Raw genomic sequence first — 229,454 nt, 5'->3', positions numbered from 1 at the left:
GCCGTCACCACCCCCTTCCGGTTCTTCTCGCTCCACGTCGTACGGACTCAGCGGCTCGGGCCCTCTCTGGTCCGGGTCACCTTTGCCGGGGACGAGTTGCGGGACTTTCATTCCGACGGGTGTGACCAGTCGCTGTCGTTGTTTCTGCCGCATCCGGGGCAGACCGAGCCCGCCGTGCCGATCGAGCTCGGGGATGGCTGGTGGCAGGGGTGGCGGGAACTGCCGGATGACGTGCGGGCCGTGATGCGGTCGTACACGTTGCGGGCGTTGCGCCGGGAGCCCGAGGAGATCGATATCGACTTTGTGCTGCACGGGGTCGAGCCGGGCGCCGCGGTGCCCGCGGGGCCGGCGTCGCGGTGGGCCTCGCGGGCGGGTGCCGGGGACCGGGTGCTGTTGCTCGGGCCGGCCGTCGCCGACAACCGGGCCATTCGTTTCCGGCCGCCCGCCGACACCGATCTGGTGGTGATCTGGGGCGACGAGACCGCCGTACCGGCCGTCTCCGCCATCGTCGAGTCGCTGCCCGCCGGTACCCGTGCCCGGGTCTGGCTGGAGGTGCACCATGCCGGTGACATCCAGGATCTGGTGACGGAGGCGGACGCGGACATCACGTGGCTCGTGCGCGCCGAGGGGTCCCCCATGGCCCTCGACGCCGTGCGGGCCGACCAACTCCCGTCCGCGGAGCGGCCGTACGTCTGGATCGCGGGTGAGTCCGGCTGCGTGAAGCAGCTGCGCCGGCATTTTGTGGGCGAGCGTGGGATCGACCGCCGCCGGGTCACGTTCGTGGGCTACTGGCGGCAGGGGCTGACCGAGGAGCAGCTGCGCGAGCGCGGCGATTGATGACGCAGCGACAGGAGTGACCACTGTCACGGGTGGGTTGGATTTCTCATGCGTTAAATTCGGTGAAATTAGGTTAGCCTTACCTAAGTTGAAGCTGAGACTCCGCTTCTCCTCGCCCCGCCGACGGCTCGTCCCCACCGGAGGACCCCCACATGCGCTCGCACCTGCTCAATGACACGACCGCGGAGCGGTATCGCAGCTCCGTGACCGAAGGAATCGAGCGGGTGGCGGCCAAACTCGCCACCACCGACCGTCCGTTCACCGGCGTCACGGTCGACGCCCTCGCCCCCCGTATCGACGCGATCGACCTCGACCGGCCGCTGCACGACACCGCCGCGGTCCTCGACGAACTGGAGGACGTCTACCTCCGGGACGCGATCTACTTCCACCACCCCCGCTACCTCGCCCACCTCAACTGCCCGGTCGTCATCCCGGCCGTGGTCGGCGAGGCGGTCCTCTCCGCGGTCAACTCCTCCTTGGACACCTGGGACCAGTCGGCCGGCGGCACCCTCATCGAGCGCAAGCTCATCGACTGGACGACCGCCCGAATAGGCCTCGGCGAGAACGCCGACGGTGTCTTCACCTCCGGCGGCACCCAGTCCAACCTCCAGGCGCTCCTCCTCGCCCGCGAGGAGGCGAAGCCAGGGCGGGTCGGGTGGGAAGAAGGGGCCTCCTTCGCCAAACTGCGCATCTTCGCCTCCGAGGTCAGCCACTTCAGCGTGAAGAAGTCCGCGAAGCTGCTCGGTCTGAGCCCCGACTCCGTCGTCTCGATCCCCGTCGACCACGACAAGCGCATGCAGACCGTCGCGCTCGCCCATGAGCTGGAGCGCTGCAAGAAGGACGGCCTGGTCCCCATGGCCGTCGTCGCCACCGCCGGCACCACCGACTTCGGCTCCATCGACCCGCTGCCCGAGATCGCCGAGCTGTGCGAGCAGTACGGCACCTGGATGCACGTCGACGCCGCGTACGGCTGCGGACTCCTCGCGTCGATCAAGTACCGCGACCGCATCGACGGCATCGAGCGCGCCGACTCCGTCACCGTCGACTACCACAAGTCCTTCTTCCAGCCGGTGAGTTCATCGGCCGTGCTGGTCCGCGACGCCGCCACGCTGCGGCACGCCACCTACCACGCGGAGTACCTCAACCCGCGCCGGATGGTGCAGGAGCGCATACCCAACCAGGTCGACAAGTCCCTGCAGACCACCCGCCGCTTCGACGCGCTCAAGCTGTGGATGACGCTGCGGACGATGGGCGCCGACGGGATCGGCCAGCTCTTCGACGAGGTCTGCGATCTGGCCGTAGAGGGCTGGCAGTTGCTCGCCGCCGACCCGCGCTTCGACGTGGTCGTTCAGCCGTCGCTCTCCACCCTCGTCTTCCGCTACATCCCGGCCGCCGTCACCGACCCCGCCGACATCGACCGGGCCAACCTGTACGCCCGCAAGGCCCTGTTCGCCTCCGGTGACGCGGTGGTCGCGGGCACCAAGGTCGGCGGCCGCCACTACCTGAAGTTCACCCTGCTCAACCCCGAGACGCAGGCATCCGACATCGCCGCCGTCCTCGATCTGATCGCCGGCCACGCCGAGCAGTACCTGGGAGAGACCGTTGTCCGCGCTTCCTGAAGCCTCTGAAAAGACCCTCGACTTCGTCGGGATAGGCCTCGGCCCCTTCAACCTCGGCCTGGCCTGTCTGACCGAGCCCATCGACGAACTCGACGGCGTCTTCCTGGAGTCGAAGCCCAACTTCGAGTGGCACGCGGGCATGTTCCTGGACGGCGCCCACCTCCAGACCCCGTTCATGTCGGACCTGGTCACCCTCGCCGACCCGACGTCGCCGTACTCCTTCCTCAACTACCTCAAAGAGCAGGGGCGGTTGTACTCGTTCTACATCCGCGAGAACTTCTACCCCCTGCGCGTCGAGTACGACGACTACTGCCGCTGGGCCGCCGGCAAACTCAGCAGCGTCCGCTTCGGCACGACGGTGACGGAAGTGACGTACGAGGACGAGCTGTACGTCGTACGCACCACCAAGCACGAGACCTTCCGCGCCCGCCACCTGGTCCTCGGCACCGGCACCTCGCCGTACTACCCCGAGGCGGTGCGCGGCCTGGGCGGCGACCTCTCCCACAACTCCCGCTACATGCAGAACAAGGCGGAGCTGCAGAAGAAGGAGTCGATCACACTCGTCGGCTCCGGCCAGTCCGCCGCGGAGATCTACTACGACCTCCTCAGCGAGATCGACGTCCACGGCTACCGGCTGAACTGGGTGACCCGCTCCCCGCGCTTCTTCCCGCTGGAGTACACCAAGCTCACGCTGGAGATGACGTCGCCGGAGTACGTCGACTACTTCCACGCGCTGCCGGAACAGACCCGCTACCGCCTCACGAACGAGCAGAAGGGCCTGTTCAAGGGCATCGACGGCGACCTGATCAACGAGATCTTCGATCTGCTGTACCAGAAGAACCTCGGCGGCCCGGTGCCCACGCGCCTGCTCACCAACTCCGCGCTGAACAGCGCACGGTACGAGAACGGCACGTACACGCTGGGACTGCGCCAGGAGGAGCAGCAGAAGGAGTACGAGATCGAGACCCAGGGCCTGGTCCTAGCCACCGGCTACCACTACGCCGAGCCGGAGTTCCTGAAGCCCGTGCGCGACCGGCTGGTCTACGACTCGCAGGGCAACTTCGACGTGGCCCGCAACTACTCGATCGACACGACCGGCCGGGGCGTCTTCCTGCAGAACGCCGGCGTCCACACCCACAGCATCACCAGCCCCGACCTGGGCATGGGCGCGTACCGCAACAGCTACATCATCCGTGAGCTGCTCGGCAGCGAGTACTACCCGGTCGAGAAGACGATCGCGTTCCAGGAGTTCGCCGTATGAGCCCCATGACGAGCCCCCTCACCTTCACCTTCCGCCCGCTCGACCCCCTCAACGACGCCGAGCTGCTGCACACCTGGGTCACGCACCCCAAGGCGGCCTACTGGATGATGCAGGACGCGAAGTTGCAGGACGTCGAGCGCGCCTACATGGAGATCGCGGCCGACGAGCACCATCACGCCCTGCTCGGGCTGCGGGACGGCGAACCGGCCTTCCTGATGGAGTACTACGACCCCGCGCACCGTGAACTGGTCGGCCTGTACGAGCCGCAGCCCGGCGACGTCGGCATGCACTTCCTGGTGCCGGCGACCGACCGGCCCGTGCACGGCTACACCAAGGCCGTCATCACCGCCGTGATGGCCCACCTCTTCGAGGACCCGCGCACCGCCCGCGTCGTCGTGGAGCCGGACATCGCCAACAAGGCCGTCCACGCCCTGAACGAAGCCGTCGGGTTCATCCCCGAGCGGGAGATACAGAAGCCGGAGAAGAAGGCGTTGCTGAGTTTCTGCACGCGCGACCACTTCGAGAAGGCGGTGCACGGATGACCCTCGCCGACGCCACGGCCCACCTCTCCCCCGAGCGCTGGGAGCGGGCCAACCGCCTCCTCGTCCGCAAGGCTCTCGCCGAGTTCGCGCACGAGCGGCTGATCACCCCCGAGAAGGACGGTGACCAGTACGTCGTCCGCAGCGACGACGGCCTGACCCGGTACACCTTCACAGCAGTCGTCCGCGCCCTCGACCACTGGCAGATCGACGCCGACTCGATCTCCCGCCGCCGCGACGGCGCCGAACTCCCGCTCGCCGCCCTCGACTTCTTCATCGAGCTGAAGAAATCACTCGGCCTGAGCGACGAGGTCCTGCCGGTCTACCTGGAGGAGATCTCCTCCACCCTCTCCGGCACCTGCTACAAGCTCACCAAGCCGCAGACGACCTCCGCCGAGCTGGCGCAAAGCGGCTTCCAGGCCATCGAGACCGGCATGACCGAGGGCCACCCCTGCTTCGTCGCCAACAACGGCCGGCTCGGCTTCGGCATCCACGAGTACCTCTCGTACGCCCCCGAGACCGCCAGCCCGGTCCGCCTGGTCTGGCTCGCCGCCCACCGCTCACGCGCCGCGTTCACGGCCGGTGTCGGCATCGAGTACGAGTCCTTCGTACGGCAGGAGCTGGGCGAGGACACCGTGGAGCGCTTCTACGACGTCCTGCGCGACCAGCACCTCGACCCCGCCGACTACCTCCTCATCCCCGTCCACCCCTGGCAGTGGTGGAACAAGCTGACGGTGACCTTCGCCGCCGAGGTCGCCCAGAAGCACCTGGTCTGCCTCGGCGAGGGCGACGACGAGTACCTGGCCCAGCAATCGATCCGCACCTTCTTCAACAGCACCAGCCCCGAGAAGCACTACGTCAAGACAGCGCTCTCGGTCCTCAACATGGGCTTCATGCGCGGACTCTCGGCCGCCTACATGGAGGCCACCCCCGCCATCAACGACTGGCTCGCCCAGCTCATCGACAACGACCCGGTCCTCAAGTCCACCGGCCTGTCGATCATCCGCGAGCGCGCCGCCGTCGGCTACCGGCACCTGGAGTACGAGAAGGCGACGGACCGCTACTCGCCGTACCGCAAGATGCTGGCGGCCCTGTGGCGCGAAAGCCCGGTCGCGTCCCTCCAGGACGGCGAGTCCCTGGCCACCATGGCCTCCCTCGTCCATGTCGACCACGAGGGCGCGTCCTTCGCGGGCGCCCTGATCGAGCAGTCCGGCCTGACCCCGACGGAGTGGCTGCGCCGCTACCTGCGGGCGTACTTCACCCCGCTCCTCCACAGCTTCTACGCCTACGACCTGGTGTTCATGCCCCACGGCGAAAACGTCATCCTCGTCCTGAAGGACGGCGTCGTGGAACGCGCGATCTACAAGGACATCGCCGAGGAGATCGCCGTCATGGACCCGGAGGCGGTCCTGCCGCCGACGGTCGAACGGCTGCGGGTGGAGGTCCCCGAAGAGAAGAAGCTCCTCTCCATCTTCACGGACGTCTTCGACTGCTTCTTCCGCTTCCTCGCCGCGAACCTGGCGGCCGAGGGAATCCTGGACGAGGACGCCTTCTGGCGCACGGTCGCCGAAGTCACCCGCGACTACCAGCACTCGGTGCCCGAACTCGCCGACAAATTCAACCAGTACGACATGTTCGCCCCCGAGTTCGCCCTCTCCTGCCTCAACCGCCTCCAACTCCGCAACAACAAGCAGATGGTGGACCTGGCGGACCCAGCCGGCGCACTCCAACTGATCGGCAACCTGAAGAACCCCATCGCGGGGCTCTGACACCCAAGACCGGCGGGCACCCCGGAGTACGGTCCTCCGGGGTGCCCGTCGTCATATTCAAACGCCCTTGACGGACACGCCGTTAAGGGGCGCGGGGAACTGCGCGACCAGCCCCCACCGGACCCGCAGACAACAACTCACCACGGAACCTGCGGAGACCGGTAGTACCCAATCCCCATCGCATCCCACCGCGCCCCCTGCGCAGCAAGCCGCACCCTGTAGTCACCCCAGTCATGCGTAGAAGCCGGCGACCACCCCAACTCAGCCACCCCCGCAAGCCTCGGAAACGCCATGTACTCGATATCCGCGGACTTGGTGATCGTCTCGCTCCACAAGGGCGCCTCAACACCCCGAACAGCCGACGCAGGCACCCCCGCGAGATAGTCCCCGGGATCCCAGTCATACGCCCGCTGCACCTCGACGTACCCCGCCCACGACAACCCCAGCGGAGTATTCGCGTCGTACTTCATGTCGAGGTAGATCCGGTCGGCCGGCGACAGAATGATCCCCGTCCCGCCGCGCGCCGCCGCAGCGACCTGCGCCTTCTCCTCCGCACTGGTGGAATCGAGCCCCCAGTACTGCGCAAGCGCCCCCTTCGCCGGAGTGGCCCCTGTCAGCTGATGCCAACCCACCACCGTCTTCCCGTACTTCGCGACGATCGGCTGCACCCGATCCATGAACTTCACGTAATCCTCATGGCTGGTGGAGTGCGCCTCATCCCCACCGATGTGCAGATACCGCCCCGGCGTGATCGCCGCCAGCTCCCGCACCACGTCGTCCACGAAGTCGTACGTGATCTCCTTGTCCACGCACAGCGAGCTGAAGCCGACCTCCGTGCCCGTGTAGAGCGGCGGAGCCACCCCGTCGCAGTTCAGCTCGGCGTACGAGGCCAGCGCGGCGTTCGTGTGGCCGGGCATGTCTATCTCGGGGACGACCTCCAGATGGCGGGAGCCCGCGTACCGGACGATCTCCTTGTAGTCGGCCTTGGTGTAGTAGCCACCGGGGCCACCGCCGACCTGCGTGGAACCGCCGTACGTCGTCAGCCGCGGCCAGGAGTCGATGGCGATGCGCCAGCCCTGGTCGTCGCTGAGGTGCAGATGCAGCTTGTTCATCTTGTACAGGGCGAGCTGGTCGATGTAGCGCTTGACCTGGTCGACGGTGAAGAAGTGCCGGGAGACGTCGAGCATGGCGCCACGCCAGCCGTACCGCGGGGTGTCCTTGATCGTGCCGCCCGCGATCAGCCACGGCCCGGGCTGCACGGAGTCCTTCTCGACGGCGGCGGGAAGGAGCTGACGCAGGGTCTGGACGCCGTGGAAGAGCCCGGAGGGCCCCGCCGCCGTGATGGTGACGCCCTTGCTCCCGCTGTCCAGGCGATAGCCCTCCGCACCGAAGGAGCCCTTGCCGAGCCGGAGTTGGATGCCTCCGGAGCCGTACGTCGTGACCGGCAGTCGATAACCGGTCGAGGGACGCAGGACGTCCGCCAGATACTCGCCGACCCGGCGTGCCTCGCGCGAGCCGTCGACACGGATGCGGGTGGAGTCGGTGATGCGGTACGGCGATCCGCCCGCGTCGACCGAGGCGGGGGCCGGGATCACCCGGTCCAGCGGTGTCGCGGCGGCCCGCGGGGCCGGTGCCGCGCCGACCGCGAAGGCGCCGGCCGCCGTCACCAGCAGCAGCGAACCGAGGAGCCGGAACATACGGGGAGTCGTTCTGTGGTGCCGTCTCACATGCGCTCCCTTCAGGATTGCTCTCAGGATTACCCTCAGGATTGCCTTCAGGATTGGTAGAGACCACTCTCTCGCAGAAGCGATGAAACAATCCCTCTCATGGCGGAAATCATCCAGAAGGACGGCACCTGGGCCTTCGACGGCGACGCCCTGCGACTGACCCCAGGACGGGACAAGAACGTCAGCCTGCTCCGCAAGACCCTGGGTGAACTGGTCGTCCCCCTGGGCGCGTTGGCGGGCATCTCCTTCGAGCAGGGCAGGAAGTCCGGGCGGCTCAGGCTCCGGCTGCGCGACGGCGCCGACCCGCTGCTGCACGCCACCGGCGGACGGCTGGCCGAACCCCACGACCCCTACCAGCTGATCGTCGACGCCGACCGCTACGGCGTCGCCGAGTACTTCACGGACGAGGTCCGCAACGCCCTGCTCCTGGACGAGGTGCCGTCCAACCCCGTCTCCGAGTATCTGCTGCCCGGCCCGGCGGTCCCGCTGTCGGTCTCCGCGGGCGACGGCACCGCGAGCTTCGACGGCGAGCGCATCCGTCTGGAGTGGAACTGGAAGACCGAGGACGCCAAGGCCGCCGCCGGCACCCGCACGCTCGCCCTGTCCGACCTGACCGCCGTCGAATGGCACCCGGCGGCCGGCCTGGAGAACGGCTATCTCCGCTTCACCGTGAAGAACGCCCCCACCAAGGCCCCGCCCAAGTACGACCCCAACTCCGTCGAGCTGTGGGGCTTCAAGAAGGACCCGCTGATGGCCCTGGTCGCGGCGGCGGTCCAGGCCAGACTTCCGCATCCGGCCCAGGCCGCCGCCGTCGACGTACACGACGCACGACCGGAAGTGCCCTCTCCTCCGGTGGCCTCCGCCGAGGACGACCATGACGCCCTCCTGCGCCGGCTGCGCGAACTCGGCGAGCTGCACCGGTCGGGCGTGCTGACGGACGAGGAGTTCACCGTGGCCAAGCAGGCGATCCTCAAGCGGATGTGAGCGGCGTGAGGGCTACTTCGCCCTGCGCGCCACCGTGAAGTGGTCGATCCGGTCACCGGTCTCGGCGATGCCGGACACCTTCAGCCTGGCGTAGTGGCCGCGCGGGGCGGGCTCGACGTCCACGCGCAGGAAGGAATAGTTAAGGTAGCGCACCCGGGACCAGGCGACGGTCTCATCGACCTTGCCGTCCTTGGTGTTGACGAACGAGGCCACGGAGTCGACCTCGTGCGGGTGCCCCTCGTAGGAGTCCGGCGCGCTGAACGCGTACAGACTGCGGCCCGCCGCGCCCGCCGTCACGTAGACGACGCCCTCGGTCTCGGGGTAGGCCGTGTCGCCGATGGCGAGCTTCTTGGCGACCTTGTTCCCCTTGATGACGTCGGTGCGCTCGTACTGGTGGTTGTGGCCGTTGATGACCAGGTCCACCGTGTACTTCTCGAACAGCGGCACCCACTCCTGGCGCACGCCTCCCTCCGAGGCGTGCGAGGTGGACGTGCAGTAGGCGCAGTGGTGGAAGAACACGACGATGAAGTCGATGTCGTGCGCGGCCCGGTACTTCTTCAGCTGCGTCTCGAACCACGTGGTCTGGGTGCCGCCGGAGAGGCCGAGGTTGGCGGGGATCTCGTACGACACGTCGTTCGGGTCGAGCGAGATGACCGCGGTGTTGCCGTAGACGAAGGAGTACACGCCCGGCAGGTTCGCCTTGTCCGGCCCGTTGTCGGGGAGCGTGAAGCGGGCCTCCTCGCCGCCGTAGCCGTTGGGCGAGTACCAGGCCTCCATGTCGTGGTTGCCGTAACTCACCATCCACGGCACGGACTTGGCGACCGACTCGGTCTGGGCGAGGAACTGGTCCCACACCCGCGAGTCGAAGCCGGTGTCGGCGCTCTTGCCCGCGCCGGCCGGGTCGGCGTAGGCGATGTCGCCGGCGTGCAGATGGAAGACCGGGTCCTGGCCGAGGATCAGGCTGTCGTTGGCGAGGCCGTGGTAGCTGACGCCCTGGTCGCCGAAGGCGGTGAAGGTGAACGGCTTCTTGTGGTCGGGCGCGGTGGTGAAGGTGCCCAGGGTGCCGATCAGATGCGGCTCGGCCGGGTCGAAGCCGTCGTGGCCGACGCCGTAGTAGTACGTGCTGCCGGGGCGCAGATGGGTCAGCCGGGCGTGCACGTAGTACTGGGTGTGGTCGGCGCTGACGCCGACGCCGGCCGGGGTGTAGAGGGTGCGCACCTCGGCGTCGATCTTGCGGGAGAGGTCCCAGGGGCGGGCGCCGATCCGGATGAACGGCTTCTTGACGGCGACCGGGACCTGCCAGGAGACGGTCATCTCGGTGCGCGCGTCGTTGCCGTAGGCCAGGTGGCGGCCGAAGGGGGCGACGAGCGCGCCGTCGACGGTCTCGGTGCTCGTCCGCCGCGTCGGCACCGCGGCCTGGGCGGTGGCACCCGGTACGAACGCGCCACCCGCGACGGCGCCGAGCGTGACGGCGCCACCTCTGATCATTGTGCGCCGCGAGAAACGCGTGCGCAGGTACTCGTGCTGCTCGGCCATGCTCATGCGCTCGGCCAGCCGCTCCGGTACTCCCATGCGAGGAATGTCCATGGCGACTGAAACTCGTCCCCTTGGGCAACGAGCCGAGTGCTCCCGCATGGACAGCTCACGAACAGGTGTCCATGACGGATTCAACGTTCCCCCAAAGAGATTCAACAGGCCAATGCCCGATATCGGGCAGGATTCTTGCGAAAGCGCCGCCGGTACCCCAGGATCTACCGGGTGCACGACGAACTCGTAGATCATCTGACGCGCTCCACGCCCCTCAGCCGGGGCGAGGCGCTGCGCGTGATCCAGGACGTGCTCGCCTACTTCGACGAGACGACCGAGGACTACGTCCGTCGCCGCCACCGTGAGCTGCAGGCCCAGGGTCTGGTGAACGCGGAGATCTTCGAACGGATCGAGGCGGACCTCACATACAGAGCGGTCGCACCCCCGGAGCTCACCCTCCGGCAGCTGCGCCGCATCGTCTACGGCTAGGAATACCTCTACATGTGCGGAATTGTCGGATACATCGGCAAGCGTGACGTCGCCCCCCTGCTCCTGGAGGGCCTCCAGCGTCTGGAGTACCGCGGCTACGACTCGGCCGGCATCGTCGTGACCACGCCCAAGTCCTCAGCCCTGAAGATGGTCAAGGCCAAGGGCCGGGTCCGCGACCTGGAAGCCAAGGTGCCGGCCCGCTTCAAGGGCACCACCGGCATCGCCCACACCCGCTGGGCCACCCACGGCGCCCCCTCCGACGTCAACGCCCACCCGCACCTCGACGCCGAGGGCAAGGTCGCCGTCGTCCACAACGGCATCATCGACAACGCCTCCGACCTGCGCCGCAAACTGGAGGCCGACGGCGTCGAGTTCCTCTCCGAGACCGACACCGAGGTCCTCGTCCACCTGATCGCCCGCTCGCAGGCGGAGAAGCTCGAGGACAAGGTCCGCGACACCCTCCGCGTCATCGAGGGCACCTACGGCATCGCCGTCCTCCACGCCGACTTCCCCGACCGCATCGTCGTCGCCCGCAACGGCTCCCCGGTCGTGCTCGGCATCGGCGAGAAGGAGATGTTCGTCGCGTCGGACATCGCGGCCCTGGTCACCCACACCCGGCAGATAGTGACGCTGGACGACGGCGAGATGGCCACCCTCAAGGCCGACGACTTCCGCACGTACACGACGGAGGGCACGCGTACGACGGCGGAGCCCACCACCGTCGAATGGGAAGCCGCCTCCTACGACATGGGCGGCCACGACACCTACATGCACAAGGAGATCCACGAGCAGGCCGACGCCGTGGACCGCGTCCTGCGCGGCCGCATCGACGACCGCTTCTCCACCGTGCACCTCGGCGGCCTGAACCTGGACGCCCGCGAGGCCCGCCAGATCCGCCGCGTCAAGATCCTCGGCTGCGGCACCTCGTACCACGCCGGCATGATCGGCGCCCAGATGATCGAGGAGCTGGCCCGCATCCCCGCGGACGCCGAGCCCGCCTCCGAATTCCGCTACCGCAACGCGGTCGTCGACCCCGACACCCTGTACATCGCGGTCTCCCAGTCCGGTGAGACGTACGACGTCCTGGCCGCCGTGCAGGAGCTGAAGCGCAAGGGCGCGCGGGTGCTGGGCGTGGTCAACGTCGTCGGCTCGGCGATCGCCCGCGAGGCGGACGGCGGCATCTACGTGCACGCGGGCCCCGAGGTCTGCGTCGTCTCGACCAAGTGCTTCACCAACACGACGGTCGCCTTCGCGCTCCTCGCCCTCCACCTGGGCCGCACCCGTGACCTCTCGGTCCGCGACGGCAAGCGCATCATCGAGGGCCTGCGCAAACTCCCCGCCCAGATCGCCGAGATCATGGAGCACGAGGGCGAGATCGAGAAGCTGGCCCAGCAGTACGCTGAGGCGCGCTCGATGCTCTTCATCGGTCGCGTCCGCGGCTACCCGGTCGCCCGCGAGGCCTCCCTGAAGCTCAAGGAGGTCTCCTACATCCACGCGGAGGCCTACCCCGCCTCAGAACTGAAGCACGGCCCCCTGGCCCTCATCGAGCCCGCCCTCCCCACGGTCGCCATCGTCCCCGACGACGACCTCCTGGAGAAGAACCGCGCCGCCATGGAGGAGATCAAGGCCCGCAGCGGCAAGATCCTCGCCGTGGCCCACCAGCACCAGGAGAAGGCCGACCAGACGCTCGTAGTCCCGAAGAACGAGGACGAACTGGACCCGATCCTGATGGGCATCCCCCTCCAACTCCTCGCCTACCACACGGCATTGGCACTGGGCAGGGACATCGACAAGCCGAGGAACCTCGCCAAGTCAGTAACGGTGGAGTAAAGCGCCCCTTCAGGGGCGCGGGGAACTGCGCGAGCAACCCCCACACACCCGCAGAGGCCACACAACAGAACGGACCCCCACGTGCTGCCACCAGACACGGGGGGTCCGTTATCAACGCCGGGGGCCGCCCAAACCCCCAGCCAGCGCAGCTAACCGTGGGCCGTCACGCCCCGACCAGCAGCACGCCCTCGCAGCGCAGTCGGCCAGTGAGCCAAGGCCGCAGTCGCCGCATACCAAGCCACCGCACCGGCCGCGACAGCGAACCACCCACCCACCTTGGTGAGCCCGTCATTGTCGGCGAAATGGGCGACAGCCATGAGCACCAGGGCGACGAAGAACAACCCGTACATCCCCTGACCGAGCTGATCACCACCCGCGAGGGTGAGGGTCAACGCCACCAGGGCGAAGAGCAGCAGGAACAACCCGGCCGCGTTGGCGGAGACTTGGGCGTCGGCGGAGACGGCCCAGGTGAACCAGAGCGCACCGAGCGCGCAGAACGCCGTACCACCGACGGAGTCCCTGTCCCGGAAGGCCATGAGGCCGGCGACGAAGAGGGCGACACCGCCCACGTACTGGGCGATTGATACGGCGTCAGCAGCCGACACTCCGTCGATCACGTCGGTGTACCCCAGCCCGAAGGCCAACAGGGTGATTCCCAGGGCGAGTCGGCCGACCACGGTGGTGATTCCGCTTCCCGCAGAGACGTCGTTGTCCACGGCGGGCTCCCTTCATGCATGTGCAGTTGTGCGGTGACCGGTATATGCCCTTCACAAGGGCACAAACACCTCTACGCGCGAGTAGTTTTACGCTCCGCAGAAAGGGGGTCAGGCCACGCCAACGCCACATCTCACCTGGGACAACGGCGAGTTACGGAATGACAACGACGGGCCGCTTCGCACGCTTGGCGAGCCGCCCCGCGACGGACCCGAAGAGCCGTCCGACGATGCCCTGCGTGGACCCGACGACGATCGCGTCCGCCTCGTACTCCCGCCCGACCTCTTCGAGTTCATGGCAGATGTCGCCGCCGCGCTCGACGAGGATCCAGGGCACCTCGGCGAGATAGTCCGCGCAGGCGAGCTCAAGCCCGAGCACCTCGGTGCGATGGTCCGGGACGTCGACGAAGACGGGTGGCTCGCAGCCGGCCCACACGGTGGTGGGCAACCGGTTGGCCACGTGGACGATGATCAGGCCCGACCCGGAGCGATGAGCCATGCCGATGGCGTACGCGAGGGCCCGCTCACTGGAGGTGGAGCCGTCGAAGCCGACGACGACGCCGTGCTTGAAGGCGGGATCGCAGGAATGGCGTGACTCTTCCGCCGCCAGGGGATCGGCCGCCGTGTGATCGGCGACCGGCCGCTTGCGGTCCGCGGGTTCGAAGAATTCGTGACCGGCCATGGCTGTCTCGGCGTTGTGATCCTTTTGGGAGGGACGACAGTATGCGGCGGAGCTGTGTCCGGGAATCATCTTCCCAACCCCATACCCCCAAGGGTACGGCGGCACGCCTCCTTAAGCCCAGATCCCGCGCAACCTCCGCGGGGGTTCCAGGGAGCATGCACGAGGCCACGCCCGCAACGCAATGGTTGCTGCGCCGTACAGGCGGTTTGCACAGCGTTCACTCACCCGGCCCGCGCGGGGCCGGAGCAGCACGTACAGTGACCGACACCTCGAACACGCGTTGAACCCGGCGACCGACCGACCCCCGGGAGCACGCAATGTCCGGCCCACGTTCCACCCCCGAGGCCCCCCACTCCCAGGACACCGCGACCGACGTGGTCCGCTGGGCGGCCTTCAGCTGTGTACTCGTCCCCGTCGTCCTTGTCGTGTACGGCACCTCGCTCGCCGGCGCCACGGGTACGGCCCTCGGCCTGGCGGCCGTCACCGCCGTCTGCCGGGTGCTGCTGCGCCAGTCCGAGCGCAGCGCCGCCCGGCCGCTCACCGACGAACCCGCACCGCACCGGGGCCGTCACCACAGAAGCGGAACGGGGGCCCACCGAGGCGGACGTCACACTGGGGGAAACTCACCGGTCGACTGACCGGTTTCCATACCCCCAACCGCTTCTTTTCAGCCAACTTCTGGCTACCGCACGCCCCTTGCCCTGAGCACCCCCCACGCCCCGTTCCACCTGCACGGAAAGGGCCTCGGAGGGCGTGCGCACCCTACAGGGATTGGCCACTGCGACGAGGCGCACTTCCCTGCACGCCCCGCGAGTGCAACGCTTCGTGATCGAATGCTTCACGCCAAGTTGCCAAGTCGACAATGTGCCGGGTGATGAACTGGTCACCCCGGCACCACGGGACGCAGTAGATTCGATCTTGACTGTCTTACGGCGGGGGACTCGTGCAGGACCGAGGGGAAACGTGCAGGAGCGACACAACCGAGGAGCCGCGACCACCGAGGGGGGCTTAGCAGTATGAGCCACGACTCCACTGCCGCGCCGGAAGCCGCGGCCCGGAAACTTTCCGGGCGACGCCGCAAGGAGATCGTCGCGGTGCTGCTGTTCAGCGGCGGCCCCATCTTCGAGAGTTCCATACCGTTGTCGGTGTTCGGGATCGACCGCCAGGACGCCGGCGTACCGCGCTACCGACTGCTGGTGTGCGGTGGCGAAGAAGGACCGCTACGGACCACGGGGGGCCTTGAGCTCTCCGCACCGCATGGCCTGGAAGCGATCTCGCGGGCGGGCACGGTCGTCGTGCCTGCCTGGCGCTCGATCACTTCCCCGCCACCGGAGGAGGCGCTCGACGCACTCCGCCGGGCACACGAAGAGGGCGCCCGCATCGTAGGGCTGTGCACCGGCGCCTTCGTGCTGGCGGCGGCGGGCCTGCTGGACGGCCGCCCCGCGACCACCCACTGGATGTACGCGCCGACGCTGGCCAAGCGCTATCCGTCGGTGCACGTCGACCCACGGGAACTCTTCGTGGACGACGGCGACGTACTGACGAGCGCGGGCACCGCGGCCGGAATCGACCTGTGCCTGCACATCGTGCGGACGGACCACGGCAACGAGGCGGCGGGCGCGCTCGCCCGGCGCCTGGTGGTCCCGCCGCGCCGGAGCGGCGGCCAGGAGCGCTACCTCGATCGATCTTTACCAGAGGAGATCGGCGCCGACCCGCTGGCCGAGGTCGTCGCCTGGGCGCTGGAGCATCTCCACGAGCAGTTCGACGTGGAGACGCTCGCCGCGCGCGCGTACATGAGCCGTCGTACGTTCGACCGCCGGTTCCGCTCGCTGACGGGAAGCGCCCCGCTGCAGTGGCTGATCACGCAGCGGGTGCTCCAGGCGCAGCGTCTGCTGGAGACGTCGGACTACTCGGTGGACGAGGTCGCGGGCCGCTGCGGCTTCCGTTCGCCGGTGGCGCTGCGCGGGCACTTCCGCCGCCAGCTCGGCTCGTCGCCCGCGGCGTACCGGGCCGCGTACCGGGCGCGCAGGCCGCAGGGCGAGAAGCAGCCGGTGGACACCGACGGAGCACCGGCCGCGACCGGCTCACCGGGCTCCCCGAGCCCGGCACCCGCGCTCCATTCGGAGGGCCCCGGCGCGGTCCCGATGCAGACCCGCCGTACCGCGGCGGCGAACGCGGTCGGACCGTCGCCGTCACTGGCGGCGACCGCGTCCGGCGAGCACGGCCGTGAGGCGTACGCGGGAAGCCGGGCGACGTTGCCGGGGCAGCGCAGCGGATCGTAGGCCGATGTCGATGGTGAGGGGCGGGGCACTCCACGCCCCTCACCATGGCGGCCGGCGTGAGGAGCCCGGCGCCACCGCGGGGCCCTCATAAGCGGAGGTCGGCTTTAGGGTGGTCGCATGAACGATCGTATGGTCTGGATCGACTGCGAGATGACCGGCCTCTCGCTGTCCGACGACGCACTCATCGAAGTGGCCGCCCTCGTCACCGACTCCGAGCTGAACGTACTCGGCGAGGGTGTGGACATCGTCATCCGTCCGCCGGACTCCGCGCTGGAGACGATGCCGGACGTGGTGCGTCAGATGCACACCGCCTCCGGACTGCTCGACGAGCTCCCGGCCGGCACGACTTTGGCGGACGCCGAGGAGCAGGTGCTCGCCTACGTCCGGGAACACGTCAAGGAGCCCGGCAAGGCCCCGCTGTGCGGCAACTCCGTCGGCACCGACCGCGGTTTCCTCCTGCGGGACATGCCGAAGGTCGAGGAGTTCCTCCACTACCGCATCGTCGATGTGTCGTCGATCAAGGAGCTGGCCCGGCGCTGGTATCCGCGGGCGTACTTCAACAGCCCCGAGAAGAACGGCAACCACCGCGCCCTCGCCGACATCCGCGAGTCCATCGCGGAACTGCGCTACTACCGCGAGGCCGTCTTCGTCCCCCAGCCCGGCCCCGATTCCGACACGGCGAGGACGATCGCCGCGAAGTACGTTCTGCCTGCTCAGTAGGCAGGTCAGGGGCGTTGAGGGGGGCGCCGCGAAAGCCAGGCGCGAGCACCCCTTCGGACCCTGTACACTTTTTCTCGGCCGGTCGGGGAGAACACTCGTCGAATCGCCGGTCATGGTGGGTGTAGCTCAGCTGGTAGAGCACCTGGTTGTGGTCCAGGATGCCGCGGGTTCGAGTCCCGTCACTCACCCTGAGTGATCAGCCGGTGACTTCGAGAAATCGAAGTCACCGGCTGATTCCGTTTCCGGGGGGCCTGTTGCACAGCGAACCGATCCGCACCGCCCGCCTCGACCTGCTCCCCCTGCGCGTCGAGCACGCCACCGAGATGGCCGCCGTACTCTCCGACCCGGCCCTGCACACCTACATCGGCGGCACTCCGAGTACCCCCGAAGCCCTCCGCACCCGCTACGCACGCCTCGTCGCCGGCTCCCCCGACCCGGCAGTCTCCTGGCGCAACTGGGTCCTGCGCCACCGCACCGACTCCCATCTCATGGGCACCGTCCAGGCCACGATCACGGGATCGACCGCGGAGATCGCCTGGGTCGTGGGCACGCCGTGGCAAGGACACGGTTATGCCTCCGAGGCGGCGGGAGGGCTCGTGGCCTGGCTACGGGAGGGACACCCCGGGCTCACGGTGATCGCCCATATCCACCCGGCCCACCACGCCTCCGCCGCTGTGGCCAGAGCCGCCGGCCTGTCCCCCACGGACGAGGAACATGACGGCGAGGTGCGGTGGCGGCTCTCCCCGCAGCTGTGACGTCATGACGACGTACGCGGCACCAGTTCCGTAGCCAGGACCAGCTGGCGGCGCTCCAGACCCCGGGAGGCCGGTGGGCGGCGGTCGGCTATCTCGGTGAGGAGGAGGTCGATCATGGTGCGGCCCATTTCCTGTATGGGCTGGCGGACGCTGGTGAGGGGCGGGTCCATGTGGCGGGCGATGGCGGAGTCGTCGTAGCCGACGAGGGCGACGTCGTCGGGGATGCGGCGGCCGGCCTCGCGGAGGACCTGGCGGGCGCCGGCCGCGGTGACGTCGGAAGCGGCGAAGACGGCGTCGAGGTCGGGGCAGCGGTCGAGGAGCGCGGCCATCGCCCGGTGGCCGCCCTCCTCCGTGAAGTCGCCGGGTTCGATGAGGCGGTCGTCGGCCTCGTGGCCCGCGTCGCTCAGGGCGTCGCGGTAGCCGTCGACGCGGCGCTGGGCGCCGTAGACGTCCTGGCGGCCGGTGATGTGGGCGATCGTGCGGCGGCCGCCGGCGAGGAGGTGCTCGACGGCTGAGCGGGCGCCGCCGTAGTTGTCGGAGTCGACCGAGGTGAGCGTCTCGGCGGCCGACCTGGGGCCGCTGATGACCGCGGGTATCTCCAGTTGGGCGAGGAGGTCGGGGAGCGGGTCGTCCGCGTGGACCGAGACCAGCAGGACGCCGTCGACGCGGTGGGCGGCGAGGTACTGGGCGAGGCGGGCGCGCTCCCGGTCGCTGCCGGCGAAGATCAGCAGCAACTGCATCTCGGTGTCGGAGAGTTCGGCGCCGACGCCCTTGAGAATGTCCGAGAAGTACGGCTCCGAGAAGAAGCGGGTCTCCGGCTCCGGGACGACCAGAGCGATCGCGTCCGTCCGGTTGGCGGCGAGGGCGCGGGCGGCCGTGTTCGGGACGTAGCCGAGCTCCGCGACCGCCGCCTCGACGGCCGCGCGGGTGGCGTCGCTGACCCGGGGCGAGCCGTTGATCACCCGGGAGACCGTGCCACGGCCGACTCCGGCGCGGGCGGCGACCTCTTCGAGGGTGGGCCGGCCACCGCTCCGGCCCCGCGCTCCATGGATTGCCATGTGGCTCCGCCTTTCCGCCGTCACCGCGCCGGCCTGGAATCTAACAGCCCCGGCTGACATGGTGACCTTCCGAGCCGCCCCCCGACGGGCCGGGCCGTGCCGCCGAGGTCCAGTTGACGTCCCGATAAGTCAACTGCCCGTCACTCACGTGCCGGGCTTGCACAACGGGCATTACTGGCGGTGATGCTGCGTTTGCGTCCAGCCCCGCCCCGGCCGTCTGACCGCTGGGGGTGGGGCAGGGGCCGTTGACTCAGCCCCGCGTCGCCACAACTCCCACGCACGGGCGCGGATGTTGCGGGAGCCGTTCCGATCGGCGTGATCAACGAATCCGCACGACCGGCACGCGAACCAGGCCTGCGAGACCCGATTCGCTCTGTCTACGTGCCCGCACTCAGCGCAGGTGCGGGAGGTGTACGCCGGATCGACGTACACCACCGGCACCCCCGCACGACGGGCCTTGCACGCGATGAACCGCCCGAGCTGATGAAACGCCCAGGAGTGCAGGGTGGCCCGTTGGGGCTTACGGAGCCGTACCCGCTCGCGGATGCCCGTCAGGTCCTCCAGGGCGATCCCACGACCGGTGCGTTCTGCCTCGGCCACCACATGCTTCGCGATCTTGTGATTGATGTCCTTCACCCGCCGCGCCTCCTTACGCCGCCGCTTCTTCAGGCGGCGCTTCGCGGACGGGGTGTTTTTCTTCTGCAGCTTGGCGCGTAGCTTCCGTTCTCGGACCCGCATTCGGTTCAGGTCCCGTCCGGCCATGATCTCGCCGTCGGAGGTGCTGGCGATGTTCACGATGCCCAGATCGATGCCCAGGACGTCCACCGGATCGGCGTTGCGCGGTACCTCTGGGACCTCGCACGTGGCCGACAGGAACCAGCCGCTGTCCCGGCGCACCAGGTCGGATTCGCCCTTGCGGTACAGCGTCAGGGTGGCCAACAGGAACACGATCGGCTTCTGCGTCGCCTTCCGGTACCGATTCGAGCCCGGCTTCCCCAGATTCCCTGCCCGCGGGTTCCCACTCAGCGTCGCGTACGCATCGCACGTCTCGCCGTACGTGTGCTCACGCAGCGCGAAGTTCCTTTTCACGTCATTGGCGAAGGCGATCTCACTCGCCCACGTGGCGGCCTCGTTGCAGGCGCGCAAGGTCGCTTCGAGGGCCGCCGCCTGGACGGGCGTCGGCAGCAGCTTCACCTGCACCACCAGCTTCACGATCACCGATCGTGCATGACTCTTCGACGCTCGACCATACGTTTCACGCGAATCACTGGATCGAGTGATACAAGCGGTCATCTGCTGATATCCGCCTCATCCATGACATCCAGCCGCGAGGACCGAAAGCCTTGACGGGAAAACTTGAAGACACATCTGTTGCCCGCTCCCTTGACACCCCCGCCCGGACCGACGAACCTTCAACACATCACGAGTGGGAGCGCTCCCACAGTACCTGACACATACACATCCCGCACGTTCCCCGCCCGAGCCGCAGCAAGAACTAACGGGCCCAACAACGCCGTTGGCCGGGGGGTCGGCACGTCAGGGCAACAGGAGGACGCAATGCGAGCACGTACCCGAACCGCCCGCAAGGCGGTAGTCCTCGCGGCCGTCGCGTCGCTGGGCGCCGGGCTGCTGGCCGGCTGTGCCGACGACGGCAAGGACGACGGAGGCTCGTCGTCGGAGGGCGGCGGAGGAGGCAAGACCAAGATCACACTCGGGCTGTTCGGCACCGCCGGCTTCGAGGAGTCCGGCCTGTACAAGGAGTACGAGAAGCTCCACCCGGACATCGACATCCAGCAGACCGTCGTGGAGCGGAACGAGAACTACTACCCGGCGCTGATCAACCACCTCACCACCAACAGCGGCCTCCAGGACATCCAGATGGTCGAGGTCGGCAACATCGCCGAGATCGTCGAGACCCAGTCGGACAAGCTGCTCGACCTGTCGAAGTACGGCAAGAAGAGCGACTACCTCGAGTGGAAGTGGCAGCAGGCCACCGCCAAGGACGGCCAGACCATCGGTGTCGGCACCGACATCGGCCCGATGGCCATCTGCTACCGCACGGACCTGTTCAAGGCGGCCGGTCTGCCCACCGACCGTGAGGAAGTCGGCAAGCTGTGGGCCGGCAGCTGGGACAAGTTCGTCGACGTCGGCAAGCAGTACCAGGACAAGGCACCCAAGGGCACCACTTTCCTTGACTCCCCCGGCGGTCTGATCCAGGCGATCCTCAGTGGTGAGAAGGACCGGTTCTACGACGCCTCCGGCAAGGTCATCTACAAGACGAACCCGGCCGTGAAGGACGCCTTCGACCTCACCGCGCAGGCCGCCGAGGACGGACTGATCGGCAACCAGACGCAGTTCCAGCCGGCCTGGGACACGACGATCGCCAACAGCAAGTTCGCCGCGATGTCCTGCCCCCCGTGGATGCTCGGCTACATCAAGGGCAAGTCGAAGCCCGAGTCGGCCGGCAAGTGGGACATCGCCCAGGCACCGAAGTCCGGCAACTGGGGCGGCTCCTTCCTGACGGTTCCCAAGTCCGGCAAGAACACCGAGGAGGCGGCGAAGCTGGCCGCCTGGCTGACCGCGCCCGAGCAGCAGGCCAAGCTGTTCGGCGTGCAGGGCAGCTTCCCGAGCACCCCGGCCGCGTACGAATCGACCGAGGTGACGAGCGCGAAGAACGACATGACTGGTGACGCGCCGATCGGCACGATCTTCGCCCAGGCCGCCGAGAACATCCCCGTGCAGACGATCGGCCCGAAGGACCAGATCATCCAGCAGGGCCTGACCGACAACGGCGTCATCCTGGTGACCCAGGGCAAGTCCGCCAAGGAAGCCTGGGACAACGCCGTCAAGACCATCGACAACAACCTGGACCAGTGACCCGTATGACCACTGGGCACGAAACCGCTGCCGCGCCCCCCGCCAAGGAGGGGGGCGCGGCCCCGGCCCGCCCGCCCGCGGGGCCCTCCGACGACGAACGCCGCCGAGCCCGGCTGTCCCGCCGCTGGCAGCGGGACGTGCGCTGGAGCCCGTACGCCTTCGTCTCGCCGTTCTTCCTGCTGTTCCTCGCGTTCGGCCTGTTCCCGCTGATCTACACCGGCTGGGCCTCGCTGCACGCGGTGGAGCTGACCGCGCCCACTGACATGAGCTGGGTGGGACTGCGCAACTACACGCGCATCTTCGACGACGACTTCTTCTGGAACGCGGCGAAGAACACCCTGACCATCGGGATCATCTCGACGGTCCCGCAGCTGCTGATGGCGATGGGCCTCGCCCATATCCTCAACTACAAGCTGCGCGCCTCGACCTTCTACCGGGTCGCGATGCTCGCCCCGTACGCGACGTCGATCGCCGCCGCATCGCTCGTCTTCGTCCTGCTCTTCGGCCGTGACTACGGCATGATCAACTGGGCGCTGAACTTCGTCGGCATCGACAACATCGACTGGCAGAACGACAAGTGGGCCTCGCAGATCGCGGTCTCCACGATCGTCATCTGGCGCTGGACGGGCTACAACGCGCTGATCTATCTGGCGGCGATGCAGGCGATCCCGCAGGATCTGTACGAGTCCGCGGCCCTGGACGGGGCCAACCGCTGGCAGCAGTTCTTCCATGTGACGCTGCCGTCGCTGCGGCCGACGATCCTGTTCACGGTGGTCGTCTCGACCATCGGCGCCTCCCAGCTCTTCGGCGAGCCGCTGCTGTTCGACGCCAACAAGGGTGCCTCCGGCGGAGCCCAGCACCAATTCCAGACGCTCGGCCTGTATCTGTACGAGCAGGGCTGGGTCAACCAGCACCTCGGCCGTGCCTCGGCGATCGCGTGGACGATGTTCCTGATCCTCATCGTCATCGGGATCGTCAACTACGTCATCTCGCGCCGGCTGCGCGCCAGTAGTTAGGAGAACCGGCCGTGACGACGACACTGACTCCGCCGACCCCGCCGGAACAGAAGCCGGGGCGCGTACGGCGCCCCAAAGCCGCCCGTGCCGGCGGCACCCTGCACGCCGGGCCGATCGCGTACCTCATCCTCGCCCTGTTCACCATCGGTTCGCTGTTCCCGCTGGTGTGGACGGCGATCGCCGCCTCGCGCGACAACCAGCGGCTGGCACAGAACCCGCCGCCGTTCTGGTTCGGCTCCGGCCTGTTCGACAAGCTCGAAATCGCCTGGACCGACGCCAACTTGGGCGAGGCGTTCATCAACACCACATTCGTGGCGGGGGTTTCGGCGATCACCATCGTCATCCTGTCCACGATCGCCGGGTTCGCCTTCGCCAAGCTGCGCTTCAAGGGCCGCAACGCCATGATGCTGATCGTGATCGGCACGATGATGGTGCCGCCTCAGCTGAGCGTGATCCCGCTGTACATGATGGTCGCCAAGCTCGACTGGTCCGACCAGCTGCAGGCGGTGATCCTGCCCTCGCTGGTGAGCGCGTTCGGCGTGTTCTTCATGCGGCAGTACCTGATCCAGGCGCTGCCGGACGAACTGATCGAGGCAGCCCGGGTGGACGGCGCGAGTAGCTGGCGGGTGATCTGGCACATCGTGTTCCCAGCGGCACGCCCCGCGATGGCGGTGCTCGGCATGCTGATGTTCGTCCAGACGTGGAACGACTTCCTGTGGCCGTTCCTGGTCCTGACCCAGAACGGCAACCCGACCGTGCAGGTCGCGGTCGCGGGCCTGGGCCGCGGCTACACGCCCGACCAGTCCCTGATCATGGCGGGCGCATTGCTCGGCACGCTGCCGCTGCTGGTGGTCTTCGCGATCTTCGGCAAGCAGATCGTCGGCGGCATCATGCAGGGCGCTGTCAAGGGTTGACCTCCTGCTTTCCAGGGGGCCGGGTCACCGCCGCCTCGGCCCCCTCCCCTCCCCTCCTACCCCTCGGTCTTCACGACCTCCAATGGGAGCGCTTCCATGCCTGAGCCCGAAACGTCCGTCTCCTTTCCTCCCGCCTTTCTCTGGGGTGCCGCGACCTCCGCGTATCAGATCGAGGGGGCGGTGCGGGAGGACGGTCGTACGCCCTCGATCTGGGACACGTTCAGTCATACGCCGGGCAAGACGGCCGGCGGTGAGCACGGTGACATCGCTGTCGACCATTACCACCGGTACCGCGAGGACGTCGCGATGATGGCCGACCTGGGCCTGAACGCGTACCGCTTCTCGGTGTCCTGGTCGCGGGTGCAGCCGACGGGGCGGGGCCCGGCCGTCCAGAAGGGACTGGACTTCTACCGCCGGCTGGTGGACGAGCTGCTGGCGGCCGGCATCAAACCGGCCCTCACCCTCTACCACTGGGATCTGCCGCAGGAGCTGGAGGACGCGGGCGGCTGGCCGGAGCGGGACACGGCTTTCCGGTTCGCCGAGTACGCGCAGATCGTCGGCGAGGCGCTCGGCGACCGGGTGGAGCAGTGGATCACCCTCAACGAGCCGTGGTGCAGCGCCTTCCTCGGCTACGCCTCGGGGGTCCACGCGCCGGGCCGCACGGACTCGGCGGCGTCGCTGAAGGCGGCGCACCATCTGAACCTGGCGCACGGCCTGGGTACGTCGGCGCTGCGTACGGCGATGCCCGCCCGCAACACCGTGGCGGTCAGCCTCAACTCCTCGGTGGTCAGGACGGTGTCCGAGGACCCGGCCGACCTGGCGGCGGCCCAGAAGATCGACGACCTCGCCAACGGCGTCTTCCACGGCCCGATGCTGAACGGCGCCTACCCGGAGACGCTCTTCCCGGCCACGGCGTCGGTCACCGACTGGTCGTACGTCCTGGACGGCGACCTGGCCCTGATCAACCAGCCGTTGGACGCGCTGGGCCTCAACTACTACACACCGGCGCTGGTTTCGGCCGTGGACTCGGACGCGAGCGGCCCCCGGGCGGACGGCCACGGAGCGAGTTCGTTCTCCCCCTGGCCGGGCGCGGACGACGTCGCCTTCCACCAGACCCCGGGCGAGCGTACGGAGATGGGCTGGACGATCGACCCGACCGGCCTGCGGGACCTGATCATGCGCTATACGCGTGAGGCCCCGGGCCTGCCGATCTACATCACCGAGAACGGCGCGGCCTACGACGACAAGCCCGACCCCGACGGCCGCGTCCACGACCCCGAGCGGATCGCCTACCTCCACGGCCACCTGACCGCCGTACGCCAGGCGATCACCGCCGGCGCCGACGTCCGGGGCTACTACCTGTGGTCCCTCATGGACAACTTCGAGTGGGCCTACGGCTACGGCAAGCGCTTCGGCGCGGTCTACGTGGACTACTCGACGCTGGAGCGCACGCCCAAGTCGAGCGCCTTGTGGTACGGGGAGGCGGCGCGCACGGGGAGCCTGCCGGCCATACAAGGGGACTGAGCGGGGGGCGGGGCGCGGCATGCGGTGGGGGCATGCCGCGCCCCGGTCTGTTCTGTGCCTTTTAGTGGGGCTGCCGTACCACCGCGATCTCCCCGGGCGGCACCTCGACCGTGCCCGACGTGACCGGCTTCCCCGTGAGGAGTTCGATGGCGTCGGATGCGACCTGGACCTCGGCTCCCTTCCCTCCGTGGTCGATCAGGAAGAGGTAGTCGGCGTCCGTGCCCCGTCGCAGCACCGCCTCGATGCCCTCGGGGACGGCGTCCAGCACCGGCCGTACGCCCGCCTCGGTGCGGACGCGGTCCAGGAGGGCGGCGAGGGTGTCCGGGTCGGGGCGGGTGGACAGGTACCACGTCACGCCCGCCCCATGGGAGTTGCGGGTCACCGCCGGGACACCGGCCAGGGGGCCATCCGTGTACGACGCCACCGCCTCAGCGCCTTCCAGGCGGACCCGCTCCGACCACAGGGTCGCGGTCGCGTCGCCGCCGAGGGCGACCTTCTCGCCCGGCAGCAGGGGGAAGAGTTCGTCGGTGCGGACGCCCAGGGCCTCGCGGAACGCGCCGGGGTAACCGCCCAGCCGTACATGGCAGTTCTCGTCGACCATCCCGCTGTGGAAGCCGACGGCCAGCGTGCCGCCGCGCTCGGCGAAGCCGGTGAGGTTGGCGGTGCCCGCGTCGTCGATCAGGTAGAGGCTGGGGGCGAGGACCAGGCGGTACGACGACAGGTCCGCGTCCGGGCGTACGAAGTCCACGGCGACGCCCGCGCGCCACAGGGGCTCGTACCAGGAGCGGACGAGGTCGAGATGGCGGACCATCTCGCTGGGCTGGGAGGGGAGTTCGAGGGACCAGCGGGCGTCCCAGTCCCAGACGACGGCCACTTCAGCCGTGCCCGTGCTGCCGCGTACCTCCGCCAGGGCCTTGAGGTCGGCGCCGAGCCGGACCACGTCACGCCAGATCTGGCTGTCCGTGCCCGCGTGCGGCAGCATCGCCGAGTGCCACTGCTCGGCGCCCGCCTTGGCGGCCCGCCACTGGAAGTAGGCGATGCCGTCGGCGCCGTGGGCGACATGGGCGAGGGCGTTGCGGCGCAACTCGCCCGCGTTCTTGGCCCGGTTGACCGGCTGCCAGTTCACCGCGCCCGTCGAGTGCTCCATCAGCAGCCAGGGGCCGCCCGCGAGGGAGCGCATCAGGTCGCCGCTGAGGGCGATGTCGATCTCCGACTCGGGGTCGGTGGAGCCGAGGTAGTGGTCGTTGGAGACCACGTCCAGTTCCGGGGCCCAGCGCCAGTAGTCCAGGGCGTCGAAGTTGTACATCACCATGAAGTTGGTGGTGGCGGGCAGAGCAGGGGCCGCCTCGCGCAGGACGTCCCGTTCCGCCTTGTACAGCGACAGCAGGGCGTCGCTGCAGAAGCGGCGCCAGTCCAGCTGGTGGGTGGGGTTGGGGACGGCGCCCGTCGGGCGGGGCGGGATGATCTCGTCCCAGTCGTAGTACCACTGGCTCCAGAAGGTGGTGCCCCAGGCGTGGTTGAGGGCAGCAAGGTCGTCGTACTTCGCCCTCAGCCATACGCGGAACGCCGCCGCGCTCTCGTCGCAGTAGCACTCCGCGTTGTGGCAGCCGTACTCGTTGTGGACGTGCCACATCACCACGGCCGGATGGTCGGCGTACCGCTCCCCCAGCGCGCCCGCGATCCGCAGGGCGGCCTCGCGGTAGGCGGGGCTCGACGGGCAGAACGTCTGGCGGCTGCCGTACGACAGTCTGCGCCCGTCCTTGTCGACGGGCAGCGCCTGAGGGTGCTTGCGGAAGAACCACGCCGGGGGTGCGGCCGTCGGGGTCGCCAGGTCGGCGGCGATGCCGTTCTCGTGGAGCAGGTCGAGGATCTTGTCCATGCGGGAGAAGTCGTACGCGCCCTCGGACGGCTCGAGCAGCGCCCAGGAGAAGATGCCGACGCTGACCATGGTCACGCCGGCCTCGCGCATCAGGCGTACGTCCTCGGCCCAGACCTCTTCGGGCCACTGCTCGGGGTTGTAGTCGCCGCCGTAGGCGATGCCCGGAAGGTTCAGTGCGCGCTTGCTCATCGGGCAACTCCGCTCAGAAGACGACGTGTTGTGGTCACGCCCCACTCGTCGAGCGACAGCAGGCGGTCGCTGGACGCCATCAGGCCGCCCGTCGCCTCCACGTGCGCCGCCCAGCGTTCGCGGGTCTCGACCGCGGGGCGGGCCATCAGGCAGTCGGGGTCGTTGATCCAGAGGCGGCCGTGCTGCCACTGCCGTCCGACGCCGGTGAACTCGGCGGCGTCCTGGCCGGGCTGGCTGTAGTCGTCCGCCTTGGGGCGGCGGTACGGCGCGGTGTCCGCGCTGACGCGCATCGCGTCGAACAGGCCGATGGACGGGAGGATCGGGGCGCCGCAGCCCAGCAGGTAGGCGTCGTCGCCGATCGCCTCGCGGATGAGGGTGATGCCTTCGCGGTACGCGGTGAGCGGGTCCGCGCCGGAGTGTCGTACGCCGTCCAGGGCGCCCGCGTAGAGGAAGTCGACCTTGAAGTAGTCGTAGCCCTCGGTGCGGAGCGTGGTGAACACCTCGGCCAGGTAGGCCGCCGCCTGAGGGTGGGTGGTGTCCAGGGCGTACAGGTCGTGGCCCCAGTTGACGCCGGCGTGCAGGGGCGCGCCGTCCGTGTCGCGCACCAGCCAGTCGGGCTGTGTGGCGGCCAGCTCGCTGCTCGGGTCCACCAGGAACGGTGCCGTCCAGATGCCCGCCCGCCGGCCCCGGGCGCGGATCGCGTCGGCGATGCCCGCGCGGGAGCGGAAGCGGCCGGAGAGGGTGAGCCAGTCGCCCAGCTTGCTCTGGTAGCCGTCGTCGATCTGGACGACGTCGATGGGCAGGTCGAGGGTGTCCATCGCACGGAGGTTCTCGTGGATGTCGTCCTCGGTGACGTCGGTGAAGTACTCGTACCAGGAGCACCAGACAGTCGGCGCCGGGCGCGGGGCCGGTACGCCCAGGCCCTCGGCCCAGTCGGCCAGCACCGACTGGATGTCCGTCCCGGTGAGCAGCTTCACCGGTCCGTCGGCGCTGATCTCCGCCTGGTCGCCCTGGACGGTCAGCCGGATGGACGGGACCGAGTGCCGCGGGTCCGGCGCCGCCCACAGCCGGACCGGTGAGCCGTCGCCCGGGTCGAGCGCCAGCAGGCCCTCACCCTGGAAGGTCCCGGCGGGGACGGTGACGCCGGGGCGGTAGCAGACCGTCGCCCAGTTGTCGTTGGTCGGGCGGTGGGGGGTGTCGCCGAGGGCGTAGGCGCCGCTGGGGCTCCAGGACTGCCAGCCCTCCTCGTGGACGCGGGCGGTGCTCGGGTCCACGGGGACGGTGGCGACCGGGGTGAAGGGGTTGTGCACGGGGTTCTCTTTCGGGAAAGGGGGTCAGCCCTTGTTGGCGCCGAGCGTGAGGCCGCTGACGAACTGCCGCTGGAGCACGAAGTACACGATCAGCGTCGGGATCGCGGTGAGCAGGGCGCCGGCGGCGACCAGGTTGGGGTCGGTGAAGTACGCCCCGGTGAGGTTGTTCAGCGCCGAGGTGATCGGCATGTTCTCGCCGGTGGAGATCAGGACGAGGGCCCAGAAGAAGTCGTTGTAGATCCAGATGGACAACAACGTCGCCAGGGCCGCCATCGCCGGACGGCACAGCGGCAGCACGATCTGCCAGTACATGCGCCACACCGAGGCGCCGTCGACCAGCGCGGCCTCGGTCAGCTCGTGCGGCAGCGAGCGCATGTAGTTGCTGAGCACGAAGGCGCAGAAGCCGGACTGGAACGCGACATGGATGAGGACCAGGCCGAGCGCGGAGTCGTACAGCTTGCCGGACATGGTGATGCCGGGCAGGTCGATCAGCAGGTACAGCCGGTACAGCGGGGTGATGATGACCTGCTGCGGGAGCAGGTTGCCGGCCGTGAAGACCAGCAGCAGCGCGATGTTGAGGCGGAAGTCGAAGCGGCTGACGTAGAAGGCCACCATCGACGACAGGAACAGCGTCAACAGCACCGCCGGAACGGCGATGATCATCGTGTTGACGAAGTAGTGGCTCATGTCCGACTGCGTGAACGCGTTGGTGAAGTTGTCGAAGTTCAGCGTGTCCGGCCAGGACACGTATCCCTTCTCACTGGTCTCCGCGTAGGGCCGCATGGCCGAGTACAGCGCCCACGCAAGCGGTGCGAGCCAGGCCAGGGAGGCGCCCGCGAGGAAGAGGTGCAGCAGGATCCGGGCGGGGCGGACGGGCGTACGGGGCTTGGGTACGACGGTGGTGCTCATGCGCGCCGCTCCTTCCGGAAGGTGGCCACCAGGTACGGAATGATCACGACGAGGGAGATCAGCAGCAGCACGACCGCGATCGCGGAGCCGTATCCGATGCGGCTGGACTCGCCGATGATGTTGTTGGTGACCAGGATCGAGAGCAGCTCGGTGCCCTCGGCGCCCTTGTTGAAGACGAAGACCAGGTCGAAGGCGCGCAGGGCCTCGATGATGGTGACGACGAGGACGACCGTGTTGGTGGGGCGCAGGGTGGGGAAGATGACGTTCTTGAACGTCTGCCACTCGTTGGCGCCGTCCAGTGCGGACGCCTCCCGCAGGGAGGGGTCGACGCCCTTCAGGCCGGCCAGGTACAGGATCATCATGTAGCCGGTGTGGCGCCAGGACGCGGCGATGAGGATGGCCCAGAGGTTGAGGTCCGGGTCGCCGATCCAGTCGATGTACTTGCCCGGCTCGTTGGCCCCGATGATGCTGTTGATCAGGCCGGTGTCGGGGTTGTAGATCAGCTGCCAGACGAAGCCGATCACGGCCATCGACAGGACGACGGGCAGGAAGAACGCCGTCTGGTAGACGCGGCTGAAGCGGATCTTCTTGTCCAGCTGCACGGCCAGGAACAGGCCGAGCGGCGTGGGGATCGCGATCAGCACGACGAACCAGATGACGTTGTGCTGGACGGCGGGCCAGAACTGCGGGTTCTGCTCGAACAGTTCCTTGAAGTTCTGCAGCCCGACCCACTGGATCGAGTCGAAGCCGATGCCGTCCCAGGTGGTGAAGGCCAGCGCGATCGAGGCGAACGCGGTGACCCAGACGAGGGCGATGTGCAGGATCGTCGGCAGACCCGCCATGAAACCGAGGGTGATCCGGTCACGGCGGGTGAGCAGACGGCGGTGGCCGTGGGAGGCCTTGGGCGCGGGGGCAACGCCCGGAGGCGGCACGGCGGCCGCCTCCGGGATCTCCTTGGTGGTCTCGGTTGTCATGACTGGGCGAAGATCGTCTTCTTCTGGCGCTCGATCGAGGACAGCAGGCTGTCGACGCCCTTGGGGTCACGGATGAACTTCTGCAGCGCGGGCTGCATCACGGTCGAGGTGAAGTCCGGGCGGCTGTCGCGGTCCATGAACTGCGTCAGGGACTTGGCGCCGGAGATCATGTCGTACGCCTTCTTCTGGATGGCGGTGTACGACGACGTGTCGGCCTTGCTGGAGGCGTGGACCACGCTCGGGTCGGACTTGAGGTAGATGTCCTCGGCGTCCGGGGTGCCCAGGTACTCGAGGAGCTTGACGGCCTCGGCCTTGTTCTTCGGGCTCTTGCTCATCATGAAGCCGTCGGTCGGCGCCTCGACGGTGTCCTGCCCGTACGCCGGGTCGATCTCCGGGAAGGCGAAGAAGTCGAGGTCGTCGAGGGCGGCCTTGTCGGTGAACTGCTGCGCCACGAAGGTGCCCAGGATGTACATGCCGGCCTTCTTGGAGGCCAGGGTCTGGGCGGCGTCCTGCCAGGTGCGACCGACGGCGCCTTCCTGGTGGTAGGGGAGGATCTCGGCCCACAGGTCGAAGACCTTGCGCACCTTGGCGTCGGTCCAGGACGCCTTGCCCGCCATCAGCTCGACATGGAAGTCGTAGCCGTTCTGGCGGAAGTTGATCTGGTCGAAGGTGCCGAGCGCGGGCCAGGCGTCCTTGTCGCCGAAGGCCATCGGGACCAGCTTGTCCTTCTGCATCTGCTTGCACAGCGCCACGAAGTCGTCCCAGGTGGTGGGGACTTCGTAGCCGTACTGCGCGAAGACGCTCTTCCGGTAGAAGACCGCCCAGGGGTACGTGTACAGCGGCACGAAGTAGTACTTGCCGTCCTCACCCTTGCTGAGCTTCTGCATCGCCTCGGGGAAGTTGGCCCCGATGGTCTGCCACACGTCGTCGATCGGGGTGGCGAGGCCCTTGGCCGCGAAGAACTGCATCCGGTACCCGGCGAACCAGGTGAACACGTCGTCCGGCGTGCCCTGGAGGTAGGAGTTGATCTGCTCCTGGAAGGTGTTGGAGTCCTTGGTGTTCACGTCGACCGTGATGCCGGACTTCTTCTTGTAGGCCGCGTAGATGTCGGCGAACGCCTTCTTCGGCACCGGGTCCGACGCCTTCGAGCCCAGCGAGACCGTCTTCGGATCGGCGGCCGTACCGCTGCCGCCGCACGCGCTGAGCAGGGGTATGCCGGCACCGAGCACGGCCGCGCCGCCTATGCCGCGCAGCAGGGTGCGACGGCTGGGCGCGGGGAGGGCGAGGCCCGAGGGGGAGAGATCGTGCATGAACGGCTCCAGGGGTGAGGGTTCGACCATGAGCGAGCCGCATCGAGTTCCGTCGTAATCACTCAGAAACCAACTTGACCGAACATGGGTGGCGTAATAACAGCCGTATGTCCGGTCATGCGTCAAGGGTTTGCGGCCCCAGTTGTCGAAACGTAATCGACATCACCGGGCGCCTCTCGGAGCACACAAAGGGGGCGTACGGCCGCCGGTGCGGCTGTACGCCCCCTTGGAGACGACCCTGACCTACTGGTACGCGGCGAACGCCTTCGAGAACGCGTGCTCGTCCTGGACGATCGAGCTGCACGTCGCGTCAGCGGCGGGCTTGGCGCCGCCCGGGCACTGCTTGTCGCGGGTCGCGGACCACATCGACAGCCAGCCGAGGCCCTTGGACTTGGCGAAGTTCACCAGCTGGGTGGCGTCGTCGACCTTGAAGATCTCGGTCACGACGTCGTTGACGCCGATCATCGGGGTGACGGCGACCGTCTTCCAGGCCGCGCTGTCGGAGAGCCCGAGGACGCTCTTGACCTGGGCCTGGGTGGCGGTGGCGGCCTGCTCGGCGTAGGTACCCATGTCGTCGCTGTACGCCGGGCCGTAGTCCATCGCCATGATGTTGACCGTGTTGATGTCGACGCCGTTCTGCTTGGCGTCGGACAGGAGGTCGACACCCGGCTGGGTCAGGCCCTCGGGCATCACCGGGAGGGTGAAGGAGACGTCCAGGTCGGGGTGGGCCTGCTGGAGCTTGGCGATGGCCTGGGCGCGACGCGTGTTCGCCGCCTTGTCCGGCAGCGCGCCGCCCTCCACGTCGAAGTCGACCTTGGTGAGCTTGTACGCGTCCACGACCTTGCCGTACGCCGCCGCCAGCGCGTCCGCCGACGAGCAGGTCGTGGCCAGCTCGGAGCCCGCCGCGCCGCCGAAGGAGACCCGGACGTCGCCGCCCTTGGCCCGCAGGTCACCGATCTGCGCGGCCACCGCGTCACTCGCCAGGTCGCTCACGCCGCCCCACTTGGGGGTGCAGCCGCCGCCGTCGGTGATGAAGGCGAGGTTGTAGTCCTTCACGCCGGTGGCCTCGGCGGTGCCGACCAGGTCGAAAGCCGGGTAGAGGGAGGTGTCGACGTACGGGGCGAAACCGGAGCCGGCGGTGGTGCCGGTGCCCGTGCTCTGCGAGGGAGAGGCTGTAGGGGTGGGGGTGGCGGTCTGGGTGGGCTTGGCCGTCGGGGTCGGGCTCTGGGTGGGGGTTGAGGTCTGCGTCGGGCGTCCGCTCGGCTCCGGCGTGGCGCCGTCGTCCGCGGAGCACTTCGCGCCGTCCACGAGGCAGCCGGTCGGGGCGCCGGTGCCGTTGACGACGAAGCCGACGGTGACGGACTCGCCGGCCGCGAGGCCGTCCTTGTCCCAGGACGGCGGCTTCACGGTGACGCGCTGACCGCTCACGCTCGACTCCGCGTTCCAGAGGGAGCTGAGCTTGCTGCCGGACGGCAGGCCGAACTCCAGCGCCCAGTCGCTCTTCGCCTCGCCGCTGTTGTTCGTGACCACGTACTGCGCGGTGTAGCCCGTCGACCAGTCACTGGTCTTGGTGTAGGCAGCGCCGACACCGGCCGCCTGCGCGGTCCCGGTGAACAGGATCGCGCCACCGCCGGCCACGGCCGCCGCGACCAGGCCGCCGATCACCTTGTTCCTGCCACTGATCCTGCGCCGGTGCGTGCTGCTCATGCGCGTGCCTGCCTTCGCTGTTCAAGGGGGTGGTGCGGCAGCACGCTAGCGATCCGGAATCGGGCAAAGCGCCTGATCCGGACGGGGGTTGGGGATCTTAGGGCTCGCTTAAGGAGGGGATCGGGGACGGTTAATGGTCAAGACCAATCCGACCCCCTGGGGGCCGGGCCGACGAACGTTCACTTCACGGAAGCCGACCGTCTCCGCCGCCGTACCGTCCTCCCCCGATGCCCTCTGCGCTCCGGTGTCCGCCCGTCCAGCTGGATCCAGATCCGGACCTCCGTGCCGCCGAGCACCGAGGAGCCGATGCGTACGTCGCCGCCGGTCGACTCGGCGAGGCGCCGCACGATGTCCAGCCCGAGGCCGGTCGAGCCGGCGCTCCCCGAGCCGCGCCCGCGGGCCATCGCGGCCTCGGGGTCGATGATGCCGGGGCCCGCGTCGGAGACGAGCACGATCACCGCGTCCTCGCCGTTGTGCACGTCGACCGCGAAGGCCGTGCCCTCGGGGGTGTGCCGGAAGACATTGCCGAGCAGGGCGTCCAGCGCGGCCGCCAGATCCGCCCGGGCCACGGGTATCCGCACCGGCCGGTCGACCCCGGCCACCCGCACCTTGCGCCCCTCGTCCTCGGCGAGCGCCGACCAGAACCCCATCCGCTCCCGCACCACCTCGGCCGCGTCGCACCCGGCCCCGGCACCGGGCGCCGCCGTCTGCGGCTTGGCCTCCCGCGCCGTCTGGATGATGGTGTCGACCTCCCGCTCCAGCTGCGCGACGGCGGCCCGCGTCTGCTCGGCGGCGGGCCCGTCCCCGAGCGAGGCGGCGTTGAGCCGGAGCACGGTCAGCGGCGTACGCAGCCGGTGGGACAGATCGGCCGCCAACTCCCGTTCGTTCGCCAGCAGTTGTACGACCTGATCGGCCATGGAGTTGAACGCGACCGCCGCCAGCCGCAGTTCGGTCGGCCCCTCCTCCGGCACCCGGGAACCCAGCTTCCCCTCCCCCAGTTCATGCGCGCCCTCGACCAGCCGCTGCGCGGGCTGCACCATCCGTACCCCCAGCCGGTCGGCGACCGCGACCGAACCGACGATGAGCGCGGCGCCCACCGCGGCCAGCACGGCCCACGCGGTGTCGACGCCGTTCGTCACCTCGGACTCGGGGACGTACACCTCGACCACGGCGATCTCACCGGAGCTCAGCGCGACCGGTTGCAGCAGCGTGGACCCGCCGGGCACCTCGGTGGTGGAGGCGCGGCCCAGCTTCCGCACGGTCGCGATGTCCTCGTCGGCGGCGCGCTGCTTGCCCAGGCCGACGGCGGCGGCACCGTCGGAGGCCGGTATGTGCACGGCCATCCCGGCGTCCGATCCCGCGGAGGCGACGACGCGCTCGAGCTGGTCGCGGTCGGTGGTGATGGACAGCGCCGGGGCGACGGCCGCGGCCTCCCGCTCGGCGTTGGAGAACGCGCGGTCCCGGGCCATCTCCTTGATGACGAGGCCCAGCGGCACCGCGAAGGCGACCACGACCATGGCGGTGACCGCCAGCGAGACCTTGACCAGCGCCCACCTCATGGCTCTACCCCTGGTGGCTCCAGCTTCACGCCGACCCCGCGCAGGGTGTGCAGATAACGCGGTCGCGCCGCCGTCTCCCCCAGCTTCCGGCGCAGCCACGACAGATGGACGTCGATGGTCTGGTCGTCGCCGTACGACTGCTGCCACACCTCGGCGAGCAGCTCCTTGCGCGGGACGACGACACCGGGCCGCCCGGCCAGAAAGGCGAGCAGGTCGAACTCGCGCCGGGTCAGGTCGAGGCGTACGCCGTCCAGCTCGGCCTGGCGGCGCAGCGGATCCACGGTCAGCCCGCCGACACGGATCACGGTGTCCGGGGGCGCCTCTCCCGCCGCCGCACGGGACCGCCGTAGCACCGCGGCCATCCGGGCGGAGAGATGGTCGACCGAGAACGGCTTGGTCAGGTAGTCGTCCGCGCCCGCGTTCAGCAGCCGGACGATCTCCGTCTCGTCGTCCCGCGCGGTGGCGATGATCACCGGGACATCGGTGATGCCGCGCAGCATCTTCAGCGCCTCGGACCCGTCCAGATCGGGCAGACCGAGGTCGAGAATGACCACGTCGAAGCGGAAATGGGCGACCTCGCGCAGCGCCTCGAGGGCGGTGCCGACGCTGCGCACGGTGTGCGCGGCATCGGTCAGATGCCGGATGAGGGCCGAGCGTACGAACTGGTCGTCCTCGACCACGAGCACACTTGCCATGCGCCGCACCGTACGCCATGCGATGGACACCGGTCCGGCGCCTGTGGATAACTCCAGGCGGTGCGCATCCGGGCGACACGGGTGGGACGCGTGAGGCAGTATGGCGCGCGATGCGCAGAGGTCTCATACACGTACTCGCGTGGACGCTCGCCACGGGCGCGGCGGTCACGCTGTCGTGGTGGGGTGTCCACACGGTGATGGCGGGCACGGCGTACGACCCGCCGCGCGCCCTGCCCATCACGTCCGGCGACGCGACCACGCAGGAGTCGAAGTCGCTGGCCTCCTCTACGGCGCGGGCGACTCCGTCGAGCGAGCCGCCACCGACGCCGACGCCGCGTGCGACGCCGTCGGCTTCGGCGTCGACGCAAGCCCCCAGCCCGTCCCCCACCGCCTCCGGCCGGGTCAAGAGCTACGACACCGAGGGTGGGCGGGCGGTCTTCGACCTAGGGGAGGCTTCCGCGACTCTGGTGTCCGCTTCGCCGGCCGCGGGGTGGTCGATGCAGGTGTGGAAGACGGAGACGTGGATTCGGGTGGAGTTCGCGCAGGGGGCGGATCGGGTGTCGGTGTTCTGTACTTGGCACGACAGTGCGCCGCGGGTGGACATCGGGACGTATTAGCTCCGCTGGTTGGTTGTTTGTCGTCTGCGGGTTGGTGGGGGCTTGTCGCGCCCACGCGGCGGAGCCGCATATAGATACAGCCCCGCGCCCCTAAAGGGGCGCTGCAGAAACCCGCGTTCAGCGGAAGACCGATGGTGGGGGTGCCGGGGACGCTACCGCCGCCTCGTCCGTCACCGGTGTGGCTCCGCCTGTGAAGTCGGTCAGGGGCTTGCCGTGGTCGACTCGGGCGGGGTGGGGGTCGGAGGCGGCTCGGCGGGTCAGTTCGGGGATCGGGAGGGGGTGGTCGGAGGCTACGAGGATTGCGTTGCCGAACCGTTTTCCCCGCAGCACCGTCGGGTCGGCCACGAGTGCCAGCTCCGCGAAACGGGCGGACGCGGTGGCGATCTGACCCCGGAGATGGGTCAGCGGCGGGCCGTCCGCGAGGTTGGCGGCGTACCAGCCACCCGGCCTGAGCGCCCTGCGTACCTCGTCGAGGAACTCCGTCGAGGTGAGGTGGGCGGGCGTGCGGGCCCCGCTGTACACGTCGGCCACGATCAGGTCGGCCCACCCGTCGGGCACCTTGGCCAGCCCCTCCCGCGCATCCACGGACCGCACCCGGATACGGGCCCCCGGCTCCAACGGCAGCTGCCTGCGCACCAGTTGAACGAGGGTGGCGTCCCGCTCGACGACCTGCTGGGTCGACCGGGGCCGGGTGGCCGCGACATAGCGCGCCAGCGTCAGCGCCCCACCGCCGAGATGCACGACGTGAACGGGGCTGCCGGGCGGGGCGACGAGGTCGACGACGTGGCCGAGCCGCCGCTGGTACTCGAAGGAGAGATGGGCGGGGTCGTCCAGGTCCACATACGACTGCGGCGCCCCGTCGATGAGCAACGTCCAGCCCCGGCTGCGATCCCGATCCGGTATGAGCTCGGCCAACCCCCCGTCGACAGCCTCGACGACAGCCGCGTCACCCACACCCCGCCGCCGCGAGTTCCTGGACTTTCCCATTGCCCCATTATCGAGGCACCCGACCCCGCCCGCCCCAGCTGCGGGCACCGCACGTCACCGACAGTTGTCCGCCGCCTCGATCAACCGAGCCGCCTCCCCCAGCGCCGCCCGCAGCACCGCGGGGTCCGTCGCCAGGTCGGCCTCCCCCGGCGGCAGCAGCCAGTCGGACCCCTCCACCGGCGGCTGGGGGTTCACGCACAGCCCCCGGCCGTCCGTCTCCGTACACGTACTCCCCGGAACGTCCCACCCCGCCGCGGTCCCGGCCGGCACCACGAAGCCCAGGGTGTCGCAGCCGTCGTCATGCAGCACCGGCCCCACCGAGTCCCCGGCCCCCCGCCGCAGGATGTCGACCGCCTCCAGCCCCTGCCGAGCGGGCACGGTCACCAGGTCGCACCCGTCCGCGTCGGCGGCGAACGGCGTCGCGCTGCTGTCCGGGGTCGGCGCATGCCGTGCCGTCGTCACCGGAGCACTCGGCACACACGGCGTACACGGCGCACACGCCTCGACGCTCTGACTGGTCTCCATCCCGGCCTGCACCACGGAACCCCTCCTAGGACGAGCGGGTCGGGAGTCGGGCGGCTCCCGGTCCACAGAGTCCAACGCGTCGCCGCGTCAACGGCTACGCGAGAAGTCAGCCGCAAAGGATGGCAGTTCATGGCAGATCACGGATGAGATATCCGGTTTGTAGCCAAACACTGCGTGGTGGCTCCGACACAGCAGGTACGTTCTTGCCCGCCGGACACAGGGGTGCCTCACGGACAACCAGCCCTATATCCGGCATGGTTCGACGGTTCGCACGAGAGGACCCGGCCATGGCGTCGTCAGAAGTGACCTCGTCTCAGTCTCCCCGGCCACCGCGGCCGAATCTCGCGTTCCGGCAGTTGCGCGCCCAGCGCTCGCCGGCCGAGTTCGCCGCGGCGGTCCGGCGAGCCGCCCGCGAGATCGGTGAGCGGGTCAGCTGTGACGCGCGCTACATCGGTCGTGTCGAGGCGGGTGAGATCCGCTGCCCCAACTACGCGTACGAGCGGGTGTTCCTGCACATGTTCCCCGGCCGCACGCTCACCGACCTGGGCTTCGCGCCCCGCGCATCCGTACGCGGACGCGGGGCGCGAAACCCCGAGGACACGCCCCCCTTGCACACCACAAGCCCGGCGTACGAACCCGGTGAGACGGAGGGGGCGTACGAGCCGTATGACCCGCAGAAGCCCTACGAGACGCACGAGAACCACGAGGAGAGCGACGTGCTACGTCGCGCATTCATGACCGGCGGTGGCGCCACGGTGGCCGCCGCCCTGGGCCCCATCGGGCTCGCCGTCGAGGCATCGGCCGCACAGCGCCCGGCCCGCCGCTCCGGAGCGGGCGAGGCGGACGCCCTTGAGGAAGCCGTGCGCAGAATCCGGCTGCTCGACGACCGGCACGGCGCGGACGGCCTCTACCAGCGCGCGGCGGCCCCGCTGCGCGCCGCGTACGCGCTGCTCGACGCCGGCGCGACCCGGCAGAAGACCGCGGACCGCCTCCACTCGGGCGCCGGTGAGCTGGCCATCTCGGTGGGCTGGCTGGCCCATGACTCGGGCCGGTTCGACGACGCACGCTCGCACTACGCGGAGGCGCTCGCGACCGCCCGGATGTCCGGCGATCCCGGCCTCGAGGCGCACGCCTTCTGCAACACGGCGTTCCTCGCACGGGACGCGGGACGGCCGAGGGAGGCGCTGCGCGCGGCGCAGGCCGCGCAGCGCGTCGCACGCCCGCTGGGCTCCGCCCGCCTGATGTCACTGCTCGCCCTTCGTGAGGCGGGCGGCTGGGCGGGGCTCGCCGACCGCACGGGCTGCGAGCAGGCGCTGGCCCGCGCCCAGGCCCTGTACGACCGCGGCCCCTCGGAGGACGACCCCGAGTGGATGAGCTTCTACGGGGAGGCCGAACTGGAGGGCCTGGAGGCGCAGTGCTGGTCCACCCTGGGCGACTGGCCCCGCGCGGCCCGCCACGCCCGGCGCGCGGCCCAGCTCCAGGACCCGCACTTCACCCGCAACATCGCCCTGTACACCGCCGAACTGGCCGACGACCTCGCCCGCGGCGGCCACCCCGACGAAGCGGCCCTGGCCGGCATGCGCGTCCTGGATCTCCTCAACGAGGTCCAGTCGTCCCGGATCCAGACGATGCTGGCGGGAACCGCGCGCGTGCTGCTCCCGCACCGCCGCGCCTCGGACGTGTCGGCCTTCCTGGAGCGACACGCCTCGCTCCCGCGTACGGCATGAGCAGCCCCGTAAGCCCTACCCCGCCAGGTGCCCCAGGTCGTTCCAGCTCTCGATCGCCGGCTCGCCGTACGCCCACCCGAGCACCGACAGCGACGTGGGGTTGAGCCGTATCCGAGCCGCGAAATCGAGCGGCAGGCCCAGCCATCGTGCGCCGATGGACCGCAGGATGTGCCCGTGGGCGAAGACCAGCACATCCCGGTCCGCCGCCCGCGCCCAGGCGACGATCTCGTCCGCTCGGGCCGTCACCTCGGCGAGGCTCTCCCCGTCGGGCACCCCGTCGCGCCAGATCAGCCAGCCGGGACGGCCGGACTGGATCTCGTCCGGCGTCAGGCCCTCGTACGCGCCGTAGTCCCACTCCATGAGCACGTCCCAGGCACGCGCGCGTTCCCCGAACCCGGCCAGTTCGCATGTCTCACGCGCGCGTGCCAGGGGGCTGGTGCACACCTCGACGCCGGGGAGACCGTCGTACGGTGCCTGGTGCAGCCGCTCGCCGAGCAGTTTGGCGCCGCGGCGGCCCTCCTCGAGCAGAGGGACGTCGGTCCTGCCGGTGTGTCTGCCGGACAGCGACCACGCCGTCTGTCCGTGCCTGGCCAGCAGGATGCGCGGTGCCATCGAAGACCTTTCCAGAGGGATTCCATGAGGAATCGAGGGATTCCATGAGGATTCGAGTGGGCCCCCTCCATCATCGCCTACGGCACACACGGGCAACCCGCCGGGCGATCTCTGCGTCTATCAGGGCCGGGGGCGCCACTCGGGGGCTCGCGCATACACCGTAAAGTGGCACGTCCGGAGCGCCGGGGCCGCGCGACGAGAAGGGGGAGGGCGATCGGATGCCGCACGCCGAAACGCTGGGCACCGAGGCAGCCCTACGGCCCCGCCTGCGCTGGTGGACCGAACTGCCGCTGATTGTGCTGGTGTACGCCTGCTACTCCGCCGGCCGGCTGCTCGTCGGGGGCGATGTCTCCAAGGCCGTCGATCACGGCCTGGCGATCCTGAAGATCGAGAAGGTCCTCCATCTCAACGCGGAGCATCCCCTCAACCGCCTGTTCACCCGCGAGCCCTGGATCGGCGTCCCGGCCGACTTCTGGTACGCGTCGCTGCACTACGCCGTCACGCCCGCGATCCTGATCTGGCTCTTCCGGTCCCGGTCCCGGCACTACCGAGCGGCTCGCACCTGGCTGATGACGTCCACCTTCATCGGCCTGATCGGCTTCACGCTGATGCCGACCTGCCCGCCCCGTCTGCTCGACGCGAGCTACGGCTTCGTGGACACGATGGCCCAGTACAGCTCGTACGGCTGGTGGGGCGGCGACGCGAGCGCGCCGAAGGGGCTGGGCGGCCTGACCAACCAGTACGCGGCGATGCCGAGTCTGCACTGCGGCTGGGCGCTGTGGTGCGGCGTGATCCTCTGGCGGTACGGCGGGACGCGTCTGACCAAGGTCGCCGCCGTCGTCTACCCGCTGGTGACGACGATCGTGGTGATGGGCACCGCGAACCACTACTTCCTCGACGCGGTCGCGGGGGCGGCCGTGATGGGCGCCGGGTTCCTGCTGACGCCGTACGTGTTGCGGGTCGCCGGCCTCGTCCGGAACCGGCTGGCGGCACGGGTCGCGCCCGTTACAGCGGGCACTGTCGACGCACCGGCCTCAATTGTCAGTGGCGGATGCCAGACTTCCACGGGTGAGCGACTTCCACGGCAGCGCGAGTCCCGGTTCGGATCCGGAGCCGAGCCGAGTGCCGCCCCCCAGGACGCGGGGGACAGCACTCCGGCACCGGCTCGCTGAGCTGCGCGGCCCCGACGTACCGGCCAAGGCACTGGACGCCCGTGCCCTGGCGGCACTCGCCGCCAACCCGGGCTGCAAGCGGCGCGCGATCCTCGACGGCGCCGGGGTGGACAAGGCGGCGCTGGCGAGCGCGCTGGGCGCCCCGTCGGCCTTCGGGCAGTCGCAGTTCGCGTTCGTCCGGGGCAACGCGTTCGAGGCGAAGGTCAAGGCCGACGGCGGCGCGGAGCTGCTGCGGCTGGTGCACGAGAAGCTGGACCGAGGCGCCGAACCGCCCGCTCGGGCGCACGTGCCCGACCTGTCCGCGATCGGCCCCGAGGGACGGTCCGCGCGTACGGCGCTGGCGCTGCGCGAGGCCGTGGAAGCCGGCGGCTGGACGCTGCTCGACCACCCGATGCTCGCCCTCGACGTCGCCGGGTCGCCCGCCTTCCTGGAGCCGGACGCGGTGGTCGTGCACCCGGACGGCAGCTGGACGGTCGTGGAGATCAAGTCCTTCCCGATGCTGGACGGCTCGGCGGACCCGGCGAAGGTGGGCGCGGCAGCCCGCCAGGCCGCGGTGTACGTCCTGGCACTGGAGCAGGTCGCGGCCCGCCTCACCCCCGCCCCGCGCGTACGCCATCGGGTGCTGCTGGTCTGCCCGAAGGACTTCTCCAACCTGCCCACGGCGTCCGCCGTCGACGTACGCAAGCAGCGCGCGGTGACCGGCCGCCAGCTGGCCCGGCTCACCCGCATCCAGGACATCGCCGACGCGCTCCCGGAGAACACCTGCTTCTCCCCCGAGCTGCCCGCCGGCGAGCTGACCGCGGCCGTCGAGTCGGTTCCGGCGACCTACGCGCCCGAGTGCCTGTCCGCCTGCGAGCTGGCCTTCCACTGCCGCGACCGCTCCCGCGCGGTCGGCGCGGTGACCTCCCTCGGCCGTTCGGTGCGGGCCGAGCTGGGCGGGCTGACGACGGTCGGGGACGTGCTCGCGGCGGCCCGCGGCGAGGCCGGCGACCCGGACGACCCGGCGGTGGCAGCACTGCGCCGGGCGGCGGAGCTACGGGCCGAGGCGCTCGACCGGCGCGTAGGGGAGGCCGCTTCGTGTCGCTGATCTCCACCCTCGCCCGCCTCGAAGCCGTCGCCACCGGTCACGCCCAGCCCGCCGCCACGGTCCGGCACCGGCATCTGTCCGACCACCCCCTGGTCTTCGTGCCGCTCACCACGGCCGGTGAGGCCGGCGCCCCGCTCGGCGCGCTGGTGGGCACGGACCGGGACGCACCGCGCCTGCTGGTCGTACCGCAGCCACGCGACCGCGACCTCAGGTTCGCGTTCCTGGCGGAGCTGGCGGATGTCGTGCTGCCGTATGTCGACGGGTACGCCGAGGCGGTCGAGGCCGCCGAGCGCTCCGAGACGGACCCCGAGACCGGCAAGCGGGTCAAGGTCGAGGTCGAACTGTGCGCGGACGCCCCGCAGCTGATCGTGCCGAGCCGCGCGGGCGTCGATTTCGTACGACTCCTGGGCCGCTCCATGCGCTTTCGGCGCACGGCGGAGCAGGACCCGGAGACCCCGTATCCGGCGCCGCCCCGGGTCCCGCTGCTCGGCCGGTGGCTGACCCACTTCGGGGAGCGGGCCCGCGTGCCCGGCTCCTCGCTGCTGCTGGCCATGACGGACGTGCTGGCCCGGCACTGGGCGACCGGCCAGTCCAGCCTCGAGGACCAGCACCTCGGCGCGCTGCTCGCGTGGATCGACCCCCCGGAGGACGAGTCAGGAGCCGAGGCCGCGCTGCGGGCCGAGCTGGCACGGGACCGGCAGGGCCAGCTGCTGTGCCCGCCCGCCGGCCCGGCCACCGACCCGGCGTTCGACAACAGGCTGCTCGCGCCCGCGATCGAGCGCTACGACCGTGCGCGCACCGCCCTCGCCGCCGCCGAGGACGGCCTGGAGGCGGACGACCGGCTCGGTGAACTCACCGCCGCCGAGCGGGAGATCCGCGACCTGGTACTGAGCCGCACGCTGCCCACCTGGCAGAAGGTCTGGCAGGGCCTCGACCTGCTGCGCGCCCTGCCCGCCGGCGCGCACATCGAGGAGCGGTGGACCCGCGACCGCTGGTCCTTCACCGCCCACCGCGACCGGATCGTGGCCGGCGAGCCCCCGCAGCCGCGCCGCGACGACGCGGTCACCGCGGCCAACAAGCTCGCCGCGCGCGAGCGGGAACAGGCCCGTCTGGAGGCCCAGGAGGCGCTCGACGACCCGCTGGTGATGGCCGGGCGGCGGCTGTCCGGAGAAGCGTTCGCGGGCGAGGTCACGGATGTCGTCATGGCGTACAGCGAGAGCAAGCGCCCCAGCCCGCGCCCGCTGATCACGGTCCGCACCGGCGACCGGCCGCATCTCGGCGAGCGGGTCAGGGTGTACCGGTCGCTGGGCGGGAAGCCGCAGGCGGCGGAGTTCGTCGAACGCGCGGGGGACGATCTGATCGTGCTGCGGATCGTCGACAAGATGGGCCGCGGCAAGGTGCCGGAGGAAGGTTCGGTGCCGGACAAGGGCGACGCGGTCTGCTTCACCCTCTTCGAGCACGAACAGCGGGGCGGCGCCAAGCTGCCCGACCCCGAGCAGACCCCGTGGACCCATGGCGGGCCGCCCGGCGAGGCGGTCCTCCCCGAGGCCGACCCGATGACCGCGGAGGACGTGCTGTGACGGCCCAGGCCGCTTTCGACCCGGGTGCGGAGGCCGCCCGCGCCACCGACGCGATCCTCGCCGACACCCTGCACGGCACCCATCGGGGCGTCGTCGTCGACTCCCCGCCCGGCGCCGGCAAGTCCACGCTCGTCGTCCGTGCGGCGCTGGAACTGGCCGATGCCGGGCGCCCGTTGATGGTCGTCGCGCAGACGAACGCCCAGGTCGACGACCTGGTGCTGAGGCTCGCCGAGAAGAACCCCGAGCTGCCGGTCGGCCGGCTGCACAGCAGCGACACCGACCCGTACGACAAGGCGCTGGACGACCTGCCGCAGGTACGGAAGTCCGCGAAGGCCGGCGACCTGTCCGGCCTCCCGGTCGTGGTCTCGACGGCCGCCAAGTGGGCGCACGTCAAGGTCGACGAGCCATGGCGGCACGCGATCGTCGACGAGGCGTACCAGATGCGCTCGGACGCGCTGCTCGCCGTGGCCGGGCTGTTCGAGCGGGCGCTGTTCGTGGGCGACCCCGGGCAGCTGGACCCGTTCTCGATCGTGGGCAGCGAGCAGTGGGCGGGCCTGTCGTACGACCCGTCCGGCTCCGCCGTGACCACCCTGCTCGCCCACAACCCCGAGCTGCCGCAGCACCGCCTCCCGGTGTCCTGGCGGCTCCCGGCGTCCGCGGCGCCCCTGGTGTCGGACGCCTTCTACCCGTACACGCCGTTCCGCAGCGGTACGGACCACGGCGACCGGCGGCTGACCTTCGCGGTCCCCTCGGACGGCTCCGGCCCCGACCGGGTGATCGACGAGGCGGCCGCATCCGGCTGGGGCCTGCTGGAACTGCCCGCCCGGCGCACCCCGCGCACCGATCCGGAGGCGGTACGGGCCGTCGCTACGGTCGTACGGCGCCTGCTGGACCGGGGCGGTGCGGCCACGTCGGAACGGTCGGACGGCCCGGCGCCCCTGACCGCCGACCGGATCGCGGTCGGCACGGCACACCGGGACCAGGCGGCGGCGGTGCGGGCAGCACTCGGCGATCTGGGCGTCGCCGACGTCACGGTCGACACCGCGAACCGACTCCAGGGCCGGGAGTACGACGTCACAGTGATCCTCCACCCCCTGTCCGGCCGCCCCGACGCGACCGCCTTCCACCTGGAGACCGGACGGCTCTGCGTCCTCACCTCCCGCCACCGGCACGCCTGCATCGTGGTCTGCCGGGCCGGCGTGAGCGACCTGCTGGACGAATATCCGTCGACCGAGCCGGTGCAGCTGGGGACGGTCGTGAAGTTTCCTGACGGCTGGGAGGCGAACCACGCGGTGCTGGCGCATCTGGCGGAGCGGCGGGTGGGGTGGCGGCCGTGACCGGCTCCCGGGCAGTGCACCAGCCAGCGCCGCAGACGACGCCCCACCGCCGGACGGAGTCCGGCACGCCGCCGGAGGCGGCCCGTGAATACAGCCCCGGACGGCTGGGAGGCGAACTATGCCGTACTGGCGCATCTGGCGGAGCGGCGGGTGGGGTGGCGGCCGTGACCGGCTCCCGGGCAGTGCACCAGCCAGCGCCGCAGACGACGCCCCACCGCCGGACGGAGTCCGGCACGCCGCCGGAGGCGGCCCGTGAATACAGCCCCGGACGGCTGGGAGGTGAACCACGCCGTACTGGCGCACCTGGCCGAGCGGCGGGTGGGGTGGCGGCCGTGAGGCTTGTGCCGGTGCCATGTGCCGCAGGCCCACTTGCGGAGGCGCGAGACAATGGACGGTGGCCCGCTCCACAGGCCGGCCGCCCATGACGTACGAGGAGGAGACAGACATGGCGGAGCCCACGCCGCGTCGGAACGAACCGCGGCTACGCCCCGCGCCACTGCTCTTCGAGCCCGCGCAGGTGGCGGACGATCCGGAGCACTTCTTCGATCTGGAGTCGATCGAGGATCCGCGCGCGTTGCTGGCGCGGGCGACGGAGCTGACGCAGGCGTTTCGGGCGGCGACGGATCGTGCGGTGGAGTTTCAGGCGATCGCGGCCGCGCAGTTGGCGGATCCTCGGCGGTTCGATCGGCTGACGGCGGCGGATATCGCTGAGCGGGCCGAGTGGACCGAGGACTACGCGAAGAAGATGGTCGAGTTCGGGCGGGATCTTTTGCGGGGGGTTGCCGGGGATGGGCGGGGGACTGCGGATCCGGTGTGAGTGACGTGAACGTTGGCTGGTGCTGGCCGGGGGTGGGTCGCGCGGCCCGGCGCGGTCGCTGGGGCGGGGTGGGTCGCGCCGGCCCGGCGCTGACGGGGTGCCGCCTGCGCCCTACCCGCAGTAGGGGTGGGCGGCATATGCCAGGCGGGCAAGATACTCCCTCCCGTTGCTCTCTGTCCCCGTTTCCGGCAACCCTCTGGGACTGTCTGCTCACCGGCGGTAGATCTGGACGGTATGAGCAGCAGCACCCGCAATGAGACGTTGTCCGATCGATTCGACGTATCCGGTGTCACCGCGGACGGTGCAGCGTGGCTGGCGTCGGCCGGGGCGTACCCGCGGAGCGCTCTCGCGCTGTGGGAGGAGCGGCCGGACGCGCCGGTCGTGCTGCCGTGCGGTACTGCCTTCGATGTCGTGAGCGTGCCCGCGGTCTTCGGGCGGCAGATGCTGGACCGGTTGTGGGACGAGGGACCGGGGTCCGGGCCGGTCGCGGTGTTCCGGGGGCGGATGCTGCTGTTCGCCGGGACGGGTACGGCACACCGGCTGCCGTCGCTGCTGGAATGGGAGGAGTGGGCCGGCCGGAGCGGTGGAATCCCGCCACTGCTCTGCCACGGCCACGGTGACGCCGTGACCCTCCCCGCCCCCCTCGGTGCGGTCGGCCTCCACTCCCGCTGGCTCGTCGCCCCCGACACCCGTCACCCGTGGCTGCCGGGGCCGGAAATCCTGCTGTGGGCGGCCGTGCGGGCGGCCCGGACCACCGTACGGATATCGATTTTTCCTCCCGCCGATCAGGGTGCTAAGGTCTACGACGTCAGCAGGCGCCGCTAGCTCAGTTGGTTAGAGCAGCTGACTCTTAATCAGCGGGTCCGGGGTTCGAGTCCCTGGCGGCGCACCGACCGGAAGGCCTCTCACTCAGGTGGGAGGCCTTTTGCGTGCCCCCCAGACACACAACCGACGGGATCACGCTCTCGTGATCCTCACCGTCCACGCCCCCGCCGCCGTCCGCCCCTCCACCTCCACCCGGACCCCTTCGCCCGGCACGGTGAAGGTCTCGCCGAGGGCGACCGGGGCGTCCGCGAGGGGTGGGTAGACGGAGTTCGCCCAGCAGGCCTCGGTGCGGGGGTGGGCGTCGATGACCTGGATCGGGCCACCGACGGATGCCTCGCCGCTGCGGACGCGGTAGACGAGGATGCCCTGGCGGCAGGCCGTCGCGTCGTTGCCGACGGGGCCGCGGGCCTCGAAGGCGAGGGCCGTGTCGGCGCCGGTGCGGAGGATGGCCACCTTGGTGCCGTTGCCGAGGCCGAAGGACGGGGCGCCCGCGGCGCCGGTCGCCGGGTCGTCCGGGCCCGCCGACAGCGGCTCCAGGGTCAGCCGGGTGGGCCCGCTGCCCTGCACGCATCTCACCTGCCGGCCGTCCAGCCAGCCCAGCTTCCACTTGTGCCAGCCGAACAGGTCGGGCGCCAGGCCGAACTGGCTGCCCATCAGGTCCCAGTCGCCGACATAGGTGTCCCAGTCGCCCTCGTCGTCCGTCGGCCGGTGGTACAGGTCGGGCAGGTCGAAGACATGCCCGGTCTCATGGGCCAGGACCAGCCGGTCCGGCGGATGCTGTTCGAAGACCGTGACGACCCGGCGCAGGTCCGTGCCGTCGGCGCGCAGCGGAGTCTCCAGGTTGACGACCTTCGTCGCGTCCGAGTCGACGCCGGGGGCGTGCGGATCGGCGACGAAGTAGACGATGTCGTAGCGGGAGAAGTCGACGTGCGGGTCGGCCACCCGCATGGCGTCGCGCAGGAAGGCCGCCCGGTGCGCGGAATTCCAGTCGCGCTGTATGGCGTACGACATCGACGAGTGCGGCATCCGGGTCCAGTGCCGGAGCGGGTGCGGGCGCAGGGTGAAGCGGCCGTAGGAAGAGCGTTCGAAGAAGCGGCTGGTGACCGGGAAGTGGTCGGCGGTCAGTTCGGCGGGGGTGGTGAGCGGGGCGGAGTCCGGGAAGGACAGGAACACCATCACCGCGTCAAGCCGGCGGGCCGGGCGCGGATAGGCGGCGTTCCAGGTGTCGACGCCCTCGGAGTGATGGGCGTCGGTGCGGTGCAGGGCGCACGAGGCCGGAGAGTACGGCTCGGCGACCGAAGGGCCCGTGATCAGGGATGTCGCGGCGAGCGCGGACATCGTGGTGAACACCGCGGCCGTACTGCGCAGTCGGGGCCGCGCCGCCGCCCAGCCGAACCCTCGGCGGACCCCATGGGTGAGTCCGGTGAGGGAGAGCTGACGTGGCACGGGGACCTCCGGGTGCGGTTCGCGGGACACCGCATCCAGCCTGTGCGAGATTGTCGTACTACGTCCTGTTTGTCTGGCCCAGATGAGTGAGATACCCGAGAGACCGTCAGAAGAGAGGGCCAGTGGCAACAGCCGAAGCCGACACCCCCGAATCGCTCACGGAACGTCACATGCGATCGAGGGCCCGAAGAACCCGCCCATGTGCGGGCAGAAACGATCTGCCAGAAAGGCCGGTCCGTCGGGGACACTGGACTGTGGCTGGAAGGGCCCGGGGCCAGCCTCTATGATCGGCACACTTTCCAGCCCGGACACGGCCCGGAGGCCTTCCTCCCCGGACGGTCATCCCGACGAGACCCATCCGAAGATCGAGTGCACTGCGGGAGCGAGCGGTGAGCGGAACGTCCGAAGGGCCGGCGCCCACGGCAGATCTCATGCAACTTGCCGTCACAGAGAGTGATGAAATGTTGTCGTCCGGCACCACTCCGGACACTCTGACCCCACCAGTCGACTTCCGTTCCGCGTTCTCCGCGGCCCCGCTCGCGATGGCCGTGGTCGACCGCGAGGGCCTGGTCGTCAGCGCCAATGAAGCGCTCGGCGCTCTACTCGGCGCGCAGGCAGAGGTGTTGACCGGCAAACTGGCCGCCGATCTGGTGGACCTGGCGTCCGACGCCCGTACCTGGCACGCGTATCGCGAGGTGCTGCGCGGGCGGCAGGCGCGGCTGCGCTGTACGCGTCGTATCAAGCATCCCGACGGGCAGGCGGTGTGGGTGCAGGTCACGGTCGGGCCGCTGCCGGACCGGGCCGAGGCGGTGCTGCTGTCCGTCTTCGACATCAGTGCCCGGCGTGAACTCCAGGCGCGGCTGCGGCACTTGCAGATGCACGACCCGGTGACCCGGCTGCCCAACCGCACGCTGTTCTTCGAGCGTCTGTCGTCCGCGCTGGAGGCGGATGCGTACGCGGAGGGCGGCACCGGACGGATCGGGCTGTGCTACCTGGACCTCGACGGCTTCAAGGCGGTCAACGACACGCTCGGCCACCGGGTCGGCGACCGGCTGCTGGCCGCCGTGGCGGAGCGCCTCAATCGCTGTGCGGACGAGGCCGGTTACGCCAGAGCGAGCGCGCCGCTGGTGGCGCGGCTCGGCGGGGACGAGTTCGCCCTGCTGGTCGAGGACTCGACGGGTACCGAGCAACTCGCCGATCTGGCCGAGTCGGTGCTGCGGGCCCTGCAGGCGCCGTTCGACCTGTCCGGGCAGCGGCTGTCGGTCTCGGCGTCGATCGGCGTGGTGGAACGCCGGGCCGCCGGGACCACGGCGACCGGTCTGATGCAGGCCGCCGACACCACGCTGTACTGGGCGAAGGCCGACGGCAAGGACCGCTGGACGCTGTTCGATCCGGAGCGCAACGCCCACCGCATGACCCGTCAGGCCCTGGCCTCCACCCTCCGCCCGGCCATCGAGCGTGGTGAATTCACCCTCGAATACCAGCCGTTGGTGGGCATGGAGGACGGACGGCTGCGCGGGGTCGAGGCGTTGGTCAGATGGAACCATCCACAGTTCGGCGTACTGACGCCGAATCGGTTCATCGGATTGGCGGAGGAGGACGGTTCGATCGTTCCGCTGGGCCGCTGGGTGCTCGCCACGGCCTGCCGGCAGGCGCGGCGCTGGCAGGTGGAACACCCCGACGAACCCCCGCTGTTCGTCAGCGTCAATGTGGCGGTCCGCCAGGTCTGGGACTCGGACCTGGTGGCGGACGTGGCCGAGACGCTGGCGGAGACGGGCCTCGCACCGCATCTGCTCCAGCTCGAACTCACCGAGTCCGCGGTGATGGGCTCGGCGGGCCGCCCCCTCCAAGCGCTCCAGGCGCTCAGCGAGATGGGCGTGGGCATCGCGATCGACGACTTCGGCACCGGCTACTCGAACCTGGCCTACCTCAGCCGGCTGCCGGTGTCGGTGCTGAAGCTCGACGGGTCGTTCGTACGGGGCTTCCAGTACGACAGCACCGACAGCACCGCCGACAAGGCCGTCGCGCCCAACCCGGCGGACGAGGTCATCGTCGAGGCGATGATCCAGCTCGCCCACCGGCTGGGGCTGACCGTCACGGCGGAGTGCGTGGAGACGTCGGCGCAGGCCACCCGGCTCCGTCACATCGGCTGCGACACCGGGCAGGGGTGGCTGTACTCCCGTCCGGTGCCGCCGGATCGTATCTCCGAGCTGCTGGGCCCGCCCGAAGTTCAGGCGGCGGTCGGCAACCCGTAGGCGTCCGCGATGAGTTCGTAGCTGCGGACGCGGACGGCTCCGTCGTGGGCGTGCGAGGTGAGCATCAACTCGTCGGCCCCGGTGCGCTTCTGGAGGTCGTCGAGGCCGGCGCGGACCTCGTCGGCGGTGCCGTGGATGATGTTGGAGTTCCAGGAGCCGATGAACTCCCGCTCCATGGGGCTGAATTCGTGGGCCTCGGCTTCCTCGGGGGTCGGGACGAGGCCGGGACGTCCGGTGCGCAGGCGGATCATGTTCAGGGCGCCGGCCATGACCTGGCGGCGGGCCTCCTTCTCGTCGTCGGTGGCGAGCGCGGAGACGCCGATGAGGGCGTAGGGCTCGTCGAGGAGCGCGGACGGCTGGAAGGACTCCCGGTAGATCTCCAGGGCCGGGATCGTGTTCTGCGCGGAGAAGTGGTGCGCGAAGGCGAAGGGCAGGCCGAGAGCGGCGGCGAGACGGGCACTGAAGCCGGAGGAGCCGAGCAGCCAGACCGGGGGGCGGTGCGGGGACTGGACGCCGCCGGGGCTGGTCGCCTGGACCGGGCCGGGGACGGCGTGGATCCGGCGGTAGGGGTGGCCGTCGGGGAAGTCGTCGTCCAGGAAGCGGACCAGCTCGGCGAGCTGCTGGGGGAAGTCGTCGGCACCCTCGCCCAGGTGGTCCGTGCGCCGCAGGGCTGCCGCGGTGGCGCCGTCCGTGCCGGGGGCTCGGCCGAGGCCCAGGTCGACGCGGCCCGGCGCCATCGCCTCCAGCGTGCCGAACTGCTCCGCGATGACGAGCGGGGCGTGGTTCGGGAGCATCACGCCGCCCGAGCCGAGGCGGATGCGGCTGGTGTGTGCGGCGAGGTGGGCGAGGATCACGGCCGGCGACGAGGAGGCCACGCCCGGCATGGAGTGGTGCTCGGCGACCCAGTAGCGGTGGAAGCCGCGCTTTTCGGCGAGGCGGGACAGCTCGACGCTGGTACGGAGGGCGTCGGTGGCGGTGTGTCCCGCACCGACGGTCACCAGGTCCAGTACGGAGAGGGCGGTGGGGGCCGTGCCCTGCGCTGTGCCCCGTATCTCGTCTGCCGTCACGGTGAAGCCTCCTGTGTTGGTGCCGTGCGCTGTCCGCGGCAGTGCAACAGGAGGCTGTCTCCGTTTATTCCCGGGGGTTATTCCCGAGGGCCGGCGCCCCCTGCCTCGTAGAGCGCATGCGCCGCCCGCAGCACCAGATCGTCCCGGTGCCGTGCCCCCAGGATCTGCATCCCGATCGGCAACCCGTCCCCATCCGTCCCCACCGGCACCGTCGCCGCCGGCTGCTGGGTCATGTTGAACGGGTAGGTGAACGGCGTCCAGCCGGTCCACCGCCGGTGCCCTGATCCCTTCGGTACCTCGGCGCCCGCCTCGAACGCGGTGATCGGCAGGGTCGGCGTGACCAGCAGGTCGTACGACTCGTGGAAGTGCCCCATCCGGCGCCCGAGTTCCATGCGGACGTCGACCGCGGCGAGGTAGTCCAGCGCGCTGTAGCGGGCGCCGAGGGCGCAGATCTCGCGGAGTCCGGGATCGAGCAACTCGCGCTGGTGCGGCCCGAAGGGCTGGGTCACCCGGGCCGCGCCGCTGAACCACAGGGTGTGGAAGGCGTCCACCGGGTCGGTGAAGTCGGGGTCGGTCTCCTCGACGTACGCGCCGAGCCCGGCCAGGCGTTCCACGGCCCGCCGTACGGCCGCGGCGACCGCGGGACGGACCGCCACCTGGCCGCCCAGCGCGGGCGAGTAGGCGACCCGCAGCCCGCGGACGCCGCCCGCGAGGGCCTGGACGAAGGAGGTGGCCGGTGCGAGCGCCGACCAGTCCCGGGCGTCGGGACCGCCGATCACGTCCATCAGCAGCGCCGCGTCCGCCGCGTCCCGCGTCATCGGCCCGACGTGCGCCAGCGTGCCGAAGGCGCTCGCGGGATACAGCGGCACCCGTCCGTACGTCGGCTTCAGCGCGAAGATCCCGCAGAAGGCGGCCGGGATGCGGACACTGCCGCCGCCGTCCGTGCCGAGCGACAACGGCCCCGCGCCCAGCGCCACGGCCGCCGCGCTTCCGCCGCTCGAACCGCCCGCGGTGCGTGAGGTGTCGTGGGGGTTTCGGGTCACCCCGGACAGCGGTGAGTCCGTGACGCCCTTCCAGCCGAACTCGGGCGTCGTGGTCTTCCCGAGGAACACGGCGCCGTGCTCGCGCAGCCGGGCGACGGAGGGGGCGTCCTCGTCCCAACGGCCGTTCGGGTCAATGGCCTTGGAGCCCTTGAGCGTCGGCCCGCCCCGCATCAGCAGGATGTCCTTCACCGTCACCGGCACCCCGTCCACCAGCCCGGCCGGCTCCCCGCGCCGCCACCGCCGCTCCGACTCGGCGGCCCGCGCGAGCGCGTCCTCGGGGTCGAGACGTACGAACGCGTTGACGACCGGCTGCAGTTGCTCGGCGCGTTCCAGGGCCGCGCGGGTCGCCTCGACGGGGCTGAACTCGCCCTTTCGGAAGCCGTTGACGAGTTGTACGGCGGTCAGCTCGGTGAGCTCCGACATGCAGCATCCTCCAGGGACGTCAGCGTCCGGGTACGTACCCGCGCTTCTTGTCGACCACGTTCAGCAGTGATCTGCCCGCCTCCCAGCGTTCGTACAACTCCAGGAACTGCCGACCGAGTTCGTCCCGCCAGCCGATCGTGTCGCCGCTCATGTGCGGGGACACGATCAGGCCGGGCAACTGCCACAACGGGCTGTCGGGGGTGAGGGGTTCGTGCTCGAAGACGTCCAGGGCTGCGCCCGCGATCCACCGCTTGGCCAGCGCCTCGGCGAGCGCGTCCTCGACGACCAGCTGGCCGCGGCCGACGTTGATGAAGCGTGCGGAGGGCTGCATCATGCCGAAGCGGCGGGCGTCGAACATGCCGTGCGTCTGCTCGGTGAGCGGCGCGGCGGCGATCACCCAGTCGGCGCGCGCCATCAGCCGGTCGAGGTCCTCGGGGCCGTGGACGCCGGTGCGCGAGGTGCGTCCGACGAGCGCGGTCGTCACTTCGAGGGCCTTGAGGGTACGGGCGATCGTCCGCCCGATCGGGCCCGAACCGACGACGCACGCGCGTGTGCCCGCGACCCGCTGCGACTCGCGGTGGCGCCACTCCCGGGCGCGCTGGAGCTCCCACGTCCGCGGCAGATCCTTGGCCATCGCGAGGACGAGCGCGGCGACGTACTCGGCGATGGGCTGGTCGAAGATGCCGCGTGCGTTGGTGACCACCGTGTCGGAGTCGGCCAGCTCCGGGCACATCAGATGGTCCACGCCCGCGCTCGCCGTGTGCACCCAGCGCGGGCGCGGTCCCTCGCCCGGCCAGGCCTCGCGCACGGCGTGCGAGGTGAAGTCCCAGACCAGGAGCACATCGGCGTGCGGGAGGCGCTCGGCGAGGGTCGAGGGGGCCGCGTGTTCGATGCGCGCGCGGCCGGTGAGGCGGCCGAGGCGGGGCGGCGGCTCGGCGTCGAGGACGAGGAGGGTGGGGGCGGACGGGGGTGAGGTCATTCGAGGGCCGTTTCTCGGCGTTTTCTCAACGATTTCTCGGCGATGACAGTCGTCTGACGTGGGCGGTGATGTGCCGGTAACGACACGTTGACCTGCGGGCGACATGCGAGGATTGACCACGCTCGCACCCGAACCTACCTTCGTCAACATGGGCGGGCGTTGGGTCCGCTGCCCTCTCGTTCCTCATGTGAGGCCGGTGCCTGCCATGGATGTCTCCTTTCTGGGCGGACCGCGCCTTCAGCGCGGTGTCGGTGTAGTGGCCCCCTTCGACTTCGCGCTGGATCGCGAGCTGTGGCGCTGGGTGCCCGACGACGTCTCCCTCCACCTCACGCGCACGCCGTTCGTGCCCGTGGAGGTCAGCCTCGACCTGGCCCGGCTGGTCAGCGAGCACGAGACGCTCGGCGACGCCGTGCGCACCCTGAACGCCGTCACGCCCGAGGTCGTCGCCTACGCCTGCACCTCCGGCAGCTTCGTCGGCGGCGTCGCGGGCGAACGCGCGATGTGCGAGGCGATGACCCGCGAGGGCGCCGTGCCGTCCCTCACGACGTCCGGCGCGCTGCTGGAGGCGCTGGCCTCGCTGGGCGCGCGGAGGGTGGCGCTGGTGACGCCGTACACGGTGTCGGTGACCCGCTCGCTGGAGGAGTACGTGGCGGAGGCGGGCGTCACGGTCACGGGCTGCGCGTTCATGGGCCTGACGCGGCACATCTGGAAGGTGCCGTACCGGAACGTGGCGGACATGGCGCGGCAGGCGGTGAGCCGGGGCGGGGCGGACGCCCTGTTCATCAGCTGCACCAACCTGCCCACGTACGACGTCATCCCCCAACTCGAGGCGGAACTGCGCCTGCCGGTCCTGTCGGCCAACCAGGTGACGATGTGGGCGGCACTGCGCCGACTGGGTACCCGAGCGGTGGGGCCGTATCAGCGGCTGATCGATCCGGCCGCGCGGATCGGCCCCGTGGTGCCGGAGAGTTCCGGCGCCGTACTGCCGGAGGGTTCCGGCCCCGCACTGCCGGAGGAAGAGCAGCAGCAGGAAGGGTGGACATGACAGCACTCGGATTCCTCTACCCGGGCCACTCCGCCGAGGACGACTATCCACGCATCGAGCTGCTCCTGGGCAGCGACATCCGGCTCGACGTGATCCACACGGACATCGGCGAGGACGCCCACCGTGTCGACGCGCTGCTCGGGATGGGCTCGGCGGAACGACTCGCGGCGGGCGTCGAGGACCTCCGCCTGACCGGCGCCGAGGCGGTGGTGTGGGCCTGCACCAGCGGCAGCTTCGTCTACGGCTGGGAGGGCGCCCATGACCAGGTCCGCAGCCTCGCGCTCGCGGCCGGCATGCCCGCTTCCTCGACGTCCTTCGCCTTCGTGCACGCGGTGCGGGAGCTGGACGTGCGGCGGGTCGCGGTCGGCGCGACGTATCCGTCGGACGTGGCGGACCTGTTCGCTGAGTTCCTGCGGGCGGGCGGCGCTGAGGTGCTCTCCGTCCGCGGCTCCGGCATCATCACGGCGGCCGAGGTCGGCACGTGGGGTGAGGAAGAGGTCCTGACGCTGGCGCGCGAGGCGGACCACACGGACGCGGAAGCGGTCCTCCTCCCGGACACCGCCCTCCACACCGCCTCCCATCTCCCCGCCCTGGAGAAGGAACTGGGCAAGCCGGTCCTCACCGCGAATCAGGTCACGGTCTGGGAGGCCCTGCGGCTGACGGACCGGCGGGTGAACGCGCCGGTGCTGGGTTCTCTGTTCACGAGGGAGCCGATCGTGCAGGCGTGACGGCGGGGCTGCCGGGTGCGGCCGTGATGCCGGGTGCGGCGGTGATGCCGTCGGTGTGCAGCAGCCAGGTCAGGGTGATCATGAGGTCGAGTCGGTCGGCGGGATCGTAGACCCGGCTTCCGGTCAGTTCCGCTATCCGGCGCAGCCGGTAGCGGACGGTCTGTTCGTGGACCTGGAGCCGGGCGCTCGTGATCACGGCGTTGTCACCGCACTGGAGATAGGTGAGGAGCGTGGTCAGCAGCGGCACCCGGCGGCGCGGCGGCAGGGCGAGGATCGGGGCCAGGAACACGGCCGAGGTGGTGTCGATGAGGTCCTCGACCATGGCGGCGGCCAGCAGCGCGGTGTGGTCGGCCGCCCGCTGCGGCCGGTCGGACGGCAGCACGCCGCGCTCCATGAGGGCGCTGGTGTGCCGGGCCCAGCGGAGCGAGACGGCGGTGCGCTCGGCCGGCACCGTCGGCCCGATGGCGGCGGCACCCAGCGGGACCAGCAGGGTGGGCAGCCAATCCCGCCCTGCCGAGTCGGGGTCGGGGACGATCAGATACGACGCGTCCCAGTCGGCGAGCACATCGGGGGGCAGGATGCGGCTCGGCGGCCGGGCGGCGGAGAGCAGGGCGACGGCCGCGACCGTGCCGGGCACCCTCCAGTCGGCCGCCCTGGCCTGCTCGTGGATCAGGTCGGGGTCGGGCGGCGGCTCGCGGACCAGCAGATCACGCAGTCGCCGGCGCCGACGCTCCCGGTCGGTGGCCAGCTGACCCTGCTGACGCGCGTACCCCTGGGCGCCTGCGTCGGCCGCCTGGGCGAGGAGCCCGAAGAGGCCGTCGGTGAGCGAGGAGAGGGTCTCCTTGGGCCAGGAGAACCGGTAGGCGTCCTTGATGAACCGGCGGCAGGCGACCTGCCCGCTCAGCCTGAGCGCGGTCTGCAGCCGGTCGAGGCTGTAGCCGCGACGGGCCGCCTCGGCCCCCAACTGGCTGTAAAGCTCGGTCAGTCGGGTGGAGTCCGTGGCGTGCCGGCCGAGTGAGTCGACGAAGTGGGCGACGGTTTCGTCGATGACCTGACGGACGGCTCTGCGGTAGTCGGCGTCCACGGGCGGACCGCCCTCGTGAACATGCACCCGGACCTCGCGCTCGATCTCCTCGACGGCGTCCGGGAGGTGCGGCCGGAGCATGTCCGACAGCGACTTCGCCAACGGTGGGTCGATGACAGTCACAAGCATCCTCTTCCGTCCCCCCGGATGGTCCCGGCACATCGTTCACCCGGTCAACTCACCTGCGTGACAAGGTGAGTTGATCGTTTTGTCGGTGCCGCGCCAACCTTGTCGGAGACCGACAAACAAGGCCGCGAATTGCCCGGCGTCACATGCAGCACGCCGGTCTCCCTGATTCCACGATGTCCTCTCGAAACCCCCACACCCCCACACTCACGAGAGGACTCTCCGTGAAACCAGCGCTGAGAAAAAGGTTAGGAGTACTGCTCACCGGTGTGTCCCTGACCGTGTTGCTGGGCGTCAACGCCCCGGCCGAGGCGGCACAGAACCCCTACGAGCGCGGCCCCGCCCCCACGCAGGCCAGCGTCATCGCCGCCCGCGGTCCGTTCGCCATCGGCCAGGTCACGGTGGAGTCCGGCAGCGGCACCGGCTTCAACGGCGGCACGATCTACTACCCGACCGACACCAGTCAGGGCACGTTCGGAGCGGTCGCGGTCATTCCCGGTTTCGTCTCGCCCCAGTCCGTGGTCCAGTGGCTGGGCCCCCGCCTGGCCTCGCAGGGCTTCGTCGTCTTCACCCTGGACTCCAACGGGCTGTTCGACCAGCCGCAGAGCCGCGGCAGCCAACTGCTCGCCGCGCTGGACCATCTGACCACGAGGAGTCCGGTCCGCGATCGCGTCGACCCCAGCCGCCTCGCGGTCATGGGGCATTCGATGGGCGGCGGGGGCTCGCTGTGGGCGGCGCAGAACCGGTCGTCCCTGCAGGCGGCGATTCCGCTGGCGCCCTGGGAATCCGACACCACCTGGGAGAACGTCAGTGTGCCTACGATGATCATCGGAGGCCAGTCCGACACCATCGCCCCGGTCGCCTCCATGTCGATCCCGATGTACACGTCCATGACGGGCGCGCCCGAGAAGGCGTACCTGGAAATGCTGAACGGCAGCCATTTCGCGCCCGTCAGCGAGAACGTCACCACCGCCAAGTACGCGCTGTCCTGGCTGAAGCGCTTCGTCGACAACGACACCCGCTACGACCAGTTCCTCTGCCCGGCACCCACCCCGAGCACGGCGATCAGCCAGTACCGCGACACCTGCCCCAACACCTGACCCGCCACCTCGGCCCGACCCTCCCCTCTCCCCGGGAGGGCCGGGCCAACCCTGCGGCAAGGCACGTCACGCCCTCCGGAAGCTGAGGCTCTCCCCCGCCGCCCCCGTCCGCCACAGGTCGTTGCAGCCCTCCGCCATTTCCGTGAGGCCCTCGACCACCGTCCCCCACACGATCCCCGGCACCCACCCCACGTCGGCGTTGAGCAGCAGGTTGTTGCGTTCGTAGAAGAGGGCCAGGTCGACGAGGGTCGTGCCGGGGCGGACCTCGCGGTCGTAGCCGTACGCCTTCGTGCCCAGTTCCGCCCCGGCGAAGGAGAAGTAGCAGAGGTCCCCCGGGATGGGGGTCACCGTCGGATTCTCCAGAGGCGGCTCCGCGTCCGCGAACGGTGCGAAAAGGGCGTAGATCTCATTGCGTGCGTATTTCGCGTGGTAGACGTCGCCGGAAAGCGGCAGGGAATCCCAGACGGCGGCGCAGGTGATCGGTGCGCGGTCGTCGAGCAGCCGGGCCCGGCAGGTGATTCCGCGCTTGACCAGCGATACTTCGATGTAGCGATCAGCCATGCAGTCCATGGTGCCCCGCCGGTCAAGAGGGCGTGGCCAGGAACGGGGCTCAAATCGGCCCGCATAACTCGCATGAGGTCGGGTAGCTGCGCCGCCATGGCTCCATCACTGGAACATGGCTCAGATATGTCCGGGCCCACGCGTATGTCCGGGCCCACGCGCCGGTCGCTGCTCGCGGGGGTGGCGGCGGTCGGCGCGCTGGGCGCCGCGGGCTGCTCACGTGTGGCCTCGGCTTCGTCCACGGAGGGCGGTGATCTCCTCGACCGGCTGAAGGCGCAGGGTGTCGTGCGGCTCGGGATCGCGGGCGAGATCCCGTTCGGATACATCGATACGAACGGCGAACTCACCGGTGAGGCACCGGAGTTGGCGAAGGTGATCTTCAAACGGCTCGGCGTGGACAGCGTGCAGGCCGTGCCGACGGAGTTCGGGTCGCTGATTCCGGGGCTGAATGTGCAGCAGTTCGACGTCGTGGCGGCGGGGATGTACGTCAATCCCGAGCGCTGCGCGGAGGTGATCTTCGCCGATCCGGACTACCAGATGCTCGATGCCTTCATCGTGCGCAAGGGGAATCCGAAGGGGCTGCACAACTACAAGGACGTCGTCGAGAAGAAGGCGAAGTTCGCGACCGGGACCGGTTACGCGGAGATCCAGTACGCCGTCGAGGCGGGGTACAAGGAGAGCGACATCATGATCGTCCAGGATCAGGTCGCCGGGCTGAACGCGGTGGAGGCGGGGCGCGTCGACGTCTTCGCCGGGACCGCGCTCACCACTCGCGAGGTGGTGAAGAAGTCCGCCAAGGCCGAGTCGACCGAGCCGTTCAAGCCGATCGTCGGCGGCAAGCCGCATGTCGACGGGGGCGCCTTCGCGTTCCGCCCGACGGAGACCAACCTCCGCGACGCCTTCAATGTGGAACTGCGGAAGCTCAAGAAGAGCGGGGAGCTGCTCCGCATCCTCCGGCCCTTCGGCTTCACCCAGGCGGAGATGACCGACCTCACCGCGAAGGAGCTGTGCGGCGGATGACCTCGGGACTGTGGGAACTGGTACTCAAGGGCCTCTGGGTCACGATCCAGCTGCTCGTCTTCAGCGCGCTGCTCGCGGCGGCCGTGTCGTTCATCGTCGGCACCGCCCGCGTCCACCGGTCGCGGATCGTCCGCTTCCTCGCGGGCTTCTACACCGAGGTGTTCCGCGGGACCTCGGCGCTGGTCATGATCTTCTGGGTGTACTTCGTACTGCCGCCCGCCTTCGGCTGGCAGCTGGTGCCGATGTGGGCGGGCACGCTGGCGCTGGGACTGACCTACGGGGCGTACGGCTCCGAGATCGTCCGCGGCGCGCTGGCCGCCGTCGACCCGGCGCAGAAGGAGGGTGGGATCGCGCTCAGCTTCACGCCCTGGCAGCGGATGCGGCTGATCCTGCTGCCGCAGGCGGTGCCGGAGATGATCCCGCCGTTCTCCAATCTGCTGATCGAGCTGCTCAAGGGCACCGCGCTGGTGTCGATCATGGGCATGGGCGATCTGGCGTTCAGCGGCAGCCTGGTGCGGCTCGCCCTGCAGGAGAGCGCGGAGATCTACACGTACATCCTGCTGATCTACTTCGTGATCGCCTTCCTGCTGACGCGTGTGATGCGCGGACTGGAGAAGAAGTTGAAGGCCGGGGTCGGCAAGGAACCGAAGCGTGGCCTCTCCCCCGATGACGAGCTGAAGCGCGCCCAGACAACCGGTATAGGAAGTGGGGCTGGGGCAGCATGAACTGGGACTGGAATGCCGTAGGCGACTTCATGCCGCACTTCTGGGACGGCCTGCTGGTCACCCTGCAGGCGCTGGTGCTCGGCTCGCTGATCTCGTTCGCGCTGGGCCTGGTGTGGGCGCTGCTGATGCGCGTGCCCTCGCGCTGGGTGACCTGGCCGGTCGGGGTCGTCACGGAGTTCGTGCGCAACACCCCGCTGCTGGTGCAGCTGTTCTTCCTCTTCTACGTGCTGCCCGAGTGGAACATCACCTTCTCCGCGCTGACCACCGGCGTCTTCGCGATCGGCCTGCACTACTCGACGTACACGATGCAGGTCTACCGGGCCGGTATCGAAGCGGTGCCCGTCGGCCAGTGGGAGGCGGCGACCGCGCTGAACCTGCCGCTCAGGCGGACGTGGACCGTGGTGATCCTGCCGCAGGCCATCCGCCGGGTCGTGCCGGCGCTCGGCAACTACGTGATCGCGATGCTGAAGGACACGCCGATGCTGATGGCCATCACCGTGCTGGACATGATGGGCGAGGCACGGCTGTTCTCCCAGCAGACCTTCCGCTTCACCGAGCCGCTGACCGTGATCGGCGTGGCCTTCATCCTCATCTCCTATCTCGCCTCCGTCCTGCTGCGCACCCTGGAGCGACGCCTTGTCCGTTGACACCGAAAAGAACCCGACCGACGTGCCCGCCTCCTCGTCCGAACTGATCCGCCTGGAGAACGTGACCAAGCGGTTCGGCGAGAACACGGTCCTCGACCATCTCGACTTCTCCGTGAGCGCGGGCAAGCACGTCACCCTGATCGGCCCGTCCGGCTCCGGCAAGACCACGATCCTGCGGCTGCTGATGACGCTGACCAAGCCCGACGAGGGCACCATCACCGTGGACGGGGAGCAGTTGTTCCCCGCGCCGGAGAAGCAGGTCCGCGAGGTCCGCAAGAAGATCGGGATGGTCTTCCAGCAGTTCAACCTGTTCCCGAACATGACGGTGCTGAGGAACATCACCGAGGCCCCGGTCACCGTGCTCGGCATGTCCAAGGACGAGGCGGACGAGCGGGCGCGCGGGCTGCTGGACCTGGTGGGGCTCAGCGACAAGTGCGACGCGCACCCCTCCCAGCTCTCCGGCGGCCAGCAGCAGCGCGTCGCGATCGCGCGGGCGCTGGCGATGCGGCCGCAGGTGCTGCTGCTCGACGAGGTGACGTCCGCGCTCGACCCGGAGCTGGTCGCCGGTGTCCTCGACGTCCTCCGGGACATCGCCCGTTCCACGGACATCACGATGCTCTGTGTGACCCACGAGATGAATTTCGCCCGCGACATCTCCGACCAGGTCCTGATGTTCGATTCCGGCCGGGTCATCGAGGCCGGGCCGCCGGAGAAAATCTTCAGCGACCCGGAGCAGGACCGAACGCGGGAATTCCTCAGCGCGGTTCTCTGATTGCAGGAGGTGAAGGCGGACGGGCTGCCGGTACGCAAACGGCAGCCCTTTCCTCTGGCATATGCCAGAGTGTCAGTCCCCCTGCTGAGAGGGCCGGAATCTCGTCAACAACCGCTCACTACAAGCCTCTTGGCGGCTATCGTGGAGAGGATCCGCTGACCGGATTGCGGCCCAAGAGCGAGCCAAGAGCGAGCGCAGGGGGAAACCGTGGCGCTGATGAACGAGCCGACCGCGCCGTACCACTCGGCCCAGGACGCCCTGCGCGTCCTGGAGACGGTGGCGCGGCACTCCGCCGGAGTCACCGACGCCGAGCTCGCCCGGCACACCGGCCTCGGCGCCGAGCGGCTGACCGTGCTGCTGCGGATGCTGCGCCGTGAGGGGTACGTCGAGCAGGGCACCGACGGCGCCTATGTCACCGGTGCCGCCCTCACCCGCCTCACCTCCACGCACGGCCGCGAGGAGGCCCTGCGCGAGAAGCTCCAGGGCACCCTCGACCGGCTGCGCGACTCGGTGGGCGCGGCGGTCTACATCAGCCGGTACGTCGACGGCGAGATCAACGTCACGCAGTACGCCGACGGCCCCACCACTCCCGCGGTGAACGAGTGGGTGGACTTCCGCTACTCCGCCCACGCCACCGCGATCGGCAAGAGCCTGCTCGGCCAGCTCGACCACAACGGCCGCCGGGACCATCTCTCCCGACACAAGATGGCCCGGCTCACCTCGCGCACCATCACCAGCGACAAGCTGCTGCTCTCCCGCCTGGAGGCCCAGCCGCCGACCGTGCCCCACCTCGACCTCCAGGAGTATGCGATCGGCACGGTCTGCGCCGCCGTCCCGATCACGGCCGGCTCCTCCGTGGGCTGCCTCGCCCTCTCCCTCCCGGTCGAGCACGCACACCGGCTCAAGCAGGCGGCCGACGCGCTGAACCGCAACGCCGCGCCGGTGCTGCTCTCGCTGGCCATCTGAGGGTCGCCCGGCATTGGTCAGGAGCACCCCTGAGAACCGGGTAATATTTTCCGTACCGCCGCCGCGCGAAGCACATCACGCGCGGCCGGCGAGGGTCATGCGCCGCTAGCTCAGTTGGTTAGAGCAGCTGACTCTTAATCAGCGGGTCCGGGGTTCGAGTCCCTGGCGGCGCACGTTGTCGATGGCGAGGCGTGTTCGCGGAAAGCGCGAACCGGCCTCGCCATCGTCGTTACTGCGCGGCTGCGCCGCGCGTTGTGGGGGCTCCGCCACCCACACCCCCTGAAGCCGGGCCTCTCGTGGGAGCGAGGGGCCCTTCTTCGATGTCCGCGGGCGTCAGCCTCCGGTACACGTCCTCCCCCGCCGGTCGCCACCACACAGGATCAGCGCACCGGATCCCTTCCTTCCGCAGCCGCGCCCGGTGGATCTTGTTCGTCGCCGTGACCGGCATTCGCTGCACGACCCGTACGAACCGGGGCGCCATCTTGGTCCCGAGGTCGGGCTGGGCCGCCAGAAAGCGCACGAAGCCCTCCGGATCGAAGGTCCCGGAGATCGCCGCCATCACCTGGTCCCCGGTCACCGGGTCCGGCACCGCGTACACGGCGACGGCATCCGCGCCCTCGTACCGGGCGAGGATGTTCTCGATCATCGCGGCGGCGAGATTCTCACTGTCGACGCGAATCCGGTCGTCCGCGCGCCCGGCGAAGTACAGGAACCCGTCGGCGTCCCGGCAGAAGAGGTCGCCGGTCCAGTACGCGCCGTCCCGCAGCCGTGCCGCGTCCGCCTCCGGGTTGCGCCAGTAGCCCTCGAAGGGATTCGGCCCCCGGTTCACCAGCTCGCCGATCGCCTCCTCCCCGTTGAGCAGCCGCCCCGTGGAGTCGAAGAGAGCCGCCGGGCACTCCTGCCTCGTCTCCGGATCGAGTACGACCAGCCCGGGCGTCGCGGGCCCGACCGCCCCCGCCGGCGTCCCCGGCGTCCACTGCACCGCCGCCCCGCCCTCCGACGACCCGTACCCCTCCACCAGCCGCACCCCGAACCGCCGCTCGAACGCCGCCGCGTCCACCGCCCCCGCCTCCGTGCCGAAGCCGAGCCGCAGCGGATTGTCGCGGTCGTCGCGCCGTTCCTCGGTGGCGAGGATGTACTGCACGGCCCGCCCGACATACGTGAAGTACGTCGCCCCGTACCGCCGTACGTCCGTCAGGAACCCCGACGCCGAGAACCGCCGCCGCAGCGCCACCCCCGCCCCGGCCGCCAGTGCGGGCGCCCAGTCGGCGATCACCGCGTTGCCGTGGAACATCGGCATGCAGATGTAGTGCACGTCGTCCCGGCCCACCCCGAAGTGGCCGGCGAGGGAGTGCCCGGCGGCGGCAAGGCGGCCCTGGGTGCAGACGGCGGCCTTGGGGGCGCCGGTCGAGCCGGAGGTGAAGTAGAGCAGGAGACGGTGGGACGGGGTGGCCCGGGTGGCGTCCGGGCGGGCGTCGGCGTAGGGCGCGAGCAGGTCGTCGTACTCCTGGGTGTCGGTGCACAGCAGGCGTACGCCGGGCAGGTCGAGGCCGGTGAGGAGCGGGAGGCGGGTGCGGTCGGTGAGGACGATCCGGCAGTCGGTGTGCAGGATGTCGCGGGCGAGTTCGGGGCCGCGGCGGGTGGGATTGATCCCGGCGACGGCCGCACCGGCGAGAGCGGCGGCGCCCAACCACAGCGGGTACTCGGGGGTGTTGTCGAGCAGCACCCCGATGTGCGGCTCGGCGTCCGGCGGCAGCAGATCGGCCAGCAGCGCGGCACGGGCCGCCGCTCCGGCCGCCATCTCGTGGTGGCTGAACGTCCGTTCCTCGCACCACAACCCCGGGCGGTGGTCGCCCCACCCCGCGGCGACGAGTTCCGCGACCGTACGCGCACTGGATTCCATGGGCGCGCACGGTAATTGACGTACCGTCAGATGTGGAGCCCCAGGAGGACCCGGAAGCGCCCCAGGAACCTAGAACCCGAAGCCTTCCGCCGCCGAGAAGAACGCGTGGACGATGACCATGAACGCGATACAGAAGGCGATGAAGACGCCGAAGAACAGCAGCACGCAGCCCGAGCCCGCCGCGAGCTTTCCGGGCGAGGGAGCGTGGGCCGTGGCGCGCTCGGGGCGCTCCGGCAGGTAGTGCACGGTGACGATGTCGCCTTCCACGGTCGTCGCCGGGCCGTACTGCTCCTCGAACCGGATGTAACGCCCGTCGCGCGTGGTGAACTCGTAGACGTGGTGCTGCGTCGTGGAGTCATTGCTAGTCGTCGTGAACGCCCGCAGACACCGTGCCTCGGCCGTGAGTCCGTTGTTCCAGGCGCCGCGGATGTCGCGGGCGCGCCGCATCAGCCTCGTCGCGGCGTAGACCGCCAGGCCGATCATGAGCAGCGGTATGACGTAGAACAGCGCTTCCATGAGATCCCCCGAGGTCAGGTACGGCTTCCCGCACGCCGGAACGGTCTTGATCGGCGTGCGGGAAACCTACCCGCGGGGGGTGGCGGATTGACTCAAGGGATGCTCAGAACGTGACGTCGGAGCAGGCGTAGAACGCGTTGCTCGTGTCCGCGATCGTCCACACGGCGAGGATGACGTGGTGGCCGCTCAGGCCGGAGGGCAGCGTGCCGCTGTGGGAGAGGGTCTGCGGCGGGCGCTGGCCGTTGTAGGGGACGGTGAAGAACGGGGTGAGGTTGAGGTCCGAGCGGGCCAGGTTGTGGTTCTGGTTCCAGCCCGGCTTGGTGACGTAGTACTTGAAGTCGGTCGTGGCGTGCATGGCGGTGAACTGCCAGCGGAACGTGTAGCTCTGACCGCCCGTCACCCTGGTGGTCGGCCAGGCGGCGCCGGAGGGCGTCTTCGGTGCGCTGAGCTGGGCGAACTGGCCCAGCCCCGCGTTGCATATCTGCCCGTCCGCCGGGCCGGAGGCCGGGAAGCCCTTGGGGCCCTCGACGCTCTGCGGCTCCCACTGGATGGAGCCGCAGTTGGTCACGGTGCCGTTCTGGCAGAGCTTCTGCCTGCTGATGGGGAGGTCGGTGTAGCCGTGGCCGCTGGCGCCGCCGGAGGAGAGCACAAGGGCTCCGGTCGTGGCGAGGCCCACCGCGACGGCGGACAACTTGGTCTTGGTGCGCATGCTGCCGCTCCTGGAGAACGTGGGGGAAGTTCAGTGAGCTTGCAGGTCTAGACCAAGGTTCAGATTATTGCGGTTACTTGAACATGTCCATACCAATCGAGGAACTCATTCCGGACATGGTTCAGGGCCCTGTTTCTGTCCGTCCGGAACAGAACGCCACCGTCAAGTCCTTCACCAGCACCTTGCGTTCGTAGTCGTCGAGGTCCACCAGCCCCCGCATCGTCAGCCGTGTCACCGTGTCCTCCACCGAGTCCACGACCGACGTCAGCATGCTCGCCCGGTGCTGGGCGTCCAGCGCGGCGATCCGGCGGCGGTGCATGGCGGCGGCGACCTCGGGGGCGTACTCGACACGCACCGGACGCACCGAGAACACCTCCAGGCCGACCGGCGTCGCGTCCGCCGCGACCAGCCGGGTCAGCGCGTCGGTGGCCACGTCCATCGACGGCCGCACGCCGCCCGGCATCTCCACCGGCACCCGGGCGAGCGCCGCCTCCACGCACTCACGCAGATAGGTCTCGTGGTCCTCGACGCCCAGCGTGGCCCGCGCGGTGTCGCGCACCCGCCACACCACGAGGACGACGACCCGCAGCGAGACCCCGCTGCCCTCGGCCGCGGGCATCGGCTCGCTGCGCCAGTGCCGCAGCCGTACGTCGACCCGGCGGCGCAGCAGCAGCGGGTTGACCCACATCAGCCCGGTCCGCCGCACGGTCCCCCGGTAGCGCCCGAACAGCCCGAGCACCCACGCCCGCCCGGTCCGCCCCCGGGCCAGCCCGCCGAACCCGAACAGCCCCAGGGAAACGGCGCCGGCGTACGCCGCCCACTGCGCGGGCCCGAGCCCGGCCCCGCCGGTCCCCGGCAGACCCAGCTCGGCAAGGACCGGGGCCGGCAACGCGCCCGCCCACCAAGAGGTGAGGAGAGTTCCGGCCACCCCGGTCCCCCCGGCGAGCACTCCCACCACACCGGGCAGCACGCGTGCCGGGCGCTCGGCCAGGGCGGGGTCCACCTCCGGCACAGGGCGAGCCTTCGCCGGGACAGGACGGCGCAGCCGCGGCTGCTCGCCCGTCCCGTGACGCCGGCCCACGACGGCGGGCTTGAGGGGGACGGACACCGGGTTGGCGTCGTCGCGGAACAGCAGATGGACGGGGATCTCGGTGGTCGCCTCGTTCTGGATCAGCCGGGCGGGCCGGGGCGCGCTCTCGGCGGGGCCGTCGGACTCGGGCGTGTGGGACGTGGTCGTGGTCATCGGGTGCCTCCAGCCTCCGCGCCAGATGCGTCAGATGCGTCGATGCTCAGAACGGTGGGATGCCGGGCCTCGGGTGACTCGGGTTCGCCGCGCTACGTCCGCGCCGGTCACCCCGCTGCCCTGCTTCTCTGCTGGGGGTCCGGGGGCCCGCGGCGGTAGTCGCCAATGTCTCAGCCCCCGGGAAGATGCAGCGCGAACAGCCGCCGCCAGGTCTCCGGCCCCGGATAGCCGTCCGCCGCGCCGCCCCGCCAGCCCTGGGAGCGCTGGAAGGCCTCGACGCCGCGCCGGTCCGCCTCGCTCCAGCGGGGACCCTGACCGGTCGTGTAGTGCGTGCCGAATCCCTTCCTCACCAGCTGCCGGCGGAGCTGGGTGACGTACTCGTTGGCCGCGCCCGGCCGGAACATGGCCCGCCCCGGATAGCCGGGCACCCCGTGCGAGGCGGGCGCGGCCGGTGCGGCGGCCTCCGTGGTGATGTCCTTGCCCTTGCCGGTGACCAGCAGCGCCCAGGTCCGCGGCCCCGGCAGCCCGTCCGCGTCGTCGCCGGTCCAGCCCTGGGCACGCTGGAAGGCCCGGGTCGCCCTGCGGTCGGCGTCCGTCCAGCGGGGGCCGGGACCCGAGGCGTAGAACCGGCCGGCGCCGCGGGCGGCGAGCATCCGGCCCAGTTCGGCGACGTGCTTGTTGTGGGCGCCGGGACCGAAGTAGGCCGCTCCCGGGTACGGCCGCGCGGCGGACGCGCTCGGCTCGGCGCCCGGGGTTCCCGTGCCTGCCGCGAGCCCCTTGTAGCGGTAGGCGAGATAGCGGTCGGAGTTGTTCCAGTAGGCGTAGGGGGTGGTCTGCTTGCGGGCGTGCGGGCGGGTGGACTCGTAGGCGATGTAGGAGGTGTGCGTGTGATCGGTCCAGCCGCCGAAGATGACGACGTGTGAGCCGTTCTGCGGGTTCTCCGGGTTGTGGAACAGCAGCATGTCGCCGGGCAGCAGATCGTCCTTGGACACCCGCACCCCGTACTGGCCGAGGCTGCCCGTCCATTCGTTGCCGGGCAGCTTCCAGGCCATCGAGACGAAGCCCGAGCAGTCCTGCCGGTATCCGTCGGACCAGAACCGGCTCATGCTGTACGGCACCTTCGCCTCGACCCATTTCTTGGCCCGCTTGATGATCTCCGCCCGGGTGATCGCGGGCACCACGGTCCCGGGCGCGGGCCTGGGCCGACCGGCCGAACCGTGCAGCGGGGCCGGGCCGCCCTGGGGACTCGTGGCCTCGTCATCCGGGGGAAGGTCCGGCCGCTGGGCCGCGTGCGGGGCGGCGAGCGCCGGTGCCGCCTGCCCTGCGGCGAGCGCCGCGGCGGCCACGACCAGCACCCGCCGGGCGGCCGGGTGACGGCTTCCGTGACCGGTCGCGGAATGCGGCAGGACCCGCCGCCAGTGAACACATCCCGCGCAGTCGCAATCCCCCGTTGGATCGAATTCCTCGAAGGCCGGAGCCGGCATGCGATTCCCCTCACACTCCAGCTGGAAATGTCCACGTCTGTGCATGTTGATCAGTTTCACAACTGTCGTCCGGACGCGCATGTTGACGGTCCGAATGATGTACGGCGGCCAGGGCGGACCCCGGCCGGCGGGGCGCCGGTGGTCCGGAGCACCCTCCGGGGTCCGGTAAAGTCGTGCAGGTCAGCAGGCGCCGCTAGCTCAGTTGGTTAGAGCAGCTGACTCTTAATCAGCGGGTCCGGGGTTCGAGTCCCTGGCGGCGCACCGACAGCTAGGCCCCTCGCTCCGGCGGGGGGCCTTCGCCTTACCCCCCATCTTGCGATCATGCTGGACGCCGTAGAACCCTGTTTCTTCACGATGCTGCGGATTCGCGGCACTTGGGGGGCAAGGAGCCGGTTGTCGGTTTGTCGCGGGGAGGGGGGCCCCGTTCATGAAGCGATACCGAGGGGGGCATCATGCAACCGGAAGGTCGCTGTTTCATGTCTAGTGGTGTGGAAGATGTGGTGACAGCGGTCCATCACTGATACGCCTGTGAAGGTCGAGGGGGACCGGAGCAGGTGTAAGGAACCGACAGACACGCGCTGATCCGCGTGTGGGGGGATGATTCATGACGTCGACGCCGACGGGCGCCCGGCAGAACTATGACCCGTCACAGACGACCCAGCTCAGGGTCCCGTCGCATCGCACCGGCGCCTTCCGCCGGATAAAGAAGACGCTGCCGAAGTACGACTACGAGCACTACAGCCGACTGGCGGGTCCCCTCACACAACCCGATCCGAACAAGCCCTACAGAGTGCAGTACCGCTCCTTGATCTCACAGGAGCCGCACCGGCTCAGAGTGGCCCTGATGCTGGCCGCCGCACCGCTGCTCTCGCTGGTGCTGCTCGCCTGGCTGCTCCAGCCCGTGCACTGGACCGAGCGCGACTATCCGGCGTACGACTTCCTGCCCACCCTCGACATGGTCATGCTCGTCTCGATCGGCCTGATCGAGTTCTTCCGCTGCATGAACGTGCTGTCGAACGCGCACGCCACGCTGGTCGCCCGCGACCCCATCCCGGTGGTGCCCGAGACCGGCACCCGAGTCGCCTTCCTGACCTCCTTCGTGCCCGGCAAGGAGCCGCTGGAGATGGTGACGAAGACCCTGGAGGCGGCCGTCAAGCTGCGCCACCGGGGCCTGCTGCATGTCTGGCTGCTCGACGAGGGCGACGACCCGGCGGTCAAGGAGGTCTGCGCCCGGCTCGGCGTGCACCACTTCAGCCGCAAGGGCGTCGCCAAGTGGAACCAGGCCAAGGGCCCGCACCGCGCCAAGACCAAGCACGGCAACTACAACGCCTGGCTGGACGCGTACGGCGACCACTACGACTTCTTCGCCTCCGTCGACACCGACCATGTGCCGCTGCCCAACTACCTGGAGCGGATGCTCGGCTTCTTCCGCGACCCGGACGTCGGCTTCGTCATCGGCCCGCAGGTCTACGGCAACTACGACAACTTCGTCACCAAGGCCGCCGAGTCCCAGCAGTTCCTCTTCCACGCCCTGATCCAGCGCGCCGGCAACCGCTACGGCTCGCCGATGTTCGTGGGCACCTCCAACGCCGTACGCATCAGGGCGCTGAAGCAGATCGGCGGGCTGTACGACTCGATCACCGAGGACATGGCGACCGGCTTCGAGATCCACCGGCACAAGAACCCCGTCACGGGCAAGAAGTGGCGCTCGGTCTACACGCCGGACGTGCTGGCCGTCGGTGAGGGCCCGAGCGCCTGGACGGACTTCTTCACCCAGCAGATGCGCTGGTCGCGCGGGACGTACGAGACGATCCTCAAGCAGTACTGGAAGGGCTTCTACTCGCTGCCGCCGAGCAAGCTCTTCAACTACACAATGATGATCATCTTCTACCCGATGTCGGCCCTGAACTGGATCCTCGCAGCGATCAGTTGTGCGCTGTTCCTGGGCCTGGGCGCCTCGGGTGTCAACATCGACCCGACGATCTGGCTGATGCTCTACGGCAACGCCTCCGCCCTGCAGATCGGCCTCTACGTCTGGAACCGCCGCCACAACGTCTCACCGCACGAGCCCGAGGGCTCCGGCGGCGTGGCCGGCATGGTGATGTCCGCGCTGTCGGCGCCGCTCTACGCCAAGGCGCTGATCGACTCGATGCTCCGCAAGAAGAGCAAGTTCGTGGTCACGCCCAAGGGCGACTCGGCCAGCCCGGACCGCTGGTTCGGGACCTTCCGGTACCACTGGTACTTCATCCTGATCTTCGCCGGCTCGATCGCCGCGGGCTTCGTGTACGGCCACTCCCACCCCGCGATGATCATCTGGGCCTGCTTCGCCCTGCTGATCACGGCCACGCCCATCTTCGCCTGGCGCCACATGATGCGGCAGGAGAAGAAGAAGCCCGCCGCGCCCAACCCGCCCGAGCCGCAGCCGCTGCCGGCGCCCCACGCCCCGCAGCAGAAGCCGAGTTGGGCCGCCGCGCAGCAGCAGCAGCCGCAGGGCGGCGGCAACGACCAGACCATGCAGATCGCCCTTGGTGGACTTGGGGGACGTAAGGAATGAAAGACCAGGCCGGCCGCCGCCGTGTCCGTCGACTCGCGATAGGCACGGCGGTGGTTCTCGCGCTGGCCGGGATGAACGGGCCGTGGCTCTACCGCGTCGGGACCGAGAAATATCACGAGTACCAGATCAACAGACCCGACTACAAAGCCGACAACGGTCGCTGGGAGATCGTCGATTTCCCGGAGGAGTACCGGCAGAACACCATCCACGCGGCGCTGCTGCGCACCGGCAAGGTGCTGCTCGTCGCCGGGTCGGGCAACAACCAGGACAACTTCGACGCGAAGAAGTTCGACACCCGGATCTGGGACCCCGTCAAGGGCACCATCAAGAAGGTGCCGACGCCCAGCGACCTGTTCTGCACGGGCCACACCCAGCTCGCCAACGGCAATCTGCTGATCGCGGGCGGCACCAAGCGGTACGAGAAGCTCAAGGGTGACGTCACCAAGGCCGGCGGCCTGATGATCGTCCACAACGAGAACCCCGACAAGCCGATCACCCTGCCCGCGGGCACCAAGTTCACCGGCAAGGAGAACGGCAAGACGTTCGTCTCCAAGGACCCGGTGCTCGTGCCACGCGCGAAGAAGGTCTTCGACCCGGCGACCGGCGCGTTCCTGCGCAACGACCCCGGTCTCGGCCGCATCTACGTCGAGGCGCAGAAGAAGGGCAGGCAGTACGAGACCGGCACCCAGGACAACTACCGCGTCCAGGGCCTGACCGGCGCCGCCGCCCGCAACACCTACGGCATCGCGCAGAAGCTCGCGCTCGACAAGAAGGACTTCCAGGGCATCCGGGACGCCTTCGAGTTCGACCCGGTCGCCGAGAAGTACATCAAGGTCGACCCGATGAAGGAGGCCCGCTGGTACCCGACGCTCACCACCCTGAGCGACGGCAGGATCCTCAGCGTCTCCGGCCTCGACGACATCGGCCAGCTGGTCCCCGGCAAGAACGAGATCTTCGACCCGGCGACCAAGAAGTGGACGTACACGAAGAAGATCCGGCAGTTCCCGACGTATCCGGCGCTGTTCCTGATGCAGAACGGCAAGATCTTCTACTCGGGCGCGAACGCGGGATACGGACCGGACGACGTGGGGCGCGACCCCGGTGTCTGGGACCTGGACTCCAACAAGTTCACCAAGGTGCCCGGGCTGAGCGACGCGAACATGCTGGAGACCGCCAACAGCGTGCTGCTGCCGCCCGCGCAGGACGAGAAGTACATGGTGATCGGCGGCGGCGGGGTCGGCGAGTCCAAGCTGTCGAGCGAGAAGACCCGGCTGATCGACCTGAAGGACGCGAACCCGGCGTTCACGGACGGGCCGTCACTGGAGAAGGGCACACGGTATCCGCAGGCGTCCGTGCTGCCCGACGACACCGTGCTGATCTCCGGCGGCTCCGAGGACTACCGAGGGCGCGGCGACTCCAACATCCTCGAGGCGCGGATGTACGACGCCGAGAGCGGCGAGATGCGGCGCGTCGCCGACCCGCTGGTCGGCCGGAACTACCACTCCGGGTCGATTCTGCTGCCCGACGGCCGGGTGATGTTCTTCGGCTCCGACTCGCTGTACAGCGACAAGGCCAACACCAAGCCGGGCAAGTTCGAGCAGCGGATCGAGATCTACACGCCTCCGTATCTGTACCGGGACGCACAGCCGTCGCTGTCCGGCGGTCCGAAGACCATCGAGCGCGGCGGGACGGGGACGTTCACCTCGCAGCATGCGTCGACGATCAAGAAGGTGCGGTTGGTGCGGCCCAGCGCGTCGACGCACGTCACGGACGTCGATCAGCGGTCCATCGCGCTGGACTACAAGGTGTCCGGGGACAAGATCACGGTGACTGTGCCGAAGAATCGGAATCTGGTGCAGGCGGGGTGGTACATGCTGTTCGTCACGGATGATCAGGGGACGCCGAGTAAGGCGCAGTGGGTGCGGGTGCCGTAACCGGCACATGACTAGGGGCGCCCTCCTATGTGGAAGGCGCCCCTAGTCATGTGGTCACTTGCTGGCTTTGGCCAGGCTCAGTGCGTACTCCGGCCACCACTCGCCCGCCTTCGGGCCGCCCTTGCACTCGCCGTCCGATTCGCCGGGGCGCTTGGCCCAGACGTAGGCGTCAACGAGGGGGTCCGCCGTTTTGGTGGTGGGGGTTTCGCCGAGGGCGCGGCCGGGTGGGTTGCACCAGCGTTCGTCGGGGTTGCCCTCGGTGTAGGGGCCGTTGCCGTTGCGGCTGGTGTCGATGATGAAGGGCTTGTTGCCGACCTTCGCGGAGAGCTCCTTGCCGTAGGCGATGGAGTCCTCGGTGGTGTAGAAGTTCGAGACGTTGACGGAGAAACCGTCGGCCTTGTCGATGCCCGCCCACTGGAGGGGTTCGAAGATTTGGTCGGGCCGGCCCCAGCCGGCGTTGCCGGCGTCCAGGTAGACCTTGGTGTTCTTGTTGGCCTTGAGCTTCTCGACGGCGCCCTTGAGGAGGTCGTAGCGCTCCTCGTGGAACTCGTCCGGGGTGCAGCCGTCGACCAGGTGCAGGATCGCGTCCGGTTCGAGGATCACCGTCGCGGAGCGGTCGCCGATGCCCTTGGCGACCTGGTCGATGAACTCCCGGTACGCGTTGCCGTCCGCGGCGCCGCCGCCGGAGAACTGGCCGCAGTCGCGGTGCGGAATGTTGTAGACGACGAGCAGCGCATCGCGGTCGGCCTTCTCGGCGGCCTCGGTGAAGCCGCGCGCCTCCTGCTCGGCGCTCTCCGGAGTGAGCCACTCGCCCGTCGGCTGCTGAGCGATCTTGCGGATCTGCTCGGCCTCGTCCTGCTTGCCATCTTTCGCGTACGTCGCGACCTGCGTGGCCGCGTTTCCCTCCGGGTTGACCCAGAACGGGTCGGTCTCCTTGGGCTGTTGGGAGATCTTCGCACCGGCGTCGCCGGTCTCCTCCCCGCCGTCCCCGTCCCCGGAAGAGCACCCCGCGAGCAGTAGCGCCGCCCCCAGCACCACTGCGGACGCCCGTGTTCCGGCCGACAAAGACCTCACCCCCCTGTTGCCGTACATCCACCCCCCTTGGGTGCACCGTTCGAGTCTCAATCCTGACATACGTAACGCGGCGCCCACGAGGCCGCCCGAGCCTTGTCGGAGAGCTGTTACAGCCCCGATGGTCTGGGGAGGCGCGCGCCTGAGAGGAGGGCGCAGAGACACACGAAGGGGAGTGCGCGGGCATGCAGCACACCGGCCGGGAGATACAGCTCGCTCAGGCTCTCGTGGAGGCGGCGGACACCCTCACCGACGCCTTCGAGGCCACGCGCTACTTACAGGTGATCTCGGACCACTGTGTAGAACTGCTGGCCGCGCGGGCGGCCGGGATCATGCTGATCGACGGCGGGCGGGCGGTGTCGCTGGCCGGGAGCAGCCGGCAGCAGGAGGTCGCCCTCGACCTGCTGGAGGCGCAGCACGGCGGCGGGCCCTGCCTGGACAGCTACAGCTCCGGGCAGCCGGTGCCGCCGGTGTCCATCCGGCTCGCCCACGCCGACGCCCGCTGGCCGGACTTCACCGAGCGGGCGCTGCGGCACGACGTCATGGCGACGTATGCGGTGCCGCTGCGCCGCCGCGAGACACTGCTCGGCGCGCTCAATGTGTTCGTGCCGACGCCCCCCGAGCACGACGGGCGTGCCGGTGAGACGGAACTGGCGCTGGCCCAGGCGCTGGCCGACGCCGCCGCCGTAGGACTGCAGAACCATCGCGCGTATGTGCAGTACCGCACGCTGGCCGGGCAGTTGCAGGAGGCCCTGTCCAGCCGGGTGCGGATCGAGCAGGCGAAGGGGATGCTGGCGGAGCGCTGGGGCACGGGGGCGGACGACGCGTTCGCGGCCCTGCGGCAGTACGCGCGCCGGCGCAGGCTTCCGATCGACCGGGTGGCGAGCGCTGTCATCGAACGGGTCGCGGATGACGCGGAGTTGCGCGGGGAGGGCGGGGAGAGCGGGGGAACGGTCGGTGGGCCCGCGTAGACCCCTGCACCACCCAGACCCCTGCACCACCTGCAAGCTCTATGCCGGGCAGCGTTTTTCGTTCTACAGTCGTCCTCGACGGCCCCAGTCCCCGGCCAGTCGTCCCCCCACTGTGGCTTCCAAGCCTCCCGCGCCGGTCACCGGGTTACTCCCGCAGCCCGAGCGCGCGCGGTCGAGGACCAGCCCGGTCGGCGGCTTCAGGGGGAGCGGGCCGTCGACCGGGCCGGGTGACTCCGGAATCGTCAGGAGCCTGTCCTCGTCAGGTACGCCGACACGATCACGTTTGCCGTATAGCTGCGGCTCTGTCGGTCGAAGGTGCCGCCGCAGGTGATCAGCCGTAGCTCGGGGCGGCCGGTGTGATGGGGGCCGTAGGCCTGATGGGCGTCGAAGTGGTCGCGGGTCACCACCTGGATGTCGTCGACGGTGAACTCGGCGATCCTGCCGTCGTCGCGGATGACGCGGACCGTCGCGCCGGGCTGCAGAGAGCTGATCTTGTGGAAGACGGCGGGGCGGGTCTCGGTGTCGGCGTGTCCGACCATGAGCGCGGTGCCCGCGGCGCCGGGTTTCGCGCCCCCCGCGTACCAGCCGACCACTCCGGGCTGGTCGAGGGGCGGTGCGTCGACGGCGCCGTGCGCGTCGAGCCCGCGGGCCACGACGGGGGCCTGCACTCCCAGGTCGGGGATGTCGATGCGCTGCGGCATCGCGGCCTTCAACGGCCGGGCGGCGGGCGGCAGTTCGGCGTCCGGCGGGCGGCCGACCGCCGCCATGTCGCCGGTGGTGGGTGTGGCTGTCCCGTGCCGTACGTCGGTGACCTCCCGCCCCCACAGCCACAGCCCGAGCAGCAGCACCGCCCAGACCAGCCCCGTCGTGAGGCGGCCGGTACCCGAGGAGCGCTCGGACATCGCCGGTCAGTCCGTTCCGCGGCTCCGGCGGGCGCCGCGCAGCGCCACGGCGACCGCGGCGACACCCGCCAGCACCAGCCCGGTCACCGCGTGCCCCGTACCGGGCCCTGCCTCGTCGGCCTCGGCATCCGCCTCGGCTTCGGCACCGAGCCGGGCCGCACCACCGCCGCCCGCCTGGACGGGGGCCACGGGTGAGGAGGCGGGGGCGGTGGGGTGGTGCGGGGCCGACGGCTGCGTCTCCGATGGCATGTCCGGCTGCGCCTTCGGTGGTGTCTTCAGTGGCGTTTTCGCTACGACGGTCAGGGCGCCCCTCGTCTGCCCGCCCCCGCAGCTGACCCGCACGTCGTACGTACCCGCCCTGACCGAGGAGCTGACGCGGGTCTCCCCGACGAGCGTGCCGCCGGGGCCGGTGAGGCGGGCGTCGGCGACGAAGGCCGGTGAGGCCGCGGTGGCGGTGGTCGTGGAGCAGCCGGTGGTTCTGAGGGCGATGTCGGTACCGGGGGCGGGGGACGCCGGGGTCACCGAGAGGCCGCCTCCGTCCGCCGCGTGGGCGGCCGGGGTGAGCGCCGCGAAGATCGCCGCGCCCGCACAGAGAGTGACTTTCAGTGGACCCATCATGAACCTCCCGTAGTCAGGAGGCTCCCCCGCGGGGCCCGGCCGCGCATCCTCAGCCGGGCCGCGCTGCTCCGTACGAGTTGGATTTCGTGGGAACCGGGTTTCAGACCCGGTCGACGAGGTCGGCGATGGAGTCGACGACCTTCGACGGCCGGTAGGGAAAGTCCTCGACCTGCTCGGGCCGTGTCAGCCCGGTGAGCACCAGGAAGGTCTGCATCCCGGCCTCCATGCCGGCCAGCACGTCCGTGTCCATGCGGTCGCCGATCATCGCGCTGGTCTCGGAGTGCGCGCCGATCGCGTTCAGCCCGGTGCGCATCATCAGCGGGTTCGGCTTGCCCGCGAAGTACGGCTTCTTTCCGGTCGCCTGGGTGATCAGCGCGGCGACGGCGCCGGTGGCGGGCAGCGGGCCCTCGGTGGAGGGGCCGGTCTCGTCGGGGTTGGTGCAGATGAAGCGGGCACCGCCCAGGATCAGCCGTACGGCCTTGGTCATGGCCTCGAACGAATAAGTCCGGGTCTCGCCGAGGACGACGTAATCGGGCTCGTGGTCGGTGAGGATGTAGCCGATGTCGTGCAGCGCGGTGGTCAGGCCGGCCTCGCCGATGACGTACGCGGACCCGCCGGGCCGCTGGTCGTCCAGGAACTGTGCGGTGGCCAGCGCCGAGGTCCAGATGGACTCGATCGGCACCTCAAGGCCCATGCGGCGCAGCCGGGCGTGCAGGTCGCGCGGGGTGTACATCGAGTTGTTGGTGAGGACCAGGAAGGGCTTCCCGGACTCACGCAGCTTCTTCAGGAACGCGTCGGCACCGGGGATCGGAACGCCCTCGTGAATGAGCACACCGTCCATGTCGGTGAGCCATGACTCGATGGGCTTGCGGTCTGCCATGTGCGGGTTCTCCTGCCGTACGTGCGTGCATGTGCGGGGGCGCCGGAACCACGGCGTACCGACGCCCCCAGCGTAGTCAGGAAGCGGTGATCTCGACCCCGTCGATCACCCGGTACCGATGACCGATCGAGTCAGGCCCGCGTAGCGGTGTGCCACTCCGCCGGGAAGCAGGTATTCGGCCAGCAGGTTGCCGGCGCGGCGGGATGGCAACCCCATGTCGTGCAGGAGTTCGTCCGCGCAGTGGATGTCGTAGGGGCCGAAGTCGTAGCCGCCGGAGCCTGGCAGTACCTGCTCCTGCCAGGCCAGGCGAGCGTCGATGGCCTCGATCATCCCCTGCTCGCCCGGGGTGGTGCGCAGCGTCGCCCGGAAATGACGGGTCAGCCAGTGCGCGGTGAGTTCCACGCCCATGATGTTGTTGAAGACCTGCCGGAAACCGACGAACCCCAGCCGGTCGGCGCCGGGTGGCACGATGCCTCGGTAGAGCCGCAGCCTCCCGTCGGAATCGTGCACGCGCACGCTCGAGTCCAGGAACGGGAAGGTCTTGTGATGCCCGGTGGCGAACACGATGACATCCGCCGCCACTTCCTCGCCGGTCGCCAGTCGCAGCCCCTTGTCGGTGTACGCCTCGACGGCACTGACCTTGGGGGCGATCAGGCCGCGGCGGACGGCCCGCGCGTAGCCGCGTGGCATCACTCCCGCGTGGGCGAGGTGGAAGGGGAGCGCGTGAGCGGGCCGCAGATGTCTCGGCAGCCGGTACAGCCCGGTGGAAAGCAGCATGTCGCGGGTGATGAGCCACCACAGGGCCCGCTTGGCCCGCTCGTCGATGCGGTCGATCGGGCGGACGCAGGCCGGATCGTGGTAGCGGGGCAGGAGCGCCTCGCCGAACCGGGTGAACAGGATCCACTTGTAGCCGACCAGTCCGAGCAGGAGCCGCTCGGGGATCATCCAGTTCACCTTGCGCTGCACGATCGTGGCCGAGGCCGCCTCGCGTGCGGCGCGGGTGATCAGGTCCAATGCGGACTTGCCGCCGCCCACGACGACGACGCGCCGCCCCGCGAATGTCCCGGCCCGCACCTCGTTGGAGTGCAGCACGGTCCCACGGAACGACTCACGCCCGGGCAGCTCGGGCAGTCGGGGATGATGATGAGCCCCGCTGGCGACAACGACGTAGTCGAATGTCTCGCGATGAACGTCCGCCGCCTTGTCCCCGGCGGGCCGGGAGTCGACCGACCAGCCGGAGGCGCCCGCCCGCCCGGGCCCCTCCACCGGCCTGATGGAGATCACCTCGGTACCGGACCGGACGCGGTCCAGTACACCGAAGGTCTTGGCGTAGTCCTCCAGGTAGCGTTGCGTGTCCACCGCGCCGGCGAAGTGCAGGCGGTTGGGCAGGTCCGCGAACTCGAAGATACGGAGCGCGGACTGGTTGGCCAGCCCGTCGTAGCAGCCCTGCGCTGACCAGATCCCGCCGACCTGCTGGTACTTGTCGAAGACCGTGACGTCGAAGCCGTTCTCCAGCAGCACCTTGGCGGTGACGATTCCCCCGGGGCCGGCCCCGACCACACACGCTCTCATCAGCTGTCACTCCCCCTGGCGATCGCCGTGTCCAGCTCGCTCATCATCCCGGTCGCGGACCTCCATGCCCAGGGCGCCCTCACACCACAGCGCCTGAACCCCGCGCCCGCCCGCGTCGCTCCAGCGGACTGCGCGCTCCGCTGTCCTCGCTGCGCTTGGGACGCACTGGAGGCGCCGGTCGGCGGCCCTCGAGTTGCACGGCGATCGGCACCGCGGTGAACACCGTCGACGCCATACCGATCACCACGCCGGCGATCAGTGCCAGGGAGAAGTCCGCGAGGGAGTCACGGCCGAGCACGGCCAAGGCTGCCAGGATGAACAGCGCGCCCATACCGGTGTTCACCGTGCGCGGCAGCGTCTGGATGACGGCCTTGTTCGCGGTGGTTTCCAGGTCCGCCGCCGGATCGCGGCGGCGCGCCTCGCGCACCCGGTCGAAGACGACGACGGTGTCATTGACGGAGTACCCGATGATCGTGAGCAGGGCCGCCAGGAAGACGCTGTCGACGGGCTTGCCGAGCCAGGCGAACAGGCCCACCACGAGCAGCACGTCGTGCACCATGGCCGATACGGCCGCAGCGGCGAACGTCCACCGGAACCGCACGCTGAGGTAGATCAGCTGGGCCGCGACGGCGATGCCGAGCGCGATGAGCGCGTTCCGGCGCAGTTCGTCGCCGAGGCTCGGGCCGATCAGCTCGTCCCGCTCGACGGTGACCTCGCCGCCCTCCTTCGCCAGCGCCGTTCTGATCGTGTGCTGCTGGTCGTTGCTCAGCTCACCGGTGCGGACCGAGATGTCCCCGTCCCCCGACTCCTGCACCAACGCGCGCGGGAACCCGGCCTCCGTGACCGCCGTGCGCGCCGCGTCCACGTCCACGGGCCTGCTGGTGCTGTACTGCACCAGGCGCCCGCCGGTGAACTCCACCCCGAAGTCCAGGCCACGCAGGCCGATTCCGGCGACGGCGACCACGATCAGCAGCGCGCTGACGCCGAGCCAGCGGCGCCGGTGGTGCACCAGGCGGGGTTCGCGGTGCGCGAGCCAGGCGCGCACCCGGCCGGTGGAGGTGATCCCGGTCAGGCCGGGCCGGCCCCGCACGAAGCGGCGCCGGATCGCGAAGTCGGCGAGGACCCGGGTGATGACCAGGGCCGAGATCATCGAGACGAGGACACCGATGGAGAGCGTGACGCCGAAGCCCTTGACGGGTCCGGTGGCGAAGAAGAAGAGCAGCCCGGACGCGAGCAGCGTGGTCACATTCGAGTCGACGACCGCGCTCCACGTCTTGCCGAAGGCGGTGCGCAGCGGCTTGTCCAGGCGCGCCGAGGCCGACTTCAGGGCGCGGACTGCCAGATACTCCTCGCGGGCACGCTCGAAGACCAGCACGTTCGCGTCCACCGCCATGCCGATCGCCAGGACGAAACCGGCGAGTCCGGGCAGGGTCAGGGTCGCGCCCAGGGCGACCAGTGCGGCGTAGGAGATCAGCCCGTACAGCGCGAGCGCGATGGTGGCCAGGGCGCCGAGCAGCCGGTAGACGACGAGGATGAACAGCCCCGTCAGGGCGAGCCCGATGATCGCTGCCTGGGTGCCGGCGGCGATGGCGTCGGCACCGAGCGTGGGGCCGACGGTGCGCTGTTCCACGACCTCTACGGGCACCGGCAGCGCACCGCCCTTGACGAGCGCGGCCAGATCGCGCGCCTCTTCCCGGCCGAAGCCGCCGGTGATCTGCGTGGAGCCGCCGGAGATGCCGACCTTGCACGCCACGTCCGCGTTGACGCCGGGCGCCGAGAGGATCTTGCCGTCCAGGACGATGGCGACGCGCCGCTCGGGGGCGCCCTGCGGGGCACAGGCCGCCGCCCCGGTGACCCGTGCCCAGTCCTTGCCTGCCTGCCCGCGGAAGGTGAGGTCGACCATCCAGCCCGACATCTGCTGCTGGTCGAGCACGGCCTCGGCGTCCTTGACGCCCTCGCCGGTGAGGGCGGTGGGCCCGAGCTTGAGGAACGCCCCTTTCTGGTCGGGGTCGGCCAGGGTGCGCGAGCCGTCCTCGGCCGGCTTGCCCTTGTTCTCGTCCTGTTTGTCCGTCGCGCCCTGCACCGGGTGGACGGTCAACTGCGCGGTGCGGCCGATGACTTCAGCGGCCTCGCGCGGGTCCTGCAGGCCGGGCAGCTCGACGAAGATCCGCTGCTGTCCGGACCGGTACAGGCTCGGCTCGGACACGCCGAGCGCGTCGACCCGCTGGCGGAGCACCTCCAGAGCCCGCTGGGTCGATTCGGCATCGGCCTCGACGACGGGTGAGTCCTTGGTCTCCAGGACGATCTGGGTGCCGCCGCGCAGGTCGAGGCCGAGGCGGGCGGACTGGGTGAGAGCGAAGAAGAGCGAGGCGGCGATCACACCTAGGGCGACGATCGCCCGCCACATGGGCGCACGAGACATGAGTTCTCCACGATGGGCAGGCAGACGGAGTCGACGTCTGCGCCGGGCGCGGAGGCGAACGGTCAGGCGTCGATACGGACTTCGGTGCTCCATCGGGACGGCGGGCCACGCGGGCGACACGCATGGGCGCCCCGGCTCGCTCCTGCGTCCGCGGCCACCACGGCCGCAGGGGGCCCACCGACAGCGCGGTGCGGGGCCGCGTCCCCGGCGCCAGGGCCCAGGAAGCCGTGGAACGGGTACGGCACGGCGTCGGCTTGGCCGAGAACGGGACGCGCCACGGCGACGGTTCGCTGCGCGTCGGCGGTCGCGGACGCCTGCGCGGTCACTGTCGCGGCCGTGCCCGCCGAGGACGGGCGGGACGCCGGCACCGACTTGGCCGACACCGGCAGGAGGAAGGTCAGGACCGCGAGCAGCGCGGAGACCACGACGGCGGCCTGGCGCGTGGGGTGTGCGCGGTGCTGCTGCACGCCTCTTGCCCCCCGGTCAAGTCGTCGTACGGAATCAGCAGTTGGGCACGATGAGCCGACGGCTCGGCTCGTCCCGCCGTCAGTGACACGAACGCCGTCGGGCGTCCTGAGGTTCCCGGCTCAGCGGCGCCTGCGTACGAGGTACAGCGCGCCGCCCGTGGTGAGCAGGAAGGCGACGGTGGCGGCGAGGGCACCGGGCGGTGTGCCGAGGCCGGTGCGGGCGAGTTCGTCGGCGAAGGGGAGGGGGCGAGTGGTGGGCGGGGCGGAGGCGTCGGCGGGTGGCGGGGTGGGTTCCGGGTCGGCGTCGATGCCGAAGCGGTAGTCGTTGGACTGGCCGACCCAGTCGCCGTCGTCCTCATGCCGCTGTACGACGGCCGCGTTCGCGGTGACCCGGTTGGGCGCCGCGTCCGACGTCACCGCCAGCCTCACCTTCACGGTGACCGTCCCGCCCGGGCCGACGGTGAAACCGGGAAAGCCGTCGTGGTCGCCCCCGAAGGCCCCGACCAGTTCGTCGGCGTCGGTCGCCTCGAAGCGCACCGGACGCGGGCGGGGTCCGTCGTAGAACTCGAGTCGGGGCTGCGAGGGCTTCAGCGTGTGCCGTTCGTCGACGAGGACGACGACCGGGTGGATGCCGGAGCAGGTCCGGTCGGTGGTGTTGGTGAGGTCGAGGGACCAGGTCCCGTAGCCACCGCCGGCTTCATAGGAGGCGGGGCCGCCGTGGATGCGGGTAATGAGGGGAAAGGTGCCGTCGTCGGGGGCGGCACAGGCGGCTTCGGTGTCCGCATGCGCCGCGGCGGGGAGAAGGGCGGCTGCCACCGCGAGGCAGAGGGAGGCGGGCGTGAACAGTCGCATGAGCACATGAGCATGGTGGGCGGGGGTGGGGGTTCCTGTGCGCCATGCCGGGGGTGCCCTCGGATGGGGGTGGGGCTGTGCTCGATCTGGGGCTGTGCTCGATCGGGGGCTGCGCTCGATCGGGGGCGCGGATCACGTTCCCCTTCAGCCGGCCGTCAGGGCTGAATGTTCTCCAGGTCCTCGAGGAGGCCGGGGTGCGTCGGCTGCCAGCCGAGGGCATCGCGGGTGTGGGCGCTGGACGCCGGCTGGTCCATGGCGAACAACGGGCCGAACGGGCCGAAGTCTTCCTGCGGAACCTCCTTGACCGGCAGTCCCAGTCGTCGGCCGATGACTGTCGCGATGTCCCGCACCGCGTCACCCTCGTCGGCGACGGCGTGCCACACGGTCCCGGCCGGGGCCGATTCGAGGACCAGCCGGAAGAGAACCGCCGCGTCGCGCGCGTGCACGGCCGGCCAGCGCTGGGTGCCGTCGCCCGGGTAGCCGGCCACCCCGCTGCGGCGGGCCGCGGCGGTCAGCAGGCCGGCGAATCCGCCCTGTCCCTCGTTGTGGACCGTGCGCGGCAGGCGGACGGCCATGACGCGCAGACCGCGCGGGGCGAGATCCAGCAGCGCCGTGACCGAACGGCTCCGGCCGCCCACGGGCCCTTCGGCCGGCAGCGGGTCGGCCTCGGTGGAGACGCGCCCCGGCATCGGGGGCGTGCCCGAACACGTGACGAGCGGGCGGTCGCTCCCTATGAGTTCCTGGCCCAGCGCGGTGAGCGCGGCGCTCTCCTCGGCGACGGACCGCGCGACCGCGTCCTGAGTGCTGTAGTCGCGTCCGAACGCCAGATTGATCACGCCGTCGGCCTGTGCGGCGCCGGACCGCAGGACGTCGAGGTCCGCCAGCTCTCCTCGCAGCACCTTGGCGCCGGCGCCCTCGAGGGCCTGCGCGGAGGCGTCCGAGCGGGCCAGTGCGAGAACGGTGTGGCCGCCCGCGAGCAGCTCGTCGACGACGGCGGAGCCGATGGTGCCGGTGCCGCCGGTGATGAAGACATGCATGAGCTCTCCCTGAAGTGATGGGACCATTGTCCCATCACCTATCCTGGGCGCATGGCTAGATGGCAACCGGGGGCGACCCAGCGACTCGTCGTTGCGGCGGTCGACCTGTTCACCGAGCAGGGGTACGACGCCACAACGGTGGCGCAGATCGCCGAGCGCGCCGGCGTCACCAAGAGCACCTTCTTCCGGCACTTCGCCGACAAGCGCGAACTGCTGGTCGCAGGGCAGGAGACGCTCAGCAGGCTGCTCGCCGACGGCATCGCCGAGGCGCCCGAGAGCGCGAGCCCGCTGCAGGCGGTGGCGGCGGGGCTGGAACGCGCGTCGAGTGCCATGGGGCCGGCGAACCGCGAATTCGGGCCCCGCCTCAAGGCGGCCGTGGCGGCCAGCACCGAACTCCAGGAGCGTGACGCCCTCAAGAGCGTCGGTCTCGCGGCAGCCATGACAGCCGCGCTCGTCGCCCGCGGTGTCCCCGAGCCGACGGCGCAGCTCGCGGGCGAACTGGGAGTCCTCGCGTTCAAGCGGGGCTACGCCAAGTGGTGCGAAGGCGACCGCGACGACGAGGAAGGGCTCGCGCCCTTCGCACTGGCGGCCCTGGAGGACTTGCGCGCGGCGACCGCATCGCTGGGCTGATCGGTGCCGCCTGCCTGATCCCCTCACATCACCTACCCGCTACCCGTCCCCCCGTCCGAACACCGGCGCAAGCAACAACTGCGCCGCCCCCTCCGCGACCCCCTGCACTCCACCCGGCGCAACCCTCACCGGCACCACGTCCTCCCCCGCCCCCTCCCGCCGAGCCCGCTCCTCCAGCACCGCGCCCACCCCCCGCACGAACACCTCCGGCGCCGCAGCCACCGTCCGGCCGCCCAGCAGCACCACATCGATGTCCAGCAGCCCCACCAGATTCGCGGCCCCCGCTCCCAGCACCCGCGCCGCCTCGTCGACCTCACCGCGCGCGACCGCCTCCAGGCACAGCGCCTCGATGCAGCCGCGGTCACCGCAGGTGCAGAGGGGCCCGTCGAGCTGGATGACCTGGTGCCCGAACTCACCCGCCCCGGTCCGCGCCCCCCGATGCACGTTCCCGCCGATCACGAGCCCGGCCCCGAGCCCCGTACCGAGATGGAGATAAGCGAAGGACCCGCCCCCGCCGCCACGGCCGACGGCGAGCCCGAGCGCGGCGGCGTTGGTGTCCTTGTCGACGACGACCGGCACCCCCAGCCGCTCCTCCAGCGCGGCCCGCAACGGAAACCCGTCCCACTCCGGAAACCCGGTGACCCGGTGCAGCACCCCCCGCGCATGATCGAGCGGCCCGGGCAGCGCGACCCCGACACCGGTGAGCCCGGGAACCACGCCCGTCCCCAGCACGGCGGCAACCGCCCCCTCCACCTCCCCCAGCACGGCCTCGGCCCCCGCCCCCAGGTCCAGCGGCGTACACCGCTCCCCCACCACACTCCCCTTGAGGTCGACGAGGACCGCCCGCAGCTCGTCCCGGTCGAGATGCACCCCGACCGCATGCCCCGCCTCCGGCACCAGCCGAAGCACGGTCCGCGGTTTCCCGCCCGTGGACGCGCGCCGCCCCGCCTCGGTCACGAGCCCCTCCTCCCGCAGCCGGGCCGTGATCTTGCTGACGGCCTGCGGGGTGAGCCCGGTGCGCTCGGCGAGTTCGAGCCGGCTGATCCCGTCGACGTCGGCCGCCCGCAGCAGATCGAGCACGAGCGCGGTGTTATGACTGCGCAGGGCAAAGAGATCCGCGCCACCGACCGCCCCCCTCAAGCCACCCGCCCTGCCCTCGTCGCGGCCGCCCTTCGTCCTGTTCACGCCCCCATTCTCCCCACCGCTTGCACTTTGGCAACAGCGTTGCGAAAGTGGAGCCATGAGTGCTACCCCTCTCCGCGTCGGCCTGGTCGGCTACGGCCTCGCAGGCTCCGTCTTCCACGCCCCGCTGATCGCCGCCACCGAGGCCCTCACCCTCGACACGGTGGTCACCTCGAACCCCGAGCGCGCGGAGCAGGCCCGCGCCGAGTTCCCGGACGTCCGCGTCGCCGCCACCCCGGACGAGCTGTTCGACCGGGCCGACGAGCTGGACCTGATCGTCGTCGCGTCCCCGAACAAGACGCACGTCCCGCTCGCCACCACCGCGCTCAAGGCGGGCCTCCCGGTGGTCGTCGACAAGCCGATCGCGGGCACGGCGGCCGAGGCACGCGACCTCGCGGCGCTGGCGGACGAGCGCGGGCTGCTGCTCTCCGTCTTCCAGAACCGCCGCTGGGACAACGACTTCCTGACCCTGCGCAAGCTGCTGGCCGAGGGCGAACTGGGCGACGTATGGCGCTTCGAGTCCCGTTTCGAGCGCTGGCGCCCGCAACTCAAGGGCGGCTGGCGGGAGTCCGGCGACCCCGCAGAGATCGGAGGTCTCCTCTACGATCTCGGCAGCCACCTCGTCGACCAGGCGCTGGTCCTCTTCGGCCCCGCGACGTCCGTGTACGCCGAGTCGGACCTCCGCCGCCCCGGCGCCGAGACGGACGACGACACGTTCATCGCCCTCACCCACGCGGGCGGAGTCCGCTCCCACCTCTACTGCACCGCGACGACCGCCCAGCTCGGCCCCCGCTTCCGGGTGCTGGGCTCGCGGGCGGGCTATGTGAAGCACGGCCTGGACCCGCAGGAGGCGGCACTCAAGGACGGGCAGCGGCCCTCCACGACCGCCGGCTGGGGCACGGAACCCGAGTCCCTCTGGGGCCGCGTCGGCTCCGGCGAGTCCCCGCTGACCGGCGGCGGCCGCCCCGAGCCGACCCTCCCCGGCGACTACCCCGCCTACTATGCGGCCGTGGCGAAGGCCCTGCTGGACGGCGGTCCCAACCCGGTGACCGCGCTGGAGGCGGCCGCCGCCCTCGACGTACTGGAGGCGGCCCGCCGTTCCGCCCGCGACCATGTGACGGTGACGCTGTGACACACAACCCCGAGCTGACCCCGAAGTTCCACCCCGAACTCACCCCGCCGCTGGAGGAGTTGGAGGCTCAGGAACGCCGCCTGGTCTTCCGCGAGTTCACCTACGACGACGCCTGGGCCCTGGGCTCCCTGCTGGTCGAGATGGCCCGCGAACGCCAGGCCCCGGTCGCCATCGACATCCACCGCGCCGGCCAGCAGCTCTTCCACGCGGCCCTCCCCGGCTCCACCCCCGACAACGACGCCTGGATCAACCGCAAACGCCGAGTGGTCGAGCGTTACGGCTCAGCCTCCTACCTGGTAGGCGCCCGCTTCCGAGCCAAGGGCACCACCTTCGAGGACTCCTCCCGCCTCGACCCCGACGAGTACGCGGCCCACGGCGGCTCCTTCCCGATCACCGTGGAGGGCGCAGGCGTGATCGGTTCGGTGACGGTGAGCGGACTGCCGCAATTGCAGGACCACAAATTCGTAGTGGAAGCCCTGGAGCATTTCCTCGAGAAACAGTAGAGGAACGCCGAGAAGGGGCGCGGGGAACTGCGCGACCAGCCACATACGGCCCGCAGTCGACAACTAAGCGCAGTTCCCCGGCTCACCCAGCGGAGCGGCTACGCGTCTTTGAACTCCTGCCGCTGTCGACCGAGCCCCTCGATCTCCAGCTCCACAACATCCCCGGAACGCAAATACGGCTTCGGCTCAGGCCGCCCCAGCGCCACCCCCGCCGGCGTCCCCGTATTGATCACGTCCCCGGGATAAAGCGTCATGAACTGACTGACGTACCGCACGACCTCCCCCACGGGAAAGATCTGCTCAGCCGTGGTCCCGTCCTGCTTCAGCTCCCCGTTGACCCACAGCTTCAGGGAAAGCCCCTGCGGATCCGCCACCTCGTCCGCCGTCACCAGCCACGGCCCCAGCGGATTGAACGTCTCGCAGTTCTTCCCCTTGTCCCACGTCCCGCCCCGCTCGATCTGGAACTCCCGCTCGGACACGTCATGCGACACCGCATACCCGGCGACATGAGCGAGCGCCTCCTCGGTCGAGTCCAGATACCGGGCCGTACGCCCGATGACGACCGCCAGCTCGACCTCCCAGTCGGTCTTCACGGACCGACGGGGAACCAGCACCGTGTCGTGCGGCCCGACCACCGTGTCCGCGGCCTTGAAGAAGATCACCGGCTCGGGGGGCGGCTCGGCCCCCGTCTCGCGGGCGTGGTCGTGGTAGTTGAGCCCGATGCACACGATCTTGCCGATCCGCCCCACCGGCGGCCCGACCCGCAGCCCGGCCGCGTCCAGCTCGGGCAGTTCCCCGGCGCCGGCGGCCGCCCGGATCCGGCCGAGCGCGGCGTCATCGGCGAGCAGCGACCCGTCGATGTCCGGGACGAGGCCGGAGAGGTCCCGCAGGATCCCCCGGTCGTCGAGCAGCGCGGGCCGCTCGGATCCCGCCGTACCGACTCGCAGCAGCTTCATGTTCACAATCTCCCTCGATCGCGGGCGCCCGGCCGACGGCGACGGCCGGTGTGCGGCCTGCACGCAGCCATCGGAGGACTGGTCGATCCTCCAAGGTCACCGACCACTCCGCAAGACCCGGTTCACGGACTGGACCGGAGTGCATCCGCCAGAAATCCAACTACGCTCCTGAGCGCCGAAGTTGATATGTAAAGCTATGGCCATGAGCGCCGAGGAGATCGACACCAGCCGGCCGCATCCCGCGCGGATCTACGACTATCTGCTGGGCGGCAAGGACAACTACGACGTGGACCAGGCCGCCGGTGACGCCCTCGCCGCCAAGGCGCCCGAGGTGCGGATGAGCGTGCAGGCCAACCGCGCGTTCCTGCAGCGTGCCGTCCGGTATGTCGTCGGCACCGGCGTCCGTCAGATCCTCGACATCGGCACCGGGCTGCCCACCTCGCCGAACGTGCACGAGATCGCCCACGAGGCGGCGTCCGACGTACGCGTGGCCTACATCGACAACGACCCGATCGTGAAGGCGCACGCCGACGCGCTGCTCAGCCAGTCCGGCGCGACCAGCATCGCGCTCGGCGACCTGCGCGACCCGCAGGCGATCATCGAGCACCCCGATGTGCGCCAGGTCATCGACTTCGACGAGCCGGTCGCGCTGCTCCTCGTCGCCATCCTCCACTTCATCACCGACGCGGAGAAGCCCGCGCAGATCGTCGCCACCCTGCGCGACGCGCTCCCGGCCGGCAGCTATCTGGTGCTCTCGCACGCGACCGGCGACCTCGCGGACCGCCGCGACGCCCAGGCCGTCTACAACAACGCCACCGCCACCATGAACCTGCGCACCCGCGCCGAGGTCGAGCGGCTCTTCGACGGCTTCGAGCTGATCGAGCCCGGCGTGACCCAGGTCCCGTTCTGGCGCCCGGACACCCCGCCACCGGCCCGCGCCGCCGAGATCGGTTTCTACGGCGGCGTGGCCCGCAAAACCACCGGCTGACACCGGCTGCTGCTCAGCGGTACAGCGCCGCCCGCTCCACCGCACTCCACGTCGTACTGGTCACCACATACAGCGCGGCGGCCAGCGGCACCACCGCCACCGTGATCAGCGTGAAGAAGGACATGAACGGCATGACCTTCCTCATCGCCCCCATCCCGGGAACCTGCTCACCGTCGGCTGCCATCGGCACGGGAGCCGCATTGGCGGCCATCATGCGCTTCGTCCGCCGGTAGTTGAACACGGCGACGGCGGCGACCAGCGCGTACAGCCCGACGTACACCAGCCCGGCCGCCCCGAACACCCCACCGTCCGCGAGGGCGTCCACCCAGCGATGACCGAGGGGCGCGGCCAGCAGCTCATGGCTGAGCAGTGCGTTCGCCTCGCCGCCGATCGTCGGGTTGGAGAACAGGTGGTAGAGCAGAAAGAACGCGGGCAACTGGAACAGCCCGGGCATGCACCCGGCCAGCGGTGACACCTTCTCCTCGGCATGCAGGTCCAGCACGGCCCGCTGGAGCCGCTCGGGGTTCTTCCCGTGCTTCTTCCGCAGCTCGGCGATCTTCGGCTGCAACTCCGTACGCGCCTTCTGCCCACGCGCCGCGGCCCGGGACAGCGGATGCACCAGCAGCCGTACGAACGCGGTGAACAGGACGATCGCGGCGGCGGCCGCCGAGGCGTGGAAGAGCGGTTCGAGCAGCTGCGCCAGTTGCTCGACCAGGTTGGCGAAAACGGACATGGGTGAGCCCTCCGTGGGGTCTCGTCGTGCCGGATCAGTGGGATGGCGGCATGACGACCCGCGCAGGGGCACGTACTGGAAGGAACTGGAAAGAACTGGAAATAAAAGGGGTGCGTGCGTGCCCTACGCGGCGGCCGTCGAGAGGGCCCGTCCGGGTGCTCGGGGCCGAGTGCGCCCCCTGGCGTCGGGATCGCGTTGCGGCAGGAACGCCGTACGAAGGTCACGGTCGCGGATGGCCGTACGCACCCGGGTGGGCGGCACGGCGGGTGCGCAGCGCGCGACGAGGAGCGAGCACGCGGCGAACGCGGACCCGGCGGCAGCGGTCGCCGCGAGGGCGACGGTGGCGGAGAGGCTGCCCGTGTCGAGCAGCGCGACCTGGACGAGCAGAAGCAGCAGTACGAGGGCGGGACGCAGGCCGGTCCGATTGCTACTGATCACTGCGGCTCCCCCTCTCGCTCACGTGCGCGCACTACTCAACCCGTAGTACTTACTGGTCTCGTTCGTTATACAGGATCCGTCTCGAGCGGCTGCAGCAGCCTCTTGGGCTTGAGCAGCGCCCGGCTGACCGGATCCGCCGGGTCCGGATCGAGTCCGGGTCCCGGCAACATTTCTACGTCCGGGAGGGCTACGACGGTTCCGCACCCGCGACATTCGCCGTACGGGCCGAGTTCGGTACCGCATTCCGTGTGCCGGAAGATGCGCAGCTGGGCGTCTCCGAAGTGCTCCCGGCCCCACAGCCCGAGCGAGCGCAGCGTGGGCCACAGCGCGATGCCGCGGTCGGTCGGGACGTACTCGTCGCGCGGCGGCGACTGCTGGTACCGGCGCTTGGCGAGGATCCCCTCGGCGGTGAGCGCCTGGAGGCGGGCGGCGAGGACGGCGCGCGGGATGCCGAGGTGGACGAGGAAGTCGTTGTAGCGCCGTACGCCGTAGAGGGCGTCGCGCACCACGAGCAGGGTCCAGCGCTCGCCGACGATCTCCAGCGCCCGGGCGATCGAGCACTCCTGTGTCACGTAGTCCTTGCCCAATGCCATGGCGTCCACTGTAACCAGTTTTCCGGCTGTTGGTTCATTGACTGAACCTTTAATGCTACGGTCCGGAGCATGCCCAGGTTCAGTGAACGAACTCCGACGATCCGGCCCGCCGCCCCGGCCGCTCCCCGTCCCGAGTCCGCGCCCCGCCCCACGGCCACCCTCGCCGTAACCAGCGCCGCCACCGCCGTGGCCCTGATGACGTACACCGCGCCGATGGTCACGCTCCCCGAGACCGCCGCCGCCCTGCACACCCCGCTCTCCGCCCAGGCCTGGCTGCTGAACGGCACCCCGCTCGGCCTCGCCGCCCTGCTGCTGGTCGCCGGCAGCCTCGCCGACGACTACGGCCGCCGCCGGATCTTCCTCGTGGGCACGCTCGCCCTGGGCATCACCACGGCGCTGGGCGCTCTGACGAGTACGACCGTGCTGTTCACGCTGGCCCGCATCGCCCAGGGCGGGGCCAGCGCCGCCCTCCTCGCCAGCAGCCTGGGCCTGCTCGTGCACGCCTTCCCGACCCCACGCGGCAGGCTGCACGCGACCGGCGTGTGGGGCGCGTTCGTGAGCGGCGGCATCGCGCTGGGACCGCTGGTGGTCGGGGCGATGCCCAACTGGCGGATGGCATACGGGGTGTTGGGCGTCGCGGCTGTGATCGTGGCCGCGGTAGGCATCCGTACGCTGGCGGAGTCCCGTGCCCCGAGAGGCGGACGGCCCGACTTCGGCGGGGCGGTGACCTTCGGGCTGGCACTGGTCGCGCTGGTGGCGGCGCTGACGCTGGGGCGGGACGGCTGGCTGCGGGCGCCCGTGGGGTTGCTGCTGGCCGCGTCCGCCGTACTGGTGGGGATCTTCGTGCTGGTGGAGCGGCGCGCGGGGACGCCGATGATCGACCTGGGCCTGCTGCGCCGCCCCCGCTTCCTCGGCTCCTCCGTCGGCGGCCTGTTCACCGGGCTCGCGGTGATCGGTCTGTTCAGCTTCCTGCCGGCGCTGCTCCAGCAGACGCTGGGCCTGTCCGCGATGGACACGGCGTGGCTGTTCCTGCTGTGGTCCGGGCTGTCGTTCGGAGTGGCCCTCCAGGCGAAGCGACTGGCGGGCCGTGTACCGCCGCGCCTCCAACTGGCCCTCGGTTTCCTGCTCCACGCGGGCGGCGCCATGGCGATGCTGGGCGCGCTGGACTCCGGCTCGTGGGCACGGCTGTTGCCCGGCCTGGTGATCGCGGGCGTCGGCAGCGGTCTGCTCAACGCCGCGCTGCCGCTGCTCTCGGTGGAGTCCGTACCGGCCGAGCGGGCGGCGATGGGGTCGGGGGCGCAGCAGACGTTCCGCTATATCGGCTCGTGCGCGGGCGTCGCGCTGACCATCGCGCTGGCGACGTCGTCGGGAAGCCTGGCGCGCGGCGCGGATGTCGCGATGGTCGTGTCGGCGGGGCTCGCGGTGGTCGCGGCGGTGGGGGTGGGGGTGCTTCGGGAGAGGACGTGAGGGAGGCGGTTGGGAAGGTGCGGACGTGCGTAGGGCGTCGGTCCAGGGGAACGGATGTCTGGATCCACGCCTACCGAGAGGACGAGCCCCGTTGACTGAATGGCAGTTGCCCCAGACCTTCCGCAGCAGCTCCGGGGAGGTCCGCTGGGACAGCCTCGGACCACCCGGCCAGGACCCGGTCGTCCTCCTCCACGGCACCCCCTTCTCCTCCTACGTCTGGCGTGCCGTCGCCCGCGTACTCGCCCGCCGGCACCAGGTGTTCGTATGGGACATGCCCGGTTACGGGCAATCGGAGATGTTCACCGGCCAGGACGTCTCCCTGGCCGCCCAGGGCCGGGTCTTCACCGAACTCCTGGCGCACTGGGGCCTGACGGAGCCTACGACGGAACCCCTGGTGGTAGCCCATGACTTCGGCGGCGCCGTCTCCCTGCGGGCCCACCTGCTGCACGGCGCCCGCTACCGTGCGCTCGCCCTGGTCGACCCGGTCGCGCTGGCACCTTGGGGTTCCCCGTCCTTTCGACTGCTGGGCGAACACGCCGAGGTCTTCGAACAGTTGCCGCCCGCGCTGCACCGAGCCCTGGTACGCGAGTACGTCAACTCGGCCAGCAGCCCCGGCCTCCACCCGGCCACCCTCGACCGCCTCGTCCACCCCTGGCTCGGCGACCCCGGCCAGGCCGCCTTCTACCGCCAGATCGCCCAGGCCGACCAGCTCCACACCGACGAGGTCCAGGCCCGCTACGCCGAGATCGACATCCCCACCCTGATCTGCTGGGGCCAGGACGACACCTGGATCCCCCCGGCAAGGGGCCAGGAACTCACCGCCCTCATCCCGGACGCACGTCTAGAGCCCATCGCTGGCGCGGGCCACCTGGTACAGGAAGACGCCCCCGCGGAACTCACAGCGGCGCTGCTCCCCTATCTCCAGGACCACGCGGAGCCACGGTGATCGCGCAGAGCTTCCTCGAACCTCCGGTGGTCATGACGGCTGGGCAACCCGCAGATGTCGTCGCTCGGCCAGTTCCTCCGCGCCGACCAAGGTCAGAATCGGGGTGCCGGGGGGCGCGAACATGGTCACCACCAGCTGCGACTGTGCGTCCGAGAGGTTGTTGGCGCCCTGGTAGTGGATCACGTCGCCCCCGGGCTCGAACAGCGCGTCACCGGCCTTGAGCACCCGGGGCGGCTGTCCCTCCAGCTCGAAGAGGATCTCGCCCTGGGTCACGTAGCCGAAGAGCGGCCCGGGGTGCCGGTGCGGCGGTGCGCCAGGGTCGCCGGGCGACAGGGTGACCCGGATGGTCCTGGCCTCGGCACCGGCCGGAATCAGGGCCGCCGCCTCCGACAGGGTGGTGATCACCTCGACGCCCGGGGGCAGGTGTGCGTGCTCAGCGCTCATGCATGTCCTCCAAACAGGGGCTGTCCACACGGAAGACAGATCAGCGCCCCCGTTTGTGACAGCCCCACCCGGACCTGCACTTGGCAACCTTGGCGACCGAAAACCTCAGTGGCGTGGCCGCATCGACAGCAGCTTCCCCCACACCACCAGCCGGTACTTGGACGTGTACTCGGGAGTGCAGGTAGTGAGGGTGAGGTAGTACCCGGGCTCGGAGTACCCGTAGCCGTGCCGAACCGTACTGCTCGGCACGGCGCGGATGACACCGGTGTCCCGCGCGGAGGTCTGCGCAAGGATCCGGTCGACGGCATACGTATAGACCGCGTCCTCCGTCTCCACCTGAACCTCGTCCCCCCGGTCGAGCCGATTGACGTACCGGAAGGGCTCGCCGTGGGTATTGCGGTGCCCGGCGAGCGCGAAGTTCCCGGCCCGGCCCGGCTGTTGGGTGCCGGAGTAGTGGCCGACGTACCCCTTGTTGAGGACGTTCTGCTTGCTGGTGCCCTCGGCGACGGGGACGCGGAGGTGGAGGCGGGGGATGGTGAGGATGGCGTAGGCCTGGGACCAGTCGGGGCCGGCGGACGTGGCACGTCGCGCTGCGGGCTGCCGCGGGGGCACGTCGGTCTCGTCGGGCGCGGCTGACGACGTACCGGATGTACCGGAATCGTCCGGAGCGCCACCGCCCTCCGGCACCCCCCACTCCCGCTCCAGCGCCTCCACCTTCCGCTCGGCGCCGACCTTGGCCTGCCGGTTGGTCCACCACAGTTGATGAACGACGAGCAGCAGGAGTACGACGCCCACGGTGACGAGGACCTCGCCGCCCGCCCACACTCCGCGCCGCAGCAGCACACGCCGCCGCCGGCTGCTGTGCTGCACGACGAGAACCCGCATCATCCGTGACCTCCTTCGCCGGGGCCGCCCGCACGATAAGGGCCGGGGCGCGAGGTCTCCAGACGTATGCGCGTCCGGTACCCCGAACACTTTCTCCACGGGTTCGAGAAAGGGCTGTCGAAACTATCGACAACCCCACACGCCACACCCGATGCTTCCTGTCGGCATGCACGGGACAAGCCACGACGCCGGTTCGACGACGACCGGCCGTTGAGCGAAGCGGAGAAGTCATGATCCGACGCAGAACTCTGCTGGCGGCGACAGGCGGCGCACTCGTCGGCAGCGCCCTGGCGACCGGCACCGCCCACGCGGACGCCACCATCGCCGTCAACCCCGGTACCAGCTACGGCACTTGGGAAGGCTGGGGCACCTCGCTCGCCTGGTGGGCCAACGTCTTCGGCGCCCGCGACGACTTCGCCGACCTCTTCTTCACCACCAAGTCGGTGACCTACAACGGCACTTCACTCCCCGGCCTGGGGCTCAACATCGCCCGCTACAACCTCGGCGCGTGCAGCTGGAACAGCGTCGGCGGCGAGTCGATGGTGAAGTCACCCAACATCCCCGCCTTCAAGCAGATCGAGGGCTTCTGGCAGGACTGGAACAACGAGAACCCCACGTCCTCCGCCTGGGACTGGACGGCGGACGCCAACCAGCGCGCGATGCTGGTGAAGGCGACACAACGGGGCGCGGTGAGCGAGCTGTTCGCCAACTCCCCCATGTGGTGGATGTGCAAGAACCACAACCCGTCGGGAGCGGCGGGCGGCGCCAACAACCTCCAGACCTGGAACTACCGCCAGCACGCCTCGCACCTGGCGGCCACAGCCCTGTACGCCCGCAACAACTGGGGCGTGAACTTCGCGACGGTCGACCCCTTCAACGAGCCCGCCTCCACCTGGTGGACGGACACCGGCACCCAGGAGGGCTGCCACATGGACCCGGCGGTCCAGGCGGCCGTACTCCCGCACATGCGCAGCGAACTCGACGCACGCGGCCTGACGGGCATCAGGATCTCCGCCTCCGACGAGACCAACATCGACACGGCCCGCTCGACCTGGTCCTCCTTCAACTCCTCGACCAGGGCCTTGGTGAGCCAGGTCAACGTCCACGGCTACCAGGGCTCGGGCGGCCGCAGGGACCTCCTCTACACGGACGTGGTGACGACGTCCCGCAAGAAGCTCTGGAACTCGGAAACGGGCGACGGCGACGGAACCGGCCTGACCATGGCCTCGAACCTCTGCTACGACTTCCGCTGGCTGCACCCCACAGCCTGGTGCTACTGGCAGGTCATGGACCCGAGCACCGGCTGGGCCATGATCGCGTACGACGCGAACACCCTCCAGCCGACCACCATCCAGACGAAGTACTACGTCATGGCCCAGTTCAGCCGCCACATCCGCCCCGGCATGACGATCATCGACACCGGCGTGAGCTACGCGGCAGCGGCATACGACGCGTCCGCCCGCCGCCTCGTGATCGTGGCCGTGAACACGTCATCGGCCGCCCAGACCCTCACCTTCGACCTCTCCCGCTTCTCCACGGTCACGGGCGGCTCCGGCGGCCTGGTCCCCCGCTGGAACACAGCCACCGCGGGCAGCGACCGCTACCGCGCCTACTCGGACACCCGACTGAACGGCAAATCGGTGAGCGTGCCGTTCGCGGGGGGTGCGGTGCAGACGTTGCAGGTGGATGGGGTGACCTTGTAGCGACGCGGGGGTGGGGGTGGCGGTGGGGTGCGGCTTGTCCCAGGTCACCGGCGTGTTGTCGGCGGTGCGGGAGGACCGCGCCCGGCAATGGAAGGTCAAGCGGCTGCAGAGCCGGCGAGCGTGCTCCGCTCCCGCTGATCACTGAAGGCTGATCGCCGCCCCCCTGCCACCGCGTGGCGCCCCACACGACTCGGGCCAACTGGCGGCGCGAGGTACACCGTCCGGTGGCTTATACCTGCCACCGCGTTAGTCATATAACCCGTTTTCCTATGAATTCCACTATCCAGCCCTTGGTGCTGACCAGCCGTCACAAGGCCCTGAACCAAGTCGAGGAGAGTGGATCACATGACGACATCGCCACGCTGGCGATCTGTCCTGGCCTCAGCCGCCACGGCCGCCGCACTAGCCGCAGCCACCCTGACAACCGCGGCACCAGCCAACGCCGAAACCGGGACGCCGCACCCGCCGCATCCGGCGAAGCCCGCGTACCCAGCCAAGCCTGTTCACCCAGCCAAACCTGTCCACCCGGCCAAGCCGGACCATCCGGCGAAGCCCGACCACCCGACTAAGCCCGCGTATCCCGCCAAGCCCGCGTACCCGGCCAAGCCCGCATACCCGACGAAGCCCGACCACCCCGCCAAGCCCGCGTACCCGGCGAAGCCTGTCCACCCAGCGAAACCGGTCCACCCCGCCAAGCCCGCCTACCCGGCCAAGCCCGATCACCCCACGAAGCCCGCATACCCGGCTCACCCCGCGAAGCCGGCCCATCCGGAACACCCCGCAAAACCTGCCTACCCGGCCCACCCCTCCAAGCCCACCAAGCCGGAGCTCCCGGCGAAACCGGCGTACCCGGCCCACCCCAGCAAGCCCGACCACCCAGCAAAGCCCGCTTACCCCGAGCACCCGGCCAAGCCCGCATACCCAGCTCACCCGGCAAAGCCCGCTTACCCAGAGCACCCGACCAAGCCCGCCTACCCCGCAAAGCCCGCCCATCCGGAGCACCCGGCGAAGCCGGCCTACCCGGCACACCCGACCAAGCCCGCTTACCCAGAGCACCCCACCAAGCCGGCCCATCCGGAGCACCCCACGAAGCCCGCGTACCCGGAGCACCCCTCCAAGCCCGCCTACCCGGCCCACCCCTCCAAGCCGGAACACCCCACGAAGCCGGCCTACCCGGCCCACCCCGCCAAACCGGCCCACCCGGAACACCCGACCAAGCCCGCGTACCCGGAGCACCCCACGAAGCCGGCGTACCCGGAACACCCGACCAAGCCGTCCCACCCGACGCACCCCACCAAGCCCTCCCACCCCACGAAGCCGGAACACCCGCACCACGCGAAGTCGGGCCACGGGGAGGAGCACGGCTGACCCCTGCCGCGACGCCAGTGACAACCAGGCCTGCACCTGCCCACCCGGCCACAGGCCACTGGCGCCAGCCCTCAGCCACCAGCACCAAGCCCCCACCCCCCAACCCCCACCCCCCAACTCCCAGCACCCGGCCAGAGCGCACCCGCAGCCGATGTCACTGACCACCCGCAGTGCCGGGCCCGCACCCCCGGGCCCGGCCCTGGCCTGCCCATACCTCACCTTCGTCACCCACCGGCGCTACGGTGTCCCCCATGCGCCCCGACACGCCTGCCGAAAACGTCGACCACGCCGCCGAAGCGGCCCGCCTCGAGCGGACCGCCGGCCTGTACCCCGAGGACGCCGAAGCCCTGCTCCTGCAGGCCGCGGCCCATCTGGAACTGTCCGGCGACCGCCCCGCCGCGACGACGCTCTACGACCGCCTGCTGTCCTCGTCCGCCGGGCTGGAAAACCCGCACCTGGTACGAGCACTCAAGGCATCGAACCTCTGGGAATACGGCCACGAGGCCGAAGCCAGGGCCATCATCGAGGGAGTCCGCACGGCATCCCCCCGCGACCCGGCCCCCTGGGTCATCGTCGCGGAGGCCCTGGAGTCACACGACGAGCTGGAGCAGGCGCAGGAGACGTTCACAGAGGGCGTACGGCTCCTCCTCACGGACGTACCGGAGCCCCCGTACGCCACCCACCCCCTCCTCTTCGGCCGCCACCGCGTACGCCGCATGCTGGGCGCCGGCCACGACGAGTGGGACGCCCTCGCGGACACCGTCCACACCTCCCCGGTGTCCCTGGACGAACTCCACGACCCCAAGCGCCTGTGGTCCCTCGGCTCGGACAACCCCGCAGAACTGCGCGCGGAAATCTCAAGGTTGCAGGCGGAACTCGGCACCTACAGGGCGGCCCTGTCCCGCCCCTTCCCGGTGGCCGTACTCCACTGGCCGGCGACCGAACTGACAGAACTGACCGCCGCCTACCCCACCCTTGCCACGGAGTACCCCTCCCACGAGGAGCACCTGGCGACGATAGAGGCCTCCCTCCGAGAACTCGCCTCCTCAGGCACCCCGAACCTGGGAATCGTCACGGGAACAGTCCCGTCGTACGAGGCCTTCGCGGCATCGGAAGGCGCCTCCCCCGCAGACCCAACGCTCCTCCCCCAGTACGCAACCACCCTCGCAGCCCGGGGCCGCGCAGTGGAGTGGCCACCGCAGGGTGGAGTCTGCTGGTGCGGCTCAGGTCAGACGTACGGGGACTGCCACGGGTCTTAGAAGCTGTCGTCCTTCCGGGCGTGATCGCCGAGTTTCCGCTGGTCGGGGATAGGAGCGGTGCTTCTGTGGGAGTGGTGGCCCGTCGGGTCGTCGTTTCCCTGGAGGTCGCGAATGCCGTCGGTGGTCGGGCTGCTGGAACAGCACGAACTCGCCGCTCGCCGTCGAGTCGACGAACTGCGGGAGGAGGCCGACCGCGTTCAGGCCGAACTCGCCGCTGCCGAGGAGGAATGGCAGGAGTGGGTGATCGCCCGCAGGCGGGTCGACACGGTGCTGGCCCCGGACAGCGGCACCAGCGCCGAAACGGAGGTCGCCGACGATCCGCGGAATGCGGACGCGCCCTCGACGCCCCGGGAGGCGGCGAAGCCGAAGTCGCAGGTGCCGGTGTGGCACGAGGGGCTGGCCTGGTCGGCGCTGTCGGTGGACTACCAGCGCATCCTCAAGGCGCTCGCGGACCGGGCCCGGCTCGGGCAGGGGCCGCTGACCTGCCAGGAGATGGCCGCAGGGTTCGGCATGGACGTGGTGCCGGCGCGGGTGGAGGCGCTGCGGTCGAAGGCGAAACGCCTGGTCGCGCGCGGCTGGCTGGCCGAGCCTGCGCCGGGCCGCTTCACGCTCGCCCGCGGCGTGAGCGGGCCAGGCGGCGGGTCATGAGCAGGATCATCGACCAGTAGGCCATCGCCTCGGCACTGGTGGTGCGCCGCTCGAAGTCGCGCACCAGGCGGCGCGTGCGCATCAAGTGGGCGAAGAAACGCTCGACGATCGACCGCTTGGGCAGCACCACGAACCCCTTCTTGTCGTCGCTGCGCTTGACGATCGCCAGCACCAGCGCGAGGAAGGTGAGGCAGTACTCGACGAGACTGCCGGTGTAGCCGCCGTCGGCCCAGACGAGGGCCAGGCGGTGGTGGGCGTCGGCGACCCGCGCGAGCAGGTCCTGGGCGGCGGTGCGGTCGCCGACGTCCGCGCTCGTGACCATCACGCCCAGCAGCAGACCGAGGGTGTCGACCACGACGTGCCGCTTGCGGCCCTTGACCAGCTTGCCGCCGTCGAAGCCGCGGCTGTCGGCGCCGACGACGGCGTCCGCCTTGACGGACTGCGAGTCGATCACGCCGGCCGTCGGCTCCGTGTCCCGGCCCAGTTTCTCGCGCACCCGGCCGCGCAGCCGGTCGTGGAACTCCTTGACCAGCTCGTTCTCGCGCCAGCGGCGGAAGAATGCGTAGACCCGGTCCCACGGCGGGAAGTCGGCGGGCATCGCCCGCCACTTGATGCCGTTGTCCACGAGATACCGGATCGCATCGAGCATCGCGCGGTGGCAGTACGCCTCCGGACGACCACCACGGCCGCGCATCCAGCCCGGCACCGGCAGCAGCGGCCGGACAACAACCCACTCCTCCTGCGTCATGTCCGACGGATACCGGCGCTCGCGCATCGGGGTGTCGGCGGCGTTTCCGAACCGGTGAGCCAGACAGTCACACACGAGAGTGGCCGAAGTGGACTCCGCCTCCGCGGTGGCATACAACTGCAACAACAGGGCCTCTTGGCGCACGAGTTGGCGTAGACACCCACCGAGCTACCAAGAGGCCCTGCTCCCATGCCCGGCACCGGCCGCGATCACCCGATCGAGACTCCCGTTCGACGAACACCGCTCAAGATCGAAAAGACAACAGCTTCTTATACTTTCAGCCTGGCATGACAACAAACCGATGGCCCAGAACAGCAAGGTTCGAGACCATGAAGCCATGTCTCTCCCGACAGTAGCCTTGGTGAGCATCCTGCAGGCAGCGAGAAACGAACTCGGTCAGCTCACTGACCCGCCGCGGGCCAGTGTTCCCGTGGCCCAGGACGACTGGGAGCAGTCTCTGTGGGATGCAGGACTCTGTGAAGAAGAGTGGCTTCTTAGTGGCCCAATGGATGCGCTGGCGACCGTTGTTGCGGAGGGGAACGCCAAGGGGGTTCGGCAACGCGCGCTCGATTTGGTGCATGATGTAAAGGCGCGAGAAGAAAACCTGTGGTATTTGGCCGTGCTCAAATCGGGACTCTCGCAGGAAGTACTGCACTTGCGGGAGTGCTTGCATGCTTTTGCGATCCAAGTTCTTGATGATGCTGCTTGTGGATTTCCTGATGGCCTGCGGCATGCGGATGAGCTGCGGGCCAAGGTGGACTCGATCACAAGCGCTACGCCGAGTTTGCCGAGTGAAACGTGCAGTCAGATCTTTGGCGTGACGCGCGATGAGATCTGTGATCAACGAGGGATCTTCCTGCCGTCGCGCCTTCTGGCGAACTACCGTGGGCGCTATGACGTGCTCTATAAACGCCTATCTTCTGTGCTTTCTGAGCTAGCGAAGAGGCCACTGACACTCGAAGGTGCAGTCGATCTCGCTTGGGCCTATACGCAAAGCGGAAGGCCTCTGTTGGTGCTGCGCTCGGCGTTCTTTGTTTCCAGGACCGTAAGGAGCAGATTTTCTTCAGACCCGATTTTCGCGGAGCCAATTAGGCGTCTGAGGGCGCGGACCGACCGAAGCGCGGCTAACCATCAGGGGATAGTTCAAGCCCAGCAGAACCTCAGGAATGCAGCAAGTGCTCAGCAGCGTGCCTTCTGCGTGCTCGATGTCTATCGCAGGGTGGTTGAGGGCCAGCTCCGACCTTGTGCGTGGACGGTCCTTGAGCTGCGAGGGCGATCTGGAAGGCTGCCCGAGATTGCCTCCTTGCGCGACCAGCTAGTTGCTGATGGGCACCGAGTCCTTCAGGACGCGGCATGGGCGATCCTGCCAGCTGCCAGAAACGGGGCCGCTCACGAAGACTTCGAATGGGATGAAGACCGCGAGCTGATTTGTGTCGGCGAGGACACGATTGCAGTAGAGGATCTTGCTGATGGGATCGAGCGGGCGTATGCATTCATGGTGGGGTTCGACTGCGCATTGATGGCGCTTCGGGCCGAGATACCAGAACTGGTGCTCTTCCTTGACGGGAATGATCCGCCGCAGGGCGTTCGTGCGCTGCGTGAGAGGGATGCTCTCAACGCCTTCGGGAGTAATGGGCTCTCGGTCCACGATTGGCGCCATGAGCGCGGTCGCCTCGAAGTGGTGTTGGATCACTGGGGGCCGGACTCCTTCTATCCTGGTCTTCAGGCGGCAATGTGGACTTCCCGTTTTCTGGAGAATCTGAAAGAAGTCGCTGTGAGTACTCGGGGCTCTGAATCAGTTCCGATCGTGGTAAGCCGCCCGGCGCTGGATGCTGCGTTCGCTGTCTGGGAGGAAGCGCGTCCTCTCTTCTCGGTAATGCCTGCCTTCGTCTTCATGCCAGCGGAGTACTCGGTGAGGGTCGCGAGGGGGCACCATGACGTTGCATTTGGTGTGGTGCTCCGCAGGGCGATTCAAAACACACTAGTTATGTGCTCCTCATTTGAAGAGAGCGGGAAAGCCGACGTCCTGGTGCGCCGTCTTGCGCTGGTGCTAGTTGCCATCCGGCAAACAAAGGCCTTAAGTGGAGATGGTCAATGCGTGCGAGTGAATGATGTTGAATCGCTCATTTATCGCTTGACGGAACAGCTTGCAAAGCCTAAGCGAGAAAGGGTGCCGTCAGTTGGTCGCTACCTGCTTCAGAAACTGGCGAACGTGCATGACCGCTTGCCAGGTGCGTCGCCAATCCCTGGGCTCTTCGCCGACTCTGGAACTTAACCTCGATCTTGCGTGAGGGTCTGTGGGCGGAGTCGGTGGCCCCTTTCGCCTTCCAGGGCGGGTGGTGGACAGGCCGGTGGCCCGGCCGTCGCGTTCGGGTGGGCGCCGGGTTCCACTGTCCGGGGTGAGGTGGCGCTGCTGTCGGGACGGGAGGGCGAAAGGGCTGAGCACTGTATGCCGGTGGAGGTGCCGGAGAAGTGGCAGGGGCTGCCGCTGCTGTCCGAGGGCCTGTTGTTCCCGGACGACGCCGGGTTGGAAAGACCGGAACTTTGCGCTCCACCGTGATCACATGGCTGGTGTCCCGCACGGTCTGCCCGGTCTGCGTTGCGCATGACGGTGACGGGCCATCCATCATTGACCGGCCGGTGGCGATGCTCGGCCGTGGTGAGTGGCGTGAAGACCGCGGCGAGCAGTCTGAATGTCTCTACAGAAACCGACCTTTATGCGCAAATATGGATAATTTCAACTTGTCGCGCAGTAGGATTTGAGGCAGATCGGCTGCGGTGTCAGTGGCAGTCCCTATCCTGTTACCAATCGTGCACGAACTGTGAAGGCAGGGGTGGGCCGTGGACGGGAATGATGAGCAGTCCGGCGGCAGTGCTGGCCCTGCGCGCATGCTGCCCGTCGCCTCTTATGAGTGGTGGCAGGCACACTTCGCCCGGCAGTACTTCGGACCCGAGCAGGTCGGCAGGCCAGTCCTGTTCTTCGTCGACTCCTACGAGTTGGAGAGCAGTGATGTTGAGCAGGCCCGGCCTGCGCTGCTGGGCGACGCCGTCTCTGCGCTGCTGAACTGGCGGGGCAACCCGTACGAGCCGGTCGCTCTGCGCACGGAGCTCTGGAGGCATGGATCTCGCGAGGAACCCCCACCCTGCCTCCCTCTTCTGGCGGCCACGGTGTATGCGGCGGTCCAGATGCGGGCTCAACGGGGTGCCGGAGCGCCGGCGTACTACGACCGGCTCGCTGAGATGCTCAGGCCCGCCGTACCTGTGGACCACCACGTCAAGCCCCTCAAGGATCATCGGGGGACCGTCAAGCTCCTTTGGCACGATCTTGATGATTGGCTGACTGCCCAGGGTGGTGAACGGGGGGTCAGCACACTACGGCGAGTGGCGAAGACCTCCTTTATCGGCTACGCAAAGTCACAGGCCATCGTCCGCATGACGGATCGACCGGCCCTGGCTGACTTTCTGCACTCCATTCCCGATGCCGCTCACGTTCCCGGTTTCCAGCTGCTGGATCACCTCAGACGCTGGAGTACGAACAAGCGGGGGCTTTCCCGGCGTTTCAGAGAGGCATTGGAGAACCGGGCGGATGACGAGGTTCTCGAGCCGCTCCTGGAGAAACTAGCTGCCGAGGGCATCCCCGACGTTGTGACGGAGTCCGGGCTTCGAGAGATCCAGCTGCTGGTCCGCGCACGCGATGACTTCGTCGATGGGTGGCTGCTGAGCTGGTACGCGCCGAGCGCTCCTGACGTCCCGCATGACACGCTCAGGCATTCGGCCGGCAGCATTACCGTCGACATCGCCGAGCCTGATGCCGAGCGCTACACGCTGTCTGGCAGCCTGCCCCCGATCGAGCACGCGCTGCCGGGCGGCTTCTCAGCCGCAAGCGCGACTGCGGAAGTTCGCTTGCTGCCTCGGAACCTCGTGATCCTTGGTGAGCACGAAGAGGCGGGAGGGTTGGTGGAGGTCTCCTCCGTAGCTGTAGGGGAGCCGTATCGCCTTCTGTTCGATGCCGCAGGGGAAGCGGCAGCCCGGCGCTTCTTTGCGGAGGCGGGAGAGCGGTGGTACCGGCCGGACGAGACATCCGTCCCCGGCTGGTGCTTGACGGATGAGGTTGAATTCACTGAAGAGCAGCATCTCAGCAATGCGTTGGCCGCAGCTGGAACGAGTGGTGTGCACACGCGGGCCGGTCGGCGGGCGCGGCTCGTGGGCGGTCTCCGAGCCAAGATCTCGGGATCTAGTGCGCACCATTGTTACCTCGTAGGCGGCGAGCCTGACGTCGTGCTCTCCGGCGATAGCAGTGGGGAGGCCCTTCTTCACCCCAGCCTGGGAGACAGCCCTGTGCGTCTCAGCGCCCCGGGATATGTACCGCTACGCGGACGGGACTTGCGAGCAGGGAACTATCGCCTGGAGTACTGCGGGCAGTCCGTCAACTTCTCGCTCCACGAACTGCACGGACATCTATCCGGCACCAGGCACGTGGCGGCTCGCCACCCTGTGGCGGACGGCCGTCGCATCGCCGTACCCGTCAACGGGGACGTCCGATTTCTGACAGCGCAGGGCAAGTTCGAGTTCCCCCACCGTCCTGCGCAACCATGCTGGTGGACTGCAAGGGGCACAGGGCTCGATAAGTCAGCCCAGTGCTATGTCGACCTCCCTGAGGAGGCGGTATGGCTGGTCATCACCCCCGAAACGGGAGAGACGACTATTTCGCTTCTCCAAGAGCGGGAGCCCGCAATAGGCGTGCTCAGCGACGCCGCCCGGCATTACTGGGCGCGCCTCGTTCTTGTCGGGCCCCGCAACGGCCAGCACAGGCGACTGTGGACTCGATACTGCACAAGCGTCCTCGCCCATGCAGCCCAGACAGGATTCCACCGTGTTCGACCCTGACCTCATTGTTGCGTGGATGGCGGAGCACCAGTCCGGGAACCTTTCGCGCCTTGTCAAGAACGTAGAGTGGGCTGCATCCCGGGACCGAAAAGCCGCCCGGAGCTGGGTTGCCCAGCTCCAGCGACTCGGGATCGCAGACATCGACTGGCAGGCCGACAGATGGAAATCGCGGTCGTGTGTCCTTACCCCGCTTCCCGGCAATCTCGAAACGACCCTTCTCAGCGGCGCCCGCCCGGTGATCGCCGAGGAGTACATCAGCCGTGGCGCTGTCGTGCACCGCGAGCCCTCACCGGACTGGCAGGTCCCCTACCCCTCCACCGTGTGGTGGCATCTCGGTAGACCGGGCGAGCGCGACGAACTCGCTGAGTCCCTGGGTATTCGGTCCGAAACCTGCGCCGCCGACCGGATTGCCCATGCTTTGCCTCGACTGAAGCCCGGCCCGCCTACTTCGCCGCCGACCGGCCGAGAGGCCGACTGGTTCAACCCGGCCAGCCTCTCCTTCGAGCGGATCGAGGTGGGAGCTCGACCGCGGAATGGCCTCTACAAGGGCCTTATCGACGGCAACCGGACCCGCTACGCCATCTTCGACGGACACGACTGGTACAGGAGTGATCGCTGGGAAGGCGCCTACTTTGTGCTGTCGCCCAATAGCCACCCGCTCGTCTGGCGGTCCGAGTCGCGCTACAGGACCAGCAGTTCTCTCGGCACTCTTGTCGTTGGCCGCCGGATGCACCTGCCTGCCGCTCATGCCGAAGCCGCAATCCTGTGCACCGGCCTCCCACCGCGCCTCACTGGGCAGACCACGGAATACGACGGTGTTCCCTTCCGAATCGCCGAAAAGATAGCCCGTTCCCTTCGCCGCAAGCTGGAGACCACGTGACCACGCCTGCCGGACTTGATGCCTTCAGAGCCGTGGACGCTCTGCGGGACGCCTACCTGCGCTATTACGACACGGCCTTCCGGCTGCGTGACGACCGCCTCCAAGCAGAACGGCGCGCCCTGCTTGAGCAGGCCGGAAGCATCTCTGCCGAGCCCTACGTCGAACTGCGGCCGCGGTACCAGCAGGTCGACCGCGATCTTCAGGCGTCCATGAAGGACGCTGACCCAACAGGAGAACTCAGCGCTTTCGCCGCATGCGGCCTCTTCGACAGACCCGAGATGAAGCTGTACACACACCAGGAGCGCATGCTTACCGGCACCGCCGCTCCCGGGAAGAACGCGGTAGTCACCGCCGGAACGGGATCCGGCAAGACCGAGGCGTTCATGCTGCCGATCATTGCGGATCTCATCCGGGAATCTCGGTCCTGGACTGGCGGCCCGGCACCCTTTGACCCCTGGTGGCAGAAGTCATCCACGCCCTTCCGCAGCCAGCGCGAAGGAGAGAGTGGGCACCGGCCCAAAGCAGTCCGTGCGATGGTCCTCTATCCCATGAACGCCCTGGTCGATGACCAACTTGTGCGTCTGCGCCGGACCCTTGACAGCGCAGCTGCCCGGGCCTGGCTGCGGCACAACCGCCAAGGCCACCGCTTCTACTTCGGCCGCTTCACCGGGGCTACGCCCGTCACCGGTGTCCGGCCGGACGCAACCCCGGGAAGGGCGAACCGTTCCAACGGCTCGCTCGAAGAGCTGCGGAAGCATCTGAACGCCACGGAAACCCGGCATGCAAAGGCGGTGGAGGTCGACCGGGCGAAGATGGACCAGCAGGGGCGGCAGTACTTCGTCCCTAGCCTGGACGGCGCTGAGATGCGCTCTCGGTGGGACATGTACGACGCCCCGCCGGACATCCTCATCACAAACTACTCAATGCTGAACGTCATGCTGCAGCGGAGCCGAGACCGCGGCTTCTTCGACAGCACCGCCGAATGGCTCCATACGACTCCCGATGCTCGCTTCACGCTCGTCGTCGACGAACTGCACATGTACCGCGGCACTGCCGGCACCGAAGTCGCCTACCTCATCAGGAACCTTAAACAACGCCTTGGTCTCGCAGGCCACTCTGAGAAACTGCGCGTCCTCGCCGCGTCTGCCTCACTCGACGAGAAGCGGGCCGAGGACCGCCAGTTCCTCCAGGAGTTCTTTGCCATTGGCAAGGAGACCTTCGAGTTCATTCCAGGCCTGCCCGCTCCCCGCCCAGTGGGCCCCCCGGCTATCCAGTCTGCTGCTCAGGCACTGGCAGAAGCCGCAGAGCAGGACCTGACCTCTGAGCAAGCTGCCGAACTCCTGAAGCAGACAGGGGCTGACGCCGCGGTCTTCAAGGCGCTGGGAGGAGACGGAACTGCCGTTGCTCCACCCGCAATCCCTGCCACGGAGCTGGCCGCGAAGCTCTTCCCGGAGAGCAGCCCTCGGGGGGCACTGACCGCGCTGCGTGGCGCCGCGACAGCTATCCGCACCGCCACCGCAGACGAAAAGCACACACGGCCGCAACTACGGATCCATCTGTTTTTCCGCAACGTTGCCGGCATCTGGGCCTGCACGGACCCGGACTGCACGGCAGTGTCCGCAGAGTACGCTTCGCCGGAGCGGCGCATCGGTCGTCTGTACACCGTGCCCCGCAGCACATGCGATTGCGGAGCACGGGTTCTGGAACTCGTCTACTGCCTCTCCTGCGGCGAAGCAATGCTGGGCGGCTACGCCCCGCGCAACGCCTTTGGCCGGACAAATTTCTCCTCTTTCCTGCTCCCTGACAGCCCTGATCTGAGCCGCGTTCCCGACGCATCCAGGAGCGACCGTACAGCGGACAACTATGTCGTTTACTGGCCGACGGATCAGATCCAGCGCGCCGACGACGACGGCAAGTGGACGGCAGACGGCGGGAAGGTCACCTTCGCCTTCCGGCGCAGCCGCCTGGAACCGGGCTCTGGGCGGCTTGAGAACGACGGCGAGGACTGGACGGGCTGGAGCTTCCACGTCAGGAGCCAGCGAAGCAGGGACAGCAGCGGACAACCCAAGGCCGACACCGGCCGGATCCCCGCGTTCCCCACAAGGTGCCCGTGCTGCGGCGCAGACTGGGAACGCACATGGAACCCCGCCACGAAAGCGACGCTGCCTCCGCTAGACCCAGCCCGGTTTGTGTCCCCAATTCGCGGGATGAGAACCGGTTTCGAGAAGGTCAACCAGCTGCTCGCCGACGAGCTGGCCGAGCAGTTCCGCGAACGACGTGATCGGAAACTGCTGATCTTCACGGACAGCCGCCGGGACGCGGCCAAACTGGCGCCGGGCATTGCCCTCCGCCACTACCAAGACCTCGTACGCCTCGTCACTCTCGATGAGCTGAGCAAACTCGAAGCCTCGACCGCGGGTATCGCAGCAGTCCGTGCTCTGGCCGACGGCGACAAGTCCGACGAGGTCAAGGAGGCCGTGGCACAACTCGAAGAGGTCATGCCCGATGTGGTAAGAGATCTTCTCTTCGCCGTGATGCGCGGCGATGAGGAAGCTGTCCTGAGAGCGGAAGCCCAGCTCGCCACCGCGCCGTCGCTGCGGGACCTCGTACGCAGCAGAGTGCACCCGAGGCTTCTCCGACTGGGCGTGAATCCTGCAGGCACGATGCGTTCCGCCCAAGGGCATAATGGCACTGACTGGTACTCCATCTACGACTGGACGGACGACCAGCCCAAGCTCCGCGACTATGCGAGTGCAGCCGACAAAGCAGCTGCATTCAGCACGGAGGGCGGGCTGCTCGAGAACGCGCTCGAATCGCTGTTCTCCGGCGGAGGGCGCGATGTTGAGTCCATTGGGCTCGGCTACATCTCCATCCTTCAAACGGCGCCAGACTCGACGTCACTTGGCCAGGCGAGCCTCCGGCTCCTGGCCGGCATGCGACGCTTCAACGGCATGGACCGGGACCCGCGCACCAAAGCCCCCAGCAAGCTTCGGACCTACTGGAAAGCAGTCGCCCTCCATCGTGGCCCTGAATGGGACGAGGACAGCGTCCAGCGGGAAGCGGAGAAGGCATGGGGCAACTCCGTACGGGAATACCTCATCGACCCGGCCAAGGTCTGTATCCGCCAGCCAGGCCCCACCATGAGAGTCTGCTCGACATGTGGTTGCCGGCACCTCACCGACGCCGCTGACGTCTGCATCCGCTGTCATGCGACGCTCCCCGTGGATTCAGCCCCTGTCGAACGAGCGTGGGAGGATGACTACTACGCGTGGAAGGCACACAGCCGACGCGGTGAATTCCCCATGAACAGCGCGGAACTCACCGGTCAGACTGGCCGCACCGAAGCACAGGCCCGACAGGCCCGTTTCCAGGGCGTCTTTCTTCAAGAAGAAATCGAGAAGGTACACGAACTTGACCTTCTCTCCGTCACGACCACGATGGAGGCGGGCGTCGATATCGGCCCGCTGTCCGCAGTTGTGATGGCGAACATGCCGCCAAGCCGGTTCAACTATCAGCAACGCGTCGGTCGCGCTGGCCGCCGCTCCAGCCCGGTGGCTGTTGCGCTGACTGTCTGCCGCGGCCGCAGTCACGACGAGCACTACTTCGCCAACCCGGACGCGATCACCAACGAACCGACCCAGCCGCCGTACCTCACCCTGGGCCGCAAGGAGATCTTCCAACGTGCCCTGACTGCCGAGGTACTGCGCCTCGCCTATGTAGCGCTTCCCGACATCGGCGGAACAAGCAATCCCCACGGGGAGTTCGGGCTCGCCGACTCCTGGCCTGCTGCCGAGCCGCACGTCCGCGACTGGCTGGCCAAATACCCTAACGAGATCGCCTCGGCCGCGCGAGCCCTGACTGCGTTCACCCCCTTCGAGCACGACTCGAGCCCCGACGATGCGTGGGCAGATCACGTCATCAAGGCGATCACGAATATCGCAGCCCAGCCTGTTGGTGCTCAGGAGCTCAGCGAGCGCCTGGCCCACGCTGGCGTCCTTCCGATGTTCGGCTTCCCCACGAGAGTGCGCCAGCTCTACCTGGAACGGCCCAAGAGTTCCTACCCCTGGCCGCCGGACATGACGACCGACCGGGATATCGCCATCGCAGTCTCCGAATTCTCCCCCGGCGCCGAGTCCATCCGGGACGGCGAGGTGTACGTCGCAGTTGGCGTCACGGAGTTCGAGGCAAAACTGTCCCGCGAGCCCAGGTATATCGACGAACCCCTCGAAAACCATCAGACAGTCGGCCTGTGCCAGACCTGCAACTCCGTCGACACCACTCCCACGGGGGATAGGGCCGTTTGCAAAGTCTGCGGATCCAGCGAGTACACCGTCGTCGACCTTCGGGAGCCAGCCGGGTTCCGGGCCCGGTACGACCGGGACTTCGACGGGAACTTCACGTGGTCACCGAGGACCGTGACCTCACGAGCGTCGGTCAATCTCCCCGACTTGGCGAGGAACTCCTGGCACAAGGCAGACGTCTATGCAGGTCCTGCGACGCGCTACGTGATTAACGACAACGGCGGCAAGCTTTTTTCGTTCCGCCGCGCCGTCGGGAACTGGGGCGGATACATCGCCACCACGAGCGTCGATCAGACGAAGGGCCTCGGAGCCCACGGCGATCCCTTCGATGTAGCACTCAGCGCACGACTCCAGACAGACTTCCTGTTCATCGGTCCCCAGGCAACCACCGACGCCGAACGCGGCCTTCGGCTCAACTTCTCCCAGGAACCGAATCCGCTGTACGCGCAGGAACTGAGCGAGGGCCGCCGGGCTGCCTGGTATTCCCTCGCCTTCCTGCTCCGCGCAGCGGCGGCACTGCATCTCGATATGGCTCGGCAGGAGCTGGTCGCCGGCGTGCACACGGGCCCTCACCCGGATGGCCACGCTATGTACGCCTTCCTTGCTGACTCCCTAGAGAACGGGGCCGGCTTCAGCACACACCTGGGCACGTCGCCGGGTCTTGCCCCCTTCATGGACGACGTCACCGAACTGATCACGGAGCTTCGGCAACCCGGACATGCAGGCATCTGCAAGACCTCCTGCCCCCGGTGTCTGCGCGACTACTCCAACATGGCAGTTCACCCCCTGCTGGACTGGAGGCTGGCCGCGGACCTGCTCGAGGTCCTGCGTGGTAGCAACATCCCGGACGACGCGCAACGCGGCGCCCGGTCGCTCTCCGCACTCCAGTCGCTCTTCGGAGGAGAAGTGCTATTGCAGGGACCGACTTCGACGCTCCAACTGACCTACCGCAGGGAGCCGTGGGTGGTCATTGTTAAGCATCCGCTCGAGGCATGCGAGGGGAGGCTAGTCAGCCCTCGGCTCGACACGGCGCTGAACGCCGCGCGAGCGCACACCCAGAACGCTTCACGGGTCCTTGTCGCCGACTGGTTCACCCTGGAGAAAAGCCCTGTCCGCATCCTGGAATGCCTTGAGGCTGCACGACGGCGGTGACGGGTGTCGGCCGCGGGTCTGCGGATCCTGTGCCCTTTAAAGAGCGTTTTGTCCCGGCGAGGTTGTTTGGTTCGAGGTTCAGGTGTGGCGCCAGTTCGGGGTGGATTCGCGGGTGAGCCGACGGCTTATGAGGTCGATCATTGCGATGTGGATTATGGCTTCGGAGCGGTGCGGGTGCCTCTCGTAGTCGCGGGCGAGGCGGCGGTGGTGCATGAGCCAGCCGAGGGTGCGCTCGACCACCCAACGCCGGGGGATCACTTTGAACCCTTTGGTGCCGGGATCGCGTTGGACGACCTGGACATCGATGCCGAGACGGGCGCCGTGGTCGATGGCTTTGGTGCGATAGCCGGTGTCGGCCCACGCCTTGGTCACGCGGGGGCTTGTGGTGGCGATCTGCGAGAGCAGGTGGATGCCGCCGGTGTTGTCGGAGACGCTGGCGGCGGTCACCCAGACGGCCAGCAGCAGGCCGAGGGTGTCGACACCGAGGTGGCGCTTGCGGCCTGCGATTTTCTTGCCCGCATCGATGCCTTGGCCGGCCGCGGGGACGTTGGCGGAGGTCTTGATGCTCTGCGCGTCCAGCACGCAGGCGCTTGGCTCGGCATCCCGGTTTTCGGCCTCGCGCACCAGGCGCCGCAGGAGGCCGTTGAGTTGGTCGAAGATGCCCTCCTTCTGCCAGGCGGCGAAGTAGCCGTAGACCGTCTCCCACGGTGCGAAGTCGTGCGGCAGGTACCGCCAGGGAATCCCGGTGCGGTCGACGTAGAGGATGGCGTCCATGATGCGGCGCAGATCGTGCTCGGGCGGGCGGCCGATGTCCAGGCCCTTGCCTCTGCGCTCGGCCCGCCAGGCGGTGAGTGCGGGACCGATCAACTCCCAGCGGGCATCGGAGAGATCGCTGGGATAGGGGCGGTGTGGCGGCATGTTTCGTTAGTACCGTCGGACATGGCTTGTCCCCAGGGCGCAAACGGCGGTAATCGGGGGCGCCTTGGGATCAGACAGGAGCGACTCGACCTAAACGGGCAGAGATGCGGCGTCTGCTGTCACACAGCCCGCCTTGAGCACGCTCGCCTCACCGGTCTCATATCCACTCGCCGCCCGAAGCGCCACCAAACAACCTCGCCGGGACAAAACGCTCTTTTAGACCTGACACCACGCAGCACACGCGCACGCCCGCAGGACGCTCACCGCACGACGGTGCTCCGCTTGAACGTCACATGCGCGGGCGGGCTGTGACTCGGCCGCCTCAGCGGGGGCGGAGTGTCGGTGTGTCGGGGAGGTCGTACGAGGGGTGTCACGGGGCTGACCAGGGCGCGAGAGTCAGAACTACCGACCCCTTCTGCACCCCACTTGGAAATCGCCTTCTGTTCGGTGCACAGCGTGCACCGAAGGGCTAGTTTTGGGCTGGGTACCGGCCGATCACTCCACTGGTGTCAGTGGGGAATCCGGTAGGTGCGAGACTCTTGGTTCGGAGTGATCGTCCACGACCACGGACGCCACTCAGCACGATGGCTCATCCCCAGAAGGAGCGGCATGCCCCCCAGCGGCCAGAAGCGACCGCAGTTCACGACGCCACTGACCTCGATCGAGATCTGTGCAGGGGCCGGCGGACAGGCTGTGGGGCTGCACAATGCCGGATTTGACCACTTGGCACTTGTCGAGTGGGACCAGCATGCGGTCAGTACTCTGCGTGCAAACGTCGGGCGCTGGCCCGGGTGGACACCGCAAAAAGCCCAGGCCCTCACCCCCATGGATGTCAAGGAATTTCTCACATCAGACACATGCAAGGCTCTTAAATCCCAAGGCGACACCATCGACCTCCTCGCAGGCGGCGTCCCTTGCCCTCCTTTCTCTTTGGCCGGAAAAAGACTGGGCGAAGATGACGAGCGCGACCTATTTCCAGCAGCTCTGGCCATCATTGAAGAACTTAGCCCTAAAGCGGTCATGATTGAAAATGTCCGGGGAATGCTTGAGCCGCCGGAAGTCTTCCTCGAATATCGAGCCAAGATCCTCGATCGATTGCGCCGCGCTGGCTACACAGTTCCTAACGTTGACACTTCACTTTCTCCATCAGCTCAGGATCTTGAGATGCGAAGAGTGTGGCGTCGACTCGACGCGAAAGATTTCGGCGTCCCCCAGCTGCGCCCCAGAGCTATCCTGGTCGCGATCCGTGAAGACCTCTCAAAGCCGGGCGTCAATGAATTCTGCTGGCCGCTGGGCCTCAAGGGCGACGAAGCTAATGTCGCCGAAAGCCTCAGAAGGACCATGCGGGAACGGTGCCTTCCGTACTGGGACAAGAACGAGTCGGGTAAGCCAGCCAAGCCCGGGGAGCGGACCGGAGAGGACGTCTACAACGACTGGCTCGACGCCGCTCGGAAGTCCGCGGCCGCCGGCCGTGGTGTAGCCCCCACACTGGTGGGCGGGTCCAGGAAGCACGGCGGCGCCGATCTTGGACCCACGCGAGCGAAGAGAGCCTGGGCGGCCATGGGCGTTGATGCCATGGGGGTGGCCAACGACCCGAAGGAATGCGACCCGGCACGAGACTTGTTCAGGGAGAACGGCCCTATGCTCACCGTCGAGCAAGCCGCCATAATCCAGGGCTTTCCGCGAAATTGGCGGTTCAAGGGAAAAAAGACAGCACAGTACCGGCAGGTGGGAAATGCGTTCCCTCCACCGGTCGCTGAAGCCGTCGGCCGGGCAATCGCGGCAGTTCTGCGACCGGAGCACCGGGAAGAGCTTCTCGGCAACTACGACGTCGACTCCTCGGGCACAGCTGCCCTGGATGAAATTCCACACCAAATGGAATTCTCGATTTCAGCGGAAACTACTCCCGCTCCTGCGTGCGAGGACCGTCGCGGCAATCTTGTCGGCACAAGCCTCTGACTGCTCGTGCTCCCAGAAGCGGAGCACGAGCCATCCCGCATCGCTGAGCCTCTGATCCGTGTCCCGGTCCCGCTTCACATTACGCAGCACCTTCTCGGACCAGTAGCCGGAGTTTGTTCTAGGCGGCACATAGTGTTCAGGGCACCCATGCCAATAGCAGCCGTCAATAAATACGGCCACCTTCGCCGGACGGAATACCAAGTCTGCCGTCCGGCGAAGGTCGGGTATGGGGCGCGCGGACACCCGGTAGCGGAGCCCTTGGGCGTGCACTAGACGCCGGATCAGCCATTCCGGTTTTGTATCGCGACTGCGGATAGCCTGCATGTTGCGGCGGCGTGCGGCGGACGAAGCCCAGGAACCCTCCGGGGCTGCCCAGTCGGCTTCAGAAGACACACCATCAATCGTAGTGCGCTGCGTCCTCCGCACGCAGCCAGCTACCGGTTGCCCCCCAGGTGGCTCAGCAGCGCTTCGATGTCACTCGGCGCAAGACCAGCCGCCACCGACGGCTCCTCCTCCAAGTCGGCAAGCTGCTGGACTGTCGGGTCATCCAGGATCTGGCCCATGAACGCCAGCTTCTGTTCCAGCCGCGCGGCCACGACCTCGTCGATGGAATTGCGTACGGCGAGAACCGTAACCCGCGTCTCGGTGTCCGGCGCGAGCCCGAGGCGATGGATACGGTCCAGGCTCTGCAGAAAGCGGCCGGCCATGAAGTCACGGTCCACGTAGACAGCGTCATGGCAGTGGTGGTGCAGGCTGATCCCCTCGCCAAGGGTCGCCGGGTTGGAGATAAGCACCATGCAGGCCGGATCGTCGCGGAAGCGCCGGATCTGTTCCTCCCTGTCCGGGGTCCCTCCGTAGACCACGGCAGGACTGAACTTCTCCAGCATGCGCTCCAACGTCGTAAGGCTCCGGACGAAAGTCGTCCAGACCAGCGTCTTACGTCCTGCCGCCGCATTCTCGGCGATGATCGTCACGGCTTCCTTGTACTTCGGTGACAGCTCGTAGTCAGGAAGGTTCTGCATCATTGAGTACAGCGAACCACCCCGGGGGATCTCCAACGGAGGCAACTGGTAAGCCAGCGGCTCGTATTTGGTGGCTCCTTCCAGAAGCAGAGCCGGACTCGTCGCGGCCATGAGAAGCCGCAGAGCCGTCTTGCCGAGCGCGCTGAGATCTTCCCTGGCCGCCCCGTTGCTCATACCGCTGACCAGGGAACTGTAGATCTCATCGTGCAGAGGCGGCATGTCGACGTAACGGATGCCCAGATCAACAGGAGGCAGACCGAGTTCCTGCTTAGTGGTCCGTGTGAACAACGGCCGCAGAACCGTACTTGCTTGCCGAAGGTCTCCCCCGGCCACAGCGCGCACGACGGTCCGCTGTCCGTGCCCCGGCCACACGAAACCCAGAAGGTTTTCAAGGTCCTTGGCACCGTTTGGAGCCGGCGTACCCGTGAGGATCAGGCGCCGGTCTGCATGGGGCCCGAGGGCCATGCACGCGGCACCGTAAGTGCCCCGGGATCCAAGCTTCATCCGGTGCGCCTCGTCAAGAATGATCATGGACGGCTGAGCTGCCAGCCAGGCGGTCAGCATCGACAGTGAGCGGTCCAGCCGTTCGTAGTTGACGACGAGCACCTCCGCCCATTGGTCCAGCGACCCGTCCAGGACGTTGACGCGCAGCGCGTGCGTCAGGCATTCCGACGTCTCGAAACGCCATGAGTCGTAAGCCGACTTCGGGCAGACGACCAGGAGGCGACGCGCGTGCCCGGCGACCTTCTGGGCCGCGTACACAGCGAGCGCGACGCGCGTCTTGCCGGCCCCGGGCACGCTGAAGTTGGCGCCGTGCTGGAGGGACAACAGCTTCGCGATGTCCCTGCGCTGGAAGGCACTCAGCTCACCTTTCCAGTTGTCACCGAGCAGACTCAGGACATCGTCGGGGCCGACCTCGCCGACGGTACCCGTGCCCGCCAGCCTGGTTTCTACGGTCCGCGCGTCCTGGAGGACGCCGGTCGCCAGCTTCCTGAGGGCAGAAGACCACTCCACGCCGTTTGGATCAGGCCAGTCTCCAAGGACTTGCAGGTTGGCCAGAAAGTCATCAAGAGCAACTGATGCGCTGAGCAGGCCAAGCTGGCCGCCCGTCCGGAAACGGGCAGCCAACTGGACCAGGTCCGGCTGGTGGCGCTCAGTGGTCCGGAGCACGACGCGCGTGTGCGTCTCGTCGAACCCCAGGTGCAGGGACGTTTCGCTCGGTGCGTTCGTCACTGTCGGCCCTCCGTGGCGACAGCGTCCATCAGCCAGGCCACGCCATCGCCTGGATCCTGCAGACCGCGGCCGGCCTGCTTGGCGAGCTTCAGCAGGCTGCCACGGAGCTTGATCACCGCGTCATCGAAAGCTTCTTCGTCGAGGCTGCGCGACGTGCGGGCCTGCACCAGGTCGCTCACGCACTGGTCGATGCTGGCGCATGCCTCCGCGAGCCGGGCGGGCGCGAGCTGCTTGCGCTTGCGCAGCCGGGCACTGCGGCCAGCGGCCTCGATGGCATCGTCGAAGGTCTTCTTCGTGTCGTCCAGAACGCTCTGGGCCTGCTCCTTCGCCTCGTTACCGAGGTCAGGGCCCTCGCTCCTACTGCGTACGACAGCGGCGGCACGCAGCAGGCGGTCGTTGAGTGCCTTTATGTCAGCCACGGCGGAGGAAACGGCTGGGACCTCTACTCCGAGCCCCGGGATCATGACTCCCGCCGACTTGGCCTCAGAGCGTTCCTCAAGCGCCGGACCAGCGGAAAGCAGCTTCTGCTCCAGCCCCTCCTTGAGGAAGTCCTCGTTGATGTGCCGCACGTCGGTCTTGGAGAAGTTGAGCAGGATGGCGGCCAGACGCAGTTCCTTGAGGATCTCCGCTTGGTCGTGGTCAAGCGTCTCCAGCTTCACATACAAGCGCTGGAGTTCCTTGAGTCGCTCCTGAGCCCCTTCCCAGTCGACCAGCCGGAGTCCGTCGTCGCCGGCTTCCTGACTGCGCTTGATCAGCTCGCGGATCGTGGCGAGGATCCAGCGTTCCTGGTGGTACGTCCGGACCTGGATCCGGAACTCCTTGGCGATCTGCTCGGGCGTGCGCCCAAGGGCCGCTTGTTCCTCCATGGCGATGATGCGGTTGATGTAGGAGTAGTCGCGTCGGTGATCCCGGCGGAGCTGCAAGGCCAGCTCTACGGCGTTGATGTCCGCCCAGGTGAACGACTCGGGCAGCACACCCACGCGCATCGACTGCTTGCGAAGCAGCTGCAGAGCGGCTGCCCGGGTGTTGCCGTTGACCACGATGCCCTGATGGGTGACCAGCCCGGGGTCGTTCTGGCCGAATTCTTCGAGGCTGTCCTTGAGGGCGTCGAACTCGACATCGCGCAGATTGGTATCGGTCGGCGAGGCCTGGAGCAGGAAACGGAGGTAGTCCTGGCTCTCCGCGCTCCACGGGTTCTGGTCCAGCTCCGCGTCCTTTGCGGCGTCGTGGCTCCGCTGTGCGCGGATTCGGTGCGTGCTGGGGTTGAAGTAGAGCTTGCTGAGGGGCAGATCGATCACGTCGACGTGCACCTTCTGCTCGTTCCACTCGACGGTCACCGTTTCGCGGGTACCGCCTGCCGCCTGCGCCTCCGCGACCTTCTTCTTGATCAGTTCGCTCAGTTCATCCGCCCGCGGCGGAGCCGGAAGTTCTCGCATCATGTCCGTTCCGTCCTGTCTTAGTCGTTCGCGCCGTCGAGCGCGTCCGCCACGGCCTTACGGGAGGGCTCCGGCAGCGTCCGGTACAGCCCCCAAAGCTTGTCCAGCGGACTCAAGGAACGCCGGTCTGCGGCGATCCAGCCAGCAAGTACCCGCTGCTCCATAGGCGACAGAGCCGCAACCTGCTCCAGGACGCGCCGCAGATCAACCTGCCGGCCCGAGCTTCCCGCCCCACACCGCTTGCACTCGGTGATGTACTGATAGGTCGTGTCCCCGCTGGGCTGGATCACCTTGCGGCGGGCCACGTTGAGTACCGCCTGGTCAATTCCATCTTCGTACGCTTCACCAACCGCGATTCCGCACGTGCGGCAGAGGTAACCGTCCTCGTCCAATACCTTCGTGCGCTGGGCGGCCGTGAGGCTCGCCTTGTGCTTCGGCGCCTTCGACTTCCCAGGGATCCACACCTCCGCCCCCTGGGACACGAAGCGCTGCTCCTGCTGACGGAGTGTGGGGTCCTCACGGCTCGGCGAGATCTTCCAGTCATGGTCACGCAGGTCGCGAATACGCCGGTCGATCTGGGCGACGTCCGGGAACGCCTCGCGCAGTTCGGCCTTGGTAAAGATGTTGCCCTCCCCTACTTCCTGCACCAGCCACAGTGCAGCCCGCGCCATGCTTCCGATACCTGTGTCCCGCCAGGACGGCTGCGCCATTTACTCACTCCTGTTGTTGAATCGCACGCTTTTCGGCAAAGGCGCAGTATGCGCGCATGCGTAACTCACGCAGCGGCACAGGCGTCTTGGCCACCCCCCGCTCCACGAGCGGCTGCTCACAGTGTTCCACCGAGAACCGAATATCAGTCCCCATTGGAACACTTGCGCATCAACTAGCAAGAACACAACTCGCCTTGTGTCGTGCACAATTGGTCCGACCTGCGCCGCATGCGCCACGAAGCCGACAAGACCTGCCAGCGGCGGCCCGATTTCAGCTAATTCGCTACACATAGACCGGAATGAAGTGATTGATATGCCACGAGCAAAAGGAAGCCTCACTCCTTACGCCTGGACGGCGAAGAAGGAGTTCGGCAGCGACGTTCCCCCAGGGAAGCGAGCACTTGCCGCCCAACTGCAGAAACTCTGCCGCCTGCTGGCCTTGAACCCCGACGGCAGCGCCCCGACGCAGCAGCAGGCAGCCGACCGGCTACATACCGGAGATACATCCCTGTCCAGATACCTCACTGCCGAGTACCTGCCAGACATAGGCATCGTCAGGGATCTCCACGCGATGGCGAGTGCGGGCGGCGTGGAGGAGGTAGGCATCACGCTTGCTGAGCTGGAGAAGCTGCACTCCGAAGCCGCTGCCGAGCAATGCGACGACTGCGTGAAGTTGCGCTACGAGGTGGTGGAACTGCAACAGCAGACAGTCGAAAGCTCCGTTGAACTCAGTGCCGTCCAGGACGAACTCAACGCAGTCCAGAAGGAAGCCGCAGCCCTACGAGAGGGGGCTGCTGCCTTGAAACGTGAAGTGCAGGAACTGAGGGCTCGGGAGGTGCGCACCCTCAAGACCAGCGCACGGCGCGCCATTCGGGCCGGCCAGCGATCCCGTTTGACTGCGCGGGCTGACGCAGCTCTGCTGCCGGTCCCCCCTCGGAGGGGGGACCGGCAGCAGAGTAATCCGGAGAAGAGGGCCGCACTAACTGTCGCCCGCCAGGCCGAAGCCTTGCAGAACGGCGGCCGGCAAGACGGGGTTCTGGCCCTGCTGCGCCACTCCGCAGAAGTGCTTAGCCCGGCAGAGGCGGCGGCCCTTGTATGTGTCTTGCGGGAGGGTCAACTGGACGAACTTGCAGGAACCTTGATCCACATCTACGGACGGGACAATCCCGATCCTCATGTGATGCGGGCAGCGGCCCAGCTTCACCAACATGGGGCACCTGACGATGCCGCCGCACTCCTGCAAGCGGCTCTGTCGATGCGGCAAGGGGCACCATGAGGCCAAGCGTGCGGGTAGCGCTCAGGCGGCGACAGCCGCCTCGGCCTCGTAGTGCGTCTGGGCCCGGTCCAGTACGTCATCCGGGTCTTGGCCCCGCGCAGCGGTCCAGTGCAGCAAGTCCGCGATGAGCTCGACCGCGGATTCCTCAAGGAGAACCGCCTTACTGCGTCCTTCAACAGCCATGACGGGGTGATCCTCACGGTACCTCTCCAGCGCGCCGCGAGCCCGCTCCGCACGTCGGCACACAGCCGTCGGCTGTGCCGCGATCTCACACCACACGGACTTACCGACAGTCGTCAGGACCGTTCCCCAGTCCATCGCCAGAGCCGCGAGCAAATGGAGGCCACGCCCGCACTCCTCGTCACAGTGAGCCCTCACGGGAGTCGGCAGGGTCCGGCTCTTGTCGTGGACCTCGACGCGCAGCCGTCCATAGCGCCACTCCAGGATCAGCGTCGCCGGGGCGCCCGCTCCCACATGCTTGATGACGTTCGTGACGAGTTCCGTCACCAGCAGCTCCACCTCGTCGGCCGCAGAAGACACGCCCCACTGGCCAAGCTGCGCGACGGTGGCTCTGCGCAGCAGGCGGACTTCCGCCGGCTCCGCCTCAAACGGCAGGACACAGCGGAACCGGGGTTCGTTCGCGTCGTAACCAGTCACGGCTCTCCTCCCTTCAGGCCACGCCGACCAGCGCACTCCGCTAACACACGGATGCAGTGCGTGACTCTCTGCTTGCGAGCATGACATAGAGAAGTCTCGCCGTGTAACTTCTCACGACAATCCTTCGGGTGAATGCGGTAGTGGCCAACAGGCGGGCTGCCTAGCCTGATTGAGCTTCCGGACAGCCCCGGAAACCACGCGTAGGGAGCCGCATGACAAACCGGGCCACGACACGACGACGACAACTCGGCGCTGTCATGCGCAAACTGCGGGCCAGGAAGGGACTGACCCTTGAGGAAGCGGGTCAGCTCGTCGGCGTCTCAAAAGCCACCGTCAGCCGCTACGAGACACAGGCAGGGCCGGTCAAGTGGCTTGTGATCGACGCCCTATGTCGCGAGTACGGCGCAACTGACGAGGAACGCGAAGCGGTCGTCGCGCTGGCGAAGGACGCCAAGCAGCAAGGGTGGTGGCGCTCGTTCGCCGACTTCATCCCAGAGAGCATGAACTTGCTGCTCACGCTGGAGGACGAGGCTGTACGGGAGGACCACTTCGCGTGTGTCTACGTGCCGGGACTTCTCCAGACCAGGGCCTACAGCACGGCACTCCAGCGCGCAAACGAAGTCCCGCTGGCGCCCACCGAGATCGAGCGTCTGGTGGACATCCGCATGAAGCGACAGGAGATCCTCAACCGCCCCAAGCCGCCGAGGCTGTGGGCAATCCTGGACGAGTCAGTGATCCACCGCATCGTCGGGTCACCAGCTGTCATGAGCGAACAGCTGGGTCGACTGCTCGAAGCGAACGAGTCGCCCAACATCACCCTCCAAATTCTGCCCTTCTCCAAGGGAGCGCACGCGGCGGCACTCGGCAGCTTCGTCCTCATCGGCGGCAAACAGCCCACCCTCGATGTCGCCTACGTCGACTTCCACACCGGCTCCCTCTTCCTGGAGCGCGAAGAGGAGCTGGAGCGATACAGACTTGCGTTCGAGTACCTGCGCGCACAAGCGTTGGACATGGAGGCCTCCTCCGCCATGATCCATCAGGCCCGCAAGGAGCTGTGAATGTCCGTTCGCCCTCAGCCCGTCTTCGAGCTCGTCTGGTTCAAGTCGTCGTACAGCGGTGGCAATGCCACCGAGTGCGTGGAGGCGGCCTTCATACCAGGCGGCGTGCTGCTACGGGACTCCAAGCAGCCTGAGGCACCTCATGTGCGGGTGTCAGCCGGGGCTTGGGGAAAGTTCTTGGCCGCTTCGGTGAAGTAGGCCGTAGGAACCGATCACCTGACGAACTCGAACGATATGAAGGGCGACGAAGGGGCCACGGTCGAGGACTACCAGCGCTGTGACCGGTTTTCTAGGGCACTGTTGAGATCCCCTCTCACCCCGCAGATGATGTCCACGAGCGTCGGTGACCCGATGCCCAATGACTGACGGCGGCAGAGCGGGGACACGGAGTGCTGCGGCAGCGTAACGGTGTACTGACGGCTAGTACGTCATGAGGAACCGCCTGCAGCTGTTGCTCCAGGCCATGTTGGTGCTCGTCGCAAGCCTGCTGGGGATCGTCACCAACTACGCCACCAGCGAGAACGAAGCCCCGTGGCTCCTGAACCTGCTCCAGCAGGTTGCCATACCGGCCATCGGCTTGCTGATCGTCACGATGGTGGTGATGCAGATCGTCGTCCTTCGGCTGGAGAATCCTGCTCCTCCACCGACGGACTGGCCCCACGACCGGGTCCCGTACCCCGGGTTGGACGCCTTCGTGGAGGACGAGGCCGCGGTCTTCTTCGGCAGGGAGAACCAGTCCGAGGATCTGACGCGGCGGCTGCACGCACCACAGAGCCGGCCAGCCGACAAGTTTCTCGTGCTCGTCGGGGCTTCGGGGAGCGGGAAATCGTCGCTCGTGAGAGCAGGGGTGCTGCCGCGTCTGCGTGTCCGGCGGTGGTCGATCCTGCCCGCCTTCCCACCAGGCCCCAATCCGCTTGCGGCGTTGGCCTCCGCCATCTCCACGGCGGGTGGGGAGCACGAATCAGCCGGTGCGGTGTTGCGACGCCTGCGGCAGGACCCTGCCTCCCTGCCCGCGGAGCTGTCGCGGCTGCGCGGAAGCAGGTTCCGCCACATGCTCGTCGTAGTCGATCAGTTCGAAGAGATCATTACTCTCGCCGGGGAGCGGGAGCGTGCCCAGTTCCTGGATGCGCTGCACGCCTGCGTGACCCAGGATGCGCGAATCCGGGTGCTCGCCACGCTGCGTGTGGAGTTCCTGGGACAGCTCCTCGGTACGCGTCACGCCGAGCTCTTCCAGCACCCGGTCGCCATCGGCGCGCTGGGCCGGAACCAACTCGCCCAGGTGGTGGAGCGGCCCGGCGCCCTCGTTGGTCTGTCCTTCGCGCCTGGCGTTGTGGAGGCCATCGTCAGCGACGTGGGCACAGACGACGCACTGCCGCTGCTCGCGTATCTGTTGCAGGAGCTGTACTTCGCCTCCGGTTCCGGCGAGACGGTGTCGGAGGAGCTATATCACAGCCTCGGCGGCGTCGCCGGCGCCCTCGCACGTCAGGCTGACGACACCGTGTCGGAGCTCGGCTGCGGAGACGACGGTATCGACTTCGTACTGAAGGTGCTGCTCAGATTCGTCACTGTGCAGAGACAGGAAGTGGCCCGGCGCCGCGTACCCCTCGCCGAGCTGACGGCGCAGGAGCGACGTGTCGTGGACGCCTTCGTCGACGCGCGCCTGCTGATGTCCGACGTACGCGCGGGTCAAGAGCCGTATGTGCAGGTGACGCACGAGGCTCTGTTCCGTCAATGGGCCCCTTTGCGGCAGGAGGTCGACGCACACACCGAGCAGCTGCGTCAGCGCGCGGAACTCGAACGATGGGCAGAGGACTGGGAGCGTTCCGGACGCAGCTCCGACTACCTGCTCACCGGCGAGCGGCTCACCCTGGCCCGGCGATGGCTGCACGCACTGCAAGAGACCGGGCAGGCCTCGGCGACCGCTCAGTCTCTCGTCGAGTCCTCACAGCGACGCGATGTCGCCTTTCTGCGCCGCGTCTCGGACAGCATCGGGCAGTACGCGCTCGGCGCCGCGGAACAGCAGCCGGAGCACTCCCTGTTGCTGACACTGGCAGCGCTGGGCGAATGCACCCCGACCCCGGCTGCCAGACGCGGACTGATGACGGCTCTGGCATCCAGTCACCTGCGCACCCAACTGGACGGGCACACCGACGTAGTCCGGCACATCGCATGGTCGCCGGACGGCAGCCTGCTGGCCACCGCGTCGAGAGACGGTACAGCCCGCGTATACGACGCGAGGTCGGGTCGCTCGCTGCACGTCCTCCCGTCCGGCGGCACGATGGTCGAGGGCGTGGCCTGGTCGTCGGACTCGGCCCAGGTCGCCACCGTGGGCCGTGATCATGTCGTACGAATCTGGGACGCCGCGTCGGGAGAACCGCTGCGGTTGCTCACCGGCGCCACCGACACCGGGCGACAAGTCGCCTGGTCACCCGACGGGCGCTGGATTGCCGCCACTGCACGCGATCAGACGACGCGCGTGTGGGACGCCGAAACCGGGGACCTCGTCCACGAGCTTCGTGGACACCAGGACGACGTGTGGGGCCTCGCATGGGTGCCGGACAGCACACGCCTGGCCTCCGCCTCGCACGACCAGACCGCCCGGGTCTGGGACCTGGCCACCGGCACCTCGGTGACAACCCTGAGCGGCCACACCGATTTCGTGGAGGGCATCGCTTGGTCTCCGGACGGACGCCTCATCGCCACCGGCTCCGGTGACCACACGGTACGGATCTCCGATGCCGAGACCGGTGAACTGCGGCTCCTGGTACGCGGCCACTCCGACTACGTCTGGAACGTCGCATGGTCACCCGACGGGCGGATGCTCGCCTCGGCCTCCTCCGACCGGACCGTACGCATCGTCGACGCACACGACGCGAAGGTGATCGCTGTCCTGCGAGGACACACCGACACTGTCTGGGGCGTGGCGTGGTCCCCGTCGGGCGACCAGATCGCCACCAGTTCCACTGACGGCACTGGACGCGTATGGGACCTGAGGCCGCGTGGTGCCGAGAGCCTGCTCCTTGATGGACACCGCGGGCCCGTGAACCAGGCAGGCTGGTCGCACGACGACACACAGATCGCCACCGCGTCGGACGACGGAACGGTCCGAGTCTGGGACGCCACCACGGGCGCCCCTTCCACGCAAGTGATCGAACAGACGGGCCGCGTATGGAGCACCGCGTGGTCACCGATCGACGACCGCTTGGCCATCAGCACCAACGACGGTCTCTTCCGCATCGTCCGCCCGGGCCAGGAGAGCGAGTTCGACCACCGGGGAGCTGTGGTCGAGTGTGTCAGCTGGTCTCCGGACGGCAACCGCGTCGCCACCGGAGACCACGACGGCACGGTGAGGGTATGGGCGGTCCAAGATCACGTAGAGCTCACTTGCCTGACGGGACATCAGGACTGGATCAGCCGAATTGCCTGGTCCTCCAGCGGGCGCTTCCTGGCCAGTGCCTCAGACGACCGCACATGCCGACTGTGGGACGTGGCCGAATCCCGGCAGCTCACAGTGTTGCGCGGCCACGACAACTACGTCGACGACGTCGCCTGGTCTCCGGACGAGCAGCGCGTCGCCACTTCCTCCGGTGACTGGACAGCGGCTGTCTGGGATACCACAACGGGCCGCCGCATCGAGGTCCTCAAGGGCCACGAGGGCCGTGTCCGCGCTGTCGCCTGGTCGCCGGACGGCCGGACCATCGCCACCGGGTCCGACGACCGCACCGTACGCATCTGGTCGTCAGTCACCCTGGACGAGATCGCCATCGTCGGCGTGCACCAGGACAAGGTGACCTCGGTCGCCTGGTCCCGGGATGGCACACGCCTGCTCACCGCTTCCTCCGACGGCACTGCCCGCGTGTGGCTCGCTGCCCCCGACTTCGACCGCCTGGAAGCCGAAGCGCGTGGCAGGGTCTTCCGCGTGCTCAGCAGCGAGGAGCGGCGACACCACATGCTGCCACTGGACCCGTGATCACAACTGCGGCTCGACCGTCCGGTCATCGGTGTGCGCCAAGTACTCGTCCGGGTCCAGGTTCATCGCCTTCCGCTCCGGCGAAGCCCAGTAGACCGCGTTGCGTTCGGCGAACGTCTCCGGGCCGTCGTACGAGATGAGCCACACGAACTGATTGCGCTCGCGGTCCACCCAGGCACCATCGATGGCGAACCCCAACTGCAGGCGCAGCGGCACGATTTCCGCACGCCACCGCTCCACCCACTCGTCGAGCATTCCCTCCCGGACGGTGTAGGTGCGCAGTTGAGTAGTCCTGGGCATGTGGTCCCTCCCTGGCTCGTAGCTCTCGGACCGCAGGCTATGCGTCGGAGAGTGGCCGGCGACAGGGCGAGATGACTCGCGTCAGGTCCGACTCTGCGGGAGACGAGATCACTGCGGCAACTCCCATAGCAGCACGCCGCCCTCACGGACTCGGCACGGGCTGGCTTGCTCGTCCAGGTCCACGTCGAAGAATCAAGGCGTCGTACATCGGAGCATCGGGAAAGGGCAGCGCTTCTCCGAACCACTCGTATCCCCATGACTCGTACAGCGCCCGGACCTTGGGATGATCCCGCTCGACCAGAAGCGTCACGCGTTCCTCCGGCCGGTCACGTAGCAACTCATCGTGCATGTGTCGGGCGACGCCCGTTCCACGGACCTTCTCGACAACCATGAGTTCCGAGAGAGCGAAGGTGCGGGAGCCGGTCTCCCTGGTGGCTTCAGCTGGGACCGGTGTTTGGAGGCCGTTCCACCAACGCGTCGTCTCCTGGAGCGTGCAGCCATACGCATAACCGATCGGGGTGTCGCCTAGGTAGCCGACGACCGCGGCGAACCCGGGGACCTCGGTGTTCCAGCCGAGCCGTTCGTTGAACCTCTCGATGCTGTGGAAGTCCTCGCTCAACCGGTCCGCGTAGATCTCCGCGTACACGTCCAGGAGTTGCTGTCGGATGTCGTCCAGACCGGCCGCGTCCCTGCGTTCCAGTCGAAGCCCGCCCATTTCACGCTCCCGTCTCTCGTGTCTGCTCCAGGAAATCCGCAGCCGCTGGAACGTACGCGTATCGCTGAAGATGCTGGCGCAGGTCGCCGAGCTTGTCTCGGATGCGCTCGCTTTGAACTCGTCCCACCAGGGCGACGGCTTCACCGGCTTGGGCTGCAGCGCGCTCAACATCTCCGTTGCTCATGAGGGCTTGGGCGTGCTGAGCCGTGTAGTAGACCCGATTCCGCTCGAAGCGCGGTTGAAGCATCTCGAGGGCAGACGCGGTGAGTTGTTCGGCCCGTCGGTGCTGTCCGAGGGCCTGATGCGCGGCGCCTGCCAGGCCTGTCAGCTCCGCTGGGGTAAGGAAGGACAGCCAGGCCACAGGCTGGCCTTGGGTTCGATCGTAGGCCGTCTCAGCGCGGGAAAGGGATCGCTGGGCGCGGGTGCGGTCTCCGGTGCGCGCGTGTCCGACGGCCTGACGGCAGTGGAGCAGTGCCATCAGCCACGGGTCGCTCCTCGCCTGGCGCGTTTCCACGGCGGCACGACCAATTCGTAGGGCCTCCCTGTCGCGGTTGAGGAGGCGAGCCTGCATCGCAAGGTTGGACCAGACACGGGCTTGCAGCATTCCGTCGCCAGAGAGCATGCCGGCCTGGAGGGCTTCGTTGTACAGACCGGTCGCGGCTTCCTGCCGTCCGGCGTCGTACGCGAACCATCCGGCGGAAGCGGCCAGATCTCCCATCGCGGAGTACAGGAGACGTTCGACGCGCTCGCCGTAAGTGCAGTGGTTGACAGCGTTCTGAACGCGGCGCAGGGCTTCGGTAGCGACCTCGTGCAAGGCGCCACCGCCCAACGAGTGGTCGTACTTGTACAGGGCCGGAACGATGACTCGAATGCGCTCAACATCGCTGGTGCCAAGGCGGCCGACCGAGGGAATGGCGTCCAGACCAAGTGCCGCGACAAGGCCAACGGCAATGAACTCCCGCCGTCGTACGGTGTGTCGATCCTTCGCGGGATCCGGCCGCCGAGGCGCAGGCGGGACGTGTGAAGAGCTGCGCGGGATGAAGCCCATGGCCTCGGGGCTGCGGCCGAAGATGCGCTGGAGCGGGAGGAGGTAGCGCGGCCAGGGCCAATGCACGTCTCCTGCAATCCAGCGGCGCACGTGTCGGTCAGTGCAGTTGGCGGGCGTGCCGAAGATGTCGTCCGCCGCGCTGTTCACCGCATCGGCAAGCTGCTGATGGGTGTAGCCGAACTCGGTTAACAGGGCTTCGAGCCTGGTGTTTCTCTTGCTGCCCACTTCTGCCCCCTCGCGCACGTGGTCATTCGACGGTAGTCCTACCGGCCTCCGCCACCTGGTGAAACTGTCCGGTCGGCTGCTGGTAACTCCCCAGGATGTGTCCTGATGGCCGACTGGCCACTTCGGGTTTCCTCATAGGCGTGACCAGCACATTCAACCGAGGGGGCTACGGTGCTGACGCCAGCCGACATGGACAGACTGATTACTGAGTGGCTTGCCCGCGCTCATCCGGTACCGCAGCAGGCACACGCAGAGTGGTCGCACCAAGGCGTGGCGCTCCTCCCACTCGGCGGTCTATTTGCCGCAGTCCGTTTGCCCTGTGAACTTGTGCAGGCTGCCGTCGGATACGAGGAACCCGCCCTCATCGCCGCCGCCATTCAGGAATGGCTGAGTGGTCCCGTCATCCACGACCACCGCACCGCGGGTGCCACCTACTACGCCCTGATCAACTGGGGTGCAGGCGTGATCCAGCAATTGGAGCAGGCCGAGGATGCGCCATGCCTCGGTAAAGGCACGTATCTCGGCGTCCCACGGATCGACCGCCGGGAGCCGCCCGGAACTTACTGGGTGGTGCCACCGCGACGCGATGGCGATCTGTGCCGCCCGGCGGCCGTGCGCTCGCTCGTCGCCGCGGGCCGATGCGAGCTCGCACAGCGCGCCAACGCCTGATTTGGCCGCCACGAAATCAGACTCCCGCCCGCCAAGGGCGGCGGCGGTCACTCACGACCGCGTCAGCTAACCAGGAAGGTGCAGAAAATGCTGGACGGAACCACCCTGTACGGGCTCGACATCAACGGGATCTCCTTCGTGAAGGCGTGTGGAGGCCCCTGTACCGAAGGCTGCGGGACCCTGGCCCGGATCGGTGAGAACGCCTGGGCCCTGGGGGACAGCAAGCGGCCGGACGCGGAGCCCTTGCGGTTCAGCACGGAGGAATTGACGGCGGCCGGGATCGACCCGGCGCGGTTCGGTCTGTCCGGCTGACCGTCCCCTCTTCGGCCGGCCCCGGCTGACTCTGGCGTCGGATCGGGGCCGGCTGGTCCTTGGGCCTTCGAGGCGCTTCGACCGACCTTCGACCTTCGACCCTCGACACCGAACGGGTACGAGCGGTGCACCATCACGGCTACCTCTGGACCGGCCCGAAGGAGCGCTTCGACGACGAAGCCCTACGACGGCCCCCACACCCTGAGCCACCACCGGCCGGAAGCAGGCATGAGCTGATCCAGCGGTACCGGGAGGTGGCGGCGGAGTTCCGGGCCACGGATCTTCCGCCTCTGGAAACGGCGTACTGGCTCGTCAAGCCGCGTGCTCTGGTTCGTGGCACGTGGGGTCAGGCCAAGGAAGCGGCGGCCTGGGTCGGGGAGCAACTGGCCGAGTACGAGCCCCGGTTCGCCTCGGAGAGGGACCGCGACATCGCCCGCCTGGCACAGCTGGTCGACTCCGCTGTGGAGAGGCTCGATGCGGGGGCTGACGTATCGCTCGGCTTCTATCTCGAACGTCCCTCGTATCTATCGCTGGCGGTGGTGACGTGCTCTCCGAACCGCTCGAAGCCTGAACTGCCGTGTCCTGTCCGGTAATCGCAGCTCGCTGAGCGAGCCACGACATGCTGATGACCGGTCGGTCGCTCTGCCGACGACGGACGACAAGAGGAGGAACGCAGTGACGAGCATCATCCCCTGGCAGCAGCGGTTGTCCACCGGCACTGAAGACATCCAGGACGAGGTGATCCGCTGGTACCAACAGACGCGGAACGGCAAGGGGTACGTGCCCGACATGATCTGGGGCACCCTCCAGACCGAGGCCTACGCGACCGTCATCCTCCGTCGGGTCGTCGACTTCCTCGGTGTGCCGGACGACGTACCGGCGGGGGTGGCCAAGCGGATGGAGCGGCAGCAGGTTCTGTACGACGGTGAGCACCAATACGAGGTGATCCTCGGTGAGCAGGCCCTCTACACGAACGTCGGAGGACCTGAGGTGATGCGCGGGCAAATGGAACGCCTTCTCCGGGACATCGACCTGCCCTCACTCACCCTCGGCATCCTCGCCGCCACCGCCGAAGTGAGCGTGGTCCCCATGCCCGGCTTCAACATGCGCGGCGGCGACAGCGTCCACTACGAACTCGTCTCCTCCGGCGTGGACATCACCGACCCGGAGGAACTCGCCCTCCACGACAAGGCCTTCGCCGCCATCAGCAATGCCGCGGCATACGGCGACACCGCCAAGGATCTGATCACCAAGGCCCTGGCCTTCTGGAGCAACGGTTGATTGAACCGCCAGACACCCTGATGTCACAGCTCCAGCGGCCAGAGCACCCGGACAGGCGCCGCGGCTGCTTGGTGCTGTGCTCCCACGCCCGAACCATCGGCACGGAAGCATGCCCGTCATGACCGAGAGAGTGCTGCATCGGCCGCAGTTGTGGCGGTCGCTTCCGCCTCGGGCGCGGGAGTTGCCGTCCACGGACTGCGGGTCAGATGTCCAGGGAACTCAGATCACGACGGAGGACGTCGCGAGCAGCCTCGGTCGTCTCTCTATGTGTCTGCCTGGCTGCTTGATAGTCCGGTGTCGGCACGGTGGCGCCAGAGGCAAGTACCTCGCGGATCTTTCGAAGCGAGATGTATGACGCGTCGATCGCCGACGCCACTTCTTGGGTTGCTGTGAGGATCAGCCGTTCCCGTGCCTCATCGCATCCCGACGCTTGGTACACCTGCCGGATCCGGGCCGCTCTCGCCTGTGGATTCGGATGCTCTTCGTCGGCGGCCAACCGCATGGCCTCGTGCGCTTTCCGAAAGGAGACGAGACAGTCCGCGTACAGGTTCCGGCGGTCCTGCAGCCTGTTGTCCCTGGTTGTGCGCCGCCAACGCACATGCTCGCCGACCAAGGTGGCCCCCACTCCCAGTACGGCCCCAAGCCCCGTCCCGACCAGACTCGACCACTCCACGCCAACGGATAGTGCCATGCGGACACAGGACACAGAACGTTCTGATCCGCAGCGGTACCGGAATCGGTCGGCAGCGGCGATATCGATCGAGTGATGACCCTCGTACTGCACCGCACCCGCACTTGCTGTGGCCGGCGGTCCGGCTGGCCCGTGAGCTGGTCACGGGGGGGGGACGTCACGATTCATGGGGTGCATCGCTGGGTGGCCGGGTTGGGAGTGGTGCGGCAGAGGTGTCTGCATGACCCCGTGGCAGCAACGGCCGTCCACCGGCACCGAATCTGTCCAGAGCGAGGTGATCAGCCTAGATCGGACATGTCGAGTACGAAGCGGTAGCGGACGTCGCCGCGCCTGAGGCGGTCGAGGGCCTCGTTCACTCGGGCCGAGGGGAGCAGCTCGATGTCGGCGGTGATGCCGTGCTTGGCGCAGAAGTCCAGCATGGCGGCGGTCGCGGGCGTGCCGCCGCTGCCTGCGGAGCTGAGCTTCTTGCGTCCTATGAGCAGGTCGGTGGTCTCCACGGTGACGGGTCCCAGGTGCCCGAGGTGGCTGAGCGTCCCGTCCATGGCGACCAGACGCAGGTAGGAGCCGAGGTCGTGCGGGGCGGAAATGGTGTCGATGAGGACGTCGAAGCGGTCGCGGGCGTCAGCCATCTGGTCCGGGTCCGTGGAGACGATCAGAGCATGGGCCCCGAGACGGCGGGCGTCGGCGGTCTTGTCCGGGGAGCGGCTGATGACGGAGGTCTCGGCGCCGAGGGCTACGGCGATCTTGACCGCGAGGTGACCCAGGCCGCCGAGCCCCGCCACCGCGACGCGGGTTCCCGGCCCGACGCCGAGAGCGTGCAGTGGTTCCCAGACAGTGATCCCGGCGCAGAGGAGAGGAGCGGCGGCGGCTGGATCCAGACCGGCGGGAAGCACGTAGGCGAAGCGGTCGCGGACGACATACTCGCGGGAGTAGGCGCCTAGTGTGGTCGATCCGTCGTGTCGGTCGGTGCCGTCGTAGGTCAGGGTCGGGAAGGCGTGGCAGAAGTTCTCCTGGCCGGCCCGGCACATGGCGCACGCGCCGCACGAATCGACGATGTTGCCCACCGCGACCGGGTCGCCGACGGTGAAGCGGGTGACGGCGGGTCCGGTCTCGGTCACCACGCCTGTGAACTCGTGCCCGGGTACCAGGGGCCGGCCTCCGTCGCCGTCGCGGGCGCTGACGGCGTGCAGATCGGTGTGGCAGACGCCGCAGTAGTCCACCCGGACCGCTAGGTCGTCGGGGCGCAGGTCGCGCCGTTCCAGTGGCGTCCGCCGTAGCGTCGTCGACGCATCTTCCAGCTGCCAGCCAACGGTGTTCCTCACGGCGCCTCCTCATAGACAGACTGGTTGGTCTATTTGAGAGTACGGCCGTCTGGGGCAGCTAGGCAAACCAACTGTTCTGTTTGGTAGCGTGGGGACATGGCCGATCAGCCCCTGTCCTCGCGCGGAGCCGCGACGTACCAGCGCATCCTCGATGTGGCGACCCAGGAGTTCGCCGAGCACGGGATCGCCGGAGCGCGCATCGAGCGGATCGTGGCCGCCGCACGCACCAACAAGGCGCAGCTCTATGCCTACTTCGGCAGCAAGGAAGGGCTCTTCGACGCCATCTTCTTCGGCTCGCTGGAGCGGATCGTGAATGTCGCCCCGATCGACGCCGCCGACCTCGCGGACTGGGCCGTACGCCTCTACGACGAGTATCTGCGCCGCCCTGACCTCATCCGACTGGCCACGTGGGCACGCCTGGAGCGGCGCCCGGCCGGCCATCTGGTCGACGATCCCGACCGCCTCGACGACCACAAACTGCGCGCCATCGCCGAGGCCCAGGAGGCCGGCCTGGTACGCCAGGGAGACCCGTTCGACGTCATGGCCATGGTTATCGCCATGTCCATGGCTTGGTCACCGGTCAGCAATGTCTACGCGGCGACCGCACAGGAGCCACCCGAACTGCACGAGCGGCGTCGCGCCCTGCTCCGCGAGAGTGTTCACCGCGCTATGACGGCCGCCTGATCGCCCCGTCCAGTCATCTGCGTGCCTTGGCTTCTCCATTGGGGAGCACGCAGAGGCCCGGGTCCAAGCAGTGTCAGCAAGTGGCGCTCACGGCGGGGCAGACGGGCCCGATTCGTAGGATCGCTGCCGCCGGCCGAGGTCGTCGTTGATGATGTCCACGTGGCTAACCGCATCAGCGCTCTGATCTCGGCCTTCGGCGTCTTTGCCAGCATGGTGCTGCTCGTCGGTGCCGTTCATGAGTACCGCTCTGGGGCATCGGCCCTCTGGATCGCGGCTGGAGCCGTGATCTTTCTCAGCGCCGTGTACGCGCTCGTACGAGACGTGCAGCGGCTCCGCGCAGAGCAGACGACCTGACGAGCGGCGCCGGTCCCGAAGTGATGGCCTAGTTCTGCGGAGCCAGGGTGCGCAGGACGCAGAACTCGTTGCCCTCGGGGTCTGCCATGACGACCCAGTTTCGGTCCGAGCCCTGGCCCACGTCCGTCTTGGTGGCGCCGAGGCCGAGCAGCCTGGTCACCTCGTTCTCGGTGCTGCCGTCGATCGGGCTGACGTCGAGGTGAAGCCGGTTCTTGACGGTCTTGCCCTCGGGTACCTGGATGAACACCAGGGTGGGCGGCATCTGGCGGGCCCGGACATCCTCGACGGTCGGCACCCAGGAGCCGATCTCGACCTTGCCCTCGCCTCGTTCGATCACCTTGAAGTCCAGGACCTCGCACCAGAATGCCGCGAGTCTCTCCGGATCGTGGCAGTCAACGGCCAACTCGGTGAACCTACTTGTCATGACTCTCCCCGATAGTGATGTCGGTGATCAGGGTATTGGCCCGTGTCGCTGCCCGCCTTGGAGTGAGAGGACGAGATGTCGTGGATGTGTATGAAGCCGTGGACAGTCGCAGGGCTGTGCGGGCGTTCAGCGATGAGCCGGTGCCCAGAGATGTTCTCGAACGAGTGCTGGCCGCGGCGACGCGGGCTCCGTCGAGCGGGAATCTCCAGCCGTGGCATGTGTATGTCGTGAGCGGCGAGCACTTGGCCGAGCTGAAGAGGCGTGCGACGGCCAGGGCGCTGGCGGGCGACCCGGGTGATGAGCGGGAGTATCCGATGTATCCGGCTGGACTGAGCTCGCCGTACGTGGACCGTTTTTCCGCGGCGGCTGCCCAGCGGTACGAAGCGCTGGGGATCGAGCGCGACGACCCCGAAAGGCCCATGAAGATCGCCGCCTTGAACTCGGAGGCGTTCGGGGCGCCGGTCGTGCTGTTCTGCTACCTCGACCGGACGATGGGGCCAGGACAGTGGGGGGACGCGGGGATGTATTTGCAGACGGTCATGCTGTTGCTGAGGGCGGAAGGGTTGCACAGCTGCCCGCAGGTGATGTGGACGATGTATCGCAGGACCGTCAGCCAGATGGTCGGAGCCGATGACGGGCTCGTGCTGTTCTGCGGTGTGTCGGTGGGGTTCGAGAAGGAAGGCGTGCCACGGCTGCGCACCGGGCGGGCGGATATGACAGAGACGGTGAGCTTCCTCGGAGTGTGACTCGTGTGACCGTGTGACGCCCTGACCGGCGATCCTCGCAACAGACGGGTCGTCGGTCCGTGCCGCTGCGCTCATTGCGGGCTCGGGCTCGGGCTGGGAGCCACATCCGGACGGTCGACGGTGCCACCAAGTCGGACCTCCAGCCGTGGCCTCCTGAACGCCCGTCCTGTCCGGCCAGAGGCCATCGCGTACTGTTCCCGCACGCTTGCAGGGGGAGAAAATCCCAAGACCTACACCTGAGCGGGGGACGGAGATGGACGTGCTGATCAGGCCCGCGCAGGCAACGGAAGCCGAGGTGCTCACCGACTTGGCGCTGCGGTCCAAGGCGCATTGGGGCTATGACGCCGAGTTCCTGGAAGCGTGTCGAGAAGAACTCACCGTTGCTGCGAACGAGGTCGTACGCCGGCGAACCACGGTGGCTGACAGAGACGGTCACATTCTGGGCTTTACGAATCTTGTGGGAGAGCCACCCGCAGGAGTTCTGGGCATGATGTTCGTCGAGCCGCAGGCCATTGGCCAGGGGGTCGGCCGTCTGCTGTTCGAACACACCGTCGCAGTTGGACGAGAGCTGGGGTTCACCCAGCTCACGATCGACGCGGATCCGAATGCCGAGCCTTTCTACCGCGCGATGGGCGCAGTCCGCATAGGAAACGTTCCCTCGGGCTCCATCGCCGGCCGAATGCTGCCACAGATGATCGTCACCATCCAGCGCTGAGACAGCACCGCTCGGCAACATCATTGGGTCCCTTTACGTCTCACAGCCGACGGTCCGTCAACCCTCCGTGCGGGGCCGCAGAGTCACGTGGAAGTTCTCTCCGCCGTAGAGGGACTCGTAGCGGATCTCCAGGTGCAGACGCCGAGTTATCAGGTCGATGAACTCGGCGTGAGCGTGTGGCTCGTACGGGTCCACGCTCAGCAAGAACTCCTCGTAGTCGGTGGCGATGGTGGTCTGCGACTCGGTGAACGTCACGGCGTAGGGCCATGCGACGAGGCCTTCACGTGCCCGGTCCGCGCCGGCCTTGTTCCAGACGCCGACCACTTCGCCGTCCACCGTCAGGGAGGTGCTGAGGACGACGGCCGGGCCGAGACCGGCGTTGATGAGCCTGATCCCGGCTTTCTGTCCCTTGGACATCCTGCGTTGCAACTGGAGTATGGGCCGCACCGAGTGGCGGTTGTGCTGCCGTGTCGCGCGTACCTCGTAGACCGAGACGGCGAACGATGCCACGGCGATGGCTACGGCACACGCCGCGATGACCGTCTCCCCGTCCATTTCGGGCCGCCCCCCTTCCTCCGACTCATCCCGCTTGGAATGCCCGAAGAAGGACGAAGCCATGCACCACGGCGCGCGGGAGAGTTGGGGTGCCGCAGCCCTCAGTCGAGACAGAACTCGTTGCCCTCGACGTCCTGCATCGCGATGCACGACTCGTTGTCTTCGTCGGCGAGCAGCAGTTGCACGCGTACCGCGCCGAGGGCGACCAGCCGCGCGCACTCGGCTTCGAGTACGGCGAGGCGCTCTTCGCCCACGAGGCCGGTGCCGACCCGCACGTCGAGATGCACACGGTTCTTGACGACCTTGCCTTCGGGAACGCGCTGAAAGTACAGGCGCGGGCCCACGCCCGAGGGATCGCTGCAGGCGAACCAGGCACCCTGATCCTCAGGCGGCAGGGAACGGTTGAAGTCGTCCCACGTGGCGAACCCTGACGGTGGCGGCGGCGCGACGTACCCCAACACCTCGCACCAGAAGCGAGCGACGCGTTCAGGTTCTGCGCAGTCGAAGGTGACCTGGAACTGCTTGATCGACGACATCGGCCCACCTTAGCGAGACCCCGGATGTCATCGCCGCACGGGTCAGCGGACGACGTCGAAGACGTTCTTCTGCAGACCGTTGGCATAGACCTCGTGCTCGACGAGCTTCAGCTTCTGGGTGTCCTTGTCCGTGGCGCTGAAGAGCCGCTTGCCCGCGCCGAGCAGGAGCGGGAAGACGAGCAGGTGGTAGCGGTCGATCAGGCCGGCGTCCGAAAGGGCGTGGTTCAGGGTGGCGCTGCCGTGGACGATGATCGGGCCGCCTTCGGTCTCCTTCAGCGCGGCGACGTCGTCGAGCGAGCGCAGGATCGTGGTCTCGCCCCAGTTCGACACCAGGTCGTCCTCGGTGAGGGTGGTGGAGACGACGTACTTCGGCATCACCTTGTAGTCGGGGAAGTCCTCCATGTCGGGCCACACCGGGCTGAACGCCTCGTAGCTGGTCCGGCCCAGCAGCAACGCGGTGGCTTCCTTCTGCTCCCGGCCCTTGAGCTCGTATGCCTCGGGGAGGAACTCGACGTCCTTGAAGGTCCACCCCGTGTTGCGGTAGCCGGGCTCGCCGCCGGGGGCTTCCATGACGCCGTCGAGCGAGATGAAAGCGGTGCTGATCAAAGTACGCATCAGGGGTCCTCGGTGTCTCGTGTCGGTTCTCAGCAGGTTCGGGCGGCGCACGCTTCGCCTTCGCCCATACTCGCGGTGCGGCGCACCAACCAAGAGCTCTGACTGCGGATCAGGCAGAAAATCATCGGTCGCCTCCCGCAGCCGTGCCGTACGCACTGTGACGTCGGCCGCTTACCAGCGAGTTCGGGCCGGATCCCGCTTCCGGCCTCAGCCTTGCGTGGCATCATGCGCGGAACGTCGTACGACGGCGTCGACGGACGCACAGCCACGGGGTACGCATGTTGTGCAGAGCACTGGCGAAGGCATGGGCGGACACGGTCCGGATACCTGGAGTCGCCGAAGACGGTCTACCCGATGCCCGCACCTGGGTCGCCGAGCTGACGCTGCTCGGCGACCCGGAGGCCGTGTACGGCAAGGTCAGCCGCAGCCACCCCAGTTGGCGCGCGACCGGCACGCTCGCGCTGCTGCTCAGCGCGCGGGACGCGATGGCCGGGGGCGAGGAGCCCACCCCGCCGGTCGAGGGGGCGGGGGAACTGCTCCTCCTCGTCCTCGCCTCGCCCGACGCCTCGAAGAACTCCGTGTGGACCAGCGCCGTCCGAGGGATCATCCAGGGCTACGACCTTTTCATGGGCCACGGTTACTTCCTCATCGGCGCCACTCACCATGTCGGGCAGGAACGGAAAGCCCACCGCACCTATCAGCTGGCGGCCCGCGAGTACGCCGCCGGCAGGTCCGAGGGCGCCGCGACCCTGGCCGCCCTCGCCCGGCTGGCCACCGCGATCACCCGGCCCGACCTCGACACCGGGGCCCGAGATCCCGGGGTCCGCACCGCCCTCGCCGAACTGACGGTTCTGGATGCCTCGTTGGCGGCCGGGCTGGAGCGGGCCTGGGAGCGGCATCTTGCGGAGCGGGGGGTGGTCGTACGACGAGAAGGCGTGCGGGATCAGGCGCGGGTGTCAACTCAACTCCCGTCCCCCGCACAGCCCATACGACCTTCGGCACCCTCTCCCGCCCCCACCGAAGAAGCCCGACGCAAAGCCGAGTTACGCAGAGCCGACCAGCTCCGCAAAGACGCCCTGGCCTCGCTCCGGAACGTCCCGCGTGCCCTGGAGCTCGCCAGGGAGGCTGACCGCATCGCTGCCGAGCACGGCCGGAAAGCCACCGCAGTGGCCGCACTCGGCGACGAGCTGGTGCGTCGACGTGCCTGGGCGGAGGCCTACACCGTGCTGGAGGAGCGGCGGCGCGCCGACCCTGCCGACCGGGAGATCGTCCACATGATGGCCCGTTGCCGCTTCGAGCGGGGGCTGTACTTCGCGGGCCGGAAGTTGCTGACCGATCTGCTCGGGCAGCCGCCGGGGCCTGAGGACGTGGAGACGCTCACGTTCCTGTGCACCGTCGCGGTCGGGATCGGTGGTGATCCTGAACTCGGCCGCTGGAAAGAGGAGTTGAAGCGGCTCGACCCCCTCCAGGAACCCCTCCCGGACAGGCTGACCACGCCCCGCACACCCCGGACGAAGATCCACGTCGACCGGGGCCCCGACGCCGGGAAGAGGAACCGGCCCGCGCGCCGGGGTGGCTTCGACCCGACCGGCATGTCCCAGGACGAGTTCCAGGCCAACTTCCTCGCGTCGTTCGTCGAATGGCTCCCCGAGGAGCAGCGCGCCGAGGCGACGCGGGACCTCGTCGGGGACGATCCCGAGCTGGCGGCCGAGGTGGGGCGGCTGCGGGACCGCAGTCGGGCCGAGGAGCACTTCAAGGCGGGCGAAAGGTACTTCGGCACGGGCCGGCTGGACGACGCCGAGCGTGAGTACGAGGCGGCGATCGCGCTCGACCCCGACCACGGTTACGCCTGGCACTGCCTCGGCGACGTCTGGTACCTGCGCCGGAAGTACGACCTGGCCCAGGCGTACTGCGAGGAGTCCGTGGCCATCCAGCCCAGCGCGCAGGGGCTGTGGCTGATCGGCGAGTGCCTGCGCAGCGGCGGGGCAGGGGCTCACCGCGCTCGCGCGTACTACCAGAAGGCCCTCGCACTGGACCCGGACTACGGGGCCGCGCGCAAGGCGCTCGCCGCACTCGACAGGGCGAACCCGCCCCGGCCGTTCGGCAGGCAGGGACGGCTGGAGGGCTCCCTGGACGCCGGGGGCGTGCTCCGCGCCCTGGGAATCATCGGCGGACCCCGCAAGTCCGGTCGGCGCAAAGGGAGTTCTCCCACCGTCAGGTCCGGCGATCCCGGCAGCGGTCACGGCGGCAGACTCGTTGCCGCCGTCCAGGACAACGACCCGGACGGCTTCGCCCATGTCGCCGAGGACGACCGCCGCGCCGCCGCCTGGATCGCCGCCGCGCCGCGCGACGAGCTGTTCCGGGCGATCATGCAGGCGATGACCATCGGTCACCACTACGGGATCAAGGACCGGGACCACACCCGCTGGGCTCTCTGGGCCGAGCGGCAGTTGCAGCTCGCCCGCGCCCTGCCCCGGGATTTCACTCCGGACCCGCATTGGCTCGGCCTCGGCCGCGACCGCATGCTCGCCGACGCCTACGCGGCGGTCGCCTCGGTGCGGACCGCCGAGCACCGGCTGCCGGAAGCCAAGGCCTGTCTCCTCCAGGCCCGGGAACTGCTGCTCGCGGACGAGACCGCGCGGCGGGCCGCGGGGATCGGCGAGACCGAGTACGACCGGCTGTTCGCGCAGACCAGCCCGTACGCCTCGACACTGCACAGCCTCGCCACCGTGTGCGACCGGCTCGGCGACCACGAGGCCTGTCTGACGTACACCCGGGAGGCGCGTGCGGCGGAGGCGGCGCACCCCACCACCGGCACCCAGGTCGACACCCTCGCCGCCGTCAGTCATATCGCCCTGGAACGCGGTGAGACGGACGAGGGCATCGGCGCGATCCAGGAGGCCGTCTACCTCGCCGAGGACGAGAATCCCCGGCTCGTGCTGCCGTACACGCTGATCAGGGCGCTCACCATGCTCGGCCGGACCAGGCACCGGCTCGGTTTCCACCGCAGCGCTCTCACCTGCTTCGTGCGTGCCCGGGAGCTCGATCGGACCGGCAACGCCGCCCGCCTGTCGGCACACCACTTCGACATCGCCCGGGTGCTGCGGGCCCGCCCCGACATCGGCGAGGCCCTGGGCGGTGACGCCCGCCACCACCTGGAACAGGCGCTCGTCCACGCGAGTGTCCCGCAGGAGGGGAGCACCGCCACCCCGCTCGACTGGACCGCCTCCGACGGCACCCGCCACCGCGTGGCCGACACCGCGGGTGCCACCCCCGCGCTGCTCGAACTCGCCGCTCTGCTCCAGGAATCGGGGGAGTACGACACCGCCGTACACCTTCTGACCATGGTCACCGACGCCGCCGGACAGCTGCGCGCGAACGCCGCCGACCCCGAAGAGCGCATCGCCGTGCAGAACGAGCAGATGGCCGCCTTCACTCAGCTGACCCGGCTGCACTTCCAGCGCGCCGCCGCCGAGGGGAACGCCGGCTCGCACGCGCGCGCCGCCTGGGCCGCTCACGAGTCCATGCGGGCCCGCACCTTCCTCGACACCCTCGGCGAGGGCGACCTGCCCGCTCCGGCCGGTGTTCCGGCCGAACTCGTGGCGCGCGAGGCGACCCTGCTGGCCCGGCGGCGCAGGCTGCGCGGCCTGCCGGGGGACCGCAGCCCGGCGTTCTGGGACTCCTACCGCGAGACCGAGGGCGAACTGGACGACCTGTGGGCCCAGATGCTTCGTCGGGTCCCGTCCGCCGCGGGCTACGTCCAGGTACGGCAGGGCAGTCCGGCCGACCCCGCCGACATCGCCCGCCGCCTGGCGACGGGCGCGGACGACGGTCGTACGGCCGTCCTGGCGAGCCTTGTCCTCCTCGACGATCGCACGCTCGGGGTGATCGCGCTGCGCTCCGACGGCACGGGGCCGGTGCTGCGCAGCCGTCCGGCCGACGTCCGCGAACTGGGTCGGTTCGTACGGCAGAACTTCGGCGCCGCTGCTCGGGTACGGCTGCTCGCCACCGACGCGGAGGATCTGTTCCAAGCTCAACTCGCTCCGGTGCGTGAGCTGTTGACGAGCGTCTGTGATCCCGGCGAGCGGCTGCTCGTCTGCCCCACGGGCTTTCTGCACCACGTTCCGCTCGGCGCCGTCCGCACCGGAGGGTCCAGAGGGTCCGGACGGTCCGGCGGTGAAGTCCTGCTGGAGCGCAATCCTTTGGGCGTCCTGCCCAGCGGCTCCTTCCTGCGCGGCCGGAACGGGAGCGGCCGCGACCGGACGCGCCTCCGGGAGCCCCACGGCATGCAGATCTTCGGTGATCCCACCGGAGACCTCCCCGGCGCCCGGAAAGAAGCCCAACTCCTCGCCCGCACACCGGGATCCCGGCTCACCCTCGGGTCCGGGGCCACCGTCGACGCCGTCCGCCGGGCGCTCACCGGGTCCTCGGTGCTGCATCTCGCCGCGCACGCCCGCTTCGATCCCGACGATCCGCTCGGCTCGGGCGTCGTGCTGGCCGAGGGCGGCGTCCTCACCGCGCGGGACGTGATCCGCCTGCGTGCCCCGGACCTCTCCCTGGTGACGCTGTCCGCCTGCGAGACCGGCGTGAGCGCGACCGACGCCGCCGACGAACTCATGGGCCTGACCCGGGCGTTGCTGTTCGCCGGGGCGGACTCGGTGGTCGCCGGGCTGTGGAAGGTGCCGGACGATGCCACGGTGACGATCATGCGGGCGTTCTACGACGGGATCGGCCGCCAAGGTCTCGCCAGGATCGACGCTCTGCGCGCCGCCGCCCTGGAGGCGAGGGAGCGGGAGCGCGACCCGGCGCGGTTCGACCGCTGGGCCGGATTCCAACTGGTCGGCGCCTGGCAGTGACCTGCGCCGGGCACGCACACGCACAACAAGGTATGGAGCGGACCGAAGTGACAGTGACCGAGCACGATTTCACCTACGGCGTGGAACTCGACCTCGAGGCCGACCACGAGGAATTGGGGATGTTAAGGGAGGCCGCGCCACCCCCGGGGACGGGATCACTGTCCCGTGTGGACACCTATGGGCAGTCGCACTGGGACGTCGACGAGCCCCCCGTGGTCGTGAGCGACGAGGACCTCAGATTCCTGCGCCGCGAGAACCGGGTGGCCGTCGCCCGCGCCGCTCCCGCCGAGGTGAGGAGCACCGACCTGCCGCCCGGCACCGCCGCCTACCACGTACCGCTGCTCTTCGTCCTGCACGCGCACCCGGAGTGCGCGTTCACCTACGCCCGCCTCCAGGTGGACCTCACGCCGACCCCGGGCAGCACCGTCATCGACATGTCGCCGCGCGAGGTGCAGGAGCTGCCGATGGAGATCGAGAGCCGGCGGGTCGTCGGGCTGTCGTTCAAGGCCGTGCCGAGCGTCTTCGATCTCAGCACCTCGCACGAGCAGGCGCTGACGCAGACCATGTACGTGCCCACGCTGACGACCTCCGGCGTCGGATTCACCAAAGCCTGCTGGGACTTCTACCCCAGGTCCGGCTATCTCCACGCCGACCAGGAGCTTCACATGCTGCTGCGCGCCCCGGCAGACACGCCCGTCCTCGCCGGTCTCACCGTCCGTGCCAAGGTCACCCGGCGCGGCCGTAAGGGTGGATTCCCCCTGCTCGCCAGAGTCCGGGACGTGCACAGGCCCGTTCACCTGGCCGGGCCCGAACCAGCCTGAGAGCCGGACGTGTTCAACGACCACGTGTTCGGCGACTGGGTACACGATCCCGCGGCCCTGAGCGCCATGGCCCGGCTCAAGTCCCGGATGGACAGCCTGCTCCTCGACTTCGACCTGGGCCCGGTGCTCGAACCGCAGGCCCTGCGCGATGCCGACCTGGTCCTGCGGGCGGTGCGCGGCACCCCCGTCGAGGGGCCGATCGCGGTCGTCGTCGCCGGGATCCACCACCTCCGTTTCACCGCCCTGCCCAAGGCGGCGGGCCAGGCCTCCCTGGAGGCGGCCGTCGCGCTGACCGTGCCCCACGCCCGGCACGATCCACAGGTCCGGCAGATCCTGAAGGGGTACGCCCAGACCGCGCCGGAGCTGCTTCCCCCTGATCTGCGCGCACGACTGCGCACCCCGGGGATGACCTTCGGCAAGTTCAAGACCCAGGCCGCGGCGGACATTCTGAAGCGGGCCAAGCCCACGTCCGCCGACGACCCGGGACTGCGGTACGCCATCACACTCTTCCGGCACGCCCTCGACGACGTCTCCGCGACTCCGGCCGACCGCGCCGACTCACTCAACCAACTGGCCCTGGCCTACGAGAAGCGGCAGGAACTGTCCGGTTCCGTCGCCGACATGGAGCCGGTGATCCGCACCTGGCGGGCGGCGGTGGCGACCGTGCCCACCGGGACGCAGGAGCACGCCATCTACCTCCACCGGTTGAGCGGCGCCCTGAACAAACGCTTCGAACTACGCGCGGACCCGGCCGACCTGGCCGAATCCGTGACGACCGCCCGCGCGGCCTGCGAGGCCGTACCGCGAAGTCACTGGCTCACCCCGATGTTGCAGAACAACCTCAGTCTCGCGCTGTGCCACCGGGGAAACACCGCAGACCTGGACGAGGCCGTGACCACCGCCCGCACCGCCCTCACCGCGGCAGGCCCCGACCACAAGGCAACCCCCCTGTTCCGCACCACCCTGACCAAGGCCCTGCACGCCCGCTTCAGAAACACCGGAAACTGGCGCGACCTGCGGGAGGCGATGCGCCTGGACGGGGCGTGATCCGTAGCCGCAAGCATCACTGCCCAAGTCGGAGACACAAGCAGGGCCCCGGCCCCGGGCTTGTGGCCCGGGTGCCGAGACCCGTTGCGGTGAGCTGCCAGTTTCGGATCTCCGCTAGTGGCCGTGGCCGCAGCTGGAGCCGACGTGCTGGTGTTGCCCGCCCGCGTTGCCTTCGCCGTTGATCGCGTTGCCCAGGAGGCCGTTGAGGAGGCCGACCTGGCCAAGGAGGCCGACGTTCAAGTCGTGAGACTTGCAGCCTCCGCCGCCGTACATGACGGGCGCGCTCTGGGCGGTCGCGGTGCCGGTGGCTATGCAGCTGAACGTCCCCACCATGGCGGCCGCAACAGCGGCCTTCTGAAGCTTGCGCATGTCTCCTCCTTCGTGAGTAGAGCGCACCAACAAAAGATCCACTTTGCGCTCGTATCGGAGGCTAATCCGATATCTCCCACGGCGCTCTTCGGAGCTGCCATCCGGGGCGCGGAGCTGCCATCCGGGGCACGGGACACGCCCGAACCGGCTACATCGGCCCCCAGGTGCGCGTCTGATCACCCATCACCCCTCACCCTTCACCGCGGCTTCCTCATCACGTCGCTCACCGCCCGCGTCAGTTCCGGTCGCGTCAGGACGTCCGTGCTGTCCATGTACTGGTCCGCCGAGCCGACGGCCGGCAGGTCCCGGAGGGTGGGGTCGGTGATGCGGGAGCTCAGGGCGCGGGCGAAGCGTTCGGCGTGCAGGACGTGGAAGGGGCGGGAGTGGTACGGGCGGGTGGTCGGGTCCAGGCGGTGGGTGAGGTCCAGCTGGTTGTGGATGCCGGCGACGATCTCGTAGGCCTGCCCGAGGTGCCGTTCGCGGGTGTGCCAGTCCGTGGCCGCGAGGGCGGCGGACAGGACGGGGGTGAGGCGGGGGGCCGCGTGGGTGCGGGCGAAGGCGCTGCCGAGCCATTTGGCGTACGGCGGATAGCGGCGGTCCATGAGGAGGCACAGCCGCATCAGGTCACGGACGAGGCGCGCGGCGACGACGGCGGAACCGAGTTCGTCGCCTACTTCGCCGCAGCGGCCGACGAAGGCCTCTTCCTGGGAGACGCGCTGCCATTGGCAGGCCAGGACATGGAGCCAGACGTCGTGCGGGTACCAGCGGAGGGTGTGGCGTAAAGGGCCGAGTTCATGGAGGCCGTCGTGGAACACGGCGCCGCCGGTGACCTCGGCGAGGAGCTGGGTGGGGGTGGCCAGCCAGTCCGCGGGGGTGACGCCCTGCCACGGGTCGAAGCCGAGTTCGTCGGTGAACCAGGCGGCGCGATGGGTGACCTCGATGCGGTGGTACACCGGCCCGTCGGTGACCCGCATGACACGGGTGTCGCCGTCGCCGGTGGGGGCGAAGTGGGTGGGGTAGCCCGCGAAGGTCTTCGGAAGGTGTTCGGCCAGCACGTGTCTGATCCGGCCGCCGTGCCGGGAGACGTCGCTTCTACGGAGGAAGACCTGCAGACGTGGGCCCCATTCGTGGTCCGCCGAGCGGGGAGTGTCGAAGCCGAGTACTTCGGATCCGCTTCCGATACGGGCCGCGGAGTGCGGGATTCCGGGGGCGGCTTCCTCAAGGAGGGGGCGTACGGCATCTGTGTAGAAGCGACGGGAGAGTTCAAGGCCCGGTATGAAAGGTGGCATATTCGTGAAGCTCATGCCGGTGCACCTTCCCCGTCCGCACATGATCGTGCAGAAAAGTTTCGCCTCCGCCGCGCGAGCGTCGTACGGCATCAAGTCGCCCAGCTCGCAGCGGCGTTGTCAGACCCGTCCGCTAGCGTTCCTTCATGACTTCAGGCAAGGGCAACACCGCAGGTCGGCTGGACGAGTTACGCGCGGGCGTGGAGACGGCCACGCCCGTTCAGGCGCGTAAGGCGGTACGGGAACTCGTCCTCGTCGCCGACGACGGGGAGGCGCTCGAACTCGCCGTCCGGTATGCCCCTACGGCGGACCTGTCCTCCGAGTTGCTGCTGCGACTGTGGGAGGGGGCGGCCGATCCGGACGCGTTCTGTGCCGCGCTGCTCGCGCCCGCGTTCCGCCGCGAAGGGATCGTGCCCCTTGTCGTGGTGTAGCCGATCAACTGGTGGGCTTGTTCGTGGTGTTGGGGAGTGCGGGGGCGCTTTCGGGGAGCTCTGGGTAGAGCTTGTCCATGCTGCCTTCGGGGAGATAGCGGCGGGGAAAGGCGATCCATTCGTCGTGCATCTCGCAGAGCACGGCGGTCGTCAGCCGTTCCAGGGCGGGCGGGTTGGGGAAGACCTGGACGACGTCGGTTCGACGCTTGATCTCCCGGTTGATCCGTTCCAGCGGGTTGGTGGACTGGATCTTCTTCCAGTGCCGGGGCGGGAAGTCAGCGAACGCGGTCAGGTCCTCCTTCGCGTCCAGGAGCATGGTCCTGACCTTGGGAAACTGGCTCCCGAGCATGTCGGCGACGGTGTCGAGCTGGGTGCGCACGAGGTCCGCGGTGGGCTGGGTGAAGATCGTGCGGATCGTCGCGGCGACCATCTCGCCGGACTCCTTGTCGATCACGCCGAAGACATTGCGCAGGAAATGAACCCTGCACCTCTGCCAGGCGGCTCCGAGCATCACCTTGCGGACTGCGGCGACCAGGCCGGAGTGGTTGTCGGTGATGACGAGGCGGACGCCACTGAGCCCGCGTTCACGCAGGGAGCGCAGGAACTCCTTCCAGAACACCTCGGTCTCACTGTCGCCGACCATCAGCCCGAGGACCTCGCGTCCGCCGTCCTCGGTGATACCGGTGGCGATCACGACGGCCTGGGAGACGATCCGGTGGTCGACCCGCACCTTGCAGTAGGTCGCGTCCAGGTAGACGTAGGGGAAGCGGGTGTGGTCCAGGGGCCGGGTGCGGAAGACGGTCAGAGGCTCGTCCAGGGCCGCGCAGATCCGCGAGACCTCGGACTTGGAGATGCCGGTGTCGCCGCCCAGCGCTTTGACCAGGTCGTCCACGCTGCGGGTGGAGACCCCGTGCACGTATGCCTCCATGATGACGGCGTAGAGGGCCTGGTCGATGCGGCGCCGCCGTTCCAGCAGGCTCGGGAAGAAGCTGCCGGTGCGGACCTTGGGGATCTCCAGGTCCAGGTCGCCGGCCAGCGTGGTCAGCACCTTGTCGCGGTGCCCGTTGCGCAGGGCCGTCCGCGAGGCGGTGTGCTCGTTCCACTCCGCGCCGATGTGCGCGGTGGCTTCGGCCTCGATCAGCTCTTGCAGCATCCGCTCGGCCACGCTGCGGACGAGTTCGATTCCGTCCGACGAGCGTAGTGACTCCAGCAGCCGTATCAGGTCAGACTGAGACAGGGCCATCGTGCACTCCTACCGCTTGAACTGGCGTTTTAGCAGGGAGAGTTGCACGATGGCCCGCCTTTGGTCAGGGAGTGGCCACCCCCATCAGGTGTGCGCCCCGGGCAGACGCCCGCGCACTCCCACACCTTGATCGGCTACACCACGACAAGGGGCACGATCCGCGAAGGACGGACCGAACTGCGGTTGCAGCGGCGCGGTTCGCTGATGGGGCTGCGGCATCTGACCATGCTGCGTACGCTCCACCTCTTCCGCTGCAAGGAGATCACGGACCTCACCGAGGTCGGCGCGCTGAGCGGGCTGACCGAGCTCGATCTGAACGGCTGCTCGGGCATCGAGGATCTGACGCCGCTCGGCCGGCTCACCGAGCTGGTCCGGCTCAATCTGCACCGGTGCCGGGGTGTGACGGACTTCGCGCCGCTGCTGACGCTCGGGCGGCTGCGTGAGCTGGACCTGAGCGTGACCAAGGTGTCCCGGCTGTCCGCCGATGCCGACGGCTTCGGCCCGGCGTTCCCCGTACTGGAGAGCCTGTCGCTGCGCGCGTGCCGCGCCTTCAAGGACGCACGGCAGCTGTCCGGGCTGCAGCGGCTCACCCATCTCGACCTGGGCCATACGGGCATCCGCGACCTGGCGGGCGTACGGGATCTCCCCGCCCTCACCCACCTGGATCTGCGGGACTGCGCCCAACTGCGCGGCCTGGCAGGCATCGACGCCCTGACGGCGCTGACCGAACTGGTCCTCGACAACTGCTCCCGCCTCAGCACCCTGGACGGCCTCGGGGCCCACCCCCGGCTGACCCGGCTCACCCTCGCGAAGTGCCCCGAACTGCGGGACCTGGTCGGACTGTCGCCGCTGGCCGGACTGACCGAGCTGGCGATCAAGGAGTGCGAGGGGCTGACGTCGGTGCGCGGCATCGGAACGCTGCGCACCCTGACGACGTTCCGTGTCTCCCTCTGCCCCGCGCTGGAGGACTACGCCGAGCTGAGCTCCCTTCCGTCGCTCAGCCACCTGAAACTGCACGGACTTGAGCAGCTCCGGGATCTCTCACTGTTCGACGCCGTCCCGGGACTGCGGCGGCTGGACATATGGCACTGCCCGGGACTGACCGACCTCGAAACACTGGGAGAGCATGGCCAGTTGACCAAGTTGCCGGTCGGGGTGTGCGACAACCTGCGGACACCGGGCAGCCTCACCGGCCTGCCCGCCCTACGGGAGGTGGAGTTCAGCTGCCGGTCCATGATCGACCTCGGGGGCCTCGGCAATCTCCCCTCGCTGAGGAAACTCGTGGTGATCAGCGGCACGCTGGAGAGCATCGACCCCGTGGCCGGGACCCCGCTGGTCGAGGTGGCACTCTACGGAGTGGACGGACTGAGGTCCCTCCGCGCCCTGGAGCAGTGCCCCGACCTGCGCGAGCTGACGGTCCACCGATGCGTCGATGTCGAGGAACTCCCCGTCGGCACGCCCGGCACGCTCTCCCTCGCCTTCCTGGACTGGAAGGACCTGTCCCCCCTCACCGGCCATGACGGCATCCGCACGCTCCACCTCAACTCCCTTAACACCCTTCAGGACTTGAGCGCCCTGACCACCCTCCCCGCCCTCACCCACCTCGGCTTCAACACCGTCTCCGCCCAGGAGAACTTCGAGACACTGCTCGAACTGCCGGCCCTGGAGCGGCTCACGATGCCGGGAGGACTGCACAGGAGGAGAGGGGTGTACGACGCCGTCGTGGACGAACTCGCCGGGCGCGGGGTGGCCGTATCGCACGGGTGAGGTTTTTTCAGGACTCGCACGGGTGAGGTTCTTCAGGACGCTTACGCCGGGTCCGTGCTGCCGCCGCCCCGTAGGGCGCGGGCGCAGCAGCCGATGATCGTGGCGTTGACGAGCGCCCCGATCACGACGGCGAGGACGAGCATCGCGCCGTTGTCCGGCAGCGCGAGCAGCACCAGGCTGGCCGGGGCGGTGGCGAGCAGCGGTATGACACCCGCCATGGATTCGTCCGAGCTGTCGGCGACGGTCACCGCGAGCGCCCCCACGAGCAGGACGGCACAGATGGCAAGGTAGACGCGGGCGACGATGTCGCTGAGCGCGAGACGCAGGATGCGGGGAAGGGATCGGCCGGAAGCTGTCACGGTGGTGGACTCCTCGGTGGGGTCGCGTGCTGAGCGGCGGTTCGCTCTCTTCGACCTGGACAACAGACCTGGACAACACCCCGGTTGACCGGCAACTCGCTTTCCATGCCCACCGAGCACCACATCAATGCCTTCGGGACGGGTCCCCGGACCCAGCCGGTATTCATGGCATGGGCTTCGGCAGGTCACTGGGGACGGGGTGGGTAGCGATGTTGTTGCTCAGCGAGATCGGGATGCGGTTGGGGGCGGGCGCGGCCGGGGTGGGTTCGGCGGTTGTGGCGGTGACCTACGGTGATCTTGTGGTGCGCTTGGTGGCTGTCTGGGTCGCCGTGATCTTCCTGAGCGTGTTCACGGTGATGGTGGTCGCCGACATCCGGGAGCGGCGGGGTCTTCCGCCGCCGAAGATCCATGGGACCGGCCGGCCCAGAGCCCGCGAATGGGTCTACGTCGTGGTCTTCGACGCCCACATGGCTCTCTTCGTCTACGCGGGAGTCCTCGACAAACAGCGGCGCGGTGAAGGCGACTTGTTGGTCGCCGGAGTGCTGGCCGTCGGGATGGTGCTGGTTCTCACCGGCGGCGTCGTGCGCCGTTGGTGGGCCCATCGCGGCGCCGGGACGACCGGCGAGAGGCATTGAACGTCTCGTCGGGCGGCGTCACCGTCCGTCACCGTCCGTCACCGGGTGGTCGCGTCCAGGGATCGGCTTTGCGGACGAGTGTCGTGACGTGGTGGCCCACGGGCGGCGGGAGGCGGTGGAGGAGCGTGCGCGCCCTGCGGCGGAGGGCGGGGGACGTGGTGGTCCGCAGGAGGGCGCGGTGGGCGACGGTGCTCTTGCCCGGCCGGCCGACGGACAGGCGGAGTTGGGAGTCCCGGGGCGTCCAGTTGGGGATGACCAGGCGGGGTGGGGTGCCCACGGTCATCGTGGGGAGACGCGGGTCGGCTCCCGCCTCAGGGGGCGGGGCCGTCACGCGCATGTGGCGGCCCACGCCGAGGAGTTGGGCGTAGGCCCAGACGTTGTGGGTGCCGGGAGGCAGGGGCCGGCCGCCGGTCAGCGTCAAGGGCTCCAGGGCGGTCGTGCCCGAGACGACCACCCGGTGCCGGCCGCCGCCCAGCGGTTCGGTGCGGGGGGCCAGGTCGGCGTCCGGGTACCACGAGATGTCGCGGGACGTGTCGTGCAGGCGCAGTTCCCCGTAGGCGTAGGCGAGGGGGTCCGGCACCTCCCAGTCCTCGGCGCCCTTGATGCCGTACAGGAGGTCGGGGTCGAGGAGCAGGCGGCCGTAGCGCTCCACGAGGGTGAGGGGTTCGCCGTCGGGGCGGAACATGCCGATCGTCGTCGTGACGAGGAGGCGGTCCCCGTCACGGCGGACGGCGTCGACGGTGATCCGGGGTCTGATCTCCTGGACCCGGCGGGCCAGTTCGACCAGGGAGTCCAGCAGGCCCTCCTCCAGCAGGGTCGCCCTCAGGCGGGTGATCGCCGGGAGTCCCTGCCGGACGCCCGGCGGGTAGCAGTCGAGAGCCATACGGCGTACGACGGTGAAGTACCGCTCGAGGGCCTTTCCGGTGCGTTGCAGGGCGCGGGGTTCGCTCACCGGGCGCAGGAGTTCCACCCGGTAGGAGCGGCGGAGCAGGTGGTCCTGGAGCGGGCCCGGTTCCGTGCCCTCCCTGATGGCCTCGACCACGGAGCGGAGGTGGCCGTAGTAGGTCTCGGGGGTGGTGGCGCAGGCGCTGGTGTTGGCTCCGTCGTCGCGGCGGTTCCAGACGTAGCACGGGTGGTCGCCGAGGATGGAGACGGTCTGGGCGCGGACGTAGGCCCGGGCCATGAAGACCTGGTCCTCCAGGCGCACCCGGCCCTCGGGGAACTCGATGCCGTGGTCGAGCAGGAAGCGGCGACGGAACATCTTGTGCGGGGTCAGGCTCTCGAAGAGCGGGGCGTCGGCGGCGGTGCACCGCTCGACGGTGCGTTTGAAGACGCTGCTCGGGCCCTGCATGGTGCCGATGACCTTGCCGAGGACGATGTCGGAACCGTTGCGGGCCGCGAGCCGGTGGAGGCGTTCGAGCGCCTCGGGGGTCAGCTCGTCGTCCTGGTCGACGAACTGGACGTACTCCCCTCTCGCGAGACGGACACCGACGTTGCGGGGTCTGCCGGGCCAGCCGGAGTTCTCCTGGTGGACCACGCGGACGTGGGGCCAGGCCGCGGCCAGCCGTTCGAGGCGGCTTGCCGAGTCGTCGGTCGAGCCGTCGTCGACGTAGATGATCTCGTACGCGTCCGGTCCGATGCTCTGGCCCAGGAGGGAGAGGGCGCAGCGCTCGATGTAGCTGCCCGCGTTGTGGACGGGCACCACAATGCTGACCTTGAGCATCTCGCCCCCTCTGTATGGATCTGGAGGTACGGATCGGGCGCGGACGGCGCAGATACCACGTTATGGGAGGTTTCAGGCCTGGGCGAGTCATCACGCACGTCGGCGCGTCACTGGATCACTTGTACGCGACGGCCGACTCGCTGTACTTGCAGTGCGTGCCGTCCGCGCCCGAGCCCAACGACGTCGGCTCGTCACCGGAGTCGTTGCCCTTGAAGCGCTCGCAGAGGGTGATGTCCTTGTCGCCGACGACCGTCACGCCCGAAAGGGTCGCGGTGTCGCCGAAGTTGGCGTTGACGCCGACGAGGACGTTGCCGGGTGCGGTCGCCTTGACGTTGCTGAGGACGATGTGGCGCTGGTACTGGGTGGAGCAGTTGCCGCAGGAGCGGACCAGCTTGCCGAAGGCCTCGACCTGGAAGTTCTTGATGGTGAGGGTGCCGGCGCCGTTGAACTGGAGGACCTTGTCGTCCGCCTTGCGCGCGCCGCCGCCGTCGACGACGTACTTCGCCGACGCCGACTTGCCCTTGAAGCTGGCCGCGTCCTCGCCGACGTCCTCCCACCACACGTTCTGCAGCGTGCAACTGCCCAGGCAGTGAACGCCGTCGGCGGCCGGGGAGCCGAGGACGACGTTCTTCAGGACCGCCCCGTCGGCGAGTTCGAAGAGCGGGTCCTGGCCCTCGGACTGGCTGTCGCCGCCGAGGCCGCCGGAGCCGTAGAAGCGGGCGAGGCCACCGTCGTACGTACCGGAGACCGCGATCGTCGCCGATACCGCCTTCTTGCCGGTGGGGGTCGGCCAGGCGCCCAGGGTGGTGGTGCCGCCGGTGGCTGGCGGGGCGGCGGTGGGGGTCTTGGTCGCGGGGGCGGACGTGGAGGGTGTGGCCGAGGGCGACTTGGTCGCGGAGGCCGAAGCCGAGACGGACGGCGACGGGGAGGGCGACTTGGTGGCGGAGGCGGAAGGCGTCGCGGACTTCGTCGGCGTCGCGTCCCCCTTCCCCACCAGCGTCCAGCTCTTCGTGCTCGCCTTGTCACACGAGTTCTGCTGGAGCAGCCCGGCCTTCACATTGAGGCACTTGGCGCTCTTCGCGTTGACCAGGTGGTACGCGTTCCCGACCGCCGTCGGCTTCCACACCTGTGCGGAACTGCCGTCGCACGCCTGCAGTTGTACGGCCTTCCCCGCCGACGTCGACGCGCCCTTCGCCCCGGCGCACATCGTGCCGTCCGCGGACTTGACGGCGAATCCGCCGTCGCTGTCGGCCAGTTGCCAGGTCTGGGCGGTCAGGGCGGAGCCGGTGTTCGCGCACGCGGCCGTCGCCAGCCGGGTTCCGGCCGCGGCCGACGGTGCGGTCACGCAGGTGCTGTCGGCGGCGTTCACCAGGTGATACGTGCCGGCGCCGGGGCCCGACGCCGACGCCGTCATCAGCACACCGCCGGTGACCGCGCCCGCGCCGAGCGCCACGACCAGGCCGCCGATCAGCACTCCCCTGCGGCGGCTCGTCTTCTTGCGCCGCCTGCGCACAGCTGCTCTCTCGCTCACGTCGTCGCTCTCGTTCGGGTTCGGAATGTCGGAGGGCGGAAGCGGCCCGCCAAGACAGCCGTGCGTTGCCCTCTGCCGCATGGGATGCCGCTCCTGTGCCGCTCCTGCCGCATCAGCTGCCTCTTGGACCGCTTCCGCCCTTGTGTTGCCGCCGGAGGGGGAAGGGTTGCCGTGGGGGCGAGATTCTTTTACGCGCCGATTCTTTGCGCCGAGGTGAGTTCTGGAGCCGCGGATCACTCAGGCCGGTCGTACAGTCGCCCGCCACAACTCCGCCACCTCGCCCGCCACTCCGGGCGCCGTCAGCAGCAACGGCTCGTCGTACGCCGGGAGTTGCGGCAGCGCCACCGCGCCCGCCTCCGTGGCGATGAGGAGGGCCGGGAGGCTGTCCACGGGGTGGAACTCGCCGATCGCGGTGGCGGAGGCGCGGCCCGCGGCGACCTGGGCCAGGGAGAGGGCGGTGGAGCCCATGACGCGGACCGTGCAGTGGCGGGCGGCGAGTTCGGCGAGGAGGGCGTCCATGCCGGGCCAGTGCGCGTGGGCGGCCCACTCGGTGAGGAAGACATGGCCGGTGAGGGTGGTGTGGTCCGCGGCGTGGGTGGGGGCGCCGTTCAGGTGGGCGCCCCTGCCGCGGGCCGCCGTGAAGATCTCGCGGCGCCACGGATCGGCCACGACGCCCAGGAGGGGGCTGCCGTCGGGTGCGGCCAGGCCCAGAGAGAAGGAGCACCAACCGATGCCGTGCGCGTAGTTCGTCGTACCGTCGACCGGGTCGATCACCCAGCGCGGGGCGTCGGATGCGCCCTCATGGACGCCGTGTTCCTCGCCCTCGATGCCGTAGGAGGGGAACTTCGCGCGCAGCAGCGATCGTACGTACGTCTCGATCTCCTCGTCCGTGTCCGTGACGATGTCGGCGGGGCTCGCCTTCTCCCGCACGGGACCGTCCGCCGCGCCACGCGGCCGGCGGATCATCTCCGACGCCCACTCGGCCAGCCGGGTCGCGACGGTCAGGGCGCGGTCGAGGTCATCGGTCACGGTTCGCTCGCTGTTCTTCAGAGAAAAGCACGCACGGCTGCGTGCAGGCGTTCCGGCTGGTCCAGATGTACGTCGTGAGCCGCGGCCGGGATCACTTCGAGGGCCGTACGGGTCGGGCGGCGGGCCCGCATGTCCCTGTGGTCGCGCTCGGGCATCGTGCCGTCCGCTCCTCGGATCACGAGCGCCGGGCAGGTGATCCTGGTCCAGTCGTCCCAGTAGTCGTGCGCGGCCAGTTCCGTCACGGCCGCGATCATTGTGTCGCGGTCGACCCTCGGGTACCAGCCGTCCTCCCGTTCCTCCACGTTCGCCGCCCACGCCTCATGACCGAAGAACGCCTGGGCCGCGGCCGGCGAGCGGAACGGCGTCGGCCAGCTGTCCACCCAGGCCGCGATACGGGAGGGCAGGTCCGGGTTCGGGCCGCCCGGGCCCGCCTCGATGAGGATCAGGGACTGCACGAGGGCGGGGTGCGCGGCGGCCAGCAGCAGGGCCGTATGTCCGCCCAGGGACTGGCCGATCAGGGTCACGGGAGCCAGGGACAGCTCCTCGACCAGGGCCACGGCGTCCGCGACGCAGGCCGCCCGGCTCATCGTCGGCGGGCGGCGCGTGCTCGCGCCATGGCCCCGGGCGTCGTACGCCACCACCCGGCGGCCCTCGTCCAGCAGCCGCCGCGCCAGGTCGTCCCACTCGCCCATGTGACCCGCGAGGCCGTGCAGGAGGAGCACGGGGCCGGGGGCCTGCGGGGCGGGCGACGGGCTGTGGTCGCGGTAGGCGATGCGGGTGCCGTCCGGGGTGGTGAGCGTCGTCAAACGGGTTCCTCTGTTCCTTTCCTCTTTCCTTTCGGATCCGTCAGTCCTGCGGTGTCAGATCCGCCCTGCCGAACAACAGGGCGTAGCCCGGCGGGAGGTGGCTGACGATGCGGTCGGCCAGGTCCTCACCGGTCTGCCGCGGCAGCACGCTCAGGACCGAGCTCACGTCCCAGCGGGCCGTCGCCGGGGTCGCTCCCTCTATGCGGGCCGCCACCGACTCCACGAACTCCGCCGCCGTGAGCGGGCGCGTGACCGGGATCTGGGAGGCGACCACCCGGGCGGCTTCCTCGGGGAGGGCCCGGGCGAGGTCGACGCGTTCGTCGCCGATGACGTGGCCGCCGAGGGCGGAGAGGACGATGCGGGTGACGCGTTCCGCTTCCGCGGTCGTCGGGTACTGGCCGGCTTCCCGTACCTGGTCGATCAGTTCACGCCATGCGGGGCTGCGGTGCTCTTCCCTGCGGTGTCGGTCATCTCCCTTCATGGTGGTCGTGGCGGGCAGGGTCGTTCTCGGAATCGTCAGGCTGGGTACCGACGTCACGCTCATCGTGGGGGCTCCTCCGGGGGACGGGCGGCTCCTGATCACGGTCCGGTCAGCTCTTCAGCTGCTTCCGATCGCTGCCGCCGCTGATCTGGATGCGGCGCGGCTTGGCCTGTTCGGCGACCGGGATCTGCAGGGTGAGCACGCCGGCGTCGTACGAGGCGGCGATGCGTTCCGTGTCGAGGGTGTCACCGAGGAACAACTGGCGGCTGAAGGTGCCCGTGGAACGCTCGGCGACCAGCATCTCCGCACCCTCGGGGGCGGGAGAACGGCGCTCGGCGCGGACGTTCAGGACGTTGCGTTCGACGTCCAGCTCGATCGTCTCCGGGTCGATGCCGGGCAGGTCGAAGTGGACGATGAAGTCGTCCCCGGAACGGTAGGCGTCCATCGCCGTCGCGGGGCGGCTGTCACCGAAGACCTGCTGCGCGAGGCGATCGAACTCGCGGAAGGGGTCGGTGCGCATGAGCATCACGGGTCACTCCTCTCATCAGGCGCTGCGGGTGCGATGCCCTACGGCTTCTTATATAGCTCCCGGGAGAAAACTTGACAAGCCTCGACTCAGGTTCACGTATTCACGCAGCGTGCGGGTTAGCCTCGCTGCATATCGGTCGTGAGCGGTTGGGCGGTTGGAGGCAGGCATGGCGAAGGTTCCCAGTGCGGTGGTCGCCGCGAGCGGGCTCGTCGGCGGGTACGGCGTGGCGCGGTGGACCAAGAAGCGGGAGCTCGGCGGTGCGGTGCTGGCCGTCGCGGGGGCCGCGGCCGCCCGGCAGTGGCGGCAGCAGGCCGGCGGGAAGGCCGCCGGCGCGCTGACGGCCGCGTATGTCGCCGGTTTCGCCGGTTCCCACCCGCTCGCGAAGAAGGTGGGCGCCTGGCCCGCCGTCTTCGGCGTCGCGGGGGCCGTGGCCCTCGCCTCGTGGGCGGTCGCGGACCGGCGGGGCTGAGTCACGGTGGGGTGAGGCGGTACAGGGCCGAGCCATGTGCCGGCAGCTCCGCGTGGAGGCTGTGGCCGTCGTGGGTGATGTCCGTGTGGGTCCACAGTTCGCGGATGCGGTCGCCGGGCCGGGCGCCTATGGAGCCGAGCGGCACGGTGACCTTCTCGGGGCTGTCGGCCAGCGAGAACACGGCCGCGTAGCGCGTACGTCCGTCGGTGTCGTCGGCGGTCCACAGCACGAGGTCCCTCTCCCGCAGCACCTCGCGGTTGCCCCTGCTGTGCCACAGGACGTCGAGCGCCTCGTCGTTCGTGAGCAGGGCGATGGTCTGAGCCGGGCTGGTGGGCAGATCGCCGCCCATCATCAGCGGGGACCGGGAGATCAGCCACAGGCTCAGCAGGCTGATCTGCTCGTCGCGGGTGAGACGGCACAGGCGGTCCTCGCCCCGCTCGGCCCGGATGCCGACGCGGCCGAGCGGCAGCATGTCGGCGTCGGCCCAGCCGCGTTCGTCCTGCCAGGGTGCCCACCTGGCCATCCGGCCGAACTGCGCCTCCACGTCCTCCCACCGGTCCCACAGGTCGTCGCAGACACGCCACATCGTGGCCGTCTCCCGCAGATGGCCGAGGTGGGCGAGGGAGACGTCCGTACCGGGTGACAGGCTCAGCTCAATGGGCCGGCCGCTGCGGGCGATGGCCTCGGCGTAGGCGGAGATCTCCCGCTCGTGGTACGGGAAGAGCATGTCGTCGGCCTTGATGAAGTCGACGCCCCAGCGGGCGAATTGGGCGACCTGGCTGTCGTAGTACGCCTGGGCGCCCGGGTGGTCGTGATCGAGGCCGTAGTTGTCGCTGTTCCACGGGCATACGGAGCCGGTGTCGGCGATCTCGTCGGCGGTGAAGCCGGTGCCCGCGACGGGCAGCCGGGCGGCGACGGCGCGGCGCGGGATGCCGCGCATGATGTGCAGGCCGAAACGCAGGCCCAGGCGGTGCACGCGCTCGGCGAGCGGCCCGAATCCGGCGCCGCCGGCCGCGGACGGGAACCGGTTCGGGGCGGGGAGTTGACGGCCGTGGGCGTCGAGGACGAGGGGGGCGTCGGGGTTGTAGCCGTGGGCGCGGGCTGTGGGCTCGTACCACTGGATGTCCACGACGACGGTGTCCCAGCCGTGCGGCAGCAGGTGCTCGCGCATGAACTCCGCGTTGGCGAGGACCTCTTCCTCGGTGACGGTGGTGCCGTAGCAGTCCCAGCTGTTCCAGCCCATCGGGGGGCGCAGGGCGCGGTCGGGGAGGGGGCGGCGTGCGGGGTGGGTCATGGGTGAAGGGCTCCTGAGCGGGTGCGACGTCGGTGAAGGTGGCTAGGCCTGGTGACTCAGTACATTCACTACCCGCCCGTTCGGATCCCGGACGAAGAAGCGTCGTACGCCCCACTCCTCGTCCCGCGGCTCCCGTACGATCTCCGCGCCCGAGGCCGCCACGCGCGCGTACACCGCGTCGACGTCGTCCACCTCCACGCTCAGGTCGGAGACGACGGGTGCGGTGCGCTCCTCGGTGAAGAGGCTGATCTGGGCGGTGGGGTTGGCGGGGGACGCGAGCGTCACCACCCAGCCCATGTTCATGACCTCCTCGAAGCCGAGAAGCCCGTAGAAATCACCGCCGGCCTTCATCGCTTCCTCGGACGCGACCTGCACGTTGGGGACGATCCTGCGAATGGTCATCGGACGCTGGCTCCTCATCGGCGTCGGTTTTCTGTTATTCCCCACAGTCTCCTCCCGTCTCCGGACCGTCCCCAGCCGCAGGCACGCGAGGAATGAGTCACGTGACACGACAGATCAGCCGCCGGAGCATGCTCAAGGCCACGGGCGTGGCAGCCGGAGCGGTCGGTATCGGTACGGCCGCGATCCCCACCCCCGCAGCGGCGGCCGGCGCCTACGCGCACCCCGGCCTCCTGCACACCCGTACCGACCTGGCCCGTATGGCGGCCAAGGTGAAGGCGGGCGCCGCGCCCTACACCGCCGGGTTCGCCAAGCTGACCGCCAACCGCCACGCGCAGAGCGGCTGGACGGCCAACCCGCAGGCCACGGTCATCCGGGGCGGCGAGGGCCAGAACTACGTGACCCTCTACAACGACATCCACGCCGCCTACCAGAACGCCCTGCGCGGCCACATCAGCGGCGACGAAGCCCACCTCGACACCGCCGTGGCGATCCTGAACGCCTGGTCGGCCGAGCTCACCGCGCTCGGGGGCAACGCCGACCGCTTCCTGGCCGCCGGCCTCTACGGCTACCAGTTCGCCAACGCCGCCGAACTCGTCCGCGACCACCCCGACTTCGAGCTCGCCCGGGCCCAGGAGATGCTGTCCACCGTCTTCGGAACGGTCAGCGACGACTTCCTGGTCCGGCACAACGGCGCCGTCATCTCCAACTACTGGACCAACTGGGACCTCACCGCCATGTGCTGCGTCCTGGCCACCGGCCTCTTCTGCGACGACAAGGCCCAAGTCGCCTGCGCCGTCGAGTACTTCAAGCACGGCGAGGGGCTCGGCTCCATCAAGAACGCCATCCCCGTCGTGTACGACGACGGACTCGCAGAGTGGCTGGAGGCGGGCCGCGACCAGGGGCACGCACTGCTCGGTGTCGGCCTGATGGGCACGTTCTGCGAGATGGCGTGGAACCAGGGGATCGACCTGTACGGCTACGACGACAACCGGTTCTTCAAGGGCGCGCAGTACGTGGCCAAGTGGAGCATGGGCGGCGACGTTCCCTACACCGCGAACACGCGGGACAAGGGGGCCATCAACGGGTGGTCGGGCCGTGAGACCGTGACTGAGGCCGCGCCCGTCGATCCCGCGTCGACCCGTCCGATCTGGGCGATGATCGCCAACCACTACACCAAGCGGCGGGGCATGTCCGCGTCCTACCTCACCCAGGCCGCCGCGAAGTCCGCGCCGGAGGGTGGTGGCGGGGACTACGGGCCCAACAGCGGGGGGTTCGACCAACTGGGCTTCGGTACGTTGGCGTTCACGCGGGACAGGTCCGAGGACACGTCGGCGTCCCCGAGTCCGTCGGCTACGGCGTCCACTTCCGCGTCCCCTTCCGCGTCTGCTCCCGCGGGTGGCTCGGATCCCCGACCGCAGGGATCGGCCCCGTCATCCGCGTCGTCTGTCTCCTCCGACGGGGATCTCGCGGCCACGGGCTCCAACGAGGTCGTCGGCTGGACCGCCGCGGCGGGGGTCGCCGCGGTTGCCGGGGGCGTGCTGTTCATGCGTCGGCGTGACCGGGTCCGGCGGAGCCAGTAGGCACCCGGCGCGGTGGCTGGGGTGGGGTGGGTCGCGCGGCCCGGCGCTGACGGGGTGCCGCCTGCGCCCACCCGTGCCGCCCCAGGCGGCACGCATGCCCGCAGCTACAGCGCCCAGTCCTCCGCCTCCCGGCGGAACGCCCGGCCCACCGTCGCCGCGATCAGTACCCCCGCCGCTATGACCAGGGTGAAGAAGGCCCAGGCCAGGGGCCAGGCGCCGGCGAAGCCGTCCGGGGGGCCGGGGTGGGTGCGCAGGGAGATGTACATCAGGGTGACGGGCGGGGCGGCGACCAGGAGCAGGGGCCAGGCCAGGTCGTCGCGGTGGCCGAAGTACGCCGCCAGGAGCAGCAGGGCGACGGCCAGGAGGATCACGCCCACGCCCGTCACAGGCGTCGTCTCATTGACAGAGCCCGGAGTTTCGACGCGGTTGCGCAGGTCCCACGGGATGCAGACCAGGTACGCCGCCGCAGCGAGCCCCGCGCCGAGCGCACGGGTCAGCCAGCGTTCCGGCCAGGAGCCCGTCCGCAGAGGGCTCAGCAGCTTTTCGGTCTTCTCGGTCATGCATACGAGGGTTCTCCCCCGGACCGGCGTTCGACAGAGTACGCGTACTCAGATGTACATGCTCAGACGAGCCTGGGCAGTCCGCTGCGGTTCGGCAGCGCCCCAAAGGGGCGCGGGGAACACGGCACACCCAGCAGAGCGCTCACGCCCCGACCACCCGCGTCAACGTGTAGATCAGCAGCCCCGCCAACGACCCCACCACCGTGCCGTTGATCCGGATGAACTGCAGATCGCGCCCGATGTTCGCCTCGATCTTCCGCGTCGTGTGCTCCGCGTCCCACCCGGCGACCGTGTCGGTGATCAGGGAGGTGATCTCCTTGCGGTACGTGGAGACGACGTACACCGCGGCCCCCTCCACCCAGCTGTCGACCTTGCCCTGCAGCCGGGACTCGTCCGCCATCCGCGCCCCGAGGGACAGCAGCGAGGCCCGCACCCGGAGCCTTAGCTCGCTGCGCTCGTCCTCGGCCGCCGAGACGATCATGGAGCGTACGGCGGTCCAGGCGGACGCGATCAGGTCCTGGACCTCGCCCCGCCCGAGCACCTCCCCCTTCAGCCGCTCGACACGCGCGCGCGTGTCCGTGTCGGACTGGAGGTCGGACGCGAAGTCGGTGAGGAACCGGTCGAGCGCGCCCCGCGCCGGATGGGACGGCATGTCCCGCATCTCGGTCACGAACCGCAGCAGCTCCTTGTAGACCCGCTCACCGATCCTCTTGTCGACGAACCGCGGCGTCCACCCGGGAGCCCCGCCCTCCACCGCGTCCATGACCTGCTCGTCATGCAGCACGAGCCAGTCGTGCGCACGCGTGACGACAAGATCGACGACCCGCCTGTGCCCCCCGTCGGCGACGACCTTCTCCAGCATCTTCCCGATACCGGGCGCTATCTCCTGCGCATCGGCCCGCCGCGTGATCGCCTCCCCCACCACGGCCTGCACATCGGAGTCCCGCAGCACGGTCAACGCACCCCGCAGAGCGGCCGACAGCTCGGCCGTCACCCGGTCGGCATGCTCCGGTTCCGCGAGCCACGCGCCCAGCCGGCTCCCGATCCCGACGGCCCGCAGCCGCTGCCGTACGACGTCCTGGGAGAGGAAGTTCTCGCCGACGAACTCCCCCAGGGAGACGCCCAGCTGGTCCTTCTTCGTCGGGATGATCGCGGTGTGCGGAATGGGCAGCCCGAGCGGGCGCCGGAAGAGGGCGGTCACGGCGAACCAGTCGGCGAGCGCACCGACCATGCCCGCCTCGGCGGCCGCGGCGACATACCCCGCCCAGGGACCGGCCCCCTCGCCCGCGGCCCACTTGGCCAGGACGTACACCACCGCCACGAACAGCAGCAGCCCGGCAGCGGTGAGCTTCATACGGCGTACCCCGCGCTGCTTCTCCTCGTCCGCGGCGCTGAACGTCGTCATCGCGCGCGGTTCATCTGGTTTGGTACGTTCCATCCACTCCACCCGTTCGCGGCCCCTCGTACTTCTCATTGTCCCTTCCTGACCGACTCCTGGAACGGAACAAGAGTTCCCGCCGTCTGTACGGGCGAGGGAACCTCAGGGAGAAATCAGGGTGGCGGAACGGGGGGTCTGTTCCACTACCTCCCTACCCATGCCTCATCATGGGTGATGATCACATCGGAGCCTCGGGCTCCCAACCCACCCGAGGAGCACGCACCGCATGGCCAGGAAAGCCGGTTATGCCTTGCTTGCCGCGATCGTCGCCCTGATCGTGGCACTGTCCGCCGCCATATACGTCGGCGTCGCCGCCGGTGACGGCAGCGGCGGCAGCAAGGAGAACCTCGCCGGGTCCCGTACCCCGCGCAGCCCCGCCGAGCCCGCCTCCACCGGCACCTGGGTCGGCACCTGGTCCGCGTCCCCGGTCGGCGCCGAGCCCGGCACGGAGATCACGGGCCTGGCGAACCGTTCGGTACGCAACGTCGTGCACACGAGCGCGGGCGGCACCTTCGCCAGGATCACCCTCTCGAACCTCTACGGCCAGTCCCCGCTGACGATCACGCACGCGTCCATCGCCGTCGCGGCCGGCGACGACACAGCGGCGGCGGCTCCCGGGACGATGAGCAGGGTGACCTTCAACGGCAGCACCAGTGTCGTCGTACCGGCCGGCCAGCAGACGATGAGCGACGCCGTCCGCATCACCGTCCCGCACGACAGCGACGTACTGGTCACCACGTACTCCCCCACCGCGACCGGGCCGGTCACCTACCACCCGCGCTCACGCCAGATCTCGTACGCCGCCCAGGGCGACCTCACCGAGGACGTGACCGGTGCCCCGTACACCCAGCAGGTCGAGTACTGGCGCTATCTGACCGCCCTCGACGTGCTCAGCAACGAGTCCAACGGCACGATCGTCGCGTTCGGCGACTCGCTCACCGACGGCGTCGGCTCCTCCACGGGCGCCAACAACCGCTGGCCCGACCTCCTTTCGGACCGGCTGCGCGAGGCCGCCGAGGACGGCGACGACGTGCCGCGCTACAGCGTCGTCAACCAGGGCATCGGCGGGAACCAGGTCCTCGCCAACGGGTTCGGCCGCCCCGCCGAGAACCAGGCCGGCCTCGGCCGCTTCGACCGTGACGTCCTCAGCCGCACGAACGTCAAGGTCGTCATCATCGACCTCGGCGTGAACGACATCCTCCGCAACCGCGGCCACGCCGACCCCGACGCGATCCTGGGCGGCCTGCGCGCCCTCGTCCAGCAGGCCCACGCGCGCGGGCTGAAGGTCATCGGGGCGACGCTGATGCCGTTCGGCGGACACATCGGCTACTCCGCCGACCGGGAGAGCGTGCGCCAGGCCATCAACGCGCAGATCCGCGCGGGCCACGTCTTCGACGCGGTCGTCGACTTCGACGAGGCGGTACGAGACCCGTACGACCCCCGCAAGTTCCACCCCGACTACGACTCCGGTGACCATCTGCACCCCAGCGACAAGGGGTACGAGCGGATAGCGGACGCGTTCAACCTGGACGACTTGAAGGGCGGCGCACCAGCCAAGCTATAAGCCCCAGCCCCAACCGCGGGCATGCGTGCCGCCTGGGGCGGCACGGGTGGGCGCAGGCGGCACCCCGTCAGCGCCGGGCCGCGCGACCCACCCCCGGCCGGCACCAACGCCGGGCAACTCACAGCGCCGGCTCAGTCCTCCCCGCGCCGACGCCGCTCCCGCCGCTCCTCATGCCGGTCATGCATCAGGCTCCGATGCCCGTCCAGCATCCGCCGATGAGCGTCTTGGATGTCGTCCCGGTAGGACTCCGCCAACTCCCGCTTCGATGCCTTCCGGTCCAGCCGCCCCTGCCGCCGTTCCTCCCGCTGCCGCTGCTTCTCGGCCCGGGTCAGCTTGCGCTCGACGCCCACGCCGCCCCAGAAGGCGAACCCGGTGACGATCACACGAGGCGCCCCGGGGTCCCCGAGCACGCCCTCCTCGCCCTGGTCGAAGCCGCCCATGACGCCGATCCCGCGGACGACGACCTCGACGCCGGGCGGCACGATCACCGTCATCCCGCCCATGATCGCAATGCAGTTGATCTCGACCTCACGGTCCGCGAAGTTCGCCTCGCGCAGATCGATCTCACCGCCGCCCCAGAAGGCGAAGCAGTTGAACCGCCTGGGCACGGTCCAGCGCCCCTTGCGCTGGAAGCCGGACATCACGGCGACGGCCCACGTGGACGAGCCCTCGCCGCCGACGATCCGCCGGCCCCAACTCCCGTCCTGTTCGGGCCTCTTGAGCATGTCGACGGACGGCGGTGTCACCCCGGCGGCGGGCAGGTCACGGGTGATCGGCGTCAGTTCGCCGTACGTCCGTGCCTTGTACGTCGCGTCCAGCCGCTCCTCGAACTCCGTCATGTCGAGCCGCCCCTCGGCCAGGGCGTCCCGCAGTACCTCGGCGACTCGTTCTCGATCGGCGTCGGAAGCACGCAGTTCCGGGGCATCGTCCGTCATATCCCTCAGCCTACGAGTTCGACGGCCCGGACACTATGCGGTCGCCCGCTCCGCGTACATCCGCGCGATCACGGCCTCGATGTCCGGCTCCCGCACCGACAGATCCACCAGCGGATACTCCGCCGCGATCCGCGCCACCAGCGGCGCCGCCGACTCCGACGCCGGGAACGCGAGCCACTGGCGCGGCCCTTCCACCCGTACGACCCTGGCGGGCGGCGCCTCGATCGGCGGAAGCTCCCGCTCCAGGTCCACCACCAGGGTGCGTTCGCTCTCCCCCGCCTCATGCAGGCCGACGAGCGGGCCGTCGTACATCAGGCGCCCGTGGTCGATGACCATCACGCGGGAGCACAACTGCTCGATGTCCTGGAGGTCGTGCGTGGTCAGCAGGACCGTGGTGCCGCGCTCGGTGTTCAACTCCCGCAGGAATTCCCGGACCTTGGCCTTGGAGATGACGTCGAGGCCGATCGTCGGCTCGTCGAGGTAGAGCACCTCGGGGTCGTGGAGGAGGGCCGCCGCGATGTCGCCGCGCATCCGCTGGCCGAGCGAGAGTTGGCGTACCGGCACGTCCAACAGGGCGTCCAGTTCGAGGAGTTCGACGCAGCGGTCGAGGTTCTCGCGGTAACGGGCGTCCGGGATCCGGTACATGCGGTGCATCAGACGGTACGAGTCGATCAGCGGCAGGTCCCACCACAGCGTCGTACGCTGCCCGAACACCACCCCGATCCGGTGGGCGAGACGCGTGCGCTCACGGGACGGATCGATCCCTGCGACACGCAGCCGGCCGCCGCTCGGGGTGAGGATGCCGGTGAGCATCTTGATGGTGGTGGACTTTCCGGCACCGTTCGGACCGATGTAGCCGACCATCTCGCCGCGCGCCACGGAGAAGGTGATCGAGTCGACCGCCCGCACCTCACGGCGTTCACGCTTGAGGAAGCCGGCCTTCTTGCGGACGACGAAGACCTTCTCGACCCGGTCGAGCTCGATGAAACCCTCTGTCACTGGCCCTAACTCCCTGTACTCCGGTACGAACGAAGCCCCACTCGCCACACCACACCCGCCAGCGCACAGCACACTCCGGCGGCGAGCGGCGACAGGAACGTCACCCACGTCGGCAGGTCGAGCGGATACGGCCGCCCCAGCACGTAGGACGCGGGCAGCCAGTTGACGAAGGCGAGCGGCACCATGAACGTCACCCCGCGCACCAGGTCCTTCCCGAACAAGGTCGGGGGGTACTGCAGCAGCGTGGTGCCGCCGTACGTGAACGCGTTCTGCACCTGGGCGGCGTCCTGCGCCAGGAACTGGAAGGCCGCGCCCGCGACGAAGATCGCCCCGAAGATCACCGCGCCGCTGACCAGCATCACCGGCACCAGCAGCACCTTCGGCGCACTCCAGTCGATGTCGACGGCGAACAGCGCCCAGCCCAGCACCAACGACCCCTGGATGACCCGGCCGAACCGGCGCAGCGGGAACTGGTCCGCGGCGACCTGCGCGAGCACCGGAACGGGCCGTACCAGCAGGGTGTCGAACGACCCGTCGCGTATCCGGGCGCCCAGACCCTCCGACGAGCCGAGCAGCAGGTCGGTGATGCCGAACGCCGTCACCGACAGGCCGTACAGAAAGGCCACTTCGGGCAGCGTCCAGCCGCCGAGCGAGTCGACCTGCGAGAACATCAGCAGGATGCCGACGAAGTCAAGGCCGGACAGCAGCAGGTTGCCGAGGACCGTGACGACGAAGGAGACGCGGTAGGTCATGCCGGCCCGGATCCACATCCCGGCGATCAGCAGGTAGGCCCGCACCCCGTCCACCAGACGGCTCGTCTCACCCACCCTGCACCACCACCCTCCGCGTAGCGGCCGACTGCAACAGCCGCCCCGCCGCCAGCAGTGCCACCGCCCACGCCGCCTGGAAGGCGAACGCCCCGAGCGGGGCGGACTCCCCCATCAGCACATCCGCCGGGACCTGCAGCTGCGCGGCCCACGGCAGCGCCTGGACCACGTCGCCGAGCGCGTCAGGGAAGGCGTTCAGCGGCAGTGTCATGCCCGAGCAGAAGATGCCCGTGACCATCAGGGCCTGCATGACACCCCTGGCGTCCATGAGCCAGAACACGCTCAACGCCGCCAGATAGCGGATCCCGAAGCTGACGAGGGCCGCCAGCAACAGCGTGACCAGGAACGCCGCCCAGGTGCCGACGTCCCCCGGCAGGGCCATCGGGAAGAACAGCGCACCGAAGACGAACGGGATCACGCCCCGCCCCGCCAACTGGAACAGCATCCGCCCCAAGTCGCTCGCCAGCCACCACAGTTGGAGATCGGCCGGCCGGTACAGATCGACCGCGATCTCACCGGTGCGGATGCGTTCCATGAGCTCGTTCTCGAAGCCCCCGCCCTGGATGGCCAGCGCCGCGAACAGCGCCTGCCCCAGCCACACATAGGTCACGGCCTGCGCCTGGTCGTACCCGCCCAGATCCGGCCGCTCGTCCCACAGCGCGAGATACGTGTAGACGAGGATCAGCCCGAAGACGGTGTTGGTGAAAACCCCCGCCGCCGTGGCCACCCGATACGTCGCGTACCGTCGGAAACTCCCCGCGGCCACGGCCGCGTACAACCGCACCGAGCCCACACCCACGCCCTCCTCGCCCGCGCCCGGCACCGAAGCGCAGGAGCCTAGTGCGCCGACGACGCGGACTGCCACGTATTTTCCCGGCTCGACGCGTGCCGAGGCAGGGAACTGATCGGCGGGTGCGACAGTCTTCAACAGGGGGCACAGAAGACGTACGAGGGCGTACGGGAACGTACGACGTAAAACAGGAGTCCGTGCACAACATGAACGACCAGCCGCAGCCGCACCAGCCGGACCCTGGCAAGAAGCGCCCCGAGCGCACCGGTTGGCGCCGGCTGATCCCCACCTGGCGCATGGTGCTCGGCACCTGCATCATCGGGACGCTGCTGCTGGCCGGCCTGTTCTTCCTCGGCTACTCCCTGGTCAAGATCCCGCCCGCGAACGCGCTCGCGACCAAGCAGAGCAACATCTACCTCTACGCGGACGGCAGTCAGCTCGCCCGTGACGGCGAGGTCAACCGGGAGAACGTCACCCTCGCGCAGATCTCCAAGGCCGCCCAGCACTCCGTACTGGCCGCCGAGGACCGCGACTTCTACTCCGAGTCCGCGATCGACCCCACGGCGATGGTCCGCGCCGCCTGGAACACGGCGACCGGCAAGGGCAAGCAGTCCGGCTCGACGATCACCCAGCAGTACGTCAAGAACTACTACCTGGCCCAGGAACAGACCGTCACCCGCAAGGTGAAGGAGTTCTTCATCTCGATCAAGCTGGACCAGGAGCAGAGCAAGGACGACATCCTCCAGGGCTACCTCAACACCAGCTACTTCGGCCGCAACGCCTACGGCATCCAGGCCGCCGCCCAGGCCTACTACGGCATGGACGCCGACGACCTCGACGCCGCCCACGGCGCCTACCTCGCCGCCCTGCTGAACGCGCCCAGCGAGTACGACGTCGTCGCCCACCCCGAGAACAAGGCCGCCGCCGAGGGCCGTTGGCGGTACGTCCTCGACGGCATGGTCAAGGAGGGCTGGCTGAGCAAGGCCGACCGGGCGGGCCTGAAGTTCCCGATGCCGAAGGAACAGACCGTCTCGACCGGCATGTCCGGGCAGCGCGGCTACATCGTCGCCGCGATCAAGGACTACCTCACCCAGAACAAGGTCGTCACCGCGGAGGAACTGGACGCCGGCGGCTACCGCATCACGACCACCCTGCAGAAGACCCGGCAGAACGCCTTCGTGAAGGCCGTCGACGACCAGTTGATGTCCAAGCTCGACAAGAAGAACAACAAGGTCGACACCTACGTCCGCGCGGGCGGCGCCGCCGTCGAACCCAAGACCGGCAAGGTCGTCGCCATGTACGGCGGCATCGACTACGTGAAGCAGTACACGAACAACGCCACCCGCCGCGACTTCCAGGTCGGCTCCACCTTCAAACCGTTCGTGTTCACCTCCGCCGTCGAGAACGAGTCCGTCACCCAGGACGGCCGCCCCATCACCCCGAACACGGTCTACGACGGCACCAGCGAACGCCCCGTACAAGGCTGGAGCGGCGCCTACGCCCCCGAGAACGAGGACGACGTCAACTACGGCGACATCACCGTCCGCACCGCCACCGACAAGTCCGTCAACTCGGTGTACGCGCAGCTGGCCGTCGACGTAGGCCCCGACAAGGTCCGCCAGACCGCGGTCGACCTCGGCATCCCGGGCACCACCCCCGACCTGACCGCCACCCCGTCCATCGCCCTCGGCCCGGCCACCGCCAGCGTCCTCGACATGGCGGAGGCCTACGCGACACTCGCCAACCACGGCAAGCACGGCACGTACACGCTGATCAACAAGATCACCAAGGACGGCGCGGACGTCGTGGACCTGCCCAAGCGGTCCACCCGGCAGGTCGTCACCCGCGAGGCCGCCGACACCACGACATCGATGCTGCAGAGCGTCGTCGACAACGGCACCGCCACCGCCGCCCAGGCCGCCGGCCGCCCGGCGGCGGGCAAGACCGGCACCGCGGAGGAGGACACGGCCGCCTGGTTCGCGGGCTACACCCCCGACCTGGCGACGGTCGTCTCCGTCATGGGCCAGGACCCGGTCACGGCCGCGCACAAGCCCCTCTACGGCGCGATGGGCGAGCCCCGTATCAACGGCGGCGGCGCGCCCGCCGACATCTGGGCCCAGTTCACCAAGGACGCCCTGAAGGGCACCCCGGTCAACGACTTCGACCTCCAGCTCCAGGAGGGCGCGAACGAACCGCAAACGCCGACGGGCGAGCCGCCCGCCGACCCGGACCCGGAGGCCCCGACCGACGACGCGACCACCGGCCGCCCCACGGACGGCACCACCACCGGCGGCCAGGACACCCAGGGCCAGACCGACGGCGGCACGACCACCACGGGCGGCACGACGACCGGCGGCACGACAACCGACGGGGGCACCACCGGAGACACCACCACCGACGGCACCACGACCGACGGCGGCACGACGGGCGACACGACCACGGGCGGTACGACGGGCGACACGTCGACCGGCGGGACGACGGGTGACACGACGGGCGGCGACACGGGTGGCACGGGTGACACGACGGAGGGGACGTCGGCGGGCGGGGACCCACCGCTCTTCAGTGAATGACTCTTTCAGCGAATTAAGCAGGGGCTGGTGACGACGGGCCACCAGCCCCACAAGCCGTTGTTCTACAGGTACAGCCCCGTGGAGTCCTCGGATCCCTCGAAGCGGTCCGCGGCCACGGCATGCAGATCGCGCTCGCGCATGAGCACGTAGGCGATGCCGCGCACCTCCACCTCGGCCCGGTCCTCCGGGTCGTACAGGACCCGGTCGCCCGGCTCCACGGTCCGTACGTTCTGCCCCACCGCGACGACCTCGGCCCAGGCCAGCCGCCGCCCGACCGCCGCAGTGGCGGGAATCAGGATGCCCCCGCCCGACCGCCGCTCGCCCTCACCGGTCTCCTGCCGCACGAGTACACGGTCGTGCAGCATCCGGATGGGCAGCTTGTCGTCCTGGGTGCTGTGCTCGTTACTGTTGGCGCTCACGCCCCGAACCTACCTGCCTTCGACCCGTCCGTAAGCCGCCGGGTCAGCCCTTACGGCGTCGGCTGCCCAGGGCCAGCAGCCCCACGAGCCCGACGGCGACGAGAGCGACGGGCACGATGCGCTCGAGCCGAGGCGCACCCTTGTGATCAACGAACTGCCCCTTCACATCGCTCACGACCCGATTGACGCTCACATAGGCCCGGCCGAGGGTGCGATCGACATTGGAGACGACCTTGGCCTTGGCGTCCCCGACGATCGTCTTGGGATGCACCCGCACCCCGATCTCGTCGAGCGTCTCGGCCAGCACGTCACGGCGATGCTTGATGTCCGCCTCGATCTGCGCCGGGGTTCTGGTGTCCGAGGTGTCCGCCACCGTACGGCCTCCGAAGTCTGGTGCTGCGCTGTTCCGGACAGTCTGTCAGCTCTTACGCCGACCGCACTGTCAGGACCCCCCGTTACTCTGGCGGAATGACTGAGCGACTGCAGCCCGGGGACACCGCCCCCGCCTTCACCCTCCCCGACGCCGACGGCACCGAGGTCTCCCTGTCCGACCACAAGGGCCGCAAGGTCATCGTCTACTTCTACCCGGCCGCCCTGACCCCCGGCTGCACGAAGCAGGCCTGCGACTTCACGGACAACCTGGAACTCCTGACCGGCGCCGGCTACGACGTCATCGGCATCTCCCCCGACGCCCCCGAAAAGCTCGCCAAGTTCCGCGAGAAGGAAAACCTCAAGGTCACGCTGGTCGGGGACCCCGAGAAGACCGTCATCGAGTCCTACGGCGCCTACGGCGAGAAGAAGAACTACGGCAAGACCTATATGGGCGTCATCCGATCGACGGTGATCGTGGACGAGGAGGGCAAGGTGGAGCGGGCGCTGTACAACGTGCGGGCTACGGGGCACGTGGCCAAGATCATCAAGGATCTGGGGATCTGACCGTGCTGCCCGGCCAGTAGCATGACCGGGCAGCATCATCGGGCGGCCGTGGTGGAATTGGCAGTCACGCTGGGTTTAGGTCCCAGTGGGGTAACTCCCGTGAGGGTTCGAGTCCCTCCGGCCGCACCAGTATTCAGCCCAACAGCTCCCGAACCACCGGCACCAGCGCCCGGAACGCCTTCCCCCGATGGCTGATCGCGTTCTTCTCCTCCGCGCTCATCTCGGCGCACGTCCGTGTCTCCCCCTCCGGCTGGAGAATCGGGTCGTAGCCGAAGCCGTTCGTGCCGACCGGCGTATGCCGGAGCACGCCCCGCAGCTGCCCCTCGACCACGCGCTCCGTCCCGTCCGGCAACGCGAGCGCCGCCGCGCACGCGAAGTGGGCGCCGCGGTGTTCGTCGGGGATGTCGGAGAGCTGGGCGAGCAGGAGGTCCAGGTTGGCGCGGTCGTCGCCGTGGCGGCCGGACCAGCGGGCGGAGAAGATGCCCGGCGCTCCGTTGAGGACGTCGACGCACAGGCCGGAGTCGTCGGCGACGGCGGGCAGGCCCGTTGCCTGGGCCAGGGCGTGGGCCTTCAGCAGGGCGTTTTCGGCGAAGGTGACGCCCGTTTCCTTGACGTCGGGGATGTCGGGGTAGGCGTCCGCGCCGACGAGGTCGTGGGGCAGGCCTGCGTCGGCGAGGATCGCCTTGAGTTCGGTGATTTTTCCGGCGTTGCGGGTGGCGAGGATCAGGCGGGTCATGGCGTCCAGTATCCCGGCCCGGCCGACCGTGTCTTACGGCGTGCAGACCTTCGTCAGTTCGCCGGCCGCGTCGGTGACCGGGCTGATGTCGGGGGTCTCGTCGCCGTTCTTGACGGCGTCACGGACGTTGGTGACGGCCTGCTGGAGGTCGTCCACCGCCTTGTTGACGTCGGCGTTGTCGGTCTTGTCGCCGATCTTGTCGAGGTTCTTGTCGATGGAGTTGAGGGACTCCTCGAGCTGGGTCGGGTCGTTGGCGGCGCTCTCCACGGCCTGCTGGAGGTCGGTGACGCTGTCGGCGATGGCGTCGGCGGTCTGGACGCAGTCCAGTGCCTTGTTGACGGCGTCGCAGCCGGTGGTGAGTCCGACTGTCAGCCCGACGGCCGCGACGGCGGCGACGATGGCTATGCGCGGACGACGGCTACGGCTCACGGCCATGGTTCGTTTCCTCCCTGGCGCAGGGCTCGGAAGGCCCCCCGTTACTTGGCCGGGCGCACAGTGGCAAACCGTGCGCCCGTACCCGTAGTGACGCGAGGCCGGGCTGTGGGGTTGCCCGCGGCTGCCTGCTGTCTTGGTGCGTCCTTTACTTTTCGAGGACGGTATCAAGTGCCTTGCGCTGGAGGACAGCGAGTTCCGTGCAGCCGGAAACGGCCAGGTCGAGCAGGGCGTTGAGCTCGTCCCGGGCGAAGGGTTCGGCTTCGGCGGTGCCCTGGACCTCGACGAAGCGGCCGTCGCCGGTGCAGACGACGTTCATGTCGGTCTCGGCCTTGACGTCCTCTTCGTAGCAGAGGTCGAGGAGCGGGATGCCGCCGACGATGCCGACGGAGACCGCCGAGACCGTGCCGGTGAGGGGCTGGCGGCCGGCCTTGATCAGCTTCTTGCCCTGGGCCCAGGAGACGGCGTCGGCCAGGGCAACGTAGGCGCCGGTGATCGCTGCGGTGCGTGTGCCGCCGTCGGCCTGGAGGACGTCGCAGTCGAGGACGATGGTGTTCTCGCCGAGCGCTTTGTAGTCGATGACGGCGCGCAGTGAGCGGCCGATGAGGCGGCTGATCTCGTGCGTACGGCCGCCGATCCTGCCCTTGACGGATTCGCGGTCGCCGCGGGTGTTGGTGGAGCGGGGCAGCATGGAGTATTCGGCGGTGACCCAGCCCTCGCCGCTGCCTTTGCGCCAGCGCGGGACTCCTTCGGTGACGGAGGCGGTGCAGAAGACCTTCGTGTCGCCGAAGGAGACGAGGACGGAGCCCTCGGCGTGCTTGCTCCAGCCACGTTCGATGGTGACGGGGCGGAGCTGTTCGGGGGTGCGGCCGTCGATTCGAGACATGGCGTTGAGCCTAGCCGTAGGGCCGGCCGTCAGACTCCCGGCGTCCGCCCGGAGGGCGGGCCGAGCGGCGTCTGGTGCGTGCGATCGCAAGGCGCCGGAGCGCCCTCGTGGCGGAGCCACGTGGGCGGTTCGGCAACGCGGCGAGCGTGCGTGCCAGACGCCGCTCGGCAGGCGGGAGTCTGACGGCCGGCCCTCAATGCGGAAGGGGCTCCTCCCGCGTCGGGAAGAGCCCCTCGTCAGTGAGCGGGGGTGCGCACGCCGGTGAGCGGCGGGCTCACATCATGTCTTCGATGTCCGCCGCGATCGGGTCCGCGTCGGTGCCGATGACGACCTGGATCGCCGTGCCCATCTTGACGACGCCGTGTGCGCCGGCCGCCTTGAGGGCTGCCTCGTCCACGAGGGAGGCGTCGTGGACCTCGGTGCGCAGGCGGGTGATGCAGCCCTCGACCTCTTCGATGTTGTCGATGCCGCCCAGCCCGGCAACGATCTTCTCAGCCTTGGTGGCCATGTTGTTTCTCCCTGATCCGAACCGCTTTGTCGCAGTAACCCACAGTTGGCCCATCTTTGCGAGCGGTCATGTCGTACGTGCCGAATGATGGCGACCACGACAGCGGAACCGTCCGTCAACTGGTCTACACCACCTTACCGAGGGGCGTCCATGAGTTCCGACAGCGCCGCCGCCGCCAGCCCTGTCCGCACCCGTTGGAACAGTCTGTTCCAGGGCTTGCAGAAGATGGGCCGCAGTCTTCAGTTGCCCATCGCGGTCCTGCCGGCCGCGGGCATCCTCAACCGCCTTGGGCAGCCTGATGTGTTCGGCGAGGACGGGCTCGGCTGGGACAACGTCTCGAAGGTGATGGGCAGCGCGGGCGGCGCGCTGCTCGACGGCTCACTCGGGCTGCCCTTGTTGTTCTGCGTCGGCGTGGCCATCGGCATGGCGAAGAAGGCGGACGGTTCGACGGCGTTGGCGGCGGTGGCGGGGTTCCTCGTCTACTACAACGTGCTGCGCGCGTTCCCGGAGGACTGCCCGGACGGGACCGAGGAGATCACCAACATCGGCTGCAGCACGCCCGACGGGATGGTGAGCGCGTACGAGTACCAGAACCCGGGCGTCTTCGGCGGTATCGTCATCGGCCTGCTGACGGCCTTCTTCTGGCAGCGGTTCCACCGCACGAAGCTGGTGGACTGGCTCGGCTTCTTCAACGGGCGGCGTCTCGTCCCGATCATCATGGCGTTCGTGGCGCTCGTGTTCGCGGTGCTGTGTCTGTGGGTCTGGCCGCCGGTCGGTGACGCGTTGGAGGACTTCAGCGACTGGATGAGCGATCTGGACGCGTGGGGCGCGGGTGTGTTCGGTGTCGCCAACCGGGCGCTGCTGGTGATCGGTCTGCATCAGTTCCTGAACGTGCCCATCTGGTTCCAGTTCGGCACGTACACCAGGCCGGACGGCACGGTGGTGCACGGCGACATCAACATGTTCCTGGCGGGCGACCCGGACGCGGGCCAGTTCACCTCGGGCTTCTTCCCGATCATGATGTTCGCCCTGCCGGCCGCGGCCCTCGCCATCACGCACTGCGCCAAGCCGAGCCGCCGGAAAGAGGTCGGCGGCTTGATGCTGTCGGTGGCGCTGACCTCCTTCGTCACCGGCATCACGGAACCGATCGAGTACTCGTTCCTCTTCATCGCGCCCCTGCTGTACGCGGTCCACGCCGTGCTGACCGGTGTCTCGATGGCGGTGACCTGGGGCCTCGGGGTCCACGACGGCTTCAGCTTCTCGGCCGGCCTGATCGACTACGTGATCAACTGGAACCTCGCGACGAAACCCTGGGCGATCATCCCGATCGGTTTGTGCTTCGCGGTCGTCTATTACGTCATCTTCCGCTTCGCGATCACGAAGTTCGATTTGAAGACTCCGGGGCGGGAACCGGAGGAGGAGGTGGAGGACGTCACCAAGGTCTAGTGGGAATCGTGGGTTCCTTATGCGCCCTTCACCGTGCTACAACAGGTCTACACCACTGAGTGGTGTAGACCACGTGGTATTCCGCGTGGCATAGAGACGCCGCCGTCCCCCTTCCCATGTACCTGGGCGGCGCCATGCCCCAATGGAGGAACTTGTGACCACGGACAGCGCCGCTCCCGCGGCCGACAAGAAGAAGGGGAAGGGCGCCGGCGTGATGGCTGTCATGCAGCGCATCGGCCGCAGCCTGATGCTGCCGGTGGCGGTCCTGCCCGCAGCCGCTCTCCTGGTCCGCTTCGGCAACGCCGACATGCTCGGCGACCCGGAATACCCGGCCTTCCTGACGAAGATCGCGGGCTTCATGAGCGCCGGCGGCAACGCCATCCTCGACAACATGGCCCTGCTCTTCGCGGTGGGCATCGCGATCGGCTTCGCGAAGAAGTCGGACGGCTCGACCGCGCTCGCGGCCGTCGTCGGCTACCTGGTCTTCAAGAACGTGCTGGGCACGTTCACCGACGGCAGCCTGCCGAAGAAGGAAGCCATAGTCGACGGCAAGATCGTCATGGTCGAGCAGGCGGTGGACGCCAAGGTCCTCGGCGGCGTGGTCATGGGCATCGTCGTCGCCCTCCTCTACCAGCGCTTCTACCGCACCAAGCTGCCCGACTGGGCGGGCTTCTTCGGCGGCCGCCGGCTGGTCCCGATCCTGTCGGCCTTCGCGGGCCTGATCATCGGCATCATCTTCGGCTACATCTGGCCCGTCCTCGGCACCGGTCTGCACAACTTCGGTGAGTGGCTGGTCGGTTCGGGCGCGGTCGGCGCCGGCATCTTCGGTGTCGCCAACCGGGCGCTGATCCCGATCGGCATGCACCACCTGCTGAACTCGTTCCCGTGGTTCCAGGCGGGTGAGTACGAAGGCAAGAGCGGTGACATCGCCCGCTTCCTGGCCGGTGACCCGAGCGCCGGACAGTTCATGACCGGCTTCTTCCCGATCATGATGTTCGCGCTGCCCGCCGCCTGCCTGGCGATCGTGCACTGTGCCCGCCCCGAGCGGCGCAAGGTCGTCGGCGGCATGATGTTCTCCCTCGCTCTGACGTCCTTCGTCACCGGCGTGACGGAGCCCATCGAGTTCACGTTCATGTTCATCGCGCCGGTCCTGTACGCGATCCACGCGCTGCTCACCGGTGTCTCGATGGCCCTGACCTGGGCACTCGGCATGAAGGACGGCTTCGGCTTCTCGGCCGGCGTGGTCGACTTCGGCCTGAACCTGGGCATCGCGACCAACCCGTGGGGCCTCGCCCTGGTGGGTCTGTGCTTCGCGGCGGTCTACTACGTCGTCTTCCGCTTCGCGATCACCAAGTTCAACCTGCCGACGCCGGGCCGCGAGTCCGACGAGGAACTGGCGGAACTGCAGAAGGCGGAGGCCAAGTAAGCCCCTCCAGCCCCATGAGAAGGCTCCCGGAGCATCGCGCTCCGGGAGCCTTCTCATGTATCGAAACTCAGATCTCGTACGACACCCTCGGCGCCGCCAGTTCCACCGGTCCGTCGTACACCGCGCGGGCGTCGGCCAGGTTGATCCGGGGGTCGGTCCACGGGGGGATGTGGGTGAGGACGAGGCGGCGGGCGCCTGCCTGGGCCGCCGTCTCACCCGCCTCGCGGCCGTTGAGGTGCAGGTCGGGGATGTTCTCCTTGCCGTGCGTGAACGCGGCCTCGCACAGGAACAGGTCGGTGTCGCGGGCGAGTTCGTCGAGCGTCGGGGTGACGCCCGTGTCGCCGGAGTACGTCAGGGACTTCCCGTCGTGCTCGACGCGGATGCCGTACGCCTCCACCGGATGGGCCACGCGTTCCGTGTGCACCGTGAACGGGCCGATCTCGAAGGTGGACGGCTTGACCGTGTGGAAGTCGAAGACCTCGCTCATCGAGGAGGCCGAGGGGGTGTCCGCGTAGGCGGTGGTCAGCCGGTGTTCCGTGCCCTCGGGTCCGTAGACGGGGAGCGGGTCGCAGCGGCCGCCGTCGTGGCGGTAGTAGCGCGCGACGAAGTACGCGCACATGTCGATGCAGTGGTCGGCGTGCAGATGGCTGAGGAAGATCGCGTCAAGGTCGTAGAGACCGCAGTGGCGCTGCAGCTCGCCCAGGGCACCGTTGCCCAGGTCGAGAAGCAGCCGGAAGCCGTCGGCCTCGACGAGGTAGCTCGAGCAGGCCGATTCCGCGGACGGGAACGACCCCGAGCAGCCGACGACGGTGAGCTTCATGAAGCAGAAACCTCCGCTGGCGGGAATTGACAATGGGGTTGCGTCGGGGGTCGTGCGGTCCGTCGAGCGTAAGGCGCAAAACCTCCGGTCGCTCCTCCGCCAAGGGCTGTTGTGGGCGAACTCACCTGTGGTGTCACCGGTTCGGCTCGAAGTGGGGAGCGTGTGCCGGGTGAGAAGGGCGCGCGGCGGTGGGTGCGCGCCGGTACCGTCTGTCGTATGGATACGTCCTGGTGGCTCGCGCTCGCGGCGGTGGTACTGCTCGCGCTGGTCGCCGCGCTCGTCGACGGCTGGGGGCGGCGTGGGCCGCGGGGGCGCAGGACGCGGCCGCCGGGGCGGCCGGGCGGGCGGGTGGTGGCGCGGCCGCAGCCTGCGGAGATCTGGTGGGCGAGCGTGCCGTTCGAGGACGGGCCGGGGGGTAAGGACCGGCCGTGTCTGGTGCTCTCGGTGCGGGGGCGGCGGGCGACCGTCGCGAAGATCACCAGCAAGTATCACGACGAGCGGGCCGGGGTGATTCCCTTGCCGCCGGGGGCCGTCGGCGATGCGCAGGGGCGCGCGAGCTTTTTGGAGACGGACGAGTTGCGTGACGTGCCGATGGGGGATTTCCGGCGACGGGTGGGGGTGGTGGACCCGGTCCTGTGGGACCAGGTCCGTCACCTGGCGACGTGAGCGAGCCCTACGCCCAGAGTTGGCCCTGCACCGTCTCGATCGCTTCCTCCGTCGTCGTCGCCGTGTAGACGCCCGTCGACAGGTACTTCCAGCCGCCGTCGGCCACGATGAACACGATGTCCGCGCTCTCGCCCGCCTTGACCGCCTTGTTGCCGACGCCGATCGCGGCGTGGAGAGCGGCGCCGGTGGAGACGCCGGCGAAGATGCCCTCCTGCTGGAGGAGTTCGCGGGTGCGGGTGACGGCGTCGGCGGAGCCGACGGAGAAGCGGGTGGTGAGGACGGAGGCGTCGTAGAGCTCGGGTACGAAGCCCTCGTCGAGGTTGCGCAGGCCGTAGACGAGGTCGTCGTAGCGCGGTTCGGCGGCGACGATCTTGATGTCCGGCTTGTTCTCGCGGAGGTAGCGGCCGACGCCCATGAGAGTGCCGGTGGTGCCGAGGCCGGCGACGAAGTGGGTGATGGAGGGGAGATCCGTGAGGATCTCGGGCCCGGTCGTCGCGTAGTGCGCGCCCGCGTTGTCGGGGTTGCCGTACTGGTAGAGCATCACCCAGTCGGGGTGCTCGGCCGAGAGTTCCTTGGCTACGCGTACGGCGGTGTTGGAGCCGCCCGCGGCGGGGGACGAGATGATCTCGGCGCCCCACATGCCGAGCAGGTCCCGGCGTTCCTGCGAGGTGTTCTCCGGCATGACGCACACCATGCGGTAGCCCTTGAGCTTGGCGGCCATGGCGAGGGAGATGCCGGTGTTGCCGGAGGTGGGTTCGAGGATGGTGCAGCCCGGGGTGAGGCGGCCGTCCTTCTCCGCCTGCTCGATCATGTGCAGGGCGGGACGGTCCTTTACGGAGCCGGTGGGGTTGCGGTCCTCCAGCTTGGCCCAGATCCGGACGTCGGCTGACGGCGACAGCCGCGGCAGGCGCACCAACGGGGTGTTGCCCACCGCGGCCAGCGGGGTGTCGTAGCGCATCAGACCATGCCGCCGGCCACGGCCGGCAGGATCGTGACGCTGTCGCCGTCGGTGAGCTTGGTGTTGATGCCGTCGAGGAAGCGGACGTCCTCGTCGTTGAGGTAGACGTTGACGAAGCGGCGCAGCTGGTCGCCGTCGACGATGCGCGCCTGGATGCCGTTGTGCCGGGTCTCGAGGTCGGCGAACAGCGCGGCGAGGGTGTCACCGCTGCCCTCCACCGCCTTCTGACCGTCGGTGTACTGGCGGAGGATGGTCGGGATGCGGACCTCGATGGCCATGGCTCAGGGCTCCTGTCGGGAGAAAGTCTGTCGTCGGACGCGCGGCAGCGCAGATACGGCAAGGTGTGGTGCGTGTGTGCGGCGCCGCGGCTCACGGCCGTACGGCGGCAGGGGTCGGCGTCAACAGATGGCGCTGGCGAGCCTGCACAGGTCGACGTGCAGCCGCGCCACGAGCAGCGTGCCCGGCGTCTTTTCGCTCACGTCGTGGAAAACCATGGGGTCATCGTATCGATTCCCGGTCCGCTTCCTGGAATGTGATCTCACCTTCCGGACACATTTCATCCGCAGTACGAGATCGGTACGAGATCAGTACGCCTCCACCACCCTGACCTCCTCTTCCGTCACCTCGCCCTCGACGATCCGGAACGAGCGGAACTGGAACGGGCCGAGGTCGTCCGTGTCCGCCGTCGACACGAGGACGTAGTGCGCGCCGGGCTCATTGGCGTACGAGATGTCCGTGCGGGAGGGGTGGGCCTCGGTCGCCGTGTGGGAGTGGTAGATGACCACCGGCTCCTCGTCGCGGTCGTCCATCTCGCGGTAGAGCTTGAGCAGGTCGCCGGAGTCGAACTCGTAGAACGTGGGCGACATGGCCGCGTTCAGCATGGAGATGAAGCGCTCGGGGCGGTCCGAGCCCGCCGGGCCCGCGATCACGCCGCACGCCTCGTCGGGATGGTCCTTGCGCGCGTGGGCGACGATCCGGTCGACGAGGTCCTGGGTGATGGTCAGCATGTCCAGCAGGATAAGCAGAAGGGCCACCCCGTACCGAGGGATGGTACGGGGTGGCCCACATTCCGGACTCACCCGAGCGGCAACGCCCCTGAAAGGGGCGCGGGGAACTGCGCGACCAGCCACAACAGACCCGCAGCCGGCAGACAGCCTCAACCCGCCGAGTTCTCAGCCGACCTTCTCCAGGTCCGGCTCACGGCGCTGCGCGACCTCCGGGTTCCGCGACTTCAGTACGGCCCAGCCGACACCCAGCGCGGCGGCCCAGCCGGCCATGACGTACAGGCAGACGCGGGAGTCGGCGTCGTACGCGATCAGGCCGGTGACGAAGAGCAGGAACGCGATGGCCACGTAGGAGAACACCGCGCCGCCCGGGGCCGGGAAGGAGGATGCGGGCAGACGGCCCGCGACCACCGCGCGGCGGTACAGGACGTGGCTGATCAGGATCATCAGCCAGGTCCAGATGCCGGCCGCGGTCGCCACCGAGGTGACGTAGCCGAAGGCCTTCTCCGGGACGACGTAGTTGAGGATCACGCCGATGCCCATGAAGAGCACGGAGATGAGGATGCCGAAGGCGGGGGTCTTGGTCGACGACAGCTTGCTGAAGACCTTGGGTGCCTCACCGCTGTCGGCGAGGTTCCGCAGCATGCGGCCCGTGGAGTACATGCCGGAGTTGCAGGACGACAGGGCGGCGGTCAGGACGACGAAGTTGACGATGCCGGCGGCGGCCGGGATGCCGATCACCGCGAAGGCCTTCACGAAGGGGCTGACGCCCTCCGCGAACTCGGTCCACTTGACCACGCACAGGATGACGGTGAGCGCGCCGACGTAGAACAGCGCGATACGCCAGGGCAGGGTGTTGATCGCCTTGGGGAGGGTCTTCTCCGGGTCCTCGGACTCGCCGGCCGTGACACCGACCAGTTCGACCGCGAGGTAGGCGAACATGACGCCCTGCAGGGTCATCAGGGACGAGCCGACGCCCTTGGGGAAGAAGCCGTCGAAGGCCCAGAGGTTGGAGACCGCGGCGGTGTCGCCGGCGGCGCTGAAACCGAAGGTGAGCACGCCGAGACCGATCACGATCATGCCGATCAGCGCGGTCACCTTGACCATCGAGAACCAGAACTCGATCTCACCGAACAGCTTGACCGAGATCAGGTTGGCCGCGAACAGGACGATCAGGAAGACCAGCGCCGTGACCCATTGCGGGATCGACGGAAACCAGTAGTTCACGTAGATCGCGGCGGCCGTCAGCTCGGCCATGCCGGTGACGACCCACATCAGCCAGTACGTCCAGCCGGTGAAGTAGCCGAAGAACGGGCCGAGGAATTCGCGGGAGTACTCCGCGAAGGAGCCCGAGACCGGGCGGTAGAGCAGGAGCTCGCCGAGCGCCCGCATGATGAAGAAGATGATGACGCCGGCGATGGCGTACATGAGGATGAGGCTGGGGCCGGCCTTGGCGATGTTCGCCCCGGCTCCCAGGAACAGGCCGACGCCGATGGCGCCGCCGATCGCGATCATCTGGACCTGGCGACTGCCGAGCCCGCGCTCGTACCCCTCTTCCGGGGTCTCGGTGCTGACCTGGGCGGAGGTCATGTGTGGTGCGCCTTTCTCCATGCCGACCCGGGCCTTCGTCGGCCTCGGATCGGGTCTCGATCCCCCCGGACTGCTGGAGCGTTGTGCCTGACCGGCGGTCTGCCGGTCGGTGGCGCACCCGGCGGAACAATGGATGGCGTTCACCGGGCGGTCGTGAAGATTTATCACGGTCGCCTTGTTGATCACCTGTGCGGGATGTGGCGCACAGCACAAAGAGAAGCGGACAAAGGGCACTCAGGAGGTGCATACATCGCCGCTACGGTGACGGGATCGTTATTCGGATTTGAGCGTCCGCTGAGCGAACAAAGCACCGCCACATTCCGTCACATTCAGGGCATGAGTGTGGAGACAAGCGTCTCCTGGAGCCCGCCCAGCCACAGATACGCCATCACCATCGGCTTGCGCGGATCCTCGTCCGGCAGCCGGTAGAGGAGGTCGGTGTCCTCTTCGTCCGTGATGTCGAGCCGGGAGCCGATCGCCAGGCGCAGGTCGTTGAGGGCGCTGAGCCACTGCCGGGACTCTCCGTCGGACAGCTTGAGGACCGCCCCGCCCTCGTCGACGGGGCGCAGCGCGTCCAGGGACCGGATCACCGCGAGGGCGTTCTCGCGCTTGCCGGCGCGCAGGTCGTTCTCGGTGTAGCGGCGGAACTCGGCGGAGTACGCCTTCTGCTCCGCGGCCTCCTCGGTCTGCGGCGTGCCCTCGGGGTCGCTGTAGGCGTCCGGGAAGAGCCGCTTGAGGACCGGGTCGGCGGGCGGTTCGCTCGGGCCCTCGGCGAACAGCTCGGCCAGCGGGTCCTCGGTACTGTCCTCGCCGGGACCGGGGCCGATGAGCTCCAGGAGCTGGACGGCCAGCGACCGGATGATGGAGATCTCGACGTCGTCGAGTGCGACGGCCGCGCCGCCGCCGGGGAGCGGTTCGAATTGACCTGGCATGAAGTGAGTTCGCTACTTCCGGTCCTGCGAGCGGGTTCGGTTCACGTCCGGTCCTGCCTGTGAGTTCGGGTCATTTCCGGTCGTGCTGGAGGGTGGCCCACAGACCGTAGCCGTGCATCGCCTGCACGTCGCGTTCCATCTCCTCGCGGGTCCCGCTGGAGACGACCGCCCGGCCCTTGTGGTGGACGTCGAGCATGAGCTTGGTGGCCTTGTCCTTCGAGTAGCCGAAGTACGTCTGGAAGACATACGTCACGTAGCTCATGAGGTTGACCGGGTCGTTGTGCACGATCGTGACCCAGGGGACGTCCGGCTCGGGTACGGCGAAGACCTCCTCCGCCGACTCGGGGCGTTCGATCTCTACGGGCGCGGGTGACGTCACATGGCCCATGCTGCCACCGGAGGGGGGTGGTCGCACAAATGCGCCCTGCGATCGAGCCCGATCGACTGTAAATCGTCAGACTGACGAGATGGGGGGTATCATCCTCAGTCATGGACACAGCGGACCTTGGGCTGCCGGTGGATGTTCCCTCGACGGCGCTCTTCACGGACCAGTACGAGCTGACGATGCTGCAGGCCGCGCTGAGGGCGGGCACCGCCGAGCGGCGGAGCGTGTTCGAGGTCTTCACCCGGCGGCTGCCCGAGGGACGGCGCTACGGCGTCGTCGCGGGCACCGGACGGGTGCTGGACGCCGTGGAGAACTTCCGTTTCGACGCGGACGTCCTCGGCTTTCTGCGCGAGAACGGGATCGTCGACGAGGAGACCCTCACGTGGCTCGCCGGCTACCGCTTCAGCGGTGACATCTGGGGCTACCCCGAGGGCGAGGTGTACTTCCCGGGCTCGCCGATCATGCGGGTCGAGGGCTCCTTCGCCGAGTGCGTGCTGCTGGAGACCGTGATCCTGTCGATCCTCAACCACGACTCCGCGGTGGCCGCGGCGGCGTCCCGGATGTCGGCGGCGGCCGGAGACCGGCCCCTGATCGAGATGGGCGCCCGCCGCACCCACGAGCTGTCGGCCGTGGCCGCCGCCCGCGCCGCGTACGTCGGCGGCTTCACGACCACCTCCGACCTGGCCGCCGGTTTCCGCTACGGCATCCCGACCGTCGGCACCTCCGCGCACGCCTTCACCCTGCTCCACGACCGCGAGCGGGACGCCTTCCAGGCCCAGGTGAACTCGCTGGGCCGGAACACGACGCTGCTGGTGGACACGTACGACGTCACCGAAGCCGTCCGTACGGCGGTGGAGGTCGCCGGGCCCGAGCTGGGTGCCGTGCGGATCGACTCCGGGGATCTGCTGCTGGTCGCGCACCGGGTGCGGCAGCAGCTGGACGAGCTGGGCGCGCGGGACACGAAGATCATCGTCACCTCGGACCTGGACGAGTACGCGATCGCCTCGCTGGCGGCGGCGCCGGTGGACGCGTACGGCGTCGGCACCCAGCTGGTGACGGGATCCGGCCATCCCACGTGCTCGATGGTCTACAAACTGGTCGCCCGCGCCGAGTCCGCCGACCCGAAGGAACCCCTGGTCCCGGTCGCGAAGAAGTCCAGCGGAGGCAAAACGTCCATCGGCGGCCGCAAGTGGGCCGCTCGACGGCTGGACGAGGACGGGGTCGCCGAGGCCGAGGTCGTCGGCACCGGACCGGTCCCCGGCGAGCTGGCCGGCCGGCAGCTGCTCGTGGAGCTGGTCAAGGGCGGTGACGTGGTCGCACGTGAATCGCTGGACGTCCCGCGCGACCGGCACATGGCCGCCCGCGCGAATCTGCCGCTGTCCGCTACGCAGCTGTCCCGGGGGGAACCCGTGATTCCGACCGAGTACGTGCACGGGCGCTCGGGTAGCTAGAGGTGGCGCACCGGCGCAAGCCCTGAAATGCCCCCTCCCCTAGGGCCCTCCCAGTCTCTAGGCTCGTAACTTCACACCGGCGGGCCCGCACCTGATCCACCCGACCCCATAGTCGAAGGACACCCACCATGCGCCGCGCCTTGATCGTCGTAGACGTGCAGAACGATTTCTGCGAGGGGGGCAGCCTCGCGGTGGCCGGGGGTGCCGATGTGGCCGCCGCCATCACCGAGCTGATCGGGCAGGCGCCCGCCGGCTACCGGCATGTGGTGGCCACGCGCGACCACCACATCGCACCCGGCGGACACTTCGCCAGCAACCCCGACTACGTCCACTCCTGGCCGGCGCACTGTGTCGCCGGCACGGAGGGCGTGGGCTTCCACCCGAACTTCGCGCCCGCCGTCGCCTCCGGCGCCGTCGACGCCGTGTTCGACAAGGGGGCGTACTCGGCGGCGTACAGCGGCTTCGAGGGCGCCGACGAGAACGGGGTGCCGCTGGCGGACTGGCTGCGCGCCCGCGAGGTCACCGAGGTGGACGTGGTGGGCATCGCGACCGACCACTGCGTGCGCGCCACCGCGCTGGATGCGGCGCGGGAGGGGTTCCGTACGCAGGTGCTGCTCGACTTGACCGCGGGGGTCGGCGAGGAGACCACGGAACGGGCGCTGGAGGAGCTGCGGGAGGCGGGCGTGGAGCTTTCGGGCAAGCCGGTCGTCTAGGGAGCTGTGCGCTCCGTGGGCACTGCCTCGATCGGCCGTCCACCGCCTGCGGGTCCGTTGTGGCTGGTCGCGCCCGCGCGGCGGTAGCCGCATATCGATTACAGCCCCGCGACCCTTTGGGGCGCTTTCGAGCCCCTTCTCAGAGCCCTGATCGGATGCCACAGCTCCTGTGTCAGGACCGGTACGCCGTCGTCCGGGGCCGTGCGCCATATCAGGCCGTCGGGGTGGTGGAGGACCGCGGTGATCTCGTCCGGGGTCGGTGGGGCCGCGTTGCCGCGGAGGTAGACCGCGCGCATGCCCAGGTTGCGGAGCCTGGTCAGGGCGCGGGCCCGGTTCTGGGCGTGTACCAGGACACGTACACAGCCCGTGCCGTCGACGGTGGGACTGGGCAGGTTCAACGCCACCACCACGCTGCCGGACGGCAGTCTGCAGAAACCTCCTACGGCCATTCAGTCACTTCCCCGTTCCCAGCGGTGTCAATAAGAGAATCACAGGACGCACCTAAACACGATCGGCGGCAACCCGCCAGGGGCTGCCGCCGAATCATGCTCTGACCTGCGAGAACGTTGACTACTTCACCGCGGGGCCGACTTCGAGCGAGATCGTCGAGCCGTCCTTGGCCTCCTTGACGATCTTGATCTTGGTGTTGGTGTCAGTGATCTTGACGCCCGCGAGCGGGGTGCTCTCGTCGTAGTAGGTGCTGGTGTGGTCGTTGAAGACCGGCACCCCCTTCTTCGACGGGATCTTGGTCTGCACGCCCGCGTTGTGCAGCGTCAGACCGTCCGTGCGGTAGAGGCTGAACGGCGAGTCGTACGACTGGATGCGGCTGCGCATCAGCGTGCCGTCGGACCACTTCATCGCCGTCGGGTGGGCGTCGACCGGGAGGAGCAGGCCGGTGCCCTTGTGCTGGCTGGTGTTGTTGTCCGCCTGGGAGGTGTCCCACTTCCAGATCAGCAGGCCGTTCTGGTACGGGAAGTGCTCCACCCAGGACGGACGGGTCGTCGAGAAGCCGAAGTTGTACGGGCCGACCTTGAGGGTCTTGTCGTACGACACGTACTGGCGGTTCTCGGCGATGTAGTACTGCGCGTACTTCTTGGTGAACGCGGCGCCGATGCGGGAGAAGCCGGTCGCGGTCCACGCGGCGTCCGCCGTCTCGGCGTTGTCGGTGAAGAGCGGGCTGCCGTCGGCGGTCAGGGTGATCGCGTCGGCCGCGAAGCCCTTGAGCGCCACGCCGCCGTCGGAGTAGTAGCGGAAGCGGAGTTGGATGTTCTGGCCCGCGTACGCGTCGAGGGAGTACGACAGCTTCTTGTAGCCGTCGACCGAGCCGGTGAGGGCGGGGTTGCCGCTGCCGTCACGCGGGATGGCCTGACCGTCCACCGTGCCGTCCACGGGGGTCCACTTGGCGCCGCCGTCGGTGGAGACCTCGGTGTAGAGGTAGTCGTAGTCCTTCTCGATGTCGTAGAAGCCGTCGAGGGTCAGCGTCGCCGACGATTTCCCGGTGAGGTCCACGGAGCGGGTCAGGGTGTTGCGGAGGTCGTTGCCGCTGCCGCTCCACCACTGGCTCGCGCCCTCGGCGGGGGCGACGACCTCGGTGGTGACCGCCTTCTCGGGGAGCGTGACCACGAGGGCCTGCTTGTTCCTGGTGTTGTACTCGGCGAGGCCCAGCTTGTGCTTCGACTTCGTCGCGGCCTTCGCCGTGTCGTAGTCGAGCCAGCCGAGTTGGAGCTTGTCCCAGGCGGTCATATCGCCCGGCAGGTCGCCGATGGTGTCCTTGCCGGTGCCGAGCCAGGAGCCGGAGGACATCAGGGTCCAGAAGCCGGTGGAGTTCTCGCCGCCGCCGGAGGTGTCGTAGTGGTCCGGCAGACCGAGGTCGTGGCCGTACTCGTGGGCGAAGACGCCGAGTCCGCCGTTCTCCGGCTGGATGGTGTAGTCGCCGACCCAGATGCCGGTGCTGCCGATCTGGGTGCCGCCGAGCTTGTTGTTGTCGGGGCCGGTGGCGCCGGCGTCGGTGCCGAAGGCGTACCAGCGGTGGGCCCAGATCGCGTCCTCGCCCTGTGCGCCGCCGCCCGCGGACTCGTCCTCACCGGCGTGCACGATCTGGAAGTGGTCGATGTAGCCGTCGGACTCGTTGAAGTCGCCGTCGCCGTCGAAGTCGTAGCGGTCCCACTGGTCGTACTCGGCGAGCTTGGCCTTGATCTCGGCGTCGGTCTTGCCGGCCGCCTTCTGCCCAGCGGCCCACGCGGTCACGCCGTCCTGCACCGCGAACCAGGCGCAGTTGTCGGGGTCGCACTTGTTGGAGCCGTAACGGGCCTCGTTGTAGGGGACCTTGACCCAGTCGGCGACCTCGCCCTCGATGGAGTAGCGGCCCGAGGACTGCTTCTCGTAGTAGGTCTTCATCGAGGCGGTGCCCTCGCCGAAGTACAGGTCCTGGAAGTGCTCCTGGTTGTAATCCGCCTGCCAGGCCGTGCTGTTGTCCTGCGCACGGTCCGGCTCGGCTATCTGGTTGTGCAGCGGGCCGGGCGTGCCGCCGTAGCGGGGGTCCGTCTGGTCGCCGAACTCGACCAGGATCGTGAAGATCTTGTCGGTCTTCTCGCGGCCCAGCTCTACGTACTTGCTGTCGCCCTTCTTGCTCTTCAGCTGGACGACCTTGGAGCCGTCGCGCTCCTTGACCTGGGCGTCGCCGGAGAGGACCTGGTTGAGGGCCTCCTGGCGCTGCGCCTCCTGGGTCTTGGTGAACGGGCCGTCGAGGTCGTGCTCCTGCTCGTCGGCCTGCTTGGCAGGCTGCGGGTCGTGCCGGTTCACGGCGGCCGGCTCCGCGGCGGTGTCGGCCTGTGCCACGGTGAAAGCCGAGATCGTGGCGGTGGCCGCGGCGAGCGCGACGGTCGTGGCCGCGGCTCTGAACGTCCAGGGTCTTCTGGTCACTTGAGATCCTCCCCCGCGTCCGGGCACACGGAAGGGGCTCCTGGGGTCATGGAAGGTCCGCGTGCGCGTGAGAGACGCGTGTAATCAAGTGACGACATTTGACTAGAGGTTGAACTGAAAAGACAGACCTTGACTTGAGCAAGTCAAGTGCATTACTGGGGCCTTCCTAGCGGGCGCGTGGGTCCGTCCACTTGCTGGACGGTGTGACTCGATGCGCCCCCCATGCACCGATACTGTTGGTTAGGTCACGCTTACCGTTCGTTCCACTCGGGCATCCCTGCGATTAGAGTCGGTTGGCGGCTCGCCCGGAAACCGACGTAATGCCAGGCCGGCGCCCCTTCTCACCCCCATTTCCGAGGACACGATTGCCATGCCTCGTCCGACTGCGCCCCGACCCACCGCCGCACAGCTCGCCTACGGTTCATGCACCGTGATCTTCTCGACCCTCGCCATGCTGCTGCTGTCACAGACGAGTTCAGGTGTGGGGATCGCGGTCATCGCCGTCGCCGCGCTCGCTCTCGGGCTCCTGGTCGCCATGACGGTTCCCCTGCCGAAGCCGAGCGCGACCGCCGCGCCATCGGCCGAGGCCCCCACCACGACGCCGGAGCGCGTACCGGTGAACTCCGGCAAGGCTGCCTGAACCTCGCAGCCTGATCTCGTACGTACGACCGGCGGGCCCGTGATGCGCGGGCCCGCCGGTCGTTCGTCGTGCCGTCAGGCGGTGACCACGACCGTCTTGGCCGCCTTGTCGTGCAGGCCCTGCTTGTACGGCTTGTCGAAGTAGCTCACGCCGCCCGAGATCGCGGTCCAGATGCAGGCGCAGCAGAAGGCGAACGGGATCCACAGCACCAGCGACCGCACCAGCATCGTCTGCACCGAAGGCGTGGAGCCGTTGTCGAGGTTGGCCACGCGCATCTTCAGCCACTTCTTGCCCAGGGTCTGCCCGGTCTTGGCCATCATGAAGGTGTCGTAGGCGATGTAGAGCACGGCGGCGACCGCGGACTGCGCGAACGACTTGCCGTACTCCACCTCATCGGAGTTGACGTCGTACTCGCTGACACCGAAGCCCCAGGTGAGCAGCCAGACGACGACCCCGACGAGGATCAGGTCGATGATGCGGGCGAGCGTGCGTCTGCCGCTGTCGGCGAGCGGGGGCATACCGGCGAGCGGATCACTCGGGTACGAGCCGCCGCCGTAGGGGTCACCGCCGTAGGGCGGGGGCTGGGCGCCGCCGTGCGGAGCGTTGTACGGCGAGCCCGATCCCTGTTCTGGCGGGGGCTGCTTCCTGAACGGGTCGTCTTCCGGCGGCTGCTGGCCGGAGCCGGGGGGCGGTTCGCTGCTCATGGCCCGAGTCGACCGCGAACTTTCCGGCTCCGCATCCGGCGAGCGGCCGTCCGGAGTACGAAATCAACTGGTCCTTCTGGAGTACATGTCATCCGGCGACGAACGTATGCGCCGCCTTGTCGTGCCAGCACTGGCGCCAGGGCCGGTCGAACAGGCCCCAGATGACGCCCACCACACCGACGACGAGCAGGCCGGGCACGCTGTAGACGAGCCAGCGGCGGACGGCCGCGCCGAACGACGGGGGCTCGTGGCCCTCGATGTCCCGCACGTCCAGACCGAGCAGCTTCTTGCCGAGGGTGCGGCCCCATTTGTGGGTGGGCAGCGCCTCGTAGGCGACACCGAAGAGCAGCAGGACGGCCAGCACGATGCCGAGATACACCGATGTCGTGCCGTCGAGCAGCCAGACGGTGACGGTCTCGCCGGAGAGCTTGGCCGCGTCGATCTTCTCGTTGACGTGGTCCATCGCCTTGGTGCCGAGCGGGACGGCGGCGACGGAGGTGACGGCTGCGAGCACGAGGGTGTCGACGAGCCGGGCGGCGAGCCGCTTGCCGAGCCCGGCCGGACGGGCCGACGCCTGGCGCCTGGCGGCCGCCTGGAAGATGTCCTCCACCGGCGGCTTCCAGGGCGCCACGGGCTGCTCCTCGCCGGGCACTCCGGCGAGCCGGTGCACCTGCTGCGCCCAGGAGGGCTGCCCGCCACCGGGGCCGCTCGTCAGGGGCGTGGCGGACTGAGGAGCGCCGGACTGCTGCGGGATGGCGGGGGACGGCTGCTGGGGGGCGGTGGGGGCGGGCGTGGCCGCGGCGGGTGTGGCGGGCTGCTGCACGGCCGAGGCACGGGCGGCGGCGGCCTTTCCGGCGCCGAAGCCCGGGCTTCCGGGGGTGCCGGAGGAAGGCTCGGCGGCGGGCGCGGAGGAGGCCGGAGCGGCGGACGCCTGGGCACCACCGGCCGACGCAGCCGCACCGCCCGAGCCCTGGGCGCCGAACCCGGGCGTCCCGGAGCCACCACTCGGCGTCCCCGTCCCGGCAGAACCGGTTCCGCTCGGGTTCGTTCCGGCTGTGCCCCCGCTCTGCGCCCCCGCTCCCCTGGTCTGCTGTGGGGTGCGCGGGGAGAGCGCGCGGAACTTCATCGTGCCGTCGGGGGCCTCGTCGGGGCCGGGGCTCGCGGACGCGGCCGTCGCGCCGGGTCCGGGTGTCGGCCGGCGGAAGACGAACGTGTTGCCGGAGGCGACGCCGTCCGACTCGGCGGGCGGGATGGTCGCCGCGCCCTCCGCGCGGGCGGTGGCCTGGCCGTCCGGCTGCGCCTGGGGCTCGGCGGGCACCCTCGGGTCGGCGTCCTGCCCGGCGCCCCAGGAGACACGGCGGTCCTGGTCGCCGCCGAAGCCGGTCTGCCGGGAACGGTCGGCGCCCCACGCGGACGCCGGCTCGGGCCGGCTGCCGTACTGGGCGTCGCCCGGACTGGGGGCGCCCGACGCACCCGCCGGTTCCTCGTCGAAGAAGTGCGGGCCCGTCTCCTCGACCTGCGCCGAAGCCGGGTCTTCGCCGGTCGGCGGGGCGAGCGGCTCGCCGTCCGTGGGGGCCGGACGGCTGGTGCCCGGAACCCAGGAGGTGCCGTTCCAGTACCGGACATATCCGGGAATGGAGGGGTCCGGGTAGTAGCCCTCGCGGGGCCTGTCGTCACCTGGGGCCGGGGTTGGGGCGCTCATGTCCGTCGTCCCGTATCTGCTCGGGGGTCAACTGGGGGCCTCCAACATCTACCAGACCGGCGCAACAACCACCGCCCGTCCCGTAGGACCCACCCCTTTCCGGGCAACCTCGTACACGTACTTCACACGACCCGGAGCCAAGCGACGCCGCTCCGCGAAAAAAGTTACGGGAACCCGCGTAATGGTTCCGGCCCTCCCCTCTCTCCACTCGTACGGGCCCACGCCAGGGCCCACGAGAGCGACATGAGGAGCGACAATGAGAGAGGAAACACGCCCTATGTACAGCGTGGTAGAGCGGGAGCTGGAGCTGAGGCTCATCCTGTCGCCGGAGCGGAGCATCCCGGTCCCGGCCCGGCTGAGCTTCCGCAGCGACGATCCGTACGCCGTCCGCGTCTCCTTCCACATCACCTCCGATGCCCCCGTGCACTGGACGTTCGCCCGTGAGCTCCTCGTCGAGGGCGTGTTCCGGCCCTGCGGCTACGGGGACGTACGGGTGTGGCCCACGAAGGCCGAGGGCCGCAGCGTCGTCCTGATGGCGCTGAGTTCACCCGACGGGGACGCCCTGCTGCAGGCGCCCGCCGCCCAGGTCTCAGCCTGGCTCGAGCGCACGCTGCGGGTGGTGCCCCCGGGGACTGAGGGCGAGCAGCTGGGAATCGACGACGCGCTCGATCAGCTGCTCGCCCAGTGACCGTAGGAGAACTCGTAGGTCAGAAGAGCTTGCCCGGGTTCAGGATGCCCAGCGGGTCGAAGACGGACTTCACCGCCCGCTGCATCTCCACCCCCACCGGGCCGATCTCGCGGGCCAGCCACTCCTTCTTGAGCACGCCCACGCCGTGTTCGCCGGTGATCGTGCCGCCGAGTTCCAGGCCGAGCGCCATGATCTCGTCGAAGGACTCGCGGGCCCGGCGGGACTCGTCGGGGTCCTGGGCGTCGAAGCAGACGGTCGGGTGTGTGTTGCCGTCGCCGGCGTGGGCGACGACGCCGATGGTGAGCTGGTACTTCTCGGCGATCCGCTCGGTCCCTTCGAGCATGTCGCCGAGGCGCGAGCGGGGCACGCACACGTCGTCGATCATCGTCGTGCCCTTGACCGCCTCCAGGGCGGTGAGCGACAACCGCCGTGCCTGGAGGAGGAGTTCCGACTCGGCCAGGTCGTCCGCCGGTACGACCTGGGTGGCGCCGGCCGCCTCGCAGAGCGCGCCGAGGGCGGCGAGGTCGGCGGACGGGTCCGGGGTGTCGAAGGCCGCCAGCAGCAGCGCCTCCGTCGACTCGGGCAGTCCCATGTGCGCCAGGTCGTTGACGGCCTTCACCGTCGTGCGGTCCATCAGTTCGAGGAGGGACGGCACATGCCCGCCCGCCATGATCCGGCACACCGCATCGCACGCGGCGGCCCCGGACGCGAACTCGGCCGCCAGCACCAACTGCTGCGGCGGCTGCGGCCTCAGCCCCAGGACCGCCCGTACGACGATGCCCAGCGAGCCCTCCGAGCCCACGAACAGGCGGGTCATGTCGTACCCGGCGACGCCCTTCGCCGTGCGGCGGCCGGTGGTCATGAGCCGCCCGTCGGCGAGGACGACATCCAGGCCGAGGACGTACTCGGCGGTGACCCCGTACTTCACACAGCACAGTCCGCCCGACGCCGTCCCGATGTTGCCGCCGATCGTGCACATCTCCCAGCTGGAGGGGTCCGGCGGGTAGTACAGGCCGTGTTCGCCGACCGCGCGGGACAGGGCGGCGTTGATGACGCCGGGTTCGACGACGGCGATACGGTCCACCGGGTTGATCTCGAGGATGCGGTCCATCTTGATGAGGGACAGCACGATGCAGCCGTCGGAGGCGTTCGCCGCGCCCGACAGGCCGGTGCGGGCGCCCTGCGGGACGACCGGGACGCGCAGTTCGGTGGCGATGCGCATGACGTGCTGCACTTCTTCGACCGTGCGCGGCAGTACGACGACGGCGGGCGCGCCGGCCGGGCAGAAGCTGGCCATGTCGTTGGCGTAGGCGGCCGTGACGTCGGGGTCGCTGAGGACGGCCTCGGCGGGCAGGCCGCTGAGCAGGCGGTCGAGAAGGTTGCCGGTCACTTCGTCACGCGGCGCTTCGATACGGCTCATGATCACAGGTTCGCACCCGGGGCCATCGGTGTGAACCCCGTCCGCACAAGGCTTCGGGTGCGGGAATGGGGTCGTCGTGTTGACGCACAGTGAGCGCCATGGGGAACCACGAGGAAGCGCCGGCCGAGGTGCGCAAGCCTGTTGCCCGCTGGGTGCCGCTCGCGGCCGTCGCCGCGTGCGCCGTACTCGGTGTGGTGCTGATGCTGCTGCCCGGGGAACGGCCGGAATCGCGGGCTCCGGCTCCGGCGCCGGGGGCGCAGGCGCTGACGGCGGTCGGTTCCGGGGTGCCGGCCGCGCTGCCCGGCCTGGCGGCGCTGATCGGCGAGCACGAGGCGCGAGTGCGGGCGCATCCCCAGGACGCGCGGTCCTGGGCGGTGCTCGGGACGGCGTACGTCGAACAGGGGCGGCGGATCGCGGAGCCGTCCTACTTCCCGCGGGCCGAGCAGGCGCTGCGGACCTCGCTGCGGACGCGGGCGGAGGGGAATGTGGAGGCGCTGACCGGGATGGCGGCGCTGGCGAACGCGCGGCGGGACTTTCCGGCGGCGCGGAAGTGGGGGCAGGCCGCGCTGGAGCTGGACGCGAAGCGCTGGACGACGTATCCGGTGCTCATCGACGCCTATACGGGGCTTGGCGATCACAAGGCGGCCGAGCGGACGCTGGACCGGATGCTGGAGCTGCACTCCGGGCCCGCCGCCCTCGCGCGGGCCGGGGCCGTCTACCGCGACCACGGCCGGCGCGAGGACGCCGCCGCCGCGCTGGCCGACGCGGCGGCCGGAGCCGAGGCGCCCGCCGAGAGGGCCGCGTATCTGGAGCGGGGCGGGCAGCTGGCATTCGAGCGCGGGGACCTCGAGGTCGCGCTGCGGCACTTCCAGGAGGCGGTCCGTTTCGACCCCGACCAGCGGGCCGCGCAGGCCGGGCAGGGGCGGGCGCTGGCGGCGCTGGGGCGGACGCCGGAGGCGCTGAACGCGTACCAGATGGCCCTCGCCAAGCAGCCACTGCCGCAATACGCCCTGGAACTGGGCGAGTTGTACGAGTCGCTGGGGCTCGATCAGGCCGCGCGTGTGCAGTACGAGCTGCTGCGGGAGCGGGTGCGGAGTGCGGCGGCGGGCGGGGCCGACGAGGAGCTGGTCCTCGGGCAGTTCGAGGCGGACCACGGGGACCCGGAGGCGGCGGTACGGCGACTGCGCGCCGAGTGGCAGCGCCAGCCCGGTATCGCCGTGGCCGACGCGCTGGGGTGGGCGCTGCACCGGGCCGGGCAGCACGAGGAGGCACTGAAGTTCGCGGCGCGGGCGACGGACGAGAAGCACGGGGGTGGGGTGCGCAGTGCCCTGTACGCGTATCACCGAGGCATGATCGAGGGCGAGTTGGAGCTGTATGGGCCCGCCCGGCGGCACCTTCAGGAGGCCCTGCGGATCAACCCGCACTTCTCGCCGTGGCGGGTTCCTACGGCACGGGAGGCATTGCGGGGGCTCGGCGACCTGCCGGCCGACGAGCCCCTGCCTGCATAGTTCTCCTGGCTACAGGTTGCCCCGCTTCTCCTGCTCCCGCTCGATCGCCTCGAACAGGGCCTTGAAGTTGCCCTTGCCGAAGCCCATGGAGCCGTGGCGTTCGATCAGCTCGAAGAAGACGGTCGGGCGGTCCTGGACCGGCTTGGTGAAGATCTGCAGCAGGTAGCCGTCCTCGTCGCGGTCGGCGAGGATCTTCAGTTCGCGCAGGGTCTCGACGGGCACGCGGGTGTCGCCGACCCACTCGCCGAGGGTGTCGTAGTACGAGTCGGGAGTGTCGAGGAACCGCACGCCGGCCGCCCGCATCGTCCGTACCGTCTGGACGATGTCGTTGGTGTTGAGCGCGATGTGCTGGACGCCCGCGCCGCCGTAGAACTCCAGGTACTCGTCGATCTGGGACTTCTTCTTGGCGAGGGCGGGCTCGTTGATCGGGAACTTGACCTTGAGCGTGCCGTCCGCGACCACCTTGGACATGAGCGCGCTGTACTCGGTGGCGATGTCGTCGCCCACGAACTCCTTCATGTTCGTGAAGCCCATGACCTTGTTGTAGAAGCCGACCCATTCGTTCATGCGGCCGAGTTCGACGTTGCCGACGCAGTGGTCGACGGCCTGGAAGGTGCGCTGCGCGGGCGGCTGGACGAGCGGGGTGGCGGCGGTGAAGCCCGGGAGGTACGGGCCGTCGTAGCCGCCGCGTTCGACGAGGGTGTGGCGGGTCTGGCCGTACGTGGCGATCGCGGCGAGGACGACCGTGCCGTGCTCGTCCTTCAGCTCGTACGGCTCGGTGACCGAGCGCGCGCCGTGCTCGACAGCGTACGCGTACGCGGCGCGGGCGTCCGGCACCTCGATGGCGAGGTCGATGACGCCGTCGCCGTGCTCGGCCACGTGCTCGGCGAGGAAGTGGCCCCAGGTGGTCGCGGGCTTGATCACCGAGGTGAGGACGAAGCGGGCGGAGCCGTTGGTGAGGACGTAGCTCGCGGTCTCGCGGCTGCCGGTCTCCGGTCCGGAGTAGGCGACGAGCCGCATGCCGAAGGCGGTGGAGTAGTAGTGCGCCGCCTGCTTGGCGTTGCCCACGGCGAAGACGACCGCGTCCATTCCCTTGACCGGGAAGGGGTCGGCCTGCCGGGCGGTGTCGGGAGTGTGGTGTGTGGTCTGCGTCATAGCGGAAGCCTCGCGCCGGTTTGCAAGGTGCGCAATAGTTTGCGAAATTGCTGGGCAATGTGACCAGCGCGGGGCCAGCTTCTGCGGGCTTCCTGTACAGGATGACCACCCCTGGAGGGCCGTATGGCGATCGATCGACTGGACGGGCGGATCATCGGGCTGCTGGCGCGGGAGCCGCGGATCGGGGTGCTGGAGATGTCCCGGCGGCTGGGGGTGGCCCGGGGGACGGTGCAGGCGCGGCTCGACCGGCTTCAGTCGAATGGCGTCATCCGGGGGTTCGGGCCCGAAGTGGATCCGGCGGCGCTCGGCTATCCGGTCACGGCGTTCGCGACGCTGCAGATCCGGCAGGGGCAAGGGGCCGACGTACGAGCGCACTTGGCGACCGTGCCGGAGGTGCTGGAGCTGCACACGACCACCGGCACCGGGGACATGCTGTGCCGGCTCGTGGCCCGCTCGAATGCCGATCTTCAGCGGGTGATCGACCTGGTTGTCGGTTTTGATGGCATCGTCCGGGCCTCCACCGCGATCGTCATGGAGAACCCTGTTCCGCTGCGGATCATCCCGCTGGTGGAGCAGGCGGCGCTTCCTGAGTGAGCCGAAGGGGCGCGCCGGTGATGAGAGGCCGAACGCGCGGAGGCCCGAAGGGCTGAGCACGATCGGCCTCTCATCACCGGCTGCAGGCGCCCCGCAGGTGAAACGAGCGATCAAAGGGGACCTGGACGGACGGGAGTGATACCGAGCCTCTGAGGTGACCGCGGGTGAACTTCTGGGAGTACCTGGGCAACCGGCATCAGCAGTTGCTCACGGATGCCGGGCAACACGCCAGCGCGGTCTTCCAGTGCATGGTCGTGGCGACCGTGCTGGGCGTCCTGATCGGGATCGTGACCTACCGGAGCGAGTGGGCCGGAAGCCTCGCCACGACGACCACCTCGACGATTCTGACCGTCCCGTCGCTCGCCATGATCGGTCTGCTCATCCCGATCGTCGGGCTGGGAGTGCCGCCCACGGTGATCGCGCTGACGCTGTACGGGCTGCTGCCGATCGTGCGCAACTCGATCGTCGGGCTTCGCGGGGTCGATCCGACGCTCGTGGACGCGGCGACCGGCATCGGGATGTCGCGCGTGGCCCGGCTGGCGCGGATCGAGCTGCCGCTGGCCTGGCCGCCGATCCTGACCGGGATCCGGGTCTCCACGCAGATGCTGATGGGCATCGCGGCGATCGCGGCGTACGCCTCCGGGCCCGGCCTCGGCAATGTGATCTTCCGTGGGCTGGCCTCGCTGGGCAGCAAGAACGCACTCAACCAGGTGCTCGCGGGAACGCTCGGGATCATCATCCTTGCGCTGTTGTTCGATGCCGCGTACGTCCTCATCGGACGGCTGACCATCCCCAGGGGGATCCGTGCCTGAGACCTCCGTGGCCGATACCTCCGTAGCCGAGAAGGCGACCTCCGGTGCCTCCATCGAGCTGGAGAACCTCACCAAGCGGTATCCGGGCGCCCCGCAGCCGGCCGTCGACAGCGTGAACATGGAGATCAAGGCGGGCGAGATCGTCATCTTCGTCGGGCCCTCCGGCTGCGGGAAGTCCACGACGCTCAAGATGATCAACCGGCTGATCGAACCGACCGGCGGACGCATCCGCATCAACGGCGAGGACGTCACCGACATGGACCCGGTGAAGCTGCGCCGCAACGTCGGGTACGCCATCCAGGCGTCCGGTCTCTTCCCGCACATGACGGTCGCCCAGAACATCGCGCTGGTGCCGAAGATGATCGGCTGGCCGAAGGCGCGGATCAGAGCGCGGGTGGAGGAGATGCTGGACCTGGTCGGGCTCGACCCGGGCGAGTTCCACGGCCGCTATCCGCGTCAGCTCTCCGGCGGTCAGCAGCAACGCGTGGGCGTGGCACGGGCGTTGGCGGCGGACCCGCCGGTGTTGTTGATGGACGAGCCGTTCGGCGCGGTCGACCCGATCACCCGCGATCACCTCCAGGACGAGCTGATCAGGCTGCAGCACGAACTGCACAAGACGATCGTCTTCGTCACCCATGACTTCGACGAGGCGATCAAGCTCGGTGACCGCATCGCCGTGCTGCGCGAACGGTCCCACATCGCCCAGTTCGACACCCCGGAGGCGATCCTCACCAACCCGGCCGACGACTTCGTCTCCGGGTTCGTCGGCGCCGGGGCGGCGCTGAAGCGGCTGAACCTCACCCGCGTACGGGATGTGGAGATCACCGACTATCCGACCGCGACCGTCGACGATCCGCTCCAGCAGATCTTCAACCGGCTGCGGACGAGCGGCACGAACGAGGTCCTGCTGCTCGACAAGCGCGGGCGGCCGTACAAGTGGCTGCGGCGCGGCGACATGATGCGGGCCAAGGGTTCGCTGGCGCGGGCGGGCACGCTCGTGCACGACACGGTGACCAGGGACGCGACCCTGCGGGACGCGCTGGAGGCGGTGCTGACGGACAGCGCGGGCCGGGTGGCCGTGACCGGGCGGCGCGGCGAGTACACGGGCGTCGTCGACATGGAGACGCTGATCAACTCCGTGCACGAGCTGCTGGAGGCCGACCGGCTGGACGCCATGGAGCACCAGCACGAACTGGAGGAGATCCGGGCCCAGCAGACGCACGCCGAGCAGGAAGGCGTCGGAGGGGAGAAGAAGGCGTGAGAGGAGAAGGCGTGGCCGCCTCCGCCGACCGGCGTCCCGAGGGCGAGCACGAGGTCAGGGGGCACGCCTTCCGGGACGAGGGCGAGGCCCCCGGCGACCAGGAACCGCCGCCGCCACGGGCGGTGCCGCGGCGCCGGATCGGCTGGCAGAAGCTCACCTTCCTGCCGGTCGTCCTCATCGCCGTGCTGCTGGCGACCTGGCTGTGGTTCGAGCAGGCCGACCTGGACCCCCTCTCCGAGAACGCGCTGGCGGACGGCGAGGTGTCCAAACTGCTCTGGGAGCACATCCAACTCACGGCGATCTCCACCTTCTTCGTGCTGATCATCGCGATCCCGCTGGGCATCCTGCTCACCCGCAAGGCGTTCCGGAAGGCGACCCCGGTGGCGATGGCGTTCGCCAACATGGGCCAGGCGACACCCGCGATCGGCCTGCTCGCCCTGCTGGTGATCTGGCTGGGCATCGGCCGGAGGGCGGCCCTGATCGGCATGATCATCTACGCCGTCCTGCCCGTGCTGTCGAACACGATCGCCGGCCTGAAGGCCAACGACCCGAGCCTGCTGGAGGCCGCCCGCGGCATCGGCATGTCCCCGCTCGGCGTGCTCTCCCGCGTCGAACTGCCTCTGGCGGTCCCGCTGATCCTGGCGGGCGTGCGGACGGCGCTCGTCCTGAACGTCGGTACGGCGACGCTGGCGACGTTCGGCGGGGGCGGCGGGCTGGGCGTACTGATCACGACCGGTATCACCAACCAGCGGATGCCCGTGCTGATGCTGGGTTCGATCCTCACGGTCGTACTCGCCCTGCTGGTGGACTGGCTGGCCTCGCTGGCCGAACTGCTGCTGCGGCCGCGGGGGTTGGAGGTGGGGACATGAGGCGGCGGCTGTGCGCGGTGCTGGCTGTGGCCGTCATGGTGAGTGGCTGCGGGCTGACGAGCGGTTCGCCGATGGTGGACGATGTCCGCCCCGGCTCCATCGGCCAGGGCGAGCCACTCAAGGGCGCCGACCTCACCGTCACCTCCAAGGAGTTCACCGAGCAGCTGATCCTCGGCGCGATCATGGGCATCGCCTTCGAGGCGGCCGGCGCGGACGTGCTCGACCGCACCGGCATCCAGGGCTCCGTCGGCGCCCGCGAGGCGGTCAAGGGCGGCGACGCGGACGGGATGTACGAGTACACGGGCACCGCCTGGATCACCTACCTCGGCAACAGCGAGCCCATCGACGACCCGCAGAAACAGTGGGCGGCGGTGCGGGACGCGGACGCGAAGAATGGGCTCACCTGGCTGCCGCCGGCCGCGCTCAACAACACATACGCCCTCGCCATGAACCAGGCCAACTTCAAGAAGTACGGCACCAAGACCCTCTCCGACGTGGCCGCCCTGTCCAAGTCCGACCCGGGCGCGGTGACGCTCTGCGTGGAGGGCGAGTTCGCGAACCGGGCGGACGGGTTGCCGGGGATGCAGAAGGCCTACGGCATGGACGTACCGGCCGGCAACATCACGCAGATGGACACCGGGATCATCTACACGCAGGCGGTGAAGGGCAGTTGCACCTTCGGGGAGGTCTTCACCACCGACGGGCGCATCAAGTCCATGAACCTGGTGGTGATGCGCGACGACAAGAAGTTCTTCCCCAACTACAACGCCGCACCCTCGATCAACTCCAAGACGCTGAAGGAGTACCCGGCGATCGCGGACGTCCTCGACCCGATCACCAGGCGGTTGGACAACGCGGTGGCGCAGGAGCTGAACGCGAAGGTGGATGTGGCGGGGGAGGATCCGCATCAGGTGGCGTTGGACTGGATGGTGGAGGAGGGGTTCGTGAAGGAGGGGTAGGGCGGGGGTGGGGATCCAAGGCGGGGCGGGGATCCAAGGGAAGGGTCAAGCCCGCCCATCAGTGATTCACCCTGGCGCATCATGATGCAGTCTGCTTACGCTTTGGTGCATGAGGACAACGGTCGACCTCTCCGAGGACCTGCTTCAGGAAGCCAAACTGCGGGCCGCCCGCAGGCGCGTCACAGTCAGTGCGGTGATAGAGGATGCGTTGCGGGCGTCGTTCGCGCGGGATGTGGCGGCGGCGAAGAACATCGTCAACCTGCCCAGCGCCGACCTGGGCGGTCTACGCCCGGGAGTCGATCTCGACAACAATGCCGCGCTCCTCGACATCATGGACGGCATCGAGTGATCTTCTGCGACGTGAACGTGCTCGTATATGCCTTCCGTGAGGAAGCCAAGGAACACGAGCCGTACAAGAAGTGGCTGATCGAGCGGCTGCGGGGCGATGAGCCGGTGGCCTACAACGCCATGGTGGCCAGCGGATTCGTACGTCTGGTCACCCACCCGCGCATCTTCCCGCGGCCCGTCACCTCAGCCGACGCACTGGACTTCCTGCAAGCCATCCGTGAAGCGCCCGTGACCACGCCCCTCCACGAAGGCCCCCGGCACTGGGAGATCTTCGACCGACTCTGCCGCAGAGTAGGAGCTCGCGGCAATCTCGTTCCGGACGCCTACCTCGCGGCCCTCGCCATCGAGTCCGGCTCCACCTTCTACTCCGCCGACCGGGGATTCGCCCGCTTCCCCGGCCTGCGCTGGCAGCACCCCCTGGAGGACGACAACCTCTGACCTACGGAATAGCAGGGGCGGGCCTCAGCAGCTCGGCACCGAGCCCTTCCCCGTCTCCAACGCCACCAGCGCACTGACCGCACCCTTGAGCGTGGTCACCGGAATCAGCCGCAGCCCCTCCGGCAGCTCCGACTCCGCGTCGCCGCACTCGTCCTTCGGAACCAGGAACACGGTCGCCCCGTCGCGCCGCGCGGCCTGCGTCTTCAGGGCGACACCGCCGACCGCGCCGACCGTTCCGTCGGCCTCGATCGTCCCCGTGCCGGCGACGCTACGACCGCCGGTGAGGTCGCCGCCGCTGCCGTTTCCGTTGAGCTTGTCGATGATGCCGAGGGAGAACAGGAGCCCGGCGCTGGGGCCGCCGACGTCGGCGAGCCTCAAGGTGACCTTGACGTTCTTGTCGCTGAGGTCGAGATAGTTCAGCGCGGCCTCGGTCGCCGCGTCCTGCGACGCGCGCATCTGCTCCGTGTTGTGCCGCTCGATCTCCTTGACGCTCTCACCGCTCGGATAGACCGAGTCGCGCGGCATGACCGCCCGGTCCGTACGGAACCACGAGTCGATCACATCCCCGAGCGAGACGTTCGTATCCGGGTTCGTCGCCTCGATCGTCGTCATCCGCAGCTGCCCGCTCGTGTCCCGAGCCGGCGCCCCGGAGATCGTGATCACCGGCGTCCCCCGGTTCTCCCCCAGCACATCCGCGGTCAGCCCCGGCTGCGTCAACGAAAACGGCAGCGGCGCGAACACCGCCGCCCCGACCAGACCGACGACAGGCAGAGCACAGACCACCAGGGCCTGCGGGCGCGTGAGACGAGAGAGGAACACGGGATCAATCTAACGGGCGGGGTTCGGGGTGGTGACTGAGGGCAGCACGTACACCGCCGTAGCTGCGGGCGTGCGTGCCGCTGCCCTAGCTGCGGGCATGCGTGCCGCAAGGGCGGCGCCCACCCAGCAGCCCGTCCCCGAATGCCGCAGCCTGCGGGCAGTCGTGCCGCCTGGGGCGGCACGGGTGGGCGCAGGCGGCACCCCGTCAGCGCCGGGCTGCGCGACCCACCCCCACCTCAGCCACCACGCCGGGCAAGCGACCCACCCCACCGCGCCCAGCCCCACCGCACCTCGTTGAAACGCCGGTCAGCGCAACGCCTCCGCAACCTCCCGCGCCGCATCCACCACCCGCGGCCCCACCCGCTCCGGCACCGCATCCGCCAGCATCACGACCCCCACACTCCCCTCGACCCCGGTCACCCCGATCAACGGCGCCGCGGCCCCACTCGCCCCCGCCTCCAATTCTCCGTGCGTCAGGGTGAACCCCGGCTCCGCCACCGTCCGCTGCCGCGCGGCGAGGATCGCCTTGCCCGCGGCCCCCCGGTCCAACGGATGCCGGAACCCCGCCCGATACGCCACGTGATAGTCGGTCCACGTCGGCTCGACGACCGCGACGGCCAACGCCTCCGCCCCGTCCACCAGCGTGAGATGCGCGGTCGCGCCTATGTCCTCGGCCAGCGACCGCAGAGCGGGCAACGCCGCCTCCCGCACCAACGGATGCACCTGACGCCCCAGCCGCAGCACCCCGAGCCCGACCCGGGCACGTCCGCCCAGGTCACGTCGTACAAGTGCATGCTGCTCAAGCGTGGCGAGCAACCGGTACACCACGGTCCGGTTCACGCCCAGTTTGTGGGAAAGCTCGGTGACGGTCAGCCCGTGGTCCGTGTCGGCCAGCAGCTTGAGGACACGCAGTCCCCGGTCGAGCGTCTGGGAGGTCTCCGCGGTCACGACGCCCACTCCTTAGTGGTGAGGTCGACGGCCCCCTCGCGGCAGATGCGTCACCGAGTCCCGTCGGTGACGCGCTTCAGAGGCCGCCGATCGGTCGGCGGCCCGGACCGACTGTCCGAACCGCGTCGCTTCACGGCTGCGCTCCGCGGCGGCGCTGCCACGGGGCGTGTGCGTAGCGGGACAGTAGCGAAGGGAGTCCGCTGAGCGGAAGGCTCCGTCCAGAATCCGGTCACGTGCCGGTACGGACTACTTTGATTTGCGGTGGTATGCGCGCCCCAAAGGGGCGCGGGGAACTGCGCGACCAGCCACGAACGACCTGCAGCCGAAGTACGACAGGTCGGCCCCGGAAAACCGGCTCAGGCACAGCGCCCAGCGTCACCGCATCCGCGTGGCCCACTCCTGCACCTTCGCGATCCGCTGCCGCAGCTGCCCCGCCGTGGCCTCCGCGCTCGGCGGCCCACCGCACACGCGCCGCAACTCCGTATGAATCACCCCGTGCGGCTTGCCGCTCTGGTGAACGTACGCACTCACCATCGTGTTGAGCTGCTTGCGCAGCTCCATCATCTCCTTGTGGCTGACCACCGGCCGCCGCTCGGCGGGCAGTTCGAGCAGGTCGGCCTCGGAGTCCGGCTTCTTACGGCTGTGCGCGATCTGCCGGGCCTGCCGCTTCTGCAGCAGCATCTGCACCTGGTCGGGCTCCAACAGCCCAGGAATACCTAGGTAGTCCTGCTCCTCCTCGCTGCCGGGGTGGGCCTGCATGCCGAACTCGGCGCCGTCGTACAGGACTCGGTCGAAGACGGCGTCGGACTCCAGCGCCTCGAAGGGGAGTTGGTCCTGCTCGCCGGTGTCCTCGTCCTGCTGCTGCTCGGCCTCCTGGAGAAGCTTCTCCTCCTCGGCGTACGGGTCCTCCTCGCCCTCCTTCTTGGGCTTGTCGAGGGCGTGGTCGCGCTCGACCTCCATCTCGTTGGCGAAAGTGAGGAGGTCGGGGATGGTGGGGAGGAAGACCGAGGCCGTCTCGCCGCGCCGCCTGGACCGTACGAAACGGCCGACGGCCTGCGCGAAGAACAGCGGCGTGGAGATGGTCGTGGCGTACACCCCGACCGCGAGCCGCGGCACGTCGACGCCTTCCGACACCATCCGGACCGCGACCATCCACCGGTCGTTGCTGCCGCTGAACTCGTCGATCCGGCCGGACGCACCGGCGTCGTCGGACAGGACGAGCGTCGCCTTCCTGCCCGTGATCTCGCGGATGAGCTTGGCGTACGCACGCGCCGAGTCCTGGTCGGACGCGATGACGAGCGCGCCCGCGTCCGGGACGGCCTTGCGGACCTCGGTCAGCCGCTGGTCGGCGGCGCGCAGCACGCTCGGCATCCACTCGCCACGCGGATCGAGGGCGGTGCGCCAGGCCTGGCTGACCGCGTCCTTGGTCATGGGCTCGCCGAGCCGGGCGGCGACCTCGTCACCGGCCTTCGTGCGCCACCGCATGTTGCCGCTGTAGGAGAGGAAGATGACGGGCCGGACGACGCCGTCGGAGAGGGCGGAGCCGTAGCCGTACGTGTAGTCGGCGGCGGAGCGCCGGATCCCGTCGTTGCCCTCCTCGTAGGCCACGAAGGGGATGGGGTTGGTGTCGGACCGGAACGGCGTACCGGTGAGCGCGAGCCGGCGGGTGGCCGGTTCGAAGGCCTCCAGGCAGGCCTCACCCCAGGACTTGGAGTCACCGGCGTGATGGATCTCGTCGAGGATGACGAGAGTCTTGCGCTGCTCGACGCGATTGCGGTGCAGCATGGGCCGCACGCCGACACCGGCGTACGTGACCGCGACACCCTGATAGTCCTTGCCGAGCGGCCCCGCGCTGTACTCCGGGTCGAGCTTGATCCCGATACGTGCCGCGGCCTCCGCCCACTGCTTCTTCAGATGCTCGGTCGGCGCGACGACGGTCACCTGCTGCACGACGTGATGGTGCAGCAGCCACGACGCCAGAGTCAGCGCGAACGTCGTCTTTCCGGCACCGGGCGTCGCCACGGCCAGAAAGTCACGCGGCTGCTCCTGGATGTACTTCTCCATCGCCCCTTGCTGCCAGGCACGCAGCTTGCTGGCGGTACCCCAGGGGGCGCGGCCGGGGAACGCGGGTGACAGGTGATGCGACGACGAGGAGCTGGCGGCGGTGGTAGTCACGGTCTCCGGTGAAGGGGTCGGGCGGCTCGGCTGGGTATGACAACCGGGCCACCCTACCGGCGCCGGGTTTCCGCCAACGGGCGGACTGTGCCGGGGTTGCCTTGGATGGGACCGAGGTCACATGGCCTCGTGCAGCGCCCTCAAGCGGAGGGCGATCAGCCCCACGTCCTCCAGGCCGCCGGATGCCACCTCGATGACGAGCTTGTACGCCTCGTCCTGATCGACGTCGAGCATCTCAGTACCGTTGAAGTCGAGGAAGACGACGGTGCACATCCACGCCATGCGCTTGTTGCCGTCCACCAGAGGATGATTCACAGCCAGCGATTGAAACAGCGCGGCAGCCTTCTCGAAGAGGTCCGTGTACGCCTCGACGCCGAACATCTGCGACTGGGGGCGATGGACGGCCGAGCTGAGCAGACCCAGGTCACGTACGGCGACCTGCGTCTGCTCCCCGCACGCCAGCTCCGCCAGGTCCAGGACCTCCTGGACCGTGAGGTACTTCATCTACTCCCCCAGCCTCCGCAGCAGGTCGGCGTGGCCCGCTGCGTACTTCGCCCCCAGGCGACGGACCGTGGCCCGGTCGGCCTCTTGCTCCAGATACCGGTCGATCGCCTGAAGCACTATGGCGTGCATGCTGCGTCCCTCCTCCTCGGCACGCAGCTTGAGCGCCTCCTGCTGGTCGTCACGCAGACGAAGATTCATAGCCATACCAAAACGGTACCACCCTTGGGGCCACTGTGGTACCGGAATCAGGCGGCCCGCAGCCGCGTTGTCACCCATGCCCCCACCAAGGCCACCCCCGCCATCGGCAAGAACACCGCGGCGAACGCGGCCGGATGCGACCCCGCACCGGCCGCCTCCGTCGCCGCATGCGACACCGTGCCGCCACCCAGCGCCGCGAAAGCCGCGCCGCCCGCCGCGAGGAGGAGGACGTTGGAGAGGCCGTCGGAGATCTGGAGGGCGGCGGAGTTGGTGCCGGACTCCTCGGGGGCGGAGAGCTTCAGCAACAGCACACTCGTGGAGGAGATCACCAGCCCCATGCCGAAGCAGCCCACCGCCCAGGCGACGGCAACGGTCCAGGCCGGCACCGACTCGATCAGCACGCTCGGCGCGGCGGCGATCGCGGCCGCCACCAGCACCATCCCGAGCGTCATCAACCGTTCCCGGTACGGCGCCATCCGCGCCCGCGACTGCACCCACGACCCCAGCGCCCACGTCCCCCCACCCGCCGCGAGCGAGAACCCGGCCAGCGTCGGCGACAGCCCCCGCTGGGTGACCAGCATCAACGGCACGAACGACTCGGCAGCGATGAAGGAGCCCGCGGCCACCCCGCGCAACAACACGACGGACGGCAGCCCACGGGCCGCCCGATACGTACCGCGCGGCAACAGCCCCAGAGCAGCCGGCACCAGCAGCGCGGCACCCACCACGCCGGGCACCACCGACAACCACCGCAGATCCTGCGCGGCGTACTGCAACAGCCCCGCCCCGAGCGAGATCCCGAGTGCGAGCCGAATACGACGCCGATCGAAGGAGGCCGTCCGGCGCACCCGCGCAGGCTTTTCAGACACCGAGCGGCCCACGGTGCCACCCACGGTGTCGCCCACCGAACCGCCCAGGGGACGGGCCGCCCAACCGCCCCGGGAACCGTCCGCGGAACCATCCGCCGGACCGCCCAGGGGACCGCCCACCGAGCCGCCGGCCCGACCACTCCCCGAACCATCCACCGGCCCCGCCGCCCGCCGCCGTATCTGCGGCAGTGCAAGCGCCAGCGGGAAGACGACGAGCACCGGGATGCCGACGAACACCCAGCGCCAGCCGAGGTGTTCGGTCACCGCGCCCGACGCGAGCGGGCCGACGATCGACGGCACGACCCAGCTCGCCGCGAACGCCGCCATGATCGCGGGCTGCAGCCGCCCTGGATAAGCGCGGCCCACGACGACGTACAGCGCGACGATCACCAGCCCGCCGCCGAACCCCTGCACGGCCCGCCCCAGGATGAACAGCCACATCGCGCCCGCCGTGCCGGACAGCAGCAGACCGGCCGCGAAGGAAGCGATACCCGTGGTCAACGCCCCGAGCGGCCCTCGCCGGTCCGACCACTGACCGGAGAGCACCATGCCGAACAGGCTCGTCGTGAAGTACCCCGAGAACGCGAACGCGTACAGCGACACCCCGTCCAACTCCCGCGCCGCCACCGGCATCGCCGTCCCGACAGCGGTCGCCTCGAAGGCGATCAGCAGCACGACGGAGACGATCCCGACACTGAGCGCACGGTAGGAACGGCTCAGAACGGTCTCGTCGCGCTCGGCGCCCGACAAGGAGCCGTCGGGATCAGCAACGTCGGTGTCGCTCGGTTCGAGGGCGGTCATGGTCGCCAGCGTAAGGGCCACACCCCACGTTGACCCCTGTCGAGAGAACGGCCCCACCTCAGCCCTTGGTCGTACGACCGCCCCCCACGCCCCGTTTCATGAACGCGGCATGGCAGTCCCGTTGCACCACCCCCGCTTCCCTTGAGCCCCTCCCCCACAGCGCCCTACGGTCGACACACGAAGCAAGGCCGTGTGCCCGAGTGGTTGAGGGGCTCGCCTGCAAAGCGAGTTACGCGGGTTCAATTCCCGCCACGGCCTCCAAGAAGGTCCGGCTCAGTTCCCGTCTCGGTTCTCTTCGCGCCGCAGCAGCCACAGAGTGAACGCCAGTGTGGAGAGGTCCGTGTTGAGAGGACTCGGCAGCGCGTCCCCCTCGGCCCAGTACAGGACCGTCCCCGTCGCGCCGTCGATCACGAGGCTGGTGTCGTCCGCGATGTGGCCGAGGCGTATCAGGTGGGCCGTGCCGGGCGGGAGTACGAGGTCGCCGTCGCGCTCGTCCGTGGCGTACTCGGCGAGGGTTCGTGGGGGGACGTCCGTGTCCAGGGTGAACCGGGTGGCCTCTTCGGGCAGGCCCACGTCGCGGAGGAAGCGGCGGGTGGGTTCGTGGGTGAGGGCCGTGGGGAAGTCGACGTCCTCGAAGCGGACGATCGATGCGGTGCCGAACTCCTCGTCCAGCAGCCGTGGCGGCAGGTCGAGTGCGAGGCCGCTGCCGGGCTCGGCGATCCAGGCGAGGGGGCGGATCAGGGCGCCCATGCTGCGGAACGCCGGCATCGCAGTGCCTGTCCCCTCCTCCCAGACGGCCAGCAGCCGGCGGGAGGCCTCCGCCACCGCGCCCGGCCCGAAGCGTCCCGCGTAGGCCGCGAACTCGTGGCGCAGTCGGGCCAGTTCATCGGCCGCCGACGCGAATCGCACCAGCGTGCGCAGCCGGCCTTCCTGGCGCAGCTCGGCGAGCGACAGCAGCTCATCGCCACCCGGCTGCCGGAGGCACAAGTCCGGCTCGGCGACCCGCTGCCCGAGGCACTGCTCCTGTCCCGCGTCACCCCAGACCCCATGGCCCGGCGGCGCATCCACCCCGAACGGATCCGGCTCGCCCTCGGTCAGGCCAGTCGCCGCGATACAAGTCACGCTGGTCGTGCTCATGGAATCCCCCGTGCATGAAAGGTCGTTCAGTCCCCGAGCGGGGCGCGGATCGGCACCACAGACCGCAGCCGTCGTACCAGCGCGGTCACAACCCCCGCCGTCCCCACATCCAGAACACTACGCCGCACCACTGACAACGGCCCGCAGCCCGGCAACGCCAAGGCTGTTGCGTCGCACACAGCCGGTCAGGACAGCCGGTCAGAAGGGCCGGTCACGCGAAGTAGATACCGCCCAGCACCACCACCACCGCCGCGAACACGAACACCAGCGCCCACACCAGCAATTTCCCTGCGCTGGGCGGTGGTTCGTATCGCGGTGGACCTGGGTCGGGGGCCGTCACTGGCCGGTCACCACCGCGGCCTGCGGGCGGATCGGGAGGCGGTTGACGGGGCGGCCCGTCGCGGCGCGGACGGCGGAGGCGATGGCCGCCGGGGACGTCACCACCGGTACCGCGCTGGCGGCCTTCGCGCCGAAGGGGGCGACCACGTCGCGTTCCTCGACCAGTTTCACGATGCGGATGTCGGGCGCGTCCAAGGCCGTCGGCAAGGCGTAGCCCGTGAGGTCGGGGTGGCGGATCAGGCCGCGTGCCGTGCGCAGGTTCTCCGTCAGCGCGATGCCCACGCCCTGTGTGACGCCCGCTTCGATTCGTGCCGTCAGCTGGGCGGGGTTCAGGACGCGACCCACGTCCTGGGCTACGGCCAGTTCGACGACCCGTACCGAGCCGAGTTCGATGTCGACGTCCACGACCGCGCGGATCGCGCAGAAGGCGAGCCCCACGAAGGCGTCGCCCTGTCCGGCTTCGTTCAGAGGTTCCGTCGGATGGGGGCGGCACTGGGCGGTGGCCCACAGTTCCTTGCCGTCCATCGCCTCGGTGACGGTGGTCGACAGGACTCCGTCGTACGACGTGATCTTGCCGTCGGTGATCTGCAGCAGCTCCGTGGACATGCCGAACTTGTGGGCCAGGGGCTGGAGGAGTTGCGTGCGGACCATCTTCGCCGCGCGCTCCACCGCGCCGCCGGACACCCAGGTGTGGCGGCCCCGGCAGCCCGCGCCCGCCGGTGGCTGGTCGGTGTCGACGGGGGCGACGTGCACCTCGTCGATGCCGAGTGTCTCCTGGACGATCTGCCGGGCGAGGGTGGTGAAGCCCTGGCCGGTCTCGACGGCCGCGCACAGGACGGTGGCGATTCCGTCATGGACCTTGACGGTCGCCGTGGAGACCTCGTCCGCGCCCTCCGCGCCGAGCATGTGGACCATGCCGAGGCCGTAGCCGACTCCCCGGCGCACCGCGCCCGGTTCGCCCGCGCCTTCGGGGCCGCCGGGCAGCAGCCAGTCCTCCTCGGGCGTGTCCTTGGGGAGCGCGGGAAGGGGGAAGTCCCGTACCGCCTGGAGCAACTCCGCCACGGGTGCGGGGCATGTCACGGTCTGGCCGGTCGGCAGGACGTCGCCCGTGGCGAGCGCGGTGCGCAGGCGCAGCTCCGCCGGGTCGACGCCGAGCTTCTTCGCCAGCTTGTCCATCTGGGCTTCGTACGCGGCGGCGACCTGCATGGCGCCCTCTCCGCGTACGTGACCGGAGGGCGGGTTGTTGGTGCGTACGGCCCAGCCCTCGATGAAGGCGTTCGGGACGACGTACGGGCCGCAGGCGAAGGACACCGCGGCGGCCAGCGCCTCCGAGGAGGTGTCCGCGTACGCGCCCGCGTCCAGCAGGATCTGCGCCTCGACCTTCACCAACTTGCCCTCGGCGTCCGCGTGGTGGCGGTACCGCAACAACGTGGGATGCCTGTGGGTGTGGCCCAGGAAGGACTCTTCGCGCGTGGCGGTCAGTTTGACCGGGCAGCCGGTCTTCAACGCCAGCAGGCCCAGCGGGAGTTGGAAGCCCTGGTCCTCACGGTCGGCGGTCGCGCCGGGCACGCCGGTGACGACGACCTTCACGCGGTCGGGCTCCAGGCCGTAGCAGGCGGCGGCCGTGTCGCGGTCGCTGTGCGGGTCCGTGGACGCCAGATACAGCTCGACGCCGCCGTCCGGTCGCGGCACCGCGAGACCCGCCTCGGCTCCTATGGGCGCCGGGTCCTGGCGGCCGATGCGGTACTGGCCCTCGACGACGATGTCGCCGGCCGCGTCCGGGTCGCCGTGGCGCAGCGGGATGTGGCGGATCAGGTTGCCGTCGGGGTGCAGCGCCTCGGCCTCGAAGGCCTGTTCCGGATCCGTCACCGGGTCGAGTACTTCGTACTCGACGGTGACGGCCGCCGCGGCCATCCGCGCGGTGTCGGGGTGGTCGGCGGCGACGGCGGCGATGGGTTCGCCGTGGTGGCGTACGACCTCGGAGGCGAACACCGGGCGGTCGGCGCTGCCCCGGCCGTACCGGGGTGCGCCGGGCACGTCCTCGTGGGTGACGACGGCGCGGACGCCGGGCATCTCGCGCGCGTGGGACGTGTCGATCGACACAATGCGCGCGTGCGGGTGCGGTGAGCGCAGGACGGCGGCCCAGAGCAGGCCCTCGGCCCACAGGTCGGCCGCGTACGGGAACGTGCCCTCGGTCTTGGCGCCCGCGTCGGCGGGGTGCAAGGACACGCCGAGGCCGTGCGGGATCTCCTCGGGGGCGGGGGCTGCCTCCGCGGCCGTGGTCGCGGTGGCGGCTTCGTTGCTCACGCCGGGCCTCCGTCCTGTCCGTACGCCTGGTCGTGCGGCTCGAACGCCGACGGGTTGACGCCGCCGGCTCCCGGGCCCGCCTGGTGCGGGATACGTGCCTCGTTCGCGTCCGTCTCAGCGTCGGCGGCGCGGTGCGCCTCGCGTTCGGCGACGACTTCCTTGACGGCGTCCAGGACGCCGCGGTAGCCGGAGCAGCGGCACAGGTTGCCGCACAGCGCCTGGCGGGCCTCGAGTTCGGTCGGCGCCGGGTTGCCCTCCAGCAGGTCGTGCACGGTCATCGCCATGCCCGGCACGCAGAAGCCGCACTGCACCGCGCCGCACCGGGCGAGCGCCCGCTGCACGTCGGAGGGGTGGCCCTCCTCCGCGAGGCCCTCGACCGTACGGACCTCGCTGCCGGCCGCGGTGACCCCGGGCACCAGGCAGGAGGCGACGAGCCGGCCGTCTACCTGGACGTTGCACGCGCCGCACTCGCCCTGCGAGCAGCCGTCCTTGGCACCGGCGAGGCCGAGCCGTTCGCGCAGGACGTACAGCAGCGATTCGCCGATCCAGGCGTCGGTGACGGGCCGGTCGACGCCGTTGACGCGCAGGACGTACGAGGCGAGCGGGTGCTCCTCGCCGGGCGGCGGGGGCGCCTCGTCCTGGGCCTCGGCTCCGGCGGACTCCTCACCGGCCTCCGCGTCGGCACGCGACTCCGGCTCCGAGCCCCGCTCCGGCTCGGGCTCCCCGGAACGCTCCACGGCCCTCTCAGCGGCCTCTGCGGCCCCCTGGGCATCCTCGGCCGCCTGGGCTGCCTCACGGGCCCTCTGAGCGGCCTGTGCGGCGGCTACGGCTCTCTCGTGCGCGCTCAGTGAGTCCGCTACGGCGGTTCCGTCCGCGGACTGTCGGTCGTGGGCCCCGTCGGATGCGGGCCGGGCGGGTGCCTCGTCGTGCTGCGGGGCGTGGAGTTCAGGGTCCTGCGAGGCATGGAGTTCAGGGTGCTGCTGGGCACGAGCGTCCGCGTGCGACTGAGCCGCGCGCTCTCCGTACTCCTCCGCGTGCGGCTGAGCCGCGCGTTCCCCGTACTCCTCCGCGTGCGGCTGTGCCGCGCGTTCCCCGTGAGCGTCCGCGTGCGGCCGGGCGGGAGCGCCCCCGTGCTGCTGCGCCGGAGTCCCCGGGTGTGGCCTCGTGTACGCCTGCGCGGACACCTCGCCGTGCGTCTGGCCGGGTGCGTCCACCGCGGCGTCGGCGGGAGGCGCGGTGTTCGCCGCGTCCCGCGCCCACGGCTGCCCGGCGGCCTCCGTCGCCCAGGGAGCGGCCGCGCCGCCGGGGAGTGTGGCCGGCGGTGTGCCGCCCCACTGCTCGACCAGGGACGACGTGGTGAACTCGCCCGATTCGTCCGGAAGCTCGCCTCCGGCGACCGGGATCGACCACTGCCCGGTCACATCGTGGCCCGGCGCCGCTGCCGTGTGCTCCGCCGATCCCGCCGATCCATCGACGGTCCCGAAGTTCCACTGCCCGGTCGCCCCCGGGTTGTACGAGAACCGGTCGCTCCCGGTGTCCTGGGGTACCGCGTTCGGGTCGGGCCACTGCACGGGTTCGGCGGGCGCCGGCCAGCCGCCGGGGGCGGGGTCGGTCCCCGCGGGGTCGGCCGTTATCTGCGGCGGCACATAGCCGTGGCCGGGCGCGGCCAGCGGGCTGTCGGCGGAGGCCAGGAGGGCGTCGATGCCCCCTTCGGGGAGTTTCACGAAGGCGGTGGCGCCGTCGTCGTAGTCGCCCTGGGGCAGCGGGTCCCAGCGGCTGCCGCTCTGGGGCGTGCCCTCTCCGTGCTGGTCGTCGGTCACGACAGCGCCCTCCCCAGTGCTCGTCGGGCCAGCGCGGCGACGGTGCGCCGCAGGTGCAGTACGGCGGGCGGAAGCTGTTGTACGGAGCCGTCCTCGGCCGGGACCGGATCGGGGATGCAGGCCGCGGCGACGTACTCCCCGAAGGCGGCCAGCGCTTCGGGGACGATCGCGCGGCTGTTGTCCCAGTCGATCAGCCGGGCGACCCACTGCTCGGCGTCCAGGGGCCTGAGCGGCATCGGCGCTATGGCACCGACGGCGCACCGCACTCCGCGCCGGGCGGGGTCGAGGACCAGCGCGACCGACGCGACCGCGCGGCCGGGGCCGGTGCGGCCGGTGGCCTTGAGGAAGACCTGCGGGGCGTGCAGCAGGGGCACGCGCACGTACCCGATGAGTTCGCCGCCGCGCAGCATCTCCACACCGGCCAGCAGGTGCGACACCGGGATCTCCCGGCGGGCTCCGCCCGGGCCCGCGATGATCAGCGTCGCCTCCAGGGCGGCCAGTACGGGAAGCGCGTCCCCGGTGGGGGCGGCCGTCGCGATGTTGCCGCCCAGGGTGCCCGCGTTGCGGATCTGCGGTGGGCCCGCCGCGCGCGCCGCGGCGGCGAGCGCCGGGATCAGGGCGGCGAAGTCGGGGCGGCCCATGCGCGCATGGGTGAGGCCGGCGCCGAGCAGCGCGTGCCCGTCGAGGTACTGCCAGCCGCGGATCTCGCTGATCTTGCCGAGGCCCACCAGTGCGGCGGGCCTGAGCTGCCCGGAGTTGACGGCGGTCATGAGGTCGGTGCCGCCGGCCACGGGAACGGCGGCGGGCATGGCCGTGAGGGCCGCCACGGCCTCGTCCAGCGTCGTAGGCAGCGTGACGGCCTGCGCCGCCTGCGGTGCGCTCGTGGTCAAACCGGCTGCCCCTTCCCGCTGCCCCACCTGGTCCCACCTGTGTTGCCGTACGGTACGTGCTGACAGGGCGGACGTGGCAACTCTGGCACATCTTCGCAGGGCCCGAACGCGGGGGTCCGCTAGGAGGCATTCGCCCCCCTCACCAGCGAGATGGTCCGTTTTCGCACGACATCAACCGTGCGCGCGAATTGCCACTCTTCGGTGACACTTGAGGGCTTTTCCCTGACCTGTTCCCATGCGTGTTCCCATGCGTGCGCCCTTACCTGTTCGGCTACCTGTTCGGCGGCGCCCCCTCGATGGGACGGCCCAGCACACCCGGCCGCCGCTGCCACGGCAACGGCCCGGCAGGCGGCCGGTAGGCGACTCCCAGGGCGTCAAGTCGCCGGTAGTGGACGGCCATCCGCCGCTCGAAATCGGCGAAGTCCCGTTCCGCGGGGGCGGGCAGGCCGACGCTCCAGGCCACCTCGGCGAAGGCCGCGAGCCTGGGGAACGTCTGGTAGTCCACGCGCGCGTGGTCCTCCATCACCTCGGTCCACACGTTGGCCTGCGTCCCGAGGACGTGCCGGGTCTGTTCCGGCGTCAGCTCGGGTGGAACGGGTTCGAACCGGTAGACGTCCTCCAGGGTGCGGACGTAGCCGATGGGGACCGGCTCGTCCGCACCCCCGTCCTGGCGGTGGTCCAAGTACACCTGCTGTTCAGGGCACATGACGACGTCGTGACCTGCCCGGGCGGCGGCGATTCCGCCCGCGTAGCCGCGCCAGGACGACACCGCGGCGCCCGGTGCCAGGCCGCCCTCCAGGATCTCGTCCCAGCCGATGAGCCTGCGCCCGCGCGCGGAGAGCCACCGGTCGAAGTGCCCGATGAACCACGACTGCAGTCCGTCCTCGTCCGCGAGCCCGAGTTCCTTGATGCGGGCCTGGACGAAGGGCGACTCCCGCCACTGCTCCTTGGCGCATTCGTCGCCGCCGATGTGAATGAACTCGGAAGGGAACAGCTCCAGCAGTTCCTCGAACACCCCCTCGTAGAAGCGAAGGGTGTTGTCAGAGGGTGCGAGTACGTTCAGAGAGACGCCCCAGTTGTCCCAGACCGTGAGGGAGGTCGTGTCGATGACGTCGGTGTTGCCGAGTTCCGGGTACGCGGCGATGGCGGCCTGCGAGTGTCCCGGTACGTCGATTTCGGGGACGACGGTGATATGCCGCTCGGCGGCGTACGCGACGATCTCCCGGATGTCGTCCTGGGTGTAGAAGCCCCCGTGCGGCTTCTCCTCCCACAGCGGCGAGGCCCGGTGGCCGAATTTCGTGCGGGCCCGCCAGGAGCCGACCTCCGTGAGCCGGGGGTACTTCTTGATCTCGATGCGCCAGCCCTGGTCATCCGTCAGATGGAAGTGGAAGACGTTGAGTTTGTGGGCTGCCATCAGATCCAGGTAGCGCAGGACACCGTCCTTGGGCATGAAGTGCCGGGCCACGTCGAGCATGAGGCCGCGCCAGCGGAATCGGGGGGCGTCCCGGATCTCCGTCAGGGGCAGCCGCCATGTACGGCCGGGAAGGGGCGCACGCCGGAAGGCGTCCGGGCCGAGAAGCTGGCGCAGCGTCTGTGCGCCCCAGAAGACACCGGCGGGCGAGCCGCCCTGGATGTGGACGCCATGGGGGGCGACGACGAGGCGGTAGGCCTCGGCGTCGAGGCCGGGCCGGACGGACAGATGGAGGACGTCGTACTGGCCCCCCTCCTTGGGCGGCAGCGCGAGCCCGGTCGCCGCGCCGAGCGTCGCGCGCAGCCATCGCGCGGTGCCCTCGGTGCCCAGGCCGGCCTCGATCCCGAAGTCGTCGCCGAGTTCGTAGAAGCGTTCGGTCCGCTCCATGTGGTGAGGTGCCGGAATCAGTTCAGTCACGTCGGTCTCAGTCACGTCAGTCCTTTACCGCTCCGCCCAGCCCCGACACCAGCCGTCGCTGCACGAGCACGAAGAAGATCAGTACCGGAATGGTCATCACCGTGGACGCCGCCATCACACCACCCCAGTCCGGCTCGTCCGGCTTGTAGAAGACCAGCAGGGCCATCGGGAGGGTCGACTGGGAGGTGTCGCTGATGATGAAGGACTTGGCGAACAGGAAGTCGTTCCAGGCCGAGATGAAGGAAAACACGCTGGTGGCCACCAACCCCGGGAAGACCAGCGGGAAAAGGATCTGCCACAGGAATCGCGCCCGGCTCGCCCCGTCGATGTACGCGGCCTCCTCCAACGCCTCTGGAACGGCTTTCACGAACCCCCGCAGCATCCAGATCGCGAAGGGCAGCGAGAAGGCGATGTGCGGCAGGATCAGCGAGCCCAGCGTGTTCAGCTGACCGAAGTCCCGCATGAGGAAGAACAGCGGGATCGTCAGCGCCTCCACAGGCACCATCTGGGCCACCAGAAACATGATCAGCAGGGTGGTCCGGAAACGGAAGCGGAATCGTGTCACCGCGGTCGCGGCGAGAAACGCGATGAGCGCCGAGGCGACCACGACGGTGCAGGCCACCACAAGGCTGTTGACGAAGTAGCGGCCGAATTCCTGCTGTCCGAAGACCCGCCGGAACGAATCCAGCGAGGGCGCCAGCGTCCACGGCCGCGGCTCGGTCGACTCGATCTCTCCGGCCGGTTTGAAGGCGCTGAGCACCATCCAGTAGAGGGGAAACGCGACGACGGCCGCGATCAGCAGCGCCGACATCTCGGCGGCCAGCCGCCAGGGACGCCGTACCAGACCACGTACGAGATTCACAGCTCCTCCCCCTGTCTGCGCAACAACCGCAAGTACACGAGCGTGACCGCCAGCAGGATCAGCAGCATCACGACGCCGATCGCCGAGCCGAGGCTGTACTGCGAGGACGCGAAGGCCTTTTGATACGCGTACACGTTCAGCACGAGGTTCTGGCCCGCGATGCCGCCGCCGTTCGTCATGACGTAGATCTGGGTGAAGACCTTGAAGTCCCAGATCACCGACTGAATGGTGACGACCACGAGGATCGGCCGGAGCATGGGCGCCAGCACCGAGCGCCAGATACGCCACTGCGAGGCCCCGTCCAGAGCGGCCGCCTCCAGCACCTCACCGGGCACCGCCCGAATCCCGGCGTACACCGTCACCATCACGAACGGGAAGGAGCACCACACCACTTCGAGCAGGACGAGAAAGAACGCACTGACGCGTTCGTACGTCCATGAGTAGTCCCCGAGCCCCAGCACCCGGTTCACCGGCCCGAAGTCCGGGTCGAACAGCAACAGCCACACCGTCGACCCCGTGATCGCCGGCGTAGCCCAAGCCCCCAACGCCGCCAGCATCAACACCAGCCGAGGCACGGCCCGCACCCGAGTGAGCAACACGGCAAGCGCACACCCGACAGCGAGCGTCGACACCACACAAGCCGCCGCGAACACCACGGTCGCCAGCAACACCTGCCAGAACTGCGAGTCGGAGAACAGCTCCGCGTAGTTCCCGAACCCCTCGAAGGTGGTCGGCTCCCCACCACTGACCTGCGCCTGCGTGTACTGAAAGAACGAGATCAGCCCAAGCTGATAGATGGGATAAACGAGCAACCCACCAAGAACGACAAGGGCAGGAGCAAGATAGAGCCACGGCGCCTTAGAACTCGGCCGACGAGGACTCCCATAGGGGCGCGGGGAACTGCGCGACAAGCCACCCACGGCCCGCACCCGCAAACGATCCGCGCCCCTCGAGCTGGTAGGCGCCGTCACCCCACAGACCCAAACGCATCGTCCATCTTCTTCGCCGCATCCCCAGCCGCCGCAGCCACACCCTTCTTACCGCTCACGACCTCCTGGAACATCGTCGGCAACACCAGCGCCGCATCGATCTCCGCCCACGCAGGCGACGCGGGAACGAACTTCGTCCCCGCAGCCAGCGTCTGCGCGAACGGCTTCACATACGGCTCCTCCGCAGCCACCTGCTTCCGCACGTCCGCGAAGGTCGGCAAAAACCCCATCGCATCGAACATCGACGCCTGCGTCTTCTTAGAAGCAAGCTGCTCCATCAGCTCGACGGCCAGCGTCCGATGCGAAGTGGACTTCAGCACACCGATGTTGTTGCCCCCGGCGAACGCCGGCGCGATCGACCCGGCCTCGACCCCCGGCAGCGGCACCACCGCGTACTTGCCCTTCACCTTGCCCGCCTCGACGGCCGTGTAGCTGAAGTCGCCGCCGATCGCCATGCCCGCCTTGCCGGCCGCGAACGCGGTGATCGTGTCGTTGCCGCCGAAGCCGGCGCACTTGGCGGCGGGACAGTTGTCGTCGCCGAAGAGGGAGGTGTAGGCCTTGATGCCCTTCTGGGCGGCCGCGCTGTCGATGGCCGAGGCATACGATCCGCCCTTGCCGGTGGCGAGTTCACCGCCGTTGGCCCAGATGAACGGCATCGCGCCGTACGTGTAGGCGCCGCCGACGACCAGGCCGTACAGCTCGGGCTTCGCGGCGCGGATCTCACGGGCCGTGGAGGCCAACTCGGCCATGGTCTTGGGGACTTCCAGGCCCAGCTCGTCGAAGACGTCCGTGCGGTAGTACAGGGCGCGGACGCCGACGTAGAAGGGAGCGCCGTAGACCTTGCCGTCCACCGTGACCGACTGCTTCGCCGTGGGGTCGGTGTCCTTCGCCTCGGTCCAGTCGCCGAACTCCTTCGTGACGTCGAGGAGTCCGCCGTCCTTCACATAGCCGGCCGTGTCGGTGTTGCCGTACTCCATGACGTCGGGAGCGGACTTGGGGTCGTTGAAGGCGGCCTTGACGCGCTGGGCGCGGGTTTCGATCGGGATGTACTCGATCTCGACCTTCGCGCCTTCGTGCTCCTTCTCGAAGGCGGTGACGACGGAGTCGACGACCTTCTCCTTCGGCTGGTTGCCGACCTCCTGGAAGAGCCAGACCCGCAGCGTGCCGGTCTTCTCGTCCTTGTCGGAGGAGGAGTTGTCGGACGTCTGGGGTGCGCAGGCCGTGACGACGAGGCCGGCGAGGAGGAGCGCGGGGAGTCTGCGGGAGAGCTTCATGGAGTGATCCTCCGGAGTGCGTTGCAACATACGCAATGGTGGTTTCGCTCTGCACAACACTCCGGAGGCTAGGGACTGCATGAACACGACCACAAGAGGTCTCAACCACTCTGTGACCAGCAAACGCACCCTGTGCAACGCGCGGACAGCGCAAAGGCCCCCAGGGCACACAAAACGTGCGCTGGGGGCCTTACCTGTGTACGACCGTCCGGAGAGCTACTTGTCGCCCTTGCCCTTGTCGTCGCCGCCGGCGCCCATGGACTCGTAGATCTCCTTGCACATGGGACACACCGGGTACTTCTTCGGGTCGCGGCCCGGTACCCAGACCTTGCCGCACAGCGCCACGACGGGGGTGCCGTCGAGGGCGCTCGCCATGATCTTGTCCTTCTGGACGTAGTGGGCGAAGCGCTCGTGGTCGCCGTCGCCGTGGGACACCTGTGGCGTCGGCTCTACGAGGGTCCCCGTACCAGTCCCGCGCTGCGGCTGGGTCTCAGGCTCAAGAGTGCTCATAGGCCCAAGGGTACTGAAGCTCACATGTCTCAGTTGAGCGATGGGTCGTCCGGATAGGTGGCGACCATCGCGAGCTCGTTGCGCTGGCGGCGCAGGACCTCGCGCCAGAGTCTTTCCGGGGACGGGGAGGACACGTCGCCGGGCTCCGACTCCACGACATACCAGGCACCCTCCACCAGCTCGTCCTCCAGCTGGCCGGGGCCCCAGCCGGCGTAACCGGCGAAGATGCGCAGGGAGCCGAGGGCCGAGGCGAGCAGTTCCGGCGGGGCCTCCAGGTCCACGAGCCCGATCGCGCCGTGCACCCGGCGCCAGCCCAGCGGCACGTACCCGGCCGCGGGCTCGCCCGGGATGACCGCCACGCCGAGGGCCGAGTCCAGCGAAACCGGCCCGCCCTGGAAGACGACACCGGGCTCCCCGGTGAGATCCGCCCAGCCCTCCAGGATGTCGCCCACGTCCACCGGGGTGGGGCGGTTGAGGACGACACCGAGCGAGCCCTTCTCGTCGTGGTCGAGAAGGAGCACCACCGCGCGGTCGAAGTTCGGGTCCGCCAGGGCGGGGGTTGCCACGAGCAACCGCCCTGTGAGCGAGGACACCTCGGTCATGGCAGACATGATCCCGCATCTTCCCTTCGCGCGGGGAGGCAATGGGGGTTCGGGAGTGAATGCAGCTCAGGGCTCACAGGTGCGTCCTGGGCGCACGACTCGGCCGGTGACCCCATGTGCCCGTTTGCGAACGGTTCGTGTTGTGACAGAGCTATGACGGAGCTGGGTGGTACTTGGGCTTACGGAAGGGGGGTCGGCGGCGATTACTCTGTCTGTCCGGCCCTGCCCAACTCATCGGAACGCGAGATACATGACCGTCAACGACGATGTCCTGCTTGTCCACGGCGGAACTCCGCTGGAGGGCGAGATTCGTGTCCGCGGTGCGAAGAACCTCGTACCGAAGGCCATGGTCGCCGCCCTGCTGGGCAGCGCGCCGAGTCGACTGCGCAACGTTCCGGACATCCGTGACGTGCGTGTCGTACGCGGCCTGCTGCAACTGCACGGGGTGACGGTCCGTCCGGGAGAGGAGCCGGGCGAACTGGTCCTTGACCCGTCGCACGTGGAGAGCGCGAATGTCGCCGACATCGATGCCCACGCGGGTTCTTCGCGCATCCCCATCCTGTTCTGCGGTCCGCTGCTGCACCGCCTCGGGCATGCGTTCATCCCCGGTCTCGGCGGCTGCGACATCGGCGGCCGGCCCATCGACTTCCACTTCGAGGTGCTGCGGCAGTTCGGCGCGAAGATCGAGAAGCGGGCGGACGGGCAGTACCTGGAGGCTCCGCAGCGGCTGCGCGGCACCAAGATCCAGCTGCCGTACCCGTCCGTCGGCGCGACCGAGCAGGTGCTGCTGACGGCGGTGCTCGCGGAGGGCGTCACGGAACTCTCCAACGCCGCGGTGGAACCGGAGATCGAGGACCTGATCTGCGTCCTGCAGAAAATGGGCGCCATCATCGCGATGGACACCGACCGCACCATCCGCGTCACCGGCGTCGACAGCCTCGGCGGCTACACCCACGCGGCCCTCCCGGACCGCCTGGAGGCCGCCTCGTGGGCTTCCGCGGCGCTGGCGACCGAAGGCAACATCTACGTCCGCGGCGCCCAGCAGCGCTCGATGATGACGTTCCTCAACACCTACCGGAAGGTGGGCGGTGCCTTCGAGATCGACGACGAGGGCATCCGCTTCTGGCACCCCGGCGGCCAGTTGAAGTCCATCGCGCTCGAAACGGACGTCCACCCGGGCTTCCAGACGGACTGGCAGCAGCCGCTCGTCGTGGCGCTGACGCAGGCGACGGGCCTCTCGATCATCCACGAGACGGTCTACGAGTCACGCCTGGGCTTCACCTCCGCGCTCAACCAGATGGGCGCCCACATCCAGCTCTACCGCGAGTGCCTCGGCGGCTCGAACTGCCGCTTCGGCCAGCGCAACTTCCTCCACTCGGCGGTCGTCAGCGGCCCCGCCAAGCTCCAGGGCGCCGACCTGGTCATCCCCGACCTCCGCGGCGGCTTCTCCTACCTCATCGCGGCACTGGCAGCCCAGGGCACATCCCGCGTCCACGGCATCGACCTCATCAACCGCGGCTACGAGAACTTCATGGAAAAGCTGAGCGAGCTGGGCGCGAAGGTGGAACTGCCGGGCAAGGCGCTCGGGTAGTAGTTCAGTTCGTACGACGATGGGGCGGCCCCTGGTTAAGGGGCCGCCCCATTGGCGTTACTCAGGTGCCGTACACCGGCCGTGGTGTACAGGCGAGGTCACTACTGGCCCTTGGCCGCTTCCTTGAGCTTGGAGCCCGCGGAGACCTTCACGCTGTAGCCGGCCGGGATCTGGATGGGGTCGCCGGTCTGCGGGTTGCGGGCGGTGCGAGCGGCACGGTGGGTGCGCTCGAAGGTCAGGAAGCCGGGGATGGTGACCTTCTCGTCGCCCTTGGCGACGATCTCGCCGACGGTCTCGGCGAACGCGGCCAGAACGGCGTCGGCGTCCTTGCGGGTCACCTCGGCGCGGTCGGCCAGCGCGGCCACCAGCTCACTGCGGTTCATGTTGTTACTCCCGTGTTCTTCTTGCCGTATGAGGCGTGCCACGCGGCGGAGCCGCATATCGGGCACTGCGAAGTCGATGCTGCCAGGGCCCTCGGACATTCCCCGGACCCGGGTCCGTCATCGGACCCCCGCGCCCAGGGAGGCATCCTGCCCCTACCTGCGGCGGGAAAGCCAATCCGGCACCCGTAGGAGTCGTGAGAACACCCTTGGGAGTCACACGAAAAGAGGGCCGAGCCTGGCCGCAACGATAAACGGCGGCCAAAGGCCCTGCGTTCCGCGACGCGCCGGGGCCCGTCGTGGCGATCCTCACAGCAGGCCACACACCGACGAGCCTACGACGCCGTCGCGCCCGCCGCCTTGGCGGCCTCCCGTACGGCGCCCGCCACCGCGCCCGCGACCTTGTCGTTGAAGACGCTGGGCACGATGTAGTTCGGGTTGAGCTCGTCCTCGGTCACCACGTCCGCCAGGGCCTTCGCCGCCGCGAGCATCATCTCGGTGTTGACGGTGCGGGACTGTGCGTCGAGGAGGCCGCGGAAGACGCCCGGGAAGACCAGCACGTTGTTGATCTGGTTCGGGAAGTCGGAGCGGCCGGTGGCCACAACAGCCGCCGTCTGACGGGCGATTGCCGGGTCGACCTCGGGGTCGGGGTTCGCGAGCGCGAACACGATGGCGCCGTCGGCCATGGCGGCCACGTCATCGGCGTCGAGGACGTTCGGGGCGGAGACGCCGATGAAGACGTCGGAGCCGCGCACGGCCTCCTTGAGGGTGCCGGTGACGCCTTCGGGGTTGGTGTTGTCGGCGATCCAGCGCAGCGGCGAGTCGGGGGCGGCGGCCACCAGGTCCTCGCGGCCGGCGTGCACGACACCGTGGATGTCGGCGACGACGGCGTGCTTCACGCCCGCGGCGATGAGCAGCTTCAGGATCGCCGTACCGGCCGCGCCGGCGCCCGACATGACGACGCGTACGTTCTCAACTCCCTTGCCGACCACGCGAAGCGCGTTGGTGAGCGCAGCCAGCACGACGATCGCGGTGCCGTGCTGGTCGTCGTGGAAGACGGGGATGTCGAGGGCCTCGCGCAACCGTGCCTCGATCTCGAAGCAGCGGGGTGCGGAGATGTCCTCGAGGTTGATGCCGGCGAACCCGGGGGCGATCGCCTTGACGATCTCGACGATCGCGTCGGTGTCCTGGGTGTCGAGGCACAGCGGCCAGGCGTCGATGCCGGCGAAGCGTTTGAAGAGGGCCGCCTTGCCCTCCATGACGGGCAGCGCGGCCTTCGGGCCGATGTTGCCGAGGCCCAGCACCGCCGAACCGTCCGTCACGACCGCAACGGAGTTGCGCTTGATGGTGAGGCGGCGGGCGTCCTCGGGATTCTCGGCGATCGCCATGCAGACTCGGGCCACACCCGGCGTGTAGATCATCGAGAGGTCGTCACGGTTGCGGATCGGGTGCTTGGACTGCATCTCGATCTTGCCGCCGAGGTGCATCAGGAACGTACGGTCGGAGACCTTGCCGAGCGTGACGCCCTCGATGGTGCGCAGCTGCTCGACGATCTCGTCGGCGTGTGTCGTGGAGGTCGCCGCGATGGTGACGTCGATGCGGAGCTTCTCATGGCCGGAAGCCGTCACGTCGAGGCCGGTCACCGAGCCTCCGTGGGACTCGACGGCCGTGGTGAGCTGGGAGACCGCGGTACCGCTCGCGGGCACCTCCAGCCGGACCGTCATCGAGTAGGAGACGCTGGGCGCCGTTGCCATGGCCGACTTCCTCTGCTTTCACCGTGTGACGCTGGATGCCGTCCGATCGTCGCACCTACTGCCGGGTAGCTGGTAGCCGCCCCGGATTGCGGACTTTGTGTTCACAGCGGTTCACAGCGAAAGAGGCTCACGTCACAGGGTGACGTGAGCCTCTCGCACATTCAGTGACACCGACCCGCCATGCTCGCCTCGCGGCAAGTGGTCGCTCGTAGCGACGAAGGTTGGGCCCGGGGGCTTGGATCGGGCCGGTGCCACACCCAGGCTAACAAACAGATCCCGTAAGGCCATTCCCGTCGCTCGAGTCCGTCTGGATCAATCCTGGAGGAGGTCCGGAACCCCGTTCGCGTCCGGCTCGTCCCGGTCCCCCGACACCACCGTCAGCTGCTGGGTGGCCCGGGTCAGTGCGACGTACAGCACACGCAGGCCCGCCGGGCTCTCGTCGGCGATCTCCGCGGGTGAGACGACGATCGTCGCGTCGTACTCCAGGCCCTTCGCCTCCAGGCTGCCGAGCGCCACGACCCGGTCGCCGAGGCCGGTGAGCCAGCGGCGGGCCTCCTCGCGCCGGTTCATGGCGACGACGACGCCGACCGTGCCGTCGACGCGGTCGAGCAGCCGGGCGGCCTCCTCGCGGACGGTGCGGCTCAGGGAGTCGCGGACGGCGGTGAAGCGGGGCTCGACGCCGGTGGAGCGGACCGCCCTCGGTGACTGGGAGCCGGGCATGGCCAGCGCCAGCACCTTCGCCGCCAGCTCGGCGATCTCGGCCGGGTTGCGGTAGTTCACGGTGAGCTGGAAGCGGCGGCGCGGGCGGGAGCCGAGGGCCTCGTCGCGGGCCTCGGCCGCCTCCTCGGGGTCGGACCAGGAGGACTGGGCGGGGTCGCCGACGACCGTCCAGGTGGCGTGCCGGCCGCGGCGGCCGACCATGCGCCACTGCATGGGCGTGAGGTCCTGCGCCTCGTCGACGATGACGTGCGCGTACTCGACGCGTTCCTGCGCCAGCCGTTCGGCCCGCTCGCGCTGCGACTCCTCGCGTACGGGCATCAGCTCGTCGAGCCCGGTGAGCTGGTCGAGCGGGTCCAGCTCGCGCTTCCTGCGGGGGCGGGCGGGGGTGCCGAGGATCGCCTGGAGCTCGTCGAGCATGGCGATGTCGTGCACGCTGTGGCCGTTCCGCTTGAGCGAGCGGGCCACCTTGCGGATCTCGCCGGGGTTGAGGATCCGCCGGGCCCAGCGGCCGAGGCGGCGTTCGTCGGCCATGGCGGCCAGGACGTGCTTCGGCGTGAGCTCCGGCCACCAGGCGTCGAGGAAGGCGATGAAGGCGTCCTCGGACGTGATGTCCTCGTCGAACGACGACCGCAGCTCGGCGGCCAGCTCGGGGTCGGTGTGCCGGGTGGCGGCGCCGGACTGCTCCCACAGCGCGTCGAGCAGCAGCTTGCGGGCGCGCGGGCGCAGCAGGTTCACGGGGGCGGTGCCGCTGAGGACGGCGTGGCGGATACGTTCCAGCTCCGCCGCCTCCAGTTCGAGCCGGCGCCCGAAGGCGACCACGCGCAGCCGGGTGGGCGGCGCGGCGGGTGCCCCGTTCTGTCCGGGCGTGGCGTCGTCGCTCCCGTCACTCTCCTCGCCGAAGGCGAGCTGGCCGGGGGCGGGACGACCGGAGGCGGGACGATTGGAGCCGTGACGGCCAGAGGCGGCGGGACCGGAGGCAGCCGGGCCCGCGGCCGCAGGACCGGAGGCGGCGGAGCCGGAGGCGAGGCGGCCCGAGCCGTGGCGGTCGGAGGAGGCAGGACCGGGGGCGGAATGGCCGGAGGCAGCCGGGCCCGCGGCGGTACCCGGGTCGGTCGCGGCACCCGGGTCGGTCGCGGCACCCCGGCCGGTCGCGGCGCCTGCGCCGAACTCCAGCGCCCCCCGCGCCGCCTTCCGCAGCACCTTCAGCATGCGGTACGAGCCCTTGGCGCGGGCCACCGACGGGGAGTCGTACAGCGTGGCCTCGGTGCCGTCGACGAGGGAGCCGATGGCGCGGATGGCGACCTGGCCCTCCTCGCCGAGGGAGGGGAGGACGCCCTCGGTGTACGCGACGAGCAGCGGGGTCGGCGAGACGATGAGGATGCCGCCCGCGTACCGGCGCCGGTCCTGGTAGAGCAGATACGCCGCCCGGTGCAGCGCCACCGCGGTCTTACCGGTGCCGGGGCCGCCCTCGACGTAGGTCACGGAGGCGGCGGGGGCGCGGATGACCAGGTCCTGCTCGGCCTGGATGGAGGCGACGATGTCGCGCATGGTGTGGCTGCGGGCCTGACCGAGCGCGGCCATCAGCGCGCCGTCACCGATCACCGGGAGCTCGTGGCCGTCCAGCGTGGCCTTCAGCTCGGGGCGCATCAGGTCGTCCTCGACACCGAGGACACGGCGGCCCTTGGAGCGGATCACCCGGCGGCGTACCACCCGGCCCGGATCGACCGGGGTGGAGCGGTAGAAAGGCGCGGCGGCCGGGGCGCGCCAGTCGATGACCAGCGGTGCGTAGTCCTGGTCGAGGACGCCGATCCGGCCGATGTGCAGGGTCTCGGCGATGTCGGCCGTGCCGTCGTCGCGCACGGCGCCGTCAGCGGGCTCGACCGCGGTGTACGCGCCGTCGGGTCCCTTCTTGCCGTCCTTGCCGGGCAGCAGGTCGATACGGCCGAAGAGGAAGTCCTCGAACTCGTTGTTCAGGCGGCTGAGGTGGATACCCGCCCGGAAGACCTGCGCATCACGCTCGGCGAGTGCGCCGGGCGTGCCGACCTGGCCGCGCTTGGCGGCGTCGTTCATGAGGAACTCGGCCTCGTGGATCTTCTCCTCGAGCCGCTGGTACACCCGGTCCAGGTGTTCCTGTTCGACGCCGATCTCCCGGTCGCGCGCGGAGTCGTCGCGTACGGAATCCTGGGCGGAGGAGTCGAGCGCGGTTTCCTGCTGAGCCTGAGCGGCCACCGGGCCCCCTTCTGACGTGCTGGGCAGCCGTCAAAGGTACGCGAAGGGGGCCCCGGAAAGCTACGCGTCTACCTCGACAAGCCGCTTGCCTTCGAAGGTCATGACCTCGAAGTGGTCGATCTCGTTCGGTGCGAAGGCGGCGCCGCCGTGGACGTAGAGCGGGTTTCTGGCCTGCTCGGTCTTGGCGTTCTCGATGCCGTAGCCCCAGTTCGGGACCGACCATGAGGTGATCGTCTCACGTTCGCCGTTCTTGCCGACGGCGATGAGCGAGCACTTCAGAGGGCCTTTGACGTTCTTGAGCTCGAGGACCGCGTGGGTGCCCCAGGCCTTCGGCTCCAGGCCGACGCTGGCGCTGACCTTGGTGGTCGGGTCGGTCGCCGAGATCTTGTCGGACATGTGGTCGAAGGCTTCCTTGGCGGGGCTGGCCGCCAAGGTCTCGTTGCCGCCGCTCGTGCCCTCGTCACCGGCCGTGGTCGCCACCGCGGCGACCGGACCGCCGATGATCAGCGCCGCCGCTGCCGCCACCATGTAGAAGGAGCGGCGACGGGTCATGGCGCGTCGCTCGGCGACTTCGTTGACCAGCTTCTCCGCGAGCCGCGGGGAGGGCTTGGCCGACAGCGACTCGCCGATGGCGGGCGTACCGGTGCCGGGCAGGTCCGCGAGGGCTGCCAGCATCGGCTCCATCCCGGCGAGTTCGTCGAGCTGCTGGGCGCACCACTCGCAGCCGGCGAGATGTGCCTCGAAAGCGGTTGCCTCTACGTCGTCGAGAATCCCGAGAGCGTAGGCGCCGACGGTCTCGTGCTCGTTCGGGCCCGGAGATCCCTGCATAGGGCCAGACATACCCGGACCACCCGAGCCGAATCCCTGATGTCCCCCGTACACACTCATCACGCCGTCACCCCCCGCTCCTCCAGAGCCAGCTTCATCGATCGCAGGGCATAGAACACCCGTGAGCGCACCGTGCCACTCGGTATACCCAGCGTCTCGGCCGCCTCATTGACCGTACGCCCCTTGAAGTACGTCTCTACGAGCACCTCCCGGTGGGCGGGGGTCAGGTCGTCGAGCGCGTCCGACAGCGTCATCAACCACAGCGCCTTGTCGATCTCGTCCTCCGCGGGGATGACCTCCAGCGGCGACGGATCGACCTCCTGCGGCCGGGCCTGCCGGCTGCGATGGCCGTCGATGACGATGCGGCGAGCGACCGTCACCAGCCAGGGGCGTACAGATCCGGTCGCTCGATTGAGCTGACCGGCGTTCTTCCAGGCACGGATGAGTGTCTCCTGCACGACGTCCTCGGCGCGCTGCCGGTCTCCGGCGACCAGCCGAAGGACATAAGCGAGCAGAGGTCCGGCGTGCTCTCGGTACAGCGCACGCATCAGCTCCTCATCTGGTTCCGAGGGCTGGGACATGCGATGTCGGGCCCTCGATGCACGTTCATTGGCCACGACGGAATCCTTGCGCACGCCCACCTCCGATGTCCGGGGGTTCCCCCAGTCGGTCGCTCCACAACCGGTACGGAAGCCAACAGCGGTGTGTTCAACGTGACGTGACAGTTTTCTCAGTGGTGACGTGACGAGGGGGGACATGGCCGCACATTCCCCCCGCCTTGTCTTTACATTCCCGCCACATTGGCAAGATCGACGCCTTTGCCGGCGGCATGCGGCAGGGTCACGGAGTGTTGTCGAAATCACTTCGACGGGCGTTTCACATACGGAACTTAACGGGCGCTAGGCGCGGGCGAGTGCCGCGCGGCGGCGGTGCCGGGCCACCCGTTCGCGGTTTCCGCAGACCTCACTGGAGCACCAGCGCCTCCTGCGGCCCCGGGAGGAGTCGACGTACACGATGGGGCAGTTGTCCCCTTCGCACTGCCTGAGACTCGCTCGCGCGACGGGGTCGGTGAGCAGTTCGACGGTGTCCCGGGCGATCGCACCGAGCAGCGCCGAGTACTCCGGCGGGTCCAACTCGCGCACCAGCGTGCCGTCTTCGCGACGCAGGGCGCGGGGGGCCGGGGGCGCGGTGCGGGCGAGTTCGTTGACGCGGGCGAGCGAGCGGTCGTACGGCGGTGTCGTGGGCGACAGCCTGCCGTGCACCAACCGGCCGATGTGGCCGCGCAGTTCACGGAAGCCGACCAGCCAGGAGGCGTCGGCATGGGTGAGCGGAGTGCCCGGCGGGACGAGTCCCGAGCCGGTGATCCAGGCGTGCAGCACCTCTACGGAGTCGAGCTTTTCGCCTGGGTGCGGGGTCGCGGTCGCGAGGAGATCCAGGCAGATGCGCCCGGCGTCGAAACGGAGCTCGTACGCGGACGAGGATGTGTCTGTGACCGTACGACCCATTGCCATGTGCCTGTCACCCACCTGTGCGTTCGGCTGCCGCGCCGTCGTGGCTGGTCGCGCCCACGCGGCGGAGCCGCATATCGATACAGCCCCGCGCCCCTTCGGGGGCGTTGGGGAACCGTTCCTCTTACAGTGCCTTCCCCCTCACGCCGCCGGAACCCCTCGTACCGGGTCGGCGTGGACGGCTGCGTATGCCGACGCGCGTCTGGGGCATGTTCCGTCCACGATGCGGGTCGTTGACTGTGAGGCATGACGCAGAACAGCACTGGCACTGTCACTGGATTCGTACTGGGTGCGGCCACGGTCGCGATGGGGCTGATCGCCGGGGCCTTCTATGTCTTCGCTTGCGGTGTGATGCCGGGGCTCGCCCGCAGTGATGACCGGGCGTATGTCGAGGTCATGCGGAACATGAACGAGGCGATCCAGAACCCCGTGTTCTTCCTGAGCTTCATGGGGGCGCTGCTGCTGGCGGCTGTGTCGGCGTGGCAGCTGCGCGCGGCGCCCTGCCG

Annotated in this window: 211 protein-coding genes, 6 tRNA genes and 2 pseudogenes (2 of these 219 cut by a window edge); 97 read left to right on the top strand and 122 right to left on the bottom strand. The window is 69.2% G+C overall.

All coding sequences use genetic code 11. The annotated features are described in order from the left end of the window. The 5 genes from OG828_RS31360 to OG828_RS31340 all read left to right on the top strand — a co-directional run. Positions 1-837, top strand: partial view of a siderophore-interacting protein gene (locus tag OG828_RS31360; protein ID WP_328503018.1) — the 3' portion only. 9 nt of this gene lie to the left of the window's left edge; 837 of the gene's 846 nt are visible here — the last part of the coding sequence; its start codon lies off the left edge, out of view; the stop codon is at positions 835-837. Between the two features lie 152 nt (positions 838-989). Then, positions 990-2,456, top strand: a complete 1,467-nt coding sequence (desA, locus tag OG828_RS31355) for a lysine decarboxylase DesA (protein WP_328503017.1) — start codon at positions 990-992, stop codon at positions 2,454-2,456. Continuing rightward, on the top strand, positions 2,440-3,717 hold the full coding sequence (locus tag OG828_RS31350) for a lysine N(6)-hydroxylase/L-ornithine N(5)-oxygenase family protein (protein WP_328503016.1): 1,278 nt from the start codon (positions 2,440-2,442) through the stop codon (positions 3,715-3,717). Before desA ends, OG828_RS31350 begins: the two co-directional genes overlap by 17 nt. Before the next feature lie 5 nt (positions 3,718-3,722). Then, positions 3,723-4,259, top strand: a complete 537-nt coding sequence (locus OG828_RS31345; protein WP_328504971.1) for a GNAT family N-acetyltransferase — start codon at positions 3,723-3,725, stop codon at positions 4,257-4,259. After that, positions 4,256-6,025, top strand: coding sequence for an IucA/IucC family protein (locus OG828_RS31340; protein ID WP_328503015.1), 1,770 nt, complete (start codon positions 4,256-4,258; stop codon positions 6,023-6,025). The genes OG828_RS31345 and OG828_RS31340 overlap by 4 nt, the downstream gene beginning before the upstream one ends. A gap of 137 nt (positions 6,026-6,162) precedes the next feature. Here the strand turns inward: OG828_RS31340 and OG828_RS31335 are convergent, their stop codons facing one another. After that, positions 6,163-7,722: a beta-N-acetylhexosaminidase gene (locus OG828_RS31335; protein WP_328503014.1), complete on the bottom strand. Its 1,560-nt coding sequence runs from the start codon at positions 7,720-7,722 to the stop codon at positions 6,163-6,165. A 129-nt stretch (positions 7,723-7,851) separates the two neighbouring features. On the opposite strand from OG828_RS31335, the gene OG828_RS31330 reads away from it, so the two are divergent. Then, entirely contained in the window at positions 7,852-8,736 is an 885-nt protein-coding gene (locus tag OG828_RS31330; protein WP_328503013.1) for a DUF4429 domain-containing protein, read from the top strand. A 12-nt stretch (positions 8,737-8,748) separates the two neighbouring features. On the opposite strand, the gene OG828_RS31325 is transcribed toward OG828_RS31330, so the two are convergent. Next, entirely contained in the window at positions 8,749-10,308 is a 1,560-nt protein-coding gene (locus OG828_RS31325; protein WP_328503012.1) for a purple acid phosphatase family protein, read from the bottom strand. Between the two features lie 186 nt (positions 10,309-10,494). Between OG828_RS31325 and OG828_RS31320 the strand changes: the two genes are divergently transcribed. Both OG828_RS31320 and glmS read left to right on the top strand, forming a co-directional pair. Continuing rightward, entirely contained in the window at positions 10,495-10,752 is a 258-nt protein-coding gene (locus tag OG828_RS31320) for a hypothetical protein (protein ID WP_210576728.1), read from the top strand. A 12-nt stretch (positions 10,753-10,764) separates the two neighbouring features. After that, positions 10,765-12,582 (top strand): glutamine--fructose-6-phosphate transaminase (isomerizing), encoded by a 1,818-nt coding sequence (gene glmS, locus OG828_RS31315; protein WP_328440453.1) that lies wholly within the window; start codon positions 10,765-10,767, stop codon positions 12,580-12,582. A gap of 149 nt (positions 12,583-12,731) precedes the next feature. Here the strand turns inward: glmS and OG828_RS31310 are convergent, their stop codons facing one another. Together OG828_RS31310 and OG828_RS31305 are read right to left on the bottom strand one after the other, a co-directional pair. Continuing rightward, on the bottom strand, positions 12,732-13,298 hold the full coding sequence (locus OG828_RS31310) for a GPR1/FUN34/YaaH family transporter (protein ID WP_328364104.1): 567 nt from the start codon (positions 13,296-13,298) through the stop codon (positions 12,732-12,734). A 151-nt stretch (positions 13,299-13,449) separates the two neighbouring features. Beyond that, positions 13,450-13,977 carry a universal stress protein gene (locus OG828_RS31305; protein WP_328364102.1) on the bottom strand — a complete coding sequence of 176 codons (528 nt, stop codon included), beginning with the start codon at positions 13,975-13,977 and terminating at the stop codon, positions 13,450-13,452. Between the two features lie 317 nt (positions 13,978-14,294). Here OG828_RS31305 and OG828_RS31300 point away from each other — a divergent pair, with 317 nt between their 5' ends. The 5 genes from OG828_RS31300 (at position 14,295) to OG828_RS31280 (ending at position 17,734) form a co-directional block, all read left to right on the top strand. Continuing rightward, positions 14,295-14,615 (top strand): hypothetical protein, encoded by a 321-nt coding sequence (locus tag OG828_RS31300; protein WP_210576732.1) that lies wholly within the window; start codon positions 14,295-14,297, stop codon positions 14,613-14,615. A 378-nt stretch (positions 14,616-14,993) separates the two neighbouring features. Then, positions 14,994-16,259, top strand: coding sequence for a helix-turn-helix domain-containing protein (locus tag OG828_RS31295; protein WP_328364100.1), 1,266 nt, complete (start codon positions 14,994-14,996; stop codon positions 16,257-16,259). A gap of 117 nt (positions 16,260-16,376) precedes the next feature. Then, on the top strand, positions 16,377-16,979 hold the full coding sequence (orn, locus tag OG828_RS31290) for an oligoribonuclease (protein ID WP_328364099.1): 603 nt from the start codon (positions 16,377-16,379) through the stop codon (positions 16,977-16,979). A 115-nt stretch (positions 16,980-17,094) separates the two neighbouring features. After that, a tRNA-His gene (locus OG828_RS31285) sits at positions 17,095-17,167 on the top strand. Between the two features lie 66 nt (positions 17,168-17,233). Then, positions 17,234-17,734 carry a GNAT family N-acetyltransferase gene (locus tag OG828_RS31280; RefSeq protein ID WP_328503011.1) on the top strand — a complete coding sequence of 167 codons (501 nt, stop codon included), beginning with the start codon at positions 17,234-17,236 and terminating at the stop codon, positions 17,732-17,734. Between the two features lie 2 nt (positions 17,735-17,736). Here the strand turns inward: OG828_RS31280 and OG828_RS31275 are convergent, their stop codons facing one another. Both OG828_RS31275 and OG828_RS31270 read right to left on the bottom strand, forming a co-directional pair. Then, positions 17,737-18,792, bottom strand: a complete 1,056-nt coding sequence (locus tag OG828_RS31275) for a LacI family DNA-binding transcriptional regulator (protein WP_328364095.1) — start codon at positions 18,790-18,792, stop codon at positions 17,737-17,739. A gap of 171 nt (positions 18,793-18,963) precedes the next feature. Continuing rightward, on the bottom strand, positions 18,964-20,004 hold the full coding sequence (locus OG828_RS31270) for an RNA-guided endonuclease InsQ/TnpB family protein (RefSeq protein WP_328503010.1): 1,041 nt from the start codon (positions 20,002-20,004) through the stop codon (positions 18,964-18,966). 345 nt (positions 20,005-20,349) lie between these two features. On the opposite strand from OG828_RS31270, the gene OG828_RS31265 reads away from it, so the two are divergent. The 4 genes from OG828_RS31265 (at position 20,350) to OG828_RS31250 (ending at position 25,123) form a co-directional block, all read left to right on the top strand. Further along, positions 20,350-21,669 (top strand): ABC transporter substrate-binding protein, encoded by a 1,320-nt coding sequence (locus tag OG828_RS31265; RefSeq protein WP_328440449.1) that lies wholly within the window; start codon positions 20,350-20,352, stop codon positions 21,667-21,669. 5 nt (positions 21,670-21,674) lie between these two features. After that, positions 21,675-22,685: a carbohydrate ABC transporter permease gene (locus OG828_RS31260; protein ID WP_328440448.1), complete on the top strand. Its 1,011-nt coding sequence runs from the start codon at positions 21,675-21,677 to the stop codon at positions 22,683-22,685. Between the two features lie 11 nt (positions 22,686-22,696). After that, positions 22,697-23,599: a carbohydrate ABC transporter permease gene (locus tag OG828_RS31255; RefSeq protein WP_129803814.1), complete on the top strand. Its 903-nt coding sequence runs from the start codon at positions 22,697-22,699 to the stop codon at positions 23,597-23,599. Positions 23,600-23,695: 96 nt separating this feature from the next. Beyond that, positions 23,696-25,123: a GH1 family beta-glucosidase gene (locus OG828_RS31250; RefSeq protein ID WP_328503009.1), complete on the top strand. Its 1,428-nt coding sequence runs from the start codon at positions 23,696-23,698 to the stop codon at positions 25,121-25,123. Between the two features lie 61 nt (positions 25,124-25,184). Here OG828_RS31250 and OG828_RS31245 read toward each other — a convergent pair whose 3' ends face one another. The 8 genes from OG828_RS31245 to OG828_RS31210 form a co-directional block, all read right to left on the bottom strand. Next, a complete protein-coding gene (locus OG828_RS31245; protein ID WP_328503008.1) occupies positions 25,185-27,191 on the bottom strand; it encodes a beta-galactosidase in 2,007 nt (668 codons plus the stop codon). Further along, positions 27,188-28,501 carry a glycoside hydrolase family 36 protein gene (locus OG828_RS31240; RefSeq protein ID WP_328503007.1) on the bottom strand — a complete coding sequence of 438 codons (1,314 nt, stop codon included), beginning with the start codon at positions 28,499-28,501 and terminating at the stop codon, positions 27,188-27,190. Before OG828_RS31240 ends, OG828_RS31245 begins: the two co-directional genes overlap by 4 nt. Before the next feature lie 24 nt (positions 28,502-28,525). Further along, entirely contained in the window at positions 28,526-29,410 is an 885-nt protein-coding gene (locus OG828_RS31235; protein WP_328440445.1) for a carbohydrate ABC transporter permease, read from the bottom strand. Continuing rightward, entirely contained in the window at positions 29,407-30,384 is a 978-nt protein-coding gene (locus OG828_RS31230; RefSeq protein WP_328364078.1) for a carbohydrate ABC transporter permease, read from the bottom strand. The genes OG828_RS31235 and OG828_RS31230 overlap by 4 nt, the downstream gene beginning before the upstream one ends. After that, the gene (locus tag OG828_RS31225) at positions 30,381-31,694 is read right to left on the bottom strand and encodes an ABC transporter substrate-binding protein (protein WP_328364075.1); all 1,314 of its coding nucleotides are present in this window, start codon (positions 31,692-31,694) and stop codon (positions 30,381-30,383) included. The genes OG828_RS31230 and OG828_RS31225 overlap by 4 nt, the downstream gene beginning before the upstream one ends. 243 nt (positions 31,695-31,937) lie before the next feature. Continuing rightward, positions 31,938-33,401, bottom strand: a complete 1,464-nt coding sequence (locus tag OG828_RS31220; RefSeq protein ID WP_328503006.1) for a glycoside hydrolase family 18 protein — start codon at positions 33,399-33,401, stop codon at positions 31,938-31,940. Positions 33,402-33,580: 179 nt separating this feature from the next. Continuing rightward, entirely contained in the window at positions 33,581-34,960 is a 1,380-nt protein-coding gene (locus tag OG828_RS31215; RefSeq protein WP_328503005.1) for a HAMP domain-containing sensor histidine kinase, read from the bottom strand. Then, on the bottom strand, positions 34,957-35,655 hold the full coding sequence (locus tag OG828_RS31210; RefSeq protein ID WP_210576748.1) for a response regulator transcription factor: 699 nt from the start codon (positions 35,653-35,655) through the stop codon (positions 34,957-34,959). The genes OG828_RS31215 and OG828_RS31210 overlap by 4 nt, the downstream gene beginning before the upstream one ends. A 110-nt stretch (positions 35,656-35,765) precedes the next feature. Here OG828_RS31210 and OG828_RS31205 point away from each other — a divergent pair, with 110 nt between their 5' ends. Next, positions 35,766-36,272, top strand: a complete 507-nt coding sequence (locus tag OG828_RS31205) for a hypothetical protein (RefSeq protein ID WP_328503004.1) — start codon at positions 35,766-35,768, stop codon at positions 36,270-36,272. A 117-nt stretch (positions 36,273-36,389) separates the two neighbouring features. On the opposite strand, the gene OG828_RS31200 is transcribed toward OG828_RS31205, so the two are convergent. Further along, entirely contained in the window at positions 36,390-37,259 is an 870-nt protein-coding gene (locus tag OG828_RS31200) for a spermidine synthase (protein ID WP_328503003.1), read from the bottom strand. 54 nt (positions 37,260-37,313) lie between these two features. Continuing rightward, complete coding sequence (locus OG828_RS31195) at positions 37,314-37,799, bottom strand: hypothetical protein (RefSeq protein WP_328364056.1); 486 nt, start codon at positions 37,797-37,799, stop codon at positions 37,314-37,316. 272 nt (positions 37,800-38,071) lie between these two features. Here OG828_RS31195 and OG828_RS31190 point away from each other — a divergent pair, with 272 nt between their 5' ends. Further along, a complete protein-coding gene (locus OG828_RS31190) occupies positions 38,072-39,511 on the top strand; it encodes a hypothetical protein (protein ID WP_328503002.1) in 1,440 nt (479 codons plus the stop codon). Positions 39,512-39,526: 15 nt separating this feature from the next. Here OG828_RS31190 and OG828_RS31185 read toward each other — a convergent pair whose 3' ends face one another. Further along, positions 39,527-40,123 carry a histidine phosphatase family protein gene (locus OG828_RS31185; RefSeq protein WP_328440440.1) on the bottom strand — a complete coding sequence of 199 codons (597 nt, stop codon included), beginning with the start codon at positions 40,121-40,123 and terminating at the stop codon, positions 39,527-39,529. A gap of 218 nt (positions 40,124-40,341) precedes the next feature. On the opposite strand from OG828_RS31185, the gene OG828_RS31180 reads away from it, so the two are divergent. The 7 genes from OG828_RS31180 to OG828_RS31150 all read left to right on the top strand — a co-directional run bounded on the left by OG828_RS31180 (position 40,342) and on the right by OG828_RS31150 (position 47,005). Beyond that, entirely contained in the window at positions 40,342-41,295 is a 954-nt protein-coding gene (locus tag OG828_RS31180) for a phosphatase PAP2 family protein (protein WP_328503001.1), read from the top strand. Further along, complete coding sequence (locus OG828_RS31175; RefSeq protein WP_328503000.1) at positions 41,246-42,382, top strand: hypothetical protein; 1,137 nt, start codon at positions 41,246-41,248, stop codon at positions 42,380-42,382. The genes OG828_RS31180 and OG828_RS31175 overlap by 50 nt, the downstream gene beginning before the upstream one ends. Further along, positions 42,373-43,962 (top strand): hypothetical protein, encoded by a 1,590-nt coding sequence (locus OG828_RS31170; protein WP_328502999.1) that lies wholly within the window; start codon positions 42,373-42,375, stop codon positions 43,960-43,962. The genes OG828_RS31175 and OG828_RS31170 overlap by 10 nt, the downstream gene beginning before the upstream one ends. Next, the gene (locus OG828_RS31165) at positions 43,959-45,299 is read left to right on the top strand and encodes an AAA domain-containing protein (RefSeq protein WP_328502998.1); all 1,341 of its coding nucleotides are present in this window, start codon (positions 43,959-43,961) and stop codon (positions 45,297-45,299) included. The genes OG828_RS31170 and OG828_RS31165 overlap by 4 nt, the downstream gene beginning before the upstream one ends. 445 nt (positions 45,300-45,744) lie before the next feature. Next, entirely contained in the window at positions 45,745-46,116 is a 372-nt protein-coding gene (locus OG828_RS31160) for a hypothetical protein (protein ID WP_210576758.1), read from the top strand. 234 nt (positions 46,117-46,350) lie between these two features. Beyond that, positions 46,351-46,941 carry a bifunctional DNA primase/polymerase gene (locus OG828_RS31155; protein ID WP_328502997.1) on the top strand — a complete coding sequence of 197 codons (591 nt, stop codon included), beginning with the start codon at positions 46,351-46,353 and terminating at the stop codon, positions 46,939-46,941. Next, positions 46,932-47,005, top strand: a tRNA-Lys gene (locus OG828_RS31150). The genes OG828_RS31155 and OG828_RS31150 overlap by 10 nt, the downstream gene beginning before the upstream one ends. A 68-nt stretch (positions 47,006-47,073) precedes the next feature. On the opposite strand, the gene OG828_RS31145 is transcribed toward OG828_RS31150, so the two are convergent. Next, complete coding sequence (locus tag OG828_RS31145) at positions 47,074-48,387, bottom strand: M6 family metalloprotease domain-containing protein (RefSeq protein WP_443062449.1); 1,314 nt, start codon at positions 48,385-48,387, stop codon at positions 47,074-47,076. A 389-nt stretch (positions 48,388-48,776) separates the two neighbouring features. On the opposite strand from OG828_RS31145, the gene OG828_RS31140 reads away from it, so the two are divergent. Continuing rightward, complete coding sequence (locus OG828_RS31140; RefSeq protein ID WP_328502996.1) at positions 48,777-50,642, top strand: putative bifunctional diguanylate cyclase/phosphodiesterase; 1,866 nt, start codon at positions 48,777-48,779, stop codon at positions 50,640-50,642. Here OG828_RS31140 and OG828_RS31135 read toward each other — a convergent pair. The 3 genes from OG828_RS31135 to OG828_RS31125 form a co-directional block, all read right to left on the bottom strand. Further along, positions 50,618-51,709 carry an LLM class flavin-dependent oxidoreductase gene (locus OG828_RS31135; RefSeq protein WP_328364025.1) on the bottom strand — a complete coding sequence of 364 codons (1,092 nt, stop codon included), beginning with the start codon at positions 51,707-51,709 and terminating at the stop codon, positions 50,618-50,620. The genes OG828_RS31140 and OG828_RS31135 overlap by 25 nt on opposite strands. A gap of 77 nt (positions 51,710-51,786) precedes the next feature. Further along, a complete protein-coding gene (locus OG828_RS31130) occupies positions 51,787-53,175 on the bottom strand; it encodes an amidase (RefSeq protein WP_328502995.1) in 1,389 nt (462 codons plus the stop codon). A 19-nt stretch (positions 53,176-53,194) separates the two neighbouring features. Beyond that, a complete protein-coding gene (locus tag OG828_RS31125; RefSeq protein ID WP_328502994.1) occupies positions 53,195-54,154 on the bottom strand; it encodes a D-2-hydroxyacid dehydrogenase in 960 nt (319 codons plus the stop codon). 205 nt (positions 54,155-54,359) lie between these two features. On the opposite strand from OG828_RS31125, the gene OG828_RS31120 reads away from it, so the two are divergent. Both OG828_RS31120 and OG828_RS31115 read left to right on the top strand, forming a co-directional pair. Then, positions 54,360-55,199, top strand: coding sequence for a maleate cis-trans isomerase family protein (locus tag OG828_RS31120; protein ID WP_328364016.1), 840 nt, complete (start codon positions 54,360-54,362; stop codon positions 55,197-55,199). Continuing rightward, a complete protein-coding gene (locus OG828_RS31115) occupies positions 55,196-55,927 on the top strand; it encodes a maleate cis-trans isomerase family protein (protein WP_328364013.1) in 732 nt (243 codons plus the stop codon). Before OG828_RS31120 ends, OG828_RS31115 begins: the two co-directional genes overlap by 4 nt. On the opposite strand, the gene OG828_RS31110 is transcribed toward OG828_RS31115, so the two are convergent. Next, positions 55,899-57,134, bottom strand: coding sequence for a helix-turn-helix domain-containing protein (locus OG828_RS31110; RefSeq protein ID WP_328502993.1), 1,236 nt, complete (start codon positions 57,132-57,134; stop codon positions 55,899-55,901). The genes OG828_RS31115 and OG828_RS31110 overlap by 29 nt on opposite strands. Before the next feature lie 149 nt (positions 57,135-57,283). Here OG828_RS31110 and OG828_RS31105 point away from each other — a divergent pair, with 149 nt between their 5' ends. Next, complete coding sequence (locus OG828_RS31105) at positions 57,284-58,237, top strand: poly(ethylene terephthalate) hydrolase family protein (protein WP_443062448.1); 954 nt, start codon at positions 57,284-57,286, stop codon at positions 58,235-58,237. 66 nt (positions 58,238-58,303) lie between these two features. Here OG828_RS31105 and OG828_RS31100 read toward each other — a convergent pair whose 3' ends face one another. Further along, positions 58,304-58,798 (bottom strand): DUF3830 family protein, encoded by a 495-nt coding sequence (locus OG828_RS31100; protein WP_328440428.1) that lies wholly within the window; start codon positions 58,796-58,798, stop codon positions 58,304-58,306. 126 nt (positions 58,799-58,924) lie between these two features. Here OG828_RS31100 and ehuB point away from each other — a divergent pair, with 126 nt between their 5' ends. From ehuB to OG828_RS31070, 6 genes are all read left to right on the top strand, one after another. After that, positions 58,925-59,818, top strand: a complete 894-nt coding sequence (gene ehuB, locus OG828_RS31095; protein WP_328364002.1) for an ectoine/hydroxyectoine ABC transporter substrate-binding protein EhuB — start codon at positions 58,925-58,927, stop codon at positions 59,816-59,818. After that, on the top strand, positions 59,815-60,543 hold the full coding sequence (ehuC, locus tag OG828_RS31090; RefSeq protein WP_328363999.1) for an ectoine/hydroxyectoine ABC transporter permease subunit EhuC: 729 nt from the start codon (positions 59,815-59,817) through the stop codon (positions 60,541-60,543). Before ehuB ends, ehuC begins: the two co-directional genes overlap by 4 nt. Next, on the top strand, positions 60,540-61,190 hold the full coding sequence (gene ehuD / locus OG828_RS31085; protein ID WP_328440427.1) for an ectoine/hydroxyectoine ABC transporter permease subunit EhuD: 651 nt from the start codon (positions 60,540-60,542) through the stop codon (positions 61,188-61,190). Before ehuC ends, ehuD begins: the two co-directional genes overlap by 4 nt. Continuing rightward, positions 61,180-61,962 carry an ectoine/hydroxyectoine ABC transporter ATP-binding protein EhuA gene (gene ehuA, locus OG828_RS31080; RefSeq protein WP_328363993.1) on the top strand — a complete coding sequence of 261 codons (783 nt, stop codon included), beginning with the start codon at positions 61,180-61,182 and terminating at the stop codon, positions 61,960-61,962. Before ehuD ends, ehuA begins: the two co-directional genes overlap by 11 nt. Before the next feature lie 207 nt (positions 61,963-62,169). Further along, entirely contained in the window at positions 62,170-62,928 is a 759-nt protein-coding gene (locus tag OG828_RS31075) for an IclR family transcriptional regulator (RefSeq protein WP_328440426.1), read from the top strand. A gap of 99 nt (positions 62,929-63,027) precedes the next feature. Beyond that, positions 63,028-63,101: transfer RNA gene (locus OG828_RS31070), tRNA-Lys, on the top strand. 56 nt (positions 63,102-63,157) lie between these two features. On the opposite strand, the gene OG828_RS31065 is transcribed toward OG828_RS31070, so the two are convergent. The 5 genes from OG828_RS31065 to OG828_RS31045 form a co-directional block, all read right to left on the bottom strand. Continuing rightward, positions 63,158-64,831, bottom strand: a complete 1,674-nt coding sequence (locus OG828_RS31065) for an AMP-binding protein (protein WP_328502991.1) — start codon at positions 64,829-64,831, stop codon at positions 63,158-63,160. Positions 64,832-64,900: 69 nt separating this feature from the next. Next, positions 64,901-65,347 carry a DUF3592 domain-containing protein gene (locus tag OG828_RS31060; RefSeq protein WP_328363985.1) on the bottom strand — a complete coding sequence of 149 codons (447 nt, stop codon included), beginning with the start codon at positions 65,345-65,347 and terminating at the stop codon, positions 64,901-64,903. Between the two features lie 103 nt (positions 65,348-65,450). Then, positions 65,451-66,056, bottom strand: coding sequence for a lytic polysaccharide monooxygenase auxiliary activity family 9 protein (locus OG828_RS31055; protein WP_328363982.1), 606 nt, complete (start codon positions 66,054-66,056; stop codon positions 65,451-65,453). Between the two features lie 121 nt (positions 66,057-66,177). Next, a complete protein-coding gene (locus tag OG828_RS31050) occupies positions 66,178-67,299 on the bottom strand; it encodes an SPFH domain-containing protein (RefSeq protein WP_328502990.1) in 1,122 nt (373 codons plus the stop codon). Positions 67,300-67,469: 170 nt separating this feature from the next. Then, a complete protein-coding gene (locus OG828_RS31045; protein ID WP_328502989.1) occupies positions 67,470-68,783 on the bottom strand; it encodes a peptidoglycan-binding protein in 1,314 nt (437 codons plus the stop codon). A gap of 187 nt (positions 68,784-68,970) precedes the next feature. Here OG828_RS31045 and OG828_RS31040 point away from each other — a divergent pair. The 3 genes from OG828_RS31040 to OG828_RS31030 all read left to right on the top strand — a co-directional run bounded on the left by OG828_RS31040 (position 68,971) and on the right by OG828_RS31030 (position 73,271). Then, positions 68,971-69,044, top strand: a tRNA-Lys gene (locus OG828_RS31040). 343 nt (positions 69,045-69,387) lie between these two features. Then, entirely contained in the window at positions 69,388-71,337 is a 1,950-nt protein-coding gene (locus OG828_RS31035; protein ID WP_328363973.1) for a glycosyltransferase family 2 protein, read from the top strand. Beyond that, on the top strand, positions 71,334-73,271 hold the full coding sequence (locus OG828_RS31030) for a kelch motif-containing protein (RefSeq protein ID WP_328440422.1): 1,938 nt from the start codon (positions 71,334-71,336) through the stop codon (positions 73,269-73,271). The genes OG828_RS31035 and OG828_RS31030 overlap by 4 nt, the downstream gene beginning before the upstream one ends. 54 nt (positions 73,272-73,325) lie before the next feature. On the opposite strand, the gene OG828_RS31025 is transcribed toward OG828_RS31030, so the two are convergent. Beyond that, positions 73,326-74,363, bottom strand: a complete 1,038-nt coding sequence (locus OG828_RS31025; RefSeq protein ID WP_328502988.1) for a glycoside hydrolase family 6 protein — start codon at positions 74,361-74,363, stop codon at positions 73,326-73,328. Between the two features lie 164 nt (positions 74,364-74,527). On the opposite strand from OG828_RS31025, the gene OG828_RS31020 reads away from it, so the two are divergent. After that, positions 74,528-75,313, top strand: coding sequence for a GAF and ANTAR domain-containing protein (locus OG828_RS31020; RefSeq protein ID WP_328502987.1), 786 nt, complete (start codon positions 74,528-74,530; stop codon positions 75,311-75,313). Between the two features lie 242 nt (positions 75,314-75,555). On the opposite strand, the gene OG828_RS31015 is transcribed toward OG828_RS31020, so the two are convergent. The 8 genes from OG828_RS31015 to OG828_RS30980 all read right to left on the bottom strand — a co-directional run bounded on the left by OG828_RS31015 (position 75,556) and on the right by OG828_RS30980 (position 84,063). Continuing rightward, positions 75,556-76,215: a class F sortase gene (locus OG828_RS31015; protein ID WP_328502986.1), complete on the bottom strand. Its 660-nt coding sequence runs from the start codon at positions 76,213-76,215 to the stop codon at positions 75,556-75,558. 6 nt (positions 76,216-76,221) lie between these two features. Continuing rightward, a complete protein-coding gene (locus OG828_RS31010; RefSeq protein ID WP_328504969.1) occupies positions 76,222-76,830 on the bottom strand; it encodes a hypothetical protein in 609 nt (202 codons plus the stop codon). A 103-nt stretch (positions 76,831-76,933) separates the two neighbouring features. After that, positions 76,934-77,713 carry an HAD-IIA family hydrolase gene (locus OG828_RS31005; protein WP_328363958.1) on the bottom strand — a complete coding sequence of 260 codons (780 nt, stop codon included), beginning with the start codon at positions 77,711-77,713 and terminating at the stop codon, positions 76,934-76,936. A gap of 105 nt (positions 77,714-77,818) precedes the next feature. After that, on the bottom strand, positions 77,819-79,285 hold the full coding sequence (locus tag OG828_RS31000; protein ID WP_328502985.1) for a flavin-containing monooxygenase: 1,467 nt from the start codon (positions 79,283-79,285) through the stop codon (positions 77,819-77,821). 79 nt (positions 79,286-79,364) lie between these two features. Further along, positions 79,365-81,707, bottom strand: coding sequence for a protein translocase subunit SecD (gene secD / locus OG828_RS30995; RefSeq protein ID WP_328502984.1), 2,343 nt, complete (start codon positions 81,705-81,707; stop codon positions 79,365-79,367). Between the two features lie 62 nt (positions 81,708-81,769). After that, positions 81,770-82,174, bottom strand: coding sequence for a hypothetical protein (locus OG828_RS30990; RefSeq protein ID WP_328502983.1), 405 nt, complete (start codon positions 82,172-82,174; stop codon positions 81,770-81,772). A gap of 120 nt (positions 82,175-82,294) precedes the next feature. After that, a complete protein-coding gene (locus OG828_RS30985) occupies positions 82,295-83,026 on the bottom strand; it encodes a hypothetical protein (RefSeq protein ID WP_328502982.1) in 732 nt (243 codons plus the stop codon). A 155-nt stretch (positions 83,027-83,181) separates the two neighbouring features. Continuing rightward, complete coding sequence (locus OG828_RS30980; protein WP_328502981.1) at positions 83,182-84,063, bottom strand: SDR family oxidoreductase; 882 nt, start codon at positions 84,061-84,063, stop codon at positions 83,182-83,184. A gap of 51 nt (positions 84,064-84,114) precedes the next feature. On the opposite strand from OG828_RS30980, the gene OG828_RS30975 reads away from it, so the two are divergent. Next, complete coding sequence (locus OG828_RS30975; protein WP_328363945.1) at positions 84,115-84,693, top strand: TetR/AcrR family transcriptional regulator; 579 nt, start codon at positions 84,115-84,117, stop codon at positions 84,691-84,693. Between the two features lie 39 nt (positions 84,694-84,732). Here the strand turns inward: OG828_RS30975 and OG828_RS30970 are convergent, their stop codons facing one another. Next, positions 84,733-85,935 (bottom strand): ROK family protein, encoded by a 1,203-nt coding sequence (locus OG828_RS30970; protein ID WP_443062447.1) that lies wholly within the window; start codon positions 85,933-85,935, stop codon positions 84,733-84,735. On the opposite strand from OG828_RS30970, the gene OG828_RS30965 reads away from it, so the two are divergent. Both OG828_RS30965 and OG828_RS30960 read left to right on the top strand, forming a co-directional pair. Beyond that, on the top strand, positions 85,934-87,007 hold the full coding sequence (locus OG828_RS30965) for a Gfo/Idh/MocA family protein (protein ID WP_328440412.1): 1,074 nt from the start codon (positions 85,934-85,936) through the stop codon (positions 87,005-87,007). The genes OG828_RS30970 and OG828_RS30965 overlap by 2 nt on opposite strands. Then, on the top strand, positions 87,004-87,510 hold the full coding sequence (locus OG828_RS30960) for a heme-degrading domain-containing protein (protein ID WP_328363939.1): 507 nt from the start codon (positions 87,004-87,006) through the stop codon (positions 87,508-87,510). Before OG828_RS30965 ends, OG828_RS30960 begins: the two co-directional genes overlap by 4 nt. A 98-nt stretch (positions 87,511-87,608) precedes the next feature. On the opposite strand, the gene OG828_RS30955 is transcribed toward OG828_RS30960, so the two are convergent. Continuing rightward, complete coding sequence (locus OG828_RS30955) at positions 87,609-88,466, bottom strand: fumarylacetoacetate hydrolase family protein (RefSeq protein ID WP_328363937.1); 858 nt, start codon at positions 88,464-88,466, stop codon at positions 87,609-87,611. 202 nt (positions 88,467-88,668) lie between these two features. On the opposite strand from OG828_RS30955, the gene OG828_RS30950 reads away from it, so the two are divergent. Next, a complete protein-coding gene (locus OG828_RS30950; RefSeq protein ID WP_328502979.1) occupies positions 88,669-89,454 on the top strand; it encodes an SAM-dependent methyltransferase in 786 nt (261 codons plus the stop codon). Positions 89,455-89,467: 13 nt separating this feature from the next. Here OG828_RS30950 and OG828_RS30945 read toward each other — a convergent pair whose 3' ends face one another. The 3 genes from OG828_RS30945 to OG828_RS30935 form a co-directional block, all read right to left on the bottom strand. Beyond that, positions 89,468-90,187 carry a YidC/Oxa1 family membrane protein insertase gene (locus OG828_RS30945; RefSeq protein WP_328502978.1) on the bottom strand — a complete coding sequence of 240 codons (720 nt, stop codon included), beginning with the start codon at positions 90,185-90,187 and terminating at the stop codon, positions 89,468-89,470. Positions 90,188-90,310: 123 nt separating this feature from the next. Beyond that, positions 90,311-90,622: a DUF6412 domain-containing protein gene (locus OG828_RS30940; protein WP_328504968.1), complete on the bottom strand. Its 312-nt coding sequence runs from the start codon at positions 90,620-90,622 to the stop codon at positions 90,311-90,313. Positions 90,623-90,690: 68 nt separating this feature from the next. Beyond that, the gene (locus OG828_RS30935; protein WP_328502977.1) at positions 90,691-91,218 is read right to left on the bottom strand and encodes a winged helix-turn-helix transcriptional regulator; all 528 of its coding nucleotides are present in this window, start codon (positions 91,216-91,218) and stop codon (positions 90,691-90,693) included. A 69-nt stretch (positions 91,219-91,287) separates the two neighbouring features. Here OG828_RS30935 and OG828_RS30930 point away from each other — a divergent pair, with 69 nt between their 5' ends. Continuing rightward, positions 91,288-92,685: an MFS transporter gene (locus tag OG828_RS30930; RefSeq protein ID WP_328502976.1), complete on the top strand. Its 1,398-nt coding sequence runs from the start codon at positions 91,288-91,290 to the stop codon at positions 92,683-92,685. A gap of 91 nt (positions 92,686-92,776) precedes the next feature. Then, entirely contained in the window at positions 92,777-93,631 is an 855-nt protein-coding gene (locus OG828_RS30925) for an alpha/beta fold hydrolase (RefSeq protein ID WP_328502975.1), read from the top strand. Positions 93,632-93,661: 30 nt separating this feature from the next. On the opposite strand, the gene OG828_RS30920 is transcribed toward OG828_RS30925, so the two are convergent. Together OG828_RS30920 and OG828_RS30915 are read right to left on the bottom strand one after the other, a co-directional pair. Beyond that, positions 93,662-94,075, bottom strand: coding sequence for a cupin domain-containing protein (locus OG828_RS30920; RefSeq protein WP_328502974.1), 414 nt, complete (start codon positions 94,073-94,075; stop codon positions 93,662-93,664). A 105-nt stretch (positions 94,076-94,180) separates the two neighbouring features. Next, entirely contained in the window at positions 94,181-94,960 is a 780-nt protein-coding gene (locus OG828_RS30915) for a class E sortase (RefSeq protein ID WP_328504967.1), read from the bottom strand. A gap of 230 nt (positions 94,961-95,190) precedes the next feature. Between OG828_RS30915 and OG828_RS30910 the strand changes: the two genes are divergently transcribed. The 4 genes from OG828_RS30910 to OG828_RS30895 all read left to right on the top strand — a co-directional run bounded on the left by OG828_RS30910 (position 95,191) and on the right by OG828_RS30895 (position 99,938). Beyond that, entirely contained in the window at positions 95,191-96,663 is a 1,473-nt protein-coding gene (locus OG828_RS30910) for a beta-1,6-galactanase (RefSeq protein WP_328502973.1), read from the top strand. A 345-nt stretch (positions 96,664-97,008) separates the two neighbouring features. Then, on the top strand, positions 97,009-98,031 hold the full coding sequence (locus OG828_RS30905) for a hypothetical protein (protein WP_328502972.1): 1,023 nt from the start codon (positions 97,009-97,011) through the stop codon (positions 98,029-98,031). 251 nt (positions 98,032-98,282) lie between these two features. Then, complete coding sequence (locus OG828_RS30900; protein ID WP_328502971.1) at positions 98,283-99,290, top strand: SEC-C domain-containing protein; 1,008 nt, start codon at positions 98,283-98,285, stop codon at positions 99,288-99,290. A gap of 111 nt (positions 99,291-99,401) precedes the next feature. Next, the gene (locus tag OG828_RS30895; protein WP_328502970.1) at positions 99,402-99,938 is read left to right on the top strand and encodes a hypothetical protein; all 537 of its coding nucleotides are present in this window, start codon (positions 99,402-99,404) and stop codon (positions 99,936-99,938) included. On the opposite strand, the gene OG828_RS30890 is transcribed toward OG828_RS30895, so the two are convergent. After that, entirely contained in the window at positions 99,895-100,686 is a 792-nt protein-coding gene (locus OG828_RS30890) for an IS5 family transposase (protein WP_328502969.1), read from the bottom strand. The two genes, OG828_RS30895 and OG828_RS30890, sit on opposite strands and share 44 nt — an antisense overlap. 361 nt (positions 100,687-101,047) lie before the next feature. Here OG828_RS30890 and OG828_RS30885 point away from each other — a divergent pair, with 361 nt between their 5' ends. The 4 genes from OG828_RS30885 to OG828_RS30870 all read left to right on the top strand — a co-directional run bounded on the left by OG828_RS30885 (position 101,048) and on the right by OG828_RS30870 (position 111,906). Continuing rightward, a complete protein-coding gene (locus OG828_RS30885) occupies positions 101,048-102,961 on the top strand; it encodes a hypothetical protein (protein ID WP_328502968.1) in 1,914 nt (637 codons plus the stop codon). Positions 102,962-103,575: 614 nt separating this feature from the next. After that, entirely contained in the window at positions 103,576-105,573 is a 1,998-nt protein-coding gene (locus OG828_RS30880; protein WP_328502967.1) for a hypothetical protein, read from the top strand. After that, on the top strand, positions 105,560-106,453 hold the full coding sequence (locus OG828_RS30875; RefSeq protein WP_328502966.1) for a hypothetical protein: 894 nt from the start codon (positions 105,560-105,562) through the stop codon (positions 106,451-106,453). The genes OG828_RS30880 and OG828_RS30875 overlap by 14 nt, the downstream gene beginning before the upstream one ends. Continuing rightward, positions 106,450-111,906, top strand: coding sequence for a DEAD/DEAH box helicase (locus OG828_RS30870; RefSeq protein WP_328502965.1), 5,457 nt, complete (start codon positions 106,450-106,452; stop codon positions 111,904-111,906). Before OG828_RS30875 ends, OG828_RS30870 begins: the two co-directional genes overlap by 4 nt. A gap of 78 nt (positions 111,907-111,984) precedes the next feature. Here OG828_RS30870 and OG828_RS30865 read toward each other — a convergent pair whose 3' ends face one another. Beyond that, positions 111,985-112,824, bottom strand: a complete 840-nt coding sequence (locus tag OG828_RS30865; RefSeq protein WP_328502964.1) for an IS5 family transposase — start codon at positions 112,822-112,824, stop codon at positions 111,985-111,987. Positions 112,825-113,433: 609 nt separating this feature from the next. Here OG828_RS30865 and OG828_RS30860 point away from each other — a divergent pair. Further along, positions 113,434-114,783 carry a DNA cytosine methyltransferase gene (locus OG828_RS30860; protein ID WP_328502963.1) on the top strand — a complete coding sequence of 450 codons (1,350 nt, stop codon included), beginning with the start codon at positions 113,434-113,436 and terminating at the stop codon, positions 114,781-114,783. Here the strand turns inward: OG828_RS30860 and OG828_RS30855 are convergent. Genes OG828_RS30855 through OG828_RS30840 form a run of 4 tightly spaced genes read right to left on the bottom strand, consistent with a single transcriptional unit; the run spans position 114,715 to position 119,184 of the window. Continuing rightward, positions 114,715-115,185, bottom strand: a complete 471-nt coding sequence (locus tag OG828_RS30855; RefSeq protein ID WP_443062521.1) for a very short patch repair endonuclease — start codon at positions 115,183-115,185, stop codon at positions 114,715-114,717. The genes OG828_RS30860 and OG828_RS30855 overlap by 69 nt on opposite strands. 32 nt (positions 115,186-115,217) lie before the next feature. After that, positions 115,218-117,038 (bottom strand): DEAD/DEAH box helicase, encoded by a 1,821-nt coding sequence (locus tag OG828_RS30850; RefSeq protein ID WP_328502961.1) that lies wholly within the window; start codon positions 117,036-117,038, stop codon positions 115,218-115,220. After that, complete coding sequence (locus OG828_RS30845; RefSeq protein ID WP_328502960.1) at positions 117,035-118,477, bottom strand: hypothetical protein; 1,443 nt, start codon at positions 118,475-118,477, stop codon at positions 117,035-117,037. The genes OG828_RS30850 and OG828_RS30845 overlap by 4 nt, the downstream gene beginning before the upstream one ends. Before the next feature lie 17 nt (positions 118,478-118,494). Further along, positions 118,495-119,184, bottom strand: a complete 690-nt coding sequence (locus OG828_RS30840; RefSeq protein ID WP_328502959.1) for a hypothetical protein — start codon at positions 119,182-119,184, stop codon at positions 118,495-118,497. A 313-nt stretch (positions 119,185-119,497) separates the two neighbouring features. Between OG828_RS30840 and OG828_RS30835 the strand changes: the two genes are divergently transcribed. Next, on the top strand, positions 119,498-120,460 hold the full coding sequence (locus OG828_RS30835; RefSeq protein ID WP_328502958.1) for a hypothetical protein: 963 nt from the start codon (positions 119,498-119,500) through the stop codon (positions 120,458-120,460). 21 nt (positions 120,461-120,481) lie between these two features. Here the strand turns inward: OG828_RS30835 and OG828_RS30830 are convergent, their stop codons facing one another. After that, a complete protein-coding gene (locus OG828_RS30830; RefSeq protein WP_328502957.1) occupies positions 120,482-121,117 on the bottom strand; it encodes an ATP-binding protein in 636 nt (211 codons plus the stop codon). Between the two features lie 212 nt (positions 121,118-121,329). On the opposite strand from OG828_RS30830, the gene OG828_RS30825 reads away from it, so the two are divergent. The 3 genes from OG828_RS30825 (at position 121,330) to OG828_RS30815 (ending at position 126,145) form a co-directional block, all read left to right on the top strand. Further along, on the top strand, positions 121,330-122,175 hold the full coding sequence (locus OG828_RS30825) for a helix-turn-helix domain-containing protein (RefSeq protein ID WP_328502956.1): 846 nt from the start codon (positions 121,330-121,332) through the stop codon (positions 122,173-122,175). After that, positions 122,176-122,373 carry a DUF397 domain-containing protein gene (locus OG828_RS30820; RefSeq protein ID WP_328502955.1) on the top strand — a complete coding sequence of 66 codons (198 nt, stop codon included), beginning with the start codon at positions 122,176-122,178 and terminating at the stop codon, positions 122,371-122,373. A 232-nt stretch (positions 122,374-122,605) separates the two neighbouring features. Continuing rightward, entirely contained in the window at positions 122,606-126,145 is a 3,540-nt protein-coding gene (locus OG828_RS30815; RefSeq protein ID WP_328502954.1) for an nSTAND1 domain-containing NTPase, read from the top strand. Here the strand turns inward: OG828_RS30815 and OG828_RS30810 are convergent, their stop codons facing one another. From OG828_RS30810 to OG828_RS30800, 3 genes are all read right to left on the bottom strand, one after another. After that, positions 126,146-126,445, bottom strand: a complete 300-nt coding sequence (locus OG828_RS30810; protein WP_328502953.1) for an NIPSNAP family protein — start codon at positions 126,443-126,445, stop codon at positions 126,146-126,148. A 142-nt stretch (positions 126,446-126,587) separates the two neighbouring features. Beyond that, complete coding sequence (locus tag OG828_RS30805) at positions 126,588-127,160, bottom strand: GNAT family N-acetyltransferase (protein WP_328502952.1); 573 nt, start codon at positions 127,158-127,160, stop codon at positions 126,588-126,590. Between the two features lies 1 nt (position 127,161). Then, positions 127,162-128,433 carry a hypothetical protein gene (locus OG828_RS30800; RefSeq protein WP_328502951.1) on the bottom strand — a complete coding sequence of 424 codons (1,272 nt, stop codon included), beginning with the start codon at positions 128,431-128,433 and terminating at the stop codon, positions 127,162-127,164. Positions 128,434-128,760: 327 nt separating this feature from the next. On the opposite strand from OG828_RS30800, the gene OG828_RS30795 reads away from it, so the two are divergent. The 4 genes from OG828_RS30795 (at position 128,761) to OG828_RS30780 (ending at position 130,695) form a co-directional block, all read left to right on the top strand. Then, complete coding sequence (locus OG828_RS30795; protein ID WP_328502950.1) at positions 128,761-129,102, top strand: hypothetical protein; 342 nt, start codon at positions 128,761-128,763, stop codon at positions 129,100-129,102. An 87-nt stretch (positions 129,103-129,189) separates the two neighbouring features. Continuing rightward, the gene (locus tag OG828_RS30790) at positions 129,190-129,414 is read left to right on the top strand and encodes a DUF397 domain-containing protein (protein WP_328502949.1); all 225 of its coding nucleotides are present in this window, start codon (positions 129,190-129,192) and stop codon (positions 129,412-129,414) included. Positions 129,415-129,539: 125 nt separating this feature from the next. Further along, the gene (locus OG828_RS30785) at positions 129,540-130,007 is read left to right on the top strand and encodes a hypothetical protein (protein ID WP_328502948.1); all 468 of its coding nucleotides are present in this window, start codon (positions 129,540-129,542) and stop codon (positions 130,005-130,007) included. Positions 130,008-130,089: 82 nt separating this feature from the next. Then, complete coding sequence (locus tag OG828_RS30780) at positions 130,090-130,695, top strand: DUF5753 domain-containing protein (protein ID WP_328502947.1); 606 nt, start codon at positions 130,090-130,092, stop codon at positions 130,693-130,695. A 202-nt stretch (positions 130,696-130,897) separates the two neighbouring features. On the opposite strand, the gene OG828_RS30775 is transcribed toward OG828_RS30780, so the two are convergent. Both OG828_RS30775 and OG828_RS30770 read right to left on the bottom strand, forming a co-directional pair. Further along, on the bottom strand, positions 130,898-131,386 hold the full coding sequence (locus tag OG828_RS30775) for a hypothetical protein (RefSeq protein ID WP_328502946.1): 489 nt from the start codon (positions 131,384-131,386) through the stop codon (positions 130,898-130,900). Between the two features lie 278 nt (positions 131,387-131,664). Next, complete coding sequence (locus tag OG828_RS30770) at positions 131,665-132,708, bottom strand: NAD(P)-dependent alcohol dehydrogenase (protein ID WP_328502945.1); 1,044 nt, start codon at positions 132,706-132,708, stop codon at positions 131,665-131,667. Positions 132,709-132,804: 96 nt separating this feature from the next. Between OG828_RS30770 and OG828_RS30765 the strand changes: the two genes are divergently transcribed. Then, positions 132,805-133,392: a TetR family transcriptional regulator gene (locus OG828_RS30765; protein WP_328502944.1), complete on the top strand. Its 588-nt coding sequence runs from the start codon at positions 132,805-132,807 to the stop codon at positions 133,390-133,392. A gap of 159 nt (positions 133,393-133,551) precedes the next feature. Further along, the gene (locus OG828_RS30760; RefSeq protein WP_328502943.1) at positions 133,552-133,746 is read left to right on the top strand and encodes a hypothetical protein; all 195 of its coding nucleotides are present in this window, start codon (positions 133,552-133,554) and stop codon (positions 133,744-133,746) included. 28 nt (positions 133,747-133,774) lie between these two features. On the opposite strand, the gene OG828_RS30755 is transcribed toward OG828_RS30760, so the two are convergent. Beyond that, on the bottom strand, positions 133,775-134,170 hold the full coding sequence (locus OG828_RS30755; RefSeq protein ID WP_328502942.1) for a VOC family protein: 396 nt from the start codon (positions 134,168-134,170) through the stop codon (positions 133,775-133,777). An 80-nt stretch (positions 134,171-134,250) separates the two neighbouring features. Between OG828_RS30755 and OG828_RS30750 the strand changes: the two genes are divergently transcribed. Together OG828_RS30750 and OG828_RS30745 are read left to right on the top strand one after the other, a co-directional pair. Then, positions 134,251-134,916: a nitroreductase gene (locus tag OG828_RS30750; protein ID WP_328372313.1), complete on the top strand. Its 666-nt coding sequence runs from the start codon at positions 134,251-134,253 to the stop codon at positions 134,914-134,916. 253 nt (positions 134,917-135,169) lie between these two features. Continuing rightward, on the top strand, positions 135,170-135,631 hold the full coding sequence (locus tag OG828_RS30745) for a GNAT family N-acetyltransferase (RefSeq protein ID WP_328440393.1): 462 nt from the start codon (positions 135,170-135,172) through the stop codon (positions 135,629-135,631). Between the two features lie 57 nt (positions 135,632-135,688). On the opposite strand, the gene OG828_RS30740 is transcribed toward OG828_RS30745, so the two are convergent. The 3 genes from OG828_RS30740 to OG828_RS30730 form a co-directional block, all read right to left on the bottom strand. Then, positions 135,689-136,186, bottom strand: a complete 498-nt coding sequence (locus OG828_RS30740) for a hypothetical protein (protein ID WP_328363875.1) — start codon at positions 136,184-136,186, stop codon at positions 135,689-135,691. A gap of 101 nt (positions 136,187-136,287) precedes the next feature. After that, the gene (locus tag OG828_RS30735; RefSeq protein WP_328363872.1) at positions 136,288-136,722 is read right to left on the bottom strand and encodes a VOC family protein; all 435 of its coding nucleotides are present in this window, start codon (positions 136,720-136,722) and stop codon (positions 136,288-136,290) included. Positions 136,723-136,764: 42 nt separating this feature from the next. Beyond that, positions 136,765-137,337: a dihydrofolate reductase family protein gene (locus OG828_RS30730; protein ID WP_328502941.1), complete on the bottom strand. Its 573-nt coding sequence runs from the start codon at positions 137,335-137,337 to the stop codon at positions 136,765-136,767. 278 nt (positions 137,338-137,615) lie between these two features. On the opposite strand from OG828_RS30730, the gene OG828_RS30725 reads away from it, so the two are divergent. The 3 genes from OG828_RS30725 to OG828_RS30715 are packed head-to-tail and all read left to right on the top strand — an operon-like array spanning position 137,616 to position 144,061. Next, complete coding sequence (locus OG828_RS30725; protein ID WP_328502940.1) at positions 137,616-142,193, top strand: CHAT domain-containing tetratricopeptide repeat protein; 4,578 nt, start codon at positions 137,616-137,618, stop codon at positions 142,191-142,193. Positions 142,194-142,246: 53 nt separating this feature from the next. After that, positions 142,247-143,014: a hypothetical protein gene (locus OG828_RS30720; protein WP_328440388.1), complete on the top strand. Its 768-nt coding sequence runs from the start codon at positions 142,247-142,249 to the stop codon at positions 143,012-143,014. 9 nt (positions 143,015-143,023) lie between these two features. Continuing rightward, a complete protein-coding gene (locus OG828_RS30715) occupies positions 143,024-144,061 on the top strand; it encodes a hypothetical protein (RefSeq protein ID WP_328502939.1) in 1,038 nt (345 codons plus the stop codon). A gap of 114 nt (positions 144,062-144,175) precedes the next feature. Here OG828_RS30715 and OG828_RS30710 read toward each other — a convergent pair whose 3' ends face one another. Together OG828_RS30710 and OG828_RS30705 are read right to left on the bottom strand one after the other, a co-directional pair. Continuing rightward, complete coding sequence (locus OG828_RS30710) at positions 144,176-144,430, bottom strand: hypothetical protein (RefSeq protein WP_210581819.1); 255 nt, start codon at positions 144,428-144,430, stop codon at positions 144,176-144,178. A 197-nt stretch (positions 144,431-144,627) separates the two neighbouring features. Next, complete coding sequence (locus OG828_RS30705; protein WP_328504966.1) at positions 144,628-145,719, bottom strand: DUF4037 domain-containing protein; 1,092 nt, start codon at positions 145,717-145,719, stop codon at positions 144,628-144,630. A gap of 143 nt (positions 145,720-145,862) precedes the next feature. Here OG828_RS30705 and OG828_RS30700 point away from each other — a divergent pair, with 143 nt between their 5' ends. Then, positions 145,863-146,147: a hypothetical protein gene (locus tag OG828_RS30700; RefSeq protein WP_328502938.1), complete on the top strand. Its 285-nt coding sequence runs from the start codon at positions 145,863-145,865 to the stop codon at positions 146,145-146,147. Between the two features lie 4 nt (positions 146,148-146,151). On the opposite strand, the gene OG828_RS30695 is transcribed toward OG828_RS30700, so the two are convergent. After that, positions 146,152-147,390 carry an IS256 family transposase gene (locus OG828_RS30695; RefSeq protein WP_328436333.1) on the bottom strand — a complete coding sequence of 413 codons (1,239 nt, stop codon included), beginning with the start codon at positions 147,388-147,390 and terminating at the stop codon, positions 146,152-146,154. A gap of 90 nt (positions 147,391-147,480) precedes the next feature. Here OG828_RS30695 and OG828_RS30690 point away from each other — a divergent pair, with 90 nt between their 5' ends. Continuing rightward, on the top strand, positions 147,481-149,157 hold the full coding sequence (locus OG828_RS30690) for a leucine-rich repeat domain-containing protein (protein WP_328502937.1): 1,677 nt from the start codon (positions 147,481-147,483) through the stop codon (positions 149,155-149,157). Positions 149,158-149,198: 41 nt separating this feature from the next. Here the strand turns inward: OG828_RS30690 and OG828_RS30685 are convergent, their stop codons facing one another. Continuing rightward, positions 149,199-149,516, bottom strand: a complete 318-nt coding sequence (locus OG828_RS30685; protein WP_328363845.1) for an SCO4225 family membrane protein — start codon at positions 149,514-149,516, stop codon at positions 149,199-149,201. A 209-nt stretch (positions 149,517-149,725) separates the two neighbouring features. Between OG828_RS30685 and OG828_RS30680 the strand changes: the two genes are divergently transcribed. Beyond that, the gene (locus tag OG828_RS30680; RefSeq protein ID WP_328502936.1) at positions 149,726-150,151 is read left to right on the top strand and encodes a hypothetical protein; all 426 of its coding nucleotides are present in this window, start codon (positions 149,726-149,728) and stop codon (positions 150,149-150,151) included. A 28-nt stretch (positions 150,152-150,179) separates the two neighbouring features. Here the strand turns inward: OG828_RS30680 and OG828_RS30675 are convergent, their stop codons facing one another. The 7 genes and pseudogenes from OG828_RS30675 to OG828_RS30645 all read right to left on the bottom strand — a co-directional run bounded on the left by OG828_RS30675 (position 150,180) and on the right by OG828_RS30645 (position 156,247). After that, complete coding sequence (locus OG828_RS30675) at positions 150,180-151,874, bottom strand: glycosyltransferase (RefSeq protein ID WP_328502935.1); 1,695 nt, start codon at positions 151,872-151,874, stop codon at positions 150,180-150,182. 115 nt (positions 151,875-151,989) lie between these two features. Then, positions 151,990-152,868, bottom strand: coding sequence for a pectate lyase (locus OG828_RS30670; protein WP_443060296.1), 879 nt, complete (start codon positions 152,866-152,868; stop codon positions 151,990-151,992). 27 nt (positions 152,869-152,895) lie between these two features. Then, a pseudogene (locus OG828_RS30665) lies at positions 152,896-153,288 on the bottom strand (RICIN domain-containing protein); the annotation flags it as partial. Between the two features lie 354 nt (positions 153,289-153,642). Further along, positions 153,643-154,434 (bottom strand): inositol monophosphatase family protein, encoded by a 792-nt coding sequence (locus OG828_RS30660; protein WP_328502934.1) that lies wholly within the window; start codon positions 154,432-154,434, stop codon positions 153,643-153,645. A gap of 17 nt (positions 154,435-154,451) precedes the next feature. Continuing rightward, the gene (locus tag OG828_RS30655) at positions 154,452-155,240 is read right to left on the bottom strand and encodes an alpha/beta fold hydrolase (protein ID WP_328502933.1); all 789 of its coding nucleotides are present in this window, start codon (positions 155,238-155,240) and stop codon (positions 154,452-154,454) included. A 40-nt stretch (positions 155,241-155,280) separates the two neighbouring features. Beyond that, a complete protein-coding gene (locus OG828_RS30650) occupies positions 155,281-155,784 on the bottom strand; it encodes a DUF2267 domain-containing protein (protein WP_328440378.1) in 504 nt (167 codons plus the stop codon). Positions 155,785-155,830: 46 nt separating this feature from the next. After that, a complete protein-coding gene (locus OG828_RS30645) occupies positions 155,831-156,247 on the bottom strand; it encodes an Hsp20/alpha crystallin family protein (protein WP_328504965.1) in 417 nt (138 codons plus the stop codon). Between the two features lie 169 nt (positions 156,248-156,416). Between OG828_RS30645 and OG828_RS30640 the strand changes: the two genes are divergently transcribed. Then, the gene (locus tag OG828_RS30640) at positions 156,417-156,719 is read left to right on the top strand and encodes a hypothetical protein (protein WP_328363827.1); all 303 of its coding nucleotides are present in this window, start codon (positions 156,417-156,419) and stop codon (positions 156,717-156,719) included. Between the two features lies 1 nt (position 156,720). Here the strand turns inward: OG828_RS30640 and OG828_RS30635 are convergent, their stop codons facing one another. Continuing rightward, the gene (locus OG828_RS30635) at positions 156,721-158,013 is read right to left on the bottom strand and encodes a glycoside hydrolase family 27 protein (protein ID WP_328502932.1); all 1,293 of its coding nucleotides are present in this window, start codon (positions 158,011-158,013) and stop codon (positions 156,721-156,723) included. Positions 158,014-158,055: 42 nt separating this feature from the next. Further along, entirely contained in the window at positions 158,056-158,415 is a 360-nt protein-coding gene (locus OG828_RS30630; protein ID WP_328440375.1) for a VOC family protein, read from the bottom strand. A 92-nt stretch (positions 158,416-158,507) separates the two neighbouring features. Here OG828_RS30630 and OG828_RS30625 point away from each other — a divergent pair, with 92 nt between their 5' ends. Next, complete coding sequence (locus tag OG828_RS30625; RefSeq protein WP_328502931.1) at positions 158,508-159,995, top strand: alginate lyase family protein; 1,488 nt, start codon at positions 158,508-158,510, stop codon at positions 159,993-159,995. A 104-nt stretch (positions 159,996-160,099) separates the two neighbouring features. Here OG828_RS30625 and OG828_RS30620 read toward each other — a convergent pair whose 3' ends face one another. Beyond that, positions 160,100-160,555, bottom strand: coding sequence for a hypothetical protein (locus OG828_RS30620; RefSeq protein WP_328363818.1), 456 nt, complete (start codon positions 160,553-160,555; stop codon positions 160,100-160,102). A 142-nt stretch (positions 160,556-160,697) separates the two neighbouring features. Next, entirely contained in the window at positions 160,698-161,960 is a 1,263-nt protein-coding gene (locus OG828_RS30615; protein WP_443062446.1) for a DUF445 domain-containing protein, read from the bottom strand. Positions 161,961-162,219: 259 nt separating this feature from the next. On the opposite strand from OG828_RS30615, the gene OG828_RS30610 reads away from it, so the two are divergent. Continuing rightward, positions 162,220-163,557: an SGNH/GDSL hydrolase family protein gene (locus tag OG828_RS30610; RefSeq protein ID WP_328502930.1), complete on the top strand. Its 1,338-nt coding sequence runs from the start codon at positions 162,220-162,222 to the stop codon at positions 163,555-163,557. A gap of 131 nt (positions 163,558-163,688) precedes the next feature. Here OG828_RS30610 and OG828_RS30605 read toward each other — a convergent pair whose 3' ends face one another. The 4 genes from OG828_RS30605 to OG828_RS30590 are packed head-to-tail and all read right to left on the bottom strand — an operon-like array spanning position 163,689 to position 167,111. Further along, positions 163,689-164,492, bottom strand: a complete 804-nt coding sequence (locus tag OG828_RS30605) for a DUF1707 SHOCT-like domain-containing protein (protein ID WP_328502929.1) — start codon at positions 164,490-164,492, stop codon at positions 163,689-163,691. A gap of 33 nt (positions 164,493-164,525) precedes the next feature. Next, positions 164,526-165,491: an ABC transporter ATP-binding protein gene (locus OG828_RS30600; RefSeq protein WP_328502928.1), complete on the bottom strand. Its 966-nt coding sequence runs from the start codon at positions 165,489-165,491 to the stop codon at positions 164,526-164,528. A 5-nt stretch (positions 165,492-165,496) separates the two neighbouring features. Beyond that, entirely contained in the window at positions 165,497-166,318 is an 822-nt protein-coding gene (locus OG828_RS30595; protein ID WP_328502927.1) for an ABC transporter permease, read from the bottom strand. After that, on the bottom strand, positions 166,311-167,111 hold the full coding sequence (locus tag OG828_RS30590; protein WP_328504964.1) for an ABC transporter permease: 801 nt from the start codon (positions 167,109-167,111) through the stop codon (positions 166,311-166,313). The genes OG828_RS30595 and OG828_RS30590 overlap by 8 nt, the downstream gene beginning before the upstream one ends. Before the next feature lie 203 nt (positions 167,112-167,314). On the opposite strand from OG828_RS30590, the gene OG828_RS30585 reads away from it, so the two are divergent. Then, positions 167,315-169,678: a transglycosylase domain-containing protein gene (locus tag OG828_RS30585; RefSeq protein ID WP_328502926.1), complete on the top strand. Its 2,364-nt coding sequence runs from the start codon at positions 167,315-167,317 to the stop codon at positions 169,676-169,678. 62 nt (positions 169,679-169,740) lie between these two features. On the opposite strand, the gene OG828_RS30580 is transcribed toward OG828_RS30585, so the two are convergent. Together OG828_RS30580 and OG828_RS30575 are read right to left on the bottom strand one after the other, a co-directional pair. Beyond that, positions 169,741-170,097, bottom strand: a complete 357-nt coding sequence (locus OG828_RS30580; RefSeq protein WP_328363797.1) for a GroES family chaperonin — start codon at positions 170,095-170,097, stop codon at positions 169,741-169,743. A gap of 43 nt (positions 170,098-170,140) precedes the next feature. Then, positions 170,141-170,470, bottom strand: a complete 330-nt coding sequence (locus tag OG828_RS30575; protein WP_328440368.1) for a DUF3618 domain-containing protein — start codon at positions 170,468-170,470, stop codon at positions 170,141-170,143. A 95-nt stretch (positions 170,471-170,565) separates the two neighbouring features. Here OG828_RS30575 and bcp point away from each other — a divergent pair, with 95 nt between their 5' ends. Together bcp and OG828_RS30565 are read left to right on the top strand one after the other, a co-directional pair. Further along, positions 170,566-171,033 carry a thioredoxin-dependent thiol peroxidase gene (gene bcp / locus OG828_RS30570; protein ID WP_328440367.1) on the top strand — a complete coding sequence of 156 codons (468 nt, stop codon included), beginning with the start codon at positions 170,566-170,568 and terminating at the stop codon, positions 171,031-171,033. Positions 171,034-171,075: 42 nt separating this feature from the next. Further along, positions 171,076-171,162 (top strand) — tRNA-Leu (locus OG828_RS30565). Between the two features lie 4 nt (positions 171,163-171,166). Here OG828_RS30565 and rdgB read toward each other — a convergent pair. The 4 genes from rdgB to OG828_RS30545 all read right to left on the bottom strand — a co-directional run bounded on the left by rdgB (position 171,167) and on the right by OG828_RS30545 (position 173,595). Next, complete coding sequence (gene rdgB, locus OG828_RS30560) at positions 171,167-171,769, bottom strand: RdgB/HAM1 family non-canonical purine NTP pyrophosphatase (RefSeq protein WP_328502925.1); 603 nt, start codon at positions 171,767-171,769, stop codon at positions 171,167-171,169. A gap of 33 nt (positions 171,770-171,802) precedes the next feature. Next, on the bottom strand, positions 171,803-172,204 hold the full coding sequence (locus OG828_RS30555; protein ID WP_328363785.1) for a hypothetical protein: 402 nt from the start codon (positions 172,202-172,204) through the stop codon (positions 171,803-171,805). Between the two features lie 145 nt (positions 172,205-172,349). Then, positions 172,350-173,087 carry a ribonuclease PH gene (rph, locus tag OG828_RS30550; protein WP_328363783.1) on the bottom strand — a complete coding sequence of 246 codons (738 nt, stop codon included), beginning with the start codon at positions 173,085-173,087 and terminating at the stop codon, positions 172,350-172,352. A 274-nt stretch (positions 173,088-173,361) separates the two neighbouring features. After that, positions 173,362-173,595, bottom strand: coding sequence for a glucose PTS transporter subunit EIIB (locus tag OG828_RS30545; protein WP_210581781.1), 234 nt, complete (start codon positions 173,593-173,595; stop codon positions 173,362-173,364). Positions 173,596-173,745: 150 nt separating this feature from the next. On the opposite strand from OG828_RS30545, the gene OG828_RS30540 reads away from it, so the two are divergent. Next, complete coding sequence (locus tag OG828_RS30540; protein ID WP_328502924.1) at positions 173,746-175,041, top strand: PTS transporter subunit EIIC; 1,296 nt, start codon at positions 173,746-173,748, stop codon at positions 175,039-175,041. Positions 175,042-175,195: 154 nt separating this feature from the next. After that, positions 175,196-176,467, top strand: coding sequence for a PTS transporter subunit EIIC (locus OG828_RS30535; protein ID WP_328440364.1), 1,272 nt, complete (start codon positions 175,196-175,198; stop codon positions 176,465-176,467). Between the two features lie 67 nt (positions 176,468-176,534). Here the strand turns inward: OG828_RS30535 and OG828_RS30530 are convergent, their stop codons facing one another. Then, entirely contained in the window at positions 176,535-177,287 is a 753-nt protein-coding gene (locus OG828_RS30530) for an MBL fold metallo-hydrolase (protein ID WP_328502923.1), read from the bottom strand. 216 nt (positions 177,288-177,503) lie between these two features. Here OG828_RS30530 and OG828_RS30525 point away from each other — a divergent pair, with 216 nt between their 5' ends. Next, positions 177,504-177,953, top strand: a complete 450-nt coding sequence (locus tag OG828_RS30525) for a type II toxin-antitoxin system PemK/MazF family toxin (protein ID WP_210581773.1) — start codon at positions 177,504-177,506, stop codon at positions 177,951-177,953. Between the two features lie 7 nt (positions 177,954-177,960). On the opposite strand, the gene OG828_RS30520 is transcribed toward OG828_RS30525, so the two are convergent. The 7 genes from OG828_RS30520 to clpS form a co-directional block, all read right to left on the bottom strand. After that, a complete protein-coding gene (locus OG828_RS30520) occupies positions 177,961-178,911 on the bottom strand; it encodes a PLP-dependent cysteine synthase family protein (RefSeq protein ID WP_328363769.1) in 951 nt (316 codons plus the stop codon). Further along, positions 178,911-179,189 carry a MoaD/ThiS family protein gene (locus tag OG828_RS30515; protein WP_328363766.1) on the bottom strand — a complete coding sequence of 93 codons (279 nt, stop codon included), beginning with the start codon at positions 179,187-179,189 and terminating at the stop codon, positions 178,911-178,913. The genes OG828_RS30520 and OG828_RS30515 overlap by 1 nt, the downstream gene beginning before the upstream one ends. A gap of 120 nt (positions 179,190-179,309) precedes the next feature. Further along, complete coding sequence (locus OG828_RS30510) at positions 179,310-179,405, bottom strand: putative leader peptide (protein WP_328363763.1); 96 nt, start codon at positions 179,403-179,405, stop codon at positions 179,310-179,312. Between the two features lie 90 nt (positions 179,406-179,495). Next, a complete protein-coding gene (locus tag OG828_RS30505) occupies positions 179,496-179,918 on the bottom strand; it encodes a M67 family metallopeptidase (protein WP_328502922.1) in 423 nt (140 codons plus the stop codon). A gap of 165 nt (positions 179,919-180,083) precedes the next feature. Then, entirely contained in the window at positions 180,084-181,505 is a 1,422-nt protein-coding gene (locus OG828_RS30500; protein WP_328363757.1) for an amino acid permease, read from the bottom strand. 329 nt (positions 181,506-181,834) lie between these two features. Further along, positions 181,835-182,437, bottom strand: a complete 603-nt coding sequence (locus OG828_RS30495; protein ID WP_328363754.1) for a DUF2017 domain-containing protein — start codon at positions 182,435-182,437, stop codon at positions 181,835-181,837. 70 nt (positions 182,438-182,507) lie between these two features. Next, positions 182,508-182,825, bottom strand: a complete 318-nt coding sequence (clpS, locus tag OG828_RS30490; protein WP_210581761.1) for an ATP-dependent Clp protease adapter ClpS — start codon at positions 182,823-182,825, stop codon at positions 182,508-182,510. A gap of 101 nt (positions 182,826-182,926) precedes the next feature. On the opposite strand from clpS, the gene OG828_RS30485 reads away from it, so the two are divergent. After that, positions 182,927-184,273: a nicotinate phosphoribosyltransferase gene (locus OG828_RS30485; protein ID WP_328363747.1), complete on the top strand. Its 1,347-nt coding sequence runs from the start codon at positions 182,927-182,929 to the stop codon at positions 184,271-184,273. A 128-nt stretch (positions 184,274-184,401) separates the two neighbouring features. After that, positions 184,402-184,986, top strand: a complete 585-nt coding sequence (locus OG828_RS30480) for an isochorismatase family protein (RefSeq protein ID WP_328363744.1) — start codon at positions 184,402-184,404, stop codon at positions 184,984-184,986. A gap of 98 nt (positions 184,987-185,084) precedes the next feature. Here OG828_RS30480 and OG828_RS30475 read toward each other — a convergent pair whose 3' ends face one another. Further along, the gene (locus OG828_RS30475; RefSeq protein ID WP_328363741.1) at positions 185,085-185,435 is read right to left on the bottom strand and encodes a hypothetical protein; all 351 of its coding nucleotides are present in this window, start codon (positions 185,433-185,435) and stop codon (positions 185,085-185,087) included. Positions 185,436-185,556: 121 nt separating this feature from the next. Further along, positions 185,557-187,908, bottom strand: coding sequence for an immune inhibitor A domain-containing protein (locus OG828_RS30470; RefSeq protein ID WP_328502921.1), 2,352 nt, complete (start codon positions 187,906-187,908; stop codon positions 185,557-185,559). Between the two features lie 370 nt (positions 187,909-188,278). Here OG828_RS30470 and OG828_RS30465 point away from each other — a divergent pair, with 370 nt between their 5' ends. Beyond that, on the top strand, positions 188,279-188,548 hold the full coding sequence (locus OG828_RS30465) for a hypothetical protein (protein ID WP_328363737.1): 270 nt from the start codon (positions 188,279-188,281) through the stop codon (positions 188,546-188,548). Between the two features lie 74 nt (positions 188,549-188,622). Here OG828_RS30465 and OG828_RS30460 read toward each other — a convergent pair whose 3' ends face one another. Next, the gene (locus tag OG828_RS30460; protein ID WP_328363734.1) at positions 188,623-189,252 is read right to left on the bottom strand and encodes an RDD family protein; all 630 of its coding nucleotides are present in this window, start codon (positions 189,250-189,252) and stop codon (positions 188,623-188,625) included. A gap of 88 nt (positions 189,253-189,340) precedes the next feature. Next, positions 189,341-190,954 carry an RDD family protein gene (locus OG828_RS30455; RefSeq protein ID WP_328502920.1) on the bottom strand — a complete coding sequence of 538 codons (1,614 nt, stop codon included), beginning with the start codon at positions 190,952-190,954 and terminating at the stop codon, positions 189,341-189,343. 277 nt (positions 190,955-191,231) lie between these two features. Here OG828_RS30455 and OG828_RS30450 point away from each other — a divergent pair, with 277 nt between their 5' ends. Beyond that, on the top strand, positions 191,232-191,642 hold the full coding sequence (locus OG828_RS30450; RefSeq protein WP_328363728.1) for an SsgA family sporulation/cell division regulator: 411 nt from the start codon (positions 191,232-191,234) through the stop codon (positions 191,640-191,642). Between the two features lie 19 nt (positions 191,643-191,661). On the opposite strand, the gene OG828_RS30445 is transcribed toward OG828_RS30450, so the two are convergent. Then, positions 191,662-193,068: an FAD-binding oxidoreductase gene (locus OG828_RS30445; protein WP_328502919.1), complete on the bottom strand. Its 1,407-nt coding sequence runs from the start codon at positions 193,066-193,068 to the stop codon at positions 191,662-191,664. Positions 193,069-193,160: 92 nt separating this feature from the next. Between OG828_RS30445 and OG828_RS30440 the strand changes: the two genes are divergently transcribed. After that, positions 193,161-194,570, top strand: coding sequence for a tetratricopeptide repeat protein (locus tag OG828_RS30440; protein ID WP_328502918.1), 1,410 nt, complete (start codon positions 193,161-193,163; stop codon positions 194,568-194,570). 9 nt (positions 194,571-194,579) lie between these two features. Here the strand turns inward: OG828_RS30440 and hppD are convergent, their stop codons facing one another. Next, complete coding sequence (hppD, locus tag OG828_RS30435) at positions 194,580-195,725, bottom strand: 4-hydroxyphenylpyruvate dioxygenase (RefSeq protein WP_328363719.1); 1,146 nt, start codon at positions 195,723-195,725, stop codon at positions 194,580-194,582. 123 nt (positions 195,726-195,848) lie between these two features. Here hppD and OG828_RS30430 point away from each other — a divergent pair, with 123 nt between their 5' ends. From OG828_RS30430 to OG828_RS30400, 7 genes are all read left to right on the top strand, one after another. Beyond that, entirely contained in the window at positions 195,849-196,319 is a 471-nt protein-coding gene (locus OG828_RS30430; RefSeq protein WP_328363716.1) for an Lrp/AsnC family transcriptional regulator, read from the top strand. 164 nt (positions 196,320-196,483) lie between these two features. Further along, on the top strand, positions 196,484-197,131 hold the full coding sequence (locus OG828_RS30425) for an ABC transporter permease (RefSeq protein WP_328440356.1): 648 nt from the start codon (positions 196,484-196,486) through the stop codon (positions 197,129-197,131). After that, on the top strand, positions 197,124-198,392 hold the full coding sequence (locus tag OG828_RS30420) for a betaine/proline/choline family ABC transporter ATP-binding protein (protein WP_328502917.1): 1,269 nt from the start codon (positions 197,124-197,126) through the stop codon (positions 198,390-198,392). Before OG828_RS30425 ends, OG828_RS30420 begins: the two co-directional genes overlap by 8 nt. Positions 198,393-198,403: 11 nt before the next feature. Continuing rightward, positions 198,404-199,261 carry an ABC transporter permease gene (locus OG828_RS30415; RefSeq protein ID WP_328502916.1) on the top strand — a complete coding sequence of 286 codons (858 nt, stop codon included), beginning with the start codon at positions 198,404-198,406 and terminating at the stop codon, positions 199,259-199,261. Next, positions 199,258-200,220 carry a glycine betaine ABC transporter substrate-binding protein gene (locus OG828_RS30410; protein ID WP_328502915.1) on the top strand — a complete coding sequence of 321 codons (963 nt, stop codon included), beginning with the start codon at positions 199,258-199,260 and terminating at the stop codon, positions 200,218-200,220. Before OG828_RS30415 ends, OG828_RS30410 begins: the two co-directional genes overlap by 4 nt. 109 nt (positions 200,221-200,329) lie before the next feature. Continuing rightward, positions 200,330-200,569 (top strand): CopG family transcriptional regulator, encoded by a 240-nt coding sequence (locus OG828_RS30405; RefSeq protein WP_328502914.1) that lies wholly within the window; start codon positions 200,330-200,332, stop codon positions 200,567-200,569. 11 nt (positions 200,570-200,580) lie between these two features. Beyond that, entirely contained in the window at positions 200,581-201,006 is a 426-nt protein-coding gene (locus tag OG828_RS30400) for a type II toxin-antitoxin system VapC family toxin (protein ID WP_328502913.1), read from the top strand. Positions 201,007-201,030: 24 nt separating this feature from the next. Here the strand turns inward: OG828_RS30400 and OG828_RS30395 are convergent, their stop codons facing one another. The 6 genes from OG828_RS30395 to OG828_RS30370 form a co-directional block, all read right to left on the bottom strand. Further along, positions 201,031-201,825 carry a S16 family serine protease gene (locus OG828_RS30395; protein ID WP_328502912.1) on the bottom strand — a complete coding sequence of 265 codons (795 nt, stop codon included), beginning with the start codon at positions 201,823-201,825 and terminating at the stop codon, positions 201,031-201,033. 306 nt (positions 201,826-202,131) lie between these two features. Continuing rightward, the gene (locus OG828_RS30390) at positions 202,132-202,773 is read right to left on the bottom strand and encodes an IclR family transcriptional regulator (RefSeq protein ID WP_328363692.1); all 642 of its coding nucleotides are present in this window, start codon (positions 202,771-202,773) and stop codon (positions 202,132-202,134) included. A gap of 375 nt (positions 202,774-203,148) precedes the next feature. Further along, positions 203,149-204,948: a DEAD/DEAH box helicase gene (locus OG828_RS30385; RefSeq protein WP_328502911.1), complete on the bottom strand. Its 1,800-nt coding sequence runs from the start codon at positions 204,946-204,948 to the stop codon at positions 203,149-203,151. 117 nt (positions 204,949-205,065) lie between these two features. After that, positions 205,066-205,452: a type II toxin-antitoxin system death-on-curing family toxin gene (locus OG828_RS30380; RefSeq protein WP_328502910.1), complete on the bottom strand. Its 387-nt coding sequence runs from the start codon at positions 205,450-205,452 to the stop codon at positions 205,066-205,068. After that, positions 205,453-205,650, bottom strand: coding sequence for an Arc family DNA-binding protein (locus OG828_RS30375; protein WP_013003224.1), 198 nt, complete (start codon positions 205,648-205,650; stop codon positions 205,453-205,455). A gap of 47 nt (positions 205,651-205,697) precedes the next feature. Further along, complete coding sequence (locus OG828_RS30370) at positions 205,698-207,320, bottom strand: MFS transporter (RefSeq protein WP_328502909.1); 1,623 nt, start codon at positions 207,318-207,320, stop codon at positions 205,698-205,700. Between the two features lie 186 nt (positions 207,321-207,506). On the opposite strand from OG828_RS30370, the gene OG828_RS30365 reads away from it, so the two are divergent. After that, positions 207,507-207,581 (top strand) — tRNA-Cys (locus OG828_RS30365). 21 nt (positions 207,582-207,602) lie between these two features. Here OG828_RS30365 and OG828_RS30360 read toward each other — a convergent pair. The 11 genes and pseudogenes from OG828_RS30360 to OG828_RS30310 all read right to left on the bottom strand — a co-directional run. Next, positions 207,603-208,241 (bottom strand): annotated as a pseudogene (locus OG828_RS30360) (SUKH-4 family immunity protein); the annotation flags it as partial. A 427-nt stretch (positions 208,242-208,668) separates the two neighbouring features. Then, entirely contained in the window at positions 208,669-208,797 is a 129-nt protein-coding gene (locus tag OG828_RS30355) for a hypothetical protein (RefSeq protein ID WP_307841020.1), read from the bottom strand. Continuing rightward, complete coding sequence (locus tag OG828_RS30350; RefSeq protein ID WP_328502908.1) at positions 208,794-211,103, bottom strand: xanthine dehydrogenase family protein molybdopterin-binding subunit; 2,310 nt, start codon at positions 211,101-211,103, stop codon at positions 208,794-208,796. The genes OG828_RS30355 and OG828_RS30350 overlap by 4 nt, the downstream gene beginning before the upstream one ends. Continuing rightward, positions 211,100-212,923: a (2Fe-2S)-binding protein gene (locus tag OG828_RS30345; RefSeq protein WP_328440349.1), complete on the bottom strand. Its 1,824-nt coding sequence runs from the start codon at positions 212,921-212,923 to the stop codon at positions 211,100-211,102. Before OG828_RS30345 ends, OG828_RS30350 begins: the two co-directional genes overlap by 4 nt. Further along, positions 212,920-213,813, bottom strand: a complete 894-nt coding sequence (locus OG828_RS30340) for an FAD binding domain-containing protein (RefSeq protein WP_210580014.1) — start codon at positions 213,811-213,813, stop codon at positions 212,920-212,922. Before OG828_RS30340 ends, OG828_RS30345 begins: the two co-directional genes overlap by 4 nt. A 271-nt stretch (positions 213,814-214,084) precedes the next feature. Then, the gene (locus OG828_RS30335; RefSeq protein ID WP_328504963.1) at positions 214,085-215,701 is read right to left on the bottom strand and encodes a beta-N-acetylhexosaminidase; all 1,617 of its coding nucleotides are present in this window, start codon (positions 215,699-215,701) and stop codon (positions 214,085-214,087) included. Positions 215,702-215,717: 16 nt separating this feature from the next. Beyond that, entirely contained in the window at positions 215,718-216,563 is an 846-nt protein-coding gene (locus OG828_RS30330) for a carbohydrate ABC transporter permease (protein WP_328363671.1), read from the bottom strand. Next, entirely contained in the window at positions 216,560-217,474 is a 915-nt protein-coding gene (locus OG828_RS30325; RefSeq protein WP_328504962.1) for a carbohydrate ABC transporter permease, read from the bottom strand. Before OG828_RS30325 ends, OG828_RS30330 begins: the two co-directional genes overlap by 4 nt. Positions 217,475-217,530: 56 nt before the next feature. Beyond that, positions 217,531-218,826, bottom strand: coding sequence for an extracellular solute-binding protein (locus OG828_RS30320; RefSeq protein ID WP_328502907.1), 1,296 nt, complete (start codon positions 218,824-218,826; stop codon positions 217,531-217,533). A 216-nt stretch (positions 218,827-219,042) separates the two neighbouring features. Beyond that, positions 219,043-219,336, bottom strand: coding sequence for a DUF3039 domain-containing protein (locus OG828_RS30315; protein ID WP_328502906.1), 294 nt, complete (start codon positions 219,334-219,336; stop codon positions 219,043-219,045). Positions 219,337-219,365: 29 nt separating this feature from the next. Further along, a complete protein-coding gene (locus OG828_RS30310) occupies positions 219,366-219,938 on the bottom strand; it encodes a YqgE/AlgH family protein (protein WP_210580236.1) in 573 nt (190 codons plus the stop codon). 250 nt (positions 219,939-220,188) lie between these two features. On the opposite strand from OG828_RS30310, the gene murA reads away from it, so the two are divergent. Continuing rightward, on the top strand, positions 220,189-221,529 hold the full coding sequence (gene murA / locus OG828_RS30305; RefSeq protein ID WP_328363662.1) for a UDP-N-acetylglucosamine 1-carboxyvinyltransferase: 1,341 nt from the start codon (positions 220,189-220,191) through the stop codon (positions 221,527-221,529). 101 nt (positions 221,530-221,630) lie between these two features. Here the strand turns inward: murA and OG828_RS30300 are convergent, their stop codons facing one another. The 6 genes from OG828_RS30300 to OG828_RS30275 all read right to left on the bottom strand — a co-directional run bounded on the left by OG828_RS30300 (position 221,631) and on the right by OG828_RS30275 (position 228,951). After that, positions 221,631-221,912 (bottom strand): HU family DNA-binding protein, encoded by a 282-nt coding sequence (locus tag OG828_RS30300; RefSeq protein ID WP_054220032.1) that lies wholly within the window; start codon positions 221,910-221,912, stop codon positions 221,631-221,633. A 332-nt stretch (positions 221,913-222,244) separates the two neighbouring features. Further along, entirely contained in the window at positions 222,245-223,663 is a 1,419-nt protein-coding gene (locus tag OG828_RS30295) for an NAD-dependent malic enzyme (RefSeq protein ID WP_210580025.1), read from the bottom strand. Positions 223,664-223,975: 312 nt separating this feature from the next. Next, positions 223,976-226,612, bottom strand: coding sequence for a HelD family protein (locus OG828_RS30290; protein ID WP_443062445.1), 2,637 nt, complete (start codon positions 226,610-226,612; stop codon positions 223,976-223,978). A gap of 60 nt (positions 226,613-226,672) precedes the next feature. Continuing rightward, on the bottom strand, positions 226,673-227,500 hold the full coding sequence (locus OG828_RS30285; RefSeq protein WP_328363654.1) for an anti-sigma factor family protein: 828 nt from the start codon (positions 227,498-227,500) through the stop codon (positions 226,673-226,675). Further along, positions 227,500-228,021, bottom strand: a complete 522-nt coding sequence (locus tag OG828_RS30280) for a sigma-70 family RNA polymerase sigma factor (RefSeq protein ID WP_010039908.1) — start codon at positions 228,019-228,021, stop codon at positions 227,500-227,502. The genes OG828_RS30285 and OG828_RS30280 overlap by 1 nt, the downstream gene beginning before the upstream one ends. A 318-nt stretch (positions 228,022-228,339) precedes the next feature. Continuing rightward, positions 228,340-228,951 carry a CGNR zinc finger domain-containing protein gene (locus OG828_RS30275; RefSeq protein ID WP_328440347.1) on the bottom strand — a complete coding sequence of 204 codons (612 nt, stop codon included), beginning with the start codon at positions 228,949-228,951 and terminating at the stop codon, positions 228,340-228,342. Positions 228,952-229,194: 243 nt separating this feature from the next. Between OG828_RS30275 and OG828_RS30270 the strand changes: the two genes are divergently transcribed. Further along, positions 229,195-229,454, top strand: the beginning of a protein-coding gene (locus OG828_RS30270) for an anthrone oxygenase family protein (RefSeq protein WP_328502905.1). It continues 277 nt past the right edge of the window; 260 of the gene's 537 nt are visible here — the first part of the coding sequence; its start codon is at positions 229,195-229,197; the stop codon falls past the right edge of the window.

Origin of the sequence: Streptomyces sp. NBC_00457 (assembly GCF_036014015.1) — a bacterium.
GTDB lineage: Bacteria > Actinomycetota > Actinomycetes > Streptomycetales > Streptomycetaceae > Streptomyces.
The sequence above is the reverse complement of the archived record's forward strand: the minus strand, read 5'-3'. Positions and strand labels throughout refer to the sequence as shown.

Coding starts and splice junctions, on each gene's coding strand:
- OG828_RS30985 (WP_328502982.1), bottom strand. CDS start 83,026: ATGCGACTGTTCACGCCCGCCTCCCTCTGCCTCGCGGTGGCAGCCGCC.
- OG828_RS31030 (WP_328440422.1), top strand. CDS start 71,334: ATGAAAGACCAGGCCGGCCGCCGCCGTGTCCGTCGACTCGCGATAGGC.
- OG828_RS31125 (WP_328502994.1), bottom strand. CDS start 54,154: ATGACCTCACCCCCGTCCGCCCCCACCCTCCTCGTCCTCGACGCCGAG.
- OG828_RS30920 (WP_328502974.1), bottom strand. CDS start 94,075: ATGAGCGCTGAGCACGCACACCTGCCCCCGGGCGTCGAGGTGATCACC.
- OG828_RS31055 (WP_328363982.1), bottom strand. CDS start 66,056: ATGCGCACCAAGACCAAGTTGTCCGCCGTCGCGGTGGGCCTCGCCACG.
- OG828_RS31025 (WP_328502988.1), bottom strand. CDS start 74,363: ATGTACGGCAACAGGGGGGTGAGGTCTTTGTCGGCCGGAACACGGGCG.
- OG828_RS31275 (WP_328364095.1), bottom strand. CDS start 18,792: ATGGCAATCCATGGAGCGCGGGGCCGGAGCGGTGGCCGGCCCACCCTC.
- OG828_RS30525 (WP_210581773.1), top strand. CDS start 177,504: ATGGATACGTCCTGGTGGCTCGCGCTCGCGGCGGTGGTACTGCTCGCG.
- OG828_RS31115 (WP_328364013.1), top strand. CDS start 55,196: ATGACAGCACTCGGATTCCTCTACCCGGGCCACTCCGCCGAGGACGAC.
- OG828_RS30585 (WP_328502926.1), top strand. CDS start 167,315: ATGAACGACCAGCCGCAGCCGCACCAGCCGGACCCTGGCAAGAAGCGC.
- OG828_RS30915 (WP_328504967.1), bottom strand. CDS start 94,960: ATGCGGGTTCTCGTCGTGCAGCACAGCAGCCGGCGGCGGCGTGTGCTG.
- OG828_RS30725 (WP_328502940.1), top strand. CDS start 137,616: ATGTTGTGCAGAGCACTGGCGAAGGCATGGGCGGACACGGTCCGGATA.
- OG828_RS31060 (WP_328363985.1), bottom strand. CDS start 65,347: ATGGAAGCGCTGTTCTACGTCATACCGCTGCTCATGATCGGCCTGGCG.
- OG828_RS30675 (WP_328502935.1), bottom strand. CDS start 151,874: ATGCTCAAGGTCAGCATTGTGGTGCCCGTCCACAACGCGGGCAGCTAC.
- OG828_RS30730 (WP_328502941.1), bottom strand. CDS start 137,337: ATGCGTACTTTGATCAGCACCGCTTTCATCTCGCTCGACGGCGTCATG.
- OG828_RS31130 (WP_328502995.1), bottom strand. CDS start 53,175: ATGTCGGAGCTCACCGAGCTGACCGCCGTACAACTCGTCAACGGCTTC.
- OG828_RS30970 (WP_443062447.1), bottom strand. CDS start 85,935: ATGGCTCCACTTTCGCAACGCTGTTGCCAAAGTGCAAGCGGTGGGGAG.
- OG828_RS30615 (WP_443062446.1), bottom strand. CDS start 161,960: ATGACGACGTTCAGCGCCGCGGACGAGGAGAAGCAGCGCGGGGTACGC.
- OG828_RS30635 (WP_328502932.1), bottom strand. CDS start 158,013: ATGACCCACCCCGCACGCCGCCCCCTCCCCGACCGCGCCCTGCGCCCC.
- OG828_RS30285 (WP_328363654.1), bottom strand. CDS start 227,500: ATGAGTGTGTACGGGGGACATCAGGGATTCGGCTCGGGTGGTCCGGGT.
- OG828_RS31335 (WP_328503014.1), bottom strand. CDS start 7,722: ATGTTCCGGCTCCTCGGTTCGCTGCTGCTGGTGACGGCGGCCGGCGCC.
- glmS (WP_328440453.1), top strand. CDS start 10,765: ATGTGCGGAATTGTCGGATACATCGGCAAGCGTGACGTCGCCCCCCTG.
- OG828_RS31020 (WP_328502987.1), top strand. CDS start 74,528: ATGCAGCACACCGGCCGGGAGATACAGCTCGCTCAGGCTCTCGTGGAG.
- OG828_RS30790 (WP_328502949.1), top strand. CDS start 129,190: ATGCTGGACGGAACCACCCTGTACGGGCTCGACATCAACGGGATCTCC.
- OG828_RS30310 (WP_210580236.1), bottom strand. CDS start 219,938: ATGACCGAGGTGTCCTCGCTCACAGGGCGGTTGCTCGTGGCAACCCCC.
- OG828_RS31155 (WP_328502997.1), top strand. CDS start 46,351: ATGAGCAGCAGCACCCGCAATGAGACGTTGTCCGATCGATTCGACGTA.
- OG828_RS30820 (WP_328502955.1), top strand. CDS start 122,176: ATGTCCGTTCGCCCTCAGCCCGTCTTCGAGCTCGTCTGGTTCAAGTCG.
- OG828_RS31300 (WP_210576732.1), top strand. CDS start 14,295: ATGTCCGGCCCACGTTCCACCCCCGAGGCCCCCCACTCCCAGGACACC.
- OG828_RS31035 (WP_328363973.1), top strand. CDS start 69,388: ATGACGTCGACGCCGACGGGCGCCCGGCAGAACTATGACCCGTCACAG.
- OG828_RS30825 (WP_328502956.1), top strand. CDS start 121,330: ATGACAAACCGGGCCACGACACGACGACGACAACTCGGCGCTGTCATG.
- OG828_RS31160 (WP_210576758.1), top strand. CDS start 45,745: ATGGCGGAGCCCACGCCGCGTCGGAACGAACCGCGGCTACGCCCCGCG.
- murA (WP_328363662.1), top strand. CDS start 220,189: ATGACCGTCAACGACGATGTCCTGCTTGTCCACGGCGGAACTCCGCTG.
- OG828_RS31005 (WP_328363958.1), bottom strand. CDS start 77,713: ATGGCAGACCGCAAGCCCATCGAGTCATGGCTCACCGACATGGACGGT.
- OG828_RS30275 (WP_328440347.1), bottom strand. CDS start 228,951: ATGGCAATGGGTCGTACGGTCACAGACACATCCTCGTCCGCGTACGAG.
- OG828_RS30815 (WP_328502954.1), top strand. CDS start 122,606: ATGAGGAACCGCCTGCAGCTGTTGCTCCAGGCCATGTTGGTGCTCGTC.
- OG828_RS31305 (WP_328364102.1), bottom strand. CDS start 13,977: ATGGCCGGTCACGAATTCTTCGAACCCGCGGACCGCAAGCGGCCGGTC.
- clpS (WP_210581761.1), bottom strand. CDS start 182,825: ATGGGCCATGTGACGTCACCCGCGCCCGTAGAGATCGAACGCCCCGAG.
- OG828_RS30680 (WP_328502936.1), top strand. CDS start 149,726: ATGTTGTTGCTCAGCGAGATCGGGATGCGGTTGGGGGCGGGCGCGGCC.
- OG828_RS30475 (WP_328363741.1), bottom strand. CDS start 185,435: ATGGCCGTAGGAGGTTTCTGCAGACTGCCGTCCGGCAGCGTGGTGGTG.
- OG828_RS31325 (WP_328503012.1), bottom strand. CDS start 10,308: ATGGGAGTACCGGAGCGGCTGGCCGAGCGCATGAGCATGGCCGAGCAG.
- OG828_RS30775 (WP_328502946.1), bottom strand. CDS start 131,386: ATGGCACTATCCGTTGGCGTGGAGTGGTCGAGTCTGGTCGGGACGGGG.
- OG828_RS30630 (WP_328440375.1), bottom strand. CDS start 158,415: ATGACCATTCGCAGGATCGTCCCCAACGTGCAGGTCGCGTCCGAGGAA.
- OG828_RS30745 (WP_328440393.1), top strand. CDS start 135,170: ATGGACGTGCTGATCAGGCCCGCGCAGGCAACGGAAGCCGAGGTGCTC.
- OG828_RS31245 (WP_328503008.1), bottom strand. CDS start 27,191: ATGAGCAAGCGCGCACTGAACCTTCCGGGCATCGCCTACGGCGGCGAC.
- OG828_RS30370 (WP_328502909.1), bottom strand. CDS start 207,320: ATGACCGCCCTCGAACCGAGCGACACCGACGTTGCTGATCCCGACGGC.
- OG828_RS30880 (WP_328502967.1), top strand. CDS start 103,576: ATGCTGCCCGTCGCCTCTTATGAGTGGTGGCAGGCACACTTCGCCCGG.
- OG828_RS31185 (WP_328440440.1), bottom strand. CDS start 40,123: ATGGCACCGCGCATCCTGCTGGCCAGGCACGGACAGACGGCGTGGTCG.
- OG828_RS31205 (WP_328503004.1), top strand. CDS start 35,766: ATGCGCAGAGGTCTCATACACGTACTCGCGTGGACGCTCGCCACGGGC.
- OG828_RS31220 (WP_328503006.1), bottom strand. CDS start 33,401: ATGAGCAGCACGCACCGGCGCAGGATCAGTGGCAGGAACAAGGTGATC.
- OG828_RS31180 (WP_328503001.1), top strand. CDS start 40,342: ATGCCGCACGCCGAAACGCTGGGCACCGAGGCAGCCCTACGGCCCCGC.
- OG828_RS31105 (WP_443062448.1), top strand. CDS start 57,284: ATGCAGCACGCCGGTCTCCCTGATTCCACGATGTCCTCTCGAAACCCC.
- OG828_RS30605 (WP_328502929.1), bottom strand. CDS start 164,492: ATGACGGACGATGCCCCGGAACTGCGTGCTTCCGACGCCGATCGAGAA.
- OG828_RS30460 (WP_328363734.1), bottom strand. CDS start 189,252: ATGAGCAGCGAACCGCCCCCCGGCTCCGGCCAGCAGCCGCCGGAAGAC.
- OG828_RS31250 (WP_328503009.1), top strand. CDS start 23,696: ATGCCTGAGCCCGAAACGTCCGTCTCCTTTCCTCCCGCCTTTCTCTGG.
- OG828_RS31190 (WP_328503002.1), top strand. CDS start 38,072: ATGGCGTCGTCAGAAGTGACCTCGTCTCAGTCTCCCCGGCCACCGCGG.
- OG828_RS30695 (WP_328436333.1), bottom strand. CDS start 147,390: ATGGCCCTGTCTCAGTCTGACCTGATACGGCTGCTGGAGTCACTACGC.
- OG828_RS30840 (WP_328502959.1), bottom strand. CDS start 119,184: ATGGCGCAGCCGTCCTGGCGGGACACAGGTATCGGAAGCATGGCGCGG.
- OG828_RS30980 (WP_328502981.1), bottom strand. CDS start 84,063: ATGCATGTCTTCATCACCGGCGGCACCGGCACCATCGGCTCCGCCGTC.
- OG828_RS30935 (WP_328502977.1), bottom strand. CDS start 91,218: ATGGCATTGGGCAAGGACTACGTGACACAGGAGTGCTCGATCGCCCGG.
- OG828_RS30955 (WP_328363937.1), bottom strand. CDS start 88,466: ATGAAGCTGCTGCGAGTCGGTACGGCGGGATCCGAGCGGCCCGCGCTG.
- OG828_RS30485 (WP_328363747.1), top strand. CDS start 182,927: ATGGACACAGCGGACCTTGGGCTGCCGGTGGATGTTCCCTCGACGGCG.
- rph (WP_328363783.1), bottom strand. CDS start 173,087: ATGTCTCGAATCGACGGCCGCACCCCCGAACAGCTCCGCCCCGTCACC.
- OG828_RS31120 (WP_328364016.1), top strand. CDS start 54,360: ATGGATGTCTCCTTTCTGGGCGGACCGCGCCTTCAGCGCGGTGTCGGT.
- hppD (WP_328363719.1), bottom strand. CDS start 195,725: ATGACGCAGACCACACACCACACTCCCGACACCGCCCGGCAGGCCGAC.
- OG828_RS30280 (WP_010039908.1), bottom strand. CDS start 228,021: ATGTCCCAGCCCTCGGAACCAGATGAGGAGCTGATGCGTGCGCTGTAC.
- ehuC (WP_328363999.1), top strand. CDS start 59,815: ATGACCTCGGGACTGTGGGAACTGGTACTCAAGGGCCTCTGGGTCACG.
- OG828_RS31260 (WP_328440448.1), top strand. CDS start 21,675: ATGACCACTGGGCACGAAACCGCTGCCGCGCCCCCCGCCAAGGAGGGG.
- OG828_RS30705 (WP_328504966.1), bottom strand. CDS start 145,719: ATGCCACCTTTCATACCGGGCCTTGAACTCTCCCGTCGCTTCTACACA.
- OG828_RS31265 (WP_328440449.1), top strand. CDS start 20,350: ATGCGAGCACGTACCCGAACCGCCCGCAAGGCGGTAGTCCTCGCGGCC.
- OG828_RS30555 (WP_328363785.1), bottom strand. CDS start 172,204: ATGGCCGTGAGCCGTAGCCGTCGTCCGCGCATAGCCATCGTCGCCGCC.
- OG828_RS30405 (WP_328502914.1), top strand. CDS start 200,330: ATGAGGACAACGGTCGACCTCTCCGAGGACCTGCTTCAGGAAGCCAAA.
- OG828_RS30865 (WP_328502964.1), bottom strand. CDS start 112,824: ATGCCGCCACACCGCCCCTATCCCAGCGATCTCTCCGATGCCCGCTGG.
- OG828_RS30975 (WP_328363945.1), top strand. CDS start 84,115: ATGGCTAGATGGCAACCGGGGGCGACCCAGCGACTCGTCGTTGCGGCG.
- OG828_RS31045 (WP_328502989.1), bottom strand. CDS start 68,783: ATGCCGGCTCCGGCCTTCGAGGAATTCGATCCAACGGGGGATTGCGAC.
- ehuD (WP_328440427.1), top strand. CDS start 60,540: ATGAACTGGGACTGGAATGCCGTAGGCGACTTCATGCCGCACTTCTGG.
- OG828_RS30895 (WP_328502970.1), top strand. CDS start 99,402: ATGCCGTCGGTGGTCGGGCTGCTGGAACAGCACGAACTCGCCGCTCGC.
- OG828_RS30315 (WP_328502906.1), bottom strand. CDS start 219,336: ATGAGCACTCTTGAGCCTGAGACCCAGCCGCAGCGCGGGACTGGTACG.
- OG828_RS30900 (WP_328502971.1), top strand. CDS start 98,283: ATGCGCCCCGACACGCCTGCCGAAAACGTCGACCACGCCGCCGAAGCG.
- secD (WP_328502984.1), bottom strand. CDS start 81,707: ATGTCTCGTGCGCCCATGTGGCGGGCGATCGTCGCCCTAGGTGTGATC.
- OG828_RS30945 (WP_328502978.1), bottom strand. CDS start 90,187: ATGTCCGTTTTCGCCAACCTGGTCGAGCAACTGGCGCAGCTGCTCGAA.
- OG828_RS31050 (WP_328502990.1), bottom strand. CDS start 67,299: ATGACCACGACCACGTCCCACACGCCCGAGTCCGACGGCCCCGCCGAG.
- OG828_RS31100 (WP_328440428.1), bottom strand. CDS start 58,798: ATGGCTGATCGCTACATCGAAGTATCGCTGGTCAAGCGCGGAATCACC.
- OG828_RS30465 (WP_328363737.1), top strand. CDS start 188,279: ATGCCTCGTCCGACTGCGCCCCGACCCACCGCCGCACAGCTCGCCTAC.
- OG828_RS30810 (WP_328502953.1), bottom strand. CDS start 126,445: ATGCCCAGGACTACTCAACTGCGCACCTACACCGTCCGGGAGGGAATG.
- OG828_RS30910 (WP_328502973.1), top strand. CDS start 95,191: ATGATCCGACGCAGAACTCTGCTGGCGGCGACAGGCGGCGCACTCGTC.
- OG828_RS30510 (WP_328363763.1), bottom strand. CDS start 179,405: ATGGTTTTCCACGACGTGAGCGAAAAGACGCCGGGCACGCTGCTCGTG.
- OG828_RS30520 (WP_328363769.1), bottom strand. CDS start 178,911: ATGCGCTACGACACCCCGCTGGCCGCGGTGGGCAACACCCCGTTGGTG.
- OG828_RS31000 (WP_328502985.1), bottom strand. CDS start 79,285: ATGAGAGCGTGTGTGGTCGGGGCCGGCCCCGGGGGAATCGTCACCGCC.
- OG828_RS30505 (WP_328502922.1), bottom strand. CDS start 179,918: ATGCTGACCATCACCCAGGACCTCGTCGACCGGATCGTCGCCCACGCG.
- OG828_RS31210 (WP_210576748.1), bottom strand. CDS start 35,655: ATGGCAAGTGTGCTCGTGGTCGAGGACGACCAGTTCGTACGCTCGGCC.
- OG828_RS30440 (WP_328502918.1), top strand. CDS start 193,161: ATGGGGAACCACGAGGAAGCGCCGGCCGAGGTGCGCAAGCCTGTTGCC.
- OG828_RS30545 (WP_210581781.1), bottom strand. CDS start 173,595: ATGGCCACCAAGGCTGAGAAGATCGTTGCCGGGCTGGGCGGCATCGAC.
- OG828_RS30530 (WP_328502923.1), bottom strand. CDS start 177,287: ATGAAGCTCACCGTCGTCGGCTGCTCGGGGTCGTTCCCGTCCGCGGAA.
- OG828_RS31345 (WP_328504971.1), top strand. CDS start 3,723: ATGACGAGCCCCCTCACCTTCACCTTCCGCCCGCTCGACCCCCTCAAC.
- OG828_RS30765 (WP_328502944.1), top strand. CDS start 132,805: ATGGCCGATCAGCCCCTGTCCTCGCGCGGAGCCGCGACGTACCAGCGC.
- OG828_RS30300 (WP_054220032.1), bottom strand. CDS start 221,912: ATGAACCGCAGTGAGCTGGTGGCCGCGCTGGCCGACCGCGCCGAGGTG.
- rdgB (WP_328502925.1), bottom strand. CDS start 171,769: ATGACCCGCCTGATCCTCGCCACCCGCAACGCCGGAAAAATCACCGAA.
- OG828_RS30740 (WP_328363875.1), bottom strand. CDS start 136,186: ATGGACGGGGAGACGGTCATCGCGGCGTGTGCCGTAGCCATCGCCGTG.
- OG828_RS30625 (WP_328502931.1), top strand. CDS start 158,508: ATGAGTCACGTGACACGACAGATCAGCCGCCGGAGCATGCTCAAGGCC.
- OG828_RS30380 (WP_328502910.1), bottom strand. CDS start 205,452: ATGAAGTACCTCACGGTCCAGGAGGTCCTGGACCTGGCGGAGCTGGCG.
- OG828_RS30710 (WP_210581819.1), bottom strand. CDS start 144,430: ATGCGCAAGCTTCAGAAGGCCGCTGTTGCGGCCGCCATGGTGGGGACG.
- ehuB (WP_328364002.1), top strand. CDS start 58,925: ATGTCCGGGCCCACGCGTATGTCCGGGCCCACGCGCCGGTCGCTGCTC.
- OG828_RS30950 (WP_328502979.1), top strand. CDS start 88,669: ATGAGCGCCGAGGAGATCGACACCAGCCGGCCGCATCCCGCGCGGATC.
- OG828_RS31200 (WP_328503003.1), bottom strand. CDS start 37,259: ATGGGAAAGTCCAGGAACTCGCGGCGGCGGGGTGTGGGTGACGCGGCT.
- OG828_RS30805 (WP_328502952.1), bottom strand. CDS start 127,160: ATGGGCGGGCTTCGACTGGAACGCAGGGACGCGGCCGGTCTGGACGAC.
- OG828_RS30620 (WP_328363818.1), bottom strand. CDS start 160,555: ATGACCGAGAAGACCGAAAAGCTGCTGAGCCCTCTGCGGACGGGCTCC.
- bcp (WP_328440367.1), top strand. CDS start 170,566: ATGACTGAGCGACTGCAGCCCGGGGACACCGCCCCCGCCTTCACCCTC.
- OG828_RS30295 (WP_210580025.1), bottom strand. CDS start 223,663: ATGGCAACGGCGCCCAGCGTCTCCTACTCGATGACGGTCCGGCTGGAG.
- OG828_RS31295 (WP_328364100.1), top strand. CDS start 14,994: ATGAGCCACGACTCCACTGCCGCGCCGGAAGCCGCGGCCCGGAAACTT.
- OG828_RS31015 (WP_328502986.1), bottom strand. CDS start 76,215: ATGTCCGAGCGCTCCTCGGGTACCGGCCGCCTCACGACGGGGCTGGTC.
- OG828_RS30375 (WP_013003224.1), bottom strand. CDS start 205,650: ATGAATCTTCGTCTGCGTGACGACCAGCAGGAGGCGCTCAAGCTGCGT.
- OG828_RS30455 (WP_328502920.1), bottom strand. CDS start 190,954: ATGAGCGCCCCAACCCCGGCCCCAGGTGACGACAGGCCCCGCGAGGGC.
- desA (WP_328503017.1), top strand. CDS start 990: ATGCGCTCGCACCTGCTCAATGACACGACCGCGGAGCGGTATCGCAGC.
- OG828_RS31215 (WP_328503005.1), bottom strand. CDS start 34,960: ATGAGGTGGGCGCTGGTCAAGGTCTCGCTGGCGGTCACCGCCATGGTC.
- OG828_RS30495 (WP_328363754.1), bottom strand. CDS start 182,437: ATGCCAGGTCAATTCGAACCGCTCCCCGGCGGCGGCGCGGCCGTCGCA.
- OG828_RS30650 (WP_328440378.1), bottom strand. CDS start 155,784: ATGAGCGTGACGTCGGTACCCAGCCTGACGATTCCGAGAACGACCCTG.
- OG828_RS31340 (WP_328503015.1), top strand. CDS start 4,256: ATGACCCTCGCCGACGCCACGGCCCACCTCTCCCCCGAGCGCTGGGAG.
- OG828_RS30735 (WP_328363872.1), bottom strand. CDS start 136,722: ATGTCGTCGATCAAGCAGTTCCAGGTCACCTTCGACTGCGCAGAACCT.
- OG828_RS30700 (WP_328502938.1), top strand. CDS start 145,863: ATGACTTCAGGCAAGGGCAACACCGCAGGTCGGCTGGACGAGTTACGC.
- OG828_RS30755 (WP_328502942.1), bottom strand. CDS start 134,170: ATGACAAGTAGGTTCACCGAGTTGGCCGTTGACTGCCACGATCCGGAG.
- OG828_RS30500 (WP_328363757.1), bottom strand. CDS start 181,505: ATGACCTCCGCCCAGGTCAGCACCGAGACCCCGGAAGAGGGGTACGAG.
- OG828_RS31230 (WP_328364078.1), bottom strand. CDS start 30,384: ATGACAACCGAGACCACCAAGGAGATCCCGGAGGCGGCCGCCGTGCCG.
- OG828_RS30430 (WP_328363716.1), top strand. CDS start 195,849: ATGGCGATCGATCGACTGGACGGGCGGATCATCGGGCTGCTGGCGCGG.
- OG828_RS31225 (WP_328364075.1), bottom strand. CDS start 31,694: ATGCACGATCTCTCCCCCTCGGGCCTCGCCCTCCCCGCGCCCAGCCGT.
- OG828_RS30640 (WP_328363827.1), top strand. CDS start 156,417: ATGGCGAAGGTTCCCAGTGCGGTGGTCGCCGCGAGCGGGCTCGTCGGC.
- OG828_RS30540 (WP_328502924.1), top strand. CDS start 173,746: ATGAGTTCCGACAGCGCCGCCGCCGCCAGCCCTGTCCGCACCCGTTGG.
- OG828_RS31010 (WP_328504969.1), bottom strand. CDS start 76,830: ATGGGTCCACTGAAAGTCACTCTCTGTGCGGGCGCGGCGATCTTCGCG.
- OG828_RS30320 (WP_328502907.1), bottom strand. CDS start 218,826: ATGAAGCTCTCCCGCAGACTCCCCGCGCTCCTCCTCGCCGGCCTCGTC.
- OG828_RS30965 (WP_328440412.1), top strand. CDS start 85,934: ATGAGTGCTACCCCTCTCCGCGTCGGCCTGGTCGGCTACGGCCTCGCA.
- OG828_RS30905 (WP_328502972.1), top strand. CDS start 97,009: ATGACGACATCGCCACGCTGGCGATCTGTCCTGGCCTCAGCCGCCACG.
- OG828_RS30450 (WP_328363728.1), top strand. CDS start 191,232: ATGTACAGCGTGGTAGAGCGGGAGCTGGAGCTGAGGCTCATCCTGTCG.
- OG828_RS30645 (WP_328504965.1), bottom strand. CDS start 156,247: ATGCTCATGCGCACCGACCCCTTCCGCGAGTTCGATCGCCTCGCGCAG.
- OG828_RS30480 (WP_328363744.1), top strand. CDS start 184,402: ATGCGCCGCGCCTTGATCGTCGTAGACGTGCAGAACGATTTCTGCGAG.
- OG828_RS31330 (WP_328503013.1), top strand. CDS start 7,852: ATGGCGGAAATCATCCAGAAGGACGGCACCTGGGCCTTCGACGGCGAC.
- OG828_RS30610 (WP_328502930.1), top strand. CDS start 162,220: ATGGCCAGGAAAGCCGGTTATGCCTTGCTTGCCGCGATCGTCGCCCTG.
- OG828_RS30860 (WP_328502963.1), top strand. CDS start 113,434: ATGCCCCCCAGCGGCCAGAAGCGACCGCAGTTCACGACGCCACTGACC.
- OG828_RS30890 (WP_328502969.1), bottom strand. CDS start 100,686: ATGACGCAGGAGGAGTGGGTTGTTGTCCGGCCGCTGCTGCCGGTGCCG.
- OG828_RS30515 (WP_328363766.1), bottom strand. CDS start 179,189: ATGGCCATCGAGGTCCGCATCCCGACCATCCTCCGCCAGTACACCGAC.
- OG828_RS31235 (WP_328440445.1), bottom strand. CDS start 29,410: ATGAGCACCACCGTCGTACCCAAGCCCCGTACGCCCGTCCGCCCCGCC.
- OG828_RS31065 (WP_328502991.1), bottom strand. CDS start 64,831: ATGGAATCCAGTGCGCGTACGGTCGCGGAACTCGTCGCCGCGGGGTGG.
- OG828_RS30845 (WP_328502960.1), bottom strand. CDS start 118,477: ATGATGCGAGAACTTCCGGCTCCGCCGCGGGCGGATGAACTGAGCGAA.
- OG828_RS30835 (WP_328502958.1), top strand. CDS start 119,498: ATGCCACGAGCAAAAGGAAGCCTCACTCCTTACGCCTGGACGGCGAAG.
- orn (WP_328364099.1), top strand. CDS start 16,377: ATGAACGATCGTATGGTCTGGATCGACTGCGAGATGACCGGCCTCTCG.
- OG828_RS30930 (WP_328502976.1), top strand. CDS start 91,288: ATGCCCAGGTTCAGTGAACGAACTCCGACGATCCGGCCCGCCGCCCCG.
- OG828_RS30410 (WP_328502915.1), top strand. CDS start 199,258: ATGAGGCGGCGGCTGTGCGCGGTGCTGGCTGTGGCCGTCATGGTGAGT.